The sequence below is a fragment of the Paenibacillus sp. FSL R7-0272 genome (assembly GCF_037969905.1).
GTDB lineage: Bacteria > Bacillota > Bacilli > Paenibacillales > Paenibacillaceae > Paenibacillus > Paenibacillus polysaccharolyticus.
The window spans coordinates 1958591-2189276 of sequence record NZ_CP150221.1; the positions used below are offsets into that span (position 1 = coordinate 1958591).

General features: G+C 45.4%; 176 protein-coding genes and 1 tRNA gene (2 of these 177 cut by a window edge). 131 read left to right on the top strand and 46 right to left on the bottom strand.

Going from position 1 to position 230686, the window contains the following annotated elements; genetic code table 11:
• Both MKY23_RS08830 and MKY23_RS08835 read left to right on the top strand, forming a co-directional pair.
• Positions 1-1037 carry the 3' portion of a HAMP domain-containing sensor histidine kinase gene (locus MKY23_RS08830; protein WP_339837286.1) on the top strand. 424 nt of this gene lie to the left of the window's left edge, so 1037 of the gene's 1461 nt are visible here — the last part of the coding sequence; its start codon lies off the left edge, out of view; it ends in the stop codon at positions 1035-1037.
• Positions 1038-1106: 69 nt separating this feature from the next.
• Positions 1107-2060 (top strand): 4-hydroxy-3-methylbut-2-enyl diphosphate reductase, encoded by a 954-nt coding sequence (locus MKY23_RS08835; RefSeq protein WP_339839334.1) that lies wholly within the window; start codon positions 1107-1109, stop codon positions 2058-2060.
• Positions 2061-2140: 80 nt separating this feature from the next.
• Here MKY23_RS08835 and MKY23_RS08840 read toward each other — a convergent pair whose 3' ends face one another.
• Positions 2141-2542 carry a hypothetical protein gene (locus MKY23_RS08840; RefSeq protein ID WP_339837289.1) on the bottom strand — a complete coding sequence of 134 codons (402 nt, stop codon included), beginning with the start codon at positions 2540-2542 and terminating at the stop codon, positions 2141-2143.
• A gap of 76 nt (positions 2543-2618) precedes the next feature.
• Positions 2619-3914 carry a DUF3238 domain-containing protein gene (locus MKY23_RS08845; RefSeq protein WP_339837292.1) on the bottom strand — a complete coding sequence of 432 codons (1296 nt, stop codon included), beginning with the start codon at positions 3912-3914 and terminating at the stop codon, positions 2619-2621.
• 789 nt (positions 3915-4703) lie between these two features.
• Between MKY23_RS08845 and aroF the strand changes: the two genes are divergently transcribed.
• From aroF to MKY23_RS08870, 5 genes are all read left to right on the top strand, one after another.
• A complete protein-coding gene (gene aroF / locus MKY23_RS08850; protein WP_090919894.1) occupies positions 4704-5768 on the top strand; it encodes a 3-deoxy-7-phosphoheptulonate synthase in 1065 nt (354 codons plus the stop codon).
• Positions 5769-6181: 413 nt separating this feature from the next.
• A complete protein-coding gene (gene glnA, locus MKY23_RS08855) occupies positions 6182-7606 on the top strand; it encodes a type I glutamate--ammonia ligase (protein ID WP_090919896.1) in 1425 nt (474 codons plus the stop codon).
• 377 nt (positions 7607-7983) lie between these two features.
• A complete protein-coding gene (gene serC / locus MKY23_RS08860; RefSeq protein ID WP_186809565.1) occupies positions 7984-9093 on the top strand; it encodes a 3-phosphoserine/phosphohydroxythreonine transaminase in 1110 nt (369 codons plus the stop codon).
• Between the two features lie 163 nt (positions 9094-9256).
• Complete coding sequence (gene trmL / locus MKY23_RS08865; protein ID WP_090919901.1) at positions 9257-9721, top strand: tRNA (uridine(34)/cytosine(34)/5-carboxymethylaminomethyluridine(34)-2'-O)-methyltransferase TrmL; 465 nt, start codon at positions 9257-9259, stop codon at positions 9719-9721.
• Positions 9722-9890: 169 nt separating this feature from the next.
• Positions 9891-10136 (top strand): AbrB/MazE/SpoVT family DNA-binding domain-containing protein, encoded by a 246-nt coding sequence (locus MKY23_RS08870; RefSeq protein WP_090919903.1) that lies wholly within the window; start codon positions 9891-9893, stop codon positions 10134-10136.
• A 138-nt stretch (positions 10137-10274) separates the two neighbouring features.
• On the opposite strand, the gene MKY23_RS08875 is transcribed toward MKY23_RS08870, so the two are convergent.
• On the bottom strand, positions 10275-11195 hold the full coding sequence (locus MKY23_RS08875; protein ID WP_339837300.1) for a serine hydrolase: 921 nt from the start codon (positions 11193-11195) through the stop codon (positions 10275-10277).
• A gap of 481 nt (positions 11196-11676) precedes the next feature.
• Here MKY23_RS08875 and MKY23_RS08880 point away from each other — a divergent pair, with 481 nt between their 5' ends.
• The 6 genes from MKY23_RS08880 to MKY23_RS08905 all read left to right on the top strand — a co-directional run bounded on the left by MKY23_RS08880 (position 11677) and on the right by MKY23_RS08905 (position 19414).
• The gene (locus tag MKY23_RS08880) at positions 11677-12441 is read left to right on the top strand and encodes an alpha/beta hydrolase family protein (RefSeq protein ID WP_339837303.1); all 765 of its coding nucleotides are present in this window, start codon (positions 11677-11679) and stop codon (positions 12439-12441) included.
• Between the two features lie 11 nt (positions 12442-12452).
• The gene (locus tag MKY23_RS08885; protein WP_339837305.1) at positions 12453-13412 is read left to right on the top strand and encodes an ABC transporter permease subunit; all 960 of its coding nucleotides are present in this window, start codon (positions 12453-12455) and stop codon (positions 13410-13412) included.
• 18 nt (positions 13413-13430) lie between these two features.
• The gene (locus MKY23_RS08890; RefSeq protein ID WP_090919912.1) at positions 13431-14330 is read left to right on the top strand and encodes a carbohydrate ABC transporter permease; all 900 of its coding nucleotides are present in this window, start codon (positions 13431-13433) and stop codon (positions 14328-14330) included.
• A 57-nt stretch (positions 14331-14387) separates the two neighbouring features.
• Positions 14388-15992, top strand: a complete 1605-nt coding sequence (locus MKY23_RS08895; protein WP_090919914.1) for an extracellular solute-binding protein — start codon at positions 14388-14390, stop codon at positions 15990-15992.
• A 153-nt stretch (positions 15993-16145) separates the two neighbouring features.
• Positions 16146-18293 (top strand): glycoside hydrolase family 3 N-terminal domain-containing protein, encoded by a 2148-nt coding sequence (locus tag MKY23_RS08900; protein WP_339839336.1) that lies wholly within the window; start codon positions 16146-16148, stop codon positions 18291-18293.
• Positions 18294-18391: 98 nt separating this feature from the next.
• Positions 18392-19414 carry a LacI family DNA-binding transcriptional regulator gene (locus MKY23_RS08905; protein WP_090919940.1) on the top strand — a complete coding sequence of 341 codons (1023 nt, stop codon included), beginning with the start codon at positions 18392-18394 and terminating at the stop codon, positions 19412-19414.
• Positions 19415-19753: 339 nt separating this feature from the next.
• Here the strand turns inward: MKY23_RS08905 and MKY23_RS08910 are convergent, their stop codons facing one another.
• Positions 19754-20818 carry a phosphodiester glycosidase family protein gene (locus tag MKY23_RS08910; protein ID WP_090919943.1) on the bottom strand — a complete coding sequence of 355 codons (1065 nt, stop codon included), beginning with the start codon at positions 20816-20818 and terminating at the stop codon, positions 19754-19756.
• Entirely contained in the window at positions 20815-21225 is a 411-nt protein-coding gene (locus MKY23_RS08915) for a hypothetical protein (protein ID WP_154886832.1), read from the bottom strand. The genes MKY23_RS08910 and MKY23_RS08915 overlap by 4 nt, the downstream gene beginning before the upstream one ends.
• A 431-nt stretch (positions 21226-21656) precedes the next feature.
• On the opposite strand from MKY23_RS08915, the gene MKY23_RS08920 reads away from it, so the two are divergent.
• From MKY23_RS08920 to MKY23_RS08930, 3 genes are all read left to right on the top strand, one after another.
• A complete protein-coding gene (locus MKY23_RS08920) occupies positions 21657-22313 on the top strand; it encodes a response regulator transcription factor (RefSeq protein ID WP_090919949.1) in 657 nt (218 codons plus the stop codon).
• Between the two features lie 180 nt (positions 22314-22493).
• Positions 22494-23717, top strand: coding sequence for a PLP-dependent aminotransferase family protein (locus tag MKY23_RS08925; RefSeq protein WP_090919952.1), 1224 nt, complete (start codon positions 22494-22496; stop codon positions 23715-23717).
• Positions 23718-23906: 189 nt separating this feature from the next.
• A complete protein-coding gene (locus MKY23_RS08930; RefSeq protein ID WP_222592227.1) occupies positions 23907-24533 on the top strand; it encodes an FMN-dependent NADH-azoreductase in 627 nt (208 codons plus the stop codon).
• A 99-nt stretch (positions 24534-24632) separates the two neighbouring features.
• On the opposite strand, the gene MKY23_RS08935 is transcribed toward MKY23_RS08930, so the two are convergent.
• Positions 24633-25508 carry a DUF2161 family putative PD-(D/E)XK-type phosphodiesterase gene (locus MKY23_RS08935; RefSeq protein WP_154958232.1) on the bottom strand — a complete coding sequence of 292 codons (876 nt, stop codon included), beginning with the start codon at positions 25506-25508 and terminating at the stop codon, positions 24633-24635.
• A 361-nt stretch (positions 25509-25869) separates the two neighbouring features.
• Here MKY23_RS08935 and MKY23_RS08940 point away from each other — a divergent pair, with 361 nt between their 5' ends.
• From MKY23_RS08940 to MKY23_RS08960, 5 genes are all read left to right on the top strand, one after another.
• Complete coding sequence (locus MKY23_RS08940) at positions 25870-27765, top strand: PrkA family serine protein kinase (RefSeq protein ID WP_154886827.1); 1896 nt, start codon at positions 25870-25872, stop codon at positions 27763-27765.
• 240 nt (positions 27766-28005) lie between these two features.
• Positions 28006-29001 (top strand): globin-coupled sensor protein, encoded by a 996-nt coding sequence (locus tag MKY23_RS08945; protein ID WP_339837325.1) that lies wholly within the window; start codon positions 28006-28008, stop codon positions 28999-29001.
• A gap of 139 nt (positions 29002-29140) precedes the next feature.
• On the top strand, positions 29141-30172 hold the full coding sequence (locus tag MKY23_RS08950; protein ID WP_339837328.1) for a LacI family DNA-binding transcriptional regulator: 1032 nt from the start codon (positions 29141-29143) through the stop codon (positions 30170-30172).
• Positions 30173-30541: 369 nt separating this feature from the next.
• Positions 30542-33802 carry an endo-1,4-beta-xylanase gene (locus MKY23_RS08955; RefSeq protein ID WP_339837330.1) on the top strand — a complete coding sequence of 1087 codons (3261 nt, stop codon included), beginning with the start codon at positions 30542-30544 and terminating at the stop codon, positions 33800-33802.
• 292 nt (positions 33803-34094) lie between these two features.
• Positions 34095-36581 (top strand): bifunctional diguanylate cyclase/phosphodiesterase, encoded by a 2487-nt coding sequence (locus MKY23_RS08960; RefSeq protein WP_154958228.1) that lies wholly within the window; start codon positions 34095-34097, stop codon positions 36579-36581.
• A gap of 87 nt (positions 36582-36668) precedes the next feature.
• On the opposite strand, the gene MKY23_RS08965 is transcribed toward MKY23_RS08960, so the two are convergent.
• The gene (locus tag MKY23_RS08965) at positions 36669-38105 is read right to left on the bottom strand and encodes a SpoVR family protein (protein ID WP_154886817.1); all 1437 of its coding nucleotides are present in this window, start codon (positions 38103-38105) and stop codon (positions 36669-36671) included.
• Positions 38102-39268 (bottom strand): sporulation protein YhbH, encoded by a 1167-nt coding sequence (yhbH, locus tag MKY23_RS08970; RefSeq protein ID WP_090919982.1) that lies wholly within the window; start codon positions 39266-39268, stop codon positions 38102-38104. Before yhbH ends, MKY23_RS08965 begins: the two co-directional genes overlap by 4 nt.
• Before the next feature lie 257 nt (positions 39269-39525).
• Between yhbH and MKY23_RS08975 the strand changes: the two genes are divergently transcribed.
• The 9 genes from MKY23_RS08975 (at position 39526) to MKY23_RS09015 (ending at position 49468) form a co-directional block, all read left to right on the top strand.
• A complete protein-coding gene (locus MKY23_RS08975) occupies positions 39526-40866 on the top strand; it encodes an MFS transporter (RefSeq protein ID WP_261764434.1) in 1341 nt (446 codons plus the stop codon).
• A 357-nt stretch (positions 40867-41223) separates the two neighbouring features.
• Complete coding sequence (locus tag MKY23_RS08980) at positions 41224-42492, top strand: sulfotransferase (protein ID WP_154983026.1); 1269 nt, start codon at positions 41224-41226, stop codon at positions 42490-42492.
• Complete coding sequence (locus tag MKY23_RS08985; RefSeq protein WP_154983027.1) at positions 42489-44420, top strand: asparagine synthase-related protein; 1932 nt, start codon at positions 42489-42491, stop codon at positions 44418-44420. The genes MKY23_RS08980 and MKY23_RS08985 overlap by 4 nt, the downstream gene beginning before the upstream one ends.
• A gap of 41 nt (positions 44421-44461) precedes the next feature.
• A complete protein-coding gene (locus tag MKY23_RS08990) occupies positions 44462-44599 on the top strand; it encodes a paeninodin family lasso peptide (protein WP_123065008.1) in 138 nt (45 codons plus the stop codon).
• Between the two features lie 135 nt (positions 44600-44734).
• Complete coding sequence (locus MKY23_RS08995; RefSeq protein ID WP_253495839.1) at positions 44735-45682, top strand: aldolase; 948 nt, start codon at positions 44735-44737, stop codon at positions 45680-45682.
• Positions 45679-45978, top strand: a complete 300-nt coding sequence (locus MKY23_RS09000) for a lasso peptide biosynthesis PqqD family chaperone (RefSeq protein WP_090919998.1) — start codon at positions 45679-45681, stop codon at positions 45976-45978. The genes MKY23_RS08995 and MKY23_RS09000 overlap by 4 nt, the downstream gene beginning before the upstream one ends.
• Before the next feature lie 4 nt (positions 45979-45982).
• Entirely contained in the window at positions 45983-46465 is a 483-nt protein-coding gene (locus MKY23_RS09005) for a lasso peptide biosynthesis B2 protein (RefSeq protein ID WP_154958222.1), read from the top strand.
• Positions 46455-47651 (top strand): nucleotidyltransferase family protein, encoded by a 1197-nt coding sequence (locus MKY23_RS09010; RefSeq protein ID WP_339837338.1) that lies wholly within the window; start codon positions 46455-46457, stop codon positions 47649-47651. The genes MKY23_RS09005 and MKY23_RS09010 overlap by 11 nt, the downstream gene beginning before the upstream one ends.
• Positions 47648-49468, top strand: a complete 1821-nt coding sequence (locus MKY23_RS09015) for an ABC transporter ATP-binding protein (RefSeq protein WP_339837341.1) — start codon at positions 47648-47650, stop codon at positions 49466-49468. The genes MKY23_RS09010 and MKY23_RS09015 overlap by 4 nt, the downstream gene beginning before the upstream one ends.
• Positions 49469-49591: 123 nt before the next feature.
• Here MKY23_RS09015 and cysC read toward each other — a convergent pair whose 3' ends face one another.
• Positions 49592-50230: an adenylyl-sulfate kinase gene (cysC, locus tag MKY23_RS09020; RefSeq protein WP_090920009.1), complete on the bottom strand. Its 639-nt coding sequence runs from the start codon at positions 50228-50230 to the stop codon at positions 49592-49594.
• A gap of 148 nt (positions 50231-50378) precedes the next feature.
• Here cysC and MKY23_RS09025 point away from each other — a divergent pair, with 148 nt between their 5' ends.
• Positions 50379-50786, top strand: coding sequence for a hypothetical protein (locus MKY23_RS09025; protein ID WP_090920012.1), 408 nt, complete (start codon positions 50379-50381; stop codon positions 50784-50786).
• Between the two features lie 99 nt (positions 50787-50885).
• On the top strand, positions 50886-51665 hold the full coding sequence (pdaA, locus tag MKY23_RS09030; protein ID WP_090920015.1) for a delta-lactam-biosynthetic de-N-acetylase: 780 nt from the start codon (positions 50886-50888) through the stop codon (positions 51663-51665).
• Between the two features lie 160 nt (positions 51666-51825).
• Here pdaA and MKY23_RS09035 read toward each other — a convergent pair whose 3' ends face one another.
• On the bottom strand, positions 51826-52674 hold the full coding sequence (locus MKY23_RS09035) for a DegV family protein (protein WP_154983031.1): 849 nt from the start codon (positions 52672-52674) through the stop codon (positions 51826-51828).
• A gap of 111 nt (positions 52675-52785) precedes the next feature.
• A complete protein-coding gene (locus MKY23_RS09040; protein WP_339837347.1) occupies positions 52786-53205 on the bottom strand; it encodes a hypothetical protein in 420 nt (139 codons plus the stop codon).
• A 184-nt stretch (positions 53206-53389) separates the two neighbouring features.
• Between MKY23_RS09040 and MKY23_RS09045 the strand changes: the two genes are divergently transcribed.
• Positions 53390-53776 (top strand): DUF423 domain-containing protein, encoded by a 387-nt coding sequence (locus MKY23_RS09045; RefSeq protein ID WP_339837350.1) that lies wholly within the window; start codon positions 53390-53392, stop codon positions 53774-53776.
• A 100-nt stretch (positions 53777-53876) separates the two neighbouring features.
• Here MKY23_RS09045 and MKY23_RS09050 read toward each other — a convergent pair whose 3' ends face one another.
• Positions 53877-54476, bottom strand: a complete 600-nt coding sequence (locus tag MKY23_RS09050) for a hypothetical protein (protein ID WP_339837353.1) — start codon at positions 54474-54476, stop codon at positions 53877-53879.
• A 246-nt stretch (positions 54477-54722) separates the two neighbouring features.
• Here MKY23_RS09050 and MKY23_RS09055 point away from each other — a divergent pair, with 246 nt between their 5' ends.
• The 12 genes from MKY23_RS09055 to MKY23_RS09110 all read left to right on the top strand — a co-directional run bounded on the left by MKY23_RS09055 (position 54723) and on the right by MKY23_RS09110 (position 69956).
• Positions 54723-57452, top strand: a complete 2730-nt coding sequence (locus tag MKY23_RS09055; protein ID WP_339837356.1) for a hypothetical protein — start codon at positions 54723-54725, stop codon at positions 57450-57452.
• A complete protein-coding gene (locus tag MKY23_RS09060) occupies positions 57449-58189 on the top strand; it encodes a hypothetical protein (RefSeq protein WP_339837358.1) in 741 nt (246 codons plus the stop codon). The genes MKY23_RS09055 and MKY23_RS09060 overlap by 4 nt, the downstream gene beginning before the upstream one ends.
• 248 nt (positions 58190-58437) lie before the next feature.
• Positions 58438-59196 carry a hypothetical protein gene (locus MKY23_RS09065; RefSeq protein WP_339837361.1) on the top strand — a complete coding sequence of 253 codons (759 nt, stop codon included), beginning with the start codon at positions 58438-58440 and terminating at the stop codon, positions 59194-59196.
• Positions 59197-59216: 20 nt separating this feature from the next.
• Positions 59217-59759, top strand: coding sequence for a hypothetical protein (locus tag MKY23_RS09070; RefSeq protein ID WP_339837363.1), 543 nt, complete (start codon positions 59217-59219; stop codon positions 59757-59759).
• A gap of 88 nt (positions 59760-59847) precedes the next feature.
• A complete protein-coding gene (locus MKY23_RS09075) occupies positions 59848-60468 on the top strand; it encodes a hypothetical protein (protein ID WP_339837366.1) in 621 nt (206 codons plus the stop codon).
• A 36-nt stretch (positions 60469-60504) separates the two neighbouring features.
• Entirely contained in the window at positions 60505-61107 is a 603-nt protein-coding gene (locus MKY23_RS09080; RefSeq protein ID WP_339837369.1) for a hypothetical protein, read from the top strand.
• 34 nt (positions 61108-61141) lie between these two features.
• The gene (locus tag MKY23_RS09085) at positions 61142-62485 is read left to right on the top strand and encodes a hypothetical protein (RefSeq protein ID WP_339837372.1); all 1344 of its coding nucleotides are present in this window, start codon (positions 61142-61144) and stop codon (positions 62483-62485) included.
• Between the two features lie 56 nt (positions 62486-62541).
• Positions 62542-64086: a hypothetical protein gene (locus MKY23_RS09090; RefSeq protein ID WP_339837375.1), complete on the top strand. Its 1545-nt coding sequence runs from the start codon at positions 62542-62544 to the stop codon at positions 64084-64086.
• Between the two features lie 59 nt (positions 64087-64145).
• Positions 64146-65384 carry an SPRY domain-containing protein gene (locus MKY23_RS09095; RefSeq protein ID WP_339837378.1) on the top strand — a complete coding sequence of 413 codons (1239 nt, stop codon included), beginning with the start codon at positions 64146-64148 and terminating at the stop codon, positions 65382-65384.
• A gap of 481 nt (positions 65385-65865) precedes the next feature.
• Positions 65866-67461, top strand: coding sequence for a hypothetical protein (locus MKY23_RS09100; protein ID WP_339837381.1), 1596 nt, complete (start codon positions 65866-65868; stop codon positions 67459-67461).
• A gap of 314 nt (positions 67462-67775) precedes the next feature.
• The gene (locus tag MKY23_RS09105; RefSeq protein WP_339837384.1) at positions 67776-69431 is read left to right on the top strand and encodes a DNRLRE domain-containing protein; all 1656 of its coding nucleotides are present in this window, start codon (positions 67776-67778) and stop codon (positions 69429-69431) included.
• Between the two features lie 222 nt (positions 69432-69653).
• A complete protein-coding gene (locus tag MKY23_RS09110; protein WP_090920088.1) occupies positions 69654-69956 on the top strand; it encodes a DUF1805 domain-containing protein in 303 nt (100 codons plus the stop codon).
• 135 nt (positions 69957-70091) lie between these two features.
• On the opposite strand, the gene mtnA is transcribed toward MKY23_RS09110, so the two are convergent.
• Both mtnA and mtnK read right to left on the bottom strand, forming a co-directional pair.
• Positions 70092-71156 carry an S-methyl-5-thioribose-1-phosphate isomerase gene (mtnA, locus tag MKY23_RS09115; protein ID WP_339837389.1) on the bottom strand — a complete coding sequence of 355 codons (1065 nt, stop codon included), beginning with the start codon at positions 71154-71156 and terminating at the stop codon, positions 70092-70094.
• A gap of 23 nt (positions 71157-71179) precedes the next feature.
• Positions 71180-72397, bottom strand: coding sequence for an S-methyl-5-thioribose kinase (gene mtnK, locus MKY23_RS09120; protein WP_339837392.1), 1218 nt, complete (start codon positions 72395-72397; stop codon positions 71180-71182).
• A gap of 297 nt (positions 72398-72694) precedes the next feature.
• On the opposite strand from mtnK, the gene MKY23_RS09125 reads away from it, so the two are divergent.
• From MKY23_RS09125 to MKY23_RS09165, 9 genes are all read left to right on the top strand, one after another.
• Positions 72695-73156, top strand: coding sequence for a Dps family protein (locus tag MKY23_RS09125; RefSeq protein ID WP_090920097.1), 462 nt, complete (start codon positions 72695-72697; stop codon positions 73154-73156).
• A 153-nt stretch (positions 73157-73309) separates the two neighbouring features.
• A complete protein-coding gene (locus tag MKY23_RS09130; protein WP_339837397.1) occupies positions 73310-73888 on the top strand; it encodes a DUF1802 family protein in 579 nt (192 codons plus the stop codon).
• 443 nt (positions 73889-74331) lie between these two features.
• Positions 74332-75114 carry a Fe-S cluster assembly ATPase SufC gene (sufC, locus tag MKY23_RS09135; protein ID WP_339837400.1) on the top strand — a complete coding sequence of 261 codons (783 nt, stop codon included), beginning with the start codon at positions 74332-74334 and terminating at the stop codon, positions 75112-75114.
• A gap of 24 nt (positions 75115-75138) precedes the next feature.
• Positions 75139-76443, top strand: coding sequence for a Fe-S cluster assembly protein SufD (gene sufD, locus MKY23_RS09140; RefSeq protein WP_090920106.1), 1305 nt, complete (start codon positions 75139-75141; stop codon positions 76441-76443).
• On the top strand, positions 76440-77660 hold the full coding sequence (locus tag MKY23_RS09145; RefSeq protein ID WP_090920108.1) for a cysteine desulfurase: 1221 nt from the start codon (positions 76440-76442) through the stop codon (positions 77658-77660). The genes sufD and MKY23_RS09145 overlap by 4 nt, the downstream gene beginning before the upstream one ends.
• Positions 77650-78081 (top strand): Fe-S cluster assembly sulfur transfer protein SufU, encoded by a 432-nt coding sequence (gene sufU / locus MKY23_RS09150; protein ID WP_090920111.1) that lies wholly within the window; start codon positions 77650-77652, stop codon positions 78079-78081. Before MKY23_RS09145 ends, sufU begins: the two co-directional genes overlap by 11 nt.
• Before the next feature lie 20 nt (positions 78082-78101).
• The gene (gene sufB, locus MKY23_RS09155; protein ID WP_090920114.1) at positions 78102-79499 is read left to right on the top strand and encodes a Fe-S cluster assembly protein SufB; all 1398 of its coding nucleotides are present in this window, start codon (positions 78102-78104) and stop codon (positions 79497-79499) included.
• Between the two features lie 157 nt (positions 79500-79656).
• Positions 79657-80367 (top strand): M23 family metallopeptidase, encoded by a 711-nt coding sequence (locus MKY23_RS09160; RefSeq protein ID WP_339837407.1) that lies wholly within the window; start codon positions 79657-79659, stop codon positions 80365-80367.
• Between the two features lie 182 nt (positions 80368-80549).
• The gene (locus MKY23_RS09165; protein WP_167375722.1) at positions 80550-80690 is read left to right on the top strand and encodes a hypothetical protein; all 141 of its coding nucleotides are present in this window, start codon (positions 80550-80552) and stop codon (positions 80688-80690) included.
• An 83-nt stretch (positions 80691-80773) separates the two neighbouring features.
• Here the strand turns inward: MKY23_RS09165 and MKY23_RS09170 are convergent, their stop codons facing one another.
• Positions 80774-81820 carry an HD-GYP domain-containing protein gene (locus tag MKY23_RS09170; RefSeq protein WP_090920120.1) on the bottom strand — a complete coding sequence of 349 codons (1047 nt, stop codon included), beginning with the start codon at positions 81818-81820 and terminating at the stop codon, positions 80774-80776.
• Positions 81821-81936: 116 nt separating this feature from the next.
• Positions 81937-82686 carry a molybdenum cofactor biosynthesis protein MoaE gene (locus MKY23_RS09175; protein WP_154958201.1) on the bottom strand — a complete coding sequence of 250 codons (750 nt, stop codon included), beginning with the start codon at positions 82684-82686 and terminating at the stop codon, positions 81937-81939.
• A gap of 119 nt (positions 82687-82805) precedes the next feature.
• On the opposite strand from MKY23_RS09175, the gene MKY23_RS09180 reads away from it, so the two are divergent.
• The 7 genes from MKY23_RS09180 (at position 82806) to MKY23_RS09210 (ending at position 89611) form a co-directional block, all read left to right on the top strand.
• Entirely contained in the window at positions 82806-84236 is a 1431-nt protein-coding gene (locus tag MKY23_RS09180; protein WP_339837413.1) for a bifunctional UDP-sugar hydrolase/5'-nucleotidase, read from the top strand.
• A 114-nt stretch (positions 84237-84350) separates the two neighbouring features.
• Positions 84351-85448: an HD-GYP domain-containing protein gene (locus MKY23_RS09185; RefSeq protein ID WP_339837416.1), complete on the top strand. Its 1098-nt coding sequence runs from the start codon at positions 84351-84353 to the stop codon at positions 85446-85448.
• A gap of 224 nt (positions 85449-85672) precedes the next feature.
• Complete coding sequence (gene yfkAB, locus MKY23_RS09190) at positions 85673-86809, top strand: radical SAM/CxCxxxxC motif protein YfkAB (RefSeq protein ID WP_339837419.1); 1137 nt, start codon at positions 85673-85675, stop codon at positions 86807-86809.
• Positions 86810-86855: 46 nt separating this feature from the next.
• Positions 86856-88202 carry a hemolysin family protein gene (locus MKY23_RS09195; protein ID WP_154983041.1) on the top strand — a complete coding sequence of 449 codons (1347 nt, stop codon included), beginning with the start codon at positions 86856-86858 and terminating at the stop codon, positions 88200-88202.
• Between the two features lie 279 nt (positions 88203-88481).
• Positions 88482-88772, top strand: a complete 291-nt coding sequence (locus tag MKY23_RS09200) for a spore coat associated protein CotJA (RefSeq protein ID WP_090920510.1) — start codon at positions 88482-88484, stop codon at positions 88770-88772.
• A complete protein-coding gene (locus MKY23_RS09205; RefSeq protein ID WP_090920142.1) occupies positions 88744-89019 on the top strand; it encodes a spore coat protein CotJB in 276 nt (91 codons plus the stop codon). Before MKY23_RS09200 ends, MKY23_RS09205 begins: the two co-directional genes overlap by 29 nt.
• A gap of 22 nt (positions 89020-89041) precedes the next feature.
• A complete protein-coding gene (locus MKY23_RS09210) occupies positions 89042-89611 on the top strand; it encodes a manganese catalase family protein (RefSeq protein WP_090920145.1) in 570 nt (189 codons plus the stop codon).
• Positions 89612-89984: 373 nt separating this feature from the next.
• Here MKY23_RS09210 and MKY23_RS09215 read toward each other — a convergent pair whose 3' ends face one another.
• From MKY23_RS09215 to MKY23_RS09230, 4 genes are all read right to left on the bottom strand, one after another.
• Positions 89985-90977 carry a 3-oxoacyl-[acyl-carrier-protein] synthase III C-terminal domain-containing protein gene (locus MKY23_RS09215; protein WP_339837423.1) on the bottom strand — a complete coding sequence of 331 codons (993 nt, stop codon included), beginning with the start codon at positions 90975-90977 and terminating at the stop codon, positions 89985-89987.
• Between the two features lie 62 nt (positions 90978-91039).
• Positions 91040-91381 carry a hypothetical protein gene (locus MKY23_RS09220; RefSeq protein ID WP_154886770.1) on the bottom strand — a complete coding sequence of 114 codons (342 nt, stop codon included), beginning with the start codon at positions 91379-91381 and terminating at the stop codon, positions 91040-91042.
• Positions 91382-91575: 194 nt separating this feature from the next.
• A complete protein-coding gene (locus tag MKY23_RS09225; protein ID WP_339837428.1) occupies positions 91576-91944 on the bottom strand; it encodes a carboxymuconolactone decarboxylase family protein in 369 nt (122 codons plus the stop codon).
• 12 nt (positions 91945-91956) lie between these two features.
• Complete coding sequence (locus tag MKY23_RS09230; protein WP_221786448.1) at positions 91957-93594, bottom strand: thiamine pyrophosphate-binding protein; 1638 nt, start codon at positions 93592-93594, stop codon at positions 91957-91959.
• A 283-nt stretch (positions 93595-93877) separates the two neighbouring features.
• Between MKY23_RS09230 and MKY23_RS09235 the strand changes: the two genes are divergently transcribed.
• The 9 genes from MKY23_RS09235 (at position 93878) to MKY23_RS09275 (ending at position 105005) form a co-directional block, all read left to right on the top strand.
• Entirely contained in the window at positions 93878-94858 is a 981-nt protein-coding gene (locus MKY23_RS09235) for a Gfo/Idh/MocA family oxidoreductase (RefSeq protein WP_154958194.1), read from the top strand.
• A 29-nt stretch (positions 94859-94887) separates the two neighbouring features.
• Positions 94888-95574, top strand: a complete 687-nt coding sequence (locus MKY23_RS09240) for an HAD hydrolase-like protein (RefSeq protein ID WP_154886764.1) — start codon at positions 94888-94890, stop codon at positions 95572-95574.
• A gap of 286 nt (positions 95575-95860) precedes the next feature.
• Positions 95861-96751, top strand: a complete 891-nt coding sequence (locus MKY23_RS09245; protein WP_090920165.1) for a sugar ABC transporter permease — start codon at positions 95861-95863, stop codon at positions 96749-96751.
• Positions 96752-96773: 22 nt separating this feature from the next.
• Positions 96774-97655: a carbohydrate ABC transporter permease gene (locus MKY23_RS09250; RefSeq protein ID WP_090920169.1), complete on the top strand. Its 882-nt coding sequence runs from the start codon at positions 96774-96776 to the stop codon at positions 97653-97655.
• A 116-nt stretch (positions 97656-97771) separates the two neighbouring features.
• The gene (locus MKY23_RS09255) at positions 97772-99517 is read left to right on the top strand and encodes a sensor histidine kinase (RefSeq protein WP_336122237.1); all 1746 of its coding nucleotides are present in this window, start codon (positions 97772-97774) and stop codon (positions 99515-99517) included.
• Positions 99518-99531: 14 nt separating this feature from the next.
• Positions 99532-101139, top strand: a complete 1608-nt coding sequence (locus tag MKY23_RS09260; RefSeq protein WP_336122238.1) for a response regulator — start codon at positions 99532-99534, stop codon at positions 101137-101139.
• Positions 101140-101268: 129 nt separating this feature from the next.
• Positions 101269-102669 carry a sugar ABC transporter substrate-binding protein gene (locus MKY23_RS09265; protein ID WP_336122239.1) on the top strand — a complete coding sequence of 467 codons (1401 nt, stop codon included), beginning with the start codon at positions 101269-101271 and terminating at the stop codon, positions 102667-102669.
• 93 nt (positions 102670-102762) lie between these two features.
• Positions 102763-103098, top strand: a complete 336-nt coding sequence (locus tag MKY23_RS09270) for a cupin domain-containing protein (RefSeq protein ID WP_154958190.1) — start codon at positions 102763-102765, stop codon at positions 103096-103098.
• Complete coding sequence (locus MKY23_RS09275; RefSeq protein WP_339837439.1) at positions 103095-105005, top strand: alginate lyase family protein; 1911 nt, start codon at positions 103095-103097, stop codon at positions 105003-105005. The genes MKY23_RS09270 and MKY23_RS09275 overlap by 4 nt, the downstream gene beginning before the upstream one ends.
• Positions 105006-105178: 173 nt before the next feature.
• Here MKY23_RS09275 and MKY23_RS09280 read toward each other — a convergent pair whose 3' ends face one another.
• The 5 genes from MKY23_RS09280 to MKY23_RS09300 form a co-directional block, all read right to left on the bottom strand.
• Positions 105179-106357 carry a YheC/YheD family protein gene (locus tag MKY23_RS09280; protein ID WP_336122241.1) on the bottom strand — a complete coding sequence of 393 codons (1179 nt, stop codon included), beginning with the start codon at positions 106355-106357 and terminating at the stop codon, positions 105179-105181.
• A gap of 37 nt (positions 106358-106394) precedes the next feature.
• Positions 106395-107501: a YheC/YheD family protein gene (locus MKY23_RS09285; protein WP_221786547.1), complete on the bottom strand. Its 1107-nt coding sequence runs from the start codon at positions 107499-107501 to the stop codon at positions 106395-106397.
• A complete protein-coding gene (locus MKY23_RS09290; RefSeq protein ID WP_090920191.1) occupies positions 107501-108874 on the bottom strand; it encodes a YheC/YheD family protein in 1374 nt (457 codons plus the stop codon). Before MKY23_RS09290 ends, MKY23_RS09285 begins: the two co-directional genes overlap by 1 nt.
• A 61-nt stretch (positions 108875-108935) precedes the next feature.
• Positions 108936-110126, bottom strand: coding sequence for a YheC/YheD family protein (locus MKY23_RS09295; RefSeq protein ID WP_339837443.1), 1191 nt, complete (start codon positions 110124-110126; stop codon positions 108936-108938).
• 30 nt (positions 110127-110156) lie between these two features.
• Positions 110157-111524, bottom strand: coding sequence for a YheC/YheD family protein (locus MKY23_RS09300; RefSeq protein WP_339837446.1), 1368 nt, complete (start codon positions 111522-111524; stop codon positions 110157-110159).
• Between the two features lie 233 nt (positions 111525-111757).
• Between MKY23_RS09300 and MKY23_RS09305 the strand changes: the two genes are divergently transcribed.
• The 3 genes from MKY23_RS09305 (at position 111758) to MKY23_RS09315 (ending at position 114249) form a co-directional block, all read left to right on the top strand.
• Positions 111758-112105, top strand: coding sequence for a YlbF family regulator (locus MKY23_RS09305; protein ID WP_090920200.1), 348 nt, complete (start codon positions 111758-111760; stop codon positions 112103-112105).
• Between the two features lie 316 nt (positions 112106-112421).
• The gene (locus tag MKY23_RS09310; protein ID WP_090920203.1) at positions 112422-112706 is read left to right on the top strand and encodes a hypothetical protein; all 285 of its coding nucleotides are present in this window, start codon (positions 112422-112424) and stop codon (positions 112704-112706) included.
• A gap of 208 nt (positions 112707-112914) precedes the next feature.
• On the top strand, positions 112915-114249 hold the full coding sequence (locus MKY23_RS09315; RefSeq protein WP_090920206.1) for a DRTGG domain-containing protein: 1335 nt from the start codon (positions 112915-112917) through the stop codon (positions 114247-114249).
• 287 nt (positions 114250-114536) lie between these two features.
• Here the strand turns inward: MKY23_RS09315 and MKY23_RS09320 are convergent, their stop codons facing one another.
• The 3 genes from MKY23_RS09320 to MKY23_RS09330 all read right to left on the bottom strand — a co-directional run bounded on the left by MKY23_RS09320 (position 114537) and on the right by MKY23_RS09330 (position 115788).
• Entirely contained in the window at positions 114537-114857 is a 321-nt protein-coding gene (locus MKY23_RS09320) for a YtpI family protein (protein ID WP_090920209.1), read from the bottom strand.
• A gap of 92 nt (positions 114858-114949) precedes the next feature.
• Positions 114950-115438, bottom strand: coding sequence for a hypothetical protein (locus tag MKY23_RS09325; protein ID WP_090920211.1), 489 nt, complete (start codon positions 115436-115438; stop codon positions 114950-114952).
• A gap of 20 nt (positions 115439-115458) precedes the next feature.
• Positions 115459-115788 (bottom strand): YtrH family sporulation protein, encoded by a 330-nt coding sequence (locus MKY23_RS09330; protein ID WP_090920214.1) that lies wholly within the window; start codon positions 115786-115788, stop codon positions 115459-115461.
• 290 nt (positions 115789-116078) lie between these two features.
• Between MKY23_RS09330 and MKY23_RS09335 the strand changes: the two genes are divergently transcribed.
• The 8 genes from MKY23_RS09335 (at position 116079) to MKY23_RS09370 (ending at position 126552) form a co-directional block, all read left to right on the top strand.
• The gene (locus tag MKY23_RS09335) at positions 116079-120167 is read left to right on the top strand and encodes a DNA polymerase III subunit alpha (protein WP_339837450.1); all 4089 of its coding nucleotides are present in this window, start codon (positions 116079-116081) and stop codon (positions 120165-120167) included.
• A gap of 506 nt (positions 120168-120673) precedes the next feature.
• Positions 120674-121165, top strand: coding sequence for a phosphatidylglycerophosphatase A (locus MKY23_RS09340; RefSeq protein WP_090920516.1), 492 nt, complete (start codon positions 120674-120676; stop codon positions 121163-121165).
• A gap of 282 nt (positions 121166-121447) precedes the next feature.
• Entirely contained in the window at positions 121448-121636 is a 189-nt protein-coding gene (locus MKY23_RS09345) for a glutamate decarboxylase (protein WP_090920220.1), read from the top strand.
• Positions 121637-121975: 339 nt separating this feature from the next.
• Positions 121976-122869, top strand: a complete 894-nt coding sequence (gene accD / locus MKY23_RS09350; protein WP_123064194.1) for an acetyl-CoA carboxylase, carboxyltransferase subunit beta — start codon at positions 121976-121978, stop codon at positions 122867-122869.
• Entirely contained in the window at positions 122870-123973 is a 1104-nt protein-coding gene (locus tag MKY23_RS09355; RefSeq protein WP_090920226.1) for an acetyl-CoA carboxylase carboxyltransferase subunit alpha, read from the top strand.
• A gap of 107 nt (positions 123974-124080) precedes the next feature.
• A complete protein-coding gene (pyk, locus tag MKY23_RS09360; RefSeq protein ID WP_090920229.1) occupies positions 124081-125508 on the top strand; it encodes a pyruvate kinase in 1428 nt (475 codons plus the stop codon).
• Positions 125509-125609: 101 nt separating this feature from the next.
• Positions 125610-126146: a thioesterase family protein gene (locus tag MKY23_RS09365; protein WP_090920519.1), complete on the top strand. Its 537-nt coding sequence runs from the start codon at positions 125610-125612 to the stop codon at positions 126144-126146.
• Position 126147: 1 nt separating this feature from the next.
• The gene (locus MKY23_RS09370) at positions 126148-126552 is read left to right on the top strand and encodes an FxsA family protein (protein ID WP_090920522.1); all 405 of its coding nucleotides are present in this window, start codon (positions 126148-126150) and stop codon (positions 126550-126552) included.
• Between the two features lie 123 nt (positions 126553-126675).
• Here MKY23_RS09370 and ytvI read toward each other — a convergent pair whose 3' ends face one another.
• Entirely contained in the window at positions 126676-127794 is a 1119-nt protein-coding gene (gene ytvI, locus MKY23_RS09375) for a sporulation integral membrane protein YtvI (protein WP_090920232.1), read from the bottom strand.
• 495 nt (positions 127795-128289) lie between these two features.
• Between ytvI and citZ the strand changes: the two genes are divergently transcribed.
• The 4 genes from citZ (at position 128290) to MKY23_RS09395 (ending at position 132373) form a co-directional block, all read left to right on the top strand.
• Positions 128290-129402, top strand: a complete 1113-nt coding sequence (citZ, locus tag MKY23_RS09380; RefSeq protein WP_123064199.1) for a citrate synthase — start codon at positions 128290-128292, stop codon at positions 129400-129402.
• Positions 129403-129549: 147 nt separating this feature from the next.
• Positions 129550-130842 carry an NADP-dependent isocitrate dehydrogenase gene (gene icd / locus MKY23_RS09385; RefSeq protein WP_154958182.1) on the top strand — a complete coding sequence of 431 codons (1293 nt, stop codon included), beginning with the start codon at positions 129550-129552 and terminating at the stop codon, positions 130840-130842.
• Between the two features lie 28 nt (positions 130843-130870).
• Positions 130871-131812, top strand: coding sequence for a malate dehydrogenase (gene mdh, locus MKY23_RS09390; RefSeq protein ID WP_090920243.1), 942 nt, complete (start codon positions 130871-130873; stop codon positions 131810-131812).
• Positions 131813-131947: 135 nt separating this feature from the next.
• On the top strand, positions 131948-132373 hold the full coding sequence (locus MKY23_RS09395; protein WP_154983046.1) for a hypothetical protein: 426 nt from the start codon (positions 131948-131950) through the stop codon (positions 132371-132373).
• 279 nt (positions 132374-132652) lie between these two features.
• Here the strand turns inward: MKY23_RS09395 and MKY23_RS09400 are convergent, their stop codons facing one another.
• A complete protein-coding gene (locus MKY23_RS09400; protein WP_339837461.1) occupies positions 132653-134212 on the bottom strand; it encodes a histidine kinase N-terminal 7TM domain-containing protein in 1560 nt (519 codons plus the stop codon).
• A 427-nt stretch (positions 134213-134639) separates the two neighbouring features.
• Between MKY23_RS09400 and MKY23_RS09405 the strand changes: the two genes are divergently transcribed.
• The 12 genes from MKY23_RS09405 to MKY23_RS09460 all read left to right on the top strand — a co-directional run bounded on the left by MKY23_RS09405 (position 134640) and on the right by MKY23_RS09460 (position 148043).
• Complete coding sequence (locus MKY23_RS09405; RefSeq protein WP_186811654.1) at positions 134640-135512, top strand: SDR family oxidoreductase; 873 nt, start codon at positions 134640-134642, stop codon at positions 135510-135512.
• A gap of 352 nt (positions 135513-135864) precedes the next feature.
• Positions 135865-136209, top strand: coding sequence for a cupin domain-containing protein (locus MKY23_RS09410; RefSeq protein WP_339837466.1), 345 nt, complete (start codon positions 135865-135867; stop codon positions 136207-136209).
• 165 nt (positions 136210-136374) lie between these two features.
• Complete coding sequence (locus tag MKY23_RS09415; protein WP_154958178.1) at positions 136375-138204, top strand: ATP-binding protein; 1830 nt, start codon at positions 136375-136377, stop codon at positions 138202-138204.
• A 141-nt stretch (positions 138205-138345) separates the two neighbouring features.
• Positions 138346-139074 carry a response regulator transcription factor gene (locus MKY23_RS09420; RefSeq protein ID WP_090920260.1) on the top strand — a complete coding sequence of 243 codons (729 nt, stop codon included), beginning with the start codon at positions 138346-138348 and terminating at the stop codon, positions 139072-139074.
• A gap of 150 nt (positions 139075-139224) precedes the next feature.
• Positions 139225-140421 carry a methyl-accepting chemotaxis protein gene (locus MKY23_RS09425; protein ID WP_221786463.1) on the top strand — a complete coding sequence of 399 codons (1197 nt, stop codon included), beginning with the start codon at positions 139225-139227 and terminating at the stop codon, positions 140419-140421.
• Between the two features lie 252 nt (positions 140422-140673).
• Positions 140674-141429 carry a phosphate ABC transporter ATP-binding protein PstB gene (gene pstB / locus MKY23_RS09430; protein ID WP_090920265.1) on the top strand — a complete coding sequence of 252 codons (756 nt, stop codon included), beginning with the start codon at positions 140674-140676 and terminating at the stop codon, positions 141427-141429.
• Positions 141430-141492: 63 nt separating this feature from the next.
• Positions 141493-142152: a phosphate signaling complex protein PhoU gene (phoU, locus tag MKY23_RS09435; RefSeq protein ID WP_090920525.1), complete on the top strand. Its 660-nt coding sequence runs from the start codon at positions 141493-141495 to the stop codon at positions 142150-142152.
• A 247-nt stretch (positions 142153-142399) separates the two neighbouring features.
• Positions 142400-145054, top strand: a complete 2655-nt coding sequence (gene polA, locus MKY23_RS09440) for a DNA polymerase I (protein ID WP_154958176.1) — start codon at positions 142400-142402, stop codon at positions 145052-145054.
• Positions 145055-145114: 60 nt separating this feature from the next.
• Positions 145115-145942, top strand: coding sequence for a DNA-formamidopyrimidine glycosylase (gene mutM / locus MKY23_RS09445; protein ID WP_090920271.1), 828 nt, complete (start codon positions 145115-145117; stop codon positions 145940-145942).
• Positions 145943-146091: 149 nt separating this feature from the next.
• Complete coding sequence (locus MKY23_RS09450) at positions 146092-146856, top strand: MntP/YtaF family protein (protein ID WP_186811653.1); 765 nt, start codon at positions 146092-146094, stop codon at positions 146854-146856.
• Between the two features lie 30 nt (positions 146857-146886).
• Entirely contained in the window at positions 146887-147483 is a 597-nt protein-coding gene (gene coaE, locus MKY23_RS09455) for a dephospho-CoA kinase (protein ID WP_339837473.1), read from the top strand.
• Positions 147480-148043 (top strand): lytic transglycosylase domain-containing protein, encoded by a 564-nt coding sequence (locus MKY23_RS09460; RefSeq protein ID WP_154958173.1) that lies wholly within the window; start codon positions 147480-147482, stop codon positions 148041-148043. Before coaE ends, MKY23_RS09460 begins: the two co-directional genes overlap by 4 nt.
• A gap of 98 nt (positions 148044-148141) precedes the next feature.
• Here the strand turns inward: MKY23_RS09460 and MKY23_RS09465 are convergent, their stop codons facing one another.
• The gene (locus tag MKY23_RS09465) at positions 148142-148363 is read right to left on the bottom strand and encodes an alpha/beta-type small acid-soluble spore protein (RefSeq protein ID WP_017689472.1); all 222 of its coding nucleotides are present in this window, start codon (positions 148361-148363) and stop codon (positions 148142-148144) included.
• A gap of 115 nt (positions 148364-148478) precedes the next feature.
• Here MKY23_RS09465 and nrdR point away from each other — a divergent pair, with 115 nt between their 5' ends.
• From nrdR to MKY23_RS09485, 4 genes are all read left to right on the top strand, one after another.
• The gene (gene nrdR / locus MKY23_RS09470) at positions 148479-148946 is read left to right on the top strand and encodes a transcriptional regulator NrdR (RefSeq protein WP_090920285.1); all 468 of its coding nucleotides are present in this window, start codon (positions 148479-148481) and stop codon (positions 148944-148946) included.
• A gap of 204 nt (positions 148947-149150) precedes the next feature.
• Positions 149151-149223, top strand: a tRNA-Ala gene (locus tag MKY23_RS09475).
• Positions 149224-149332: 109 nt separating this feature from the next.
• On the top strand, positions 149333-150295 hold the full coding sequence (locus MKY23_RS09480; RefSeq protein ID WP_339837478.1) for a YafY family protein: 963 nt from the start codon (positions 149333-149335) through the stop codon (positions 150293-150295).
• Between the two features lie 107 nt (positions 150296-150402).
• Positions 150403-151029, top strand: a complete 627-nt coding sequence (locus MKY23_RS09485; protein WP_154886718.1) for a type 1 glutamine amidotransferase family protein — start codon at positions 150403-150405, stop codon at positions 151027-151029.
• A gap of 181 nt (positions 151030-151210) precedes the next feature.
• Here the strand turns inward: MKY23_RS09485 and MKY23_RS09490 are convergent, their stop codons facing one another.
• Positions 151211-154852, bottom strand: a complete 3642-nt coding sequence (locus MKY23_RS09490; RefSeq protein ID WP_154958171.1) for an S-layer homology domain-containing protein — start codon at positions 154850-154852, stop codon at positions 151211-151213.
• Between the two features lie 468 nt (positions 154853-155320).
• On the opposite strand from MKY23_RS09490, the gene MKY23_RS09495 reads away from it, so the two are divergent.
• Positions 155321-163579: an immunoglobulin-like domain-containing protein gene (locus MKY23_RS09495; RefSeq protein ID WP_339837482.1), complete on the top strand. Its 8259-nt coding sequence runs from the start codon at positions 155321-155323 to the stop codon at positions 163577-163579.
• A gap of 158 nt (positions 163580-163737) precedes the next feature.
• Here the strand turns inward: MKY23_RS09495 and MKY23_RS09500 are convergent, their stop codons facing one another.
• Complete coding sequence (locus MKY23_RS09500; protein ID WP_339837485.1) at positions 163738-164268, bottom strand: hypothetical protein; 531 nt, start codon at positions 164266-164268, stop codon at positions 163738-163740.
• Between the two features lie 206 nt (positions 164269-164474).
• Here MKY23_RS09500 and MKY23_RS09505 point away from each other — a divergent pair, with 206 nt between their 5' ends.
• Entirely contained in the window at positions 164475-165143 is a 669-nt protein-coding gene (locus MKY23_RS09505; protein WP_339837488.1) for a Type 1 glutamine amidotransferase-like domain-containing protein, read from the top strand.
• A gap of 27 nt (positions 165144-165170) precedes the next feature.
• Here the strand turns inward: MKY23_RS09505 and MKY23_RS09510 are convergent, their stop codons facing one another.
• Both MKY23_RS09510 and MKY23_RS09515 read right to left on the bottom strand, forming a co-directional pair.
• Entirely contained in the window at positions 165171-166079 is a 909-nt protein-coding gene (locus MKY23_RS09510) for an FAD:protein FMN transferase (RefSeq protein WP_339837491.1), read from the bottom strand.
• 42 nt (positions 166080-166121) lie between these two features.
• Positions 166122-167051, bottom strand: coding sequence for a LysR family transcriptional regulator (locus tag MKY23_RS09515; RefSeq protein ID WP_339837494.1), 930 nt, complete (start codon positions 167049-167051; stop codon positions 166122-166124).
• Positions 167052-167232: 181 nt separating this feature from the next.
• On the opposite strand from MKY23_RS09515, the gene MKY23_RS09520 reads away from it, so the two are divergent.
• The 5 genes from MKY23_RS09520 (at position 167233) to MKY23_RS09540 (ending at position 174288) form a co-directional block, all read left to right on the top strand.
• Positions 167233-167847, top strand: coding sequence for an NADPH-dependent FMN reductase (locus tag MKY23_RS09520; protein ID WP_339837497.1), 615 nt, complete (start codon positions 167233-167235; stop codon positions 167845-167847).
• Between the two features lie 13 nt (positions 167848-167860).
• Positions 167861-170311 carry a flavocytochrome c gene (locus MKY23_RS09525; protein WP_154983058.1) on the top strand — a complete coding sequence of 817 codons (2451 nt, stop codon included), beginning with the start codon at positions 167861-167863 and terminating at the stop codon, positions 170309-170311.
• A gap of 170 nt (positions 170312-170481) precedes the next feature.
• Complete coding sequence (locus tag MKY23_RS09530; RefSeq protein WP_339837502.1) at positions 170482-171999, top strand: spore germination protein; 1518 nt, start codon at positions 170482-170484, stop codon at positions 171997-171999.
• The gene (locus tag MKY23_RS09535) at positions 171996-173174 is read left to right on the top strand and encodes a Ger(x)C family spore germination protein (RefSeq protein WP_339837505.1); all 1179 of its coding nucleotides are present in this window, start codon (positions 171996-171998) and stop codon (positions 173172-173174) included. Before MKY23_RS09530 ends, MKY23_RS09535 begins: the two co-directional genes overlap by 4 nt.
• Before the next feature lie 16 nt (positions 173175-173190).
• Positions 173191-174288, top strand: a complete 1098-nt coding sequence (locus MKY23_RS09540; protein ID WP_186811649.1) for an endospore germination permease — start codon at positions 173191-173193, stop codon at positions 174286-174288.
• A 95-nt stretch (positions 174289-174383) separates the two neighbouring features.
• On the opposite strand, the gene MKY23_RS09545 is transcribed toward MKY23_RS09540, so the two are convergent.
• On the bottom strand, positions 174384-175649 hold the full coding sequence (locus MKY23_RS09545) for an MFS transporter (protein ID WP_154958128.1): 1266 nt from the start codon (positions 175647-175649) through the stop codon (positions 174384-174386).
• A complete protein-coding gene (locus tag MKY23_RS09550; RefSeq protein ID WP_154958127.1) occupies positions 175649-176299 on the bottom strand; it encodes a TetR family transcriptional regulator in 651 nt (216 codons plus the stop codon). The genes MKY23_RS09545 and MKY23_RS09550 overlap by 1 nt, the downstream gene beginning before the upstream one ends.
• Positions 176300-176546: 247 nt before the next feature.
• Here MKY23_RS09550 and fabD point away from each other — a divergent pair, with 247 nt between their 5' ends.
• The 10 genes from fabD to MKY23_RS09600 all read left to right on the top strand — a co-directional run bounded on the left by fabD (position 176547) and on the right by MKY23_RS09600 (position 207251).
• Complete coding sequence (gene fabD, locus MKY23_RS09555; RefSeq protein WP_339837509.1) at positions 176547-177755, top strand: ACP S-malonyltransferase; 1209 nt, start codon at positions 176547-176549, stop codon at positions 177753-177755.
• Positions 177748-180333, top strand: coding sequence for an AMP-binding protein (locus MKY23_RS09560; RefSeq protein ID WP_339837512.1), 2586 nt, complete (start codon positions 177748-177750; stop codon positions 180331-180333). The genes fabD and MKY23_RS09560 overlap by 8 nt, the downstream gene beginning before the upstream one ends.
• Positions 180334-180351: 18 nt before the next feature.
• The gene (locus MKY23_RS09565) at positions 180352-191883 is read left to right on the top strand and encodes an amino acid adenylation domain-containing protein (RefSeq protein WP_339837515.1); all 11532 of its coding nucleotides are present in this window, start codon (positions 180352-180354) and stop codon (positions 191881-191883) included.
• A 22-nt stretch (positions 191884-191905) separates the two neighbouring features.
• On the top strand, positions 191906-198886 hold the full coding sequence (locus MKY23_RS09570; protein ID WP_339837517.1) for an amino acid adenylation domain-containing protein: 6981 nt from the start codon (positions 191906-191908) through the stop codon (positions 198884-198886).
• An 88-nt stretch (positions 198887-198974) separates the two neighbouring features.
• Complete coding sequence (locus MKY23_RS09575; protein WP_339837520.1) at positions 198975-200234, top strand: macrolide family glycosyltransferase; 1260 nt, start codon at positions 198975-198977, stop codon at positions 200232-200234.
• A 33-nt stretch (positions 200235-200267) separates the two neighbouring features.
• Positions 200268-201512, top strand: coding sequence for a macrolide family glycosyltransferase (locus tag MKY23_RS09580; RefSeq protein ID WP_339837522.1), 1245 nt, complete (start codon positions 200268-200270; stop codon positions 201510-201512).
• A gap of 165 nt (positions 201513-201677) precedes the next feature.
• The gene (locus MKY23_RS09585; protein ID WP_339837525.1) at positions 201678-204032 is read left to right on the top strand and encodes an S-layer homology domain-containing protein; all 2355 of its coding nucleotides are present in this window, start codon (positions 201678-201680) and stop codon (positions 204030-204032) included.
• A gap of 326 nt (positions 204033-204358) precedes the next feature.
• The gene (locus MKY23_RS09590) at positions 204359-205168 is read left to right on the top strand and encodes a lysophospholipase (protein WP_339837528.1); all 810 of its coding nucleotides are present in this window, start codon (positions 204359-204361) and stop codon (positions 205166-205168) included.
• 48 nt (positions 205169-205216) lie between these two features.
• The gene (locus tag MKY23_RS09595) at positions 205217-205735 is read left to right on the top strand and encodes a MarR family winged helix-turn-helix transcriptional regulator (RefSeq protein ID WP_339837531.1); all 519 of its coding nucleotides are present in this window, start codon (positions 205217-205219) and stop codon (positions 205733-205735) included.
• A 160-nt stretch (positions 205736-205895) separates the two neighbouring features.
• Entirely contained in the window at positions 205896-207251 is a 1356-nt protein-coding gene (locus MKY23_RS09600; RefSeq protein ID WP_339837534.1) for an FAD-binding oxidoreductase, read from the top strand.
• Between the two features lie 108 nt (positions 207252-207359).
• On the opposite strand, the gene MKY23_RS09605 is transcribed toward MKY23_RS09600, so the two are convergent.
• From MKY23_RS09605 to MKY23_RS09620, 4 genes are all read right to left on the bottom strand, one after another.
• Positions 207360-208760 carry a prolyl oligopeptidase family serine peptidase gene (locus tag MKY23_RS09605; RefSeq protein ID WP_339837536.1) on the bottom strand — a complete coding sequence of 467 codons (1401 nt, stop codon included), beginning with the start codon at positions 208758-208760 and terminating at the stop codon, positions 207360-207362.
• Between the two features lie 159 nt (positions 208761-208919).
• Entirely contained in the window at positions 208920-209216 is a 297-nt protein-coding gene (locus MKY23_RS09610; RefSeq protein WP_090920375.1) for a putative quinol monooxygenase, read from the bottom strand.
• A 122-nt stretch (positions 209217-209338) separates the two neighbouring features.
• Positions 209339-209989: a nitroreductase family protein gene (locus MKY23_RS09615; RefSeq protein ID WP_090920378.1), complete on the bottom strand. Its 651-nt coding sequence runs from the start codon at positions 209987-209989 to the stop codon at positions 209339-209341.
• Between the two features lie 24 nt (positions 209990-210013).
• Positions 210014-210433 carry a MarR family transcriptional regulator gene (locus MKY23_RS09620; RefSeq protein WP_090920382.1) on the bottom strand — a complete coding sequence of 140 codons (420 nt, stop codon included), beginning with the start codon at positions 210431-210433 and terminating at the stop codon, positions 210014-210016.
• A 428-nt stretch (positions 210434-210861) separates the two neighbouring features.
• Between MKY23_RS09620 and MKY23_RS09625 the strand changes: the two genes are divergently transcribed.
• The 5 genes from MKY23_RS09625 (at position 210862) to MKY23_RS09645 (ending at position 216847) form a co-directional block, all read left to right on the top strand.
• The gene (locus MKY23_RS09625; RefSeq protein ID WP_339837540.1) at positions 210862-212463 is read left to right on the top strand and encodes an AraC family transcriptional regulator; all 1602 of its coding nucleotides are present in this window, start codon (positions 210862-210864) and stop codon (positions 212461-212463) included.
• Positions 212464-212572: 109 nt separating this feature from the next.
• Positions 212573-213556 (top strand): ABC transporter substrate-binding protein, encoded by a 984-nt coding sequence (locus tag MKY23_RS09630; protein ID WP_339837543.1) that lies wholly within the window; start codon positions 212573-212575, stop codon positions 213554-213556.
• Entirely contained in the window at positions 213557-214408 is an 852-nt protein-coding gene (locus MKY23_RS09635) for a (2Fe-2S)-binding protein (RefSeq protein WP_339837546.1), read from the top strand. It abuts the gene before it with no gap.
• A 372-nt stretch (positions 214409-214780) separates the two neighbouring features.
• Positions 214781-216208 (top strand): NAD(P)/FAD-dependent oxidoreductase, encoded by a 1428-nt coding sequence (locus MKY23_RS09640; protein WP_339837549.1) that lies wholly within the window; start codon positions 214781-214783, stop codon positions 216206-216208.
• Positions 216209-216340: 132 nt separating this feature from the next.
• On the top strand, positions 216341-216847 hold the full coding sequence (locus MKY23_RS09645) for a hypothetical protein (RefSeq protein WP_154958116.1): 507 nt from the start codon (positions 216341-216343) through the stop codon (positions 216845-216847).
• 86 nt (positions 216848-216933) lie between these two features.
• Here the strand turns inward: MKY23_RS09645 and MKY23_RS09650 are convergent, their stop codons facing one another.
• Positions 216934-217617, bottom strand: a complete 684-nt coding sequence (locus tag MKY23_RS09650; protein WP_339837554.1) for a G1 family glutamic endopeptidase — start codon at positions 217615-217617, stop codon at positions 216934-216936.
• Positions 217618-217806: 189 nt separating this feature from the next.
• On the opposite strand from MKY23_RS09650, the gene MKY23_RS09655 reads away from it, so the two are divergent.
• The 4 genes from MKY23_RS09655 (at position 217807) to MKY23_RS09670 (ending at position 222551) form a co-directional block, all read left to right on the top strand.
• Positions 217807-218553, top strand: a complete 747-nt coding sequence (locus tag MKY23_RS09655; protein WP_339837557.1) for a DeoR/GlpR family DNA-binding transcription regulator — start codon at positions 217807-217809, stop codon at positions 218551-218553.
• 2 nt (positions 218554-218555) lie between these two features.
• A complete protein-coding gene (pfkB, locus tag MKY23_RS09660; RefSeq protein WP_154958114.1) occupies positions 218556-219467 on the top strand; it encodes a 1-phosphofructokinase in 912 nt (303 codons plus the stop codon).
• Positions 219468-219543: 76 nt separating this feature from the next.
• Complete coding sequence (locus MKY23_RS09665; protein ID WP_154958113.1) at positions 219544-221511, top strand: fructose-specific PTS transporter subunit EIIC; 1968 nt, start codon at positions 219544-219546, stop codon at positions 221509-221511.
• A 257-nt stretch (positions 221512-221768) separates the two neighbouring features.
• On the top strand, positions 221769-222551 hold the full coding sequence (locus MKY23_RS09670) for a class I SAM-dependent methyltransferase (protein WP_339837561.1): 783 nt from the start codon (positions 221769-221771) through the stop codon (positions 222549-222551).
• Positions 222552-222736: 185 nt separating this feature from the next.
• Here MKY23_RS09670 and MKY23_RS09675 read toward each other — a convergent pair whose 3' ends face one another.
• The 3 genes from MKY23_RS09675 to MKY23_RS09685 form a co-directional block, all read right to left on the bottom strand.
• Positions 222737-223876: a zinc-dependent alcohol dehydrogenase gene (locus MKY23_RS09675; RefSeq protein WP_339837563.1), complete on the bottom strand. Its 1140-nt coding sequence runs from the start codon at positions 223874-223876 to the stop codon at positions 222737-222739.
• An 80-nt stretch (positions 223877-223956) separates the two neighbouring features.
• Positions 223957-225120 (bottom strand): oxalate decarboxylase family bicupin, encoded by a 1164-nt coding sequence (locus MKY23_RS09680; RefSeq protein WP_154886651.1) that lies wholly within the window; start codon positions 225118-225120, stop codon positions 223957-223959.
• A 178-nt stretch (positions 225121-225298) separates the two neighbouring features.
• Positions 225299-226147, bottom strand: coding sequence for an SDR family NAD(P)-dependent oxidoreductase (locus MKY23_RS09685; protein WP_339837566.1), 849 nt, complete (start codon positions 226145-226147; stop codon positions 225299-225301).
• 133 nt (positions 226148-226280) lie between these two features.
• Between MKY23_RS09685 and MKY23_RS09690 the strand changes: the two genes are divergently transcribed.
• From MKY23_RS09690 to MKY23_RS09705, 4 genes are all read left to right on the top strand, one after another.
• A complete protein-coding gene (locus MKY23_RS09690) occupies positions 226281-226718 on the top strand; it encodes a MerR family transcriptional regulator (RefSeq protein WP_339837568.1) in 438 nt (145 codons plus the stop codon).
• A 44-nt stretch (positions 226719-226762) separates the two neighbouring features.
• Positions 226763-227671 (top strand): LysR family transcriptional regulator, encoded by a 909-nt coding sequence (locus tag MKY23_RS09695; RefSeq protein ID WP_090920428.1) that lies wholly within the window; start codon positions 226763-226765, stop codon positions 227669-227671.
• A 63-nt stretch (positions 227672-227734) separates the two neighbouring features.
• A complete protein-coding gene (locus MKY23_RS09700; protein WP_154886645.1) occupies positions 227735-228469 on the top strand; it encodes a fused MFS/spermidine synthase in 735 nt (244 codons plus the stop codon).
• A gap of 164 nt (positions 228470-228633) precedes the next feature.
• Positions 228634-230256 (top strand): sensor domain-containing diguanylate cyclase, encoded by a 1623-nt coding sequence (locus MKY23_RS09705; protein WP_154886642.1) that lies wholly within the window; start codon positions 228634-228636, stop codon positions 230254-230256.
• A gap of 71 nt (positions 230257-230327) precedes the next feature.
• Here the strand turns inward: MKY23_RS09705 and MKY23_RS09710 are convergent, their stop codons facing one another.
• Positions 230328-230686, bottom strand: partial view of a Gfo/Idh/MocA family oxidoreductase gene (locus tag MKY23_RS09710; RefSeq protein WP_154983084.1) — the final stretch only. Its footprint extends 634 nt past the window's final position; only the last 359 of its 993 coding nucleotides appear in the window; the start codon falls outside the window, past its right edge — the gene reads right to left on this strand; the stop codon is at positions 230328-230330.

Consider the following 230686-nt stretch of genomic DNA (forward strand, 5'->3'; position numbering starts at 1 on the left):
GAGGACTGTTACAAGTAGGGGCTAATGTCAGTTCACAGGAGCGTTTGCTCGAGGCATTGCGTAATATCCTGGTATTTGGATGGCTTGTAGCTATGGCGCTTGCGATTACATCGGGTTTGATTCTTGCCCGCAAGTCTATGCGTCCATTGGTTACTGTTATTGACGCGGCTAATCAGATACAGTCCGGTGACGATCTCAGTGTCCGTATTCAGTATTCGGGGCCGAAGGATGAGATCGGTCGTCTGATTGAAACGGTGAATAACATGCTGGAGCGAACCGAGCTGTCTTTCCGTGGGCTGGAAGAGACGAATACGGCACAGCGCCGATTCGTATCCGATGCTTCCCACGAGTTGCGAACACCGTTGACTACCATTCGAGGAAATGTGGATTTCCTGAAAAAGTTGTGGGATCAGGAGGGTGGAGACCACCCGAATCTGGATGAAGAAACGATCAGGCAGATGTCTCTTGAGGCGATTGAGGATATGGCTGATGAGGGCAAACGTATGAGCCGTCTGATCAGCGATATGTTATCACTTGCCAGAGCGGATACAGGTCAGAAAATCGAGCTCAATCCCATTCCACTGCAGATTCTGGTGCAGGAAGTAGCGCGTAGGGCTCAGTTCCTGGATCGGCAGGCAGACTGGCTTCCTGGGGATTTGTCGATTCTGAACGGTATTTACGTAAACGGAAGCAAAGATTATCTGCAACAGGTTCTGTTTATTTTTATCGAAAATGCCTTTAAATACACCCCGGAGGGTTCGGTTACGCTGGATGCTCTGTTATATAAAGGGCAGGTCGGACTGCGGATCAGTGATACGGGAATCGGTATGGAACGGGATCAGGTACCGTTTATTTTTGACCGGTTCTACCGGGCAGACGAATCTCGCGGGGCTACGCCGGGTATCGGACTTGGATTATCCATTGCCAAATGGATCATTGAGGAGCATAACGGGTCGGTTGAAGTGGTAACGAGACGAGGAGAAGGAACCACTTTTATCATCTGGTTGCCTGTGGTCTTTGCCCCGCCTATCGAATAAAGGTATAATAGGATGAAGACTGCAATTACATCGGCCTATACAGCCGAAAAGAAAGCGGGTGGCAACCAAGTGGAAGTACTGCGAATTTCGCCGCGGGGATACTGTTATGGAGTTGTAGATGCCATGGTGCTTGCTCGTCAGGCGGCACGCAACCTGGATTTACCACGGCCTATTTATATATTAGGTATGATTGTGCATAACAAACATGTGACCGATTCTTTTGAAGATGAGGGCATTATTACGCTGGACGGTCCTAATCGTATGGAGATTCTGAATCAGGTGGAGAGTGGCACGATTATTTTTACGGCTCACGGTGTCTCGCCGGAGGTACGTAAGCTGGCTCGGGAGAAGGGGCTGACCACAGTAGATGCAACCTGTCCAGATGTGACGAAGACTCATGATCTGATCCGGGAGAAGACGGCTGAAGGTTATGATATTATCTACATCGGTAAGAAGAATCATCCGGAACCGGAAGGTGCGATTGGTGTTGCACCAGACCGTGTTCATCTGATTGAGAAGGAAGAAGAGATTGAAGGTCTGAACGTGCCTGCGGGGAAAATTTTGATTACCAATCAGACGACAATGAGTCAATGGGACATCAAACACATTATGAGCCGGTTGCTGGAGAAATTCCCAGGAGCTGAAATTCATAACGAAATATGTCTCGCTACGCAAGTACGCCAAGAAGCGGTAGCAGAGCAAGCTGGGCAGGCCGATCTTGTTATTGTTGTAGGTGATCCACGTAGCAATAACTCCAATCGTTTGGCACAAGTGTCCGAGGAGATTGCGGGCGTGACAGCATATCGTATATCCGACGTATCTGAAATTCAACAAGACTGGTTGAAAGGTGTGCAGAAAGTGGCTGTGACATCAGGAGCTTCAACTCCAACACCAATCACCAAGGAAGTTATTCAATATCTGGAGCAGTATGAGCATGATCAGCCGGAAACGTGGGAAATTGTACGTACCGTTAATATGAGCAAGCTATTGCCGCCGGTTCGAGAGAAGACACGTAATATTTAAGTTTTTATTAGTTTTAAAAAAAGTGAAGAATCACATAAACAAGCTGGTTTCGAGCCTATCTCGATTCCAGCTTCTTTTGATTACTTCAATTTTTTATATGATAACAATATAGAGTCAGTAAGATGTGAAAAAAGAAAAAAAAGTAAATTTGAACAACCAGAAATTAACAATAAATTCAGTATTCCTGTTAAATTGTTGGAGGGATTGAAGATTAAAAATAATGCTCCAAACGCTATTCCAGTGACAAAATACAAAAGGGATTTTGTTAGGAAAGTATAATGTTTAATTTTTTTGTCTAGAAAAAGTGACATTGGTGTTGCAATAAATAAAAATAAGAAAAATAAGACTACAAAACCTGTCATAAATAATGAGATACCGGTATAATACAGGGTGGTTTCAGTGTTCCTATTCATCATATTAAAAAATGTGAAAATAATTGAACCTATTAAAGCAGTTGCAAAAGCACTAATTACTTTACTCAAAATTATTCACCTCCTTCGATAATAAGGTTATACTTAATATAACAGCGCCTGTTAAATAATAACAGGCGCTAAAAAACTAATTTGAAATATTGAAATTCCTAGCCAACGTACTCGGTGCTCCTAGATATTCAAAGCCCTCATGTGGGTGATTGAAAATAGTAAGGGTAGTTCCATTACTCAGTCTGACATATAATTCATGAGCAGGAGCACGGTCATGAGTGCCTGCAAAACTATAAGAGCCCCCTTTTTGGGTTATAACTCTCATTTGATAGTCTATCTCATTTCCAGAGACTGCGTATGGATTTCCAGACTTGTGAAATACAGTTACATCTGTTTTTGAAGAGGTTTTGCTGTTAACGATTCTGTTGATATGTTGTCCGGAGTCGGTTTTTGTACTGACAAGCTTTTTATCTTTGTCTAAAGCGTGAGTAGTAGAGACATCCTTATAAAATGCTTCTGAAGCTGTAGTTGAATCTGTGTAAAATATAGTATCTCCTACAGTTTTTGTTCTATAAGTTTCTGCACTAGAACTAAACCCACGATTGTCACCTTTAAAGAATTTTATATTCTTTCCCCAAGTAGCCGCGTTATACCAAGGATCTTCTGCATAATCCATGGGTATAAAAGTCTTATATGTCCATTTAAAAGAGTTATTAACTGCTGCTAAGGATAGAGTAGGATTTAAGATCGATGAGTCAATAACTTTTATTATACTATAAGGTTTTTTGGAAAGACGCTCTAACTCTTCATTGCCTAAATCCATGTTTTTGTTAGCATAGAATTGTTTGATTTCATCTTTTTCACTGGAAGTAAGAGGGATATCAAACTGTATTTCGTATGTGTTATAAACTTGGTTACTGTCAATTTGATCTACAAAATTATTTTTCTGAGTTTCAGACAACAGGTCTCCATTTTTTAATATAGTGTATTTACTTACTCCAGGAACATTGTCCCACGAAAGAAGTACTTTTTCTTGAGTAACTATTGCATTTGATTTAATTTTAGTTTCAGTTTCGTCACTGTTTGTTAAAGCCTTAAAAGAGTTATTATCTGTCTCTGTTGATACATACATTACATTTTCTTCTTTTTCACTGTCTAAGCTAATTTTGAAGCGATACAATGTATTAGGATCCAAATTATTCAAGATAATTTCTTTATCTACACCTTGATATACTATTTCATTACCCTGGTCTAAATCTTCTACAGTTACCACACCATGGATTTCATTAAAAGTCATAATAATTGAATTTGATGTAGTCTCGATTTTAGGGGGGGCTAATTTGATTTCATTGGATTCTGCAGAAACCATCATTGAGCCTGACATTGAAAATATAAATAAAAAAGATAAAATTATTGTTTGTACCTTATGCATGCTTTGTTCAACTCCCTTAATTTTTTATAAATTGACTACAACCTCCTTTCAGAAATGTAAATGCTTACAATAATAGTTTAATTTAAATTTTAAATGTAGTGAATAGGACAAAAATCCCTTTTTTAATACGTTATTTACAATGATTAATTTTATTTTAGTAATTTAAAGCATTCTATGTTTAAAAGCTTACTACACGCTGAGTATCTTGAGCGCCATTCAGCAGGCTCTATTAACTTGGTGTATCCATAAAACCAATACAAGCTTGTTATTGTTACTATAATAGTCGGTTTTTATGCTTTCTGTGAGAAACAAGTTTGTAGGATGAAGGTGTCCCAAATAAGAGTGAATAATTTACGAATATTACTATTAATATTACTTAAATGGAATATATACTATTTGTATTACTTTGAAAGCTGGGATGAAGAACTCTTTTCCGAATTAAATCAATATAACCCTCAATACAGTAAAGACTGTATTCAAGGTAGTTTGTACGACTGGTTAATGAAGGAAACAGTAAAATTAAATTCATTGGCTTGGGACGCCTCAGTCTGAAAACAAGCTAGATCTCTTCATTTATCTCACGCAGGTATACAATGATGCTAATGATCTATACTCATATAAATGAGGACTTGACAAGAGTATACTAAATCGTTATATTTACTTTAGTGATTAAAAGCTTAAAAGCGAACAAGCGTTTAAGCGTGACAGAGTTTTTGGGATACGGACCACAAGATAATCAGACGCACGATATAAACGAGTGCTCTTATACAAGGAAGGATGGGACAATTTATGATCGTAATCGCAGGCAAAGCTACCTCGGAGGACCAAATTCAAGATATCGTTAGTGTGATTGAAAAGGAAGGGTTGCAGGCACATGTATCCCGTGGAGAGGATCGCACCATCATTGGATTAATTGGTAAAGTTGAACCTAAAATGCAAGAACACTTGCGCCAAATGAAGGGCGTCGAGAACGTGGTGAAGATTTCGAAATCTTACAAATTGGCAAGTCGTGACTTCCATCCAGAAGATACCGTGATTTCGATCAAAGGTGTAGATATCGGCGGGAAAGAACTTGTCGTTATGGGCGGACCTTGTGCGGTTGAATCTGCAGCACAGATTGATGAAATTGCTGGACTTGTGAAAGCTGCAGGTGGTCAAGTTCTTCGTGGTGGTGCCTTTAAACCACGTACAGGACCGTATAGCTTCCAAGGAACAGGTGTAGAAGGTCTGATCATGATGGCGGAAGCGGGCCAGAAGCATAATCTATTGACGATTACCGAAGTCATGACGCCTGAATACGTAGATATTTGTGCGGAGTATGCGGATATTCTGCAGGTGGGTACACGTAACATGCAGAACTTCGACTTGTTGCGCAAGTTAGGTGAGTGCGGCAAACCGGTATTGTTGAAGCGCGGATTCAGTGCGACATACGATGAATTGCTTAATGCGGCGGAGTACATCCTCGCTGGTGGCAATCCGAATGTGATGTTATGTGAACGAGGTATCCGTACGTTTGAACAATACACTCGTAATACACTGGACCTGTCGGCAATCCCTGTCTTGCAGTCTTTGAGCCATCTACCAGTCATCTCTGACCCGAGCCATGGTACGGGACGCCGTGAACTGGTAGAACCGATGACCAAAGCTTCGGTAGCCGCTGGAGCTAACGGCTTGATTATTGAGATGCACACAGATCCCGATAACTCTATGACTGGAGACGGTGTACAGTCTTTGTTCCCTGATCAGTTTGCGAACCTGTTACAAGATCTGGAGAAACTAGCCCCAATTGTTGGGAAAACATTTAACACAGCTAAACAGCCTGCTGCATTTTTCCCGGCACGTGTAGGCGTATAATTAACACGGTTATAGAGATTTGAAGAGTCAAAACCGGACTTCTGTTCAGATTTGTTCCTTGTGAACAATTTGGGTAGATGTCCGGTTTTTCGTCTATTTTGCACAGATGAACATATTTATTAATCAAAGGTGATAAGAAACATTTATGATGTCACGTTTTTCCATGATTTAGGACATTTTTAGGGTCGCTTTACCGCATTAAATCGGTCAAATATGAACTACTTACGTTGTTAAATGAATTTTTAGATATTATAAAATGTAAGTATACCTAACATGCTCGCAAAAAATACCTTACATAAGTATTGACGATGTTATGTTTCAGAATTTATAATGACGACAGAAAAAAATTCGAATATATAGACATTTTCTTCGTGGGGTTGTTTAATGTTCGGAATATTTGGGAGGACGAATACATGTCGGTTGAAAACGTATTGAAATCAATTCAAGAGAACAACATCGAGTGGGTAGATTTTCGTTTTGTAGATTTGGCTGGTCGTGCGCATCATATCTCTTTGCCAGCTTCGGCTGTTGATGCAGACACGTTCGTAAATGGAGTAGCGTTTGATGGTTCTTCTATCCAAGGTTTCCGTGGTATTGAAGAGTCCGATATGGTTATGATGCCTGACCCTGAAGCGACTTATGTCGATCCGTTCACTGCACACCCTACATTGAATGTTATGTGTGACATTTTCACACCGGATGGCGAGCGTTATGAGCGTGACCCACGCAGTATCGCAGTTAAAGCTGAAGCTTTCCTGAAAGAAAGCGGCGTAGGTACTGCAGCGTTCTTCGCACCAGAGTCCGAGTTCTTCATCTTTGACGATGTTCGTTATGAGAGCGGAACGAACAGCTCTTCTTACTTCGTTGATTCCGAAGAAGCATCATGGAACACAAACCGCAAAGAAGAAGGCGGCAACCTGGGCTTTAAAGTTCGCACTAAAGGTGGATATGTTCCAGTAGCTCCAGTGGATACCCAACAAGATATCCGTAGCGAAATGTGTCGTTTGTTGGAAGAAGCTGGTTTGTCCATCGAGCGTCATCACCATGAAGTAGCGACTGCGGGTCAAGCTGAAATCAACTTCCGTTTTGATACGTTGAAGAAAACAGCAGATAACCTGCTTGTATACAAATACATCGTGCACAATACGGCACGTCAATATGGTAAAGTAGCAACATTCATGCCAAAACCATTGTTTGGTGATAACGGAAGCGGAATGCACGTTCACCAATCGATCTTCGATGGCGATTCCCCATTGTTCTATGACAAAGGCGGTTATGCTAACCTGAGCGAAATGGCTCTGCACTACATCGGAGGTATCTTGTACCACGCTCCAGCACTGATCGCTTTGACGAACCCAAGCACGAACTCGTTCAAACGTTTGGTTCCTGGTTATGAAGCACCGGTTAACTTGGTATACTCCAAAGGTAACCGTTCTGCAGCTGTACGTATCCCGGTAGCAGCGGTAACACCTAAAGGTTGCCGTATCGAGTTCCGTACACCTGACTCCACAGCTAACCCTTACTTGGCATTTTCCGCAATGCTGATGGCTGGTCTGGACGGAATCAAACGCAAAATCAACCCAACTGAGCTCGGATATGGTCCACTTGATAAAAATATCTACGACCTTTCTGATGCAGATAAAGAAAACATCCGCAGTGTACCGGCTTCCCTCGAAGAAGCACTGGATGCACTGGCAGCTGATAACGAGTTCTTGACTGAAGGTGGCGTGTTCACCAAAGAATTCATCGATAATTACATCAACCTCAAACGCGATGAAGCTAAAGCTGTTGCGATCCGCATTCATCCGCATGAGTACAGCCTCTACTTCGACTGCTAATCGGTTGGAGTCAGAACCGAAATTGTTCCAATTCAAAGCCTCCGGGATGCATTCTCGGAGGCTTTTCCTTGAAACAAACAGTATAGCGCTTTAACTTTTTAGGGTGATAAAGGAATTTGATGGCTTTTAACGAGTTTTCAGTGCCTATTCCCCTTGAAGCGTTTAGGGAATACTGATATCATAGCGATAATATTTACTTCATATGTTAGGGCGTGTCTGAAAACTCCGAAGGGAGCAGATTTTGCCGGATTTTCGTTCCAAGCCAGGAAGTTCTCCGCAGGCGTGCCGGGGCACGTCAAGGGGAAGTGACGCAGCAGGGGGCGAAAAGACGATAAAAGATGCACTTCAGCGAGTTTTAAGACACGGCCTAGTTAAGGATGGAAAGGGCGGGGGATTTTGTGACAAAGAGAGCGTATAACTTTAATGCAGGACCAGCAGCGTTGCCACTAGAAGTATTGGAGCGTGCTCAGGCGGAATTTGTAGATTTTCGTAATACAGGCATGTCGATTATGGAGATGTCTCACCGTGGGGCCGTGTACGAGTCTGTACATAATGAAGCTCAGGAGCGATTGCTGTCGTTGCTAGGCAATCCGAAAGGGTATAAAGTTCTTTTCTTGCAAGGCGGTGCAAGCACACAATTCGCGATGTTGCCTATGAACCTGCTTGGGGCGGGTCAGACAGCTAGTTACATCATGACAGGCAGCTGGGCCAAAAAGGCTCTGTCTGAAGCGAAGTTAATTGGTGAGACACAGATCGTAGCTTCTTCAGAATCCGATAAATTTATGAAATTACCGGATGTTTCGAATCTGAGTTTGCCTGAACGTACGGCTTATGTGCATGTAACTTCAAATGAGACAATTGAAGGTACACAATTCAAGGCTTTCCCTGATACCGGATCGGTACCGCTCATCGCAGATATGTCCAGTGATATTTTCTGCAAACCGTTTGATCTGAATCAGTTTGGCATGATCTATGCAGGTGCACAGAAGAACCTCGGTCCTTCGGGAATTACCGTTGTTATTGCACGCGAGGAGCTGGTGAGTGAATCTCCGAAAACCATTCCAACCATGTTCCGTTACAGCACGCATGTAGATAACAATTCCCTGTATAATACGCCGCCATCCTTCTCGGTATATATGGTGAACGAAGTGTTAAAATGGATCGAGGAACAAGGCGGTTTGGCTGGTGTGGAACAAAAAAATATCAAGAAAGCGGAGCTGCTCTACAATACAATTGATTCCTCAGGGGATTTCTATCGTGGTTGCGTTGCAGCAGAAGACCGCTCGTTGATGAATGTGACGTTCAGACTCGCATCTGAGGAACTGGAGAAGAAATTCATTAAAGCTTCGGAGCAAGAAGGTTTTGTAGGTCTGAAGGGGCATCGCAGTGTAGGAGGACTTCGTGCTTCGATCTATAACGCGGCTCCATATGAGAGTGTTAAGGCCCTTACCGACTTTATGAACCACTTCCAACAGGCGAACGGATAATCCCTGAGAAACGAACGCATGACCAAATATGGCAGTAGTGAAGCTTCGATTAACTATCCTACTGTTGTGGCAAAGCCTTCCACATTGACGTGTGGAGGGCTTTTCTTTAAAATTAGAGGATTGTTGTGTACATGAAAATGAAATAAAAGGAGATTAAACACATATGGCTTTACACATCGTTCTGGTTGAACCAGAGATTCCGGCTAACACGGGCAATATCTCGCGGACTTGTGCGGCGACTGGCACCCACTTACATCTCGTGCGTCCTTTAGGATTTCGGACAGATGATGCAACTTTAAAACGTGCTGGGCTGGACTACTGGCATGCCGTTCATATTGAATATCATGATTCTTTTGACGAGGTTCAGCAGAAGTATCCGAACGGACGGTTTTTCTACGCAACAACGAAAGCGAAAAACCGGTATTCCGATTTCGAATTTCAGGATGGAGATTTTCTCGTGTTTGGTAAAGAAACGAAAGGGCTTCCACCTGAATTAATTGCTGCTAATCCAGAAACTTGCATGAAGATGCCTATGAGTGGTGATGTTCGCTCATTAAACCTTTCCAATTCAGCAGCAATTATTGTATATGAAGCACTGCGTCAGCTAAATTTTCCAGGACTGGATTAGTGAATGGTATCCGAAAAGACGGTTAGAATTCGATAAAAAAACATTTTTCAAAAAAAAGGACAAAAAATGTTTATTTCCAGCAGGATTCGACAAAATTTTGGCGAATCTATAGATATAGTACTAATGTACCTAGAAATTCAGAGTAAGATAGGAGAGGTGTGCCGTAGCTATGAAGCCAGCTGGAGTAGTTCGCAAAGTTGACCAATTGGGTAGGATCGTATTGCCTAAATCTTTGCGCAAAAGGTATCAAATGAATGAAGGAGATCCTGTAGAAATTTTAGTTCAAGGGGATCACATTATCTTGGAAAGATACCGTCCGAAATGTATTTTCTGCGGATCAATGGAAGATGTCAATGACTTTAAAGAGCGTTACATATGCGCACAATGCTTAGAAGAAATGACTCAGCTTTCATAAAAGCAAGCAAAAAACACTATGGAGCATACAAACTCCATGGTGTTTTTGTTTTTTTAATGTTTAACGTTGTATAAAATGACACAGCGACTTGGAAGCTCGTTCTTGCACCCAGTGTCTATGTAAACTAATAAATCATCCTTAGTTCAACTGATTTAGCACTGGCAAAATCTGATTCCATACAGCGTTCAGGATGCCTCGCATATTCTCCTCTTCACTGTTGATACTGATGACAGCCTCTTTGGAAGGCAGGACAATGCAGAATTGACCATAAGCTCCATCTGCTCGGTAAGCATCATGCGAACACATCCAGAACTGATAGCCATAGCCTTTTCCCCAATCTCCATCGCCATTCGTTTCGATCTGCTTACGTGTAACGGCTCTGATCCAATCTGCTGGAACCAGTTGTTTACCGTTCCAGCGACCTTCCTGAAGTAGAAACTGTCCAAATCGGCTTAGTTCTTCATTATTCAGCCAAAGACCCGCACATCCCAAGGTAACTCCGAGTGGAGAAGTCTCCCATTGGATATCAACCATGCCTAGTGGTTCAAAAAGACGTGGAATGAGGTAATCCTTTACTGTCAGACCAATAGCCTCTTGCAACATGGCCGAGATCATAAACGTATCACCACTACTGTAAGTAAAATGTTCTCCTGGCATTCGATCCAATGATAGAGACATGTAGTGTTTGACCCAGTCCTTTTCCTCTAAAGAAGCTCGTTCGTCAGCCCAGAGGGGTGGGTCATCGTGACCTGATGACATGCGAAGCAGATCCCTCAATGTGAGCTCTCGCGGAGAGGGCAGTTGTGAGGGGGGACGCTGTGCTTGGTCATAAGGGAAGTAATCGCCCAAAGTGTCATCCAACTGAATAAGTCCTTCTTCAACGGCAAGTCCAACCGCCATGCAGGTAAAGGATTTACTTACAGAATGTTGCACACGCCTGCGATCTCCGTCCGAATGCCATTCATCCAGAAGTCGCCCATTTTGTAGTACACGCACAGAGTGCACAACAAGCTTCTCTTCTGTGATTGTGTCAATAAATCCTTTAAGTTGTTCTGCCATGATAACCCTCCAGTTCCAAGCGTTTACCTGAATGAATTCAGTCTGGTGAAACGTTTCCGTAATCTGATTGCAAAATTAGAACTCATGTTAGTATATTCTCGGTTTGATGTCAATTCTTGTGTAATAATGAATGATTAAATCCGAAAATACTCGTTATAAAAGTGCCTTTTGAATCAAAATTGGAACAATCAGGTCACTTTTTTGATAAAAAAACGCGAAAATTGTAAAAAGGTTATTGACAGAGTTTAGTCAACGGGATTATGATTTATTCGAAACGATTCGAAGAAATCGCTTCCAAGTAAAATGTTGATATTTAAACTCCAGGTAAATCAGTGTTGATTGTTTTTGAAACGATTCGAGAGAATCGTTTCGATAACCAAAGCCAGTAAAAATGAGCATGTTGGGGGAAGTAACAGCAAGCAAAGAAAGAGAAAAAGCAAACCGCAGTTAAAAGCAACAAAGATGAAAGGGGTTACGATCAATGGCGCATATTACGATCGAAACCGGATCGCCCACATTATGCATGAATACAAGCATACACGTGGTATCCAGTGACTCCGGAGAGACTTCAGGCGGTACACTATATCTGCTTCACGGGGCAGGAGACAATGCGAGTACCTGGCAACGTCTGACCACCATTGAGATGTATGCAGCCCAGTATGGTTGCACCGTCATCATGCCTGAAGCCAATCGCAGTTATTACACGGATATGGAATACGGCCTGAATTACTTCCACTACATCACGAAGGAACTGCCTGAACTATGTGAAAGGCTACTGAAGCTGAATTCCGACCCAGCCAAAACATATGTTGCTGGTTTGTCCATGGGTGGATATGGAGCGTTGAAATGTGGGTTGACCTATCCTGAGCAGTACAGCAAAGTGGTGTCTTTATCCGGTGTAACGAATATTCAGGCGCGGCTTCGTGATCCCCATATGCCGGAAGGCATGGTCAAGGAAATGAAAGCGGTTTTTGGGGAACGGTTACAGGTAAAGGCTGATCAGGATATTTACGCATTGTCAGCCAGACTGCTGGAGCAGGGAGGAGCCTTGCCGAAGATATTGAGTTGTTGCGGGGACCATGATCCTTTCGTGGACATGAATCGGGACTACGCCGAGTATATGCAGGGAACTGCATTTGATTTTCGGTATGTAGAAACACCTGGCACGCATGAATGGAGATTTTGGGAACAGCATCTGAAAACGATGTTTGATTTTCTTTACAACGACAACACCATAGTAGAGTGAGGAGATGCAAATTGAAACCTGCAGCCGAAGGACCTAACAAAAAGCTGAAGGCAAACCTGAGAGGTAAGTCGCTTTGGACTGAAATCTGGAAACACCGAATGACGTATACCCTGCTTATTCCAGGGATGGTCTGGTTGATCCTGTTTGCCTATATGCCGATGGGCGGCCTGTCACTGGCGTTCAAAGACTACAAGGCTAACCTTGGAATCTGGGGAAGTCCGTGGAGCGGATTTGAAAACTTCAAATATGTCTTCCGCGATCCGACCTTTATTGATGCCGTATGGCGGACGCTTTACATTAACATTTTGAAGCTGATTATTCAGTTCCCGTTCCCCATTATTCTGGCACTGCTGTTGAATGAGTTGCGGATGCGCAGAGGGAAGAAGTGGTTCCAGACCGTCCTGACATTTCCGCACTTCCTGTCCTGGATCATCGTATCCGGTGTAGTCATTAACGTGCTTGCCTATGACGGACTTGTAAACAGTGCACTTGGATTACTTGGTTTCCCGACGATTAATTTCTTGGGTTCGGAATCCAACTTTGTTCCGATGTTGTTGCTGACTGACATCTGGAAATCGAGCGGCTGGGGCGCAATTATCTTCCTGGCAGCGATCTCCGGTATCGATCAGGATCAATATGAATCTGCACAGATCGATGGAGCATCCCGGATGCAGCAGATGTTCCGTATTACGCTGCCAAACATTATGCCAACGATCACGGTTATGTTTATTTTGTCGGTGGGTGGATTGATGTCCTCCGGTTTCGACCAGATCTTCAACTTGGCGAACGCCGCAACGAAAAATGTATCTGAAGTACTCGATGTATATATCTATCGGATTACGTTCCAGTCATCAACCGACTTTTCATTCTCGACAGCGGTCAGCTTGTTCCGTTCCCTGGTGAATATGGCGCTGCTACTTCTGGCCGACAGATTTGCCAAGTGGCTTGGTGGAGACGGTTTATTCCGATAAGAGAGGAGGAGAAGTGAGATGAGCAAAGCTGGAAGAAAACCTAAGATTGGCACCGAACGAATGACCTTTCTGGATTACATGATATTCGCCGTTTTATTGGTACTTGCACTGATGATTCTGATTCCGTTCTGGAATGTCATTATGATCTCGTTTGCAACCCAAAAAGAGTATGCTGAAAATCCGTTCCTGATGTTCCCGAAAGAGTTCACGCTTGATTCATATAAAGCACTGTTCGCTGACGGTAGAATCCTGTCGGGTTACAAAAATACATTGATCTTGCTGGTGATTGGTTTACCGCTGAGCTTGTTCCTGACAACAAGCATGGCTTACGGCCTGAGCCGCGGCAATTTCCCATTTAAAAAGTTTCTCTTTTTCCTGGTACTGTTCACCATGATCTTTAACGGGGGGATCGTTCCTCTGTATCTGATTATGAAATCACTACAACTAACAGGTACATTATGGTCTGTTATTCTGGCAGGAAGCTTCAGTGCCTTTAACATGATTCTGATGATGAACTATTTCTACACACTGCCTGAATCCCTTATGGAATCTGCACGACTCGATGGTGCAGGAGAGTGGAGAATTTTATTCTCCGTCGTTCTTCCGCTGGCAACGCCAATTATGGCAACCATTACACTCTTCTACGGGGTAGCCTACTGGAACAGTTGGTATGACGCGATGATCTTCCTGCGAAAAGCGGACCAGTTACCGCTGCAAAACGTGCTAAGGAACATCATTGTAACTGCCACAACGAATGCCTCCAATGCATCCAGTGTGGACGCAGTAAAACTGAGTAGCTTCTCTATGGGTATGAAGATGGCTGCAGTATTTATCACGATGGTACCAATTATGTGTTTCTTCCCAATGTTGCAAAAGCACTTTGCCAAAGGGGTATTAACAGGGGCTATCAAGACCTGATATACACATAGGATTTCAATGCACAAGAAATTCGACTAAAAACATGGGGGTAAAAGCATGAAAACGGGTAAAAAGTTGTCAGTCAAATCGTTATTTGCGATCACACTCTGTCTCATGATGTTGGTAGTGTCGGCTTGTTCCAACAGCAGCAAAGGCTCAGATGGTGGCAACGAAAAGGATGCGGAAGGGAATTACAAAGATAACCTGACCATTTCCGTAGCGAATCTGACCGAAGTGAAAACCGGAAATATGGACAATGAGTTCCATAAGTTCTGGGAAGACAAGTTTAACATCAAATGGGATTACAACTATATTGACTGGGATTCATGGGGTGAGAAGCTTCGCCTGTGGATTAACTCTGGTGACCTGCCGGATGTAGCCGTATGGAATTATGTACACGGTGATGCCATCAACAACATTGATCAAGGCTTGTTCTACAAGTTCCCGGATGATTGGAAAGAAAGATGGCCTAACGTTGCCGCGGCTTACAAGCTGACAGGACTTGGCGACAAGTTGGAAGAATTGACAGGCGGTACGTATGTACTTCCTAGACCTATTTATTTCGAAAACAAACCCGCTGATCCGCTGACCAACCAAATCGGTGTTATCGCTCTTCGTAAAGACTGGGCAAAAGCCGTTGGGTTTGAACTGAAAGATGCGTACACAACTTCCGAATTGAATCAGTTCGCTGAACTGGTGAAAGAAAAGGACCCAGGTAAGGTGGGTAATAAACTGGTGCCATTGTCTTACAATGCTGCCGATGCAATGACAAACATGATCATGCCGAATAGTGTTCATGCGATGACAGACGTTCCTTTCTACAAAGGTGAAGATGGTAAGTTCCATTGGGGCCCTGCAGATCAGGAAACACTGACAGGTTTGAAATTGATGCAAAAAGCGTACAAGGATGGGTTGCTTAACCCAGAGTTCTACACTTGGAAAAACAATGAAGGACAAAACAACTTCAAAGTAACAGGTACTGCGGCTGTAACCAGTCTTGGTGGACTTGCTTCTTATAGACAAGGTCTGGATTCTGATATGAGAAAGAACCTTGGCGTTAACAGTGATGATCTCGTTCACACAGCGATCGTTCTTGGTGATGACGGTAAATACCGCAATATGGAGCAAGCGAACTTCTGGTCTGCTCTGATTTTCAACCCGAACATCAGTGATGAGAAATTCGAACGCATTATGGACTTGATCGATTACTCTGCAACCAAAGAAGGACAATTGCTGATCAACATGGGCTTCGAAGGCAAGGACTGGAAATACGATGACAACAAAGAGTTGGTGAACTTGCTACCAGAGGGAACGGTACTCGAAGACAAGTACCCTGCACGTTTTGAAGGACTTTATCTTCTTGGTGATGACTTCAGTGTAGTAAACCCTGCAATCAAAAAAGATTATCGTGATAGAGCAGTAGAATTGTTCCAGGAGAAAGCAAAGCTTGGTACTGAAAGTAAATCACTTGCACCATACGATTGGGATGTTAACCTGTATGATTCCAAAGCGAAGAGCCAAGCATCTTTCGATTATCAAAACGAATATGCGAACTTGATCCTCAAAGGCGGAGACTTGGAAGCTAACTGGAAAGAGTGGGTTAACAGCAAAATGTCTCTGGTTCAGCCTTATCTGGACGAATTGAACGAAAAGTTCAAATAAACGTAATGAAATGAAGAACATCAAGGGGATGACAGGAGCGTTCTGTCTCTCCGTCCGATTGAACCCGGTGCGCGGTCTCTCCCCGAACGCAGCCGGGTTCTTTCTTTCAATTAAAAGGTAGTGGAGGATGGTTACGTGAATAATCAGCAGTTGATGGATTTAGTGAATCAGATGACGCTGGAGGAGAAAGTGGCACAGCTGTTACAGCTGACTGCCAACTTCTATGAAGGAACAGATACGCAGGGCCAGATTACAGGGCCGATGGAAGAGATGGGCATTACAGAGCAATCCGTGAGAGCGAGCGGCTCCATTCTTGGCTTATCCGGTGCACAAGCGATTATGGATGTACAAAAGGCTTATATGGAAAAAAGCCGTCTCGGCATCCCGTTATTATTCATGGCAGACGTGGTGCATGGTTATAAAACGATCTTCCCGATCCCGCTGGCCATTGGCTGTTCATGGGATCTGGAACTTGCGGAGAAGAGTGCCGAGATTGCGGCGCGTGAATCCGCAGTATCCGGTTTGCATGTCACTTTTGCACCGATGGTCGATCTGGTTCGTGATCCGCGCTGGGGGCGTGTGATGGAAACAACGGGTGAAGACCCGTATCTAAATAGTTTATTTGCTGCTGCTTTTGTACGTGGTTATCAGGGGGATAACCTGACGGATGAGCTGGATCGTCTTGCAGCCTGTGTAAAACACTTTGCCGCGTATGGTGCAGCGGAGGGTGGACGTGATTACAATACGGTAGATATGTCAGAGCGCCAGCTCCGTGAATATTATCTGCCAGCATATAAGGCGGCACTGGATGCTGGTGTGGAGATGGTCATGACTTCATTCAATACCGTTGATGGTATTCCAGCCAGCGGGAATGAGAAGTTAATGCGTAATATTTTGCGCGAAGAATGGGGCTTTGATGGCGTGCTGATCTCGGACTGGGCTTCCATTCGTGAGATGATTGCCCATGGTGCGGCCGAGGATGACCGGGAGGCGGCATACCGTGCGATTCGTGCGGGTGTAGATATGGAGATGATGACGCCATGTTACGTCAACCATTTGCCTGAACTTGTTCAAAAGGGTGAAGTGCAAGAGCACCTTGTTGATGAAGCGGTTTTGCGTATTTTGCAGCTCAAAGACAAGCTGGGTCTGTTCGATAACCCGTTCCGAGCTGCTGATCCGGAGCGTGAGCGCGAGATCGTTTTCTCCAAGGAACATCGTGAGGTATCACGAGAACTTGCTGCGAAGTCTGCGGTGCTTCTCAAAAATGACGGACAGACCCTTCCGCTACAACCTAATGCGAGAGTTGCATTAATTGGACCTTTCGCTCAAAGCGAAGACATCCTCGGCTGGTGGTCTTGTGAAGGTGTCAAATCGGATGCGGTGAAGCTGGGAACAGCGTTGCAAGAGCGTCTCCCACAAGGTAAGGTTCTCTTGGCTCAGGGCAGTGATGTGCATACTATCACGGATGAGCAGATTGCCGTAGCACTAGAAGCAGCAAGTCAGTCTGATATCATCGTGCTTGCACTGGGTGAAGATTCCGAGATGAGTGGAGAAGGCGGCTCGCGGACAGATATTCGTTTGCCGGCAGCGCAGTTACAATTGGTACAGGCGCTCAAAACGGCAGGCAAACCAATTGCCAGTGTCATTTTCAATGGACGTCCACTTGATCTGAACGGGGTTATTAGCGAATCAGATGCTGTACTCGAAGCTTGGTTCCCAGGGAGTGAAGGAGGAGCAGCGATTGCGGATATTCTCACAGGAGCAGTGAATCCGTCCGCGCGACTTACGATGTCCTTCCCGCAATCGGTCGGCCAAGTCCCGGTATATTACAACCATTTCAATACAGGTCGCCCAATCAACCCGGATAATACCGAGAATCGTTATGTTTCCCAATATATTGACAGTCCGAATGAACCGTTGTTCCCGTTTGGATATGGACTATCCTATACGACATTTGCTTATGGAGAGGTTGAAGTCTCTGGACAGGAGATGACTGCAAATGATTCTCTGACGGTTCAGGTGCGTGTAACCAATACAGGGGATCATGCTGGTGTAGAGACTGTGCAACTATACGTTCGGGATGTAAGCGGAGAAGTGGTTCGGCCGATGCGTGAGTTGAAAGATTATGTGAAGCTTTCCCTTGCACCGGGAGAAACGGGTACGGCTAAGTTTACATTAAATGAAGAACAATTGCGTTATCATCATGCTGATCTCAGCTATCGCAGTGATCGTGGAGAGTTTCGTGTGATGGTTGGACCAAATAGCAGAGATACACAGAGCCACACATTCAGACTTGTCTGAATCGTTTTATGCTGTAATGAGATGTCTGTTACTTCTTATTTTAAGTTCAGGTCTTTCATTAGGAAAGGCCTGATCAACATAACAGAGGAGCGAAGAATATGGTCAGTATCAAGGATATCGCCAAAAAGGCGGGAGTTTCCATCTCGACCGTATCGTACGCGCTGAATGGAAGCAATAAAGTCACCGATGAGACCCGTTCTAAAATTTTGGTCATCGCCAAAGAGCTGAACTATGTTCCCAACGCGGCTGCCAGAACCTTGAAAAAGAGAGAGTCACGGATTCTAGGTGTTTTTCTCACGGATTTCAGCGGTGATGTATACGGAGACTTGTTAACGGGTATGAAGGCGATATGTAATGCCCAAGGGTATGATCTTATTGTATGTAGCGGTAAACAGTCTCATCGGATGTTGCCGGAGCGAATGATTGACGGGGCGATTATTCTCGATCATACGTTTTCAAGTGAGGAACTTATGCAGTATGCGGATCGAGGACATAAAATTGTAGTGCTTGACCGTGAGTTGAAACATCCTAATATTAATCAGGTACTGCTTGATAACAAGGCTGGGGCCACACTGGCGATGGAATATTTGATTGAACACGGGCACAAAAAGATCTATGTGGTTACAGGCCCAGAAGGTTCGTTTGACTCTGTACAAAGGTTGAAGGCTGTAAGACAGGTTACGGAGCGTCAGGCGGATGTGGAATGGATTGAAATCGTGGGAGATTTCGAGAAAAGCGGTGGGGAACGAGCCGCAGATCACATTATACAGACATATAACGGACCGGCTGCTGTCTTTTGTCTTAATGATGAGATGGCTATCGGTTTATGTGATCGTCTTGCAGATAGTGAACTGGAGATTGGCAAACAGATTGATGTCATTGGCTTCGATCATATTGAACTTAGCAACTACGTGCAACCCAAACTGGCAAGTATCGATTATTCCAAACGAAAGTGGGGGGCACTTGCAGCTGAACAATTAATTAAAATTATAGCTGGAGAACCTGTGGATCACGAGCGCATATATGTCACCTTAGTGGAAGGGGAATCCGTAACCGGGCCTAATTCGGTAGAAGTCAGGTTGCCCATGCCCAATGCAAACGAACGTGCAGTCAGCTATTAAACAAGTTTTTTGTGTCACCGCCGAGAGTTTGTTAGGTGAATTCAATTGTTATAGCAAGAGACAAGCTTTGGAGGGAGAGAACATCCTTTTAAAACTTGTCTTTTGCTGTATGCAGAAACATGAAAAAAGCCCCTCCGAAGAGAGGCTTGGCCCTACAGTTACAGGCCTTTTGTTTTGTCTTGGTTGTAGGATGAAGTGAGGATGCCTGTAATAAATAGCGTTAATACAACTGCGATAATCCAGAATGTCAGTGAAAACGACATACACTTCGCACCTCCTGCACAAGCTCATTTACTTCTATTATAACCATATTCGTTAGAAAAGGAATGCCCTGTCCCATCATTTGTAAAATAAAAAGTGGGTAGGAACAGGTCTCAGATTGCCATCCGAAGGGTTATTGATGACTCGATTATTCAGAATTAGCGATGAGGAGCCACCGCCATCAAGATTATAAGCGTCCACCACGCCAAGTTTAAGAAGTCGACCTTGCATCTCTTCGAGGGTAGCACCTGAGCTTCCGCTCTCGTTATAACCATCGACAACCATAATCAGTAATTGATCATCTTTGTAGTTACCAATGACGGTTCGTGGAGCACGCTTCGGTGACACCTTCCATTTGTCTGGAATAATCGTTTTCTGTCCATTTTTCATAAGGATAGGTACAAATGTCGCTCCAAATTGCGGGTGTAGGCGATCCAGGGAGCTTTTATCGAAAAACTTCCCTCCCACCAGCTTACCATCATCGTTTAGCCCGACAAAGAACAGGTCTTTGAAGCTAGCCTGAAAACCGTTGATATACTTCCCATCCATGACGGTAGTGCTGAGGGGGTAACGCTTGCCGCCGCTGTCAGCAAATCCGCCAGCATTAATCCCGGCAATCGCTCCGCTCCGTTTCACGGCCTGCATTGTCGTTTCTGATCGCCCTAGCTCACTATTTAAGGCCATCTTCATCGCATTGTGATCTTTCAGCTTGATCTTCATGGCATATCCCTTGTAGCTGCCTGGGTTTACCCGGTACAGTTCAATGGTGATCCGATCACTGTCTACACGATCAAAAGGAACGCCAAGTTTGGACGTAATGCGCTTATTGTAGATTGTTTCCGGGCGAGCGGCTTGAACTTTAGCCTTTTGTACAATGGTAGACATCGTACTGGTCGTTTTATTGTAAAGCAGGGTCGTTCTTTTAATAGAAGAAGAAGTTTGAACAGCAGCCTCTTTTGCTCCCGCAAGTTCCTTACTGATTGTTTGGGTCTGAGAGGTTACCTGATCTTCTGGCAAGCTTGTAGGCATGATAGATCCTACTTCTAATTCAGGACGAAATAGCAACAAACATATGATCAATCCTATAAAAGGAGCGAGTGCAAGCATAAAAACACGATTAACCTGTTTCACGGGTGTAATCATTTGAGCAAGTCCATCTTTTTCTGGAGAGCTTCCAGTTGTTTCTTCACTTCGCTCAATTGCGTATACAATTTGTTGCTGTTGTCTGTTTTGTTGCTTGCATTGTCCTTGGTGAACGTAAGCAGTTCATTGAAGGACTGAACCTGTCCTTGCAATGCTGCAACTTCTGAAGAGATCGTTGTTAGTTGCTTTTCATAATCGCTTTTCAATGCGTCAATCTGATGCTCAGTATGGACCTGAAGCTGGTTGATCATCTGTTGCTGGAGGTGATTACTATAATAGTAGGTTCCAGTGACTCCTAGTGCAATGAGAACGATCCACATGACCAGAAACCATTTAACGGATGATCTGATCTTACCTTTGGCGCTCCGGGTGTGATGGATGTCAGAAGACGGGTCGGATGGTTTCATAACATCACTCCTGGTTCTATATATTAGATTAAAAAATTCCAATCCTCATTCTATCATGGTGCTATTGATTACGCAAAAATGAAATTCTTTAAATAATAGATCAAAAAGAGATTGCATCGGAAGGAAGTCCTAGGATACAATTTCTTATAGATGCAATAAGTAGGAACTTTGGGCAGGTTTTTCGACTTTTTTAGATAGAAATGCAGGAATTTTATACTAGGTTTTGATCATTTCATGCATGGAATGGGGCCCATCTTGCCTTTTCTACAGTAGAATACAGTCAGAAAACAGAGTTTTTGAGCGCTGAGTCCTGTATTTTCCTTTTATTCGACATAATCCGACCTTAGCTTCATCTATACTCGGACTGTCGCATAAAGGATATAGATGGAAAACAGAAGTCAATTGTCCAATACATAACAGGGGGAACCACAATGAAAAAAGTATGGCAGGTGGTCATCGTAGATATCCACCCCACCAGCATGCTGGGAACAAAATTAATCTTGGAAGAGCAACAGGATCTGACGGTACGTGGTATGACTTCGACCGGAACGGAGGGTCTTGAACTGGTGAGTGCGCACAAGCCTGATTTGATTCTCATGGATTATCGTTTGCCAGAAGGGCAGGCAGATCAGTACATCGCTCAAATCAAAGGGCTATCGAACGAGACACATATTATTATTCTGACAGATGAAGATAACGTAAAGTTGTTTCGTTACCTGATGAGCCTCGGTGCAAGCGGCATGTTATCCAAACAGGCTTCGCCAAGCCAATTGATTCATCTGATCTCCGGACTAAGAGAAGGCTACGTTTCAATACCCATGTCTTGGTTAAACAGTGAGGATTGGGGGCAACCTGCCGATTCACAGTCTGAAGAAGGTATAATTGAACTAACCGAGACAGAAACTTTTATTATGGAAAGAATTGTTCAAGGGGTAACCTATGATAAAATAGCGAGTGAGATCAATGTGAGCAGGCGTTCGATAGACAATTACTTGCGTAAAATCTATGTGAAGCTGGAAGTGAGCAGCAGAGCACAGGCCATCGAACGTTATGCCTTGCATGCAAGACAATCCAAGACGGTGTCTTAATTATTGTCTCCGCTGGTCCTAGCTGGTCATAATAAAATTGCTCCTAGAGGTCAAAGTCAGATTGCCTCACTTCATGAGATAATTCAGGTATTCGTTCAGTTATATTTGGTGCCCATTCGGAATAGGTTGTAGGGCGGCTGCGAGAACAGTTTCGGAATAGGGATGAAGGGGGATCTATCCATGAAATATTTCTTTGCTTCCCGTACCAACAGGCTTTTGTCTTCACCACTGAGGGATATACGTGAGATGTCTGGCAAGGAGTATTTCATTTCTCTCGCTGAAGAATTGCCCGCGGAGGAACTGTTTCCTTTTAAACTTTTGGAGGAAGCGGCGTTGTCCGTATTTAGTTCAGGACCTTCTGCATTGCAGTATGGTGAGCCAGGTGGATATGCTCCATTAAGAGAATGGTTGAATAATGATTGGAATAAGCGCAAGGGTATCCGGACTGTCTCCAATCAGATTTTGCTGACTACAGGCACCCAACAGGCAATCGATCTCGTGATGCGTCTGTTACTGGAGCCGGGAGACTCTGTACTTGTTGAACATCCGACTTCTCCCGGTTGTCTTGAAGTACTCGAAATGCAAGGAGCCACAATTGTACCTGTTATGGGAGATCAGGATGGAATTTTACCAGATTTATTGGAACAGCACATGCAGCAGGTGAGACCGAAGCTGCTTTTTGCTGCACCCAGCTTTTCCAATCCCACGGGGATTTTGTGGAGCCTGGAACGACGAGAAGCTGTTCTTGATCTGTGTGCGCGTTACGGTGTGTTGCTTGTTGAGGATGATTCCTATGGTGAGTTGCATTTTGACGGCTTGGAGCCAGCTACCTTCTATCGCAAGTATCCTTCACTCTTCGCATTGGACACTGCAGATCAAGGTGGACATGTCCTCTACATCGGGTCCTTCAGCAAAACAGTTGCACCTGCACTCCGCACAGGGTGGGCTGCGGGACATCCATCACTGATTCAGGCAATGGCCTCCGTCAAACGAATTGCGGATGGACAATCCAGTCCAATGAATCAGCGACTACTGTACCAATTGCTCGCTCAGTCACCTTTTCGATGGAGCGATCACTTATCCATGCTGAACAGGGAATATAAAACAAGACTTAAATTAATGCTTGAGTTGTTGAAGAGACCCGGCTGGAAGGGATGTAGCTATAACATTCCTCAGGGTGGAATGTATCTATGGGTGCGATTGCCGGAAGGACTGAACAGTGAGGCGCTGCTTAAGGCAGCTTTATTGAAGGGTGTATCTTTTCTACCTGGAACGTTATGCTCCACAGGAACACTTGATCAACAATATATTCGGTTAAACTTCAGCCGTCCCGGCCGGGATGAGTTGTTGCTTGGCATGAATTTGATTAACGAAGCCATCTCAGAATTTACCGCTCGTAGCTAAAGGTAGAGCGATTTCATCCAAAGAATTTCAGATTAGTTTACAAATCATCTAGATTACCTTATTGCATCCACTAACATTTTTATATATAATATGAATTAATGAGTGATCGACTTCTTTAATACGATGCAACAATCGTTGCGAGTTAGGGGGACACACTCATACATTTTAATCATTGGGGGAAATTTTAACATGTCTAACGTTCTTTTTATTAAAGCTAATGACCGTCCTGCGGATCAAGCAGTTAGTGTTCAATTGTACGATGCATTCCTGAGCGCATACAAAGAGTCCCATCCAGGTGATACCATCACTGAGCTGGACCTCTACAATACAGATCTTCCTTACTACGGCAACACTGTAATCACTGGTGGTTACAAAGCAGCTAATGGTATCGAAGCAACTCCAGAAGAGCAAAAAGCAGCAACACTGGCTGAGCAATTGCAAGATCAATTCCTTGCAGCTGATAAAGTGGTATTTGCATTCCCACTGTGGAACTTCACTGTTCCAGCACCACTGGTTAACTACATCTCTTACCTGAGCCAAGCAGGCAAAATGTTCAAATACACTGCTGAAGGCCCAGTAGGTCTTGTAGGCGACAAAAAAGTAGCATTGCTTAACGCACGTGGTAGCGTATATTCCGTAGAGCCTATGGCATCTGCTGAAATGTCCGTTCGTTATGTAACGAACGTACTTGGCTTCTGGGGCATCCAAAACCCTGAGGTTGTTGTTGTAGAAGGTCACAATGCTTCTCCTGATCGTTCCCAAGAGATCGTGGAAGCTGGCTTGAAATTGGCTAAAGAAGTTGCAGCAAGCTTCTAATCCAATTCCATATGGAAAACGCCCGTCGTCTCCGGAAGGAGATAACGGGCGTTTTTTTGTATGTTTTTGGCGAGCTTATCGTTCATCATATCGTTCAGTTCAGTTCTTGGTTGGGTTCAGGAGATATCGTTCGGTGACTTCGGCAACCTGAACAGGATCTTCCTGTGCCCAATCTTCGGATGAAGTCGAGTTTACATTGAATGTGTTCAATTGATCATGCTTAGTCCATGCTTCTATTTCCCCGGCCGTCAGTCCCTGGTCTTGCATCATAAGTGCATGTTCCGTTAATGCCTCCACACCTTTAACGGTGAGCATATACTTTCCACGGGAAATACGTTCAAACCAGCTGTAATAGTTTTTCTGCAAAATGGCTGCCGCTGAGCCTACACCTGTCTGACGGGCAAGTGCCGCAGGTGAAGATTCACCACTGGACCTTAGCGCGGCGGCGACACGTATAGCCTTTTCCCGATAAGCCGTCATCAGCTGGCGGCCTGTACTACCTCCTGTATTATAGTCTCCGCTTCGTTCATCGAATTCCTTCAGCAGGCGCTGGCGACGTATCCCGCTCTTGCGAGCTACCGGGAGGGATCGCACAGTACCTGATATCACCGTGGGTTCGCATAATACATCAATTAGAGGTGCTTTGGTTTTGTAAAAAGTGACGGTTAACAGCCCCAGGCCGAGCTGCCTGCACAGTGCTGTTAGCTCACTCCAACGCTGATTGACCGCTCCGCGTTTACTTCGGTTACGCTCCACAGCCAGATATACGAGTGGGCTGATTTTCAGGCGTTGCAAACCTTGCAATAGCAAAGACAGGTTAAACGTTTTTTTCATCTCGACAATAAGGGGGTCCGTCTGATCTGCCTTCATGCCGACGAGGTCACAGTGCTTAACCTCGGCTTTGATATCAAAGCCGCGCTGTTCAAAAAAAGTTTTGACAGGGGAATACAGCTCCGTTTCATATTGTATAGCCATGCTCTCTACTCCTCTCCCGAAGGTGCTCTGTCTGCCTTCGCCACATTGTCCGGTTTCCATCATTAGAACCTTCATTATAGCATATTCATGCTTTTTTTTCTGAGGTCACAAGATGTCTGATAGAACAGCACATACGTAAAATTCAGGATCAAGGTTTGAAAAAAAGAGGTCAACTTATCCAAGTTGCCGCATAGGTATGTAATACACTTTTCACATCCATACAAGACCATTGTAACAAAGGTAGCGGGACTAAGCCGGACCGCAGAAGGGTATTCAAGCAGGAGCTGCAATTCTATTGATTTCTTCATACCATTCGGAATGGTTGACAATCACACTAAAGGAGCCATGGGAGGTACCAAGCATGAATATTTTTGAACGCGTTGCGGAATATCGGGCAGAGAGTGACCGTTTGTCATGGAACGGAACATTTGAAGATTATATTGCACTGCTGAGAGAGGACCCGACTCCGGCAATGACGGCTCACGCACGAGTGTATCAGATGATTGAATCGTTTGGGGTAGAAGAGGCCTCGGGACACAAGCGTTACAAATTTTTCGAGCAGGAGATTTTCGGCTTGGATCGTTCCATTGAAAAACTGGTGGAGGAGTATTTTCATTCGGCTGCACGCCGCTTGGATGTACGTAAACGGATTTTGCTTCTGATGGGACCGGTCAGTGGGGGTAAATCCACGTTGGTGACCCTGCTAAAAAGGGGATTGGAGCAATTTTCACGTACGGAAAAAGGGGCCGTTTACGCCATTGAGGGATGCCCGATGCATGAGGAGCCGCTACATCTTATTCCGCTGGAGCTTCGGCCCGATGTAGAGAAAGAGATCGGTGTGCGCATCGAGGGCAATCTGTGCCCTTCCTGCCAGATGAGACTTCGCACCGAATTTGGTGGGGACATCAGCAAGGTTCCGGTGGAACGGGTCATCATCTCTGAAGATAACCGGGTGGGCATTGGTACATTCAGTCCATCAGACCCGAAATCTCAGGATATTGCTGACCTTACAGGCAGCATCGACTTCTCCACGATTACCGAATTTGGATCGGAATCCGATCCGCGGGCGTATCGTTTTGACGGGGAACTGAATAAGGCTAACCGTGGTTTGATGGAGTTCCAGGAGATGCTGAAATGTGACGAAAAATTTCTGTGGAACCTGTTATCCCTGACGCAGGAAGGCAATTTTAAAGCAGGCCGGTTCGCCCTAATCAGTGCAGATGAGATGATTGTGGCACATACGAACGAATCGGAGTATAAGTCTTTTATTTCAAACAAGAAAAACGAGGCTTTGCAGTCACGGATGATTGTGATGCCGATCCCGTATAACCTGAAGGTGTCGGAAGAAGAGAAAATTTACGCCAAGCTGATTCAGCAAAGTGATATGAAACATGTGCACATTGCACCGCATGCGCTGCGTACAGCGGCGATCTTTTCCATACTTACACGATTGAAGGAAACGAAGAAACAAGGCATGGATCTGGTGAAAAAAATGCGGATGTACGATGGCGAAGAGGTTGAAGGGTATAAAGAAGCCGATCTGCGAGAAATGCAAAATGAATATTTGGACGAGGGCATGTCCGGTATCGATCCGCGGTACGTGATTAACCGGATATCCAGCGCTTTGATTAAGCAAAACCTTCAGTGCATTAACGCGCTGGATATCCTGCGTGCCATTAAGGATGGACTGGATCAACATGCTTCGATCACAAAGGAAGAACGCGAGCGGTATTTGAACTTTATTGCTCTGGCACGTAAAGAGTATGATGAACTTGCGAAGAAAGAAGTGCAGAAAGCATTTGTGTATTCGTTCGAAGAGTCAGCCAAAACGTTGTTTGAAAATTATCTGGATAACATTGAAGCGTTCTGCAACTGGTCTAAAATACGTGATCCGCTGACAGATGAGGAGATGGACCCGGATGAGCGGCTGATGCGTTCCATTGAGGAGCAGATTGGGATCTCCGAGAATGCGAAGAAAGCGTTCAGGGAAGAGATTCTGATCCGGATCTCGGCATACTCCCGTAAGGAACGCAAATTTGAATACAGTAGTCATGATCGTCTGCGGGAAGCCATTGAGAAAAAGCTGTTCGCTGATCTCAAGGATATCGTCAAGATTACGACTTCTACGAAAACACCGGATGCCACACAATTGAAGCGCATGAATGAGGTCATCAAACGTCTCATCGAAGAGCATGGATACACAGCTGCAAGTGCAAATGAATTGCTAAGATACGTAGGAAGTTTGCTTAACCGTTAACCTGTAGCACCATTCCGAATTAGGTCCTGAAGATTTGTTGTGAGGCTCCTTCACAACAGATTCAGGGCCTTTTTATATTGAATTAAATCATTATTCATCAATAATTTACAATTTAATATAATCAATCCCACATTAAATAGTTCTTAGGGTGTATGTGTGTTTAGGTAGTTTAGTCTATAATCAATTAAAATTGTTTTAATTTTGGTTGAAAAAGTTATGGAGGAGTTGATCCGATCGGATATGAGTAGTATTTCGGCAGAAAGGCAAAAACAACTGGATTATGTGGGGTTAACTGCACAGGATTTGAAACTACTTGCTGATCATCGGCCTGTCTTCAAAAAGGTTGTTGAAGAAGTGGTGGATCACTTCTACAAACATGTCGGGAAGTATCCTGAATTAATAGAATTGATCGCCCGCTTTTCCAATATTGAACGATTGAAGGAAACACAACGGATGTATTGGTTATCCATGACAGACGGCATTGTGGACGATGCTTATATTGAACAGCGGATCACCATTGGATTAGTTCATTCGCGTATCGGACTGACAACGAACTATTATCTCGGTGCTTACATGGCCTATCTGGATATCGCTACCACCATATTTAAACAGCTTATCCCCGATTCGTGGCACTACGTCATACATGCACTAAGCAAAATGTTCAATCTGGATTCACAGCTTGTTCTGGAAGCTTACGAAAAAAAAGAAAAAGAACAGCTTCACCAGCTCGCTGCAGATCAGGATGGTACACTGCAAGCGATCACACAAATTACAAAGGAACTTACTGGTATGATTACGGAATTAAATGAAAATGCGTTATCCATCTCCGCTGTAGCGAATGAAACGGTTGTGTCTCAAGATCAGGCCAATGTTCTGTTGAAGGAATTAACCGGCGAGATGCAACAGATCGAAAAAATGGGTGAACTTATCCGGGAGATTTCCGATCAAAGTCACCTTGTCGGCTTGAACGCTGCAATTGAAGCCGCACACGCCGGAGAGTTCGGACGCGGATTCGAAGTGGTGGCAAGTGAAGTACGTAAGCTGGCAGCAAGCTCCAGAGACGCGCAAAGCAAAATCCAATCCAATCTGGATCAGATTATGGAGATCTTGGAGAGAGTGCAACATGAGTCTGATCGTACGTCGAGTGGGGCGCAAAGTCAGGCCTTACGTTCATCGGAGCTTGCCGTTTTTGCCACAGCGATGGAGAAGCTTGCAACGGATTTGAGGAAACTGTAGCAGTAACGTGAACCCGGGTGCACCAGGAACCTTCCATACCGTTTCCGGTTGTAATAAGCTATAATGGGTAGACAAACCTGCTGTTGTTATAGAAATATAGCCGGAGACAGGCGATTTAAAAAGAGGTCGAGGTGATTAGATGGCTTCTATCCATGATGTGGCCAAAGAAGCGGGAGTATCTGTTGCAACCGTTTCCAAAGTATTGAACGACTATCCGGACGTTAGTGAAAAAACACGTAAAAAAGTGAATATAGCTATCGAACTATTAAAATATCAACCCAATGTAGTCGCTCGTGGACTGGTTAAACGCCGTTCATGGACAGTGGGGGTACTGCTTACCGTTCCGTTTACGAATCCGTTTGTATCCGAGTTACTTGAAGGGATCAAAACAGCCTTGGAAAATAGCGGTTATGATCTTGTTCGATTATCAACTCGATTTGATGACCCTACATATTCTTTCATCAAGCACTGCCGTAGCCGAAATGTGGATGGCGTTGTTGTTTTCGGGGAAGGACGGGAAAACAAAAGCATTCAGGAACTGGTCACGGCAGAGATTCCAACCATGTTCATAGATACCGATCTGTTTGGCAAACGTGCAGGTTACATTACGACAGATAATGTTAATGGTGTTGCTATGGCAGTGAAGCATCTGTATGAACTTGGGCATCGCAAGATTGCCTACATCTCAGGTACACTGGGACCTGCTGTTGCTAACCTTCGTTTAGACGGGTACAAGGAAGGGCTTCGTTTATGCGGTATTCCTTATGCGACGATCTATCTGGAAGTCTGTGACTATTCATTTGATGGCGGTGCCAAGGCAGCTCGGCGTTTGCTGGCTCTTAGGGAGCAACCTACAGGCATCATCTGTGCCTCGGATATGTCTGCTTTTGGCGCGATTCATGAGATTGAAAAACATGGTTTCAGTGTGCCTGAGGATATCTCAGTGGTTGGATTCGACAATACGTATTATGCCGAGGTGTTTAAGCCAGGATTAACAACGGTGAATCAAAATATCTACACCATTGGTATTCGATCCATTGAATATCTGATTGCGATGATTGAAAATCCCTCGTATACACCCCCTGTCGTGACGGAACCATCGAATTTAATTGTTCGCCAGACGACAGCGCCTGTAAATGAAACGTATCCGGAACTACCTGCACAGCCATAGGCTGTGCTTTTTTTGTTACTGAATGATACGTTAATATTGAAGTGCGAATGGCATGGGCGGCGATCATAAGTATAAAAAGAGGGGGATGGACACTAAATTTCCATATTTACAGTAAAAGGTATGATGACATAAATTTGATAATGTAACCGCTTACTTAGAAAGTTAAGCAGGTTCCCAAGGGCGTAATCAGGCTCACTTGAGGAGGTTAAGAACCGTGCATTGAAGTTCCTGATTCCATCCGTGCGACGTAATATGTTGCCAGTTAACAGACCAGCAGAGGAAATCCATGCATGCAGAAGTGTGTTGTGAAATGCCCGATGTTTGACCGCGTTACAGGATGGATGACGAAATTCACAAGGAGGAATTGACGTGCGGGGAAAATGGTTGAGGTTATGCTTGGCAGCAACTCTGATCTTTAGTTTGTTGCCAGGGATCGGAGCAGGAGAACAGAAGGCAAGCGCAGCAAATGCAGGTGACATTTTGTTGTCTCATTCGTTCGAGGATGGCACGACCCAAGGCTGGACAGCCCGGGGTGGAGTAACGGTTGGCGTGACTGGAGATCAAGCTTACCAAGGTACACGTTCTCTGAAAACAACAGGTCGCACAGAGGCCTGGAATGGACCTTCATTGTCATTGCCGGATGTGGTAGACAAGAATGCTGTCGTTGAAATATCTGGTTACGTGAAACTGGTTGCAGGTTCAGCACCGGCTAATCTGAAATTCACCGTGGAACGCCGTGATGGCAACGGGGATGCGCAATATGATCAGGTTAACGCAGCCGAGCAAGTAACCGATCAGAAATGGGTGAAGCTGCAAGGGCAATATAGTTATGAACAAGGCAGTGGCCTGCAACTGTATCTGGAGAGCACGGATGCAACCGCTGCTTATTTGTTAGACGAGTTCCAAATCCGGCTTGTTAAACCTGCTCCAGAGAATCCAGGTGAGCCGGGAGAACCGGGCAAAGCTTTGTTTAACGCTGATTTTGAAGATGGGAATATCGGAAAATGGAAACCTCGCGGTACTGAAAAGCTGGAGGTAGTCAGCGGCATCGGACACAATAGTAACCGCAGTTTGAAAACCTCCTCCCGAACGGAAACTTATCATGGACCGTTGGTAGAGGTGTTGCCTTACTTGCAAAAGGGAAGTACGGTTCATGTCTCCTTCTGGGCGATGTATGATGAAGGGCCTGCAACGCAGGTAATCAACGGCTCATTGGAGAAGGAATTTAATGGTGATGCAGCTAAGCTGGAATATGCAACCTTTGCTTCCACTACACTGAATAAAGGCGAGTGGAAGAAGATCGAAGCAGATGTCATCGTGCCGGCAGAAAGCACGGGTGTAAGCGGATTGCGGATGTATGCCGAGACACCGTGGAAGCAGTCTTCTGAAGTGACGGAGACAGACACGATTCCGTTCTACATTGATGATGTTCAGATTACAGCGACGGAAGCGATCGCAATTGAGAAGGATATCCCGGATTTGGCCAAAACGCTGGGGACATCTTATGCTCTTGGCGCAGCAATTGACCAAACGGCTCTAGATCCACAAGATCCGCACTCGGATCTGCTTAAGAAACATTTTAAAAGTATTACTGCGGGCAACTTCATGAAAATGGATGCCATGCAGCCGACGGAGGGCAACTTTGTCTGGTCTGAAGCAGACCGGCTGGTTAATTTTGCTGCAGCGAACAATATGGAGGTCAGAGGTCATACGCTGCTCTGGCACAGTCAAGTGCCTGACTGGTTCTTCACCGATCCTAATGATCCATCGAAGCCAGCTACGCGTGAGCAACTTCTGAAACGTATGAAAACACATATCCAAACAATTGTGAGCCGTTACAAGGGTAAAGTGCATACATGGGATGTTGTTAATGAAGTCATCTCGGACGGCGGCGGTCTGCGTGATCAGGCGAGCAATTCGAAATGGCGGGATATCATTGGCGATGTAGACGGTGACGGAGATGACAGTGACTACATTGAACTGGCTTTCCGTTATGCACGCGAGGCTGATCCTGACGCGGTACTGGTGATCAATGATTACGGTATCGAAGGCAGTGTCAGCAAAATGAACGACATGGTCAAACTGGTGGAGAAACTGCTGGCTAAAGGTACACCGATTGATGCTATCGGCTTTCAAATGCATGTGTCGATGTACGGACCGGATGTAAAACAAATTCGTGAAGCGTTCAACCGGGCGGTTGCTCTGGGGGTTCACATTCAAGTAACAGAACTGGATATGTCGATCTATTCAGGGAACTCGGAGCAGGAGAAACCTGTGACCGATGAGATGATGCTGGAGCAGGCTTATCGTTACCGTGCGCTCTTTGATCTGTTCAAGGAGTTTGATGATCGTGGTGTTATGGACAGTGTGACGTTATGGGGACTTGCTGATGACGGCACATGGCTGGATGATTTCCCTGTCAAAGGCAGAAAGGATGCGCCGCTGCTGTTTGACCGTAAATTGAAAGCTAAACCTGCTTATTGGGCATTGGTTGACCCCGCATCCTTACCTGTATATCGAAATGAATGGACAGCCGCACAAGCCAAAGTATCCTTGCCAGACCGTAAAGGGCAGGAAGATATTCTCTGGGGAGCTGTTCAGGCCAAACCGGTTTCACATGTCATCGAAGGCACAGCAGGAACTACAGGTCAAGTGAAGTCATTATGGGATGGGAAAAAACTGAACCTGCGTATTGAAGTCAAAGACGCCACACGTCAGAAAGGCGACCAGGTAGAGGTGTTTGTCAGCCCGGAAGATATGGCAACCAGCAAGAAAAACACGACACCGAAAGATGGACAATACGTCTTTCATCGGGATGGCGGCAAAGGCAAAGATCAGAAGCTGTACCAAGTGAAGGAGGATAAATCGGGATATATTGTCTATGCATCCTTGCCGTTCTCCGCAGCTGATCTAGCGGAAAGCAAGGTGTTATCTCTGGATTTCCGCATTACGGATAAACAGCCTAACAATAAAACTTCCGTTATTGTCTGGAACGATACGAATAATCAGCAACCGCAGAAAAAGGAAAGTCGGGGCAAGCTTAAGTTAGGCCCTGCATTAAAACAAGTCAAAGTTTCATATGGAACTCCTGTTGTTGATGGTAAGGAAGATAAGTTGTGGAAAAAAGCAGTGACCATCACAACGGATGTTAAGGTTGCCGGAAATGCCGGTGCTAAGGCCAAGGCGAAGTTGCTGTGGGATGAAAAGTATCTTTACGTACTTGCTGATGTCAAAGACCCTTTGCTCAGTAAAAAAAGTGCTAACGCACATGAACAAGATTCCATTGAGCTATTCATTGATCTGAATAAAAATCAAACGAGCAGTTATGAGGACGATGATGCCCAGTATCGAGTTAATTTCGATAATGAAACTTCGTTCGGTGGTAATGCCCGTAAAGAGCTGTTCAAATCAAGTACACGTCTGACGAAGGATGGATATGTGGTAGAGGCAGCTATTCCGCTGGAGAATGTGAACGCCAAGCAAAGCAAATGGATCGGGTTCGATCTGCAGGTGAATGATGACGGTGCTGGAGACGGGAAACGTAGCAGTGTCTTCATGTGGAGTGATCCTTCAGGCAATTCGTACCGCGATACGTCCGGATTCGGTAGTCTGTTATTGGTAAAGAAGTAGAATTACTGAACACGCTTTGGGTCAGGATGTTTAATGAAGTGTAACAAATGAGTGACTAGGGTGAAATGCGCTGTGCTTCTGGAAATAAGTGTTGATTTTCAGGGCTGGGACGTTTAGACTATAAACATTCATCATTAGCGGGTTTCATTGTATGCCAATCGGTTTATGACTAAGTCGCTAGTCGCAAAGTCAAATGCTACGGAGGGAGTGCCTGTCGCCCAGGCAGCGCACTCGCTTCTTTTTTTACATTTAACATACATATGAGCATTACCCGGCTGAAAGGACAGAGTGAGTGGAGCACATACATGGCACGTACAATCTACAACTTGTTATTTTATCCTATTTCATTGCGTCGTTAGCCTCTTATGCAGCACTTGATCTTACAGGCCGTGTATCTTTGACGAGTGGAAAGGCGCGTCACTGGTGGGTTGCTTGCGGGGCAATCTCTATGGGACTGGGTATCTGGTCGATGCACTTTGTTGGCATGATCGCTTTTGTGCTTCCTACGCACGTTTCCTATTCCATGGATAAGGTGATCTTGTCCGTTTTGTTAGCTATTATCGCGTCGGGGGTAGCATTGGAATTTGCAGGTCGCCCGTCCAACCGGATTAGCAAACTTGTGTTTGCCGGATTGTTGCTGACTGCAGGCATCACCTCTATGCATTATGTGGGCATGGCAGCGATGTCCATTCCGATTACGTACAAGCCGGGCCTTGTGGTGTTATCCGTTCTGATCGCGGCACTGGCTTCCTATGCAGCGCTGTGGCTGATGTTTTTTTTCAATCGTCCGGAATCTAAACATCATTGGGTCTATAAAATAGGCAGTGGACTCATTATGGGTTTGGCCATTACAGGCATGCACTACACCGGAATGGCAGCAGCTCAATTTCATCAAGTGCAAGTCATCCCTGAGAGTCTGAGCAGACAGGTGGAGTCGGAGGTTCTTGCTTACCTTATTGCGGCGGGAACGATTGTGGCCATTGGTCTCACGTTATTCGGTAATTTTATCAATCAACGGATGATTCAGAAAGATCAACGTATTCATGAAAATGAACAGTGGTATCATGCCCTGTACCATAATCATTCGGATGCCATCGTTTCCGTAGATCGCGAAGGTATCATTAAAGGCATTAACGCTGTAGTCACTACAATTACTGGATATCCTGAAAAGAGGGTGATTGACCGCCCGATTAACCAGATTATTGAGCAGATCAGTGTACAGTGTTCGAGTAAGGATAACGCTCACACGTGGGACAACCAGGAATTGCAACAGCGGCATTACATGGCCAAAATGAGAAATACACAAAATGAACTCCTTGATCTGAGTATTGCGGTCATTCCAGTCATCATTGATGACACCCATGTTGGGAGCCATATCTTGATTAAAGATATTACAGAAGAGACCCAGGCACAGCAAAATATTCGGCATCAGGCTCTGCATGATCCACTTACAGGGTTGCCTAACCGACGCAAGTTGGATGAAGTGCTGGCTACTACGATAAATGTCTGTGAACAACAAAAACAGCATAAGTTTGCTGTAATGGTCATGGACATAGACCGGTTTAAGATGATTAATGACTCTCTGGGGCACTCCATCGGGGATGTGTTTCTGAAAGAAGTGAGCAACCGGATTATAACCGTAATTGAAGCTTCTCATCCTCAGGCAACCTCTAATGTTACGCTAGCCCGAATGGGCGGGGATGAGTTTACCATGGTAGTCACAGGAGAACAAGCGGATGAGAAACAGGTGGTTCGACTTGCAGAAGAAATTGTGGAAGCGATTAAGCAACCTTATCGTTTGAAGGAAAATGATTTTTACGTTACAGCCAGTATCGGTATTGCCATGTACCCTGAACATGGGGTTGGAACGGATGCTTTGATTAAACATGCCGACTCCGCCATGTATGAGGTGAAGAAAAATGGCAAGAACGGTTACCAGTTCTATACGGCTCAGCTCGACTCTGAACTATATGAACGGATTGAGCTCGAAGGTTATCTAAGGAAAGCACTGGAGCGTAATGAGATGGTGCTGTACTATCAGCCGCAGATTCGTACGCTGGACAGCCGAATGATCGGGGTAGAGGCTCTGATTCGCTGGCAACACCCGCTTAAAGGGCTGCTTGCACCCGATGTATTTATCCCTCTGGCCGAGGAGACCGGCATGATCTACGATATTGGTAACTGGACGATTCGTGAAGCCTGTAGACAGATGAAGCTGTGGCACGCTAGCGGCGGGCCACTCATCCCGGTGTCTGTGAACTTGTCCAGCCAGCAGTTTCACCAGTCCAACCTGGTGGAGCAGGTGCAGAATGCTTTAACTGAGACAGGTCTGGAAGCCAAATATCTGGAACTGGAAATCACAGAGAGCATGATGATGGATGCAGCGGTATCCACGGCGATTCTAAACGAGCTATCCGCTCTGGGTGTGAAGATCAGTCTGGACGACTTTGGCACGGGATACAGTTCACTGAGTTATCTGAAGCATTTTCCGATCCACAAACTCAAGATCGACCGTTCGTTTGTCACGGATATCACCGAAAGCCATAGCGATCAAGCGATCGTAGCCACAATTATCTCGATGGCCCAGAATCTTAAGATGGAAGTGATTGCAGAAGGGATCGAGACCAAAGGCCAGCTCGATATTTTGATGCAAAATGACTGTCGGGAGATCCAGGGTTACTACTTCAGCAGGCCACTACCCGCCAATGAAGTGGAAAATAATTTCTTTGTACCCCTGCGTTTGCTGGGGGAACGTAACACGGTGTTTCATTCGGTATAAACGGCCAAGAGGCAAGTTCCTGAGTAGTATCTGGAACTTGCCTCTTTTTTGGTTTTTCATGATATATTCGAACTTCGTCACTCCCGCCTATAAAAACTTGCGATGGTGCTTTTTGCCGTCATAAGTGAACCAGATCGGTTTATCTTCCACACGGGTCTCTACATGCACTGTGCGTCCCCAGAGACGGTACAGATACGGAAGCGTGCGCTCCATGTATTTCAGATCCAACTCGATGCCCTCATACTGATGTTTCAATACGAGTTCGCCTGTACGCAGATAGTCTGCATCCTGTACGACTAGATACGGAGAGCCGCCGTTAATGCGGGAAAATACAAGCTGGTCGCGGATGTTTTCCCAAGACTTGTCGGTAATTTTCCAGTCGGGTCCTTTTTTCTCAAACACGTAGAGGTCGAGGTCCTCGGTTAACTTTTTGGTCATGTAGTTACGGATGAACGAGGTATCGGAGTCGAACTCGCGCACTTCGAACATTTTGGCCCGGCCTTGCCCAGGCTGACGTCCCCAACGTTCCTGTTCCTCGCGTGTCGGATGATCCCAGCGCCGCTCGATATCTTCAAAGATTTTCAGTCCCAGGTAATATGGATTCAAACTCTGCTTGGACGGCTGCACAACGGAAGAATTCAGCTTGGCAAATTCGATGGTATCCTCACTGCTCAGATCGAGTTCGCGTATAATACGTTGATGCCAGTACGAAGCCCAGCCTTCGTTCATGATTTTCGTTTCCATCTGAGGCCAGAAATAGAGCATTTCCTCACGCATCATACTCATAATATCCCGTTGCCAATCGGTGAGCACCTCGGAGAACTCTTGAATAAACCACATAATATCCTTCTCCGGTTCGGGTGGAAAATGGTGCACCTGCAAACTGTCCGTGGACTTTTCCTCAGTTTGCAGATTGTCGAGCGACCACAGGTCGTCATATTGACCTTCCGGTTTAGGAGCTTTATCACCACGCTGTTCGCGAATTTTCATCTCCATATAACGCTGTTTGTCTAGGTGCCGCGGTTTAATGAGCTGTGGGTCCACATGTTCTTGAATGGCAATTACCGCATCGATGAAGGCTTCAACCGCCTCTGTGCCATATTCCATCTCATAATTGCTGATCCGATCTGCCGTAGCTGCCATACTCTCGACCATATTGCGGTTGGATTTGGAGAAGCGGGCATTGTTTTTGAAAAAGTCGCAGTGTGCGAGCACGTGGGCGACGATTAATTTATTCTGAATCAAAGAGTTGCCATCCAGCAGAAAGGCGTAGCAAGGGTTGGAGTTAATAACGAGTTCATAAATTTTGCTCAGGCCAAAATCATATTGCATTTTCATCTTGTGAAACGTTTTGCCAAAGCTCCAGTGGCTGAACCTTGTTGGCATGCCGTAAGCACCAAAGGTGTAGATGATATCCGACGGGCAGATCTCGTAGCGCATCGGGTAATAGTCGAGGCCGAATCCATCGGCAATCTCCATAATTTCAGCAATCGCGTATTCCAGTTCGCGGATTTCATCGGTCATCCCAGGCTGCCTCCTTCTCTTTTTTGAAAAAAGCTGCGCAGTGCTTTGTAGACTTCACCTTTTTCCTTGATGACGTAATACATAAACTGATCCATCTTAATATGGCGGTAAGCAGACATGAGTGTACTGCTGCGGTTATATTGGTTCACTTCACCGTAACCAAACATGTTGCTGCGCTTCATCAATTCCCCGATCAGCTTCACACAACGCTCATTATCCGAGGTCAGGTTATCTCCATCCGAGAAATGGAAGGGGTATATGTTGTAACTGTTAGGCGGGTAACGTTTATCGATAATATCCAGTGCCTTCATATATACAGAGGAGCAGATCGTACCGCCGCTCTCGCCACGAGTGAAAAATTCCTCTTCGGTCACTTCTTTGGCTTCCGTGTGGTGAGCCAGAAACACAATTTCGACTTTCTCATACTGACGACGAAGAAAACGCGTCATCCAGAAGAAAAAACTGCGGGCACAATATTTTTCAAATGATCCCATCGACCCGGATGTATCCATCATGGCGATGATGACGGCGTTGGACTGAGGGATGATTTTGTCTTCCCACGTCTTGTAGCGGAGATCATCCGGACTGATGTGATGAATGCCCGGATTGCCCGTGGTTGCATTGCGGCGCAGGTTCTCCAGTATGGTTCGTTTCTTATCGATGTTAGACTGCATGCCTTTTTTGCGAATATCGTTGAAGACCACGGTATGTGTCTCGATCAAATCTTTATCCTTTTGTTTCAGATCCGGCAATTCCAGTTCGGCAAAAAGAATATCTTCCAATTCCTCAATGCTGACCTCAGCTTCCACTATGTCATGACCTGGTTGATCGCCAGCTTTCTCGCCCTTGCCCGGCTTCTGGGACGCAGGATCACGGCCAATGACATCGCCAACCTGACTGTCACCGTCCCCCTGACCGACATGTTTTTGCTTTTGGTAGTTATACACGAAACGGTACTCATCCAGACTGCGAATGGGTACCTTGATGATTTGTTGTCCATCGGACATGATAATATTTTCTTCGGTGATCAGATCGGGCAGATTCTGCTTAATGACATCTTTCACCTTTTGCTGATGGCGCTGCTGGTCCTGGTACCCTTTGCGGTGAAGCGACCAATCTTCCCGGGATACGACGAACGAGTAAGGCTGGTGTGAATTTGACATGTAGGCACCCCCCATTGATTACGCGGCACAGTTTGGCCTGTCGGTAATTAAGTATATTCACGGGCGGGGACGATATGTGATGCGATCTCAACTAAAATGAATGAAATACGCTGCAATTGCCTTAGGATAGGCTGGAGCGAGGTACATGTTTAAATTTTACAAAAATCATGATCATATGTGATATCTTTCCTTTACAATAGAGAAAAAGGTCTGATTCTGAGCATCGAGCCCTGATGCATGTAAAGGAAGGATTAAGTGTGGATAAACGTGCAGTAAAAGCCTGGATTACGTATGACTGGGCCAATTCGGCTTATGCTACAACCGTGCTTGCGGCGGTGCTACCTGTATTCTATGCTTCTGTTGCTGCGGCAACATTGGATAAGGATACGGCAGCTTCTTACCTTGCTTATACACACTCTATTGGAATGTTGTGTGTGGCGCTGTTAACTCCGCTGCTAGGAACACTGGCTGATCTATCGGGACGAAAAGGGGACTTCCTGCGAGTTTTCGCGATAACAGGAATTGTGTCAACGCTGGGATTCAGCGTGATCGGAGAAGGAGACTGGTTGCTTGCGTCTACCCTGCTCGTGTTGTCTACGATTGGTTTTGCCGGGGGGAATACATTCTATGATGCCATGTTACCGGATTTAGTTCCTGTAGAACGAAGAGACATGGTGTCCTCCAAAGGTTATGCCTATGGTTATATCGGCGGGGGGTTACTGCTTGCAATCAATCTGTTAATGATTCAGCAACCGGGCTGGTTCGGCATGCCGAGTACACTTGCAGGTACGCGACTTGCATTCATTTCAGTTTCGATGTGGTGGCTACTGTTCTCCCTTCCCATCTTCCGCTATGCACCTAGAAGGCCAGCCTCGCCTGAGTTGCCTGCATCCGTAAAAGGTTATGCAAAGGTTGGCGTACGCAGATTACGGCAAACCTTCGGTCAGATCCGGCGTTTTCCGCAGTTGCTTCGGATGTTGGTCGCATTCTGGTTTTTCAATGACGGGATTAATACCATTATTCTGATGGCCACAATCTATGGAACAAGCATTGGCATTGGTACATCGGATTTGATGTTGGCGCTACTAATTACGCAATTCATCGGTTTCCCGTGTACACTGCTTCTAGGTGCTTGGGCGCAGCGGTGGGGAGCAAAGCAGGTGTTATTGGTAAGTTTAAGTATTTATATTTGTATCGTTATACTTGGCTACTTTATGACCCAAGCTCTGCACTTTTATGTGCTCGCAGGGTTGGTTGGCGTTGTGCAAGGGATTAGTCAATCGACGGCACGTTCCTTGTTTAGCAATCTGATGCCGGCTGCACGAACGGGTGAGTATTTTGGATTTGTTAACATTACAGGGAAGTTCGCTTCGATCTTTGGACCATTTGTATTTGGTTACGTGGGACAGATTACAGGTTCTACCCGCTGGGGCATTCTGTCACTGATCTTCTTTTTTGTAGCAGGCATTGCGGTATTATTAACCGTGAAGGTACAGAAAGGAATGCAGGATGCTCAGTCAGCCGACCAGGAAGAGTTGGAACGTATGCAAGGCCTAGGTATGGCTGGAAAAGGGAAGGATGTTACCTTTACCGGATAAGTTTAGTCTGGTTTCAATTGGTTAGGTTAGATTAGGTCAGCTTGGTTTAGATAAGATGGATATGGTCATTGTGTCGTATCGGTTATTGATTATCTCGGTCTCCGGATTCTGTTTATCTCATAACAGGAACTGGAGGCTTTTTTGCATTGTTGCGTACTTAGATCATTGGCAAGTGAATAAATTATGAAAAGGTGAAAATAAAAGATTGACATGATACATTTTGTATCATAGAGTAAAGGTATAAATACATATTGTATCTTAGAGTGTCGAAATTCCCTGTCATTTCCAAGGTAATGATCATCCGGTCGATCCGATCCCACGGCATAATTTTATAAATTTACAGAGGAGAGGCTGCCATTGATAGATACGCAAGGAAACGGACTTGTCTTTTTATTATGCATTCCCCGCAGTGGCAGTTCGTTATCTACCGTTATGCTGCAAAATCATAGTCGCATATTTGCCACGCAGGAGATGTGGTTTCTGATGAATCTCGTCGATTTGTCCAAAGCCGACTCTCGCGCTTACGGTGGCAGTTCCATCATCCGTCAATTTTATCAAGCGATGGTGTCCGAAGATATTTTCGAAAAGGCGTGCAGAAGCTTTGCTCTTGAAATATATAATGGATTTCTGGAAGGGAGCGGAGCAGACTTCATCGTTGATAAATCTCCGCGTTATTATTATATGCTTGAATGGCTGGATCGATTGTTTCCGCAGTCCAGACGCATTCATCTTCAGCGTAACCCCCTTTCTGTAGCGGCATCCTTTAAAAAAGTAAATCGCCATACCGGCGAAGGTTTTGATCTGATTCAGAGTCTGAATCATTCAAAACTCAATATGAAAGCCGTAGACCTGACACTTGGTCTAACTCGATTGAATAATTATTTTGCAGAGGCTCATCCTTTGGCCTACGAATTAAAATATGAACAGCTCGTTATGAAACCTCAGGAAGAACTGGAGAAGTTATGTGCTTTTCTAGGCATTACTTATGAACAAGGCATGGAGCGATATGGTCAGTTTGTGGATAGTACGAAATCTGACATGTTCTATAGTATGGGCGTCGGGGACCCCTTCCTCTCTTCACATCAGGAGGCACATCAAGATTCTGTTAACAACTGGAAAAACATACTCGAGCGGCAAGAAGTTGAACTGTATTGCCGTGTACTCGGTGCGAACCTGTTCCACCGGATGGGGTACAGTGAACAGCTACAAGAAGCTGAAGATTGGACGGGAGTCCAGTTTCAGGCAGAGCCGGATACGGAGGTATTGGAGCGGCTCAAGCAACAGCTAGTACTCGCAACGGAGTGTCGTTGGCAGCCAAATTACCGCATGGATGCGCCGATGAATGGAGCCAAGGATCGGTCTCCGATCCACAGCGGCAGTGAGGAGAAGGAAAGCGCCAAGATTGACACGTCACTAGCCGCTATGGCCACGATCAGACAATTGCAGGCAGCTCTTCGCGCAGCGGATCAGCGGCTGGAACGTGGGTATACGGAGCGGGAACGATTGAAGAAACAGCTACATGCTGCCCATAGCAAATTGCAGCGAATCAAATCATGGATACCATTTGGTCATCGAATTAGCGCATGGGCATCCCAGCGCAAGATCGTTCGGGGAGGAAAGTCATGAGCGCCATAGCCGGAATCGTACATACAGAAGGTCAGCAAGCACTATGGGAGGACAGCTGGCGGCTCTACGCAAGTCTTGGACATATCCCGGCAGATACAACGGGGGTATGGAAAGGGGATGAAGCGTTTCTTAGTTGCCATGCTCAGTGGATTACGCTGGAGTCCGTAAACGAGAAATTACCTCTCTATGATGAAGAAAGTCAATTGACCATTACTTCAGATGCCATTTTGGATAACCGTGAGCAACTGGCCGATCAGTTGCAGATTTCACGAGCAGAGCTGGCTGGACTGGCGGACAGCGAACTGATTCTCCGTGCATACCAGCGCTTTGGAGAAGATGTAGCTGGTCATCTACTAGGGGACTTTGTATTTGCGATCTGGGATGAACGCCGCCGCATGTTGTTTGCTGCGAGGGATATTACGGGCATGCGGGCATTTTATTACCGACATGACGGTTCGCGATTTGCCTTCTGTACGTTAATGAAGCCATTGCTTGAGCTTGGAGGGGTGCAGAAGGCACTTGACGAAAACTGGCTATCCGAATTTCTGGCCATCCCTGATATGCACGATTCGGCTGATATTCATTCCACGGTGTATCGCGGAGTGAACCAGTTGCCCTCTGCGCATACGCTGACGTTTCGAAACGGGAGGATCGAACTCAGGCAATATCATCGCTGGGATGATGTCGAACCGCTTCGACTCAAATCGGATGAAGACTATGTAGAAGCTTTTCGTGAGGTGTTTAGCCAAGCCGTAGGTTCGCGCTTACGAACGCATAGACAGGTTGCAGCGGCATTAAGTGGTGGACTGGATTCAGGAGCTGTTGCGGGTTTTGCTTCCGGAACGCTCCGGAGTCAGGGGAAGCAGCTACAAGCTTATAGCTACGTGCCTGTTCCGGATTTTACGGATTACACATCGAAAACGTTACTAGCAGACGAGCGACCATTTATTCGTTCCACCATTAATCACGTAGGCAATATCTCGGAGAACTATCTCGATTTTGAAGGACGCAGTCCGCTCAGTGAAGTGGATACGTGGCTGAACATGATGGAGATGCCTTATAAATACTTTGAAAATTCATTCTGGATCCGTGGATTTTATGAAAAAGCGAGTGAGCAGGATGCCGGTATTTTGCTGACAGGCGCACGTGGCAATTTTACGATCTCATGGGGACCTGCACTTGATTATTACGCTAGTCTACTGAAAAGTGGCCGATATTTCCGCTGGTTCCGTGAGATGCAACAGTACAGCGAACGAACAGGGATGGCATTCTCACGCATCGCCCGTATTACAGGCCGTAAAGCGTTCCCAGACTGGTTCAAAGGAAATAACAAGGGGACAGCTCAGCCTGCAGGAGCACAGCTGATTCATCCAGATTTGGCCCGGAGAACAGGCGTGCTGGAGCGACTTAAATCCATCCTTGTACTCCAGGGCGGAGCCCGAGCCGATGCACTACAGGTGCGAGCCGACAAGTTCAACAATCTAGCGATTGCAAATAAAAATGGGGCCGTCGCCACCAAATGTTCCCTTCGTTACCGCGCATGGGAACGCGATCCCACAAGTGATCCAAGAGTGATCCGATTTTGTCTCTCCGTACCGATTGAGCAATATGTAAGACAGGGAACGGATCGTTCCCTCATTCGCCGAGCTACATCACCGGAATTGCCGGACAAAGTGAGGCTTAATCAGCGTGTACGGGGCGTACAGCCTGCGGACTGGCTACACCGTATTTTGCCTGACTGGCAGACGTTTACCTCGGAACTGCAAACCTTGTGTTCTGACAGTCAGGTTGCCGGCATATTAAACACGGATCGGATTAAATCAGCTCTGGCTAATTTTCCAAGTCCCAGGCCCGAACTGGCATCCCATCCGGATTTGCGTTTGATGATGCACAGTTTAATTGTATACCGCTTTATTCAGAAGTTTTGATCCAAGGCAAACGTATACGCTCTTGAAAGGAGGTGAAAACGATGCAAAACGAAAAAAAGGAATGGCAAGCACCCGTTCTTGAAGTGTTGGATGTGAATGAAACGATGGCAGGGGTAGGATACAGACAAATCGACTGGATCACTGTTCACGATGCCGACATGTACGATCCAACGTCCTAATTTTGTAGTTTCCCCAGCTAGTTCATACTTAAAGGGCGGAAATGCAACCAATCCAGCTTTTTCGCCTCCGCCCTAATATTGAGCTTGTGAATATCAGGGCTTTTTTCATATCTATAAATGAAGGAGGCGCCTTTATTGTTGCCTTTGTACTATGAAGCTTATGGTTTACGCTGGTTGAGTCAGATTCCGATGCCTGAGTTGCAGCGCGCAACTCTGACTGCTGAAACGCAGCAGGATGTCGCTGATGTACAGATCGAGTCTTTTGATCTGGCAGGGTTATGGGAGAAATGGGATGTTGGTAGCGACAACTTTGTGGCGCGAGACGGTTGTCTTTTTTTCAGAATCGAAGATACGGGTCTTTTTTTCATGGAGCATGGCAAACGAATCGTTGTCTCTCAAGTATCTGGTGCCGATCCGAAAAAAGTCAGGCTGTTTATCCTCGGGACATGCATGTCCGTGATTATGATGCAGCGTGGTATTCTTCCTCTGCACGGAAGCGCAGTTGTGATTGATGGTTGGGCCTACGCGTTCGTTGGGCATTCTGGCGCGGGAAAGTCTACCTTGTCAGCGGCACTGGCCTCACGCGGATATCCTCTTCTCACCGATGATGTGGTTGCCTTGACCTGGGATGCTGGAGGCAGAGCGATCGTATCCCCCGGATATCCCCAGCAGAAATTATGGCAGCCTAGTCTGGAAGGCTTCGGAATGAAGCAGCAGGATTATGCAACGGTGCATGCTGAAATTACGAAATACGCCATACCGGTTCAGCACTATTTTCACGAGAGGGCTGTTCCACTTGGGGGAATCTACGAACTTGTACCTGAGCCGGACCAGGAATCTGGTTCTGTGTATTTGCAGGAGGTAAGTGGTCTGGAACGTCTGCACTTGCTCTGCTCTCATACCTTTCGCGGTGGACTGGTGAATCGCCAAGGACTCGCTCAATGGTTGTTTGAAACAGCTTCAAGACTTTCAGCCAGTGTGGAGATTAACAGAATTAGCAGAACGGGGCACCATTTTACAGCATTTGAAATGGTGGATCGGATCATTAATCATATACGCAAAGGAGTGCAGATAGAAATATGACAGCAATTACACCTATCGATGCGAATGACGTCGTAATCCAGAAGGATGGCAACTTGGTCAGTGATATGGGTGGCGAAAAGGTGATGATGAGCATCAGTTCCGGGAAATATTACAATCTGGGAAGTACAGGCGGACGAATCTGGGAACTGATTGCAGAAGAGAGAACGCTGAATGAATTGATTGAGACGCTTGCTACAGAATATGACATTCAGGCAGAACAATGCCGTGATCAGGTTGTGGCTTTTTTGGAACACCTCTCACGTGAAGGTTTAATCAACATTTCGCGCGGAGTGTAGGAACATGTTTCGTAAAGTGAAGTCCTATTTCTCGCTTCCAGGTACGATAAGGCGTTTGGTATGGGAAGCTTATATCCTGCTAGGATGGGCTAGAGTGCAAAAGACAAGGCCGTTTGCCAAAATTGCTCCGAGGCTTGGTACACCTATGATCGAAACACCTGTTACTGGATTGAATCGGACTCAAGTGGCGGAAATAAGAAACATATCGAAAGCCGTTATGATTGCTAGTAAATATACGTTTTGGGAAAGCCAATGTCTTGTTATGGCGATAGCTGCAATGAAAATGCTGGAACGGCGTAATATCGCGAGTACATTATATATGGGTACCGCAAGGAATAAGCAAGGACAACTGATGGCACACGCCTGGCTACGAAGTGGAAAACTGATCGTAACTGGAGCAGATACGATGGATCAATATACGGTCGTCGGCGTGTTTGGCAAACGATGTCCTGAGAAGGGATCTGGAGAGATTGTCTATGACGCATGAAACTGAACTGTATTCCACAGGGTTTCCGAAGGAGCTCAAGCTAATCTTGAGCCTGCTTAGAGATGATCTGGCAGATCTGACTTCCGAGGAGATCAAGGACCGACTGCACGAGATGGATTGGCCACTTTTTTTACAACTTGTGGTCCATCATCGTCTGTATTCTGTTATTTATATGAAATTAAAAATGCTGGATCTGCGGTTTATTCCCGAAGCAGTTTTAGGGAGTTTGAAACAGCAGTATACGATTAATACTTTCCGTATGTTACATTTAACAGCCGAGATGGAGCAAGTGTGTGGCGCATTTCGGGAGCGTGGCATTCGCACGATTACACTGAAAGGGCCTGCTCTGGCTCATGATTTGTACGGAGATGTGTCCATGCGGACTTCGAAAGACCTGGATATTTTAATTCCAGTTCAGAATGTGGAGGAAGCTGGGCGTATTCTTGTCAACCTTGGTTACCAGTGCAAAGAAGGGGAAAGGGCGCTTACTGTTCGTAGCTGGAAGTGGCGGGAGCATCATATCTGTTATGTTCATCCGGTCAAACGTACTCAAGTGGAGATCCATTGGCGGCTTAACCCTGATTCTGGCCGGGAAACGGAGTTTGAACTGTTGTGGAAACGAAGCCGATTCAGTTCGTACACCCAGACACCTGTACGTATGCTTGAAAGAGAGGATTTATGGGTTTATTTAGTGACGCATGGTGCAAGACACGGTTGGTTCAGACTGCGGTGGTTACTGGATATCGATCAGATGATTCGTTCGATGCCGCTCGATATGAAAAAGGTAGAGCGTCGTTTGAAAGCAGAAGGACGTCTAGCCATCGGTTCCCAGACATTACATCTCGTTTCGGATCTGTTGCATACCCCGCTGGGCGATCCGTATTTATCGATTATGGCTACGCGTGAGCGTATGGGAAAGCGACTGGCGAGAGAAGGCGCGCTGTTTATGAACGAAATGTTAGACAGTCCAGAAGAGCTACACAACTATTCAACTTATTTATTCTCTCTTCGTAGTACGAGGCAAAAATGGTTTTTCTTTATTGAGCGGTTATATCCAAGTACTTGGGATGTGCATCAATTCCCGCTACCACGTTCTCTGTTTTTTCTGTATTTTCCGTTACGTCCATTTCTCTGGTTCTGGCGGCGCTTCAAAAAAAGCACGATGGCAGAGAGGGGAAAGGTATGATCGCCGAGTTAAATTATTTCATGCGAAAACTGCATCATATTTCTGGGCCTATTTTATATTGGAATCTGCTAGCTATGATCTTGATTGGTTTAATGGAAGGAATCGGCATCTACATGCTTGTTCCTATGTTAAGTTTAATTGGTGTTTTTGAGATGGGCTCTTCTGGTATACATATCCCCTGGTTAACGGAGCTACTCCACCGATTCTCGGAAAATGGTCAATTGCTACTTGTTTTACTGGCTTTTGTATTTATCCTCTCAGGACAGGCATGGATGCAGCGTCTTCAGACGATTCGCAATACCCGTATTCAGCAGCAATTCATACGAACGCTGCGCCTGGAAACCTACAGTGCACTACTTCGGGCACGGTGGTCTTTTTTTCTCCAAAAACGAAAATCCGATTTCAACCATATATTAACCACAGAACTTGCCAGGGTAAGTCAGGGAACAAGTCTAGTCCTGCAGATGGCAGCCTCGCTGATTTTTACAGCGATTCAGATTGGGCTGGCTTTCTGGTTATCCGCAAAGCTCACAACGCTTGTACTTGTCAGTGGTTTGTTGTTATTTGTATTACTAAGAAAGTTTGTTAGGCGTGCCAAACAGATTGGAGATCAGACTTCCGAATTCTCGCAGAGCTACTACTACGGGATCACGGAGCATTTCAACGGAATTAAGGATATTAAGAGCAATATGCTGGAAAGTTCGCATATCCGCTGGTTTGATCGCATATGCAGCCAAATTGAACGTAATGTGGTGCAGTTTAGTCAGTTAAATACAGGTACACAGCTCATTCATCGGGTGTCAGCGGCGATAATCATTGCGGCGTTTATTTACCTTTCTTTACAGGTGATGTCGGTGCCACCAGCCAACCTGTTATTAATTATTTTGATTTTTTCACGATTATGGCCAAGGTTTACAGCGATTCAGTCTAATCTGGAGTACATCAGTTCAATGTTGCCGGCATTTCGGATCGTGAGAGAGTTGAAGGATCAAACGGAGAAGAACTGTGAGATCCGTGAATCGAGGAAAGAGACAGGTATTTCTGCTTCCCAGCCTATTGCTCCAATCGATCTGGTAAAAAGCATCGTGTGTGAGGATGTGGATTACCGTTATGAGGGAAGTGACACGTATGCATTAAAGAATGTGCAAGCATACATTCCTGCTCAAGGTATGACTGCTATTGTTGGGAAGTCGGGGGCTGGTAAAAGTACATTTGTTGATCTGATCATGGGTCTGGTGAAGCCTGAGAGTGGTCGTATCCTGATTGATGGAAAACCCTTGACTGAGGAACAGTTATTGAACTGGAGAAGTTCGATCGGGTATGTCTCACAAGATCCTTTTTTGTTCCATACCAGCATTCGTGAGAACTTACGTCTGGTTGATCCGGATGCAAGTGAAGAACAGATGTGGCGGGCACTCCAATTTTCTTCTTCCGCTTCATTCGTTCGCAAGCTTCCGCAAGGTCTGGATACCATTATAGGTGATCGTGGCATACGCCTGTCCGGTGGAGAGCGTCAGCGTCTTGTACTGGCTCGGACCATGCTTCGTAACCCTTCTGTACTGGTACTGGATGAAGCCACAAGTGCACTGGACAGTGAAAATGAACAGCATATCCATGAAGCGATCGAACGATTGAAGGGACATGTCACAATTATCGTCATTGCACATCGACTCTCCACGATCCGAACCGCAGACCGTGTCATTGTTTTGGAAGAAGGGCGGGTCATCCAAGAAGGCGGATATCAGCAATTATCTATGGATTCGTCAGGCACTTTCAGCAAACTGCTTCATATGCAAGCTGGTGCTGCTGTACAGTAAACCATAAATTGTATTCTTATTAACGAATTAAAGAGAAGCGGGTGTTACTAGAAAGAAATAGAATGTAAAAAGGCGTGCCGCAGAGGGACGCCTTTCATATCTTTATTATTTTCTTGAATTGAATTAATAAGTCAGGGATGAGTTGGTCTGTACAGGAAGATGTAAGGCACCGATTCGTTGCAGATGTTGTACAATTTCTTGGACAGCTTCCTCAATGTTGCATTGTTCGGTATCAATGACGAATGAAGGAGAGGTTGGGATATCGTAGGGAGCAGATATACCAGTAAAATGAGGGATTTCACCTTTGCGAGCTTTTTTGTAGAGTCCCTTGGGATCACGCCGTTCACATTCTTCAATAGAACAACGAACATAAACCTCGATGAAATCCTCCGGTTCAAACAGCTGCCTGACCATCTCCCGATCCTGTGCGTGGGGGGAAATAAATGCCGAAAGCACAAGCAGTCCCGCATCTACCATCAACTTGCTTACTTCTCCGATGCGACGCAGGTTTTCCTGCCGATCTGCAGCGGTGAAACCGAGATCCCGATTCAATCCATGCCGTACATTATCACCATCAAGCACATAACAGCGAACACCTTGTTCATGCAGGGTTCTCTCCAGTGCAAAGGCAATGGAGGATTTGCCCGCTCCGGATAAACCTGTAAACCATATCGTGCGACTGCGATGACCGTTGTTATTCTCCCGATCCTGTCGATTTAGACTCGATGCTTGCCAAGTAATATGACGATCTTCCTTCGACATGTTATCCCACCTCTTTTCAACTAATCCTATGTATAATATTTTAACATATTTGCTAGATTATAGACCATGAAAATTATCCGTCAAAGAAGCGTGAACCGTCTGTATATCGGGTATAGATGTTATACACAGAGAGCAGGAGGACAAGATCATGAGTGACAACATTCAAAATATTCAGGTAGGGTTCATATGCCCTGATTGCGGGCAGGAAGTGAACACCTATTTTGTGCAGCAACAAGTGAACACAGTTCGCTGCGAAGGCTGCAATCGGGCTTATACACTCATGAAACCGACGATCGGAGATGAAATTTTGCTGGATTGGGAGCAGGAGGCTCTATATCATAAATTACGTGCAGAACGCTCTGAAAAGGACAATCATAACATGTCAGCACTCATCATCAAAGTGATAGAGCTTCTAACCTGGAGGGATCAAGGGGACGGTCAGACTCGTGCAATCCAGACGGTAAAAGATTGGCTGGCTACCAGTGGTAAACCTCAGACTTTACTTGAGCTTTTCCATCAACCAACGCAGTCCTCACGCGAGAATAAACGGATATAACGCTAATGATTACATAATATAGACGCTCTTGCGGCATATTACCTGAAGGTGTTTGTGACCATTAAACAAACTGAAATTTCAGGGACAGGAGCGGATAACATGAAGCGAACGGTGCTATATCTGCTGCTCGGCTTGTTCACCATTAGCATGCTGGCATCGCAGGCAGAAGCATCTCCCATTAATGGAGCGTACCACTTTGGCTTTAAAAAAAGTCAGAATGGCGAACTGCCTTCCATTGATCAGGAAGGTTTCAAGTCTATTTTGGAGCATAATCATGCCATTTTTTTGGGGGATACCAAACAAAAGGAACTGTATCTGACTTTTGATAATGGGTATGAGAATGGGTTCACACCTGCAATACTGGATGTGTTGCGAGCGAAGAAGGTGCCGGCAGCTTTCTTTGTTACAGGACATTATTTGAAGGATCAGCCGGATCTTGTCAAACGAATGGCTGCCGAAGGGCACATTGTCGGGAACCATTCCTGGAGTCATCCGGACATGACTCGAATTTCCAATACACAAATTAAAGAGGAACTGGAAAAAGTGAAATCTGAAGTGCACCGTCTCACGGGGCAACAGGCTACATTTTTGCGGCCACCTCGCGGTATTTTCAACAATCGTACACTTGCTGAGAGTTATGCTCAGGGATATGTCAATGTGTTTTGGTCTGTAGCCTATAAGGATTGGGACACGAATGTACAGCGTGGTGCACAGTATGCTCATCAACAGGTGCTGAAACAGCTTCATCCGGGGGCTGTCATCTTGCTACATTCCGTTTCGAAAGACAATACGGAGGCACTTGGAGCAATCATTGATGAGGCACGCAAGCAAGGTTATGCATTCAAAAGTCTGGACGATCTGAAGACCAGAACCTATTAACGATCAAATCAAGCGGGCAAGACGAGCATGGATTAAGTTAGTTTTAGTTGAGGTCTGGGTATCAAAGAAAATAAGCTTATTTAGTTGTCATCCCCAACCAAATAAAGGACATGCCTAGCAATCTGCTGAGCATGCCCTTTATTTGTTGTTACCATTCGTCCTAATGAATCGTGTTATAGATTATGCCGGTCGTTTTGGGTCCGCAATGACTGCAAACGACGCAACCTGCCGTAGTTAATTCTACGCGTGCTCCGGTTTGCTCCTGCAGCGTCTTTTTCAGGTTTAACGCATCTTCCTCAGCCATAGTATGAACAACAATCACTAAATCCCGATCAATCTGTTCTTTATTGTTGAGTGTGTTTTGAAGCATCTGTTCCAGCGCCTTTTCTCGTTTACCGCGTACTTTGTAGGCGGGAGACATTTTACCATCGGTTACGCGAATAACGGGACGAATTTTAAGTAAGCTGCCAATCAGATTTTGCATACCGGAGCAGCGTCCGCCTTTATACAAGTACTCCAGAGTATCAATAACAAACTCTGTACGCACCGTTGGTTTCATGGCTTCAATCTGTTGCGTAATCTCGGCCAGCGTTTTTCCTTGTTCTGCTGCATGAACAGCTTTCATTACCATCAAGCCGATGCCAGAGGAGAGATTTTTGGAATCCACTACAGAGATGCGCCCCTCTGGAAATTCAGAACTGGCGAGCAGAGCGTTCTGATAGGTTGAAGAAAGCTCAGAAGATAAGGAGATGTAAAAAATATCTTCGCCTTGTTCTATGTAAGGTTGAAATGCGGTCATGAAATCAGCGGGTGAAGGTGCTGCTGTTTTGGGCAGAGAACCATGGCGACTTACGCGTTCGTACAATTGCTCTGGTTTGATCTCTTGTCCGTCCTTCAGGGATTCTTCACCAAACACCACATACAAAGGAATGATGCCGATTTCGTACTGCTGGATCCACTCCGGAGCCAGATCACTGGTGCTGTCCGCAAAAATTTTAATTCGTGGCATGTCAATCTCCTTTTGAATTCAAATATTTGGTCATTCATATGTTAAGTATAACGGGGCAAAGGTTAAGCCACCTAGCTTAATTATAAAGAACCGGGGCTCTCAAGGAAAGCATTACGTCAAGTATATACCGCCAAGTACAAGCACTGTGAAAAACAAAATAAGTAGTCCACTCAGAATCGTGCCAATAACGGCAAAGACTTTCTTGCGATTTTGGAGCGCTAATCCAATAATCCCAAGAATGAGGCCGATGAGATTAAAAACCAGGCAGACAAGAAAAGCCAAAGAACCTAGAACGAATGCCGGATGAATAGCGAGTTCTTCCCGGCTGATTGACGATCCGATGAGTTCAAAGGAGTTATTCAGTACAAGAGACATCAACACAAATGTTACGAGATGCCCTAGAAAACCAACCAGTCCAACAACAAAACTTGCGATCCCCGGCCCTGAATGTTTGAGAGGTATTGCGTTGATTTCTCCTGATTCTGGCGGGAGTGTATAGTCATCTGAGTTTGGTGCATTGTAATTATTCATTAGGGCACGCTACCTCCTTAAAAGATATCATGATTTGTACAGGATACTGAATGTTTATTACCCTGTATAGTGTCCAGCGATTCTAGATTAGATATGCATAAGGCATTTCTTTTACTTTAGAGCTTGAATTCGCTACAATATATGGAGTAATGGCGTTCGAAACGAATCAAGGGAGAGAGTGGATATGCAACGGAGATGGATGATGCTTGGAGCCATATTAACGATGCTGTCGGTGGCTATTGGTGCATTCGGTGCACATATGCTTAAGGACAAAATTGGTGCAAGTGCAATTGCTACCTACGAAACAGGGGTACAATACCACATGATTCATGCGCTTGCTTTGCTAATTGTAGGATTAACTGCTGGACAGCTAGGAGCATCAACGAAGCTGAAATGGGCAGCGCGTTTGCTGTTCGCGGGTATCATCATTTTTTCAGGAAGCCTCTATGTACTTAGCATCTCGGGTATCAAAATTTTAGGAGCGGTCACACCGATCGGTGGCGTAGCTTTTATTGTTGGCTGGCTGCTGTTTGCAATGGATGTCTGGCAACGGGGCAAGACCAGTCTGTAGCAGTCTTTGTTACAAGAATAATCGTATAAAAAAAGCAACCTGTGCCCGAATGTTTACCGCATTCCAGATCAGGTTGCTTTTTTTGTTTGAATCATTAAGGTTACAGCAAGAACTCATCTATTTCGTTTGTTCTGAATGTGTAAACTTGTTTTTCATCCACATGATAAATGCTAACCACATTGTTATCCCGATCAAAATTAAGTATTCGACAAGGAATGCTTTGATGCTTACCATGTTTGTTGTTTACGACAATTCGGGTGAGGCGATTTTCTTTAATTAAGGATTCAATCCAGGCATCGAACGAATTCGAATCAGCGACATGGGAAGTGTCTGCAGTAGACTTTTTCTTGTCAACTTTTGAATTTGATTCCTTGGCAACTGGTTCTTGTGGTTGTGATTTGGACGAAACCGAATCAACGATATGGTCTGACTTGTTGGAGTTTAACTGTGCGTTGGAAAATTTTGGTGAATCAAGGAAATTCTGATTAGAGTCAGTAGAACCTGTTTTAGCCTGAGTCATAGCTTCAATGATTTGACCAAGCACAATTCCGGAGTGAATCCGAAAGTCCGCAATTTGTTCTTCTTTGTTTATGAACTCGATCAGGGACTGCAGTGCCAATGCATTTGAACGGCTCTTAATAAGTATATCGACATTAAATAAATAGCCGACGTCATCTTGATTGGATAAGGTTTGTTTCATTCATCCCAGCCCCGTTAAATAATGTGTAAGCACGTATGTACTCTAATATACTATAGCACTAATATGATGGAAATCATAGTACCAAAGACTTAGAAATCGGTTAATTTTAGAACTCAGAATGATCCTTTGTTTTCCTCATATATTCTTCTTTTTTCATCCCGTGATCAAACCTTTTGCAGGCTTCATGAACCTGACCTACAACTATAATTTAGTAATCAGGACAGGAAGAAGCAGGGGGAATAGGGCATGAACATTTCATATCAGAATCGATTGAGATACGTATATAAGGTCACTTCGTCACGAATCCGCAAAGCGAATTATCATCTGAATTTAACGTACCATAACGCCTCGATAAACGGAGAACTAGCAGCAATTGGAAACCATCAGGTGTTTCGATTCATTGATCAGTTGCGTTCACAGAAAAGAATGGAAGAGCAGTGGATAGAGATTCAACATGAACTCCGACGCGTCAAAGCCTTGAAGACGACAGTTCAGCATAAACGAATGCTCAAAAAACTGCATGAGGCACAGAATAAACTCAAATTTGTTCCTGATTATCTGCTCGTCGTCATTGAAACGAATAAGGACTATGATCGCTTAAACTCTTCCAAAGGATTTAGTCTAAACGGTACAAAGTACAAACGTTTGATGGCTACTACTGGAGGGGCCAAAAGTTCAACCGTCATCTACGTAAGCGAGGACATTCACTTGCCACTGGAACGGAGATTGAATAATGGAAGAAACCCGGATATGGAGTTGGTCCCGGCCAAATTGGAGGCTTACAAAGCTCTGGCTTGTAGCACCAGTACTCCAGTCTCTCATCCAGAGCGAGTGCTGGTTATACCTGACTGTGTCACAGAATTTCGTGCAGACATTATTCAGATTGATGACTCCAGGACGGAATATCCTCAGGTAGAAAAGAAAAACGATCACCCCATACAATTGAATATGAGTGATGGATTCGGTTTGATCTCACCCGCTCTTAGCAAGTTATGGGCCGAAGAACTTGGTCATGCCTATATTTCGAGTGGTTTCTGTATTCGTAACAGTTTCTGCAAAGGTATGGTGTTTACATTTGATTATCATGAATTTGCCGATCGGGTCGCGGGTCATTACATGGTCGTGGATGCCTGGGGCGAGTCTGTAGATATACGTGAAGTGGATCTGATTATAACAACGTCTATGCTGAAGCTTTGGCAAGCATACAGCGGTATAAATGACTATTTGTTATGTTGTGGTTATCACGGATACACCTTCAGCGTAACCAAAGTAACACCGGAACAATTAGAGGATGAACGACATCTGAACTATCAGTTCATACAGTCGCTACAGCTCAGTGACAACGAAATTGATGAGCTGATCTCTCCGACAATAAGTACCATCCAAGACGTACTTGGACAAGATTATCGCAAAGCACTTTTATTTCTGAAAGGTATCCATATTCAAGAGCGAGATTACCTGTATAGTCCAGATGATTATATTAAAGGTCTGATGGTTGAATCCGGATTAATGGACGATCCATTTGTAAAACACAAAATCCATAACCTCATTCGAAAACGAATGAATGAAGCTAAGATTGGAGTTTTACGTGTTAAAGGAAATTTCAGCATTATTTCTGGAGATCCGTATACGTTATGTCAGAGTATGTTTGGTCTGCCTTTGACGGGCTTGTTACAGTCGGATAAGTTTTATTCCCAATACTGGAATGAAAGACAAGTCCCTCAAGTCGCCTGTTTCAGAGCTCCGATGACCTGTCATAACAATATTAAAATACTTCGTTTCAGCGATACCGAAGAGATGCAACATTGGTACCGGTATATGAACACAGTGACGATATTAAATTCTTGGGATACAACAACTTATTCTCTCAATGGTGCAGATATGGATAGCGATCAGGTCTTGACTACCGATAATGCGACGATCCTTGGTGCAATCCAAGAGTTAGAGGCCATTGTGTGCGTACAAAAAACATCAACCAAAAAAATTCCGAAGGAGAGTGACCTCATTCAGGCGAACAAAGACAGTTTTGGCGATCTGATCGGTTTTACGACCAACAAGATTACATCGATGTTTGATGTTTTAGCTAGCTATGAGCAGGATACCCCTGAATATAAGGAGATGATGTACAGGATACAATGCGGCCAGCATTATCAGCAGAATGCCATTGATCAGGCCAAAGGGATTGAATGTAAACCTATGCCTAAACACTGGTATGATATCCGCGTTGCTGTACAGGATGAGAATGCGTTGAAACTGGTGGCGGATAAAAAGCCTTATTTTTTCATCTACAATGATCCAGAGCAAAAGAAGGAATATAACACCTATATCGACAAAACCAATCAGAAATGCTTGCAACGGTTTGGGATGACAGTGGAGGAGTTAACAGCCACCCAAGAGCAAGGCGGCTCTGCTGAAATGGTACAGTTCTTGCAACAATACGAACAGAGAATGCCCGTATCTGTGGCTCCTTCTGTCATGAATCGTTTATGCAGACGCGTAGAGAAGCAGTTGGATGAAATCAAGTTCCGAAACGCCGAAAATGGTTTTGATCATGATATTCTGAAAACTTCCAAAAAATACTCGCAAACACGGTACAAGGAGATACAGAAGTTGTATCAGAGGCACAATGAGGAACTTCGAAACTACATGACCCACTCTCGCAAGAGCAAGGTGAACAAGGAAGAACGATCCGCGAGGTGGCAGGTTTTTGTTTCACGTTTCAAGGAGCAGGCATTCGAGATTTGTAACAACGAAGAAGATCTCTGTAACATGATTGTGGATATGTGTTATCGCCGAGCAGATCAATCCAAACAATTTGTGTGGGACGTATCCGGTGAGCAGATCATTCGCAATCTGTTGCATCGCAACAGGCAGGTCATCCATTATCCAGTTGTGGCGAAGGCGACGGGGGAATTCGAATATGCGGGCAAGACCTTTAGGATGACGTCTGTTGAAGTGAGTGAGGTTACTTCATGAAGATGATTCTGAACGAACGACAGCACGCAGAAGAAGCACTCGAATATGGAAAGATGGATAAAAAGCCGACGAAAACATTGGTGTGTATAGCTAAATTATGTCTTGAAGAAGGAAAAAGCAAGAGTGATACGTATAATGTTTTACACGAATTTATGGCAAAGTCGTACCCCAATTACAATACTGTACATTGGGAATCGTTTTTTTACCGGATAATTCACCAAGCAACTAGATATATCAAAACAAGAGAAGAGAGAGGAAAGAAAAGCTTAATTGAAATTGAACATGTATCGATAACTCACAAGGAACTAAATCAAATTAGAGAGCTTCGCAGTAAGCGACTGGAAAAGTTAGCCTTTGTATTGTTGGTCTACAGTAAAATTAATAATCAAATCCATGAAAATAATTTGTATTGGATTAATCATGCTTGGAGTGAAATCTATAGCGATACAGGAATGGCTGTAAGTAAAAAGGATCAGGGTTTACTGGTTTACAAACTAATTCATTCAGGTCTATTGAAAGAAAGTAGACGTTTCGATTCGACGAGTGTTCAGGTACTGTTTGCTCATCCAGAGGATGCAATTGCTATTGGTTTAACACGTTTTGATGATTTTATTCTGGAATATTTGCGTTGGACAGGAGAAACAGTTAAAGACTGCAGTGTCTGTGGGAAACGTGTATTAGCCAAATCTAATCGTCTGAAATACTGTAAAAATTGTAAAAAGAAGCTTGGTAAATAAAACTCTAGTTGTGAACAGATTACTGAGGGGGATATCGTTTTTTTATAAACTTCTTATTAGAAAACTTCGTTTTAGTCATATGCAGCAAGGATTCCATCCATGGATTAAAAATTTCTTTAATGATAGGTGCTGAGAGCATATGAGTTGGTAGGGGAGGACTCAGATGATAATTTCTGCAATTATCTTTTTAAAGAAAATGAGATCTGCTCATTATTCTGTACCATAGATAACGCTTAGGCAGGTGAATTATGTCAAATGGACTAACTTTAGCACAAGTGGAAGCAATAATTAGAGAAGCTGTTCAAACGGGGGCAGGTCAGCCAATCGATAATGAACAAGTTGAGGAAGCAATTAGACAGGCAGCCGAGGCAACCAGAAAGGCTATGGAGGCTGCTCAACATGCAGAAGAGGCTTATCAAACAACTCAACTTGTTTTTAAGAGTCCTGTTGCTGATATGGGTATTCTTGCTGAGGCTTATCCTTCTCCTGAGATCGGCTGGACGGTGCAGACCTATAAGGATGGTAGAAGATATCGTTTCAACGGAGAGAACTGGGAAGAAATCGATATCTTTGGACAAAATCTTCAAGTTGTTAATGCTTCGACAGATGGGCTTATGAGTAAAGCAGAACACTTGAAATTAAACGAGATTCCTTTGGAAGTACAAGATCGAATTCTAGTTTTTTGTAAAGAATCACGTGTGTATCCGGAGATTATAGGAGTGTTAGCCCCTTTTCCATTTCAAGGAGAAATTTTAAGTATTAAAGGTTATTGTGCTGTACCAGGGGAGTCTCAAACCGTAATTAGAATAGAACGATCCAAAGACCTGGTGCAGTGGCTAGACATCACGGAGACTTCTCTGATATTTGAAGCGCAGCAGCATCGAGATAACGGTGAAGCTACGTTTCATGAAAAAAAAGTGGAGCCGGGAGATATTTTCAGAGTGCATATCGTTGAAGCGGGGGAAAATTTGCAACACCTTACAATTCAATTAACTATTCGAACATGACATGAAGGAGAATGATGAATATGACACAACCGATTATTACATGGATGGATGCAACACACAGCAAGGAGATTGTAGAACCGTTTAATTATGGCGTGATTGATGCCGATAGCAAAAGCGAAATCCGTATCTTCAATGTTTGGAATAATAAAGGTGGCGCCACGGATGTATCCAAAATGGAGGACTGCACATTTACAACAAGAGATCTCGACGGAGGTACTGGAGATACTGAAAAGTTCGATATTGAAGCAGTAAAAAACAACTGGTTTCATGTGCAAGTGGACTCTCTGGGAGAAAATGATCTGGACGAAGAGAGCTCTCGTGTAGGTAGAGACTTCTCAAAACCGATTGGAACGACAGGGAAAACAACGCTGGATCATTCAGGTACACCGTATGCTACACCATGGGTACCGGAAGCAAAAGAAATTTTGGGAGTTAACAATAATGGTAAACCGCAAGATGCTGCAGGTAACTATGTGACCCTTTCTATTCAATGTGAAGTTCCTTTGAACGCTCGTAGCGGTAAACAGGAATTCAAGAAACGTATCTCATATCGTTACGTGTAAGGTTAGAGATGGTAGGTGACTTATAAAAAGAGACAGGCTATTATGCCTGTCTCTTTCCATTTTAAACCGTATTCAAGGAGGTGAATCTGTGATCTTAAGTCAGAAACAGTATACTCGTTCACCAGTACAGCAAGCTTATGTATGGGTTGCTGATTATTACGATGGAACGTATTTGAGCGAATATGATTTGCAGACACAACGTGTATCGAATTTTTATGATATTCAAAAAGAGAAGCTGGTATATTTCGGAGTTATTGGGCAGGGCTCGCAAGTGTATTACAACGTTGCTAATGGTGTCTTTCATATTAACATGGATCGGTATTCGATCGCTTATGAATGTGAAGGACACGAGTATCCGCTCACGGGGAGAACGTTTGTTTACAACGATATTATACAGTACAAGAAGGGATCTTCTGAGGCAAGCATGAGAGGATTGGCAGGCCGGGAATCATCGGGAACTTTCAGAAATGCCATTGAGAGTTTCAATTTCGGCTACAAAAAAACAATGGATCTGCATGATGCGAATATCAACTTTCAATGTGTGTGCTCTTTACCCATGAATCAGAGTGCGTTTTTTCAAATGAAGATTACTTCAAATATGGATCTGCCAGGTCAATTGGTGATTCGTAAGAATGGATTAATCATAGACCGGATCACTGCTCCGTTGAAAGCTAACCATGCGGGAATGATCAACTGGGATCTTCGCTAGTGATCAGATTCTTGACAAGACAGGAGGGGTACACATATGGCTATTGAGGAGATTGGTTTAGACATTGATTTGTCTATGGGGGCGTTTAACAATACGATTTACCAGGATCAGAAGTTAAGACTTACGGAACAGGGAAGAGATGCGAATGGAAATGTAATTTTTGCTTCCTCGGGTTCCTGGGAGTCAAACGCTATTCTAATTCTGGATAAGTTTGCTTCGTTTAAAGGCATATCTGCGAAAATCAACAGTGCTAGTGGTTCGGTATATAAGATCTATTGGAGTACTTCGGATGATGGATTTCAATGGACGGAATATGAGGAAGTGCAGGAGCAAGATGCCGTTCCCAAAGCTCAGGCGAAATATGCCAAGGTGAAAATTGAAATAATTGCTGAGAAACAGGAATCCAGCTTTTACATAGACAGTTTCTTAGAAACGGGCAAGTATAGTAATCCTTATGTAGAAAGTGATTCTGGTGAACTTCGGTTAAAAACCAAGTATGCATTAAAGATGGATCAGACGGCGGTCACTTCATCGGGTGTAGTCTATCAGCAAAAGGTTGAGCGTACGAAATTTAAAAAGATGGATCAGATCAGAGTAGGGAAGGGGGATTCGATGGCAGTTCCTGCAACAACCGGGTAGATGAGAGAGCGTGTGGAGGATAAGGAGGATCAGTATGACAACTTACACTGGAAGATCAACAATATATGATTATCTTGCTAAGGAATCTATTCCGGATGGAGATCACACACTTGTTGTAAACGGAATTAATATTGACATTGAAATTTATAACTTCGAGTCTGATATATCATATAGCAATACCCCAGTTCTAGGTAATACGATAGCAGATGCAAGAATGCTTATATTGAATTATAAAGGTAATTTAACGGTGGAGACAGGAGTTAACCTGACTCCGCAAGTCAGGAAAAAAGGGATGACCATTTTTGTTAGAGGAAAGTTGACTAACAAGGGTACTATCTCTATGACTGACAGAGGATCAAATGCTTCAGGACAAAATATTTATCTATTCAGAAGTGAAAGTGGATTATACGAGATGATTCCCTCAGCAGGAGCGAATGGTAGAGGTTCTTGGGTAGGAGGACAGGGTATAGCAGGGGATTCTACAGGTCTAAATGGTACTGGTAGGCAGACTGGTGGTGGTGGGCAGGGGCTTATTTGGAACAATAGTACTCAGCGGTTGACTTATGGTGTGACCGGTGGTGGAACCTCTTATTCAGGTGGTGGTGGCAGTGGCTCGGTACTACATGCATCAACACAAACAAATTCAGGACAACCAATTAATTCTGCTAATGGAGTGCATGGTGGAAATGGTTGGTTGTATGAAACAGCGGCTACAACAACGACTAGAATTATTGCATTACCTGGAGCTGGTGTAGTAAGAGGGAGTGTCGGTAACTACGGAAATGTGCCCTACAATATTCTAGATGATGGTATAGGTACAGGAGGATTGCTGATTGCTTATGCTAATGTAATAGACAATAAAGGGACAATAGAAAGTCGAGGACACAGAGGAATGAGTGTTAACGCGACATTCAGCGGAAATACATGGAGTGATATTGGCGGCGGTGGAGGATCAGGTGGGGGCAGTATCAATTTATTTTATTGGAATGAATACATCAACACCGGAACAGTTTCTGCATCAGGTGGTGGAAGAACTGCCAATACTGCTACTGGCAGCAATCTATTGAATCAACAAGGCTGGGGTGGCGGAAACGGCACTATAACGACATACAAAATGAATATCACAACAACGCTTATAGAGGTAAGCGGTAACTATAAGAATTGGCGAAGTTCTCAGTGGAATACAATTTCGACAACGTTGCCATCACCAAACACTTTTATTAATGAGGGAATCGATGATTTATCTATTTTAGATAGAAACAGCAAAAATTTTGTTCATAGCATGAGTCTTAATGGATCATTAGGTTCAGGTAAGTTATTCAAATCGAATATCAATCTGGAGAAGTATTTAGAAATAACAAATTTATACACCAAGTAGAGTGTCATGCTCTACTTCTTTTTAATTCTCGGTATGTTAAAGGAGATGATATTTGAATGGCAACTTTGTGGCAAAGACTACCAGAACCAGAAGATGGTTGGAGAAGATATGACAATCTATACTCAGCAATCACTTATACAGGAACTTGGCAAACGGAAACTTTAGCCGCTAATTACAATGGTTCTGCTAGGTATACTCAAGTTAGTAATTCTACTGTTAATTTCAGTTTTCAAGGAACAAAATTAAGGGTTATGGGAGGACAATGGACAGGAAGAACAACAACAGCTCAAGTTAATATTGATGGAGCGAATCGCGGAGTAATAAATGAGAATGCTAACAGTGGCACTACGCAATCTTTAGTGTTTGATATTTCAGGGTTATCAGATGGTGTGCATACAGTACAAATAAAAACAGTGGATACTTCAATATTTCTATTTGACTCAATCGATATTGATGCAGATGGATATTTGCTTTGGGGAGTATCCACATCTCCAGAAGAAGGGTGGTCAAGATATGATATTGTGACGACACTACCTAATGTTGTTTTTACAGGTGTGTGGAATACAAATAACAATTTCACTGTTGGCTGGGGAAATACACTTACTTCCACCAGCACCTTTGGTAGAATGGCATTTTGGTTTTATGGGACCAAACTACGGATTTATGATAGTCCCAATATAAATAGGTCAACAAGAAACATGATTTCAATAGACGGTATAAATAAAGAGTACACTGCTTATCGTACAAGTGTGTTAGATCAAGTTATAGTCTTTGAAATTACGGGTTTAAGTTTAGGGTATCATTATGTAGAAATTTCTATACCTTCAACGGAGACTGGGAAAATTCTTGCAATCGACTCTATTGAAATCGATTCAACAGGCGAATTTAGGAAGCCTTATAGTAAGATGTTACTTTCATCTGGTAATGAACATTATTCTTTAGGTGGAATGGAGTATGTCAACGTGACTCCACAAATGACCAGTAATTTTTCTGCTTCACCTATAGTTCCAATATTCTCAACTGAATGGACTAATGGCATACAATCTGGAGCGGGATCGGCATTTAACGCTTTCGATGGTGACAAAGGGAGAGTTTTTGGTTGGGCCAGTTCTTCATCTGGATATTACATAGGAATTGATTGGTCTACTCCAAAGAAAATTATTGGTTATCGTTTGTCATCACACGCAACAATAGACAATACACCACCAACCGCATGGTTTTTTGAGTCAAGCAATGATAATTTATCTTGGACTATTTTAGATACAAAAAGTGGGGTCAATTGGACCAAAGGAGAAACAAAAGAATTTCTTATTAATAATGTTTCATCATTTAGGTACTACAGAATTCGAGGTACACTTAACTTAACTTGGGCTATAGCTGAATTTGAAATGTTAGAATTGTCAGATCCATATTTAATTAACTTACCTAATTTAGCTGAGAGGACATTTATGAATTATGGGAAAGAGTCAATTGTTCCGGTCAGCGTAATGAAGAAAATTAAAAAAGTTGAAGATAAATATATCAAGTCAGGTACAAGTACAACCTTTGAACATTCAATTAATATGTCAAAGCGAAGGGTAGATAAAATTATGTTGGGTTAACTGGGAACACATCTACACGGAGTGTTCTATTTGTATTTTGAAAGGAGCAGTGATTTACAATGGAATCTATTCCAGTAACATTGAATCCCGATGATATGGGTTCTGGATTTACATTGAGCAATGGCAATTTGACGTTCGTCTCTACAACAGACTATCGAGCGATTCGTGCTACTCATGGAAAGTCATATGGCAAATGGTATTGGGAAGTTAGATATGATTCTGGAGTCCGAAATGTACACATTGGAATATCTAATAAACAGTTTTTATTAAGTGGAAACTTTGTTCCAGATAGTACTAGCTGGAGAACTTATTACGGGAACACTGGTAATAAATATCCAGATAACACGACCTACAGTACGGTTTGGGATGTTGGTAATATTGTTGGAGTTGCACTTGATCTTGATAACGGGATCTTAGAGTTTTTTAAAAATGGTGTCAGCATGGGAGTCAGTCATACTAACATTAAATTGCTAGGTGAAGTTTTTCCAACTCTAGGATCATTCAGTGGCAATAGCAAAACAGTGACTGTAAACTTTGGTGCAACTCCATTTGTATATGGGGCTCCTGCTGGGTTTAAAGCTTATAATCTGACTTACTCCTATAAATTCTTGATTTCATCAGAAGATAATTATTACAGCGTTATAAGTAAATACAAAGATAATTCTGTTCCAGCAATGACAAGTAATATCTTACCATCTGGGATAGTTGAAGCTAGTTCGACATACTCAACATTCTATCCTTGGAAAGCATTTGACCGAATGGTAGATCAGAATGGTTGGGTTACAGCAAGCGGCGTTTTGGTGGGTTGGCTTAGTTATGAATTCGCTTCTCCTAAAACTTTAACAGGATACTCCTTAAAAACAGGAACAACTCCAGTTAACAGACCTCCCAAAACGTGGACATTTGAAGGCTGGAACGATGGACAATGGATAATTCTTGATACGAGAGTTAATGAACCCAACTTCGCCTCAGAAGAGTTTCGCTTTTATAAATTTAAAAATAATCTAGCATACAAGAAATACAGAATTAATGTTACTGCAAACCAAGGTGCGGGTGATTTCTTGGCCATTGGTGATTTTGGTATGTATGAGTCTGAAAGGTATATCTCTTGTGTACAGAACACAGAAAATGATTTTGTGAGAAGGGGGATTAATAAAGGCATGACTATCAATCTAGACGACGAATTTACTGAAAGAAGATTATGGAATAGAGATCATTCGCAACTTGGGGTCGGTAAAGTATTCAAACAGAAGATCGATACCTCCAAGACTCCAATTAAACAAGTTTCTTTTACATAAGTAAATAGGTTTGATTTTATAAATCTACTAGAAGGGAGATAGAAAGATGGCTAAACTTTTAAACATAGTACCACCTATGACATCAAATACTTCACCCTCCGGCGTCGTTAGCTATAGTTCTCAAAATGGCACCAATTTCGGTTACAAGGCTTTTGATCAGAATTTAGACACCTTTTATGGAACCTATCGTAATACAAATACTTGGGTGGCTTACAAATTTCCGACTTCAATAAAATTGGCGGGATACTCTATATATTGTTTGGAAAACAACTCACCTCCTCGTTCATGGGTATTAGAAGCGAGCAATGATGAAGTAGTTTGGGACTTAATAGATACAAGGAACGATTATACCATCGCATCGTGGACAAACAATCGAAGAGTTGTAATTAGAATTAATCCTAATAAATCTTATCGTAGTTATAGAGTGAGAGTGACGAGAAATAATGTTTCCGAAGTAATTAATATTCGAGAAATTGAGTTTATGACCCTGGTATATGACAACAAATTCCTCATTAAGAACCATTGGAATTATATGTATTACTCCAAAGGGAACTGGGAGAGAATAGAGGGTGTAGCCACTGAGCAAGACTATCTAAATTTAGGAATGGATGATATTTCACGCATTCCCGAATCCGCATGGTCACAACTTGAGGGTGAGGTTGAACTTTGTTATTACACAGATGACCCAGCCAAAACAGAGGTATCCTTCAACATCGAAACAGAGCCCTTTACCCTCGCGGAAGAGTGGGAAGACAAAGAGATCAAAATCATTGAATACACCGATGATCCAAACCAAGCGGAATCCATGATCACAATCGAAACCGAACCGTTTACACTCTACGACGAGTTAGGTGATACTGTGGATGTGCTGTATTACACAGACGATCCCTCCAAAACGTCAGCGGAACTAAATATCACGGCAAACTACTCCCCATTGGATGAACTTGAGGGAGATTTTGACGTGGTAACATGGACCAATGATGAAGAAGTTATTGCTGGCAATCGAGATATGTCATTAACTTATAATGCGCTGCCGTTTGAGCAGATTATTGTACAGCCAACTGATATTGAATTATATGGCGATTTAAAAAAGCTGGTTGCTTCTAAAATCGTTGCTAGTCGCACCGAGGGAACTATAAGACTCGTTGCTTCGTTCGACTCCGGGCTGACGTGGAAAACGTATCGCTTCGATAAGTGGGTAACTCTGGACTTCCAGAACACGACATTGTTCAAAAGAAAAGGCATGAGTGTTGAAACGCTAAGTATGATTCCTGAACAAGATCTGACAGGGCTAACCCGGGTTGCGTATTATTTAGATAACAGTGAGCATTATGAAAACAGCTATGTTTTGGATCAGTTGAAGATGGTTGTGGATGCTCCACGTCAGACAGTGGAAGTTCAGCATATGGCGCTGCAAATTTTGAATACAACAGCAACCATAAAACTTACCTTTACCGGGAATAAACTTCAAGGAATACTGGATGATGCAGACAAGGGTAAAGTCAAATATCGTGTGCTTTTGAATGGCCAGTCGTATTATCCAGCAGATGGGGAGTTTACACGTTTACTGCCTTCGCCGTTTAAGATTGAGATCAACATCGATGAACGGAAGTTCCTCTTTGGCAAGGAAAATAAGTTGAAAGTAGAGTTCCAGGATTATTGGGGTTCCGTAGATTCCCGGGAATTTAGTTTTGTTGGAACTTACTCTGGACTTATGTTTATGGATGAATCTGGCGATTTCCTTTCGGATACGTTTGGCGGCATCCTGAAGCAACTTGATTACGAAGTTATTATTGCGGGACAAACAACATTGACGAAAAAAGTAAAGTTGATAAATCAACTCGGTTATGCTGTCGATCATGTTTATCTCGAGATGGATAAGAAATTCCAGACGAGTGGAGTTGAAGTTCAATTATCCAGACAGGCCGATCCATTTCTGCCGATTGATTACCTGACATACGGATTAATGGAACCGGAAGAGAGTGTTGATTTTTATGTTCGGATTGCAACGGACATTCATGCCAAGCCAGACCCGAATGGAATTTTCGAGATGAAGGTCAAGGCAGACCGAGTATAGCTCTCAATACAATGAGACAGGAAGTGAGTGAAATTAACTACGGGGAGACGTCATTAAACAGCTATATACATATTAAAAGTCCGGAGAATCGCTTTAGAGCAAAGTACGTTTTATACAATCAGATAGACATAGATTTGCCCTCAACATTGACATCCGCTATTAGGGGAAATAGTGAGAGGGTTTCCCGTGTTTCTGCTCGTGTAGAGCAATCCAAGGATATAAGTAGTTCACTATCCGTGGTGTATGCAACGCAATCAGACCTAAATTCTTATATTCAAGCATCACCGATAAATGATCTGACAAGTACAGTTTATGTGAGGGAGCATAATCGTGCACAGGGTAAATATGAGCTTCTGGAGGCCCCGCGCATCACGGTGAACCTGCAACCTGTTGCAGATGCAACCACTCGTAGTCAGCTCCGCTTACAGACAATCAATTTTGGGGATACACAGCGTATGATGATCGGCCGGGATGAATTGGAGCAATTCGAATCCTTTATTCATTTCGGAGATATAGACACGCGGATACCTGACCTGATGTACCTGGAAGAAGCCAAGCTAAAATTATATTACACAGGAACGATCACGCCAGGCGCATCCATTGAGCTGCATCAGCCTAATACCTTATGGCGAGAATATGGAATCACACATGCCAACAGGCCTCATTCCATTCAACGATTAACGTCAAGCTACAGCATAAATACAAGTGAGCGTTATGTTGAATTCGATATGATGGATATTCTAAAGATGCTGAGAAACGGCGAACTCCAAAATATTGGGATGATGATTCAATCTAGTGATTTGTCTCCAATCTATTTCAACACCCGTGAGTCTGCCAAGCCACCTGTGTTACAAATCAAGTATATTACTTCGCAGATTTACTCTATCGGACGTACAGAAAAAGAAAGCGAACTTTTTGTCTATGGAGTCGGACGTAAGGAACTCAAAACGACGTTATTTGTGCATAGTGATATCGGTTTTGCATGGCTGCAATCTAATTTATATGTACATCGTTATGAAGATCATATGCATCATGAAGCACCTGTCATTGTATCTGCGAGTCGTCCAGATCTGAATGCATCTATGGCTGTAGCTCATCGAACAGAAGCCAAGTTGTATTCAATCCTTTCGGTCATTGAAAGCACGGTGAGTGAGAGAGAAACGTCCGTTTGTGTCTCCAAGCCAGAAATCCCAGCCAAGCTCGTAGTCTCAATAAGTACGGAGACAGAGAGAGAGTTTGAATTATCAGTTAGGCAAATCAACGATGATGAAAGAGCGGCAAATCTTGCTGTATCTCATCCTGATTTGCCTGCTGCCCTAACGATTGATCCGAAGATGTCCTTGATAAGTGAGTTGACTGTATCCAGGGCTTATAATGCATATCTATGGAACGTTTTACACATTTCTAAACCTGAATTACATTCCGTCATAGAAGTTTCTAATTATATCAAAGCAAGCAAAACATTAGACTCGGAGTTAACCGTTATACGCAGTGCTGAAGCTGCAATAGCGTCGGAATTAGCGGTGAGCAGGCCGGATCTTGGCGGCGTGTTGTGGACCAGAGTACCGGATGAGGATGAAAAGCGCGGTATCATAGAAATTCCTTTTGTTGAAGAGATGATGTCGCACTTATTTGTATCCAGACCGGATATTCTTTCAAGCTTGGAAGTTAAATATTCGAATGATCTGAAAGCCCATATTGGTGTCAAGGAAAGAGAATACTTGGAGGGTTTCATTGAGGTTCGAGAATGGAAAGATCTGCAGTCCGTGGTTGATGTTAGACAAATTGCTGATCTGCCTGCTGAGATGATCGTTTCTAAACCTGATGTGTATGCGTGGATTCAACCGAGAGTTGTTGCTGATGAGGAATTAAACGCCGTTGCAAGCATTCGTAAACGGGATGCGAGTGACCGAGTAACGACCTTGATCGTTAAAGGGCCACGCAATCAGGCGTATTTCTATATTTTGTGACCTTTTATTTAGATGTCGTACCACAGCGTAGAGTGTTAATGAAAGAGGGCTTTTAGCCCTTTTTTTTTGCGTTAAACTAGGATGTCCACATATTCCGGCTGAGAGTGTTACCTACATCATGATTACCCACTTTTTGTTCATCACGGCAGGTGTCCACACGGCGATACGCCAAGAGGCATACAATTATCGTGATCTGTTGAAGAGGAGGTGGATCGTGAGATTATGGTGACGATGGAGCCGATTGTGGTGGGAGAGCATGTGCTCGTTGGGGTAGAAGTGAAACTTCCCAAAACGACACTGTTAACGATTAATACATCCAAAGGGTATATCATGTGCGGCGCCCTTGATGTGGGGTTATTAAATGAGAAGCTGGGCGATCGCAAGATTGTGGCCGCACGGGCTGTAGGTGTGCGAACACTGGAGCAACTGCTTCATGCACCAATGGAATCGGTGACGACTGAGGCAGAGGCTATGGGGATTACAGTAGGTATGACAGGTGTAGAAGCATTGTTAAAAATGATCTGAAGCACGTGCCGTTTTTCATTCGGCATCATAGAAATAGAACAGAGAAAAGGGGACGAAGTCGGAGGCATCCGTCTTGTCCCTTCTCCTTACAGACCCGCAGCAATGGCTGCTATGTGGGTTGTCTTATATATGTTTTTATTCCGCAAATAAAGCCGTGAGGTTCTCCTGGAAAGGCGCACGAACAATACCTTTTTCCGTAATAATTGCGGTAACATATTCATTTGGGGTTACGTCAAAGGCTGGATTAAACACCTTAACGCCCTGCGGTGCAGTACGCTTGCCAAATCCTTCAGTCACTTCTTCAGCAGCACGCTCTTCGATTGGAATCAGATCCCCGGACGTTGTGGACAAGTCGATGGTTGATAGTGGACTTGCTACATAAAAAGGAATATTATGCGCTTTGGCCAGTACAGCCAGGCTGTATGTACCAATTTTGTTGGCGACATCCCCGTTTGCTGCGACCCGATCCGTACCCACAATGACAGCTTGTACCCAACCTTTGGACATGACCATACCCGCCATGTTGTCACAGAGTAACGTTACGTCAATTCCGGCCTGTTGTAGCTCAAATGCAGTTAAACGAGCGCCCTGCAAGACGGGACGTGTCTCGTCAGCAAATACCTTCAGATGAATGCCACGCTCTTGAGCTAGATACATCGGAGCGGTTGCTGTACCGTATTTCGCTGTCGCCAGACCTCCTGCGTTACAGTGTGTAAGTACACCCATTCCATCCTCAAATAAAGGCAGGGCATGTTCACCGATCATGCGGCATACTTCTTCGTCTTCCTTCTGAATTAACAACGCTTCTGCTTCAAGCGCATCTGTGCTTTCATCCAGACTTAGACCAGCTTCTACGACTTGGTTAGCCTTTTGCATCATGCGATCTAATGCCCAAAACAGATTAACCGCTGTTGGACGTGATGTTGCCAAATGTGCACAGACGGATTTGACATGATCCAGCCAGCCTTGGATAGCGATGCCATCATAGGCTTTGGCTCCGAGCACTACGCCGAAGGCTGCTGCAATACCAATGGCAGGTGCGCCGCGTACTTTCATGGAATGGATGGACTCCCATACTTCTTCAGGAGTGTAAAGTTTCAGCATCAGAATCGTTTCGGGCAACAGACGCTGATCGAGCATTTCAAGCTTGTCCTTTTTCCAATTGAGCGAAGACAGAGGCTGATGTTCAGGGGTTGTCATGGATGTTCCTCCGTTCAATAATGTTAGACTTTAACCGTTGCGAGGGCAGAAGATACCAGATCTAGAACCTCACCGATTGTATTTACGTGCCGATTGTTCTTAATCAAGGCTTTACCAACGGCCAGTGCCTTGCGCTGTGCATGTTCACGTTCAGTAGCATCCGTAATGGTGTCGATATCAGCAACATGGGCAAGTCCTACGATGCGACGTACCATTTTAGCCCCGGCAAAACCAATCGTATCTCGAAATAGCTGCTGTACATACAGGTCTTGATAACCTGGCGTTTTAGCCATTGGGTCAACGAGAGCAGTAGTCCACAGTGCGCGGAAACGAGTATCGAATTCAGTCCAGACATCACGTACCATGTCCAGTAACTCTGTTTCACGTTTATTCCGCGTAGACTGATCCTGAAAACGGCCAGACAACGAAACATAATGAAGAAGCAGGTTCGCCAGCACGGCGCCTACGTCAAAACCCATCGGCCCATAGAAAGCAAACTCCGGATCAATGACTTTGGTCGACTCGGAAGTTACAAAAATACTGCCTGTATGCAAGTCCCCGTGAAGAAGGGCTTGTCCATGGGTCAGGAATTTTTCCCTGAGCAGGGCGATCTCCAAATGAAGTGCTTCGTCGGTACGAAGAGCTTTTGCTTCATCTTCAATCGCTGCTTCATAGTTGTTATTTTGTGCAATCCGATACGGTTCATCAAAGATCAGGTCTTCTGTTATTTTACATTGGTCAGGGTTGACGAATCGTCCCTGCTGTTCTTTCTTCTGTTGTTGGTTCATGCCGAGGTCTGAAGTGAAGAAGAGGGTTCTCGCCATAAACTCTCCGATATGCTGAGCGAAAAGAGGGTAGGAAGCTCCGTCAATCAGACCCTTGCGCATAATAACATGGTCACTTAAGTCCTCCATGACCGTTAATGCAAGATCATCGTCATAATGATACACTTCGGGCACCATTCCAGGGCACAGACGATATTCTTCCTGCAAAATTTCACGTTCAATGCGAGCACGTACGAGGGAAAGCGGCCAGGATTCGCCAACCACTTTCGCATAAGGAAGCGCCTGTTTGATAATGATACTTTTATCGGAGTTCTGATCCGTGATATGGAAAACGAGATTCAGGTTGCCGTCACCGATCTCACGACAATCCAGATTCGCATCTGCCGTAAATGGACCCGGTAAAGTTTTGGCTAATTCGATCGCTTCTTGTGGGGTTAAAGGATGATATTGAGTCAAAGGTGCCACCTCCATATATATGAAGAAACAGGAAAACCCACTTCTTTGCTTGGTTTATGACAGTATATCGGATAAAGCACGTTTTTTGAACTTTTTTTTGAGACAAGTCTGGGTTGTGGTGATTCGAAGATCAGGCTCACGGGTAAAAATGAATAGGCTGGACGGTTGAATAAAACCGCGCCCCATAACACTTCCGCGAAATTAGCGGGTTCTGAACTTGAACTCTCTGTCTTGCGTACAGGGGAACCTGAGATAACGTGGACAGACTACATTTTAAATTAAAGGATGGGATTGAATATGGCTACAAAAAACAAAACAGATCAAGCAAAATCCGTTGAACAAGTACTTAATCGTCAGGTGGCTAACCTGAACGTACTGTATGTCAAAATCCATAACTATCACTGGTATGTAAAAGGCCCGAACTTTTTCACACTGCATGTGAAATTTGAAGAGTTCTATAACGAAATTACAGTGCAAATGGATGAAATTGCTGAGCGTTTGCTTACACTGAAAGGCAGCCCTGCAGCAACGATGAAAGAATATCTCGAGATGGCTTCGATCCAGGAAGCTTCCGGTAAAGAAGATGCGAACGCTATGGTACAGAACCTGATTGAAGACTTCGCTACACTTTCCAATGAGTATCAGGAAGGTATTGATCTGGCCGATGCGGCTGAGGATCAGCCAACTGCTGATATGCTGACAGGCTTCAAAGCGGATTTGGAGAAACATATGTGGATGCTTCGTGCATACCTGGGCTAAACCGTTTCAGGACGGACTCAGATCCGTCTGTCTGTAACCCATTCGTGGTTGATGAGTTCATCCGTAAAGTGTTCAGTATTGCCTGCTAAAAGTTGTCAGATAAGTGTGAAGCGTCTATACTGCTGTCAAGAGTGACAGGGGAGGACGAACACAATGTTAAACACAGGAGCGATACCGGCATTAAAAGAATGGGCTTCTGCAATTCAAGCTCTGGAAAACGGTCGCCAGATTATGGTGATGCGTAAAGGCGGGATTGTAGAGGAAACGAAACATTTTGAGTTGAAAAGTCCAGCGTTTTACCTGTATCCGACTTATGAACATCAGCGTAAAGAACTGATCAAGTCCTCGGATCAATCCTATGTTGAAGAGTCGCTGGCCGAATGGGTGCCTGAAGCTTCAACCGTCCGTATTACATCGTATGCTGAAGTAACACAGGATTTGGAGATTCGAGATCAGGAGATGCTGGATCGACTTCTGGAATATCATATGTGGACAGCGGATTTTGCCGAATCCCGTTTGAAGTGGAAAAAGAAAGATCCGCTCCACGTGTTGATTTTACGTGTGTACCGTTTGCAGGAACCGATGGAAATTCCCGTATTGCCAGAATATAACGGTTGCCGTTCATGGATTTCCATTCCGAATGGTTTGGTGCCGCGCGAAATGACGCCGGTGCTGAACGTTGCGGATTTTGCCGACCAGGTACAGAAGATTAACGAGACACTCAGAATGTAATCTTTTTTATGTGCAAAAACTTGTGTAAATAAAGTGTAAAGGACTTGTCCGGAAATGGATAAGTCCTTTTTAATTTTGGTGTGCAAGCTGAACAAACTGTGAAATTTGTGATTTATATCACTGTCCGGCAGATGAAAAGTTGTTTTCTAATTTGATTCAAACAGTCATTTATTATAGAATCATAAGGAATGAAGTTTCCTGAGAAGGACAAGAATTAATAGGAAATGACTTGATAATCATTGAGAATCAGTTTAGAATTATTCTAAAGTGATTGTTGCTCTACAGCATGTGAAGAAAGTATGCCTGAGAGTGGCAAGAAGAAATTGCTTTACAGATGTATGATGAAACAGAGAAAGTCAGGGGAAGCCCTGTTCAGATATAATAGGCGCTTTTTCGTTTTCGACAGTAAACATCAATTTAATCAATGGAGGGAAACAATACACATGACTACGAATTTCGTCATTGAAGGTCTGAAAGCGACCATTGAAGGTAAAGAAATCCTGAAAGGCATCAACTTGGAAATGAAAGGTGGAGAAATCCACGCGATCATGGGACCGAACGGAACAGGTAAATCCACGTTGGCTTCTGCCTTGATGGGACACCCTAAATATGAAGTAACAGACGGTACAGTCACTCTCGATGGTGAAAATGTACTGGATATGGCTGTAGATGAGCGCGCACGTGCTGGTCTGTTCCTGGCTATGCAATACCCGAGCGAAATCGCGGGTGTAACTAACTCCGACTTCTTGCGTAGTGCAATCAACGCTCGTCGCGGTGAAGGTAACGAAATTTCCCTTATCAAGTTCATCCGTCAAATGGAAGGTAAAATGAAAGAACTCGATATGAACCCTGAGTTTGCACATCGTTACCTGAATGAAGGTTTCTCCGGTGGTGAGAAAAAACGGAATGAAATTCTGCAAATGATGCTGCTTGATCCTAAAATCGTCGTACTTGACGAGATCGACTCCGGTCTGGACATCGATGCTTTGAAGATTGTTGCAGAAGGTGTAAATGCAATGAAGAGCGAAGATCGCGGCTTCTTGATTATCACGCACTATCAACGCCTGCTTAACTACATCACTCCAGACTACGTACACGTAATGATGCAAGGTCGCATCGTGAAATCCGGTGGACCTGAGCTGGCTCAACGTCTCGAGGCTGAAGGTTATGATTGGGTAAAAGCGGAACTGGGAATTACAGACGAAACTGTAGGTCAAGAAGCGTAAGGACAAAACGGAGGAGGATAATAAATGACTACACAAACAATTCTTCCGGTTGAATCTGAAGCGCTTCGCGCCTTGTCGGAAAGTAACAATGAACCCGGCTGGTTGACTGAGCAGCGGCTCGAAGCTTTGAAGCTTGCGAGTGAGCTGGCGCTTCCCAAACTGGAAAAACAAAAAATTGAACGCTGGAGTATCAGCGAGTACGGCACATATAAAGCAGACGCAGCAATTTCTTCCCTGGAAGAAGTACCTTCATCCATCAAAGAGCTGGTTCAGGATCAAGCTGAAGGAAGCCTGGTAATCCAACGTAACTCTGGTGCAGTATATTCCAAATTGTCTGCTGATCTGGCAGCACAAGGTGTCATCTTCACGGATTTGGCTACTGCTGTTCGTGAACATGCTGATCTAGTCAAGCCTTATCTGAACACAGCGGTCAAAGCCGATGAACATTCCATTGCCGCATTGCATGCAGCGTTGTGGAATGGCGGGGTGTTCCTGTATGTTCCGAAAAACGTGAACATTGAAGTTCCACTGCAAGCAGTATTGCTTACAGACGATGCTTCCGCAACATTTGCGCCTCACGTACTCGTTGTTGCCGAAGCAAACAGCTCGGTTACTTACGTAGATAACTACGTGTCTGGTGAGCTCTCTGCACCGGTATTCCATAACGGAGTTGTGGAAGTATTCGTAAAATCGGGTGCAAAAGTGCGCTTTGCAACGGTTCACCAACTGAACGTTAACGTAACGGATGTATCCTTCCGCCGTGCTGTTCTGGAAAATGACAGCTCCATTGAATGGATCGTTGGCGAAATGAACAATGGTGATACGGCAAGCAACACGATGAGTGTTTTGAAGGGGAATGGGTCCACTTCGGATTCCAAAGTGATTGCTGTTGGTTCCGGTTCACAGAAGATTAACTACACAACTGAAGCACGTCACTTCGGTAAAAATACGCCAAGCCAAATGATCACACGTGCGGTTATGCGTGAAGAGGCTTCGGCAATCATCAACGGTATCACGAAAATCGAGAAAGGCGCTACAAGAGCCGACGGACAGCAAACCGAGAAAGTATTGATGCTGAGTCCTAAAGCACGCGGAGACGCCAACCCGATCCTACTGATTGATGAGGATGATGTAACAGCAGGTCACGCGGCTTCTGTAGGTCAAGTGAATGCGGAGCAAATCCATTACTTGATGTCTCGCGGGATTAACCGTACGGATGCGGAGCGCCTGATCATTTATGGCTTCCTTGCTCCGGTGGTGGCGGATATTCCTTTGGAAGCACTGCGTACCCAATTGCAGTCCCTGATTGAGAAGAAGCTGGGACAATGAACCCATCCATTCGCGAGCAGTTCCCGATCCTCCACCAGGAAATCAATGGACACCCGCTCGTATATCTAGACAGTGCTGCGACTTCGCAAAAGCCTCGTGCTGTGATTGACGCGGTTAAACATTATTATGAATATGAAAACTCCAATGTGCATCGCGGTGTGCATACACTTGGAAGCCGGGCAACGGACGCTTATGAAGGCGCTCGTGAGAAGGTTGCCAAGTTTATCAATGCTCGTCGCACGCAGGAGATCATCTTCACACGCGGCACAACGACAGCCCTGAATTTGGTGGCTTCATCTTATGCTCGTGCCAACTGTAAAGAAGGCGATGAAATTGTTCTTACACAGATGGAGCATCATAGTAACCTGATCCCTTGGCAACAAGTCGCCAAGGAGACAGGGGCCACATTGAAATACATTCCGCTACAGCCAGACGGCCATATTGAGTTGTCTGATGTGGAGCAAACAATCACGAACAAAACTAAAGTTGTCGCGATTGCCTATGTATCTAATGTGATGGGACTCGTGCATCCCGTTAAACAGATCGCTGAAATCGCCCATCGCAATGGTGCAGTTATTGTTGTGGATGGCGCACAAAGCACACCGCATATGAAGGTGGATGTGCAAGATCTGGATTGTGATTTCTATGCTCTGTCCGGTCACAAAATGTGCGGACCAACCGGTATCGGTGCACTCTACGGCAAAAAGGCGCTGCTGGAGTCCATGGAACCAATTGAGTTCGGCGGTGAGATGATTAATGATGTGGGATTGTACGACTCCAACTGGAAAGAACTTCCTTGGAAATTTGAAGGCGGAACCCCGATTATTGCGGGAGCAGTAGGATTGGGCGCTGCCATTGATTTCTTGGAGCAGATCGGCATGGATGAAATTGCTCATCATGAAGGTGTACTGGCCGCTTACGCAACGGAACGCCTGTCAGAGATTGATGGACTCAGCATCTATGGACCAGCTAAACGTCACGTTGGTGTAGTTACCTTTAACTTGGGAGATGTACATCCACATGATGTCGCTACCGTGCTGGATGCGAGCGGTATAGCGATTCGTGCAGGACACCACTGCTGCCAACCGCTGATGCGCTGGCTTGAAGTAAGCTCTACGGCTCGTGCGAGCTTTTATCTATACAATAACGAACAAGATGTAGATCGGCTTGTCAGCGCCTTAATCCAGACAAAGGAGTATTTTGGCGATGCAACTTGATGATCTGTACCGACGTGTTATAATGGACCATTACAAAAACCCGCGTAACCGCGGAACGTTTGACAATGACGTCGTCACGGTGAATTTGAACAATCCAACGTGCGGCGACCGGATTTCACTGCAGCTGATGCTGAATGACGGAATCGTTCAGGAAGCCAAGTATACGGGAGAAGGCTGTTCAATCAGCATGTCTTCGGCATCGATGATGACTGAGGCTGTCAAAGGCAAGACGATTGAACAGGCGCTCGATCTGGCTAACCGTTTCTCCTCATTGATGCAAGGGGAAGAAGTCGATTTCGATGATTATGAAGATCTCGAAGCCCTATCCGGTGTGAACAAGTTCCCTGCACGCATCAAATGTGCCACTCTGGCCTGGAATGCATTACGCAAAGGAATTGACGAAGAGGACAATGTACAATAACGATAGGGAGGTCGAGCAAGATGGCTAAAAAAGCACCAGAAATGGAAGAGTATAAATATGGTTTTCGCGATGAGCATAAATCCATCTTTCAAACCGGCAAAGGTCTGACAGCGGAAGTTGTAACGGAAATTTCTAAAATCAAAAACGAACCGGAGTGGATGCTGGAATTCCGTTTGAAATCCTTGAAACAGTTTGAGAAGATGGCAATGCCTAAATGGGGCGGCGATCTGGATGGACTGGATTTCAATGATATTCAATACTATGTTCGTCCTTCGGAAAAGCAAGGAAAAACATGGGAAGAAGTTCCTTCCGAAATCAAAGAAACATTTGATAAACTGGGTATTCCAGAAGCGGAGCAAAAGTTCCTTGCTGGAGTATCGGCTCAGTATGAGTCCGAGGTTGTATACCACAATATGCAGAAGGAACTGGAAGACCAAGGCGTAATCTTCATGGATACCGATACGGCTCTGAGAGAGCACCCGGAAATTCTGCGTGAATATTTTGCTACTGTTATTCCGCCAGCAGATAACAAATTTGCTGCGCTGAACAGTGCGGTATGGTCCGGAGGGAGCTTCATCTACGTACCAAAAGGCGTAAAATGTGAAGTGCCTCTGCAAGCATATTTCCGGATTAACTCCGAAAATATGGGCCAATTCGAGCGTACATTGATCATTGCAGACGAAGACAGCTTCGTTCACTATGTAGAGGGCTGTACTGCTCCAATTTACAGCACAAATTCCCTGCACAGTGCGGTAGTTGAGATCATCTGTAAGAAAAATGCCCGCGTTCGTTACACAACGATCCAAAACTGGGCACCAAACATCTACAACCTCGTTACCAAACGTGCGGTTGCTGAAGAGAACGCAACGATGGAATGGGTCGATGGTAACATCGGTTCCAAACTGACGATGAAATATCCTGCAGTTGTACTGAAAGGCCGTGGAGCTAAAGGTTCCGTTCTGTCCATCGCTGTTGCAGGCAAAAACCAGCACCAGGATGCAGGCGCGAAAATGATTCACTTGGCTCCGGATACAACTTCAACGATTGTATCCAAATCGATTAGTAAACATGGTGGTAAAGTAACGTACCGTGGTCTGGCTTCCTTTGGACGCCAAGCTGAGGGCGCGAAATCCAACATCAAATGTGATACCCTCATTCTCGATAATGAGTCCACATCGGATACAATTCCTTACAACGAAATCATGAATGATAACATCATGCTGGAGCATGAAGCAACGGTTTCCAAAGTGTCCGAAGATCAACTCTTCTACCTGATGAGCCGTGGTCTGACTGAAGCTGAAGCTACACAGATGATCATCATGGGCTTCATTGAGCCGTTCACGAAAGAATTGCCAATGGAGTATGCGGTTGAGATGAATCGTCTCATCAAGTTCGAGATGGAAGGTTCCATCGGTTAAGACATATGTACTGAAAAAAGACGAACCGTCATGGTTCGTCTTTTTTCTTATGCCATAAAGAGAGTAATCTTTTTGATTGAACATGTAAAAATAAGACTAATAGCACAGGCCAATTCATAGAGTTAAGCATTTAATGGTAGAAAAAGGATGTGAGTCTATGAATGCAAACCCTTTCGAAGGGTATCGGATTACTAGTTCATTCGGCTATCGAATTCATCCTACACATGGAGGCCAGACCTTTCATCGAGGGGTAGACCTGGTCACCGAGCCTTGGAATGGGCCTGTATCTGCTTTTCTTGAAGGAACGGTACGTTTTGCAACGGAAGGACGCACAGGCTCCGGTTTTGGCGGTTACGGGCTTACTGTGGCGCTGGAGGATCATCGTGGATACTTGCATTGTTACGGCCATCTCTCTCGAATTGCCGTTAAGGTTGGTCAGCGAGTGAGGAAAGGACAACTAATCGGTTACCAAGGCAGTACTGGACAGAGCACGGGGCCCCATGTGCATTATGAGATTCGAAAAACAAGCTCGCCCTCGTACGGGTATACTGCAAGTGAAGATGGTGTTGTGGAACCAACGGCGTATTTGTTAAACGAATACGGAACGATCTCTCAGGAGGAGGGTCCGCCAATGACAAGTCAGGAAAAGCAGTTGTTCACGCTTATGCAGAAGCAATTAGAGCTTCAAGGAAGCTGGATTCAAGAACAAAAGCGATTATCCAACATGAGTTGCCCTGACTGGGCGCAGGAGGCACTGGCTTATTATCGTCCCTATATTCAGGATGACACAGGAAGTTATGACTTTTGGAGAATACTTGTGATCATGTATCGGAAGGAAACGGGAATACTGGTGCCAAAAGAGGATTGAAACTTGAAGAGCAAGGTTGGTATTAGAGCGAAGGCCATTATAGGAGCGATGGCCAGTATAAGGGCATACCACTCATATCTTATGGGCTATGAACCAAATTGCGAAGAATGCCGTTTAGCCCAGTTCCTCTGGCAGGGAAGCGTCATATGTTAGGGTATACCTGATAAAGAGGAGGCAATCACATGAGCGAAGTAGGTTACGGCTGTAAAGGCAACGTTGGTGGTGTAGGCGGTGTAGGTGGATACAATCCATGTACTTCGGTTGGCGCGATCTTGGTACTGTTCATCCTGTTGGTTATCATCACAAAAGCATTCTGTGTGTAACTCCATCGACCGAATATAAGCAAGAGGGATCAAAGGAAGCTCATTCGAGCTTCCTTTGATCCCTCTTTTCTCTTCACGCGTATTTATTGGACGTAAATCTCAACAATGGCAATATCTCTTTCTTTCGCTAAATCGATAAAGGCCGTAGAGGTCTGAACGAGTGGGCGGAAGTAGTCAGCTGGATTGTTCATTACAATGACACCAGTTTGTCCTGTTGTGAGAAGTACTTTTTTACCAATAAAATTCGGAAGCATATGTTTGATCAGCTCTTGGGTGGCTTCACCATTTAACTGACCAAAACTGAGGCTGTATAGCTCGCATAGAACAGAAATTAGCTCCTGTTTGGTCTGATACACCCGATTTGTTGTCATAGCGCTGTAAACGTCGGCTACAGCAGTTATACGAGCATAAGGATGAATCTCATCTCCTCGCAAACCATGCGGATAACCACTGCCATCCTCACGCTCATGATGTTGAAGAGCAACCATGGCGATGATTTCGTCCTCTGTTGAAGCTTTGATAATATCGTAACCATAAAAGGTATGTTTTTTCATTTCTGCGAATTCTTCTGTCGTTAGTTTGCCTGGTTTATGTAAGATTTCAGAAGGAATCTTGGACTTGCCAATATCATGAAGATATCCTGCCTTGGCTACCGTAATACATTCATCCGGGCTATAACCCATCCACCCAGCAATATAAAAGGCGAGCATGCCAACCTGTAAGGAATGATTGTAGGTGTAGTCAATGTCTCCATCCAGCATAAGTAACAGGGAGACAACATCCTTTTGTTTTTCAAGCTGTCCCGTTAAGGTGCCTAATATTTCGTCAACCTGTGATTCATCAATAAAGCCTTTTTCTATGGCTTGTTCGAACAGAGATTCTGTGCCTTTGATCGTGTCGTTAAACAGATTGGTTAACAGACGGGTCTGATCGGAAGGCAAGTTTTGTTCATTAGAGTGAAGGTCGGATGATTGTTCTACATCTGCGAAATCAATTCCATGCTGCAGCAGCTTAGATATATCATCTTCGCTGAGAACGGAACCTTTCATCAGCATGTGGAGACCTGAAGTATTGTAGATATCATTTTTTAGCAGGTCGCCGGGTTTAAGATCTGTAACATGCACTCTCACGTATAAACCACCTTTTCCTCGACTAATATCGACACATATCATTATAATAACAAGAAAAAAATGGGTTGACAACGACTTATTTACTGTTTATGCGCCTCTGTAAACAGCGAATAGACTCATTTTTTCTCGTCCATGGGGTTCCAGGGTCCTAGTTGATGGCCTTTCCATTCTGATCCGTCTTCCCAAATTTCTTTTTTCCAGATTGGTACGGTTTGCTTCAGTCTTTCAATAGCGTAACGGCTTGCATCATAACAATCGCTGCGATGAGGCGAGGATACCGCGATAACGACACTGATTTCGGCAACGTCAACTTTGCCGATTCGATGACTTATCGCACAAAGTACACCTGGCCAGCGTTCTGCTATCTCCTTGCCGATCGCAGCCATGTGGGACAGCGCCATGGGGACGTATGCCTCGTATTCCAGATGAACCGTACGCTGTTCACCAGTCATTTCCCGTGTCGTGCCTACAAAAGTTAACGCAGCGCCATGATTAGCCGTAATGACCATGTCGGTCGTTGCCTCCACGGACAAGGGCGCATTGGTAATCAGAAACAGGCCGTCTTCAGTGCGATGCTCTTGTGTATAAGGGTGATCCTCATCTTGGTTCGTCGAACCGTCACCTCCAGATACAGGAGGGATCAAAGCCAATTCATCATCCGTCTTAAGTAATGTATCGGCAGGAGCGTATCTCTGGTTAACTGCTAAAAATGATGAACGAATCTGTGTGGCAGCCTCAGGATAAGCCTGGCTCAATTGTTCTTTAAGCATAGCAGCTGTAGGCGTATCACCATCATACTCAAATTCAAGTTGGGATGTATTTAAACGTTCTGCAATACCTGCAAATAGTTGAATTGTCAATTTCATGGAATGAATCTCTCCTTTTTGATCTCTAAACCCTATAAATATATCATAACGACGTAGAAAATGTTATGCTTATCCATTAGAAGAATGTACGTTTAATGAACGGCAGGGGAGGCAGTGTAATGCGCAGCAGCGAGAAGCAAACATTAACCATTCTGCACACCAATGATATACACAGTCATTTCGGCTCTATGAGTGCGATCGCTGCTATGATCAATGAAGAACGTGCCCAAGGTGGACATCTGCTTGTCCTCGATATTGGAGACCATATGGATCGAATGGCTGTTGAAACGGAAGGCACACTCGGAATGGCCAACGTAGATGTGCTCAATCTGACAGGTTATGATGCCATTACGATTGGAAATAATGAGGGGCTAACCTTTACGCCAGACCAACTCGCTCAGTCCTATACGGGACTCCTATGTCCGATTGTGTGCGGCAATGTGGTAGAACAGGATACAGGGCGTCCTCCAGCCTGGATGAAACCTTGGATTATTGTCGAAAAAGGACCATTTCGCATTGGTCTGCTAGGAGCAACAGCCCCGTTTAACACCTTCTATGAACTGTTAGGCTGGCAAGTGACGGACCCTGTAGAAACTTTAAGAGATCAGGTTGAGGTACTGCGTGAGCAAGTGGACGTGATCGTTGTTTTATCTCATCTGGGTCTTTCAACGGACAAAAGACTGGCGGAACAGGTTGAGGGCATTGATGTTGTCCTGGGCGGACACACCCATCATGTGCTGGAGGAACCCTTGCTGATTGGCAATACCGTGCTGGGAGCGGCAGGTAAATTCGGACAATGGCTCGGTAGAGTTGTGCTGGAAAGAGCAGGCCAAGCAGAGCCTGTGCAACTGGTGAGCAGCGGTTGTGTGCCAGTACACAGTAACATGCTGGAAGAGCAGGTGTCTCTGGCAATTGCTACGAATAGTAAGGAAGCTGAACGATTGCTGGATCAGACGGCCGTGATCACGGATCGAACCTTGCCCGTTTATTACGAGCGGGAATCTCCTTTTGCTATCTTGCTTGCACAAGCTGTACGGCACTTTACAAAAGCGGAAATATCACTTGTGAATGCGGGCCAGTTACTCGGAAACCTGCCACAAGGCGACATTACGAAAGGAATGTTACATTCCCTATGTCCATCTCCAATAAATGCTTGTACAATATGTTTGAATGGTGATCAGATTCGTGAAGCGCTTGAACAGTCACTGTTGGAGGAATTCTTCTCTAAACCCATCGTGGGATTTGGCTTTCGGGGACGTATTCTCGGGACGTTATGTGTAGATGGAATAGAGGTTCTTTACGACCCTAGTGCGCAAGCATATGATAAGATCCAATCCATTTATGTGAACGGTATACCTATGGATGGGAAGCGTGAATATGTGGTTGGAACGCTTGATATGTTTACGTTTAATGTGGGATATCCTTCTTTGGCTCAAGGAAGCAATATACAATATCACCTTCCGGAATTTATACGGGATTTGCTGGAAGAAGAATTAAAACGACCAGGGGCGCTGGAGGAGAGCCTGCGTAACCGCTGGTTATCAAGCTAAAAGCCAGAAGCTAGAAGCTAGAACGGGACTGCCTTCTGCTGATGCGGCGGCTAGTGTTCATTACATCTATGGAGCGGGAGAGGATAGGCTGTGCGTTTAGTACATATAAACTTATTGCAGCCTGGCATGAAGCTGGGGAAACGAATTTTTAGTGAGGAAGGTCTGGTTTTACTCAGTGAGGATGTAGAACTGACGAGTCGTTTAATCGGACGGTTGAAAGATCTTGGGATTGGATATGTATATATTCAGGATGCTGCGACAGAAGACATTATCGTGCCCGATATGTTACAGGAAGAGACCAAGCGAAGAGCACTTGTGGAGATCAAACAGCAATTTCAACATATGTCCGGTTTCAAAAGTAAAAACCAGATCACACATTTTGGTAAAGCGCTTAGTGGGGTAATGAACAGCATTCTTGAGGACATTGGTGGTCAAAAGGAAGCGATGATCATGTTAATGGACATGAACTCCAGCGATTTTGACCTGTATACTCATTCACTGAATGTTTGTGTGTATACTCTTGTTCTCGGTGTGGCATCAGGTTATACACGTCAGCAACTTATGGAGATTGGTCTAGGTGCTCTGCTCCATGATATTGGGAAAACGCAGATTCCCTCCGATATTTTACATAAACCTTCACGTCTGAGTGATGAGGAATACAAGATTATTCAACAGCATACCACGTATGGACACCGCATTCTCAAGGATGAACCCGGCATCCCTCTGCTCGCAGCACACTGTGCACTGCAGCATCATGAGCGAATTGATGGCAGTGGCTACCCTTTTGGTTTGAAAGGCAATGAAATCCATGAATATGCGAAGTGGATTGCTCTTGCCGATTCGTATGATGCCATGACGACCAATCGGGTCTATCGTCAAGCTTTATTGCCGCATCAAGCCGTAGAGGTACTGTATACAGGTTCTGGAACGCTTTATGAACAGTGGATGCTTGAAAAGTTTAGGGATTGTGTAGCGATCTATCCCGTAGGTATATCTGTAAAACTGAGCACTGGAGAAGTTGGCGTTGTCGCTGCAATTCAACCCCGCGTGCCACAACGGCCATTGATTCGTGTAATCAAGGATGCAGAAGGACAGGTCCTTACTGCACCCTACGAAATAAATCTTGCTACGAAGTTATCAGTCATGATTACAGGGGTCGAGGGTGCGGAAGATTCTGCTACACTTATGAAGCATGAACAGCTGAATAGTTAAGCTAACGAAGTATAGAGCAGGCGCTCAGGTGGTCATATCGGGAAAGTGAAGCTAGACTAATTTCCGATGATTCATGAGCGTTTTTTGTCATGTAATGGTCAGGGTTTGGCTGTGCAGGAAGATTCATAATTGTGCTATGATAAAAGATAACTCCCAAAAAAGTAATCTCGGATATGATGTAAATAAAACTTTTTAGGTTAATAAAAGGAATAAGGTGAAGAACAATGACCATGCTAAACTCAGGATCGGTACAACCGATGCCATTATCGCCAACGAATGATCCGTGGGATCCGATTGGCTCTCTGCGTGCATATGGCCGGCATGTGCTGACCAGTGTAGAAATGACAGTGACACATCTGTGCAATATGCGATGTGAGCATTGTGCCGTAGGGGATATGCTTACGATGCAAGAGGCACCAGCACTGCCACTCTCACTAATGTTGAAACGACTTGATGAGGTGGAGCATCTGCAGACTATCAGTTTGACAGGTGGTGAACCCAGCTTTAGCCAAAAGACGGTGGATGAGATGATCATTCCTCTGCTTAAATATGCGAAGGAACGCGGAATTCGCTCCCAGATCAATTCTAATCTGACACTGGATATCAGCCGTTATGAAAAACTTCTCCCGTATCTGGATGTGATGCACATCTCCTTCAATTATTTGAATGCAGATGATTTCCATCAGGTGGGATTTGCCAACAGCGGTAGGTCGGTAAAACGTGAAGTCGCCGTGAAAATGTATGAAAAGATGATGGAAAACTCCCGCAAGCTAAGTGAGGCCGGAATGTTTATTTCCGCTGAGTCGATGATTAATTATCGGACGCATGATAAGCTGGACGGCATTCACCAATTGATTCGGGAAATGGGTTGTGTACGGCACGAAGTACATCCGATGTACAACTCTAACTTTGCGTCCTCTCTTCCAGTATTATCACTGGATCACATGAGGAATGCCATTCATCGCTTGCTTGATGTCCGTGACAAAGACATGTGGATGCTTTTCGGAACACTACCGTTCTTTGCATGCAGTGCAGCTGAGCAGGATCGTGAACTTATTAATCGCTTGTACAGCGAACCGAATGTAACGGTTCGTAATGATCCGGACGGACGCAACCGTGTTAACGTCAACATGTTTACTGGCAACGTGTACGTGACTGATTTTGCCGATATCCCTGCATTCGGCAATATCCATGATCGGAAGCTGGATGATGTATTCCATGAATGGTCTGCTGAGCATCCGCTCAATCAGACCGTAAATTGCCATTGTGATGCTGCATCGTGTTGCGGGCCAAATCTTCTTGTGGCCGATATGTATTATAAAGGCGTGGACTTCAAATCTAGAAAAGCTATTTTACGTTAATATTCCAGGTGCATTCCTGAAATAGACAGAGAAGGGGAGTTACATCTTGGGCATTCATACCGAATTTCACTTTGGACAGCTGGTATTTAATCTGGTCTGTGTTTTTTTGCTCGTATTTTTGAATGGTGTATTTGTCGCAGCAGAGTTCTCTCTCGTCAAAGTAAGACAGACACGCCTGACACAATTGCAGAGTGAGGGAAACCGTCTGGCTGGTTACGCCCTGAAGGTGAACGGTAAACTGGATGCCTATCTGTCGGCTACGCAGTTCGGGATTACACTGACATCTCTCGGACTGGGATGGTTGGGGGAACCTGCGATCTCCAAACTGCTTGTGGAACCGCTGATGTTTAAGCTTGGCGTTTCCGATACAGGTCTGATTACAACGGTATCTGTTATTATCGGATTCTGTATCATTACGTTTCTGCACATTGTACTTGGTGAGCTGGCCCCAAAATCGCTGGCGATTCAAAAAACAGATGGAGTGGCGTTGCTTTTATCGGCACCGTTACTATTATTTTATAAAATTTTCTTTCCGTTCATCTGGGTTCTTAACGCATCAGCGAATGCATTATTACGTTTGGCTGGTATTGAACCCGCGAGTGAAAGTGAGGCCCATTCCGAAGATGAGCTTCGCATCCTGATGAAACAGAGTGCCAAAAGCGGGGTCATCGACAAGGATGAGATCAAGCTGATGGATAATATCTTTGATTTCTCCGATATGTTGGCGAGGGAGGTCATGCTGCCTCGCACAGATATGGATTGTTTGTATACCCACCTGCCACTAGAGGAAAATCTAAAGATCATCAATGCAACGAAGCACTCCCGCTATCCGGTTGCCGTAGAAGATAAGGACGAGATTATCGGATTTATTCATATTACGGACTTGCTTCTGGCAGAACCGGAGCAACAACAGGATCTGGCTTCAATGGTGCGTCCGATTCTGAACGTTCCCGAGTCGATGGAGATTAGCCATGTGTTACGTTTAATGCAGAAAAAGCACTCCCAGATGACGCTCGTTGTCGATGAATATGGGGGGACTGCAGGCTTGCTGACAGCTGAAGAGATTTTGGAAGAAATCGTTGGGGATCTGTATGATGAATTCGAGGATGAGCGGCCACATATGGAACGAATCGGTGAGGCTTTCTCGATTGACGGACGTTCGTTGATTGAGGAAGTTCATGAATGGACCGGAGCAATCATTGAGGATGAAGAGGTAGATACCATTGGCGGTTGGCTCTTCAAAGAATTGGAAGGCAGTCCGGCTAAGGGGAGAACACGTGAACGGAACGGCTATGTTTTTGAAGTCGAAGAGTCTACACGTCTACGAATTAACCGGGTCAAAGTGTACAAGCAAGTAAAAGAACAAGATGAAATCTCGGAAGATGAGCAGTGATCTTCTATTGTCTCCGGATGATAATCGATGTGAACAATAGCGGATAAACAAGATTTTTAAGTAAGACCTTTGAGCTGGTGTTATGACACCTTTCAAAGGTCTTTTTTTGCATGTCGGGAATAAGTGAGCTTGCTCTGCAATGGCAAAATCCTTCTTATAGTTTCTGTAAAAAGGGATTATCTTGATCATCTCGACATATGGTTATAAGGACAGGAAATGATGGGGATGTACTGTATGCCTTGTGAAGTAATGCCCAGAATGCAGAATGCATGTGATTGCATGATAAAGGAGGCGTTTCGATTGAAAGATCCTCTGAAAGATCCTCAGGTTCGGGCTTATGTTCCTTTTGTGGGTCCATTTGATCCGTGTAAACCTCTAGGTATTCGTACGTATCTGGTTCCACCGCAATTATTTATTCCTTTTCAGCCTATGGGGTGGCCGCAATACAGTCCGGCTGAGGCTTTAAGGCTCGGCACATTGTGGCCGGCGCTGTACAGCCCGTATACCTCGAAGAAAACGAAGGAAAGGGCGGTGGTGAACGATGGAGAAGGAACAGCCGAAAGCCTGTGACGCCAAATATTACGAACTGCTGGAGGAACTACAGGCACTGGATTTTGTTCTGGTTGAGCTGAATTTGTATTTGGATACACATCCGGGAGATTTTCAAAGCATCGAACAGTATAACAAGTTCAGCCAGGAACGGATGCGCGTTGCACATGAATTTCAGCAGTTATACGGTCCGCTGACGAATTTTGGTCATGCCTTTTCCAAATATCCGTGGGAGTGGTCCCAGACACCTTGGCCTTGGCAAGTATAAAATCGAAGGAGGCGTCCTGTGCATGTGGGTATATGAAAAAAAATTGCAATATCCAGTTCGGGTGAGTAAATGTGATCCTCATATGGCAAAGCTGTTGATGGAACAATATGGCGGTGCAGACGGAGAACTGGCGGCAGCCCTGCGATACCTGAATCAACGTTATACGATTCCTGACAAAATTATCGGTCTACTGAACGACATTGCGACGGAGGAATTTTCTCACTTGGAGATGATTGCAACGATGATTTACAAACTCACCAAGGATGCCACGATTGAGCAATTGGAGCTGGCCGGGTTGGATGCCCATTATGCGGCACATGACAGAGCACTCTTTTACAATAACGCTGCTGGAGTACCCTTTACCGCCACCTATATTCAAGCGAAGGGTGATCCGATCGCGGATTTGTACGAAGATATCGCAGCCGAAGAGAAAGCTCGGGCTACATATCAATGGTTAATTGATTTAACGGATGACGTGGATTTGCAGGACAGTCTGAAATTTTTGCGAGAACGCGAGATTGTGCACTCACTGCGGTTCCGGGAGGCCGTTGAAATTCTGAAGGATGACCGGGAAACGAAGAAAATATTTTGACGATGAGCCAAGCGGCAAATATGTAACGAAAGAGATAAAAGGCAGTCCAAGTGGGCTGCTTTTTATGTTTAGGTACAATGATATAAGTTGAACTGTTCTTTTACACGTTAACGGAGAGGACAGAAAAAACCTGGAAAAGCGAAGCGTTCGCCTTTATCACCGGATTTTTCCCTTTGGAAAAGGGAATTCAAAAAAATCTGGGGATAACAGCGAATGGAAGGTTCTTCTGTTATCGGAGTGGACTGTGTAAAATTTTTAGTTGAACTTATATAGATTGAAAAAATAAGATCAAAAAAAGGACGATGAATGAAGAGTTGTTCCTCAAGGTCGTCCTGCAGATTGAACATATAAGTTTGTAGAAGTGCTTTTGCCCTTAGTATTCCACGACCATGGCAACATTTTGCCACCCGGCTCCAACGGTCCAGAACAACACTTTGTCACCGCGCTGCAGCTCTCCGGAGCTAATGGCTCGATGCATGGCTATAAACGGGCTGCTTGTCGAGGTGTAACCAAATTCGTCGCCAATATATACAGCAATGTCATCAGCAATGCCGATGTTTTCGGACACTGCACGAATGTTAGCAATGGACAGCTGAGAGAAACAGGCGGCTTTAATCTCATCCGGCTTGATTTCATTCCGTGTCAGCAACGTACGAATGGACTCTGAAGCTGCATCGACACAGATTGAATCGTCAAACGGTGTGAATTTCACATGAAAAGCTCCTGCATCAACACCCGTGCTTCCGAGCTTCGCGAGTCCTTCGGCTGGAAAGAGAGAATTTTGATATACACAGGTATCCGTCTGGTAGATTGAATCGATAAACCCAACGGCATGTTCATCCCGTTCTACAATTACGGCTGCGGCCGCATCTCCGAAATTCGCAAAATAAACCGGATCATCCGGACTGGCATGAGGAGCAACATAGTCTGAGCCGATGATCAGCGCACGCTTGATTCTTGGATTACCAAGCATCTGCCGACTGACCTGTTCAAAAGCTGCGGTCATGCCTGCACAGTTGGCATTGCTATCAATACAGATGGTGTGGGCTGCTCCGCTAATCAGATGATGAATCATTAAGGAATTCGTAGGAAAAATATATTCCGGTGTTTGGCTTGCATACGCAATCAAGTCGATATCTTGTCCGGTTAATCCGGTTTTAGCGAGTAGCTTTCGGGTGGCCTCGAAGGCCATGGTCAGTGAGTTTTCGTCCTCCTGATCAATTTTGTAACGTGACTCACGCCCGAGTGCTTTTAACAAACCACGAATATCGACCCCTCTGGCATCAAAATGTTCAATGTAAAAATCATTGTGCACCTTGGTTTCAGGGTGATATATATCGATATCTACAATACGAATTCCAGCCATCGTCATCCTCCTCTTAAGTGGAAAGGCAGAGCTGTCATTAAAGCATCATACAAATCAGGGAGCTACGCCGAAATAATTTCGAGATTGTCCAGCCCTACCGTCCGACCAAGTCTGGCAAGCTGCATTTTCAGAATGGCATTGTTCTCCAAGGTTAACACCACCTTTTTGTATTCGTCCTTTTTAAACATGGCCAGGCATCCCTCCAGAAGAGGTACAATCTCGGGGGCAGTAACATTCAACTTTTTGCAGTCAATATCCAGGTTAAACTCCTTGGTGTTGATGGCGGATATCGTATCCTGATAAGCCGAGATCGAACGAAGACCATCCTCTTGAGAAAAAGAACCTTCCAATTCAATGTGCAACACCTTGTTTGAAGCATCCGTTTGTAGATTAAACTTTCCCATTGCGCGTTCTCTCTCCTTTGTAAAAAATGAGTGAAAGCTATCCTCTATGGAATGACTGGAGCAGTCCAATAGCCCCTAAAGTGAGCGGGACCAGGTTGTAAGGCTGGAAGGATAATTTACCCATATTATAAAGGTAATAATGTAAAAAGATCAATAAAAAGGTCGAATAATGTATAAAAATGTAGAACGTTGAATTACTGGATTTCCTCAAGCGTGGCAAGCAATACATTAAATGCACTGATAATACGTGGAGCACCGACACACGGTGCCAGATGAAGCAATACTCCCTTAAGTTCATCAACGGCAATACCCACACTTAAGGCCATGGCATAATGCACACCAAGCTGTTCGAATTGTCCCTGTGTAATTAATGACGAAATAATGGCGACTTCTTTCCACTGATCTGTAATGGTTGTCCGCTGAAAAATATCACCATATGCCGTTCCCATTATAAATTCGGACAGTTCGGGAAAATGCTCCTTAATCGGAGCAAGTGCCTTCGCACCATATTCCCCGGAAAGCTTGGCAAAACGATCTAACCCTTGGGTCACTTGGTCACTCATGACTCGTACCTCCTAATCTAGATTGACAACCCGATGAGCCGTTGGTGGGATCTCGTCCCGGTCGGTCAACAGCTCGATGACAGCAACTTGATTTAATTCCAAAGCGGCTTCCAGTGCGCTTGAGAACTGCGGTAACGTTTCTGCACGGAAAGCCTTAGCTCCAAGAGACTCGGCAAACTTGACTGCATCCATGGGAACCTCGAAAAGTGTGCCATCGATGCGTCCCGTCGTTTTTTCCATGCCTTTCAAGGCCATATCCAGCTGTTTGTTGTTGACAACGATAAAAATAACAGGAAGATCCTTGCATACGGCTGTATTGATTTCTGTGCCCAGCATCATAAAACATCCATCTCCGGTGATACATACAACCGTTTCTTCAGGTGAAGCCGCTTTGGCACCAATAGCCATGCCGATGGCATTCCCCATGCAGGCAAAGTAGGCATCAAATATGAAACTGCCGGGTTTCTTCACTTTGTAACGCTGGACGGCATGAAAGCCGTGGCTTCCATCATCAACAAACAGTTTGTGGTCATAGGGAAGCAGTTCGCTCATCTGATCGAGTACGGCAGCAAGTGACAGATGCGGCAGATCTGGTAATGGAGTTTGATATTCAAAGGACTCGAAGGTACCTGTAGAAGCAGACGTAAGAGAAGATGGCAAGGTGCTGAGCAGATATTGCAGATTGTCTTTGATATCCCCTGTTATATGTAAGGTCTGAGATTGAAGGATTTTGCCTACGAAAGTTGGATCGGTATCGATTTGAATCAGCTGTGCCGGATGATTATGCGGCTTGAGATTACAGAGCGTCATATCACTCAGTCTGGAGCCGAGGACAATATACAGATCACTTTGATTCAACATCTCGTCCCCGTTTGGGAATCCGCCAACACCACAGGGGCCATGATATAAGGGGTGATCCCATGTTATCGCTCCTTTTCCCCCAGGAGTTGTCACGACTGGAATATTAAATGTTTCGGCTAATTGCTTTAGTTCCTCATGCGCCCCGGCACGAGTTACACCTTTACCTGCAATGATTAATGGGCGTTCTGCTTGATGCAGTAAAGGCAGGATTCGATTCAAACTTGAGATGCTGAGCAATGGCTCAGGTTCTGGAATAACAATACGACATATTGGAAGTTGCTCCGTTTGTACGTCAAAAGGCAGGCAGAGATGGACAGGACCTTTGTTTGGGCCAAGTGCAATAGAAAGGGCATGATTCAAGATGGTTCCGAAGTGATCTCCACGTTCGACCAGTTTGCTGAATAGTGTGGCAGGTCTGAACATTTCGGCCAGATCAGCCAAATACGAAGAGGAGTCCTGACACTGGGGGATGCCCAGTTCCTGAATAGATTGATGGCCGGTAAGAAATAAAACGGGAAGATTATTCGCTTTGGCATGGGCCGCTGCGGTGAGCAGATTAGTTCCTCCAGGGCCAGAGGTGGCGAAGGCTACGCCCAAACGGCCTGTCTGCAATGCATAACCCGATGCGGCAAAGCCTGAACTGGCTTCGTGACGACCTGGGATAAATTCCAAACCGTAATCTACCATTTTCAGAAGAGCGGGACAGATGGATTTTCCGATAATACCAAATACATGAGTGACACCCAGATTGCGTAGCGTTTCTGCTAAGTAGTCCGCAACAGTTCTCACGCGTGGACACCTCGTTTCAAAGTAGTAGGTTTTAAGAACCAGGCGGCTTATCCAATTGTGCATGTTGGTATTTGTCTAAGGTTGTAAGAAGAAGAATTACTTGGTACTAGAAATGGTATCTTTTTTTGTGGTTTTTTGTCAATCCTTTTCCTGATTCCAATGACCCGAGGCTATTTACCTATACATATTGACGCGATGAAGCGATATCGGGATAACGCAATGCATGATCAACGGTTCTAATCCACGATTTCTGCTATACTGAAATTGAATTGGAGGGAATGCAATGACATCATTGAAAATGGCTGTAATCGGCCTGGGTAAGATGGGTTTACATATGATTCATCAAGCGGAAAATACTCAAATGGATATCTCCGTTGAGATTACTGCGGTCTGTGATGCGAATGAGCAAAGCTTGCAGGAATTTGCAGCAACCCGTCCATCGGTGAAAACATATCGTGATTATAAACAGCTACTGGATGAACAGCAGATTGACCTCGTCTACATTGCTGTACCGCCGAAATATCATTATCCGGTGGTTATGGACGCTCTGGACCGTCGAATTCATGTGTTCTGTGAAAAGCCGCTCGCTAACAGTTTAGAAGAAGCGCGCAAAATGGTCGAAGCTGCTGAGCAAGCTGGTGTGGTTCACGCCGTTCATTTTTCGATGCCGCATGAGTCAGCTGTGTTGAAGTTGCAAGAGATGGTTAAACAACAGGCAGTGGGTGACATTCGCAAAATTGACCTGATTCTGCAGTTCCCGCAGTGGCCGCGCTCATGGCAGCAGAATGAATGGATCACAAGCCGGGATCAGGGAGGTTTTATCCTCGAAGTTGGCATTCACTGGATTCATATGATCCAGAATGTATTCGGGCGTCTACGTGTACTGAATGCTCAAGTAACTTATCCTGCCGATCAACCTGATGCTTGTGAACAGGAAGTGCAGGCTGTACTTGAAGTACAGGGTGGAACCAGGGTTCATCTGCAGGGGATTTCTCATTTTGCTGGCGAGGAGCGTGTGTCCATGGTTGTATATGGCACCGAGGGCACCATTGCGCTGGAAAATTGGGAGGAATTGATGAGTGGCAAGATCGGACAGCCGTTGTCCCCCGTGGAAGTGCTGGAATCTTCCAGCGAACTGCCTGTGTTGAAACATGTCATTGCCCGTATTCAGGAGAAACCGGGCAGGATTTATACGTTCCACGATGGGTACGAGGCGCAACAGGTGCTTGAAGCACTTCGGAACAGTAATTCATCTACAAATTAACCAATTTCACTCCGAAAGGAATTTTGCATATGACCAATATATCGGGTTTACGTAAACCGGAAGCGATGATTTTTGATATGGATGGCACGTTGTTTCAGACAGAGACCTTGCTTTTGCCAGCGTATCATCAGTTATTTGATACGTTGCGTGCAGAGGGGCATTTTGAAGGAGAAACCCCGCCGGAAGAGCGGATGCTCGGAAGTCTGGGCATGTTGCTTGAAGATATCTGGAAAGTTGTTATGCCTGAAGCATCCGAAGCAGCTCATCGTCGTGCCGATGAATTATTGTTGCAACTTGAGATCGAAGGACTCGATGGAGGCGACTCCAAACTGTATCCCGGTGTCAAAGAAACATTGACAGCACTGAAAGCCCAAGGCATTCGTCTGTTTGTTGCCAGCAATGGGCTTGAGGATTATGTCAAGGGGGTTGCGTTCGCACACGAGATCATGCCGCTATTTGAAGGGGTATATAGTGCAGGTCAGTACAAGACACCTTCCAAAATTAACTTGGTACAGATTTTGCTGCAGAAACATCGGATTCAGGATGCCTGGATGGTAGGTGATCGTTCTTCGGACGTCGAAGCGGGCAAAATGAATAACCAGACCGTTATCGGCTGTGCTTATGCCGGATTCGGCAGGGATGAAGAACTTGCCGGTTCCGATGCACTGATCTCAGATTTCACTGATTTGCTCCGTCTATATGAAGAAGCAGAATAAGTGTTTTAACACTGCATGATCATGGTAACACCCCCTGACAAACTCAAAGCTACCTGGCTTCCGCAGGGTATGTCTGGTTATCAATAAACAGCACATGAGCAACAGCTTTATCAACGATTTACAGCTTTTTATCACACACCTGTATGGGGCTTTTTGCGCCTATGCAGGTTTTTTGCGTTTTCGCACGCAGTCACATTCTCCCCTGTAGAAAGTTGATTTCCCTATCCCGCATATGATGTAAATCCCTCTATACTTTCATTCAAAAGCTATAGGGGGTCTGATTCTGATGAAACCATCCAAACTGAACGCCTACATCTTCATCATCCCAAGTCTCTTTCTCACACTGGTATTCGGAATCTATCCGTTGTTATGGGCTCTGCGCTACATGTTCTATGATTATCAGGGCATCGGGAAGCCGATCTTCATCGGACTTGAGAACTTTGCACGGATTATTCGTGATGGACAGTTCTGGGATTCGGTAAAAAATACGGGGATATATGCACTTGGTAAACTCGTCATCACCATTCCGCTATCTCTGATTCTGGCGATTATCCTGAATCGCAAGTGGCGTGGCCGCTCTTTGTTCAGAGCGGTTTTCTATCTTCCAACCATTTTTAGTGCATCTGTCATGGCGATTGTTTTTTTCATCATTTTCAATTCATATAACGGCATTCTGAATCAGCTGCTGATGAAGTATCACATCATATCCTCGCCAATTGGTTGGCTGGATGCGAATCATGCGATGCTGACAACGATCATTATTGCGATCTGGGGTGCTGTCGGAAACTATATGTTGTTGTTCATTGCGGGTCTGCAAAGCATTCCGGAGGAGTTGTATGAGGCAGCATCACTGGATGGAGCAAGCGAATTCCAAAAATTACGCAATGTAACGATTCCGCTACTCGGACCAGTAATGCAGATGATCATTATGCTAGCGATCACGACAGCACTTAAGGGGTACGAAAGCATTATGGTCTTAACCGAGGGTGGGCCTTATGGCAAAACAGAGGTTATGTATCTGTACCTGTTCAAACTGTTGTTCCCTGTTTCGGCGGACACACAATCTTTGCAACAGCTTGGTTACGGAAGTGCAGTTGGATTCACAACAGCTCTTATTGTAGGGGCAGTGACGCTCATTTACTTCCAGATTTCCAAAAAGCTTAATGATGTCTACTAATCATGATTAGGAGGGAACGATGATGACTCAAACCGTGCTTGCACCTGCATCTTCGAATTCAAGTTCATTCCGCTGGACTCGCTGGACGAAGCGAACCATCCTCTTTATATTTTTGCTGATCATTGCGATCTTGTCCCTGTTCCCGATCATCCTCGTGTTACTAGGATCGTTCAAAACCAACCAGGAACTTACCGGAGGAGCAACAATCTGGCCGAAGATATGGCAGTTCACGAATTACAGCCAGGCTTGGAAGACGGCTAATTTTTCCGGATTTACGATTAACAGCATTTTTGTAAGTATTGCCACAACGGTAGGAACACTGCTGGTATCGTCCATGGCTGCTTATGCGGTGGATCGGGTGAATTTTAAAGGTAAAAAAGCGTATACGCTGCTCATGGCATCCACACTGTTTATTTCGATCGGTGCTGTGGTACTTAGACCACAGTTTGATCTCATGGTCAAGCTGGGTCTGAATAATTCGCTGTGGGGTGTCATCATCATATTAATCAGTGCCCATGCAGCAACCTATTTTATTCTCGTTGGGTTCTTCAAGAGTATCCCCCGTGAATTGGATGAGGCTGCGATGATTGATGGCTGTAACTTCTTTACCACCTACTGGCGGATTATTTTGCCACTCTTGCGTCCGGGTCTGGCTGTTGCGGGACTAGGTGTTTTCCAGAATTCATGGAATGAATATATTCTTCCGTTCGTATTCACGATGAGCAATCCCAAGTTGCAAACCTTGCCGGTTGGTCTGGCGAACCTTCGCTACGGCATCGGGGCTGCAGCTGAGGTGCAATTAATGATGGCTGGAGCTTGTCTGTCGATTTTGCCACTGCTCGTTGTATACATTTTTGCGAATAAATCATTCATGCAAGTTACGCTGGGGGCTGTCAAAGGTTAGGGCGGTAAAGCTGAGGAAGAGATTTCGGGGAACGGTATTCCGTGCAGATTCCGCTGTGCTATACTCTTTTTAATTACAGCGGACAGGGCCAGCCCTTGTTCAAGGAGCGACCGCCTATGAAGTCAACTTTCTACAAAATGTCTCTGAAAAAACGGATACAGCTTATCTACATTTTCCTCGTTGTTTTGTGTATCAGTGTGACGGGCATTTTCTCTTATCTCTTCGCTGCCAAAAGTATAGAGCGGAACGCGCTTGAATTAAAGAAGAGCATTCTAAACAAGTCCGTACAGGTCATGGACGAGCATCTGCGTCATATCGTCGTTTCATCTTATTCGTTCATGCTGAGTGACACGTTCACACAGGTGATGAAGGATGTGCGCAATCACAATGATGGGCGTTATTATCAGAATCTCTCTCTGCTTCAGACCACATTTGCCCAGTTGAAGCTGGTAGAGCCGCTGATTGATACCGCATATTTGAAGACACCGATCGGCAATTTTTTCTCGACAAAAGACTTCCCGAATCAAAGCAATGCGTTTGACAAGGAATATGGAGAAGTTGTCAAACGGCCCGGCTGGAATACGATGTGGTTTGGTTCACATCCCAGCGAATTATTCCAATCCCGGGGTAATGTGCTGTCACTGTTGCTTAAACCGATTGTGATCGATAACCATACCTTTTCGGAGGTATACATGGTCGTTAACATGAGGGAAGCAGCCATGCGAGATATTTTAAATCAGGATCTGATGAACAGTCAGGTACAATTGTTTTTACTTCATAAAAATGGAAGTGAGGTCATTCGTCCGGGAGCAGGCACTTTTGATCTGGTAACAGAGCCTGGATTTGCACAACGATTAGATCGCGGGTCAGGTGATTTCACGTATACCAACGGACAGGGACAAGATATGTTGGTGAATTACTCGGCTCTATCGATGAATGAGGACTGGGTTATGGTCAGTGTTCAGTCCAAGGCCGATTTATTATCTCCACTGAAGAAGATTCGCTGGCTGGTCATCCTGATTATGCTGTTCTGCATCCTACTGGCGCTCGCGTTGTCCGACCTGTTATCCTCTGCGCTGCTGAAACCGCTGAACAAATTGCGGCGGCTCATGGTCGAGGTGGAGTACAACGACTTGGACGTACGCTTTCGCAGCAAATATGACGATGAGGTCAGTGCCGTAGGACATCGATTTAATCGGATGCTCGATCAGATTCAGGTTTTGTTTGAAGAGGTGCGAGCAACGGAACAGGACAAGCGGCGGCTGGAAGTGAAGGCGCTTCAAGCTCAGGTTGATCCTCATTTTCTATACAATACGTTAAATACGATGTTCTGGAAAAGCGAGAGTGGGGAGAAGAAGGATGTCAGCGCCATGATTGTCTCTCTTTCTCTGCTGTTCAGACTCGGGTTAAATGATGGAAAAGACATGACCACCGTAGAGCAAGAGATCAAACACGTCGAGCAGTATATGCAGTTACAGCAGCAATGTTACGAAGACTTGTTTGAATACCGGATTGAGGCAGAGGAATCTTGCAAAGGAATCGAAATTCTAAAAATTTTGCTTCAGCCTCTGGTGGAAAATTCGATCCTGCATGGTTTTAATGATAAGGAAGATTTAGGACGCATTCTGATCCGGATTCATCGTCTTGAAGATACACTCCGTTTGGAGGTCAAGGACAATGGATGCGGCATGGATGTAGCGAAAATGAATGCGGAAGAAGCAGTAGAGGGGAACCGGAAAGGATATGCTATATCCAATCTGGTTGATCGATTAAACCTACAGTATGGTGAGCAAGCTTCGCTTGTGTTCCGTAGTGAAATAAACGTGGGGACTACGGTAGTCATCACCATTCCGATTAGCTAGGAGGGAGCGTACGTATGGAGCAACTGACGATGTGTGTTATGGATGATATTCAGGCTGTGGTCAAGGGCATCGTTTCCACCATTCCGTGGGAGGATCATGAGGTGCGGATTGTTGGCACAGCGAACAATGGAGAGCAAGGCTGGTCGCTTCTGACTGAACAGCAGCCGGACATTGTCATTACGGATATCAAAATGCCTCGGCTCAGCGGACTCGAACTCATGAAGCGGGCAATGGATGCTGGACTGCGCTCCAAGTTTATTTTTATTAGCGGATACTCCGATTTTCAATACGCCCAGGAAGCGATTAAGCTCGGAGCCTTCGATTATCTGCTCAAACCGTTTACGCCTGAGGAGATTTTGGGTGCGGTGCTAAAAGTGAGACAGGTTATTGAGAGTGAACAAGCGAAGTCGCAGCAACTTCAAAAGCTGAAACAGAAAGCGGTTAGCAGCAGTGAGTACGAACGTCACAGTTATCTTCTAGGTCTGCTTCGGCATGAGATTGGCGGATTTCTGAATGAAAGCCGATGGGACGAGCTTGATATTGAGCTGGATTCCTCCAACCTCAACGTTATGGTCATTGAAGTTGATGGCTATACACGCTATGGATCGACGATGCACCTGGATGCAGAGATCGTTCCATTTGCGGTTCAGAATATCGTCAGCGAGACATTGAATCGGTATACGAGAAGTGTTGTACTGCGTGAAAATCGTTACCGCCTGGCCGCTATATTTAATACATCCGAACAGATTAATTTATCCGATCTTATGGAGCAATGCCGCCACAATGTGGAGCAATATAGCAAAAAGACTATATCCATTGGAGTCGGAACGATCGCTCGCAGACCACAAGAAATCTGGATATCTTATGCCAATGCGGACAAGGCGATATCTTATCGTTTTTACAGTGAAGGAAACTGCATCTTCCAGTATGCAGAACTGGAGAATCAGGATGTGGTTGCTCCCGTCTATCCTTTGGAAAAGGAAAAGGAGCTATTTTACGCATTGAAATGTGGCAATGAAAGTTCTTGTCACCGAATTATCGATGATATTTTGGAAGTCTGGCAGAACGCCAAAGGTTTTCCCGAACCACTGACGATGATCCGTCTGTTGTCAGGACTCGCATTTGCGATCTACCGTGCGTTCTGTGATGAGATCACAGAAGAAGAACGGCTTCGTCTGGAAGCGGACTTGACCGTGCTTGAAGCGATGCGCTCGTTGACGTTTGACGGCTGGGGAGCCTACATCAAGCATTTCAGCAGTATGGGATGCGAGATCATGGATAAGAAAAGGCTTACGGATGTCAAACAGGCGATTAGCAAATCCCAAGAGTTTATCAGCATGAATCTGTCCGAAAATCTCACATTGCAGACGTGTGCACAGTCGGTCCACTTAAGTCCAAGTTATTTTGCGAATGCGTTCAAGAAGGAAACGGGCATGACGCTTATTCAATATATTACGAAGTTAAGAATGGAAAAGGCGAAGGAACTGCTGGTTGCGGGTGTACAGGTACAGGAAATATGCCAGATGCTGGGGTATGAGGACAGACCGTATTTCAGTGGCCTTTTCAAAAAGTATTGTGGCATGACCCCTACACATTTTCGGCAGATGTATGAGAACGGCTAAGACAGAGATCGTCATTTTTCCCACCTTGCATAGTCAGAATGTCCCTCACTTCGACATAAGTGGAACGTTTATCATTACGTTAACGGGGAACCAAACAGGTTGTCCAGACAAGCATAAGGGGGCATTTCAATGGTTAAAAAGTGGATGATGACTACACTAAGTGCTGTGCTTGCATTAACGGTAGCTGGTTGTTCGACAGACAGTGGAACGACAACAGGCAGCGGAGCCGCAGCTGGCGGCGGAGAACAGAGTAGTGGCAAAACGAAAGTGGTCTATTGGACTCCGGATCGACACGATGCTGATTTTATGAAATCCAAGATTGAGCAGTTCAACCAGACCAACAAAGACAACATTGAAGTAGAAATGACCGTCATGGGTGATAATTATCCGCAGGCCGTTGATATCGCTTTTGCGAGTAAACAAGCTCCTGATGTGTTTCAAATTGACGATTTCCAAACGTACTATCAAAAGGGGTACCTTGCTCCAATCGACGGATATATGAGCGATGCCATGAAGGCAACGTTCAAGGACAGCCTGATCGAAAATAAAAATACGATTGATGGAAAAGTATATACCCTTCCGAATACAGGCCAGATCTGGAGACTGGTGTACAATAAAGATATTTTCCAAAAAGCAGGCATTGCTTCTCCGCCTAAAACCATTGCTGAAATGGTAGCAGACGCAAAGAAAATTACTGAAACAGGTAAAAGTGAAGGCATCTATGGCTTCGCCAGCCCATTCAAAAGTGGTAGCGGTTTCTGGAGAGCGGCGAACACCATTGCCGGTGCAAGTACGAACGAAGGTATCGACGGCTTTAACTACAAGACAGGTCAGTTTGACTTCAACATGTACAAGTCGATTGCCGAGGCTCTTCGTCAGATGAATCAAGATGGCAGCATGCTTCCGGGTGTGGAAAGCTTGGATATTGACCCACTGAGAGCACAATTTGCACAAGGCAAAATCGGGATGTACATCAATCACTCCGGTGAGCCAGGTGTCTACAAAGATCAATTCCCGACCAAAGAAAATTGGGGTGCTGCTCCTGTGCCAACAGATGATGGTACGATTAAAGGGGCTTCGCAAGTTATTGGTGGTTCCTATATCGGTATCAATGCGGACTCAAAGAACAAAGAAGCAGCATGGAAGTTCATGGAGTACGTATACAGCACGGATCTGCAAAGCGAGTATTATGAAAAAGGTTACGGTATCTCTCTGATTCCTGCCGTACTCAGCTCCGATAAAAAACCTAGCATTCCAGGTATCGAAGGTTTCTTACCTAAGAAGTATGACGCGATCTTCCCTGCCAATCCAAGTGTGATTACAGAGAGCTCGCTGGAAGGCATGAAATGGGCTGAAGCTTTCTCCGCTTACGTATTCACTGGTGGTGATCTGGATGGCGTGATCAAGGATCTGAATACACGGTATAATGCAGCACTTGAGAAAAGCAAAGCGGCTGGCCTGACTAAAATTGCGGCAGATCCATCGTTTGATTCATCCAAGCTTCAAGGTAAACTGTCCAAAGAAGAGTAAAATCTAAACATGGCGGCCGTCGTATTCATACTTCGGTCGCTTCACTTTACTGAAATTTTCAAAATTATCTTGCCTTGGAGAGGGGAATATTCAATGATTATTGACCAGAATTCCGTAAAACCACATATCATTAACGAAACAAGTTCGCGCAAAATTTTGGGGATGGGTGGAACACTCATGATGGTGGAAGTGACCTTTGCCAAAGGTGGGATCGGCGAAGTCCACTCCCATGATGCGCACGAGCAAGTCAGTTATATTGTAAAGGGTAGCTTTGAGGTTCAAGTAGGCGAAGAGACCAAAGTTCTCCAAGCGGGAGACAGCTTCTATGCAGGCTTGAATGTGCCACACGGGGTAAAAGCGCTGGAAGATGCGATTATACTGGATGTGTTTACGCCATTCCGTCAGGATTTTCTTGAGGCAGACCAATGAGTGATTTTTATCTTTCAGCAGACGAACTGCAGCAAGCAGCGCTATATTATCAGGAGCATTTTCCAGAGGAAGCCCGAAATTCAGTGACGATTGCCAACCGTGCTATTCTGAACGAATTTATTGTGCCATATACGAATGATCTAACCAACTGGATTCCACTGGGGACGCCGGTGGACTGGCTTCACAATCCGACCAATGATCTGGAGTTCACGTGGGGCATTAACAGGCACTGGCATATGCTTGATTTAGGTAAAGCTTATCTGATGAAAGGCAACCCGTTATATGTGACTACCTTTATCGATCACTATCGTACATGGAGAGCACAGAATCCGGTGCCAGTTCATCTGGCATATGATGAAGCAGTTTTTTTTCAGAAACCAGGTCCTTGGCGTTTGCTTGAAACAGGTCTGCGTGTGCAATCCTGGATTGCAGCGTACAAATATATGGAATCCAGTCCGCAACTGGACGATGTCTTTCGGGCCGAATTTCTGCAAGGGCTGGAGGAGCATGCGGAATTCCTGACGCATTATCTCGGCAGTACGGAAATTAATCATGCCATTATGCATATGCAGGGTTTGTTTATGATTGCGGCTTTTTATAAGGAGCATCCACGAAGTCCATTCTGGCGCCAAGTGGCTACTGAACGGCTGGAGCTATGCCTGTTGCATCAGTTGAATGAAGAGGGCATCCAGGTTGAATTGAACACCCACTATCATAACGCGAGTATTGAGATGTTTGGTACACCGTATCTGCTGGCAGGTATTTCGGGACATCCGTTTTCGGCGTGGTATGGGGAATGTTTACGGAATATGGCCGCGTTCACCGAAGCGATGATCAGACCGGATCATCAATCGACGGGCATTGGAGATTCGGACTGGCTTAGTGATGGACGACAACGGTTGACACTGTTAGGTGCAATTCTGGGAGACGAGGATCTCATGGCTCGCGGAACCGACAGTTCAGAATGCCTATGGCTGGTGGGTGTGGCAAAATACGAGCAGTGTGTTAGGCTGCAGGCTGGAGCATCCCGATCATTGACAAGCCGTACATTTCCCCAAACCGGATATTATGTGATGAGGGATGAGCAACAATATTTGTTCTTTGATGCAGCTCCGATGGGTGGTGCTCACGGTCATGCGGATGCTTTGAACATCGAATGGATGTGGAATAACCGGCTGTTCTTTACGGATACAGGACGTTATACGTATGAAGAAGGGCAGTGGCGGCATTATTTCAAAAGCACGCGGGCACATAATACGATTACCATAGACGGGACAGATCAGACACCTTATGTATCCACTCAGCAATGGGGTGAGCCTGAGGCAGAAGCGACAACACATCGCTATGAGAGTCAAGGCAGCTATCACTTTATGGATGCTTCACAAGATGGATATACACATCTTCCCGATCCGGTTAGCCATCGTCGGTGGGTGCTTGCAGGCAAAAGCGTACCTCTGCTTCTGGTGGTGGATTGGCTGGATGCTGAAAAGACACACACGTTGGAGCAACGGTTCCATTTGCATCCGGATGCACTGCTTGTATTACGCAAGGAAGATCAAGCGAAACAGCGAGCAGGCATTCGATTTGACGATTCCTCCACTAAGCTGTGCATTAAATTTTTGATGGCGGGGGATGGCAGTGAAACGTTTGAGTTGACAGAACAGGTTGGCTGGGTATCTGAAATCTACGGCTCGAAATCGGAAACGGCTGTTATTCAAGGCAAAGCTGAATTTTCTGGCAAAGTGGGCGTTGTGGCCATAGGACTACCGGCTGACGAATCAGAAGAAGCTGTGAAAGTGACAGGATGTGCACTGGAGCCGGAACAAATGAGGTTCACGCTAGATTACGAGTACCGCGGTCAGGAAGCCCGGATTGTGATCGACGAACATCAGGTGGACTGGAAGTAGTTAGAACCTGTTTGCATATGCTGAAATTTATAAAACGATAAGCTCCATGCTTACAGCTAGATAGGATGGATGGTGTGGAACCGTAAAAGGATTGCAGGCTCAGCTTATTACTGAACCTGCAATCCTTTTTACTTTGCCCAGCCTAGGGTTACGATGTATGATCAGCTCGCGGGTTACTTCACTCTCCGGCCCCGCTTCACTCTCGTTGCTTTAGAAGTAACGGGCCTGGGAGAGGGAGTTTTTTTAACCGTTTGAGTAGGGCGGTTGCGGTATACCCACAAAGCATATTCCAGCGGCTGTATGATCGCTTTATAATAAATGCTTCGTTCACCAATTCGGGCAAAGACTTCACGGGCAGGTTTGGGGTTGACCTCAAGCAGGTAGATTTGCCCACTTTTGTCTATCGCCAAATCCAGTGCAAGCTCACATAGATCGCCATACGTATCCTCAAGGAACGAAGCTACATCAATGCCAAATTTTGCTGCCGTTGCTGTCACTTCTTCTCGCAGTTCTTCTTCGGGAATCCATTGTTTCATCAAACGCTGCATGGCTATGGCCTGCCCGCCTCCATGAAGGTTTGAGGTTACACTTTTCTCAGCGCCCATGCGCCCTGCGCATCCTGTGAGTTCCCATTCGCCTTCTCCGTTTTTCTGAACCAGCATACGGTAGTCATGTACTCTGCCGTTAGGAAGCTGGAGCTGAATCCCTTTTTGCACCAAATATTTATCTTTCATGTTCCAGTGCTGAAGCAGGGGGCCGAGCCTTGATAGATGAACCTTGCGCGGTGTAATAATGCGGCGTTTCTGATCGCGGCCTTGAACGAGTACTGTACTGGGTTCCTTGCTGCTACGTTCTACGCGCAAAATGCCCCGTCCGCCTGTGCCGTTGATCGGTTTCAGATAGATCAGCGGGGACACCTTGAGCATTCGGTTTACATCGGACATGTCCTGAAATAAAATCGTTTCCGGCAAATGTTGCCGGAAGGCGGATTGCTCGGACAGGGTTTGATGAATGGTCCATTTATTGCGTAAAGGTCGATTCAGAAAGAGCAGATGTCCGTATTTTTCACGAAAGGCAAGGAGCTGCTGGAAACGATGGTTTCGCTGAATGCGACACCGATCAAAAATCAGATCCGGGAATGCGCGCCATTCCCTGGACCAGCCATTCTTTTCGTCATACACCATCGCTTCGATCTGCCTGCCGCCGGAATGGACATCAGCAGGTGTGAATACATAAATATCAAGTCCCCGTTTGCGCCCCTCCAGAATCATTCGGCGGTAGATGCTTCGTTCTTCCAGAGCGCGGTGTTCATTCAGATACAATGTCATAATGCCCAGAACAGGTGAGGACACAAACAATCACCTTCTTTGTATGCAGTATTCCTGCCATTCATCGTACAGACTGACGGGCAAGATAGGCGCTGTACTGGAAAATACGTTCCAGTGAACGCCGCCTGATCTGTGGTTCATCAAATTTCATCGGTTTTGCATTGGCTTCAAAAAACCAGATCTCCCCCAGATCATCCACGCCAAGATCCATCGACATTTCACCAAGTGTATGTCCCGAACCGCGCTCAACCTGCCTGGCAATCATTAAGGAGGTAGACTTTACCCGTTTCATTAGAGCTGTAGTCATTTCTTCCCCAAATAGCTCGGTGAGTAGCTTCTCCGGGTCTTCTACACTTCCGCCGCGAGGCACGTGAGTTGTAATGCTGCGTGAGCCTGCCAGTCGTGCACCGATCCCAGTCACACTCCATTGCCCTTTGCCATTTTTCTGCACAAGCACACGAAGGTCGAAAGGTCGTTTGTGAGAAGAAGCGAGCTCGATGCCTTGTTGCATGATATAGGGCGTATGTCCGGTTTCTTTGCGAATTCGGGCCCATAACTTGGATAACGTGGCAGCCTTGTATGTCATACTTTTTCGAGTGTTTTGTATTTTAAGTCGGTAAGGCAGCTTTTCTTTTTCTTGAAATTTGAGCATCATGATGCCTTTGCCAGCTTTCCCGCTCTCCGGTTTCAGGTACAAATAAGGATAGGTGCGAAGTACCGTACCAAGTGAAGATGCGCTGCGCATCCGCCGGGTATGAGGAATCAATTGCTGCGTGGACTTGGATTTTTTGAGCCATTCGAACAGATTCCATTTATTGAAAAAATACGGGTTATACAATTCAATACCGGATTGCAGACATTCTTCAATTTTACGTTGAACCGAGGGTTTGCGTTCATCTTCCCGGTTAGGAATACGGTTATAGAGCACATGAGGGAGGGGGAACGGCTTTGAAGTCCATTTGCCGCTCCCTTTGTTGTACGTATATCCTTTCACGGTAGGTCCAGTCATATTAAGATCGCGGACTGTCACGATATAAACGACGTAGCCCATGCTTTCACCTGTTTGCAAAATATCCTGAAAATTTTGATGATTCCCTCTGAACATCCGCTGTTGATCATGCATGGTGAGTACGGCGATCACAGGTTTGAAATCATCATGAAGGCTCATCAAATGCTGTCCTTCTTCCGGAATTTGCTCAAATACAGGCAATGCTCCAAAATGTGTTCCACCGACGATTTGCCCTCCACCCGGAGTGAAGGGTGACGGAAGATGGAGCGCCCGGGTTTGGCGTTCGCTTCGAACATCCATACATGTTCCTCCTGATCAATGCCCAGATCAAAGCCAATCTCACCAATCAGATGCTGGTGCTGGGATTCAATCGCCTGGGCCAGTGTAATAGCGACGGATTTCGCCTGTTGCAGAACCTCGCCCGCACGTTCCCCGAAATTGCGACTGAGCGCCTGTTCAGGGGTCATTAGAGAGCCGCCATTTTTGATGTGAGTTGTTACACTTCCACGTCCGGCTTTTTTGGCACCGATGCCAACAACAACCCACTGATTGTTCCCGTTCTTATGCATGTGGAAACGAAAGTCAATAGGGCATTCGTCAATCTCAATCAGCCGTATTCCCTGTTGAACGACGTAGCCGCGTAACTGCTTGCCATGTCTGCCTTGAAGCATGCGCATCAGGCTATTAAATGAACCAAAGCGCAACAGGGCGTTACCCCCTTTTTTGCGATAACGTGCAAAGTATCCACGTTTAGGTGAGTAGGTTAAGCGGTAGATCCCGTTGCCAAGGCTGCCAGCGGTGGGTTTGTAATAAACGAACTGATGCCGCTCAAGCATCTCCCTCATCTGGTCAATTGTAGGATTGGTGATGGATTCCGGGATATAACGTCCTGCGGTGGGTTCGTTCTCCAGCAACTTGTAAATATCCGACTTATTGAAGAAGCTCCAGTTGAAAAAAGGAATTTTACGGCGGATAAATCGTTCCCGCAGCTGATTGATCGCTGGTGAGAAGTCGGAGCGGCGGCTCGGCAAACGATTGTAAACCACATCGGGCAGAGGCACCGTCCTGCGGAAGAAGCTTCCGCTCTCATTGAGGAAGTACCCGGAAACGGTCTCGTTCTGCCAGTTGATATCTCGCGGAGTGAAGGCATAGATATACGATTTACGGCTTCCTTCACGGAGCAACTGCTTGATGAAACCAGTACGTGAGCCGAACGGATTCGAGCTTGAAGAAGAACCGTCGGACAGCACCCCGATGAGCGGTCCCAGCTGCACTTCGTCATTCTGGAGGTTGCGAAGATAAATGCTGCCACGTTTGGGAACGTTCATTAAGTTGCGGATGCCTGATGCCAGATACAGATGTTTCCCCGCTTTGCGAATCGGTTTGATGGTGGCTGGCACGCGATCACGCCCGAACCGCAGATGTATCGTTTTTTTGCCGGACAGATTAAGGCTTTTCATTAAAGCATTAGATACGTACACCACTTTTTCGGGTTTTTGGGTGAAATGCAGATTGCAAAAGGTCAAACTCATGATTTATCCTCCTATCCTGAAAAAGATCCTTGTGCTCCATGGCAAGCAGGCATTACAGGCCTCAGCTACCTGGAATCGGGATGCGTTTCAGGCCAGCTTTGCTGGATGAATTCGGCATTTTCATTGGACGTGAGACGTCCGCGAGAACATGTTGTTGCAGCAGATAACGGGCATAAGCAAGTGGTTGTGTATACGTCAGGGCATGCATGTGTTTGTCATCTGATTCCGCAAATGAGGCGCGGCCTGGTTTTGAATTTACTTCAATCAACCACAGCCTGCCGTCTACATCAGCTCCAAAATCAAGACCAAGTTCCGCAAGTCGGCCGAAACGGCTCTCCAGCATCGAAGGAATGAGAGCGGCAGCATGTTTGATCTGTAGCAACAACGATGAAGCTTTGTCTTTGCCATATCGCTCTGTAAGGTATGCATCAGCAGGATAAGCGTTACCCCCGCCGTGAAGATTCGAGGTCAGAGAGCCTTCAGCTCCTTCCCGAATCATACAACCCGTCAGCGTCCAGCGCCCTTGCCCGTTTTTTTGTACCAGTGCCCTTATATCAAATGCTCTTCCGTGATGGCTAAGCTCCAGATAAGGCTGCACAATCATGTTTTGTACAGCCTGATGTGATTCCAGCCAGGAAGATACATCCGTTGCTTGATAAAATGACTTGACATAGTGTTCGTTGCCTCTATCACGACCCTCCACGATCCAGGGGAATGGCAATTCTCCTGTGGATAATCGGAAGGTGTTTTTGCCATGAGTTCCTGAGGCGGGTTTGAAAAATAAACCTTTGGGCCAGCGGGCAAGCCATATTTCCCAGGGAATAGTCGACCTAACCCGAGTGGTTGGAGCAAGTAGTCCTCGAAGGGTGGTTGACTTCAATAGAGCACGATGAACTTCCCATTTGCCAGGAAGTGCACATGACCAAGAACGCTGACGAAGACTGGAGGTATGAGGTAGATATTGTTCCAACTGCTGCCTGGTATTTCTGGAAAGTGGATTCAGGCATCGGTTCATCACCAGATCGATCATAGGCATACGAATAGCTTTCCATTTCTTTTGATGATAAGTGTATGCTCTCTGAAGAATGCCTTCGGTATATTGGGCAGGAATCGGGATGACGATAATTCGTAACCCGTACCTGAAACTTTCCACGCAAAGCCTGCGGCAGAAGCGTTCATCTGCAAAAGGAGGTGAGCCTTCTGCTTCACGGACGAGTATAGCCATGGTATTGTTTTGCGGCGATGTAAACATGTTGCTGCACCTCCTTCATGAGATCAAACTTCAGAATCCGGCCAGATATGTGGAGTATTCAAGCATGGCTTTGACCGAAGGGCGGATTTTGCTCTCGCTCAGCGGGGTATTATCGTTTTTGGAAGGTTTCGAATTCACCTCAAGTAGCCATACGCGTCCACTTGTATCTAGCGCGAGATCGATACCTAGCTCACCAAAATGGGCAGGGATCGCACTCTCAATCCCTTTGGCGATATCGAGTGCTGCTGTATGCAGTCCGGCATAGGCCGAGGCTTTGGCAGAACTGGACAGCTGCGTTTTGGCTACGGCTTCTTTGACGGTACTGAGGCTTCCGCCTCTCGCCAGATTGGAGACGTAATGACTGCCCCCTGCAATACGGGCAACGATGGAAGTTACACTCCACTTTCCTGTCTTGTTTTTCTGTACGAGTGCGCGGAAATCAACAGGCCTGCCGCTGTTGTCAATCAAGGTCAGTCCCTGCTGAATCTGATAACGCGTTGTTTTCATTTTTCCGGACATACTGGCATAGAGTTTATCCAGAGAAGCATAAGATTGTTTGCGGGTACCTCCGACACTTGTCGCCAGAGTTAGATATCCTCCTTCTGGCTGACGGGAGACCCGGATAATGCCTTTGCCCAGTGAACCACGAACCGGCTTCAGAAAGATGATCGGATAACGTTGGCACATTGCTTTGAGAGTCGCTGATGTTTTGAGTAAATGGGACTCGGGCAGCACCCGTTTGAGTGTCGGAATCGACTTAAGTGCGTCAAACACCTCATTTTTGTCCAAGAACTTTTCGTTAAAGGTGTGTGTACCGTATAGCGATTTTACTTCTTTCATAAAATGCTGTACGCTAGGTTTGTTCTCGAGTTTGCGGGACGTCAGCCGGTTATTGACCACATCTGCCACAGGCAGAACGGTCTTTTTCCAGCCTTCATCATATACCCAGCCTTGCATGTAACCAGTTACTGCTCCGATGTCCTCCGGTGTGAAAAAGGATACATAGGCGCCCTGCTTTCGGCAGGCATGCACTAATTCCTGGCAGAACATCGTAATCGAGCCAAAGGGCCGATCAGGTTGATCGGGGTAATCCTGGCTGACCATAACGCTGATGTAGGGTCCCAGGCGAAGCGTATGGCTGGAAGCACGGTAAGATACCCTCAGGACTGAACGGGGCACAAGGCCGGTTTTGCTGGCTACCGTCTGATTGAGTCTTAATCCGTCATACCGGGGAACCGGAATAACTGTAACTTCACGGCGGTACGAACCGAATTGCAGTTGAAGAGGTCTTCCCGAAGGAATTTTGAGTGCTTTGAGAACCCCTTCGCCCAGCATGATGACGTCGTCCTGCAGGATGCCCGAGCCGGTAACCTGTATCGTTACTTTTTTAGTGGACATCACGGATCTCCTTCCGGGCGGCAGCTTGATGTCTGATCTTGAAGTTGAACGGCATCTGAACATGGCATGTGCTTCATCATATGAGGACATATACCCCTTGGTGATTGACCCAGCCGGATTTAAATGTGTTTGATTTGGGGCGTTTTTGGGCGGCCTGATCCAGAACCTTTATTTGAGAGCATAGAATGCGTGTTCTTACACGGATGAACAACCAATTTAGAGGAGGAATTATAATGAATATTTATGACAAAGCCAATGATTTGGCAAAAGCACTAAGAGAAAGTAGCGAGGTTGAGGAGATTACCTCTGCGATGAAATTGATTGAAGCTGATCCAGAGGCCAAAGCAATGCTGGACAACTTCCGTAACCAACAGATGGAATTGCAACAACGCATGATGAGTGGAGATATGCCAGCACCGGATGAGATGGAAAAGATGGAAAAACTCTTTGAAGTATTGAGTCTGAACCTGAACATCCGCCGCCTGTTCGATGCAGAGCGTCGCCTTAGTGTAATTATCGAGGATGTAAACAAAATTATTGCAGACAGCCTCGCTCATCTGTACGGCGGAGCAGAAGCTTAAGCTATAAGCTCAATAAGATACACTTGTCTGTTTTTTTCTCTGATCCTCTCATATTCCCTCTGAACCGTTCATAGACTAGCTATATAGAGTTGACCTATATAAGTTGAACTTATCATTTATACTAGAACGGAGAGGACAGAAAAAACCTGAAAGAGCGAAGCGTTCGCCTTTATCACCGGATTTTCCCCTTTATTAAAGGGAATCAAAAAAATCTGGGGATAACAGCGACTGGAAGGTTATTCTGTCATTGGAGTGAAACGTATAAATAACTTTGGTTCGGCTTATCACAGATCAACGAACGAAGGAGCTGTGAATAGTGAAGAGGTTGAAAAAAACAAAACATGTCATCTATCTGCTGATTGCATTGTCAATGCTGGTTATCGCGCTTCCGCGCATTTCCTTTGCTGGCGGAATGGACTGGGTTAATATTTTCGGTATCGTGTGGGTGCTGTTCTCGCTGTTAATTGTAGGCGCACACCTGCATTTCATTCTTGGCGTAGATGAGGAGAAGAAACGTGCGCTGGAGGCTGTACGCCGGGCAAAGTTACGGCAGTGGGAGATGAAACTGCTGGACAAGCAGGAGCGTAGCGAATCCGTATAAATAAGTTGTAGATAGACCGGAATCCTGAAGTATGTGGGGTTTCGGTCTTATTTATGTGTTCAAGCAAAGCACATAGGAGCAGATCATGCAGGATAACATTGAGAAGTTTTTTTGCAGATCAGGACTCTATGTCAGATGGGGTTATTTTCCTGAGGTCGTGTTATAATAGATACAGTATAGTACAGATGCAACCTCGGGGGTGGTACAGTTGGACGGACAAGAAGAAAACGTCACGAAGCATGAACAGCTTCTACAGCATATTGAACAATTGAAGGTGGGTAGCAAAATCTCGGTGCGCGGGCTTGCACGTGAACTGGGGGTAAGTGAGGGAACCGCTTATCGTGCCGTTAAAGAGGCGGAGAACTTCGGACTGGTCGTGACGAAAGAGAGAATCGGAACGGTGCGGATCGAAAAAAGACCTCGGGGCATGTCGGAGCAACTGACCTTTGCCGACGTGGTCACGATTGTGGAGGGACATGTGCTTGGCGGTAATGAAGGACTAGCCAAGCCATTGCACAAGTATGTGATTGGTGCGATGAAGGAGCAGGCGATGGCGCGGTACATCGATGCTGGCAGTCTGCTTATTGTCGGTAACAGGGAAGATGCTCATTCTTTGGCATTGGAACAAGGAGCTGGCGTATTGATTACGGGTGGCTTTGGTACAAGCAGGGATGTAAGAATTATGGCAGATGAACTGGGACTGCCGATTATCTCCTCCAGACATGATACCTTTACCGTGGCCTCTATGATTAACCGTGCGATCTTTGACAGGCTGATCAAGAAAAAAATCATGCTGGTGGAGGATATTATCGGCCAGAAACCCCGTCTGCAAGTGCTCAAAGTGACGAGTTCGGCCGCGGATTTCCATTCGCTGGTGTCGGAGACAGGGGAGCACCGCTTTCCGGTTGTAGACGAATGGAACCGGGTCATCGGTATTGTGAGTCTGAAGGATGTCAGTGAACTGCAACCGGATCAAAGCATTGAAAAGTGTGTCGTTCGCCGTCCGATTACAGCATCGTTACAGACCTCCCTTGCTTCTGCTGCGCAGATAATGACCTGGGAAGGCATTGATTTCCTACCCATCGTTGATCGTAACCGTAAGCTTATTGCTTCCGTTACACGTAAGGAAGTACTGCAAGCCATGCGTGATGCGCAGAAGCAACCCCAGCTTGGCGAGACCTTTGATCATCTGATCTGGAACGGATTCGCAGAAGAACGTGGGGAGCAGAACGAACTCTTGTTCCACGGCTTCATTATTCCCCAGATGGCCACGGATTTGGGGACGATCTCGGAAGGTGTGTTACTGAATGTGATGACACAAGCTGCCCGAAGAGCAGCGTGGGACGTCACAGGTAATGACCATGTGGTCGATAACGTAACGACTTATTTTGTCCGCCCGGTGCAGATCGAGGATCAGATTATGGTGCGCCCCATGATTCTGGAAACGAGCCGCAGGACATGCAAAATGGATATTGTCATTACCCGTGAGGGCAGTGTGGTGTGCAAGGCAGTCATGACGTTGCAGTCCATAGACCATGCTTAGAATAAATGCATAATACGTAATCGAAAGCGATTGTCTGGAAACATATCCAGGCACATAAAAAGAGAGCGATTGCCCGTCAGGGGAAGACGTGAGCCATGGATTCTGCTATGCGGCATGTGCACTTTGATATGTACGGATCAGCATGTACAGATCACAGCAATGCAGCAAAGTGCATACGGCTTACTCGATTCACCTCAAGATTGTTCGGGAGTGCTCTCTTTTTTTTGCTGATATGTTGTCCAAACCTGACTTGTAGCGAAACGCTTCGGAATGTGCAATGTTTAACCCTAAGCGGTTGTATTGCTGGAATGCTGTTTAAGTCTGGCGTAGTAACTGCGATTACGGAGACCGGCAAACACATTGTAAGCTCCCATGATCAGGAAAAGCGCTTCCACAATGACAGATAACGTAGAACCGGTAAAAACAAACATCAAGATCAGTGCGAGAATGATAAGCATGCAGCCCATCCAGATATTCGTCCAGGAGCGATACAAACCGGCAACATGTTGGTCAGTCGTCCGTCGTGAACGAATGCTGTTCATGGCAGAACAGATCATAGCGATGGCGAAGAGGGCGATCAGGATATACTTGAATACTTCGATCAACACGCAGAAGCAACTCCTTTTTTGAAAAACATAGACTGCCCTTATTGTAGCATGTGACCATGCAGACCAGGGCAGTTTTTTGCATTTTTCGGAGATTATGCTGGAACGTGAATGCGGATCTGTACCCAGACTTGTAAAACGCCCTCCATGACAAGCATCGTTTTGACCTGAACGGAATATTCTTTTTCCCTGACTTTATATATTTTCTGGTTAAGCATGATGCGTGTCATTTTGCTATATTCGTCGATGTTATACACATCTCTTCCACGCAAAACTTCAAGCTCATCCCCGAGTTTCTGTAACATTAGTTTTAGTGAGGCCTCGTCAGGGCCTTTATCGGATTCTTCGGCGCGAACTTTGATCTCTTTGATCACCGTTTGGCGCTTGCTGTATTTTTTCAGCGTTTTTATATCCTCCTCGTTCTGGTGTAGTTGAAGTTGCAGCTCCTGATTGTTTAGCCACAGTTTGTTGTAACTGAGATGAAACACGCCGTTATACACAACACATCCAGCGATCATTCCGAGTACAAATACGGCAGTCATACGCATCAACGGGCGGTAGCGGGAGAAGGGGGGAAGTCTCATACAGGGTCATCACGGGTCATCTAACCCCGACCTCCGCCGCACACCCATTTCACCAGTTCCGTTCCCATATGTGCCCCCATAAAGGCTGAGATCAGGTATAGGATTTGTTTCACTGCTGGTGACAGGTTGCCATCCAGAAAATTACTCTCAATGACTCGCATCGGATCGATCGTACCACCCACAGCGGCAGCGAGTGCCCAGATTTTTATTTTGCCAGAAATATCGAGCATGGTTTGTGTGGGAGGCTGAAGGGAAATGACAGCACCTATACCTCCAATCATCGCGCCGCCCAGCACGATCCCGAATGCAATAAAGAAATCAAGAATGGCTTTGGATAAAAAAGTGCTCACCCACAACACCCCTTTCAGACCAGCAGCATCCCGCCTGTTTTAGGTTTGTACAACAGGGGAGCAGCTTGTACTTCTATTGTATGGGCGAGCCCCCTGACGTTATGATAAAATAGAATAATAAACTCTTTTATTTAGATAGAGAATTCAATTTTAACGGTAACATTCATATAAGTGCATATTTACGCGGATTTCGACGATTCGGATTTTGCGCATTATATAGTACACTACGGCGGCACACAGCATCAATGATGAGAGCTGCCACTGTAAGCGGGGAAAGGAAGTAAAAAGACATGAGTTCTTTTGTGCATTTGCATGTTCACAGTGAATATAGTTTGCTGGACGGCGCTGCGCGTATTCCGGATCTCGTGGATAAAGCCGCAGATCTGGGGATGACGACACTTGCGCTGACCGATCATGGCGTCATGTATGGGGCTATCCCATTTTATAAAGCCTGCGCCCAGCGGGGAATCAAACCGATTATCGGCTGTGAAGCATATATGACGGCAGGTTCTCGCAAAGAACGGGGAAGCCGGAAGGATCAACCGATCTATCATTTGATTTTGCTGGCGAAAAATATGACCGGTTATCGGAACCTGATGAAGCTGTGTTCCATTGGACATCTGGAGGGTTTCCACTATAAACCGCGTATCGACATGGAGAGTTTGGCGGCACATCATGAAGGAATTATTTGTCTCAGCGCTTGTCTCGGCGGCGAAGTTCCTCAGCATCTGTTGCATGGGCGTGAAGAAGAGGCGCGCCGTGCCGCGCTACGTTACAAAAACATCTTTGGCTCCGACTTTTATCTGGAACTACAGGATCACGGACTGGCTGAGCAAAAAAGAGTTAATCCCCAACTGATCAAACTCGCTACTGAATTGGAAATCCAGCTTGTGGCAACGAATGATGCTCATTATCTGTCCGAAGAGGATGCAGAACTGCAAGATGTCCTGATCTGTATCGGGACAGGTAAAACGGTAGAGGATGAGACTCGTTTGCGGATCGGAACGAACCAATTGTATTTGAAGAGCGGCGAGCAGATGGCTCGTCTGTTCCCTCATGTGCCGGAGGCCATCGCTAATACAGTCCGCATCGCCGATTCTTGCGAACTGGAGCTGGAATTTGGCAAATCCATTTTACCGGAATACCGTCCGCTCCCTGAAGGTTTGAGTCCGTCTGCCTATCTTCGTCAGTTGTGTGAAGAGGGTATGAATGCCCGGTATGCAGACTCCGATCGGTGGAACGATACGGCGCTTCGTACAGAGCTGGAGCAACGGCTGGACTATGAGTTGCGGGTTATTGACAGCATGGGATTCTCGGATTATTTCCTGATCGTGTGGGATTTCATCGCTTATGCGCATAAGCAGGGAATTGTCACCGGACCGGGTAGGGGTTCATCGGCAGGAAGCCTGGTGGCTTATACACTTCGTATTACGGATGTCGATCCGATGAAATATAACCTGCTCTTCGAGCGTTTTCTTAATCCAGAGCGGATATCCATGCCCGATATCGATATCGATTTCAGTGATGAACGTCGTGACGAGGTCATTGATTATGTGGCACAGAAATACGGCAAAGCCCATGTTGCCCAGATTATTACTTTTGGAACCATGGCAGCCCGGGCGGCAGTCCGTGATGTTGGGCGGGCGCTGAATGTGCCATATGGCGAAGTGGACAAGGCTGCGAAACTGATTCCTGCACAGCTCGGCATTAATATTGAACGAGCAATGGAAGCTACGCCGGAGCTGAAGGCGTTGTATGAGACGAAACCCAAGACACGTGAGCTGCTCGATATGGCAATGAAGGTGGAAGGCATGCCTCGTCATGCTTCCACGCATGCTGCGGGTGTCGTCATCTCACGAGATCCGCTGACGGATGCCGTTCCATTGCAGGAAGGAAGCGAAGGAACAGCCCTGACACAGTATTCCATGGAAAATCTGGAATCGATAGGGCTGCTTAAGATGGATTTTCTCGGTTTACGAACCCTCTCCATTATAGAACGTTGTCTGCGCTGGATTGGGGAGCATGCGGAAGTTCCAGATTTTACACGGATTGCTGACGACGACCCACTTACGTATGAGATGCTGGGACGCGGCGATACGATGGGTATATTTCAGCTGGAATCTGCCGGAGTACGTCGTGTGTTGAAGGAAATGAAGCCGAGTGTGTTCGAAGATATTATCTCCGTACTGGCGTTGTACCGTCCAGGTCCGATGGAGTTTATCTCCAAATACATTCAGGGTAAGCATGGTCAGATTGAAGTGGAATATCCACATGATGATCTGGAGTCGATTCTGAAAGATACGTACGGCATCATTGTCTATCAGGAGCAGATCATGCAGATTGCATCCCGTATGGCGGGCTTTTCATTGGGAGAAGCGGATTTGCTTCGCCGAGCTGTTTCCAAGAAAAAACGGGAAGTGCTCGATCTGGAACGAGGCCACTTTGTTCAGGGCAGTCTGAAACAGGGATATAGCGAAGCAGAAGCAGACCTCGTTTACGATATGATTGTCAAATTCGCCAACTATGGTTTTCCACGTGCTCACGCGGCAGCGTATGGTGTGCTTGCATTCCAAACGGCATACTTGAAGGCGCACTATCCTGTGCATTTCATGGCTTCGATGCTAACCGCTGTTATGGGGAGCCATCGTAAGGTTGCAGAGTATGTAGTGGAATGCCGTCACATGCAGATTAATGTGCTCCCGCCAGATGTCAATGAAAGTGGCATTTTGTTCACACCTGTGTTTGCTTCGTCTGCTGTGAAGGAGATGGATGAATCAAGGGAAACAGGTGGACAACCACCAAGACGTGAAGCTCCTGAAGCCCGCGAAGATGCTTCTTATGATAACTATGAGGAACATGGGGATTACGGAGAGGTGCCGTTACCGGATGATCCTGGGCCTATGCCGGAGGATAACGAACACTTAACGGAAATGGAGAGAAGTGGATACGACGAAGGTTGGCAGGCTGTATCTGCTAAGTCAGATTCGAAAGAGTCGGGCCGTAAGTTAGACCCGGGTCTGGTGAGAATATCTGTATCGGACACTGTGCTTGGATCGGAACAGGTTCATGATCAGCAAGAAATGCGGGCTCATGATAGGATGCAGGCTGCCGAGCATGCTCAGTCTGAGGATGAGACGCACAACCAGCATCGCGATCAGACGGATGGACAGATTCAGGAGAAAGCATCAGAATTAAACAATGAGGATAGTGGAGCAGTAACGATATGGTCTTCTGGAGCCATTCGTTTCGGGCTGGCTGCAGTGAAAAATGTAGGCACACAAGCGATGGAAAGTATTATGGCAGTCAGACAGGAAAAACCGTTCGACAGTCTGCTCGATTTTTGTCGCCGTGTTGATCTGAGAGTGTGCAACAAACGTGTTATTGAATCACTGATTCAGGCTGGAGCATTTGACAGCCTGCCAGGACATCGTGCTCAATTGCTTGCAATGTTAGACGAGACTGTTGAAGCGGCTCTGAAATGGCGTAAAGAGCGTGAGGATCTGCAGATTCAGCTGTTTGACTTTGTGGAGACACCAAACTGGGAGATTGAATATCCGGAAATTCCTCCGTTCTCGGCAAGTCAGCAGCTGGAACTGGAACGTGAATTGCTTGGTCTGTATCTGTCCGGTCATCCACTGGATGATTACGAAGATGTACTCGCATCGAGCGGGGCTGACCGGATCATGGAATTGACGGAAGCGGCTGACGATACGATGGCCGTCGCCGCAGGTATGGTGGTGTCTGTGAAGTCGATTACGACGAAACAGGGCAAGGCCATGGCGTTCATGGAGCTGGAAGACCAGGTCGAACGCTGCGAAGTGGTTCTCTTTCCCGAGGTATGGCGGCGAAGCCAGCAACATGTCGGGAAAGGTGAACTGCTCGTCGTGCGTGCCAAGGTGCAGCAGCAGGACGAGGGCTTTAAGCTGCTGGCCGAGGAAGTGTCGCCGCTGACACCGGCGGCACTGGAACAGCAGCTGCGCAGCCGCGACCGCCGCGGCAAGCCCGGCAGCGGCAGCGCTTCGCGCCCGGCGGGCGCTGGAGCCGCAGCGCAGCGCAGCGAGGCAGGCACAGGCGCCGCAGCCAGCGCACGCGCGGGCATTGCGACGCCTGCGGCTGGCGCGGCGGAGCAGGGCCGCGCGCCGCGTGGGGCCGAGCAGCGGGTGTTCGTGAAGCTCACCCCGCAGGCCGAGAAGCCCGAGCTGCTGGCGCGCCTCAAAGAGCTGCTCCAGCAGCATCCTGGCCCGGTAGCGACCGTACTTTTCTACGAGCAGCAGCAGAAGCTGCTCGCCTTGAGCGACGCCTACCGGATCAAACCTTCACCGGCACTGTTCTCCGAAATGGAGAAAATGCTTGGTGAAGGGACAGTCAAAATCAAATAAAGCTGAAGCAGGTTTTCACCACCTTCAGCGGGGGATGCCCACCGTTTGCAAGATCAAGAACGGTGGGCATCCTTTTTTTATAAAAGTTCCGTCAATGATGTATCCCTTCGGCTCAGTGTTATCGTTCACCAGAAGTCTTTGCGCGAATGTACACATTGCCAGTGGTAATGATCACAAGAACGGTTATTCCGGTGAAAAACAGCAAAATACGCCGGGAAATTCTATTTTATGAGGAATTGTGTCTGCTCCGTTTACCATGATCTCCGTTCAGAATTACAAGGCTCTCTCTATGAATGAATGATGAGGGAAATACCCTCTTTGAAATTTTAGTCAATAAACGCCAGCTGTACTTGCACATGCTAGCCAACAGAAGATCGGTATGGCGTAATGTCAGCTTGAGCGTGTACATTCGCACAATTTATGAACATTTTGGAAGTTCACTGCATACACTTGAGAACACCGAAGAACCTGGAGGTTCTCGGGGGATTGATGCGGGAGGTCGAGATATGTCATATGAGATCGCGGAAGCTATGCTGGCCCGGCGAGGTGTACACATTGATGCTATCGCAGAGATTGTATATCGTTTGCAGAAAGGGTACCACCCGGAATTGACCATGGACGACTGTGTAACCAGCGTAAAATCCGTTTTGCAAAAAAGAGAGGTACAGTACACACTGTACACCGGCATTGCGCTTGACGAACTGGCTGAAAAAAAGCTTCTACCCCAACCGCTGCAAGCGATAATGGAAGCGGATGAGTCACTCTATGGAGTGGACGAGACTCTGGCTTTAGGGATAACACATGTGTATGGCATGATTGGTTTAACCAGTTTTGGCTATCTGGACAAGGAAAAAATAGGTGTGATTCATGATTTGAATGAACAAAAATCGGCCGTTCACGTGTTCCTGGATGATCTGGTTGCAGGTCTTGCTGCAGCCGCCTCCGCGCGGATTGCACACAAGAATATTAAAGCCAAGAAATACCTTTCAGACCTGTAAGATCTATTAATACCAACAGAAACCTGTGGTTACCATCTCAATCTGTCCAATAGGATTAAGGGCGGCTATGGCTGCCCTGTAAGGTTTTTGCCTCTTAGGAAAAGTCAGCGAATTATATCACATGACTATGACCATTTGGCTTGCCAAGCAGGGGGCAATGTCCCGAATCATCCGATTTTCTCTTGAAAGGTCTTCAACCCTTCCTTGCAGAAAAAAACGGAGGTATGGTATCATTAGTCCAATATACGGGCTCTGAACATTAGCTTAGGGGGCGGACATGGCATGTGGACGGTGATTTACATTGCGCCGACAGCAAAGGTTGCGGACAAGATCAAGACCAAGCTTTCGGAAGAAGGTTTTCTGGTACAGACCCGTCCCATCAGTTTATCCAAGCAACAATATGAGATTCGCGTCCCTTCTGGGGAATTGGAAGAGGTTCAGGAAGTGTTGAATTCCATTCTGCATTCTTGATTCTCGATATTGAAGTGCCTTGGCAGATAACAAAAAGTACCACTGGTACATAAGGGACTGACCGCGGAAGCGGAAAGAGGAATCGACTTGCATGAGTATAATGCTACTGTCCTTCCTTCTTTTTTTGTTAATCGGTTATAGCAGGTAACCTCAATTGTGCGGAGAGTAGCCGTTGAGGTTTGCCTTGTATCGGAGGAATTTTGTTCTGAATGCTAGTAAGGTATAAGTCTTAGCATGAGTTATAAGCGTAAGCGGTTCACCGCAGCATGCAGATCAAGCTGATTGTTACAGCGGACTGTGGCCTGCGGCCATCAAATTATTGGCTGGAGAGGTGTAGTTGTGTTCAAAGATATATTCCAAAAGAAACGGAAGTACGCTACCATACCTTCCGAGCGTGCAATTCCAGGTGAACGTCAAGAAGCCGTCGAGCGCCCGAAACGTGAAATACCTGAAGGGCTTATGAACAAGTGCAGCAAATGCGGCACCATTCAATATAGCAAGGAACTGGAGAAAAACCTGAAAGTATGTCCTGCCTGCGGCTACCATATGCGTCTTAACGCTATGGAACGTATTGCAATGGTACTGGATGAAGAAGGTTTTGTTGAGCATGATGCCGATATGGTTTCGGTTGATCCACTCGGATTCCCGGGGTACAGCAGTAAGCTGGAGCAGCAACGTCTGAAATCGGGTTTGAAGGAAGCTGTTATAACAGGAGAAGGGACCATTGAAGGTCTTCCTGTTGTTGTTGCTGTAATGAGCTTTGATTTCTTCACTGGCAGTATGGGCTCTGTAGTCGGAGAGAAAATTACCCGTGCTGTTGAACATGCCATTGAGAAGAAGCTTCCTTTAATTATTTTCTCTACTTCAGGCGGTGCACGGATGCAGGAGAGTATTCTGAGTCTGATGCAGATGGCTAAAACAAGTGCGGCTTTAGCTCGTTTGGACGAGCAAGGCGGGCTCTATATTTCGGTGATCACCGATCCGACAACCGGTGGGGTATCGGCTAGTTTCGCGAGCCTTGGCGATATTATTATCGCTGAACCTGGCGCTGTATTTGGTTTTGCAGGCAGAATAGTAATTGAGCAAACGATCCGTCAGAAGCTGCCGGATGATTTCCAGACCGCAGAATTCAACCTCCAGCATGGTCAACTGGACATGGTTGTTCACCGGAAAGAACTTCGGGCAACCCTTGGCAAGCTTCTCGATATGCACAGTGAAAAGGGAGGGGTCTAAATGGCGGGTAGTTTGCCATATGAAGCGCCTCTGATTGAGATGCGCAAAAAAATTGAAGAACTCGTTCAGTTTGGGCAGGAAAAAGGGATTGATTTTACCGAAGAAATAGCCCGTCTCGAAGAACGTTATCATAGACTTGAAGAAGAGATTTACACCAGCATAACACCGGCTCAGAAGATGCATTTGGCTCGTCACCAGCAGCGTCCAACAGCACTGGATCTGATTCAGCTCATTTTTACTGATTTTACCGAACTGCATGGTGACCGTATGTTTGGTGACGACCTTGCGGTTGTTGGTGGACTCGCCAAGCTGAATGGACAAACCGTAACGGTACTTGGCCAACAGCGTGGAAAGGATACGAAGGACAACATCGCCCGCTTTTTTGGAAGTGCTCACCCGGAAGGTTTCCGTAAAGGACTTCGCTTGATGAAGCAGGCTGACAAATTTGGTCGCCCGATTATTACGTTTGTTGATACTAAAGGAGCGTATCCGGGTAATACTGCAGAAGAGAGAGGTCAATCGGAAGCGATTGCCCGTAATTTGCTGGAGATGGCTAAACTCTCGGTTCCTGTTATTGTTGTTGTCATCGGCGAAGGTGGAAGCGGCGGTGCTCTAGCTATGGCTGTAGGTAACCGTGTGCTCATGCTCGAGCATGCCATCTATTCTGCAATTTCTCCTAATGGTGCGGCATCGATTCTATGGAAGGATGCATCCAAAGCAGATCAGGCCGCTGAAGCGATGAAAATTACGGCGAAAGACCTGCTCGAGATGGAAGTGATCGAAGAGATTATCCCTGAACCGCGCGGCGGGGCTCACCAGGACTATGATACAGCTGCAACAGCGATCTCCGAAGCTCTAGTTCGTCATCTGGATGAGATGAAAGGATGGAGTGCGGAGCAATTAAAGCAGGATCGCTATGAAAAATTCCGCAAAATCGGCTCAGTAACCTTTGAAGCACCAGCAACAAAGGAAGAAATTGTTGAAAAAAACGAGTCTACAGGTGAAGTAGACCCACAAACCGGAGCAGAATCTGTCCAAGTGGAAGCATCGGAACAGCCGTTAGAAGCAGAACCTGTGAAAAATTTGTCGGGAAATGCAGAATGATGTGACGAATTTCCTATACAAATGATCGAAAGTATAGTAAATTTAATAGTTGGAAAAAGAAAAATAGAGATATAAAGTTAGACCTTTAAAATCGGAGGAAACCCAAAATGCGCAAAACGAAAATTGTATGTACGATTGGCCCATCCAGTGAATCCCTGGAGAATACCAAGAAACTGATTATGGCTGGCATGAACGTTGCCCGTCTGAACTTCTCCCACGGTGATTTCGATGAGCACGGCGGACGGATCGTAGCGATTCGCCAAGCATGTGAAGAGCTGAACAAAACTGTAGCAATCCTGCTTGACACCAAAGGACCGGAAATTCGTACAGGTAAACTTGAAGTTGAGCCAATTGAATTGGTTCAGGACGAGTACATCACTTTGACGACAGAAGAAATTCTGGGAACCAAAGATCGTCTTTCCATTACGTATGCAGATCTTCCTAAGGATGTTGAAGCTGGATCTACAATTCTGATCGACGACGGTCTGATCGGACTGACTGTGGTGGAAGTACAAGGCACCGAGATCAAATGCCGTATCGTTAACGGCGGTACAATCAAAAGCAAAAAAGGTGTTAACGTTCCAGGCGTTGCGATTTCCCTGCCGGGTATCACTGAAAAAGATGCTAACGATATCGTGTTTGGTATCGAACAAGGTATCGATTTCATCGCAGCTTCTTTCGTTCGTAAAGCAAGCGACGTGCTTGAAATTCGTGAATTGCTTGAGAAACATAATGCAGGTCACATTCAAATTATCTCCAAAATCGAAAACCAACAAGGTGTCGACAACCTGGACGAAATCCTTGAAGTGTCTGACGGCCTGATGGTTGCTCGTGGAGACCTAGGTGTGGAAATCCCTGCTGAAGAAGTACCATTGGTACAAAAACGCATGATCGAAAAATGTAATGTTGCAGGTAAACCGGTTATTACAGCTACACAAATGCTGGATTCGATGCAACGTAACCCGCGTCCGACTCGTGCGGAAGCAAGTGACGTAGCCAACGCAATCTTTGACGGTACAGATGCAATCATGTTGTCTGGTGAGACAGCTGCCGGTAAATATCCGGTAGAGTCCGTGCTGACAATGTCCCGTATTGCAGAAAAAGCAGAATCTGCTCTGCCTTACCAAGAGTTATATCTGAAACAACGTGTTGCACAACAAACAACGGTTACTGAAGCGATCAGTCAATCCGTTGCTCTGTCCGCTCAAGATTTGAACGCAAAAGCGATCATCACTTCGACAGAATCCGGACATACTGCACGTATGATCTCTAAATATCGTCCAGAAGCTCCAATCATCGCTGTAACGACAGAAGACAGAACTTCCCGTCGTTTGGCACTGGCATGGGGTGTAACTCCTGTTAAAGGTAGATTGGTTGATTCTACGGATGCTTTGTTCGAAAATGCAATTGAAGGTGGCGTAAAATCAGGACTGGTTAAAGAAGGAGACCTGGTTGTCATTACAGCAGGTGTACCTCTGGGCCGCTCCGGTTCTACTAACCTGATCAAAGTTAGCCAAATTCCAAACAACGCTTAATTGTAGCGTATGATTCGGTAAGTAACATGAAAGAAGCAATGGGGCCTTATGTCCCGTTGCTTTTTTCCATCTTCATGACACGATTCTGTGATTTGAAGCGTATGAATGGTAGAGCCAAGGAGGCTGAGAACGTGCGAAAAGAAAGTAATGGTAACTGGTATACAGCTCGTCTTCGTGTACGTTATCAGGAGAGCGACCAGATGGGGGTTGTCTATCATGCGAACTACCTGAACTGGTTCGAGATCGGCCGTACCGAGATGATTCGCCAAATGGGGTATACATATCGTAAAATGGAGGAACAGGCACTGTTGCTTCCTGTAACCGGTCTGGATGTGAAGTATCATAAACCGGCGCGGTACGATGACGAGATCATCATTTTCACTCGAATCACTGCTTTTAGCGGCTTGCGCCTGAATTACGAGTACGACATAAGACGTATGTCTGAGGAAGATGATGCTTCACTCGCTGTCGGTGAACGGGTGTGGGCACATGATGAATCACTCCCAGGTGAACGATTGGTGACGGGATCTACCCAGCATGTGTGGGTGAATACAGACTGGAAGCCGGTTAGACTGGATAAGGTCGCTTCAGAGCTATACAGCGCGCTTGAAAAGGTGTGGTTCTCAGGAAAGGAGTAACATATCAATGCGAAAATGGATGTGGGCTTTACTTTTATTAATTCCGGTAATTGAGCTGTTTGGTTTCATTCTGATGAGTGATTGGATCGGAGCCGGAAAAACATTGCTTCTTATGATTCTCACGTCCTTGATTGGTATAGCCATGTTGCAGTTTGAAGGGCGTAAGGTATTGATGGACGCCAAACAGGAGATGGAACGCGGCAAGGTGCCTGGGCGGAAAATGGTCGATGGTCTTTTCGTTTTTGTCGGCGGATTCTTGCTGTTGATCCCTGGTTTTGTGACCGATCTCATCGGTTTTACGTTAGTATTTCCATTAACACGTCCAGTATATCGGTTATTCTTCCTGGGCTGGTTGGAGAAAAAGATGAGAAACGGCAGCATTACATTTTATCGCCGTCCGAAATAGGAGAGCATCTATCTCGTTTAAACCAAAAGTCTCCGTTCTGCAGACACCTTCTGCTTGGAACGGAGACTTTTTTTGCATTAGTTTAACTGGAAAAGGATTGTGATTAATGCTCTTCAATCAGACTCATCGGACTCTGCCATTAATGATATAGGTCCTGAGGTCACGAAGTACATTGGCACGGTTAAAGGCATCGAGAATCACAAGACTCACCGGACCGATAATGAGGCCTAGCACACCAAATAGCTTTAAACCAACAAACATGCCTACTAACGTTGCAAGTGGGTCTAGTCCCACACTACTAGCAAGAACTTTCGGTTCAATGATCTGCCGGGCAATAAGCAGGATAAGATAGATCACACTAATACCGATGCCAAGATAGATATCCCCGTTCATGAACAAATACGCCGCCCAAGGTACCATTACCAGACCGACACCAAGATAGGGGAGCAGGTCGACCAGACCAATCAGCAGAGCGATCGTGAACGCTGACTTGACTTGAAGGATAAGTAACCCAATCATGACGAACAGCGCTGTAATCGAGATCATGATCAGCTGTGCGCGTACATAACCAAAGAGGGCTTTTTTGAGATCATTCCAGATATCAGAGATCGGTTTGCGAACCGCTGAAGGAACCCAGCCAGAGACTGTGATGCTATGACGCGTCCAGCCTTTACTAATGAAGAAAGTAGATAGCAGCACCACGATGAGAACCGCACCCATATTAGGCAGCGAGGTAAGCAGATTTAGAATCAGGTTGAAAAAACCAGTAACAAGGTCGCTTACTGCTGTTCCTACGGTCTCTGTTGTTTTGCTGATGTTACTATTAATGGTTTCTTGATAATTCGGGTTTTCTTTGTAAAAATCGTTAATCTGCGCGATCAAACTTTGGATCGTATCGTTCTGCGTCCAGCGTACAAACGTTTCTTTGATTTCGTCCACATGCAGATCGAAACTGGTGGTTAGTGAAATGACTTCTTTAACCATACGAGTAACAGCCGCAGATAAAATTACAGCGATTGCCCCAAAATACAATAGAAGTGATAAGGTAACCGCGAGCCAGCGTGGAAAACGGAGCCTGTTCTGGAGCAACTTTACGAGCGGATTCATCGCGTAGGCAATAATCCAGGCAATAACAAAAGGATATAACAGCGGGAACAACAGATATACGGCTACGGCGATCAGAAAGGTAGCTACAATAACCCACAGACCGCGAAGCAGACGTTTGAGAATGATTCGATCCAAGGTTCAACTCCCCTTTATTCAGTCAAGAGCTTATCTTATTAATATAGAGCAATCGTAAGCTTTTGAAACGCCAAAAAGAACAGTCTGCAACCGTGTGCCGGAATCCTGCTTAGCACATCGTCTGCCTAAAGTATGCCTGAGGTTTACAAATTATAGCAATGGATTTTGTGACTATATTTTGGTTTGATTTCTCTAATGACATAAATTGTTTAGTACACATTAAATCCCAACCCTGCTTGTGTAAAGGTTTTCAAAAATGCTTTATCGGTCCGATAAATATGTTTGATGTGCGAATGAACTCTCATCATGTTCACATAAACGACAAAATCCAGTATGATGATATAAGTAAATACCGATTGACAGATAAGAAAACCGAATTTTGACAACTTAGGTCATTTTTAAAATGAAACGGTTTACAAAAGAGGTTAGGTGCATTTCGGCACTGATATGACTTAGAATGATTTCTGATTTCGCTTATTAAAGGAGAGATGTAATATGACAGCTACCAAAGGTCTGGAAGGCATCGTTGCAACAACCTCTTCGATCAGCTCTATTGTAGACGGTGTGCTTACATACCGTGGATACGATATCGATGATTTGGCTGAACATGCAAGTTTTGAAGAAGTTGCTTATTTGCTCTGGTTTGGCAAATTGCCAACAGCAGATGAATTGAAGTCACTTCGTAAAAGTCTGAGCGATTACGCGCCGATTCCAAGCGAATTGATCGCCCAAATCAAGTTGTATCCAAAACACATCAGCACGATGGCAGCTCTACGCTCTGCAGTCTCCGCGCTTGCGCTCTATGATGAGCAAGCCGACGAGATGACAGAAGCTGCGAACGAAAACAAAGCAGTGAAGTTGCAAGCGCAATTGCCAACCATTGTAGCGGCAATCTCACGTATTCGTAAGGGGCAAGAGCCTGTGGCTCCAAAAGAAGGCGCTTCCATCGCTGAGAACTTTTTATACATGATGACAGGAGAAGAGCCGTCCGAAACCGCGGTAAAAGCACTTGATCAGGCTCTTGTTCTGCATGCAGATCACGAGCTGAATGCTTCAACATTTGCTGCCCGCGTTACGGTAGCGACCCTGTCTGATATTTACTCAGGCGTAACTTCTGCGATCGGTGCACTCAAAGGGCCTTTGCATGGTGGTGCAAACGAAGCTGTTATGAAAATGCTGGACGAGATCGGTACACCGGATCGTCTGGAAGCGGCTATTCAGGAAAAACTGAATAACCGTGAGAAAATCATGGGCTTTGGACACCGCGTATACAAAAATGGTGACCCACGTGCAAAGCATTTGCAGAAGATGTCCAAAGAACTGGGTGAGATGAACAACGATACCCGTTTGTATGAGATGTCCGTGAAGATTGAAGAAATCGTGACAGGCCAAAAAGGTTTGAAGCCAAATGTCGATTTCTATTCCGCTTCCGTATACACTCAACTGAAGATTGATCAGGAATTGTTCACACCGATCTTTGCGATTAGCCGCGTGTCCGGTTGGACAGCGCATATTCTGGAGCAACTTGCAGATAACCGTATTATCCGTCCGCGTGCCGAGTACACGGGCCCAACAGATCAGAAATACGTTTCCATCGATCTTCGCTAAACTTTAGCAAAAACAGTATAATCATATAGATGAGGCGAGGGGCTTGTGAATGCGAGGCTGTACTGCCGAGTAGAGACAGCCCTTCCTTCCTGCAAAAATGTGGTATGCTTCATACTGTGAAACCAAAACTTAGGAGGAATTGTAATTATGAAATTGGAAAAATTTGCACTCCCAACTGAAGGCGAAAAAATTCAAATTGACAACGGTACGCTTCAAGTACCTAATAATCCAATCATTCCATTCATCGAAGGTGACGGTACAGGCCGTGACATCTGGAAAGCTTCTGTACGTGTTCTGGATGCAGCAGTAGAAAAAGCATATAACGGTACTAAAAAAATTGCTTGGTATGAAGTGTTTGCTGGTGAGAAAGCATTCAATACATACGGAGAGTGGTTGCCGAACGATACGCTCGAAGCGATTCGTGAGTACATCGTAGCCATCAAAGGACCTCTGACTACGCCAATCGGCGGCGGTATCCGTTCCCTGAACGTGGCACTTCGTCAAGAGCTTGACCTGTACACTTGCCTGCGTCCTGTACGTTATTTCAATGGTGTACCTTCCCCGGTTAAACGTCCTGAGCTGGTTGACATGGTTATTTTCCGTGAAAACACAGAGGACATCTATGCAGGTATCGAGTACGCTGAAGGTTCTGAAGAAGTGAAAAAAATGATCCAGTTCTTGCAACAGGAAATGGGTGTTAACAAAATTCGCTTCCCTGAAACTTCCGGTATCGGTATCAAACCTGTATCTGAGGAAGGTTCGAAACGTTTGGTTCGTGCAGCGGTACAATATGCTGTTGACCATAACCGCAAAACCGTTACTTTGGTACACAAAGGTAATATCATGAAATTCACTGAAGGTGCCTTCAAAAACTGGGGTTACGAAGTGGCTGAAGCAGAATTTGGCGACAAAGTATTCACTTGGGCACAATACGATGTAATCAAAGAAAAAGACGGTACAGATGCAGCTAATGCAGCGCAAAAAGCAGCTGAAGATGCTGGAAAAATCATCGTAAAAGATGCCATTGCTGATATCGCTCTGCAACAAGTATTGACTCGTCCGGGTGAATTCGATGTGATCGCTACATTGAACCTGAACGGTGACTATCTGTCCGATGCTCTTGCAGCGCAAGTTGGCGGAATTGGTATCGCACCTGGTGCGAACATCAACTATGTAACTGGACATGCTATCTTCGAAGCAACACACGGTACTGCACCTAAATACGCAGATAAAGATGTCGTGAACCCTGGTTCCGTAATCCTCTCCGGCGTAATGTTGCTTGAGCACCTGGGCTGGCAAGAAGCGGCTAACCTGATCTACAAAGGCATGGAAACATCCATCAACAATAAAACGGTAACGTATGACTTTGCACGTCTGATGGACGGCGCAACAGAAGTGAAATGTTCCGAATTCGCTGATCAAATCATTAGCAACCTGTAACAAAAACCTGTAAGGGGAGATGTGAATCGTGACTATTCAGCGCAAAAAAATCACAGTCGTTGGTGCCGGTTTTACCGGTGCTACAACTGCACTGATGCTTGCCCAGAAGGAACTCGGGGATGTTGTTCTGGTTGATATTCCTCAACTGGAGAATCCGACCAAGGGTAAAGCACTCGATCTGCTGGAGGCTAGCCCTGTGCAAGGGTTCGACAGTCATATCGTGGGAACTTCCAACTACGAGGATACAGCTGGTTCAGACATTGTGATCATTACAGCGGGAATTGCCCGCAAACCGGGCATGAGCCGTGACGATCTGGTGAATACGAATGCAGGTATCGTGAAGTCCGTGTGTGAAAATGTGAAAACATATTGCCCTGAGTCCATTGTCATTATTCTGAGCAACCCGGTAGATGCAATGACGTATGCAGCGTATCAGACACTCGGTTTTCCGAAAAACCGCGTGATCGGACAGTCGGGTGTTCTCGACACCGCCAGATACTGTACGTTCATTGCGCAGGAGTTAAATGTATCCGTAGAGGATGTGCGTGGCTTTGTGCTTGGCGGTCATGGCGACGATATGGTACCACTCGTTCGTTATTCGAGTGTAGGCGGTATTCCAATTGATACCCTGATTCCAGCAGATCGCATTGATGCGATTGTGCAACGTACCCGTGTAGGCGGCGGTGAGATTGTTAACCTGCTGGGTAATGGCAGTGCATACTATGCTCCGGCAGCTTCACTGGTCCAGATGACGGAGGCCATTTTGAAGGACAAAAAACGCATTATTCCGGTTATTGCTTATCTTGAAGGTGAGTATGGATATCAGGATCTGTTCCTCGGTGTGCCAACTGTTCTGGGAGGCAACGGAATTGAGAAGATTTTCGAACTGGAGTTGACAGCCGAAGAAAAAGCAGCGCTTGATACGTCTGCAGATTCGGTGCGTAATGTCATTTCAATCGTTAATATTTAAGTTTTGAAGAATTTTTGAACATGAAAAGTGAGAAAACCTCCGTAAATACGGAGGTTTTCTTTTCTTTGGATAAGTTCCCCAGTATAATAAAATGTGATATACAGCACAGCGAATATGTTGAGGAGGATGAAAATTTTGACAATGATTATGTATTTGCTCCATATCGTCGGAGCACTGGCCATGGGATTTTATCTTATTTTGCCATTCGTGGTCGGTAAAATTCGCACATTGAGCTTGCCAGCACAGGAGGGAGCATTCGCGTCACTTCGTTCCTTAAACAAAGTTGCACAGTATGCGCTTGTTATTCAGCTTCTTACAGGTGGTTATCTGATGACAAAGGGAGATTACTCCCACATCTGGATGGCTGTTGTCGTAGTAATTCTTCTCGCGATTGCAGCCATTGGCGGAATTATGGGTAAACCGTTACGTCTTGCCGCAGAAGGCGTGAAAAGTAATAAGGATGTAACACCATACCAAAGTAAAATTCGTACGTTCAGCACGTTGCTTGCCGTGTTCTTGCTCATCATGGTGTACCTGATGGTGGACAGATCCATTTTCTAATAGGAGAATAAGAGGCTTCAGGGTCTAATGTTGATTCTCAACCGATAACTATGAGTATAAGGTGAAGCGTTTGCACATGTTCAGGGCAAGTGGTAGCGCTAAAAGCTATTGCTAATGAAACATGTACACTTTTAACCATGTGGCGTGAGTAACGCCGGGTTCTATTGAATCAAACCGCACAGTTATACAAACAAACAGACAGCCTGCAAAGGCTGTCTGTTTGTTTTGTGATCTTTTATTCAATGACTGCCGGGAACCTGAATACCTTGCTACTCATCATTAGCTAACACCGGCACCATAAACTCGTACTGCATTTCGGCCATTCCGTTTGGACTCATACAGGGCGTGATCGGCGTCACGTAGCAAAGATTCCAGAGTATCCGACTCGCCAACCGTTTGGGAGACACCAAAGCTGGCGGTGACCGGAATGGACTTGCCCTCTAGGTTGAGCGGTTGATTTAACAAAGCCATTCGCAACTGCTCTGCAAGAGTATATGCTTCCTGGAGTACCATGTTCGGCAAAGCGATAACGAATTCCTCTCCGCCGTAACGGGCGAATAACATTTCACTGTTTAAATAACGATTGCACACGGATACAACATGAACGATGGCTTGGTCACCCGCATCATGACCATACGTGTCGTTGATACGCTTGAAATGGTCAATGTCAAACAAGATAAAAGAGACGGGGTGAAAATTAAGCCGGGCTTCTTGAAGCCATTCTCTTCCTTTGTTCAAAAATTGAGTCCGATTGTATATTTTGGTTAAACCATCGAAATAAGCTAGTTGTTTCAATTGTTCTTGTAAAAAACGTTGTTCGGTAATGTCGATTAGCATAATGAGAATACCGACAACTTGAGGAGTTTTGTTAAATACATAAGACGTCCTGACTTGGTAACAGACGGTTTCTCCGTTTAATTGCCAGTACAAGTCGGTTTGCAGCCCTTCTCTTTCATATTCAACGGGAAAGGTCTCTCCTGCAAGACGAAGCCAGATGTCATTCAAGGGTTGCCCAACCATCGATGTTTCAATCTCAGGTAACATCAGTCTTAGGGATCTGTTGAAATCGACAAGACGATAGGAACTATCCAGCACAAGAACCCCTTCGCGCATACTTTCAAAAATACTTTCTTTGGCGATCGGTACAATGGTTAACAGTCTGGAGGACAGAATAGCCCAGATATACATAGCCGATGTAACACACATCAGAACGGGAACTGGGTCGAGGCCAAACGGAGTCACGCCAAGTAAGTACACAAATGCAGCAACCATCGGAATAATCTGCGACACAATTAACGTAAGCAGTTGACGACGGTACATCTTTTTGGTGTGACGCCATTGCCCAATTAAGATAAGGCCAGCACATAAAAGGCAGGAAAACGTAAATGCACCATGGACAACATACCATTGACCAATATCCATCGCCATGACGGGGACTGTGCTATCCTCACGTAACCATACTCTTTTGTAATAGAGATGATGCCAATCATTCGTAGCAACCAGAAAGACGGTAATGGAAGGAATGATGAATAAGGCTGACGTCAGCCATTTAGACAACTTTTTTCCAGTGTAATGAATCATGAGAAGCAGGCCAAGCGGTGCAGAGATCGGCATACCGATATATTGGACGATATTCCAGAACTTCATCTGTTCCAGTGTATTACTGGCGAGGCCGATGGCATATCCGAAGGTATATACGGACAGGGAAGCCGTGTACAGGATAAAGATGTTGGCGTTTGGAAAATGGGCTCTTCTAAAGTACGTATACATACACAGAAACAGATTCAGCACGGCTGACGTGGTCACAAGTGTAATGTATGAAGTAATATGCGATTCCATGTTCAGATCTCCATGTCAAATTAGATTGTTGTCGTATTGAAGCAAATGAGATGATGCTGCTAATCACGCTAGGTGACTTAAAAAAGATGAATATAATCTCCACACTGTACATTGTACATCAGCCATATCTGCTTAGGAACACCATTTGCATGATGAAACAGATCAATTTTGAAAAAATTTCGAATATTCACAAATGCAGATGATGACGAAATACAAAGTTTGGATTTCCATATATGTGGTAAATAAGGAATGACAGTAATTATGAGGGTTCGCATTGCTGTCCAGGAGAAGAATAATCTGGTCGGTTCATGCCATCCTACAGAATGAGACTAATGAGACTTATGACGAATGAGAGACAAGGAAGCATGTTATTTGTGTCCAAGTCTTCTTAAAATCAAACATGTTCATTTTGAAAGGAGAAGGTACAATGTCAAGCACTACCCAGCAAAAACAACAAACGATGCCTGCACAACATCAGGATCAGCGTCCGGGGATTGAATCCAAAATGAATCCCAAGCCTGAATTCGAGAGGGCGCAGTATAAGGCAGCAGGCAAACTATTGGACAAAGTGGCTTTGATTACGGGAGGAGACAGCGGAATTGGACGGGCTGTTGCTGTTACGTATGCCAAGGAAGGCGCCGATGTGGCGATTGTATATCTGAGTGAGCATGAGGACGCCAAGGAAACGAAACGTCAGGTGGAGCAGGAAGGGCGCAAGTGTGTGCTTATCGCAGGTGACATCGGTGATGTGAATTTTGCGAAGAAAAGTGTTCAACAAACGGTCGATGAACTTGGCAAACTCGACATTGTCGTTAACAATGCGGCTGAGCAACATCCGCAACAAAACCTGGAGGATATTACGCCAGAGCAACTGGAAAAAACGTTCCGTACCAACATCTTTGGTATGTTTTATGTTACACAGGCGGCTATGCCACATCTTAAACAAGGTAGCACCGTCATTAACACAACATCGATAACCGCTTATCGGGGAAGCCCGACGTTACTGGATTATTCGTCAACCAAAGGGGCAATTACATCCTTCACCCGTTCATTGTCGATGAATCTGATTGAAAAGGGGATTCGTGTGAACGCCGTAGCTCCTGGTCCGATCTGGACACCCTTGATACCTTCGACATTTGATGAGAAGAAAGTAAGTGAATTCGGAGCAACGCAACCGATGAAACGTCCAGGACAGCCGGATGAATTGGCACCAGCTTATGTGTACCTCGCGTCTGATGACTCTTCTTATGTCAGCGGACAGGTGATGCATGTGAACGGCGGCGAAGTCGTTAACGGCTAGGTGATGCACCGGGCAAATGGCATTGCGGAACGGGGGAGGATAGTCGCTGTATTGAGAAGAGAAAGACGGGACGCTAAAGCATAGTGGCGTCCCGTCTTTCTTTATATATTTTTTTCAAATAAGAAGAGGGTTCCGAACAGGGGAGGCAGGTTGAAGTCCTATCTATTGTAAGATGTGATTTACAAAAGTCTGTATCTGCGTTGATATATTTATGATACCTTATACAGGTCTGACTTTAAAGCAATGGAGTGACTCAGAGGGGAAGCAGGCAGACGTATTGCTATTTTACATGGAAAGATATCTCATTAGATGTGATATGATAAACCGGATAACCTATTCGGGAGGCACTCATATGAAGATTAGCAAACAAGAGGCATCACATTATATATGGGGAGCTCAGTGCGATGGCTGGCATCTGGTTCAAGGCGAGACACTGAGTGTGATTCATGAGCGAATGCCCGCAGGCACGACAGAAACAAGGCATGTACATGTGAAGAGTCGCCAATTCTTTTTTGTTCTTAGCGGTGAGGCTTGTATGGAGCTGAATGGAGAGACCTATGTGCTGGAAACACATGAAGGCATCGAAATCCCGCCGGGAGCACCCCATCAGATGCAAAATCGAAGTGCACAAGATGTGGAATTTCTAGTTATATCACATCCAACGACACGCGGTGACCGCAACGAACTAAATGGATAAATAATGGTTTGTTTTCATCATTTGAATTTACTCATTTACATATGGACGAAGAGTGCAGAAAAAACCTGAAGATAACAGGGATTGGAAGGTTATTCTGTCATCAGAGTGGTTATGTAAATTGTCTTGTTGTTCAACGGACTAAAATATAACAGAAGGAAGAGATTAATGAGACCGTTTCGCATTCGCCTCGCTCTAATCATGATGGTACTCATTGGCGTATCCGTCATTGTAGCCGGATATACGATGGGCAGAGTTTTCAAGACTACTCATATCGCCGCACTGGAACAAACGATGGTGCGTGAGATTAATTTGTTAAAAGCGACATTCCCTTTTCATGATGCTTCCAATCCGACATCAGCGGAAACTCGGAAATATTACTCGGACCGAGCGCTGGAACTGGATCGTCTAACAGACTCGCGAGTAACTTTTATTAATAAAGACGGCATAGTCATTGGCGATTCCGAGAGCGATCCTGCAACAATGGATAATCACTTGAACCGGGAAGAGATCCGGACGGCTACGGAAGGGACTTTTGGACAGTCCATCCGATATAGTGCAACGTTAGGGCAGGACATGCTGTATGTCGCGCTGCCTGTTAATTCGGATCAAAGTGACATGATTGAAATGCCAAGTGGCAAATTCGACGGTTTTATTCGTCTGTCTATGAGTTTGCAAGCGGTGGATCAAGGACTCCAACGCGGATGGATGATTATGTTTGCTGCCCTGGGCCTGCTTTTTCTCATTGTGGCATTTGTCAGTTACCGGGTAGCTAGAGGTCTAACGTCGCCCATTGAGCATATTACCAAAGTGGCACACCGGATTACAAAGCTGGAGTATGATGCGCGAGTAAAAGTTACACGCAGGGACGAGATCGGCCAGCTGGGACTGGCGATTAACGGCATGGCAGATAGTTTGCAGTCCCAGCTCAAAACGATCCGAGACAATGAAGCATTGCTTCAAAGTGTGTTGGCGAATATGACGGGCGGGATCGTCATGATTGATGCAACGCAATCGATTGCACTGGTTAATCGGGAAGCGGAGCGTATGCTCGGCATTCAGGCCGTGAAGGTTACAGGAAGACCTTACACGGAACTCAAGCGGCATTACGAGCTGACACGCACGATTGAAGAGAGCGTTGCTAATCAGGAACGGATGCACGAAGAAGTAAGTGTATTTAACCCGGAAGAACGGTTGATAAGGCTGGATGGTGTACCGATGTCAGAAGACAATGGCGGATATCGGGGAATGTTATTCCTGCTACAGGATGTAACTGCGATTCGCAGATTGGAATCCATGCGTAGCGAATTTGTGGCCAATGTCTCGCATGAACTCAAGACACCTGTGGCAGCAGTGAAGGGATTTGCAGAAACCTTACTAAGCGGCGGTGTACAGGATAAGGAGACGGAACGTTCTTTCCTGCAGATTATTTATGATGAAGGTGATCGACTAAACCGCTTGATTGGAGATATTCTGGAGTTGTCCAAGATTGAATCGAAACGTGCACCGCTGGAATGTTCACCAGTTCATGTGCATTCCTTCTTCGAAATGGTGCTTGGAACTTTATCCAAGGTAGCGGAGAAAAAGCAGATTCGTCTGGAAATGAATGTACCGGAGGAACTGTATATTGAAGCGGATGAGGACAAAATGAAGCAGATTTTCATTAATCTGTTATCCAACGGCATTAACTATACACCTGAGGGTGGAAGGGTGAAACTCCAGGTGAAGATGGATCAGACGAGTGAGGAAGAGCAGGTGGTTTTCTCGGTGTCCGACACAGGAATTGGTATTCCCAAGAAGGATTTGCCGCGAATCTTTGAACGTTTCTACCGTGTAGACAAAGGCCGATCACGGAATTCGGGAGGAACAGGACTTGGACTCTCTATCGTTAAACACCTGGTGGAGCTTCATCATGGTAAATTGTCGGTCGAAAGTGAACTAGGGATGGGAAGCACCTTCCGGGTAATCCTGCCTTTAATTCAAGAAGAAGAAGTCTAGTTTTACTTTGGAAAGAAAAAGGTAGGCTTAGAGAAGCAAAATGTAAAATGAGCCATTTGCTTTACACAGCGTTAACAAATTAGTGCTATGATAGAAAAAGTGTTGTGGCAACAGACAACCTATGAAGAGAGAAGGGGTATCATGGCACAGCGTTTGCTGGTTATTGAAGATGAACCGACATTATCGAGATTACTTACGTATAACCTGACACAGGAAGGTTATGACGTAACGGCAGAGGATCATGGGTCAGCAGGATATGACCGGGCCTTGTCTCAGGATTTCGATTTGATTCTACTGGATCTGATGCTGCCAGGCATGAATGGTCTGGATATTTTGAACAAACTGCGTATTCAGGGAGTAAGCACTCCTGTCATTATTCTTACCGCCAAGAACGGTGAAGCCGAGGTTGTGCAAGGGCTGAAATCGGGTGCAGATGATTACATTACGAAACCGTTTGGTGTATCCGAGCTTTTGGCACGTGTAGATGCGGTACTCAGACGTTATTCGAATGGCGACGATTTACCGCAGCCTGAGGATAAAGACGGCTCACGTATTATTCTTGGTGAACTTGAAATTTATCCGTTGAAGTATGAAGTGACTCTGGGAGGGCAATCGATCAGCCTGCGTCCGAAGGAGTTCGAAGTCCTATTATATCTCGCTAAAAAACCTGGCGTGGTGCTCACCCGGGATGACCTGATGAATGCGGTCTGGGGTTTTGATTATATCGGAGGTCAGCGGACCGTGGATGTACACGTCAGTTCATTACGTAAAAAGCTGGAGCTTGACCCTGAATCCGTTCATATCGATTCCATCCGTGGCGTAGGTTATAAATTGGTTGTCAAAAGAAAAACTCCCCATCATTCTAGTTAAATGATCGGGGAGTTTTATTTTTACCTCCTTTTTACACAAAGGAAGATTTTTCTTCATTTATGGGGAGTAGGATGAGGTTATCCAAGTGATACTTTGTACCTAAAAACCCACCTTAGGGCGGAGCTAACACGTAAAGGAGAATGTGTAATTATGCCCATGTTGTTAGAAGCTAGACCTGAGAATCTGGATGTTAGTTTACAAAAAGGGGAAGAAACATCGTTCGTGCCTGAGTTGGAATCGGACGAATCAACAAGTGAAGTTCAGGAGGAACATGCCGTTTCTTTGACTGATTATTTCCGTCAGGTGCCTATAGCTAGGGGAGATACTACTTGCGGAGATGCTGCGGCGATGTTAAGTGATGGACTGGAGCATCCATGTATTGTGCTCTGTGATGAACACATGAAACCGATAGGATTATTGATGCGTGAGAGCTTGTATCGTTTACTGAACGGAAGGTTCGCAGCGGACTTATTTTATCGTAAACCGATTATGAATGTAGCTAACGCATCACCGGTTATTGTAGATATACATATGGAACCCGCCGCTATTATTGACGCCGCGCTTCGGCGGGACGAGGATCATTTTTATGACTGCCTGCTCGTAACGGAACAGGATCGCTTGCTTGGTGTACTCACGATCCGTGATGTGATGTCGCTTTCTCGTAAACTTCAGCAGAAGGCATCCGCAGATCGCATATGCACCGTGACGGAGAGTGGACAGGAAATTTCACGCATTCATGACGCTGTAACCAAACTGGTTCAAGCGGCGAATCAGACCGTACAGGAAGCAGGGCAAGTTATCCTCTTGTCCAATGAGGGAGAAGGGCGTCTGCGTCAAGTTGAGTCTTCCTACCTTCAGGTTCATGAGCATATGGGGGATCAGGGCAAACACGCAAGTCAGATGCTCGAATCCATCAAAACGGGTGCAGGCATGGCGCGTTCCATTCGAACGCTGGCGGATCAGAGCGGGCTTTTGGCACTGAATGCATCGATAGAGGCTGCGCATGCCGGAGAATACGGCCGGGGGTTCCAGATTGTTGCCGGAGAGATCCGGGCACTTGCCAAACAGACACGAGAAGTGGCTGGAAACATGACCGTATTGCTTCAGGATATTGAAAGTTTAACCCAGCAGACCGTATCCCTCATTCAGGCGAGTGGTACTGAAATCGATGAGAGTGCGCAGTATGTGCAGGAAGGTGCGGCAGCGTTTGGGAAGTTAAATCATGCGGTAAAAGCTTTGTCCTGCATCGTGGAGACCATTGCTGCTGAAGGCGGGGAAGCTGGCAGGGTCGCAGAGAATATCCAGTTGAAGCTGAAAGCCATGATTACGGATCATTCCGAGCTGTGAACTAAAGCACAACCGAGGCACAGCGTATAACGGAAATCGCGCAGATCAAAAAAGAGAGACCTGGGACGTTGAACTAACGGACTAGGTCTTCTTCAGGTGTTTTTACATTCCGTTAACATGAAGGTGGTACTGTTTTTACAATGTTACGTTAGGATATTAAAGATGACTGTGCTGATTGGTAGAGAATATGAACGCCGGTCTCAACGTAAAGGGAATCCGATGATCCCTGCAACGAAGGAGAAGTGAGCATCCATGAAAGACCTCATTCACATTGATGGACTTAATTTATACTATGATACGCATCACGCGCTTAAAAATATATCGATGGATCTGCCGGAGAAAACCGTCACAGCGTTTATCGGGCCGTCAGGCTGCGGTAAATCGACATTGCTCCGTACGTTGAACCGGATGAATGACATGATTCCGGGTGTTCGTGTGGAAGGACAAGTTATGCTGAACGGTTCGGATATTTACAGTAATGAAATTGAAGTGGAGACGCTGCGCAAACGGGTAGGAATGGTATTCCAACAGCCGAACCCTTTTCCAAAATCGATCTATGACAACGTGGCGTACGGACCACGTCTGCACGGCGTAACCCAAAAAGCAGAACTGGATAAACTCGTCGAACAGAGTCTGGTTCATGCGGCATTGTGGGATGAAGTGAAGGATGTGCTGAAAAAATCGGCGTTAAGCCTGTCTGGTGGACAGCAACAACGTCTGTGCATCGCACGTGCACTGGCTGTACAGCCGGATGTGTTGTTGATGGACGAAGCAACTTCGGCGCTGGACCCGATCTCCACGCTGAAAATCGAGGAATTGGTCAAAGAGTTGCATCATAAATATACCATCGTCATGGTTACGCACAACATGCATCAGGCCGCGCGAGTATCTGGACGAACGGTGTTTTTCCTGAATGGTGAAGTGGTGGAGGCAGCTGATACGGAGACGTTATTCTCCACACCGCAAGATTCCCGGACCGAGGACTATATATCCGGTCGGTTTGGTTAAGGCGAGCTGAACAGGATGATCCCGGCTTACCCGGAGATGATGGAGAAGGAGGACATGAAATCTATGATTCGCAGAAAAGAATTTGATCAAGAGCTGGAAGAACTGCGCTCCCTGCTGAAACAAATGGGGGAACATGTAGGAAATGCCTTGGACGGTGCGATTGAGAGTTTGCAGACATTGAATGTAGAGAAAGCTCAGATCATCATTAAGAATGATGCGAATCTCAATGCCCTTGAGGACAAAATCATGGAGCTGGGCTCCAAGCTTATTATTACACAGCAGCCCGTTGCGAAGGATTTAAGACGTATTATCGTGGCCTTCAAAATCTCCAGTGACTTGGAGCGTATGGGCGATCTGGCCCTCGACGTGGCAAAGGTAACGATCCGTATGGAAGGTCAAGAGCTGATCAAGCCGCTGGTGGATATTCCACGTATGGCGGAAGTGGTGAAATCCATGATTGATGAGTCCATTGAGTCCTATTTGAAAGAAAATACCGATCTGGCCTATAAAATGGCACAAACCGATGATCAAGTAGATCAGTTGTACAGCAATATGATTCGTGACCTCTACACGTTAATGACTGAACATCCAACGAATGCATCTCAGGCTATGTTGCTCTTGATGGTTGGGCGTTACATTGAACGTATTGGTGACCATGCGACCAACATTGGTGAGAGCACCGTGTACCTGGTGACGGGTCAGCGTCCGGACCTGAACCAGTAAGTTGTTCTGGGCAGGCTATGCTGCACAAGCGAGGAATATTAGACATACAAGATAAAATAATATGATCGAAATGGAGAACTTTCTTCCGGCTGGCCTGTGCACAGGCTGACTGGGAAGGAGGTTCTTTTTTTGCGGAAGAAATGTGGTGAGAAGGGGTGTGAAGTTTTTTTGATGTAGGTGGCAGGTATGGTATCATGAGAGTAGGTATGTAAGTACAGTCTGACCATATGATACGCGAGGTGCTGGAATGGACAAGTTTATTCTTATAGATGGAAATAGCATTATTTATCGGGCATTTTTTGCAATGCCTCCTCTGACCAATTCGAAAGGTCTGCACACCAATGCGGTGTACGGATTTACGACGATGCTGCTTCGCTTGCTGGAAGAACACAAGCCTACACATGTGATGGTGGCGTTTGATGCGGGCAAAGTGACGTTCCGTCATGAAGGGTATCAGGAATACAAGGGTGGACGGGAAAAAACACCGCCGGAGTTGTCCGAGCAGTTCCCATTGCTTAAAGAGTTATTGCAAGGCCTCGGGATCGCGCAGTTTGAACTGGCTGGTTTCGAGGCGGATGATATTATCGGAACACTGACCAAACGCGCGGATGATGCAGGCAGACAGGTTCTCGTTGTATCGGGTGACAAGGATATGTTGCAACTTGCTTCCGAGCATGTACATATCGGGCTGACGCGTAAAGGGGTTACGGAGATTGAACTGTACGACCCGGCTCAGATTAAGGAACGTTACGGTCTGACACCACTACAGATCATTGATCTGAAAGGTCTGATGGGCGATGCTTCCGATAATATTCCGGGTATTCCGGGTGTTGGGGAGAAAACGGCGCTGAAACTGCTACACCAGTTTGGATCGGTGGAAGAGGTGCTGAACGGTACGGGTGAACTGAAAGGCAAGATGAAGGAAAAGATTGAAACCCACGCCGATGATGCACGCATGAGTAAACAGCTGGCGACGATTCACCGTGAGGTTCCGCTCGAGCAGACGTGGGATGATATGAAGTTTGATGGATTGAAAGAAGCAAGTGCAGGGCCTGCACTTGCTAAGCTGGAGTTTAAGTCATTGCTGGAGCGCTTGTCCTTTAGCGGTAGCGTGGCTTCCGAGCAAGAGGCTGTTCCAGCGGCTGAGGTTGAATCTACGATTGCAACAGAAGATAACATAGCTGATCTGATGGATATGTTGGATTCGATCGATGTGCTGCATGTGGAAACGCATGGTGACAATCCGCATCAGGCGAAGCTTGTTGGTCTTGCCGTAGGTGCCGGGGAGAAATATACGTTCATATCTCCGGAATTACTAAAGTCTGATGCGGCAACTCCTGTACGGGAATGGCTTGCAAGTGCCGACCAGCCAAAGCGTGGATATGATCTGCATCGTGTGGATTTGGCTTTGCATGCACATGGCATTGAATTCTCAGGTGCATCATTTGATGTGCAGCTTGCTGCTTATTTGCTTGACCCGACCGAGTCGAATCAGACAATCAGCGGGCTGACGTCCAAGTATGGGCTGCCTTCGCTGGTTGAAGACGATACCGTTCTGGGGAAAGGGGCTAAATACAAATTGCCTGATGCGGATGTTTTGGGCGATTTCCTATGCCGGAAAGCCGCTGCGCTGGCCGCGATTATCCCTCTTCAGGAACAAGCGCTGGAGAGCGATGAGATGAATTCACTATTCCATGAGCTCGAAATGCCGTTATCTCGTATTCTCGCCGACATGGAGAAGCAGGGAATCAAGGCGAACACAGAAGACTTACAAGCCCTTGGTCGTGAATTTGAAGGACAGATCGGCAAGCTGATGGCCGAAATCTACAAGTTGTCCGGTACGGAGTTTAATCTGAACTCACCTAGACAACTCGGCGAGATTTTGTTTGACAAGCTGGGCCTGCCTGTCGTGAAGAAAACAAAAACAGGCTACTCCACCGACGCTGAAGTGCTGGAAAAGCTGGCTCCTTATAACGACGTGGTGCAGCACATTTTGCAATATCGCCAGCTTGCCAAGCTGCAATCCACTTATGTGGAAGGTTTGCTGAAAGAGATATCCGACCGGGATGGCAAGGTGCATACGTTCTATCGTCAAACCATTGCAGCAACAGGACGACTGAGTAGCCAGTTCCCGAACTTGCAGAACATTCCGATTCGTATGGAAGAAGGACGCAAAATTCGTAAGGTCTTTGTACCGTCCGAGCCGGGTTGGTCTATTCTCGCAGCCGACTACTCTCAGATTGAACTGCGTGTACTGGCACATATTTCAGATGATGAGCGTCTGAAGGAAGCTTTTGTACATGATATGGATATCCATACGAAGACCGCCTCCGATGTATTCGGCGTGAAGCCGGAGGATGTGGACAGTGACATGCGTCGTTCTGCGAAGGCGGTTAACTTCGGAATCGTATACGGAATCAGTGATTATGGTCTATCGCAAAACTTGAACATTACGCGGAAAGAAGCGGCACAGTTCATCGATCAGTATTTTGAAATATTCCAGGGTGTGCGCCGGTATATGGATGATATTGTGAAGGATGCACGCCGGGACGGTTATGTGAAAACGATGCTGGAACGCCGCCGTTATCTGCCCGAAATCAACGCGAGTAATTTTAATCTACGTTCCTTCGCGGAACGTACCGCGATGAACACACCGATCCAAGGTACTGCGGCTGATATCATTAAGCTGGCGATGGTACAGATGGACGAGGCGCTGCGCGAGCGTAAGCTACAGAGCCGTATGTTACTTCAGGTACACGATGAGCTCGTTTTTGAAGTGCCGGCGGATGAACTGGAGCTGATGAAGGAGCTTGTGCCTTCGGTGATGGAAAAGGCGCTTCCGCTGTCGGTGCCGCTCAAAGCTGAGGTTAGCTTTGGTGAGAACTGGTATGAAGCAAAATAGATAAGAAGGGGTCCCGCTGAGCGTCATCTTCCGTTATAATATAAGGGAGGTGAGAACATCATGCCGGAACTACCGGAAGTCGAAACAGTCAGAAGAACGTTGAATCAACTTATTGTAGGTAAAACGATAGATTATGTTACCGTTAATTTGCCGCGGATTATTCAGCGGCCTGACGATATAGAAGCATTTGCATTGGAACTGGCAGGACATACCGTGATTGGTGTAGAGCGCCGGGGCAAGTTTTTACGGATTTTGCTGGACGGGCTTGTGCTGGTCTCCCATCTGCGGATGGAGGGACGTTATGGTGTGTACCATCAGCACGAAGAGGTGGAGAAACACACTCATGTCATCTTCCACTTCAATGATGGGACGGAATTGCGATACAAGGATGTTCGTCAGTTTGGAACGATGCATCTGTTCAGCGCAGGTGAAGAGCTGGTTTCGAAACCGCTCATGAAGCTTGGACTGGAACCACTGGATGAGGCTTTTACCGTGGACGCGTTCCGCGCTGCAGTGGGGAAACGTACGACCAAAATTAAAGCTGTATTGCTGAATCAGGCATATGTGGTTGGCATCGGGAATATTTATGTGGACGAGGCTCTCTTCCGTGCAGGTATACATCCCGAGACGATTGCGAAGACGCTGACCGAAGCACAGCTGAAGGTTTTACATGAAGCCATTGTGGCTACGCTGCAGGATGCCGTTAATGCAGGAGGTTCCTCGATTAAGTCATATGTTAATGGGCAAGGCGAGATGGGCATGTTCCAGCATCAGCTGAAAATTTATGGCCGTAAAGCCGAGCCTTGCCATACCTGCGGCACATTGATTGAAAAAAGTGTCGTTGGCGGACGTGGGACGCACTTTTGCCCGAATTGTCAACGACTTTGATCTCCCGAACCAGAACTGAATCAATGAAATGATGAAATCATAGCACCCTTGGATTCCTCCCTCCATATACTGATATGGCAGAAATAAGCGGGCATATACCCATACTGACATCATCAGTTGGCACGTACCGCACAGGGGAGGAATCCGGGGTGCTGCATCATTTTATTTCATTACTGGCGCTTGCTTTTGCAGTGAGTTTAGATGGTTTTGGAGTTGGAATTACATATGGACTTCGGAGGACCAAGATTCCGCTCTTATCCATTGCTATCATTTCGCTTTGTTCGGGATTGGTAATCGCGTTATCTATGCAGGTTGGTGTGCTCTTATCTCATGTTGTGTCCCCAGAAGTAGCTTCAATTGTGGGGGCTGTCATTCTCATTGTGATTGGTGCGTGGTCGCTTTTGCAACTGATCAGGCGGCGGGGCAAAGAACGTGAGGAAGCAGAGAGTGAATTGGTGCAGGAGAGATTGCTTCAAGAAAAGGGAACAACGGAGTCGGGGCTTTCATCCAGAAGCAAGAATCAATTAATGGTTCTGGAAGTGCAACCTTCACCAACGGATGGTTCGGTGGAGCGCATGGTATTTACACTGGAATTGCGCAAGCTGGGTGTAGTTATTCAAATTTTGCGCAGCCCGTCCAAGGCGGACATGGATAACTCAGGCAGTATCTCCGCACAGGAAGCGATGTGGCTCGGAATTGCGCTGTCACTGGATGCCTTTGGTGCAGGTCTGGGTGCGGCATTGCTTGGATTTCCTACGCTGTGGACAGCACTGGTGATTGCTTTGTTTAGTGGGGCGTTTCTGTCACTTGGCATGAAGGTAGGATTACGGTTTGCAGCACAGCGCTGGATGCAGAAACTCTCAGTTCTGCCGGCCCTGCTGTTAATGATTATGGGAATATTCAAGTTGTTTTGAGGAGTAATAAAGCTGTTATGAGGTGAGACGATGAATATAGGCTTAACGGGCGGAATCGCAACAGGCAAAAGCAGTGTTTCCGCCTATCTGGCCAGTAAGGGAGCGCTGCTCATCGATGCAGATGTTATTGCCCGGGAAGTTATGTTGCCTGGGCATCCCGTTTTGGCTGCCGCTGTTCAGCGGTTTGGACAAGCTATCTTGAATGAGGACGGAACACTGAATCGGAAAAAGTTAGGGAGTATTGTTTTTCAGCACCCTGAGGAACGTAAAGCGCTTGAGGCCATCACTCATCCGGCGATCCGGAAGGAAATGCGTGAGAGAGCGGCTGCATACGAATTGAAACATCCGGACAAGCTGGTGGTGTCGGATATTCCTTTGCTGTACGAGTCGGGCCTTGAGGAAGGTTTTTCGGAAGTTATGGTCGTATATGTACCTAGAGCAGTACAACTGGAGCGACTGATGAACCGGGATCAGATGACCCAGGCTGACGCCGAAGCACGCATTACGGCTCAGATGGATATTGAACGCAAAAAAGAGCGGGCAGATATCGTTATTGATAACAGCGGATCATGGGCTCAGACGGAGAAGCAGCTTGAATTATTTTTAACGCATAAGGGTTTATTATGAAAATATTGCGTAAAAAACGTGTACTGCTGATCATGTTTGTTTCCTTTGTACTTGTGTTATTTCTAAATACGAACTGGATGGCCTGGTTTTATCCGATTGAATATAAGGAAGAGATTCGGGCGCAATCCCAAAGTTATGAGGTTGATCCGTTTCTGATCGCTTCGATTATCAGGGTGGAGACCAATTTCAAGACCAGTAAAGAATCCAAACGTGGTGCGATCGGACTGATGCAGCTCATGCCGGATACGGCGAACTGGATTTTGGAACAAGCCAAAATTCCGGATACTTCGCTTGATGAATTGAAACATGAACCCGGGCGAAATATTCAACTGGGGACATGGTATCTGCGTAATTTGTCAGACCAGTTCGGTGGCAATGAAATTGTGATGATTGCAGCCTATAATGCAGGACCGGGGAAGGTCAGCAGCTGGTTGAAAAATGGTGTATGGGATGGCACACTTGAAACGGTGAAGGATATTCCTTTTGGCGAGACACGCCACTATGTACAACGGGTTATTTACTATTATAATCAGTATGTGAAGATCTACGATACGTTCTAAAGCGATTGCTCGGAAAAAGATAAGGAGAAGCACGGAGCAGACCGGTAGTGTACCGGCCGCCCCATGCTCCTCTGTGTAACGTATTACGATGCAGATAATTATTGGTATTGACCTGCCAATTGCTGTTCTGCAATTGTTACCAGACGCTTCGTGATGTATCCACCGATCGAACCGTTCTCGTAAGAAGTCATGTTACCTTGGTACCCATCTTGTGGGATGCTGATTCCGAGTTCTTGAGCTACTTCATATTTCATTTGCTCCAGGGCTGCGGAAGCTTTAGTTACAACCAAGTTGTTGGAGTTACCGTTGCTTTGTGCCATTGCTGTTCACCTCCTCGCGGGTTGGTAAAAGTATTATGTGTCGCGAATGCGATTTTCATTACAAAATATGCTCAGGGAATATGTGGTAAAAAGTAAAAGTGGGAAGTGATCTAAGTTGAAATGTCCTTATTGTGGTTATTTAGGTACCAAAGTGTTGGACTCCAGACCAGCGAATGAATCGAAATCCATCCGCCGCCGTCGTGAATGCGAGCAGTGCGCGAGAAGGTTCACAACCTTTGAAATGATTGAAGAAACACCGTTGATCGTCATTAAGAAGGACGGCAGCCGGGAAGAGTTCAGCCGTGACAAAATTCTCCGTGGTTTGATCCGTGCGTGTGAGAAGCGTCCGGTCTCTGTAGAAACGCTGGAGATGATGGTATCTGAAGTGGAGAAGTCACTGCGTAACACAGCTGAAGCTGAAGTGGAGAGCCGCCAGATCGGCGAGCTGTTAATGGAGCAGCTGTTTCCGGTTGATGAAGTGGCGTATGTGCGATTTGCTTCGGTATACCGCCAGTTCAAAGACATTAACATGTTCATGAAAGAACTGAAATCACTGCTGTCCAAAGAAGATCTGGAGGACTAATGTAGTGGGGGAAAAGGAGAAGAGCAATCCGGAGCTGCATCTGGTATATGCCATGCCGTGTGTGCCCGTAACATGAATGTTCTTCTCCATAGATTTCGGTGTTTCAGAAGGGTATTGACAGTCCAGAAGGGATTTTATATGATATAGAAGTCGCCTGTAAAATGAGTTTTTAGCAGTGCTGGACAAGATGTAACTTCATATCCTGGGGCCTTAGCTCAGCTGGGAGAGCGCATCGCTGGCAGCGATGAGGTCAGGGGTTCGATCCCCCTAGGCTCCATAAGAGTGTGTGACGAGAAACGGCAGAAATGCCGTTTTTTTGTTTTTGTGAAAATCAATTGACGCATGTGGAATTTCTAATATGATGATATGGGGGGGAGGGTTATGTTATGCCAAAAAAAGATAATATGTTAGCCATCCTATGGATGTTGAACTCGGGAGAGAAGTTAACTGCAAAGCAAATATCTGAAAAGTTAGAAGTCAATATAAGAACCGTTTATCGGTACATTGATGCACTATGTTCTAGTGGAGTGCCCATCATATCCGACGCAGGTCATCATGGTGGATATAGTCTGCTGAATCATTTTATCAGATCACCGCTGCTGTTTGATATGGAAGAAAAGAAGACACTCCTGCATGCTGCTGTTTTTGCAAAAGAAGCCGGATATCCATTGACTGAGACATTAGAGAATGCGACAGCCAAGTTGAAAATGTATTCGAATGAGCAACAGGAGAGCGCACTAAACCAACAATTATCTGGATTTGAAGTGATAAACCGCATGGTCAGCCCTTCGAGTCAGCTCGTATTAGCGGATTTAGAGCATGCTGTAGAACAGGGAATATCTGTAGAGATAGATTACCGTACAAACCATGAAGAGAAGCCAAAGAACAGGATGATAGATCCTTATGGGATCGTTTACTGGAACAATAAATGGTATACAATTGCATTTTGCCACCGAAGAAATGAAATACGAAGTTTCCGGGTAGATCGGATTTTAATAATCAAGCGTACTCAACTAATCTTTACGCGTCCTGAAGCTTTTTCTAGCCGTGACTTTTTTATGAAAAACCTGTTACCTGATCTTGTGGGGAAGGAAGGGTTAATTTCTTTAAGGATCGAAGGCAGGCCGGATGCGTTAGACGAACTAAGCATGCATTGGTTTTTAGGCCATCATCTGCAAGAGCGAACATCTAATCAAGCCATCTTTTTATTTGAGGAAAAATCCATTCATAATTCTGTCCCTTATTTTCTTCTATCCTATGGTGTATCCATTCGAATCATCGAACCCCAGAGTGTGAAAGACAGGCTTGTTGCTATTGCAGCAGAGTTAATGGAATATTATCAACAATAATAGCTTCACTGACAGCGGATGTCAGTGAAGCTATTTTATAATGAAATAGTCAGTGATTATCGATGGATTGTAGTCCTTGATAGATAAGAAAAGGGGAGAAATTCAAAATGAAAAACACAGTATATCTTTATGTTTTTGACAGCATGTCCGATTGGGAGATAGGTTATTTGACTGCTGAGCTAAACTCAGGAAGATACTTTAGAAAGGGACTGGCTCCAGTACAAATCGTTACTGTTGGGCTCGAAAAGACTCCGGTAATTACAATGGGGGGGTTGAAAATAACACCTGATATTACAGTGGATGAGTGCAACATTACAAGCGTAGATGCATTGATTTTACCTGGGGGAAACACATGGACAGAGGATATTCACAGGCCCATATTAAAATTTGCCGAGATGTGTTTACAGGAAGGGATCGTAGTTGGAGCGATTTGCGGAGCTTCCATAGGACTTGCTCAAGCAGGCATGTTAGATTCCCGCTCGCATACAAGCAATGATCTGGCGTATCTTAAAATGATTTGTCCGTCTTACACAGGCGAAGAATATTACAAATTGGACGTTGCTGTTACGGATGGAAAACTGATCACCGCTTCCGGAGTAGCTCCACTTGAATTTTCTGTTCATGTTTTAGGAGCGCTAGATGTATTTTCTCCAGAAACATTAGACGCATGGTATCGTCTTAATAAAACTCATGAACCTCAATATTTCTACGCGTTAATGAATTCAATCCAATGACCGCTCCCGTTCAAGAGAAACGCCATCACTTCAATGTGATGGCGTTTTTTGATGGATTGCTCCGTAAGTCTGTCTTCTTATCGGAAGTGAAAGAAAAGACGTTTTCTAAAATGGTCCTCTACAATGGAGGACTTTAGGTATGTTGCTTAGCCAGAAGGAGCGTATCATCCTGTACGCGCTTTCAATTATGCAAGTGTTCGATGAACCTTACAAAGAGAGTAGCTGCTTCAGAGCGGGTAGCAGTGGCTTTAGGAGCAAAGAGATTGTCCGAATTGCCTAATACAACACCGTTGCTCCGCATCACCTTAACGGCCTCCAATGCCCATGAGCTCATCTCATTCTCGTCGGTGAAGGACTTAGACTGGCTTTCAGGTATTTGATAGCCCTTGTACTGCATGTAGTTGTAAAGGATCACTAACATCTGCTCGCGAGTCATCGGAGAATTAGGATCAAACAGATTGGCGTTTAAACCGTTGACTATGCCTTTTTCTGCCGCCCACTCGACTGCCGCCGTGTACCATTGTCCGTCCGTCACGTCGCTATAGCGGGAACTCGCAGAGTCGGTTTGTTTTACGTTCTCCAGATTGGCTAGTACCTGCACGAACATTGCACGTGTCATTCCGGTGCTGGGTGAGAACGATGAAGAAGTCGTGCCGTTGAAAAGGTTGTATGTGTAAGCGGAATTTACGTTACTGTAGAACCAGTCATCCATGGTGGTATCCCTAAAAGGATTGCCCGATCGCACGAGGAAGCCCAATGAGGTGGCATCATTAAATGTAAGCACCGTAGCCTCACGAATGTTTAGTGACAAGCCGTTGTTTAAGTCGACTTTTGCTCCGTCCGGTCCAATCAATATCGTACCGTCGCCCCGTATCTTTGATCCTTCATGGATATGCAATTGATTGTCATTTGGCAGGTTCACGTTGGCTACTTTGCCACCCACAGTGACCGTACCGTCGTTCTCGATTGTCGATCCACCAGAAATGGTCACTGTGCCTTTGCTGCTAGGTAGCGTCACTTGGGCAATCTTGTCCGCCGGAATAGTCACCTTACCGTTAGAGTCTATCGTTGTACCCTCTGGTACCGTGATCTCGATCTCGCCTTTGGTTGAAATCTTGCCGCCACCGGGCAGGGTGGTAATTCCATTTTTGTCCGTGACAGCGGGTTTATCCTTCGGTGTAGTCAGGGTGTAGTTCGAATTTGATATTCCGTTATCTGTCCCGGTGCCCGTACTGTCGGAGTTGCTTGTGTTACCAATGTTGCTTGTATTACCGGTGTTGCCCGTGTTGCCAGTATTACCGGAAGTTCCACCAGAACCAGGCACGGTAGGAGTTGTCGCCGCTGTTGGCATGGCCGTCACACTGATCTCTGCTCCATCGCCCTTCGCGTTCAACGCGATGATCTTGAAGCTGTAGCTTTGGCCGTTTGTCAGGTTATTGAAGGTATATTTGGTCTCCGCCGCATCCAATGTGACTGGCGGTACGTTGCCATACCATACCTTATAGCCTAATATCGCGCTACCACCGTTGTCAGCAGGAGCAGACCAGCTCAAGGTGACCCGTCCGTCACCTACTGTCGCCTTGAGTCCACTCGGCGCACCGGGCGCAGCCGGTTTTCTTTGTGCGAACATCCAATCAAAGACATCTGTGTAGTCATTGTTCCAGGCCGGCAAGTTAGAGGATTGTGCCGTGGGAGCTATACTCCAAGTTCCCATCGTTATCTCGTTGTAGAGAACAGCCGCTTCAACTTCATGCGCTATATAATCCGCCAGAACAGGTGTGTTGGCAGGATTAGGTCTCAGATTCGGCTGATCAAATTGATTGTAAGGCCACGTAAGTACCTCATTACTCTCAAAGCGTGAAGCCCTTGCGTTAATCATTTTTGGCATATTGTTATTGATGAAGTTATTGAGGTTAGTCTGGTAGCCACCAACGTTATGAGCATTCAAAAACATCCAATAGGCCAAGTTATTGTGTGCCTCATTGGAGTTAGCGTTCGGTGAACCGCTTACCGGGGCCATCGGTGCGGCAGCAGCGAAGAAGCCGGGATAGCTGTTCACTAAGTTGTTCGTATACTGTCCGCCCCAGGAGAAGCCTGCTGCATAAACACGGTTAGGATCTACTTCGCCGCTAGCGATCAAGGCGTCAATGACCTTTTTAACATTCTGTGTGGAGGGAACAGAAACGCCATTATAGGAAATATTCAGGATGTGGCTGGCGTATTTTTCGGGATTCTGTGCCATTTTTTTCATTAGAGCGACGGAGCCGTTGGCAGATTTCATGGCCGCTTTTTGGTCTGCCGCAGCGTTTGTGCCGCCGCGTGACATGCCGTGGGTGTACACATATAGCGGCAATCCTTTCATCACGTTACCGTCTTCATCCTTATGAAGGTAGAGCGAGCGATTGACCGAATTATCCGTGAAGGTTGTGAACTTATCAAGGATGGCATTCACAACTTTTTCTTGCTCAAAAACCACGTTGTGAAGTGCATTCCCCTCTGTCAGCACGATCTCACCCTTTGGGCTGAGGGTGTAAACCTGCTTTGTTGAGTTACTGCTGCCGTCCAGTGTTGTATTACCGCCGCTTTCTGAATAAAACTCAGACTCAACGACGATGTAACGCCCGCTCGCCAGTCCGTCCTGATAATCTGGTGAATTGCTAACCGGCCCCACATAGCCCCGTACCTTCGGTTCATCATTAGCATATACCCTTGTGATCTTGCGTGGTCCTTCTAAGGTAACCGCTTCACCATTCAGGGTGGTGTTCCTAACCGATAAGGCGAACAAGTCCGGATTAAGCGCGGAGCCTAACGCCGCCTTTCCCTCGCCTAAATCAATGATAACAGCCGTTGTGTACTCGCCACTGGCAAAGTTGTCATTCCATACGATAAAGGGAAGTACCCCTGCGTCCGGATCGTTCTTGAATGTCACATGAATGGTATGGTTAGCCTCAATATTCGAAAAGGTATAAGAGCCAGAAGATAGAGTCACAATCTCGCCATCTACCGTTACCGTATCCACAACTTTACCGGAATCGGGGGTAAACGTTATTTCTTTGTTAGAGCCCCGATCTACTCTCAGCACATCGCCGGGTGGGTTCGACATAATTGAGCCGCCCGGTCCGGCAGTGGCGGTAATGGATAATCTGGTGTCTAATTCATTAGCTGGGATGAGCTGCAGGCTGTCTATAAACGAATCAGAGCTGGTATAAGCCGCGTCGGGCACTCCAAAAGAGGAAACGACTTCATAGCGGTCACCGCCGTTTTCCGTTGAGTTATTGATGTAGACCTCAAAGGTAAGCTTTCCCTCCTGTAAGGTCAAGTTTCTTTTGGGTATTCTCATCTCCACGATATATCCAGTTTCCGTAATCTGGGTCCATGCAGCTCTGCCAGGAGCGGCCTGCCCCGAAAACACACCCGTCGCGCTGACACGCCATTGATTAGAGCCACTGGTTCCAGTACCAACATAAAACTCCAGGCTGTCGTACCGGTGATCTCCGCCAGCTCCCTGATATAGATTACTGTCATTCACAACTACGCGGGCATACAGGTAGTCGTGATCCCAGAGGATTCTGGCTGTGCCCGTGGCATGGGGTCTTGGGTCGGTGGGCACCGTGCTTTTGTTGATGTGATGTTCCATGGTTTGGCTCCAGAGTGGGTCGTTTGACCCGAGTTCGGGAGTGCCAAAAATGGCGGCCTTTGTTTCATTTGTTACTGCTGAGCTTTCAATGTTGTCACTGTCGGCAGCGTAGCTCGTAGGCATTAGCGAGGCCACCATTACCAAGCAACAAAGGAACGCGAGCATTTTTCTAAATCGTTTTGGCATAGATGCAATCCTCCTTATTTTTTGATCCGGTGCGCTCATGGTTTACTCGCATCCGTATTTGGAAGCGTTATCAAGTTTACAAGCGCCCAACTATATATATTATGTTTATCTAGAGTTAAATCCTTTATTTTCAATGTAGAGTATATATTGGAATAAAAACGATTGATTCGAGGAATAGGGACAATGCTTCAATCCACATCAAATTTCAAATTGAAATAAAAAAGTCCACGTTATTAACATGATAGTACATTGAATTGAAATATCGGAACACGTAATATGAAAAAATGTAAGCGTATTCATTTTGGGGTGGTTCTCTAGTTTCTTGAGTGAAGGGGTCTTGGTTTGAAAGCGAGCTATGGTTTTGTGTGCTTCTGAATATTCAATGAGGGGAAGAATGCTATGCGAAAGCGAATGACAAACATCACTTTGGTTTTACTGTTGACCTTCAGTAGCTGTTTTAGTTTTGGTATGTCATTTAACAATCAGGCTTCAGCTGACCCAATTACACCAACGATGTTGGCGCATTATCCATTGCTCGAGGATGTATTGGATACATCAGGTAATGGCAAGAATGGAGCGGCTGTAGGCAATATCACGTATGCCGATGGTCTTACTCTGCCTGGAGGGACCGATAGTACTACGAACTACGTGCAACTTCCTACGGGTTTGTTTGATCATCAAGAAAATTTAACGATTTCTGTATGGATCAAGAGTAACACTGGACGTGGTAACTATGCAGCATTATTTTACGGTACGCCAGCGGCTGAAAATAAGTTGCCAACGAATTACTGGCTGTTTAATCCATCCAATCCAAGTGGTGATTTTAAGTCGGTAGTTACAGATTCCAACAATGTTGACCAGCCTTGGACGACGGAGGTAGGCGTATCAGGCCCTTCTACTTCACAGTATGAAGGTCAATGGGTTCACTATACAACGGTCATCACAGAAGACTCTATTACAGGTTACATTAACGGAGTAAGTATAGGCACCGTCTCCAAAGAGAAAACAACAGCAAGCTTTGGTACGGATTTGCAAGCTTACATCGGTCGCTCCAATTATTTAGGGGATGCTACTTTTGCGGGTAGCTTTCAAGATTTGAGAATTTACGGAGAGGCATTAAGTAGTGATGATATCGCTGGAGTATATCAACAATCACTCGATGAAAAGCAAGTTCAACAAAGCAAAAAAGAGCTGACGTTAGGTGACCTATCTGCCGTTACCGAATCTCTTGAACTTCCTTCTGTCAATAAATATGGCGCATCGATAGTATGGACTTCCAGTGATGAAAGTGCAATTAGCCCAACGGGGAAAGTGTTTTTACTAGAAATGGAGCAACAAGTGACGTTAACGGCAACCATTTCTTTAGGTGGGAGCCAAGCAACGAAGGAGTTTATCGTCACCTTGTTACCTAAGGACGCCTCTATTGAACAAGTTACTGTTAAAGGTGTATCGCTCAATGAATCTGCACTTCGTTTATCAGTAGGGGACAGCGAGACACTCGTGGCTACAATTTCACCTGCAAATGCAACCAATAAAAAAGTTACCTGGACATCGAGTGATTCCAGTGTAGCGAATGTCGATTCGGCGGGTAACGTTACAGCGGTTAGTGAAGGGACAGCCACCATTACGGTACAAACGAAAGATGGAGATTTTACAGCTGTATCCGCTATTAACGTTCAAGCCAAGTCGCAAAATGATGATCTGATTCTTCATTACAACATGAAAACCACTGCAGAAGTAGATGGTCAACTCGTACTGAAGGATGTCGCCAACAAACAAGTTACATTTGATGGAATATTTAAAAATGTAAATAATGGACAATTCATTTCTAACCGTGAGGTTGGTTTTATTTCCTTCAATGGCGGAAGCTCTACATCGAATAGTGGATATGTTGAGGTTCCTAAGGGCTCAAATGGAAGGGATCTATTGCAAGGTCTGAATGAGATTACCGTATCTTCCATCGTGAACTGGACGAATGATGGTACGAATCGCTGGATCTTCGGTTTGGGTACGGTGTTAACTCCAGAAACGAACAAATATTTTTTCGTAACCCCACGTCACGGTAGCGGATCAGGCAATATGATGGCTACAGGTATATCCAAAAATGGCTGGCCGAACGAAGCATTAGTCACAGGCAACGCAAACTCCAATCTGATCGCTGGACAGTGGAAGCATGTAACGGTGTCCTTCTCCGAAGCCAGCAACACGATCACATTATTTGTGGATGGAGTCAAGGTTGCTTCAGGTAATGCGAAGGGACTCAAGCTGTCAGACATCATTAATCCAGATTCTACGTTCTCTGGATTTATCGGCAAGTCCATCTTCGCGAACGATCCATATCTTCAAGGAAGCATAGCTGATCTCCGAGTATATGACCGTGCGTTGACGGAGCAAGAAATGGGCGAGTTATATCAACAAGAAGCCGTAACTCACATCTCGAAAATACGTCAGCTTACTGTTGATGATGCAGCGAATCAACTTAGCATGGATCGTTACTTGGACGAGGCAGATCAGAGTGTGGATAAAATAACGAAAAATGTTACCTTACCGACAAGCGGTAAAAACGGCGTAAGTATCACCTGGAGTTCCAGTCAGCCTGCAGTTATTTCTAACAGTGGCACTGTACAACGTCCAAATGCTCAAGCAAGTGATGTTCAAGCGGAGCTTACGGCTACTTTAATGTATCAAGGCGTATCTACATCGGCTGTATTCCCTGTTACGATCTTAAAGCAATTCGATGACCAGCAGAAGGTCGATCTGGATGCTGAACAATTAGAGATCTACAATGCAGACAATGTCAAAGGAAATTTGCGTCTTGTGACTAAGGGTGAACAAGGCTCCACCATTACGTGGACGTCTAGCAGACCTACCGTTGTTAAAGGCACGGCTGAATCGGCTAGTAATGCTACACAGCTAGGGTGGGTAAGCCGCCAAGCTACGGAGGTACCCGTTAAGTTAACAGCCACAATTACAAATGGCTCAGCTTCTAAAGAGCGTACGTTTGATCTTACCGTTAAAAAAGCAGCTGCGCCAGTACAGCTTGATGCGTACTTCTTTGCGTACTTTACAGGTGAATATGAGGGTGGTGAAGAGATTTCCTTCGCTACGGCTGAAGATCCACTGTACTGGAAAGCGTTGAACAATGGGAAGTCGATCCTTCAATCGAATATGGGTGAAAAGGGACTTCGTGATCCATTCGTTATTCGTTCAGCAGAAGGTGATAAATTCTATATGCTGGCAACCGATTTGAAAGTGGGTGAAAGTACGAATTTCGACCAGGCTCAAATTACGGGCAGCCATTACATGATGATCTGGGAGTCGGAGGATCTCGTGAACTGGAGCGAGCAACGAATGGTCAAGGTTGCTCCCAAAACAGGAGGAAATACGTGGGCGCCAGAAGCGATCTATGATCCTGCAACTGGAGAGTATATCGTATTTTGGGCATCATCGATGAAAAATACAGAGACATACGGTGATTATAACGGGAGACCGGCAGGTCAGTATAATGTGATGTATTATGCAACAACACGAGATTTCTATAACTTTTCAGAGCCAAAGGTCATGATTGATGAGTCACTTCCAACCATTGATACGACGTTTATTGAGCATAATGATATGTTGTATCGATTTACCAAATCAGAAGTCAATACCAAAGTGTATGTGGAGAAAGCACCAAATTTCTACTATGACAAGGACGGTATTGCAGCTAATGGCCTTCAATACGACGCTGTTCCGGGTACACGTGATAACAAACTTGGCTTGATCGGAAAAAATGGAAACAACGAAGGACAAACCATATTTAAGGATATTCATCAAGACAAGTGGTATCTGTTCCTGGATTCATGGCCTTATCATGTACGATATACAACAGATCTGGATAGTAGCACGCAATATATTAACAATGTATTAAGCAGTGATCAATATGCACTTCCGCCAGGACCAAGGCACGGAACAGTGATCCCAATCTCACGTGCGGAGTATAATGCTTTGCAAGAGAAATATGCTTTGAAGGGACCCGCACCATCAACAGACCCGGTTGTACATTACTCATTCGATGCAAATACAGTGAATGGTACAACGTTGAACGACATTTCGGGGAACGGCCATCACGCAACACTGGTAGGTGGAGCAACGATTAATGAAGAGGATCACATCGGTAAAAAGGGCGCTTCGCTAGAGCTTAATGGGTCTACAGGATATGTGAAACTGCCAGATAACCTGATTCAATCTTTGAATCTGGAGAAGGCTACGTTCTCTACATGGGTTCAAATGGACAAAAATCAAGCCAATCAGAGAATATTTGATTTTGCTTCCGAAACAGGTAGACAGGTTAACCGCAACACCATGTACTTGAGTACTCAAGGGGATACAGGTAGTCTAGAGTTCGCTGTCGTAACCCCTTTTACAGAAAAATTTAGCAATGACAGCACGAAACTCGGATCAGATTATAAATATGCAGTGCGAAATACTGGACTATTACCAACGAAGACTTGGCAACATGTTGCCGTTACTATGGATGAATTTGAAGCAGTACTGTATGTGAATGGGAAAGAGGTTAAACGTAGCTCGACATTTAATGTTGAACCGAGAATGTTACTGCAAACAACGATGAATTACATTGGTAGATCCAGAAATAATTCTGATCGTTTGTTTGATGGTAAATTGGATGACTTCCGTATTTATAATCGTGCATTATCTGGTCAAGAGATTGCAGCATTAGCAGATGAAGACGTTACTCCCCCAGTAGAGCAGCCATCCGGGGCTGAGCTCATTCTGCACTACGATATGAGTGATATCGATCGTGGGACTGCGACGGTTATTGATCAAACAGGTAACTTCAACGGAAAATGGATGAATCCGTCTAACGCAGAATGGATTCGTACAGAAGATGCTGGTGTGCTGAGCTTTAACGGGGGCAGGGCGGACTCCTATGTAGAGCTGCCACAAGGAGTTCTCGATGGATTAACGGATATCACCGTTTCATCGATTGTGAATTGGAGCGGTAAAAACGCTGCGGAGTGGTTGTACGCACTAGGAAGGCCAAATAATAATACGCACTATACGTATTTCACACCGCGCTATAATGCTAACGGGCTAGCCCGTTTAGGCATCGCGACGAATGCCTGGAATAATGAGTCTTCAACTTCTACCACGGGTTTAAAGAATAATGAATGGAAAGTAGTTACGACGGTTGTTTCAGGCAAGGAGGGTACACTAACCATTTATATTGATGGTATTGCTGTTGCATCAGGATCAACGAATGGAATGACGCTAGAACAAATAAAAAATACTTCTGGCAGCAGTGGAACCATCGGTAAGTCATTCTATACAGCTGATCCATACTTCGGCGGGTTGATTGCAGACTTCCAAATCTATGATGGTGCTATGACTGCGGCCGATATTACAATCCTTAAGGCTCGTGCGGATCAGAAGATTGCTTCAATGAAGGGCATGCTTGTATCGGCTGCGACAGAGAAATTAACAATTGATGAACTGCTTGCTTCGAATACATCCAAAGATGCGATTACAAGCAATGTAACCTTGCCAACATCAGGTGCTTATGGCACAACAATAAGCTGGACAACGGATAAGAGCAATGTGATCTCAACTACAGGTGTCGTGACTAGACCAGATAACGCAACTGGTGATCAAGTTGTAACGTTAACAGCGGTATTTACTGATGGTACAGAGACAACGAACAAAACCTTTACGATAATGGTTAAAGCATTGCCGAGCGATGCCAGTGCTGTAGATGAAGCAAAAGCGGCACTAATTGTTCATAACATTCAGGATGTAAGAGGTCATCTCTCCTTACCGGCATCTGGATTATATGGGACAACGATTACTTGGGCTTCCGCTCAACCAAATGTCGTGTCGATGACTGGGGAAGTGCAACGTCCTGCACATAGTCGTGGAGATGTAGACGTGAAGCTTACAGCTACGATTACATTAAACTCAGCATCCGCTACGAAGGAGTTTATCGCGAAGGTCAAGGAACTGCCTGCTGATGAAAAATATGCAGGATACTTCTTCACCTATTTCACTGGGGAAGGTACTTCAACAGGTGAGCAAGTTTATTTTGCACTAAGTAACGGTAATGATCCGTTAAACTGGCGAGAATTGAATGAGGGTAAACCTGTACTGACCTCTAACTTAGGAGAGAAGGGAGTACGTGACCCATTCATTATTCGTTCGCCTGAAGGCGACAAATTCTACATGATCGCCACCGATCTCAAAATCAACGGTAATGGTAACTGGGGCAGAGCACAGACATGGGGCAGTCGTTCCATTATGGTGTGGGAATCGAATGATCTCGTCAACTGGACAGATCAACGCATGGTAGAGGTTGCACCCGAAGAAGCGGGTAATACCTGGGCACCGGAAATCATGTACGACAAGACAACAGGTGAATATATCGTATTTTGGGCATCAAGAATGTTTGATGATGCATCCCATACCGGTAACGCTTATCAACAAATGATGTATAGCAAGACAAGAGATTTCTATACGTTTACTGAACCGAAAGTATACTTGGATTATGGATACTCCATCATTGATACAACAATGATTGAACATGATGGAAAAGTGTATCGTTTTACGAAGGATGAACGAGACAACGGTGCTACTGCTCCATTTGGCAAGATGATTTTCCAAGAGATGGGTGACTCGATCTTGGATCCAACCTTCAAGATGATTAATCAAGGTGTGGGTAACATGAAATGGGTTGAGGGGCCAACCATCTTCAAATCGAATACAGATGAAAAATGGTATTTATTCGTAGATGAGTTTGGTGGAAGAGGTTATATTCCATTCGAGACAACCAATCTTGCATCAGGCGATTGGACATTATCTTCGAACTACAACTTACCCTCTAGTCCGCGTCACGGAACGGTCATTCCGATTACACAAAGTGAGTATGATGCACTCAGTGGGAAGAGGGTACCCGTTAACGGAGTGAGCTTGGACAAAACGACATTGTCCATCGTAGAAGGTCAATCAGGGCAATTGACAGCTACGATCACACCGGCAAATGCAACGAAAAAGGAAGTAAGATGGCGCTCAAGTAATCCAGCAGTAGCCACTGTAAGTGCGACAGGTCGAGTAACAGCTGCGGCACCAGGAACAGCAAGCATTACAGTAACTACAGTAGATGGTGGTATATCATCCAGCGCTACAGTAACGGTGACACCACTGGTTGAACCGACTGCGCCAGGAGAAGTGACCGGAACAAGCGTAATAGCTGGTAATCAGAAGCTTACTTTGAAATGGAGTAATCCTGCAGAAAGCGATCTGGTCGCTATTAAGATTACAGGTCATGGAAATACAGAGTTTAAGACGGTAACGCTGAATCATGCGGCTAGCAGTTATGAAGTCACAGGACTTGCAAATGGCACGCGTTATGAATTCCGTATTACTACGATAAACGTAGCGGGGCAAGAATCCGCAGGGGTTGTGGTATCGGGAACACCACATGCACCAAGCAGTGGTAATGGAGATGGTGGCGGTAGTGGTAGTGTCGGTAACATCCCTGCACCTACAGTACCACCAGCTTCTACAGGTGGAAGTGAACAGGTGGTGATGGGCAACGGTCAGATAAACATTAAGCCAGTTGTTAATGAGAACGGTGCTTCTATAGTGAAGCTAAGTCCTGATACAGTGAAGCGTGCACTTGATCAAACGACCGGTGGTAAGCTACAGGTACAACTTGAAGGTGATCAAAGCTTGAACGAGCTAATCGTTGAATTAGCGGTAGATCCCCGCTTAACAAGTGCAACTTCTAAGGTAGGTCACATCGAAATTAACACAGGATCAGCAGTCGTAACGTTGGCTACCGAACGGCTTGGAACAGGAATAAGCGCAGGGAAAACGTTAGGATTGTCGATCAAGAAAATAGCTGCCAATCAACTGCCAGCTGGCACACAAGTTAGGATGAACGGTGAGATCGTATACGATCTCAAGTTAACGCTTGATGGTAAGAATCTTATGGCGTTTGATGGCCGAGATGATCTCGTGATTAGATTACCATATACACTTAAGGCTGCCGAAAATCCAAACAGCGTCATTGTATACGATGTGAAGGACAACGGAGATCTAAGAGTTGTTATGAATGGTAGATACAACGCAGGGACAGGTCAGGTAGAGTTCAAACCAACGGATCTAAGTAAGTATACGGTAGCGTATATTACAACGAGCTTTCAGGATGTGACCCAAAGCTGGGCGAAAGATGCGATCTCGGCATTGGCCGCAAGAGGAGCCGTAAAGGGTGTAAGCGATGGCGAGTTTAATCCGAAGGGTCAGGTGACAAGAGCAGAGTTCATCACCATGCTGATGAATGTGTTGGAGTTATCGGATGAGAGCGAGACGGCAAGTTTCAGTGATGTGAAACAAGGAGAATGGTACCATGGAAATATCGCATCCGCGCAGAAGCTGGGGATTGTGAACGGGAAACCAGATGGAAGTTTCGGAGTTCATGAGAAGATTACGCGTGAAGATATGGCCGTTATGGTATACAAGGCGATTCAATTAAAGCAACTAAAATTACCAGATCGTGAAGCTAGAGCTTTTAAGGATAAAGCAAACATCGCAAACTATGCGAAGCAAGCTGTAGAGACAATACAGGGAGCAGGCATCATAAACGGTGTAGGTAACGATGAGTTTGCGCCGAAGAAAACGGCTAACCGTGACGAAGCGGCAGTGATGATCTATAATTTATGGAGTTTGATGTAAGCTTGTTAAATATAGGGTATCTACGTGGAGTCAAGACGAAGCGGTTAGCCTACTAGGCTCCCAAATAAAAGGAACGCCATCACATTATGTGATGGCGTTTTTGATATAAAAATCGGGGAACTTAGAGTAGAGTACAAGTAACGGCGAGTTTTCATCCCTTATTCGGAGGTACGCGCTTTTTGCCTTGTTTCAATTAATGTGAATACTTCATCCATGTCGAGAGAAAACATATTGCTTTCATTTGTTACTGGCTGGAAGTAGAATTCAAGTTTTTCTTTGCCGAATTGGTTCTCCAGTTCTGTCCACTGTTCCTTAGATAATAAGAGATATGCTAAAGTGTCGTTGCCTAAAGACTCCATAAACCATCGAATCTGATATCGGTGAGCAATCATTTCCTGCATAGCCCGAATGGCACTGTCTCGATCAGTCCGATCATCAGCGAACGGAATTGTATGCTTTCGATCGTTTGAACTTAACACAATATCAACGCCTCTCGGCTTGTCGATGTCGATGATCTCACACTTGATTTGATCTGATTCCGGCAGTTGACCGTTGAAGTATTGGATAATGTCCCCCTCGTCTTCTCTCCAATCAATCCAGATTAATAGCTCGTGCTCAAAAAATTGTTCAACGACGTCTTCATCAGACGAATGTTGCAAGACATGGATAATTGGTTGCAGCGTACTCATGATCATCCCATCCCTTATTCGAAGTTTAGATATACTCTATATTATCTTATAGGATGGGCAGGTCAGAATAGGGCAACGGACACACTTCATTTCGGAGAGGGGACTATTTCTCATCATTTAATTCGATGCTATGCTAGTATGGAGTTATGTTTTTAGTTTTCTTAAGTATAGAAATAGGTCAATTATACATATGGAGGTAGTACAGTTTGAGTACTCACTATTATTTCAGTTGGTTTAGTGATTTTTTTCCAGAGAAACTGGTCGAACTATTGCAAGAGGATATCACAGATAGAAAATCACTTGTGATGATTAGCGCTGAGCCGTCTGATTATGAAGGAGAGCAAGTGAACTTTGAGGATATTACGGAATGGACCTGGTTAACTCAGGCTAACCTGATTTTTGATGAATATCACTTCATTGATTATCGTATGCAGAAAGAAGAGGCTCATCAGTTGATTCGGAACGCGTCTGTCATTTTTATGTGCGGAGGATATCCTGTTCAGCAGCATGAGTTTTTGGCGGAATATGAACTATCCGATATGATTAAGAACAGTAATGCCATTATCATCGGTGCAAGTGCAGGTGCATTAAATATGGCTGCAAAATGGATATCTTCGAGTGACGATACCCCTAAGGCTGAAACAACGACGATTTATGAGGGTTTGAGCTTTGATCATTTTGCCTATGAATCTCATTCTAGGCGCGACTATGGCGCTTTTGTTAAAAGATACCTGTTTCCACTATCTGAACAGATGAATGTTTATGCGGCAGAGCAGGAGAGTGCTATTCGTGTAAAAGACGGCAAAATGGATATCTTAGGCTCTGTATATTTAATTTCCGAATCTAAGATTCAGAAATTGATTGAAACACTCTGAGAATCGCCTGAACAATCTCCTCATTCATTAACTGGATAGTGGCTGGATTCTTCCCCGTAGACTTTCGCTGTAGGCCAGATTCCCATCTGTCGTGATGACGGCGGCTTCGATATGTTTCATTTGATTCACTTTATGAATAATGGAGGCCGCATCTAACCCGAATAATTCTGTCGTATAGATGTCACAGTCGAGTGATCTATCCGCAATAATGGTTAACGAAGCGACATTACTTTCAATGGGATAGCCTGTTTTGCTACTAAAGATATGATGGTACTGCTGTCCTTTCTTTTCTAAAACACGCTCGTATATGCCTGAGGTAACGACGGATTGCTCCCTGATACTGACGATTGCTGCTGCATTGCCTCTGGGTAAAAAGGGATTCTGTATTCCCACATTCCAGTGACTCGAACCCGAAGGGGAGTCCCCATGAACAAGCACATTTCCGCCCATATCGACCATAGCTGAGATTACTCCGTTTTTCTTGAAAAAGGCCATCACCTGATCGGCAAAATAACCTTTAGCGATGGCTCCCAGGTCGATCTCCATCCCCTTTTTTAATAAATGTACGGTCTGGTGCTCATCATTGAGCTGTATATGTTCAGGCTTTAAGAGCGCCAGTACCTTCTTAATCTCTGCATCCTCTGGCACCTGTGCCTCGCGGAAACCGATTCTCCACAATTTGATCAACGGGCCAATCGCAATATTTAAAAAAGAATCTTCCTCCAGGCTATGTTCTTTGCCTATCTTGATGAGATCATACAGCTCCCTGTCGACTTGAAGCGGTTGGGAGGCGGCTTCTTGCTTCAACATCGCGAGCTGTGAGTGATCACTGTTGGCGCTAAACACTTTCTCGTAACGGAACAGCATATTCTCTGCTTCCTGCGCGAACTCTTCTGCATCTTCCCCCTCGATAAATAGAGAAATCTTAGTTCCCATGAGAGGGATCATTTTCGTAAAAGTATTTATGCGGATCTCCTCCTACACTGCACATTGTTGTCCATGATTCAGAAATGTATGGATAAGGTCATGATCCACACTAGACAGCTTTCTTTCGCTATGATGTGCTATAAAATAGTCCAGACTCATCTTATCAATCGGGATCGGATAGATGTTGTATTCCGAAGCAGACTCGTCAATTTGGACACTTTCGGGAATGATCGTCAGGCCCATATTTTGTTTGGCAAGCTTCAACACTGTGTGAATTTCGTTGCTTTCCATCACGATGCTTGGTTGTATTTTGTGCACACTAAGTAATTGATCGATCTGTTTACGGACGGCAGAGCCTTTGGACGTTAAAACGAGCTGCTGACTCAGAATGGTAGCAATATCAAACCTACCCCCCGGGATGACGGCAACATTTCTTTGATACAGTTCACAGCCGCGCGGGATAACAGCCCGGTAGCTATGCTTGCCCCAACTAAATGCGTTTAGATTTGGAGAAATACTACTCGAATTTTGTCCAATCCAGAAGTCCAATTCAACATTTTGCAGCCGTTTTTCATTTTTTTCAGGCAGATCCTCTACCAGATTAATCTTATAAGCAGGATGAAGCTTTAAAAATGCAGGTAAAAAAAGGGGTATCAAATAAGAACCCAGGCTCGGCAGAATTCCGATTCGTAACACTTTGTTGCCGATATCCGATGCATAGGAAATTTCTTTCATGAGCTTGGCGTAGCTATGTTCGAGCGATGTTAAATACTGATAATAGATTTTTCCCTGTTCGGTTAATCGATATGGAAGCTTGTTGCGAGTGATCAGCTCACAATCCAACTGACTTTCGACTTTTTTGATGACCTTGGTCAGATAGGGCTGAGAAATATAAAGGGATTGGGCAGCTTTGCTAAAATTGCTGTGTTTCAAAAGGCTGTCGATGTAACACAAAATATCCTGTGATTCTAATTTAGACATGTCGCCCACCCTTTGTGAAAAAAATAACAAACTTTGAATTTGAGCTGATTATAACAAATTGGTTATCAAACTGCAATGAATAACTATTAGATCAATCTTCCATTCCTATGTTAGAGTTATGCCGAAAGATCGAGTCTGACTTTGACGAACATTATTTTCGAATGACAGAAAGGGGATTACCATGAATTATTTAGCTATCGTGGGTACCAATTCGGATGAATCAACGAACCGTACTCTGCTTCAATTTATGCAAAAGCATTTTGCAGATGAGGCTCAGATTGACTTGTTTGAAATTAAGGATCTACCTGCTTTTATTGAAAAAGATGAAATAGAAGATGCTGAAGTTGACATTCCAGAGAAGGTGCAGGACTTATTGGAGCAGATTTTTAACGCGAAGGGCGTCATTATTGCTACTCCGGAGTACGACCATGCGATCCCTGCTGTGTTGAAAAGTGCGCTGGAATGGGTCAGTTATACCACTCAAACCTTAAAAGACAAGCCGGTTCTGATCGTAGGTGCTTCCCACGGCTCGCTGGGTTCTTCCAGAGCGCAAGCACATCTCAGACAAATTCTGGATTCACCTGAGCTTGGCGCGAGATTAATGCCTAGCAGCGAGTTTCTTTTGGGAAAATCGCAGAGTGCATTTGATCACAGTGGCAGCCTGATTAGCGCAGAAAAAGTAGCGGAGCTTGAAGAAATTTTCAGGGAGTTTGTTTTGTTTACGGAGATCACGACGGAACTGTTGTCCAAAAGAACGTTGAAGCAAAAAACGAAAAAATTTTCCTGGCAAGAGTAGGAGGCTGACTACAATGAAAATCATAGCAATCGTGGGCACCAATGCAAAGAAATCGTATAATCGCAAGCTGCTTCAGTTCATGCAAAAACAATTTGAGTCCAGAGCAGCCATTGAGATTCTCGATATTACAGATGTGCCGATGTTTAATCAATCCGATAACCAGACGAACAGCGCCATTATACAATCGTTTAATGAGAAAATTATCGCAAGTGATGGCGTCATCATTGCAACTCCAGAATATAATCATTCCATCCCTTCATCCCTTAAGAGCCTGCTCGAATGGCTTAGCTTTGAAATCCATCCGCTGGCTGGGAAGCCCGTTATGATCATTGGAGCGTCACAGGGAACACAAGGTTCATCTCGTGCCCAGTTGCATCTTCGTCAAATTCTGGATGCACCGGGTGTTGAAGCTAATGTGATGCCAGGGTATGAGTTTTTGCTGGGGAGTGCACATAAAGCGTTTGACGAAGCAGGCAACCTGAATCATGAAGGAACGATTGATTTCTTGGAAGTATGTTTCCTGCGTTTCCTTCGTTTTGCCAAAATTTCTAATCAGTTGAATGAGGAAGAAGAGTTTACTTATAAACCGGGTGTGTATGAGGTCAATGCCATTGGTCACAGTGGGAATTTGCCGATGAAAGTGTCTTTTAGTGCAAACCGAATCGAGAGTATCGATATTGATGCAAAGGGGGAAACCGAGGGTATCGCCGATGTTGTTTTTGTGAGAATTCCGAATAAAATTATTGAAGGACAGACACTCAATGTGGATGCACTCTCCGGTGCTTCTGAAACGAGTAACGCGGTCATCAACGGTGTTGCCAAAGCAGTTAAGCTTGCCGGCGTGAATCCGGATATTCTCAAAAGACGTGCAAAACCTGCCAGCAGCCAGATGAAAGATGATGAGGAATATACTTGTGACGTGGTCGTTGTAGGGGGAGGTGGCGCGGGTTTAAGTGCTGCTGCAACAGCTTTACAACATGGCGCAAGTGCGATTGTTCTGGAGAAATATCCAGCCGTAGGGGGCAACACGATCCGTTCGGGTGGTCCTGTTAATGCAGCTGATCCTCTATGGCAACAACAGTTTAATGAAAATCCAGGTGAAAGACAGACTATTGAAAATTTATTAAGTACGGATGAGAGCTTAATTCATCCCGAATATATAGATGATTTCCAAGCTCTTAAAGAAGAGTTTACAGCATATCAGGAAAAGTTCGGAACACAAAAGGCTTATTTATTCGATTCCCCGCTACTTCACAGAATGCAAACGTATTTTGGGGGCAAACGAACGGATTTGAATGGCAATACGATCTATGGACAGTATGATTTGGTCAAAGTACTTACAGATCGTGCCCTGGAAAGTGTGCAATGGCTTGAAGATATCGGGGTCGAATATGATAAGAGCATCGTATTTGCTCCAGTGGGTGCCCTGTGGCGACGTGGTCATAAACCTGTAAAAAGTTATGGTTCTGCCTTTATCATCGCACTTAGCAAGTATGTAGAAGAAAATGGCGGTCAAATTATTACAGATAGTCCGGTTAAACAGCTCATCATCGAAGATGGAAAAATAGCAGGTGTTATTGCAACTGGAGTCAACGGACAGAAAATCACCGTTCATGCGAAAGCCGTTGTGCTTGCTAGTGGTGGTTTTGGTGCAAATACACAGATGCTCAAGGAATATAACACGTACTGGAGCCACATCGATGATGATATCAAAACGACGAATTCCTACGCGATGACAGGGGATGGAATATCGCTTGGCAAGAGTGCAGGCGCGGCATTAACAGGCATGGGTTTCACACAAATGATGCCTGTAGCCGATCCAGAGACTGGCGAACTGTTCAGTGGACTACAAGTACCACCTGAGAACTTTGTCATTGTTAACAAAAAAGGCGAGCGTTTCGTTAATGAATTTTCTGGACGGGATGTCTTGACTAAAGCGGCCATCGAACAGGGAAGTTTATTTTATCTAATCGCTGACGATGAGATTAAGAAAACCGCAGCGAATACCAGCCAGGAGAAGATAGATCGGCAAGTTGAAGCGGGGACTCTGTTTAAAGCGGATACGATTGAAGAACTGGCAGTGAAAGTGGGCATGGACCCTCAGGTACTCAGAACGACAATTGATAAGTATAACTCTTATGTGGATGCGGGCTTTGATCCCGAATTCCATAAGGATACGTTTAGTTTAAAAGTAGAGAAAGCGCCATTTTACGCTACGCCTAGAAAACCTGCCGTTCACCATACGATGGGTGGCATCAAGATTGATACGGAAACCCGTGTATTGAATGAAAACGGCCAGCCGATTGCCCATCTATATGCCGCTGGAGAAGTGGCAGGGGGGATTCACGCAGGCAACCGTTTGGGCGGTAATGCCCTGACAGACATCTTTACGTTTGGACGAATTGCGGGTAAAACGGCTGTTGAAGAAATGAATCTTGTGGGCAATGTGAAAATAGAACGCTAGAGGTATAAATCCATCCGTAAACCACTTCATTTTGAAGTGGTTTATTTGCTGTTTTTTCACGCTAAAAGAATAAAAAATCCGATTGGGGAAAATATATCCTTACATTGAATTTTGCTACTAGGCTGTACATTGAACGAATAAACTATTTTTCCTATTTAAGGAGCGTTCAGATGGTCGACGTTTTGGATTACCGAACGATGCCCTTCAGCACCGTGCTTTCGGAGAATGTGGACATTGTTCAAACGATATACAACCATTCCACAGATATCAAAACCAGAACATTTCCGCTTGCGGGCAGCAGAGAAGCGTTTATGTTGTTTATTGACGGAATGGTCAATGAATCGTTGCTGGATTTGCATGTTTTGGCCCCGCTCTTACAAGCCCGCACGGACAAATCTCAGATTGACTTCGCATACATAGGTTCTATTGTGACCACAAGTCAGCTCACCATCGTGACAAGCTTTGAGGATTTGTTAAACCATATCGCTAACGGTTGTGTCGCACTGCTTGTAGACCAACTGCCGTTTGGTATTGCCATTGGGGTAGCTGGTTGGCAGCAAAGGGGCATTGAGGAGCCAGCAGCAGAATCGATTATTCGCGGGCCAAGGGAAGGTTTTACAGAAACACTCAGTGTAAACACTTCGATGCTACGCCGCAAAATTAAAGACCCTTCTCTAAAATTAGATCCGTTTCAGGTTGGGCGATATACAAAAACGTCGGTGCTTGTTGCTCATATTGACGGCATTGCTAGCCATGCATTAGTTGAAGAGGTTCACACCCGCATCAAGAGGATTGATATTGACGGTGTGCTGGAAAGTGGTTATATCGAGGGATTGATCGAGGATCACCCCTATTCTCCGTTCCCGCAGATTCAGGTTACAGAGCGACCGGATGTAGTCAGCGCTTCTCTCCTTGAAGGAAAAATCGGAATTATGGTGGATGGTACACCATTCTGTCTCATTGCCCCAACGACTTTCTTTGCGATGTTACAATCACCGGAAGACTATTACCAACGTTATGTCATAAGCAGTTTCATTCGCTGGCTGCGATTTTTGTTCCTGATTATTTCGCTGGTGCTGCCTTCTCTTTACGTAGCCATTTTGACATTTCACCAGGAAATGGTGCCCACCTCATTGTTGCTTAGTATCGCGAAGTCACGGGAAGAGATTCCGTTTCCTGCGTTGATTGAAGCGTTGCTCATGGAGGTTTCCTTCGAGGCACTGCGAGAAGCTGGCGTACGTTTGCCCAAACAGGTCGGTTCCGCCGTCAGTATCGTTGGCGCGCTTGTTATTGGACAGGCAGCGACCTCTGCTGGTCTTGTTTCTTCCCCAATGGTTATGGTGGTTGCCATTACCGGTATCGCATCCTTTTTGCTGCCACAATATAGCGCGGGTATCGCTATTCGTCTGTTACGTTTTCCAATCATGTTTCTGTCAGGAATGTTTGGTCTGCTCGGTCTGATGCTTGGCGTCATCGCCATCATTATTCATCTATGTTCCTTACGCTCGCTCGGTGTTCCCTATCTGCAGCCCCTTGCGCCAATGAAGTGGAGTGAAATGCTCGACAGCTTCATGGTGTCGCCAATATGGGCTAATCTCAAGAGACCAAGTTTGACAGGGCGAAAAAATGCAATTCGGCAACCCTCCAATAACCGTCCGGATCAAGAGGATGAAGGAGCCTCGCCATGAAGCCGTGGCTGCGTTATTTTTGTCTAATGTTGGTTGTTCTGTTATTCTTTCCACTGCTGGCTGGATGTTGGGATCGTAAGGAGATCAATGATCTTGCGCTTGTAACGGGTGTAGCCATTGATAAGGCAAGTGACAACTTGATTGAAGTGAGTATTCAGATTTTTATCCCTCAAGGTTCAACTCAAAGCAGTCAGTCTGGGGGAGAAGCAACGGGTGGAAGTGGCACAACGTTTGTGCAATCCGCTCAAGGTGTCAATATAGCAGATGCCCTGGCCCAATTGCAGATGAAGTTTTCGCGCAAAATTTTCTGGGGGCATTCCGAAGTCTATTTATTTGGTGCAGAAAAGGTAGAGCAGGGCTTAAAGGATGATTTAGACTTCCTCATGCGGGATTCCGAGCCGCGCGAACGCGCGTTTACTTTTGTCACCAAGGGAAAGGCCAGAGAAGTATTAGAAAAACATTCGATTCTGGAACGAAATACGTCTGAAGTTTTGCGTGAGATGGCAGTAAACAAAACGAGCATCAACTCGTCGATGGCACATTTGATGGAGATGCTAGAGGATGAAAGTAAAGCGGCACTGCTGCCTTGGGTCGAGTTATTAAAAACTCCTGGCGAGGTTGATCCATCCAAAGGCATTGGTTACATTAACGGAACCGCCATTTTGCATAACGATAAGTTGGTTGGGGTAGCGGATAACCGGATTACTCGCGGCATTTTGTGGGCGGTGGATGAGATGAATAATGCGATTATTACAATTCGCCCCGAGCATTCGAAGGGAACCATATCGGTGCAACTGTTGAGAAATCGATCCAAGATTATACCGATGTACAAAAATGGAGAGTGGTCTATCAGAATTGATGTGAATTGCAAAAATCAGTTAATTCAGAACACAACAGAGACTAACATTGATCAGAGCATTGATAGCTTGGAGAATATTGAAAAACAGTTGGAGGAAAATATTGAAGAACGTATTCACCTGGCGATCCATGAAGCTAAAACCAAATATAAAGCGGATATCTTTAATTTTGCTGGTGCATTTCACCGTAAATATCCCGTTTTGTGGAAAAAAAACGAGAAGGATTGGGAAGCTATTTTTCCGGAAATCAACGTTACAGTAAACGCACAAGCGGATATTTTGCGTCCAGGCATGTTCAATACTCAACAGAAACAATAGGGAGAGGAGGGTCTTCATGTACAAGGAAAAAATCAGTGGTAATCAGGTTTTTTGGCTGATTTCCACGATGCAGATTGGTATGACCATCCTGCTTACGATTAATCCGTCCATTGCTGTTGCCAAGCAGGATGCCTGGATTTCCATATTACTCTCCAGTATGTTTTCCGTAGGACTTGCCTATGTGCTGACACGTATAAGCATTATGTATCCCAATGAGTCTCTTATCAGCTATGCACCTAAAATTATGGGCAAGTTTCTAGGGCATGTGATTATTTTGATCTATGTATTATATTGGTTTACGGTGCTAGGGATTATCTTGCGACAGTACGGCGATTTTATGATTGGCACCATACTTCAATTGACGCCAGTCATCATCCCTATTATCGGCATGCTTATTGTTGCGGCTTATGTAACGTATGCGGGTATCGAGGTCTTGGCCAGATGCAGCGAGGTACTAGGCCCTCTCATCTTGCTGGGTATTATGGTGCCCTTGCTCCTCAATATTTCCCAAATCCAACTTGATAACCTGCAGCCGATTATTATGGACAATACCTTTTCCGTGTTGCTGAAGGGAGCTTTGCCAACAGCCTCATTCCTAGGCGACAATATATTGCTCATGATGATTCTTCCTTTTGTGGCTGATCCACGAAAAGGGGTGAAGGGCGCTCTCCTAGGTTCTGTTATAGCAGGTCTCTTCACCTTACTTTCAGCGATGCAATGTATTGCTATCTTTGGTTATTCTACGGCATCCAGACAGACCTATCCGTTTCTTAATCTGGTACGTTTTATTTCCTTTGGTTTCCTGCAAAATCTCGATGCGATCGTCGTTGCGATCTGGATCATGGGGATTTTTATCAAGGTGTCTTTATATCTGTTTGCAGCATCTTACGGGACTGCCCAGTGGCTAGGGGTTAAACGTTGGCGGAGCTTCATCTTTATCGCATCTCCAATTGCCATCATACTATCTATGCTGCCACGGAACTTTGTGGATAGCTCTATTCTTTTTCCGAAGCTTGTAGCCGTACCGTTTAACCTGCCCGTTGTTTTTATTCTACTTCCGCTGTTGTTGTGGATTGTGGCAATGATTCGTAACAGGCAGAACAAGGGGGTGTGAGATAGTGTAAATGGAGTCCCCCCTGAAATAATCATCGTGATGATGCTGTAGCGTATCCGATGGATCGCAGGAGGGATTTGGTTTGGAAAATATGATTATGGTGTAGCCTGTTCAGCAGTTGCAGGTGCCGTGGTTTTGCGAACAAGTCCCGGAAGTGATCTCAAATAGAAGAAACTGACGGCGACTGTGCATATAGCGAGTGTCAGATGAAGCCATGTCACATTGATCCACACAGGGAAAGCCAAGCTGATCGTTCCGAGTGCCAGAGAATGGCCCAGCATCATAACGGGTTCAATGAGTGAATTCACACGTCCCATATTCTGAGGCGGAACAAGTTCCGGAAGCCAGCTACCAAGTGCAATGTTGATAGGAGCAATGGCGATCCCTGCCAGCAGAATAATAACGAAATAAAGCTCCACACGAGGTACGAGGCCCAATCCTGCCAGGAACAGGCTTGCTAGAAATAGACAAGTGATCAGAATGGGTGTTCTTGTGTAACGCCGAATCAGAATGGGACCCAAAATACTGCCGATCAAGAAACCAATCCCCATAAAGACAGTGACAAGGGATGAATGGACAACATACTGATCCGGGCTAAGTTTGTACTTCATTGAAAAGATTGGAAGGACGGAAAAAACTCCGTTAACTATACCAAAAAACATGAATCCACTAATTAAAATCAGCAGAAGCCGGTTATGTATAATATATTGAAGCCCCTGCCAGAAGTCTTGGATGACAAGAGAAAATCGCAGATCACGTACACGGTTTTTTCCGTTCGGCATGCGTGCCTGTTCGGGAAATTTGGCCCAGGCGAGAAGGAAACCAGATAACAGGAAGCTGCACAAATCCACGATAATAGCTCCCTCGATACCAATGAAATGGTATGCCGTTGCTCCCAGACTCAGTCCAAAAAGCATAAATACACCTGAGATGATCTGAATAAGTCCAGATGCGTGAACGTACTGATCTTGACCGATGCTACCTTGGAGAAGTCCCATTTCGGCCGGTCCGAAAAATTTGGAAATGGAACTACGCAGAAAAAGAATCAGAAAGCACATAAACAACACGTCATAGTGAACAAAAAGTAGCAATAACAAGGTTAACAAAGCTCTGATCCAGTCACTGTATGTAGCAATATGTTTACGATCAAAACGGTCTGCGACGACTCCAACAATCCAGAAAACGGCTAAGGTTGGAAGGGAATACATAAGCTCTGCCATACTGGCCAAAGACGGCTGGTTACTGAAACGATCCACCATATAATAAGCGAACGCCATATTTCCAACGACATTTCCCAGCTGCGAAGTGAAGGTTGCCAGAAAGAGTTTCAAGAAAGTTGGATTACGGAAAAGTTCCTGCATTAGTTTTCCTCCGAATGGTCAGGTTCGTGAATCATTACGGGGTGTAACAGTGTTTTCAGATACGCGAGCAACGCCTCAAACTGCATGCTTGTTTTAGCCTTTTCGGTACCTACCGTGATGGAGTGTGTCATGATTCCTTCTTGATACGATGCAGCGAGTCTAGAAATGTCCATCACGTCCATGTCAGTCGAGAATTCTCCTCGCTCTACGCCAATCCGAATTAAGGTTGCGAACTGTGCAACACCCGAATTGTAGCGCTCAATCAGTAAGTTCCGGCGTTCTTCATCGCGTGAGCCAATCAGAGAGTATTCATAGAAAGCAGATTGTAGTCCCGCATTCGGGAAACGAAGCAGATCCTCTAATTGCTGCGTATAGAGATCCTGGATAATTTTCCAGATGGATGACGAAGAGTGAATCAAGGTTTCGATGTGTTCTTTGTACCGCATATCTTGCCAATGAAGCAGTGCCTCGAAGATTTCTTCTTTGCTTTGATAATATAGATAGATCCAGCCTCTGCTCATACCGGCCTCTTCGACGATATCTTTTAGCGTTGTTGCCCCATAACCCTTGTATTCAAATGCACGTTTCGCTGCTTCAAGAATTTGCAAAGTCCTTAGTTCCTTCTGATCGTCGGATAACTTTGGAGACATCGGATCAATTCCTCCTTTTCTTAAAAATGAATCACGATTTATTATAATATAAATGACATGCAGTTCATTTTGCAATGGGTAAAAAAAATAAATTGATCTGTTTAAGGCAGTGTTGATATAATGTGTTCAAATGTAAAGAAATTGTATTATAACCCTTAAATTTCAATTATGATTAGACGATTAAATCATGTAACAACGTAAATTGAATATCGAATATTGTCGAATATCTGGTTCTGAGGGGGATGTTATGCACACGGCACTGCTGTTTCCAGGTCAGGGATCGCAATATATAGGTATGGGACAGGAGCTGTTTTCCAGTTCCATAGTAGCCAAAAGAACGTTTGAAGAGGCCTCGGAGATCTTGGGATACAGCGTATCGAACCTTTGTTTTCAAGGGAGTCTGGCAGAGTTAACCCGGACCGATTACGCACAGCCGTGTATTTTGACGGTTGGCATCGCTGCCTTTCGTGTGTTAATGGAGAGAATGGAACGTGAGCCAGTCTATTTGGCAGGGCACAGTCTTGGAGAAATTACAGCGCTTACTGCTTCGGGAGCATTACATTTTGCAGATGCCATTCGCCTTGTCCGTTTTAGAGGCATGTTGATGCGAGATGCCCAGAAGAATAAAGCAGGCTCCATGATGGCTATCCATGGGCTTACCCCTCAAGTCATTGAGAAGGAATGCCTTGAGCCTGAATATCGAGGCTTGGTGGTCATTTCCAATCTGAATTCCAGTCGCCAAACTGTCGTTTCCGGTCAAGTGAATGCGCTTACAAAGATAAAGGAACGCTTTATTGACTTAGGAGGTCATGTTACATCGCTCCAAGTGGGTGGTGCCTTCCACAGCCCATTCATGAAAAATGCGGCCATGCAATTGTATGATGAACTTGGTCGCATCCCTTTTCATTCCATGCGCTATTCCGTGCTTTCCAATGTTACAGCACTTCCTTATCCTTCTGTGACTTGCATCCCCTCTTTTTTGTCGGAACAAATGGTAGAAAGAGTCCGCTGGCAGGGATGTGTGCAATTCCTAATGGAGAGGCAGGTTAACAACCTGATCGAGGTTGGGCCAGGCAGCGTGTTAAGTAATATGTTGCGAAGAGAGAAGCTTGATGCATGTATGATCCAGTCTATAGACACAAAGGAGAATCTGCAGAAGCTGATAAAGGAGAGGATGCCTAAGGGGACGGGAGCAGTCTCCTATGCCCGTTATTTAAAGGCGGCACTTTGCGCCAAAAACTACAATATTCACGGGGAAACTTCGGATTATCTGGAAGAGGTCGCGGGGCCGTTTCGGGAACTGGAGCAACTTGCTAGGGCAGGCGATATTGCAGGCGGTAATGCTAAAGCACTCGAAGCGTTACATCACATTTTGGATTGTAAGATGACTCCTGCTTTACAACGGGGAGATATTCTCAGTCATATAGCTGAAGAAGGAGTGGTTCGGCATGTTTAGCACACTCAATGAGGCCCTGAATCATCACACTGTTATGGAAGAGCGAGGGATCACCTTTATTGAAGGAGAATCCCAGAGCGAATTTTGCAACTTTGCGGAGCTTTATCGGTCCTCAATGTCTGCCCTGCATCTTCTAAGGAAGAACGGAGCAAGTGAAGGATCTGAAGTGATTTTGCAGTTGGATAACACCCGTGAATTCCTCGTTATTTTCTGGGCATGCCTGCTGGGTGGGTTCATCCCTGTTCCATTGACGGTGAGTAAAAATGAAGAATCGCTGGCCAAAACGTTACGTGTAACCAGTGTTCTGAACCGTCCCTTTATTGTAGCGGAATCGCGGCATGTGGAAGAACTTCGTGAGCATCTGTCCCGCATTCCAGATCGAAATTGTGCTCTACTGAATATCCAGGATCTGATAAACCAGAACCTGGAACATCAAGAGCAACCTATTTCTGCCCACCCTGACGATGTTGCCTTTATTCAGTTTTCTTCGGGTACAACGGGAGAACCCAAAGGTGTGAAACTGACACATCGCAAACTTCTCGCGAACATTTATGATCTGGAAGAACGTTTGGGAGCCACCTCAGAAGATGCTTTTCTAAATTGGATGCCACTGACTCACGACCTCGGCATGATTATGTTCCATTTGCTCCCGCTCGTGGCCGGGTTGAATCAGTATCAGATGCCAACATGGCTTTTTATAAGACGGCCTGTTCTCTGGTTGCAAACTGCCAGCCACTTCAAGGCAACAATGCTCGCTTCGCCTAATTTCGGAATCAAGTATTTCTTAAACGCGTATCACAAAGCTGCGAACCAGCGCTCTTTTGATTGGAATTTAACTCCAATTAAAGCGATCGTGAACGGTGCAGAACCTATCGATGTGGACGCATGTCGACAATTTTTAGATGAGATGGCCGTTTTCGGACTTGACGGGAAATCGATGAAAATGGGATATGGCATGGCTGAAGCTTGTGTGGCGGTATGTATTCAGGAGCAGAACGAAGCTTTCACAACGTATTATGTCCGTAGAGATAATCTCAGTGTCGGGGACCAGGCCGTTTTTCTATCAAGTGAGGATGAAGCAGGGCTGGCACTCTCTGGAACGGGAACCCCGTTACGAAATAGCCAGGTGAGAATTTGTGATGATTCTGGTCGTACGCTCCCCAAGGGTTATATCGGATATATCCAGATCAAGGGTGCGAATATTACAGACGGATACTATAACAATGAAGAAGCGACCAACAAACTTTTTACGCCGGACGAATGGGCTCATACAGGTGATCTGGGCTTTCTAATCCATAATCACCTGGTGTTTACGGGGAGAACCAAGGACATCATCATCATTAACGGCTCCAACTATTATCCCTATGATATTGAACGCATTGCAGAGGAATGTACGGATCTGAAAATCAAACGAATGATTGCTTGTGGAGTATATAACGAAGCTACAGGCACGGAAGAGGTTGTATTGTTTGTCTTGTACAGAGACAAGCTGGAAGAGTTCGGACGTCACGCGGATCAGATTCGCAGACATGTAAACCATGTGATGGGTATGCATCTAAGTGTTATTCTACCGATTTCCAAGATACATCAAACGACCAGCGGCAAGTTACAGCGTTATAAATATATTGAAAAATATAAAGAAGGAGCATTTCAGAAAGTCGAAGACGAACTAAGCAAGTGGCAGGAAATGCGGGAACAGGAAGCGTTGGTGCATAGACCTAAAGATGCGACGCAACAAGCGCTGTTTGAAATATGGAGCAAGCTGCTTGGCAAGAAATATTTCGGAGTCCATGACAGCTTTTTCGAGATAGGTGGGACTTCGATTCTCGTTATTCAGATGCTTGAGGAAGTAGACCTTTTATATCCAGATGTCATCACACTAACTGATATTTTTGCCTATCCTTCTGTGGAACAGCTCGCACAGCTGATTTCCAGTTCAGATGGATTGTCAAAAAAGGAGATACCGCTCCAAGCAGTCCAGTTGGAAGCGCCGTACTTCGAAGCGGAGTGGAGCGGAGCAGAGAATCAGTACCGTATGGTGATGTCCTCGTCGCAACGAGATCGATTCCAGACATTTTGTCACGAGTTGCAAGTTGCAGACGAAGCGGTATGGCTTGCCCTTTTTTCGAACGCTATTTATGAAATATCGACCGGACCTAAAGTGACCGTGCATACCATGATGGACGGAAAAGGCTGGATTGTGCCTTTTCACGTGGATTTTGCGCAAGTTGAAAGTATAGAAGATTTGCTCGTCCTGGCTGGTGCGAAGAAAAAAGTGGGTGAAGCAGAAGTGTACCATACGAGAGATATTGAAAGACATGTGACTCGCATTGAACCTGGATATGTCCGCTGCCTGTTCGCACAAAAAGGGTGGTTGCATACAGAAGATGCCCTTCATAACGTATTTGACATGATCATGGAGTGGGAGGACTTAAAAGATACATCAGAGCTTTTTTTCCGCTACAACCCTTCCAGAATGAACGGGGTTCTTATGAAAGAGTTGTTCCAGACAGTTGCGGACTCCATTGAGTCTCTACTGAGTGTTGATAGGTTTACCAACATTTCGGTATCACAGTAAGTGAGAAGGGGAGAGTCGATGAAAAAAAGTTTGTTGCCTCGCCGTACGAAAGAAGATCATATTCCAGCTGCGGTTATTGAGGAGCAGTCAGGTAAGGATATCGCGGTGATCGGCATGTCGCTCAAAGTCCCTGGTGCGGATTCACTGGATCAATTCTGGAGCAATCTGTGTCGCGGTGAAGATTGGATTCGTGAAGCTCCAAAGGTCAGAATGTCAGAGGGGGGAATAAAGGCACCACGACGTGGTTATTTGACCGAGATTGACACGTTCGATGATTTTTTCTTTCGTATCCCGCCTAAAGAGGCAACGTTAATGGACCCGTATCAAAGGTTGTTTCTTGAAATTGCATGGAGTGCGATTGAGGATGCAGGCTATGGCGGTGAGCGCATAAAAGGAAGTCGGACTGGTGTTTATGTCGGATCAGGACATGAAAACGAGTATAAACAAATGATCTCTTCTTACAATACAGATCTGTTGTCGGCAGCGGCAGTAGGTAACATGTCCTCCGCTATAGCGAGCAGAATCAGTTATTTGCTTGATCTTAAAGGTCCAAGTTTGGTCATTGATACGGCCTGTTCTTCATCGTTAATGGCTGTTCATCTAGCTTGTCAGGCACTGCTGTCCAGGGAATGTGACATGGCTATCGCTGGAGGCATTCAATTAATTCTAGATCCACAAGCCGAACAGCCTCAGATCGGCATTGAATCCCCTTCGTCTAAAGTCAGGGCGTTCGATGAAGAAGCTGACGGGACGGTAAGAGGAGAGGGCATGGGTGCTATTCTGCTTAAACCTTTGTCCAGGGCCATTGCGGACAATGATCTTATATACGCCGTAATTAAAGCAAGTGTCTCCAATCAAGATGGTAAATCCATAGGCATTACGTCACCTAACCGGTCGGCTCAAGAACAGCTTCTTATTCGTGCTTGGGAGCGTGCAGGTATTCATCCGTCTTCCTTGTCCTATATCGAAACGCACGGTACAGGAACACCCATAGGCGACCCGATTGAGGTTCGTGCTATCCATAATGCGTTCCGTCTGTATACCGATAAAGTCCAGTTCTGTGCGATCGGCTCACTTAAGCCCAATATCGGACATTTGTATCATGCCGCTGGCATTGTTAGTTTTATTAAATCAGCGTTGGCGCTTCATCATGAACAGCTTCCGCCTTCGCTCTATTTTGAAAAGCCCAACCCGCAAATCGAATTTGCGAATTCTCCTGTATATGTCAATGCTCACTTATCGGATTGGAGGAGAGGTTCGGATGTACGCCGATGCGGAGTAAGCTCTTTCGGTATGAGTGGCACCAATTGTCACGTTGTACTGGAAGAGGCAAGCGAAAGAAAGTTTGTTCTTTCGCCGAATACAGAGAACGGACCTTCCTTGTTCACTTTATCTGCCAGAACGCTAACCTCTTTGCGGTCTCTGATCGATAAATATCGTCTTTTTCTTCTTACATCTGACCCACAATCTTTTACAAACATTTGTTATACCTCGAATATTGGTAGAGGCGTGTATGAGTACAAACTTGCAGTAATAGTACATCACCATCAAGAGTTACGGGACAAGCTGGCATTGTTGCAGTACGAGACTTTCGCCGGGCAATACGTTGAATTGGCGGAGGGAATCTGGTTCGGTGGACCTGAACAGGACGGCTCTTCAACTTCCTCCGACCTGAACTTGAACGTTGCGAACCCAAGTCTGGTAGATGTTCATGTCTTGAATCAGATCGCTACCCAGTATGTTTGTGGTCAACCCATCGATTGGAAAGGTCTCCATGCTGGAAGCAACAAGCGTGTAGTTTCAGTTCCGACATACGCATTTGATCGACATCGGCACTGGATTGTTCCTGTGATGGTGGAAGAGAGCAGTGGGGGAGTACCCCACAAACCGGAGGATAAAAAGGAGAATTCAACGATGGAACATCGGGTTGTCCAGAGCGCAAATATTCATTTTTTCACAAGCGCGGTACAGGAAATGATATCGAATATTTCAGGGTACTCCCCAGAAGACATCGGGATAAATCGAAACTTCATGGAGCTTGGCATGGATTCTATTTTGCTGGTCAATGTCAAACATGCAATCAAAAATGAATTTGGCGTAGATATTCCGATGCATCTGTTTTTTGAAGAGATGTCTACCGTCGCTGAAGTAGGGAAATATATTGCCAGTCAATCTCAGCAATTGCCAGAGTCTCCGATTCTAAACGGGCAAACAGAGGATAATGGAGTGCCTCAGGATGCCGTACTTTTGCAAAATGTATATGTACATCCATATGCATCGTCATCAGAGGAAGAGCGCGAATTGAGTAATCTATCCGTAGCAGGTTCAGGTCTGGAGGGCATTGTACAGAAGCAACTGGACTTGATGACTCTCCAACTTTCCATGCTACAGGCAGGTTCGGCGGGATCGGAAACTTCTGCAATTCGTTTGTCGGCGGCGACGGCGGTACAGGCGAATAAATCGGTGGAAAAAGACTATTTCGACAATTCGACGGATAGCCAGAGCGTGCCCTCTAATCTTACAAAAGAACGTGTGCAGACCAATCGGCCCTACGTCCCGTTCCAGAAGCTTGAAACGCATTCGAAGACAGGATTGAGCCCTGTGCAAGAGCATTTTATAGACGAATTTATTTCCAGATATACTGCCAAAACAGTTCGATCACAGCTTCATACACAAGCATTCCGTAAATTGGTGGCCAATAATCGCAATGTGGCAGGTTATCGCCCCTACTGGAAGGATATCGTCTATCAGATCGTTGTTGATCAGGCCGAAGGATCTGGCATTACGGATATCGATGGGAATCGCTATATTGACTTGACGATGGGCTTCGGTGTGAACCTGTTCGGCCATCAGGTGTCTTTTGTTAACGAAGCAATGCAAGAGGCTATGCAAAAAGGAATGTGTGTTGGCCCGATCAATGCAGCGGCTGGTCAGGTTGCGTCTGCCTTGCATCAATTGACTGGCGTAGAACGTGCTGCGTTTTTTAATTCCGGGACAGAAGCGATCATGGTTGCCATGCGTTTGGCTCGAGCGGCTACAAACCGAAGAAAAATAGTGATCTTTTCAGGTTCTTATCACGGTACTTTCGATGGTGTTTTGGCTATGAGTGCAGGACTTGGAGGCAGTAGCACACCAATCGCTCCAGGGATTTTGCAAGGTATGGTGGATGATCTGATTGTCCTGAATTACGATCATCCCGAATCACTGCGGATCATCGAACAGCGTGCTGGAGAGCTGGCAGCAATACTTGTAGAACCGGTACAAAGCCGTAGGCCAGACATTCAGCCAACCGCTTTTCTCAAAAAGCTGCGTTCGTTGACCGCCACAGAGGGCATCGCTTTGATTTTTGATGAAGTCATCACTGGATTTCGGATTCATCCTGGAGGTGCACAGGCATGGTTCGGCATTGAAGCCGATATGGTGGTCTATGGCAAGGTGGTCGGTGGAGGTTTGCCGATTGGCATCGTCGCTGGAAAAGAACGATATTTGGACGGCATAGACGGAGGGATGTGGTCTTTTGGGGATTCCTCGTTCCCTCCGCATGAAGAACGGAGAACATTTGTAGCCGGAACGTTCTGCCAGCATCCGTTGGCTATGAATGCTGCTCTGGCAGTCCTGCAGCGGTTGCAGGAGGAAGGTCCGGCCCTTCAGGAGCAATTGAACAGGAAAACGGCGGCTTTGGCAGACAGATTGAATCATTATTTTGCAGAAGAACTGGTGCCGCTTGAGATTGTGCATTTTGGTTCCTTGTTCCGTTTTGTGCAAAAGTCTGATCTGGAGCTTCTGTACTACTTGTTAATCGAGAAAGGAATTTATATTTGGGAAGGCCGAAACTGCTTTTTATCCACAGCTCATTCGGAAGCGGATATCGATCGTATTGTAGATGCCGTGCAATCAAGCGTAGAGGAATTGCGAAGTGCCGGATTCCTGCCTCCGAGTTCACCGACCTCGCCGGGAGGCGGGAGAAAGCAAGCCGGTAAAGCATTGACCGTAGAAGTGGGGAGACAAGCCGAGCCCCATCCGCTTACATCGGAACAGACGCAACTCTGGTTTGCATCTCTGGCCAATGACCATATGAGCGATGCTTACGTGGAATCTGTTGTACTTCGTTTGGAAGGAGCAGTGGATAGCGAAAGGTTACGGGAAGCCGTTCGTTATGTGGTCCAAAGACACGGGATGTTGCGAACCCATTTTTCTAACGATGAAGGGTTGTATTACACGGAGCTGTTTGAGAATGTAGCTTCGAAAATTATGTTTGAAGAAGCGGAAGATATAGAAGAGTCAAAGGGTTTGCCCAGATCCATTCAACAAAAATGGACCCATGGATTTGATCTGTCCAACAGTCCTTTGATCCGCTTTTGTCTGTTACATCATGGACAGCATCAGTATAGACTCATCATGCAAGTGCATCATTTAGTAGCAGATGGCTGGTCCATTGTTCACATTTTGAAAGAGATTGCCGGATATTACACGATGCAAAATCGGTTGCAGTCTCCTGACCCTGTATTGTTTTCTGCATTTGCACAGTGGCAACATAATCTGCCGCTGGAGGAGAAGCAACATGCTAGGGCGTTTTGGACTAAACGACTCTCCGCTCCGAAGCCGGAGTTGGTTGTATCTGCTAGACTCGCTTCGGAGTCTGTCTCACTCTATCCGGGAATGCGTCTGTACAGGAACTTAAATACTGAATTCACGGCAGAGTTGAGGGCATTTGGCAAAAAAAAGGGTGTCTCCTTATTTATGCTTATGCTTGCGGCATACAACATGCTGTTATCTCGAATTTCAGGTCTCCAGCAGATCACGGTTGGTATTCCCGTGGCTGGTCAGCTCCAGATGGGGCTGCCACAATTGGTGGGTCAATGTGTCAACTTACTGCCCTTTTCAAGCCAGTTGCCAGCTAAGGTAGAACTATCCGAATACGCGACACAAGTAAGGAGCGAAATGCTTGAGCTACTGGAGCACCAACGTTGCTCTTACGTAGATATCGTTACAGCGCTAGTCACGGAAGGAGAGTCTGTTTATCCTCCAGTCATCAACACCATTTTCAATTTTGACAAAACGCCTGAATTTCACTTCGAAGACCTGAGAGTACAGCTTGAGTCGTTTCCGCCATCGTCCTTCAAATACCCGATCAGCATGAATGTTCTTGAGGTGGATCAAGAATTGGTGCTGGAATTAGATGTGGGGGATGGAGTATGTGGACGGGAAGAGGCCGAAGGCTGGCTTGAAACATACACCTTATTACTGGATACGCGTGAGTCCAAAGTATGGAAGGAAGGAGAGGCAGAATCAAAGTCTCGGTGTAGTAAAATACATACTTTGTTATCGACACCATCGTTTGTTTCATCCGAGAAGCTTGCTGCTTCCCTTAATCCGTACAGAAATGATCTCACTGCCGAGCAAGCTCGGAAAAACGTAAACGATAGAGCTGCAGGGTATACCCCTCCGGTTACGGAAATGCAGATCAGGATTCATCGGATATGGCTTGAAATGATGAAGCTGGAAAACGCCGGCATTCATGATCATTTCCTGGCGGTGGGTGGTAATTCACTTGCAGCGACAGTCATTACGGCCCGACTTCAGGAAGAGTTAGGGATCAACGTTCCGCTAAGTCTGTTGTTCCGCCATCCAACGATCGCCGAGTTAGCACAGGTGTTGGACGATGTTCCCACGGCTGAATCCCTTCGGATTCCGAAGGCGCGTTCAGCCGATTGCTACCCACAGTCCGCTTCTCAGCGTTCGATCTTTGCTGTAGAGAAACTGGGTAGAGCAGGTACGGCCTACAACGTCACCGGACTGATCACTGTGGAGGGCTGGCTTGACCTACAGCGCTTGAAAGTGGCGGTCAACTTGCTGGTGAAAAGGCATGAATGTTTGCGAACCATTTTTGATCTGGATGAAGACGAGCCGGTACAGCGTGTGGTCAGTGAGTCATTCATGGAAATTCCCATGCATTTGCTGGACAGTGATACGACGGAGGAGATGATCCTGCGTACGATTCGGCCGTTTGACCTCGAACAAGCACCGCTGATGCGGATGGAGTACTGGACTGAGCAAAAGGAATCTGGACGGCAGTATTTGCTGATGGATATGCACCATCTGATCGCAGATGGACTTTCAGCGAATCTGCTACTGGAAGAGTTAATCCAGTTGTATGACGGTCAAAGTTTGCCGACAGTCACGTTGCACATGAAGGACTTCACCCAATGGCAGTTGGGCCGCTTCGGCGCAGGAGATATGAGGGAAAGCAAGAAATACTGGGCTCAGCAGTTCAAGGACGGAATACCGCGGCTGGATTGGGGAATTCATCATCAGCGACCTTCTATACGCAGTTATGAAGGAGAAAGACACGGGTTCAAGCTACCTGACGAAATCCTGGCACGTATCAAGGCATTTGCCGCGGCTGAGAAAGTCACGTTATATAGCTATTTTCTAGCTGCATATAAGGTGATGTTGTCTAAATATTCCGTTCAGGAGCACATCATGGTCGGCACAACGGCATCGGGACGGTTGTATTCGGATATCGAACGGACTCCCGGTATGTTCGTCAACACCATTCCGTTGCGAAGCGATCTCTCGGGCAACCAGTGGTTCTCCAAGCTGGTCCATGAAGTGCAGGTAAATGCGTTGCATGCATTGGAGCATCAGGAATATCCGCTGGAACAATGGATTGCTCTCGGGAACGAGGAGCGGGATTCGGGTCGGAATCCTTTGTTTGATGCGGTCTATGTTTACCAACATCAGGCTCTTTCTATCGAGCCGCAAATAAGTGGTGGCGTCAAGTTCACGGCTTCCGAGTACAAAAACAGAATGGCCAAGTTTGACCTGACACTGGAAGTTGTAGAGAAACAAAATGAACTGTATCTCGATCTTGAATATTGCACGGCAGTATTTCACCCTGAAGCTATAGAAGCAATGGCTGGACACTTCATTGCCATTTTGGAAGCTGTGTCCCGTCAACCTGACGTTTCTATCTCGGAAATCAGCATGCTCCATGCTTCGGAAACCAAGCAGTTGCTCCATGAATTTAATGCAACGGATAACCAACGGCTCCTTGATCAGCCGATATTCGTTTTATTTGAAGAACAAGTTCAACGTACACCTGATGCAATAGCAGTATCTTGTGCAGGCGTGCAACTCACCTACCTTGAGCTTAATATGAGAGCCAATCAATATGCTCAGGTGTTGAAGGAGCAGGGAGTGCTGCGAGAGATGGCCGTTGGCCTGGTTGTGAGACGATCTCCCGACCTGCTGGCAGCCATCTTCGGTATATGGAAAGCAGGTGCCTGTTATGTGCCGATCGATCCATCGTACCCGAAAGAACGTATCCGTTATATATTAGACGACTGTAAGGCACAGTGGGTCATTGCGGATGCAGCCTATGAGGAATTGTGCAATTTTTCGGGTTCAGTAATATTGACGAAGGAAGTGCACGGAAACGTACCTTTAACACCAGTGAACCTCGAACAGATTGCCGGGCCTGACGACCTGGCCTACATCATCTATACATCAGGTTCTACAGGCAAGCCCAAGGGCGTTATGGTAGAACATCGAGGTTTGACCAACTACATTCGTTGGGCAGATCAGACCTATGTACGAGGGGAAAAGATTTGTTTTTCGTTGTATTCATCCATTTCATTTGACTTGACGGTAACATCGATGTTTACACCCCTATTGTCAGGGAACCAAATTATTATTTATTCGGAAGATGTGGACTTTGCGCTTGAACGGATTTGTGAAGATGGTGAAGCGGATCTCATTAAATTAACGCCTTCCCATCTAAAACTCCTGTCTCTCTATAACACAAAAGGATCAAGCTTGAAGCGTTTTATCGTAGGTGGTGAAGCATTTGAGAGCTCTGCGGCAGCGGATATTATCTCTATGTTCGGTCCGCATGTTGAAATTTACAACGAGTATGGCCCTACTGAGACGGTCGTTGGCTGTATGATCCATCAATACGACCCAGCTGAACCATATAGCGAGGTGCCTATTGGCTGGCCGATTGACAATATGCGGTTATATGTTTCCGATGAACAAGGGAATTTGCAGGCGAAACATCTTCCCGGAGAACTGTGCATTGCCGGTATTGCCGTAGCCAGAGGATATGTGAACCAGCCTGAGCTGACCGAGGAGAAGTTTGTATCGGACAGGTTCCATGAACCGGGCAAGGTTTACCGTACCGGAGATCTGGTGCGTTGGTTGCCAGCAGGTGGAATGGAGTATCTAGGCAGAATCGATGAACAAGTTAAAATTCGGGGTCACCGCATTGAAATGGGAGAGATTCGCAATTTGCTTCTCGCATATTCATCTATTCGAGAAGCGGCAGTGATTGTCAAAGAGACTGAAAGTAGCGGAAAGCGTTTGTGCGCGTTCTATGTCTCGACAGAAAGTTTGGAGATTGCGGAGCTGGAAAGGTACCTCTCGACGTATCTGCCTCCATATATGTTGCCGTCCGAATATATTCGTTTGGATCGACTTCCGCTTTCTGCCAATGGAAAGGTAGATATCAAGAAGCTGCCTGTTATGTTGGCAGAGCCGATTCCGTTCGAGCATCCATCTCTGGTTGAAATCCCTGGTGAGGCGGAGTTGTTGCAGGCATGGCGTGAAATACTCAGAGCGCCTGATGCCAGCAGAGATGATCACTTTATGCGACTTGGCGGGGATTCGATCAAGGCGATACAGATTGCGGCTCGTATGAAAAAGTGTGGATATCGGGTTGAATCGGCTGAAATTTTACGTTTGAAAACGGTGAGCAACATTGCCCCAATGCTTATAGCGTTGGAAGAGACATCCCCCCGTAAAACTTCAGGGTCTGTAGAGGGTGATGTACCTCTGTCGCCTATTCAACACTGGTTTTTCAAGCAAAATTTTACCGAAATGAATTATTGGAATAACAGCGTGACGCTGATTAGTGTTACGAGGTTTAGCGAACTGTTTGTCAGAGAATCACTCCGATTACTCACGGTTCATCATGATGCACTGCGAATGACATTTAAGCGAAATGGCAACCACATTCAGCAATCTTGTCAACATTCAGACCGGCAGGCTTTTGCATTCCAAGTAGCCGAGTCAATAGAGGAGACGAATAGCGAGCAATTCAAGGCTGTCAAGGAACGAATGATGGAAGAAATGCACCGGGCAATGGAACTGGAGCATGGACCATTAGTACAGGCGGGCCTCATCCAGGGGTCAGATCGGGACGAACTAATCTTTACGATTCACCATTTAGTCATCGACGCCATATCCTGGCGCATTTTACTGGATGATTTTTATGATATCTACATTGCTCTCGAACAGAATATCCAGCCAGTTCTGCCTTCTATATCCGATTCTTATAAGGATTACGCACAGAGAATGCATACGTATGCTGCTACTGGTGAATGGAAACATGAAGCGCAATATTGGAAGAATGAAATGGCGCGACCAGTTTCGTCGCTTATTGGGAACGGGATACACACGAAGGGTCAGGTTCGAGATAGTGAAGTGGCAAGTCTTTATTTTACACAAATAGTCACTACGACCCTCGTACAATCGGCGACCGAGCGATACGAGGCGGATACCGCGTCTTTGTTGCTTGCTGCCTTAGGTACTGCAATGGAGGCAATGGGTGTTCGAGATGGTCTATGGGTCAACATGGAGGGACACGGCCGGGAAAGTTTCGGTGAAGCTGTAGATTATTCACGAACAGTCGGCTGGTTTACATCGCATTACCCGATTTATCTGGATACTTCAGTAGCCCAAATGCCACACCTTTATGTTGCACAGCTTCATCGTGAGTTGCAGCGTATCCCTCACAGGGGTGCTGGATATAACGTAATGAAGTACATGCTGCCTGAAGCAGTGACCAGATCATTCCATGGATTTGAGATTGAGCCACAGATTTGCTTCAACTACCTTGGTGAAATGGATGACCGTGGTTATCAAAATCTGTTTCGGCTTTCGCAGCTTCCGATGCACGGAACAGAGAGTCCAGATGCGGTCCGCCCGTTTGCAATCACTTGCAATGTGCTCTTATCGGACGGGCGGATGCTGGTGGAGTTTGATTACAATAAACATCAGTTCCAAGCAGAAACCATCCAGAGAATGTTGCAAGGTTTCCTTAATGGTTTGCAAGACATGATGTATGCCGGTGAGGGAGAGATAGTTACAGAAAAGGAACACGATGGATTTCAGCTGGTACCTTCTGCAGAAAGGGAGGTCCTTGAGCAGGTAGCGCCTTTTCCAATGCTCAAAGCTTATCCGCTGTCACCTATGCAGGAAAGTATGTTGTTCCATTACCTTCGGTTTCCGGATTCCACGGCTTACGAAGAGCAATGTGTCATTCATTTGCAAGGTGACCTTGACCCAGAACGGCTTAGAGACTGCTTTCAGCAGGTGGTTAATCAACATGACATTCTTCGTACATTTTTTGCCTTGCGTGGGCTCGAACGCCCACTTCAGGCAGTGGCGAAGTCATGGAATCTTCCCTTTGAGTTTATGGATTGGACGGCGGAATATGGCGGATGTGAGCCCGAGAAGCTTCAACAATATCTTCAACAAAATCGTGAACGGCGCTTTAATCTATTTGGTGAGGTCCCTCTGAGAGTAACACTTATTCGATCAGACGATAACGCATATAGTCTGGTTTGGAGCTTTCATCATATTTTGCTTGATGGGTGGAGTGTAGGCCTTCTTCTTAGTAGCATCTTCGATCTATATGCCGATCTGCCTGATGTACAATCACTTGTTTCAGCGCCGCACTATGGGGAATACATCGGGTGGCTTGAAGGGCGAGATCCTTCTGTGGCTGAATCGTACTGGGCAACGTATTTAACGGAATACCGAAGTAAAAATGTGCTACCACGGTTACATGGATCAAGTGGTGAGTATGTACGGGAGGAACTTACCCGTAACTTGCCAGAAACGCTCCAGGAAGCACTTAAGCAATTATCCGCCGAATACGGTTTGACGCTAAATATTTTGTTTCAGGCTGCTTGGGCGACGGTATTGCAGAATCTCAACGAAACTGAAGATATGATCTTTGGCGCAGTTGTATCGGGCAGAAGTGTCGAGGTACAAGATATCGAGAACATGATGGGGCTATTCATTAATACGATTCCTGTTCGGGTAAAGTCAGCATCGGGTACCTTTTTGGAACTCGCATCACAACTTCAGTGGGAACAGATGGAGAAAGAACCCTATTCCCATATTCCACTATCTTCGATCCAAAAGTCTGGCGGCGGGGCAGTTCTGGATCATATCCTTGTTTTTGAAAATTATCCGCTGGAACTGCAGCTTCCTTCCGGACTGGAAATGGTAGATTACGATTTACATGAGTATACAAGCTATGATTTTAACCTGATCATTGAGCCGCATGAGAACTTCCTCATTCGATTTGTTTACAATAATGCCGCACATAGAGTAGAAGAGCTGGAAGATTGGATGAACTGTCTGTTCATTGTTCTCAGTCAAATCAGTGAAAATCCGAATGTGTTGTTGAAAGATCTTTTCCCGGATGAAATTGTAACGAGTTCAGATGAAGGAGAAAGTCTAATTAAATTCCATTTCTAGACAACCAGGGGGATGAAGTGACATGGATCGAACGTCGCAAAAAGAGGCTGTTTCCGCACAGGAACTAAGATTGCAAAAGAAGCACTGGGTAAAAAAAATGCTGACACTCAAAACGGAGGAAACGTTGTTCACGTCATCCTTTACACCTCAGCATGAGAAGTCCGCTGTTCAATCCTACCCGTTTGAGTTGGCACAGAATGTAAGCGAACGGTTGCGCACCATGAGCGGGGAATCCAAAGAAGCTCTGTTTTTGATTTTACTGACAGCTTTAAAGACTCTTCTGCACAAGCATACCAGCAGTGATTCGCTTACCGTTGCTTACCCGGTGAACAGAATACAAGACACAAGCGAACGTTCGCCGGAGCCAAACTGGATTCCACTCATCGACCATTCCCCGAAAGGCTGTACTTTCCGGGAATGGCTAAATGAACTTAAATCGACATATATCGAGACAGTCAAACACAGTGATTATTCGATGGACCGCCTTGTAGACGATATGAAGGTTGTCCATGACCGGGATTACGCTTTTCTTCAACATATTCGTTTTTCTATTCAGGGGATGTACAACGTAACAGATGTAGAGAGTGAGACGCTGGGCATGCGGCTTCATATGTATTGGAGTCAGGACAAGCTGTGCGGTGTGTTAGCCGGCAATACCCGCTTCTTTAACACCGCTGATTTGGAGCGTTTTGCGAAACAGTACGGGGTTATCATTGAACAATTAATAGAGAACCCGGATCGTCCGGTGGAGGCCAGTGGTTTGCTTGCTGGACTAGAACGCGACCGATTGTTGAACGAATATGCAACAGGGCCGCGCCGGACCTATGGTTCCAGTGTAATGGGTTTGTTTGCGGAGCAAGTCCAGCAGACACCAGAGGCTACAGCCATCGTGACATCGGATGCTTCGATACGTTATGCAGAGCTGGAGGAAAAAGTAAACCACTGGGCTACTGCATTGATTAAAGACGGAACAAAGCAAGGGGATATCGTAGGACTTTACCTTGACCGAAGCCTGGAGACGGCCATTGCAATCTTAGCCGTGTGGAGGGCGGGGGCGTGTATTTTGCCAATAGATGTGCAGACGCCCGCAGAGCGAGTTCGATTCATACTGAAAGATGCCGGGGTAAATCGTCTGCTCACACAGGCCCGTTATATTAGTCTTTCTTTGTTCCAAGACGTGGAACGATTACTTTCGTGTGAAGACCTGGATACAGCAAGTGATGATGATGAGGCATTGAACCCCATCACGGCCGAACTGCCAGCTTATATCATATATACTTCAGGAACTACCGGGAATCCCAAAGGGGTAGTCGTATCTCATGGAGGACTGGTCAATTCAATCGCATGGAGAAAAGAAGAGTACGCATTGGGAGTAGAGGACAACACGATCCAGCTCTTTTCCTATTCCTTTGATGGCTTCATGACAGGATTCTTGACCCCGCTTGTGTCGGGAGCAAGTCTCTTTATGGCTACTGAAATTCAGGTTAAAGATCCACTACGCCTGAAGCAATTGCTTATCGTATATCAGATCACTCATTTTATATGTGTGCCTTCGTTGTACCGCCTGCTTTTGCAACAGATTAAACCGGAAGACAAACTGTGTGTGCACCTTATTACGCTTGCAGGGGAGAGTGTCTCTCCTGCACTGGTTCAGGAAAGCAGAGAACGGCTTCCGGATGTGAAGATATACAACGAGTATGGTCCTACTGAATCCAGTATCGTCGCTCTCTGTAAAAGAGATGTGGAACAGGGAGAGAAGGTGACGATTGGTCGTCCGATATCGAACATGCGTGCATATATTCTCGATCATTGGAACGAGCCTGTTTCGCCGGGAATCGTTGGGGAACTTTGTTTGTCGGGTCCGGGTCTGGCTCGCGGTTATCTTAACCAGCCTGAGCTTACTGATCAAGCTTTTGTACCCAATCCGTTTATTGCGGGTGAGCGACTATATCGGACTGGAGATCTGGCCAAATGGACGGAAGAGGGGGAGATCTGTTGTCTCGGGCGCAAGGATGCTCAGGTGAAGTTAAGAGGATATCGGATTGAGCTTCCCGAGATTGAACAGTGTCTTCAGAGCTACCCAGGTGTTCAAGCGGCAGCGGTTGTATGTGAGGAAGAAGAAGGCATCCCTATCCGATTGATTGCTTATCTTCAAACCGACGACATCAAGGCTGTTGAATTGCGTGATTACATGGCAAGAGAGTTGCCCTTCTATATGCTTCCGGCGCGCTATTATCGACTTCATCAGCTTCCGCTGTCCGAAAACGGAAAGTTGGACAAGAAGGTGATCTCTTCCATGGATTTTATCAACCTGGATGTTGAATTCCGAGAGCCGGAAAATGAAACGGAACAGAAGTTATGTGAGATATTTGCTGATGTTCTTGGATTGAAGAGGGTATCCGCAGATGAGAATTTTTTTACTGCAGGAGGACATTCCCTTAAAGCGACGATGCTGATGTCCAGAATTCAGAAAGAATTCCGTGTGGAGATCAGTGTAGATCATATTTTCGAAAAGCAGACCGTCAAGGCGTTAGCGGAAGTAATTACTTTAAAAGAAATCAATGCTTGTCTGGCGATTTCACCTGCAAATCCGGCGTTGCATTATCCTTTATCTTTTACGCAAGAGCAGATGTACACGCTGTTCTGTAATGATCCGCATTCAACCGCTTATAACATGCCAGAGGCTCTTGTTATCGAAGGGGATTTCGACGATCAGCAACTTCGGTATGCGCTTGAGGAACTGACGAAGAGACACGAAATTCTTCGAACGACTTTTTATGCAATCAATGGTGATCCTGTTCAGGAAGTACACGATGAGAACGTCGTCTCACTTGAGTATTCTGAGCAGGCTTCAACGGATCTTGAAGAAACGATAAGACAATTTATCCGTCCATTTGATCTGGCAAGACTACCGTTATTTCGAGCAGGAATAACGAAGATGGGGCCGAGAAAACATCTGCTTCTGATTGATCTTCATCATATCGTAGCTGACGGAGCCTCCATTGGCATATTCATCTCAGAATTGGCGAGCATCTACAATGGAGATTCATTACCGGAGATCAAACTTCACTACAAGGATTTCTCGGTATGGCAACATAAACAGAAAGAGGATCGTGCATTTCAGGCTCAGGGGCAGTATTGGACAGATCAGTTCAAAAACGGAGTTCCCGTGTTGAGTCTGCCGTATGATCACCCTAGACCGAAGCTTAAAGGTTTGGAGGGTAGTAGAATTAACTTCACCGTTGATGCGGCTCGCACGTCGTCTCTGAAGAGGCTCGCTGCCGCAAATGGCGTTACGTTATTCATGTTGCTCCTGACAATGTACCAGACCATGCTCTCCAAGCTGTCCGGACAGAAGGAACTGGTCGTTGGTTCGCCAGTCTCTGGCAGAACACAGGCTGATCTGGAACACACGATGGGCATGTTTGTAAATGTGGTTCCCATCCGTGCCGAGGTGTCACCGCAATTACGTTTCACGGAGCTCCTGACTCAGGTAAAACATACGGCGCTGGGTGCGTTTGAGCATCAGGCGATACAATATCAGGATTTGGCACGGAACTTGGGATACACGCCAGATCCCAGCCGTAATCCGATGTTCGACACGATGTTTGTCCTTCAAAATATGGCTGAGAATCGTTTTGATTTTAGAGGACTGCATTTCTCACATGTTGGCTTCGAGCAAACGGTGTCCAAATTTGATCTTACTTTAGCCGGGTTTGAGGGCGGGGATGGTGTGTTGTATTTCGATTTGGAGTACTGCACCCGTCTTTTCCAGAGGGACAGCGTACTGCGTTATGTGGACTATTTTATGCATATTATGCAGACCGTTATAGAACATCCGCAGATACTGGTATCGCAGATGACGCTGCTACCCCAAGCTCTTTTGCATGAACAATGGAAGGGACTTAACAGTAAGAATCGATATGATGCACCTGACCTGAATCTACTGGAGCAGTTCGCCCAGCACGCCAAACGATCTCCCCACAAGGAAGCTTTGTTGTTTGGGGATTCACATATGACGTACGAACAGCTGGACACACAGTCAGAACTATGGGCAAAATGGCTTCGCTCAAGGGGCGTGGGCCTGGAAGATGTCGTAGCGGTCAGAATGGAGCGTTCCTTTGAACTTGTCATTGCGTTTCTGGCGGTACTTAAGGCAGGAGCGGTATATCTGCCAATCGATCCGGAATTTCCGGCGAATCGCACATCATACATGCTTCAGGACAGCGGAGCAGTGCTAATGATTACGGATCAGGCAGATACACAGCATACCGCATATCATATGCCTGTTTATCTGCCTCAGGATATGCAATTTACCGATGTGAACACAAACAACGCATTGCACAGACCACAAAGAAACAATCTGGCTTATATTATCTATACTTCAGGGACTACAGGCAGACCTAAAGGTGTGGCGCTAGAACATGCAGGACTAGCTAATCTTTCGACACTCTTTATCTCTACGCTCGGAATACAGTCCGAAGATCGCATTCTTCAATTTGCTTCTTGCTCTTTTGATGCTTCAATATGGGAGTTTGCCATGGCATTTACTACCGGAGGAACACTGTGTTTAGTATCAGCAGAGACCATTGCTGATCCGGTTCACTTCGAGCGGTACGTGGAAAAGGCGAATGTTACAGTTATGACGCTTCCGCCTCCTTACATGGCACGTTTGCAACCTGAGCATTTACCTGGTCTTCGCCTCATGATCACAGCTGGTTCAGAGCCGTCATCGGCCATGCTGTCGACATGGAGCCAGCATATGCGCTGTGTGAATGCTTATGGACCAACCGAAGCATCTGTATGTGCAGCGATATGGGAATATCAACAAGAGGCCGATATGTTATCTGTGCCTATTGGATACTCCATCCCTCATAGCAGACTGTGCGTTGTAGATGCAGAACTGAACCCACTGCCTGTCGGGGTGTCTGGAGAACTATGCATCGCAGGTACTGGACTTGCCCGGAGTTATTTGAATCTGCCGGAAATAACTGCGAGACAGTTCATCTCCTCAGACCTGCCAGGGTTTGAACGGATGTATCGCACGGGAGATTTAGCCAAACTGCTACCAGATGGCAGGATGATATACCAAGGCAGAATGGACAATCAGCTTAAGATCAGAGGATACCGTGTTGAACCAAGTGAGATTGAGGCACGACTGCTACAAATAACGGGTATTCGTGAAGCCGTTGTATTGCCTAGACTGTGGGAAAATGAAAATTCACTAGTAGCCTATTACACGGGTGACCATGCACCAGCATCGCGCGAACTGAAGATCGAGCTTACGACTGTTCTTCCTCATTATATGCTTCCCTCATTCTTGGTGAAGCTGGACGGGCTCCCTGTGACGTCAAATGGCAAAGTAGATCATGGTGCACTTCAACGTTTGGAACTGTTGCAAGAGGCAGGGGAGCTATCCCGTATGCCTGAGAATGAACTGGAGGCAACGATCGTTCGTGTGTTTGAACAAGTCTTGAATGTTCATGGAATCGGAACCGATGACTTGTTTCACGAATTGGGTGGCGATTCTATCTCGGCAATGAAAGCCAGCTTTTTGTTGAAAGAGCAGGGGTTGGCTCTGGATGTGAGAGACTTGTTAGTTCATCAATCTCCTGTTGCTCTAGGGAAACGGTTACTTCAAACTACATCTGAAGATGATCAGCAGCTTCAATCGGAAGGTTTACCAGAACGAATATCAGGTGGAGCGAAGACATTCGGTTCACATCAGAAGCAATTGCAACAGGTTTTGGGTGATAAGGAACGGAAACAACTGATGGCTGCCCGTGCAAGCATTGCAGACCAACAAGAGGTATACAGAAGACAATTGGCCGCAGAGGCGGAATTGGCCATATTGCCTCTTACCGCTTCCCAGTCCACACATCTCGGACGTGTAGAAAACGTTGGTGTTGTTCTGCATTTCCCTGCCGACAAGACATATGAGGATATCCATCAAGCCATTCATGGATTGGTGCAGGAGCAGGAAATGATGAGGTGTTTGTACAATGGCACTATGGCCAACAGTTGGAGCTTGCGGGAGCATCCTGCCGGATATAAAGTACCACACGTCAAACTTGAGTCAACCTGCTCCGAAGCAGTAATGGAACAATTGGTTTCGGAATTGTACTATGACAGATTTGAAGAGGATGGACCAGACCGTTTGTTGTACCGAATGGTAGTCATTGAGAACAGCAGAACCGGAGCGAAAGTTTTGGTGTACTCTTCTCATCATGCTTTATCCGACGGGTTAAGTTGCAGTTTAATTGCTGAGGTATTAACAGGGGCGGCATCCACGTTGCACGGGGGAAAACATCCTACCCGATATCGTGATTACCTGCGACGGATCGAGGAGGGGCCGATCGGAATCAGCTTTATGGAACTGGAGCGTCGCTTCGAACTGGGAACGTATCGTCAGCTTCTTCTAGGCATGAGTAACAAGCTCGCGGAGTTCCCGGCCCAGAAGAGCACATCGATCACGTTAGAATGGGAGCTTGCAGGAGGAAACCCGGAGGAAGGCTGGCTGAAGGTGCTCGGTTTGCTAGCGGTTTTTGGGCGGGAATATCTTGAACTACAGCAATTGCCTGTACAATTGGTCAGCAGTGGAAGACGATATGGGGAGCATACCTATTATCATCTTGTCGGTAATTTTACGGACTATATTCCATTGGTGCTGGATACCCATTCCCCAGCGGAGCAACTCTTGCAGCAAATTCAAGCATTGAATCAAACGACTTCCGCTCACCAGATCCGGTTCACTGATATGGAAGATCAAGGCACAGGCAAGGGGATTCTGCTCAATTATTTTGGAGCTATACAAGCGGAACCAGAAGATAACGTCATACCTGATGGGGGACCTTCTTTTGCAGAAGCGGCTGATCATTATGGAATCTATTTCTACGTCAGACATGTCGGTTGCAACATGCAAGTGCATATCGCTCTTCCATTCGAGACGAGTGCCGAAGAACTGGAGAAGAAACTGACAGCAGGAATGATTACGGTGCAGTAGCTCAAATCACTAAAACTTTCTTGAAATCTCCGGGCATGTTGCGATGTTCGGAGATTTCAGACTTGATGTACGAAAGGGCGGTGCAGCAATGGGCACAACCGTTGTGTTCAGTTTTCCGTATTTTGGTCATGTTAATCCTACCGTGAGGTTGGTTCAAGAACTGGCTAACCGAGGGGAACAGGTCTATTACTATACAACAGATGCGTATATGAAATATGTACAAATGGAAGGCGTGATATGTCGAAGTTACGGGGATGTGCTTTCACTGTTGGACGAAGAGATCCCTATTCTTACGACAGAGCCATTGAAAGTGTTAGACCAGCTTGTTCCACATAAACTGAATAAGCATCAGAAGATGGTCCGTTTACTCCTTGAACAGGTGATGGAGGATGATCCAGACTACATTATCCGGGACTGCGAATCTTATTGGGGGAAAATGATTGGCACTATGCTTGATATTCCGGTGATTTGTTATATCACTACCATTGCTTTGAATGAAACGATGATGGATCTTCATCATGACTATTTTGTTGCCAATGTATTCGGAAATACGACAGGACGTATGGCGTGGCTTCCCGAGTCCGGCAGTTTCAGCGAATATTTGAATGAATATACAAGGCAACTCTCTCTTCCATATTCTGTAGAATATAGGGCGATCGATGCCTTCTCCGGGGCGGACGACCTTAATCTTGTTTTTACTTCACGGGTTTTCCAGCCATTTATAGAGTCGTTTGGTTCGGATTATCTGTTTCTGGGTCCGATGATTCGTGAGGAGGAACAAGAGGGCGGAGACCTGCCGCATGTTGAACCGGATCTGCCTGTAATCTACATATCGATGGGAACCGTATATAACGACTGTCTGCTTTTTTATCGAAAATGTATCGAAGCATTCCAGGAACATCGGTGGAACGTAATCATGTCTGTCGGACAGCGAATCTCTCTTGAAGAATTGGGAGAGTTTCCCGAGCATTTTACTGTTCGATCCCATGTTCCTCAGCGAAGACTGCTCAAATATGTGGATGTGTTCATTACACATGGAGGTCATAACAGTACCAATGAAGCACTCTACCACGGAGTGCCTATGCTGGTGTTCCCGCAAGCAGCGGATCAGTTTGCTGTGTCCAGCCGGATTGAGGCATTGGGGGCAGGAAGCATCGGCGATAGCCAACACTGCACACCTTCAGATATTTCGTTTATGACGGAACGTATCCTCCATGATAAGGCTTATGCTGAGTCCTGCAAGAGGGTCGGGGAAGAGATTCGTAATGAAGGCGGAGTGAAGCTGGGCGTTGACGGTATTTTTGCGTATCTTAACGAAGGAGTTCTGGTAGGTAATACAAATGAGTAATACGTGTGAATCGTATGACGAAGGGAGTCTGCTATGGCAACGGTAATGATATTTAGCCTTCCATTTTTCAGCCATGTTAAACCAACACTACCCCTTGTTGCAGAGTTGCTGGCACGTGGAGAGACCGTGATTTATTATTCGGATGAACAATATAGAGGGTTGCTTGCCGATTATGATGTGGATTTTCGAAGCTATGGGAATATGAGAGAGTTGTTTGTGGACGACAATGATCCGGGCCTATTTTTGAGTAATCCGCAGACGATGCTGGAGCATCTAGTTCCTGGAGTGATCCAGAAAAGCAGGGCCGTTCTTCATGCGATTTTGGCAGAAGTTATGGCTGAGCAACCGGACTACATTGTCAGGGACAGTGACGCTCATTGGGGCAAACTGATTGCAGAACTGCTTGAGGTGCCAGTGGCCTGTTATGTCCTAACGTTTGCGATCAATCAGGCGCTTTTGGAGAAAGACCATCATTTTCTCATACACAAGGTATTCAGAATTCAAGAAGGCTACGCATTTGCAGACACGACGGCCAGCGAACTAAACCGTTTGGCGGGAGAACTGGCTGAAAGCCATCATATTCAAGATTTTGGCCTGGTAGATGCGTTTAGTGGGAATGAAGAATTAAATCTAGTATATACGTCAAAAGTATTCCAGCCACATTCGGATGTGTTTGATGACCGTTTTGTGTTTATAGGTCCACAGTTCCCTAATGTTAGCTCTGAAATGCTTCAATCCATGAGGATAAGAACGAAACAGGAGCATGAGCTTCCCCTGATTTACATTTCGTTTGGCTCCATCTATACAGATCGCCCGGATTTCTACCTTAAATGTATTGAAGCTTTCAGATACAGCGAAGCTCAAATCATTATGTCAGTAGGGAAAAGGATTGATATTTCATCCTTGGGAGACATTCCCGAAAATATGACGGTATCTGCATTTGTTCCTCAGTTGGAGATTTTAAGCAAGGCAGATATTTTTATCTCTCATGCCGGTTATAACAGTGTTTCCGAAGCCCTTGCATTTGGCGTGCCAATGATTCTGTTCCCTCAAGGGGCTGATCAATTTGCAATTGCATCGAGATTGGAAGAATTGGGAGTCGGTGTGTATGGCCGTGATATGAACATGCCTGCTTCAGATCTAAAGGACATGACGTTTGAAACGATGAGAAGTGAGAAGATGAGAGCTGAAGCGGTGAGATTGGGGAGCAGTTTTTTTGAAACGGGAGGTATGGTGGAGGGCGTGAGTAGAATTTTGGAATTCGTCGAACAAACATAAGATGCAGGCTTATCATCCAACAAACGTTGTTAAGCTAGAATTTATCTAGAGTTAAGTTGATTAAGAGACTTGCATCACATACACTCGTTTTGTGCGCATGTTTTCGACATTTAATGGTAATTAAGTGGAGGATGCTCATCAATTCAGGGCGAGGGGAATTTATACATGAGATCGTTTTCCAGAAGAGTACAGAAGCTGTTCATCTGCCTGTTAGTTTTGGCCTTGAGCATGGGAGGAGGTTGGTTTACGTCAGGAATTCAGAAAGTCAGTGCAGAAACAGCAGGTGACTGGGTGTATTCCGTAAATGGGAATGGAACCGTGACGATCACAGGGTATATGGGGAGTGATGTGAACGTTGATATTCCTGGCACACTTGATTCGCAAGTAGTGACTCATATTGGTAATCAGGTTTTTATGGGAAAGAATTTAACCAGTGTGACCATTCCAGACAGCGTAATCAGCATAGGGAAAGAAGCCTTTAGACAAAACAGTCTAAGGAGTGTGATCATCCCATATCGTGTGACTTCAATTGGCGATTATGCATTTTTCAAAAACCAATTAACGAGTGTGACAATTCCAGAAGGCATAACTAGTATTGGGCCAAGTACTTTTAGGGATAACTTTTTAACCAGCGTGATTATTCCCGAGAGTGTAACAAGTTTGGGTTCTTTGGCATTTGGTTACAATCGTCTTGAGAGTGTTACCATTCCAAGTAACGTAACCAGCATTGGACAATATGCCTTTATGACAAATGAATTAGAGAATGTAGTTTTTGCGGGAAGGTCCATTGGAATTGAATCAGACTGGTTTCTCAATAATGACCCGGTCATTCTAATTTCCGGTTACGAGAATGCAGAAAACTTTGTAGCTACTTATAACAACAATAATGCTAACAATAACGACCCGACCAAGCTTAAACTGACTTATGGCAAGATGATCTCCGTTGGATATAATCCAGACGGGGCTACCTGGTCTAATGCTCAAACCATAGAATTAAGTGAAAAGTCACTCATTGAGGCAGAAAAAAGTTACAAATGGACACTGACACCAGATCAACCGGATGCCACGGGTTGGGAAACCTTTGAGGGGACCTTGCAAGTCGCAGTGCCTGCTGAGGAAGGTACCTGGTATTTACATGTTAAGGCCATTGAAAGCAATCAAAATACATTATTTTTTCATTCAAACGCATTTCACATTGAACGGACATCACCTACTATTCAACTTCAAGTTAGTTCCACCGCTCCAACGAATCAGCCGGTTACCGTTACAGCAACAGTCTATGATGGCGAAAGCGGTGTTGCGCTGCTGAAATGGGCAGATGGTGCTCGCGAGGCAACCTATTTCAATTCAGGAGGCACTGTGTTCAGTGGTACTAACTTTGATGTTACTGAAAACGGAACATATACCGTATATGCACAAGACGTTGCTGGAAATAAGAGCGTTGAGACAGTGACAGTGAATAATATCTCCACAGTGGGGCCGACAATTCAAACGTCCATTGATCCGGCTGGTCCTACAAAAGGGAACGTTACAGTTGTAGCCAGCGTACAGCCACAGAATGGGATTATAGTGTTGAAGTATGCTACTGGCAAACAGGACAAAGGGTACTTTGCAAGCGCAGGTACAGCGTTGTTCCTTGTAGGTGGAAAAGCTGATTTTGTTGTTACTGAGAATGGATGGGTAAGCATCTATGCGAAGGATCAAGCCGGCAATGAGACGGTGAAGCATTTAGAAATCACTTCGATTGATCGCACGGAACCGACCCAACCAACAGTGCCAACACAACCATCAAGTGGTCAGTCACCAACAACGTCAACACCTTCTTCGCAACCAACGTCATCAACATCTACACCAGCACCACCAGCACCACCAACGACAGTTCCACCAACGTCTACACCAACACCAAAAGCTTTTTATAATGAAAAAGTGAACATAAACGTCGTGAAAGAGTTGGTAGAAAAAGCAAATAACGCATCTGCCATAGCATTTAAGGATATCGTGGCTGGTGCCTCTGAGGCGAAAGTTGTTGAACTCGGAACAAAGCTGGGAATGATCAGGGGTTATGCAGACGGATCATTCCGTGCGAATGGTGTGGTAACGAGAGCAGAATTTGCGACCATGTTAGTACAGGCATTAGGTTTAAAATCCGAAACGAATTCCAGCTTTAAGGATACTCAAAATCATTGGGGCGAAGAGGCCATTGCGATATTAAAAGCAAGTGGTATCGTACAAGGATATCAGGATGGAACGTTCAAACCCAATCAGTCGATTTCCCGAGCGGAGATTGTGGCGATGTTATCGAAAGTAATCAACACTGATTGGGTGAAAAGTTCCAAGTTCGAGGATGTATCCGGGAATTGGGCCGAGGCCGAGATTAACACTTTATCTGAAATGGGTATTGTTAAGGGCACTACGGAAGGTTCATTCAAACCCAATGCCAATGCTACAAGATCTGAATCACTGCTTATGATTTTGCGTATGTTAAATGCGAGTCTTGGATTTACACTGGATATAGAGTAGTAATAGAACCAGAACAAATACAGAGCAGTAATACAAGCAGTAATACAGATAGAGAAGACAGGTACTGTTAAACAGTGCCTGTCCTTTTTTTATTGTTGTTACGTTCATCAGAAATTATAAGCGGAATAGAAGAAGAACGAAGCTTTTTTGGCCGTTTAGGAGCACAAAGTATGACATGCCTTAAGAAGATGCACTTCCGTAAAAATTTAATTGTAAACGCTTTAAAAATTCGTGGACAAACGCTTCATAAGGGTGATATATTGTTTCTGTAAGAAACAATATTATTTATAACGAATATAAAAATGAATAAAAGGATGGGATACACGATGAACAGCATCGAAACAACACTTAAATCCTTTGACGGAACACAGCTTTATTTCAGCAAAAATTTAGTTGAAAATGCAAAGGCCGCCATAGTCATTGTACACGGATTGGCAGAGCATGCCAGCCGCTATGATTATTTGACAGAGAAATTGAACGGCCGTGGATTCAACGTATATCGTTTTGACCATCGGGGTCATGCAAGATCGGAAGGACAACGAACATTTTATAGTGATTTTCATCATCTGATTGATGATGTCAACGCTGTAGTGGAGGTTGCACTGGAGGAGAGCGGCGATACGCCACTGTATATTATTGGACATAGTATGGGCGGTTTTGCTTCTTCATCATTTGGAACGAAATATCCGGGAAAAGTGAAAGGTATCGTATTATCAGGAGCGCTTACTCGATTTAATACGAAAGTGGCTGGAGAACTGCCGATGGCTCTGCCAGCAGGCACGTATTTCCCTAATGAACTTGGAAGCGGAGTATGCAGTGTTCCTGAGGTTGTATCCGCTTACGCTAATGACCCGCTGGTAGAAAAGCAGATTTCTGTAGATTTGTTTAACAGTCTGGGGTATGGAGTAGAATGGCTGAAAGAACATGCGAAGCAATTTGTTGATCCGGTGCTTGTGTTACATGGAGCGAATGATGGACTTGTTAGCGAAAAGGATTCCCGTGACTTTTACGGAGATATCGCTTCGGCAGATAAAACACTGAAAATCTATGCACATCTCATGCATGAAATATTTAATGAGACAGCACGGGATGAAGTGATTGAAGAAGTGATCTCATGGATTGAAAAACGAATCTGATTTCAGTAGAGTAATAGAGAGAGAATCTGAAGACGAAAGGGATTACGCATGAAATTAGATTGGATGGGTGACCATCGGGAGCTTGTCGAGAAGATCATCAAATACGGCAATGCCTACTCGAACACCTACAAGCTGCAACGAAGCTACGGAACAGATATGACATTCTCTGCAGCCCAGATTCAGACACTTGAATACATTCTGGAAGCAGAGGATCAGGAAGAGAAGATGTCCGAGATGGCTACTCGTTTGGGCGTTAGCCGCAGTACCTTTTCTAAAAATGTGAAGAATTTGACTGAAAAAGGACTACTTGAAAAATATCATCTGAGTGGTAACCGCAAAGATATTTACGTCAAACCGTCAGCCAAAGGGCGAGAGGTATACACGAAGTACACCGCATTTGTTCGTGAGCTTTGTTTTGATGACATATTTAAGCTTGCAGATCAGATTACGGAAGCCGACAAAAAAAGCTTTATTCGTGTCATGGATCTGTTCGCTGATGTGCTTGTCTGGTATGGTGAAAAAGAACAAGAACCGCGGAAACTCATCAAAATAGAGCCGGATAGTTGATGAAAATTAATTCCCTTACAGCGGTCTATACGCTTTAAGGGAATTTTTTTGCGTATAGGACATTCTACAGCCCATTCCTTCCGCGAATGTCGTTCATACAGTATAAAATGCCTAATGCAGAAATGCTGTATAACGATGCTAAACGCAGGGAGTGGGATGTGTGAAAACTAACAGTAAAACAAAACTAACCGGACGTGTCATATTCAAGGGCGACCCAGGGTATGAGGCAGCACGTAAAAACTGGGACCCGCATACCGACAGGTATCCTAAAGTCTTCGTTTTTGCTCAAAAAACGAAAGATGTCTCCAATGCCATCAAATGGGCTCGTGAGAACAACGTACCGATTCGTCCGCGAAGTGGAAGACATGCGCTTGAGGTTAATCTGTCACAGGTGAACGGCGGGATTGTCATTGATGTCAGTGATCTGAACACCATCAAGCTGAACAAAACAACAGGAACAGCCGTTGTGGGAGCGGGAAACCGAGTTGGCAGAATTGCACATACACTCGCACGTCAGGGATTTATTGCTCCATTCGGGGATAGCCCAACCGTTGGTATAGGTGGTATTACGCTTGGGGGAGGGATCGGGCCTCTTCAACGAACGATCGGTCTGATCAGTGATAATCTGCTGGAATTCGAGATGGTGGATGCAAACGGGAAAATCATACGTGCGAACAAAAAATGTAACGCAGATCTGTTCTGGGCATCGCAAGGTGGTGGCGGAGGAAACTTTGGAGTGTACACCCGTTACAAATTCAAAGTACGCCGGGCACCAGCCAGAGCGACAGTATATCGGATCACCTGGCCTTGGGCTCAGTTCGAGAAGGTACTCAAAGTGTGGCAAAAGTGGGCGCCTTCCGTTGATACCCGGCTCGGGAGTGAGCTGTCTATCGGCCCCAAAAAAGGCGGCAATGTCAGTATGGAAGGTTTGTTTCTGGGCTCTAAATCCGAGGCACTGCGTTTGTTAAAGCCGATGACCAGCACGGGCACACCATCCCAGACGATCATACGTTCAGTACCTTATACAGAGGCGGTTACTTTTCTTCTACCTCCAGATCCTGTGCTTACTCAGAGATACAGCAATCAATTTTCTTCCGGATTTGGACGAAAGCCGTTCCCGGATCGGGCAATCAAATCGATGCGAGCGTTTCTGGAAAATGTGGAAGGCGAATTCGCCGGTTTCTTTTTCCTCAACTGGGGCGGAGCTGTCAGTCGTAAATCACCTACATCTACAGCATTCTACTGGCGTAAAGCCAAGTTCTATGTGGAATGGAACAGCTCCTGGACGAAACCGTCCCAGGCGGCCAAAAATATTGCCATTGTGCGTAACACACGCCAAAAATTACAGCCCTACATCGTCGGTTCCTACATTAATGTACCGGATCAAGGCATCAAACGCTCAGGTCCGGTGTACTACGGGGGGAACTACGCGAGATTACGCAGAGTCAAAGCCAAATACGATCCCCAAAATGTGTTCAACAACCCGCAAAGCATTCCTCCGGCACGTGGCCTGTAGTTATATCAAAGGAAGCGGGATCAATCGAAATGGTCTAATTGAAAAAAAGAATGTAATAGAAAAGGAGCCGCTTGGTGCGGCTCCTGCGAAATAGACATGCCTGGCCTGTTACTTTTTCTGGTTAGCCAGCCACTCCATAAGCGTTACGCTTTTACCTTTGATTTTCACAGGTTTACCATCGAAGTCTTTGGAAATGTCATTGTTTAAAACAGGAATCCAGGACCAGTGTCCATTATACTCGTATGGCGTGTTATCGCCATTTCCTTTGGTGTATACTCCACCCAAATCAAGCACCTTATCAAAATAGGAGTAATGAGCATTTTTGGCTCCCGCAGCAATCAGGCGTTTGTAAGTAGCTGTTGACGTTTTGGACGTATCCACCGTCTGATCCGCTCCTGCCGCCGTGAACCAGATCGGAATATTTTTAAGTTTGGCGATATCCTGTTTGCTCAACGAACGATCCTCGTACGCTTCTGCAGAAGGATAAGCAGCTGCAAAGTAATCCGGGTTCGCAAGCAACATGTTCAAAGTCATAAATCCGCCATTGGAGCAACCGCCAATGTAGATTCGGTCTGTATCAATATCCGTAGCATGCTGTTTCACATATTGTTTGATCAACGCAGTTAACGATTTCGTATACATACTCTTTCCGTCTTTGGTATATTGCCCGGTTCCGTCATTCATCCAGAAGGTTGGAGTCTGGGGCACCAACACAGCGGCATCTCCAAAATACTTTTGGATCGATTCATCGGCTAAAGAGGTCACCTTATTACCCAGCAGGGCAATTCGCGGATCCGTACCTCCTTCACCGGCACCATGAAGCCAGATGATCAGTGGTTTTTTCTTGTTGGTTTCCGGCATATAGGAAGCGTACGTTAGATTAATCTGACCGAACTTGGAGTCCTTGTAACTGAATTTGCCGGATGTATCAAACACGTCAACACCTTGTTCAATCATGGTATGCGGGGTGTCTGGTCTTGTGGTCAAATGCTCAACGGCATTGCCCATGGTATCTTGAAGGGATTTTTGCTGAACAATGGTATATTGAAGCTCAACATACTTATTGGTAAACGATTGCAGATCAAACATAAACGGACTTGCGGTCATTAGATCGGGATGGACTTTCATCTCAATCGTAATATATTGTCCTGCGGAGAGGGAGGTTTTATTGCCATCTTTGTCCGAAAGATAAGCTCTCTCGATCGTTCTGCTACTGCTGTCTGAGCCATCATACTTTTGCTGCGTTTGAAAATTAATCATTGGATAATTACGTTCCGCAAGAACCTTGAACGTGTCTTTAGTCAGTGTATTTCCTTGAATGGCTACGCCTGTATCCAGAATAATCTTGTAAACACCGGGACCCCAGTCATAACCTTTGGTTACGAGGGAGTAGGAGAAAGGAGAGCGTGACTCGGTAGGATTGTTTGCGCTTACATTTGTAGATACGAGGAGAGTGGAAGTTAAAGCCAGAGCCAGGAAACCTGAAAGCAGTCCTTTTTTCATCTTCATCAGCATATACCTCCGAATATATTATGTATGTCGACTTTATCATTGTACCATTTTAAGAGTAACATGGGAAATATTGCAACATTTCCTGCTGTTTAACATGCAAAAGAACCGCTTGAAAATCACCTCGAGATGAGATCCAAACGGTTCCTTTTAGTTGTATTATTGTTTAACAGCTTCGCCGGCAAACACTTCAACGTTCATTGGTGCAGCCATGAATGCCGCAGCTTGTTGAACAAAGGCCAGGAAGTGAGCACTAGAGTTGTGAGCAGCGGTTGCTGGCTCATCTTTCCACAGCTCGATCATCGTGTAGCTTTGCTCACGTTCTGTGCTTTTCACCAGATCATAGCTGATGTTGCCTTCCTCTTGACGTGTCGCAGCGATCAGTTCTTTGGCAGCAGCCAAGAAAGCTTGCTCTTGAGCGGCTTGTACTTGCAAATGTGCATGAATGATAATCATAGTTGTGACCTCCAGATAGTTGTATGTTTACAAATAGATTTAATCAATACAAGACAATAACGTTATGTGTTTCATCTTAAGAAGCAGATTGAGCAATTTATAATAAAAGCGGTTGTACTCGCTTAAGCCCAAGTTGTGATCGTATCTACAGGCAGACGGTAAGATGGGTGACCTTCTTTGGCAGATTTACCAATCGAGATCAGCATAACCGGTTGATAACGGTCTTTATCCATGCCGAATGTCTCAGCGATTTGAGCTTTTTCGTATCCGCCAATTGGGTTTGTATCGTAACCGTGGGCACGTGCAGCCAGCATCAATTGCATGGAAGCCAGACCAGCATCGATCAGGTTAACGTCACGCAGATCAGAAGCAGGCATATTGTCGTAATAAGGTTTAACCACTTTAACTTGTTGTTCAGCGATTTCTTTTGGCATAAATCCATGCTCCACAGCTTTACCAAAAATCTCTTCCAAGTACTCACCGTTTTTCATATCAATAAACACACCGATAACAGCAGCAGAAGTCAGCACTTGATTTTGGTTGAATTTTGCAAGTGGTGCGAGCTTTTCTTTGCCTTCAGGTGTATCAACAACAAGGAAACGCCAAGGTTGCATGTTTACGGAAGATGGAGCGCGAGAAGCTTCTGCCAAAATTTCAGTCATTTCTTCACGGCTGATTTTCACTTCTGGATCATACAATTTGACGGAACGACGACCGTACGTAATTTCGTTAAAATCATTTGTTTTTTGGAATTTGCTTTGTGTTGTAGACATGGAAATCTCTCCTCTATATATGGTTTAAAAATTGTTTTGCATACGTTCCAAGAAATCGGCCAGTGCCTGAATCTCATCTTCACTGAAACCATCCAGAATCTGATGAATATAGTTGGTTTTCTCTGCTTTATATCCTTCAATCTGTTTGCGCCCATGATCCGTGAGACGAACAAAAGTCACCCGATTATCCTCAGGATTTTTGCGTCTTGTAACCATGAGGTCAGCTTCAAGTTGTTTCAAGTGGCGAGTAATGGCAGCACTGTCGATGTTAATGATTTTCTGGAGCATAGATTGGTTGATCTCATCTACCTGATCCAGCTCGTGCAGAATTTCAAAGCGAGAGGAACTGATCCCGGTACAGCGTTCGAACTTGGGACTGATTTTGTTCCCCAGTACATTCAGCAGATTAATGATCTGCTCTTCTTTGGAAACCATACGTGTCATGACTAGACCTCCCGGGTGAATCCAATCAACAACGGCGTATGTTAACAAATAATTAAAGTTGCCAGTATACAATGCCATTGCTTCATGATTCTGTAGCTCTCTCAATCGTTGATGGATCAATAGTTGATACGTCAATCATTGATGGCTCAATTAATATAACATGTCATAGATGAGAATGCAACAGGTTGAAAAAAAGAAAAAATAGATTTTTTCAGAACCTATCTTAACGTAGATATTCATAAAAAGGAGAGGTTAATAATATAGGTTGTCCCTAAAAGAATAATTTAACTCGGTATGAGTTATATTGAGAATTATTATCATTCAAACTATAATGAAAATAAAAAAGTGTCGGATTTTGCTGATGAAGAGTAAATTAGATAATTAATTTGGTGAGAAGTAGCGGCTTACCATATGGAAAGGGAGTTATCATGGAGAGGAATGACTGGATTAAACGACTGGAACAATTATATCTTTCATCTGTTCATATCTGCCAATATGTCGGTATTTCAGGAGAAGCCCAGCACAGGGTATGGAAAAGATTCGCCGTATGCAGAGTAATGGATGGCAAAGGGACTTTGACAATTGATAACGTAATGCATACGTTGTCCCGTGACGATTGGTTTGTGCTTAGTCCAGGCATGCACGTGGAGTTACAGACAGATATTGAAGCCCCTGTCCGAGTGCAACTAATCTTATTTTCCGGTGTTGAACTTGTCCGAACAAACAATGTTTGGCACACGAAGCCGCTTGATTTTCCTATTACGGGTAAGCTTCAACTTCCAACCAATAGACGAGATATTCAAGAAATGATGGATCAATTCATCTATACAAACTTCGCTGCTGCCGAATCGGATAACATAGGCAAGAAATATCTTTTGCACCAGCTACTAATTCAGTTGATGACTAATGTTAAATCGTTTGTTCAACCTCATGTTGCAATGGACTTGGCCATAGATTATATGACACATCACTATACGAAGGACATTCGAATGCATGACATGGCCCGTCTTGCAGGGCTTAGTGTGAATCATTTTATAAGAACATTCAAACGTCAGTTTGGGATAACACCGATGGATTATATTCAGAAACAACGGATGACTCGGGCCAAACAGCTATTGTTTTCTACAGATAAAATCAAGATGATCGCGGAGCAGGTCGGATACAAGGACGAGCACTATTTCAGCCGGGTGTTTAAAAAAAATGAAGGTGTTGCTCCAACATTTTATATGAAAAATAAAGTTAAGCGTATTGCAACATTATACTATGGACTGGATGATGTTGTTCTAACACTCGGGTTGAAACCTGTGTCTGCTTTATCTTATGTTCAGAGAGTGACTCATCCTACCCTTATGCCTGCACATCAAGCCGATTCTCCTCAAGGACTTATTCTGGACAGTTCCGGTCAGAATTATGATAAGTTGAAAGGATTGCGGCCAGATTTAATCATTACGAGTGACCGTATGGAACCGAATGAATCTCTGCATCATATTGCTCCTACGGCTATCCTTAAACACACGAATCAAGTAGGCAAAAGTTTGCTTTATATGGCAAATATCATGGGACGGAATGAATATGCTATTCGCTGGATTGAACAGCATGCGGATTTAAGCCATGTTCTTCAAAATCGTATTCACTCCGAATGGGGAAAGCAGTCGGCAATGTTTATTCGCGTTTCCTCCGAATTCTATCGGATGTATGGATTGCATAATCAGACCGGTTCCTTGCTGTATGATGATATGGGATTACATATGCCAGAGAATTACCCAAGCGAACAGTGGGCTGTGGAGATGAACATCAATGATGTACAGCTATACAACGCGGATCATCTATTTGTTATGGTGGATCCTACAGCAGAAGCGAGAACTCAATTTCAACGTTTGATGAAATCTGATGGATGGATAACATCCAAGGCTGTACAGGAAGGTCATGTTTATGATGCAGGGGATATGTTCTTCCAAACGCTGGGTCCAACCGGGCGTGTAAGAGCTATGAAGTATGTGGCCAAGCAGCTTGGTGTTACCGTAGGGTGATATTTTACACGTAAAGAGAGTGGAATAATCCATGGAAAGCTTGTTTGCTTTTTTCTACCATAATGATAATGATTATTATTATTAAGTGGAGAAGGGGAATTAAAACGAAATGCTAAGACAGAGAACAGCCTATATGATCTTGTTGTCCCTGCTCATGCTCGTTCTAGTAGCATGTGGTAAGTCGACAACGGAAGCAACAGATGCAACATCTTCAAAACAGGCAACCACGGTGGAAGAGAAGAGCACACAAACAATTAAACACCTAAAGGGTACTTCGGTTGTACCCAAAAAAATAGAGCGTATGGTTGTGTTATCTGCTGCTTATATTGATCACATGCTTACCATTGGTGAGAAACCTGCTGGTGTTAATGTAGAAATACGCTACGGTGGAGATTACTTGCCTTATCTGGCAGATCATCTTCAAGGGGTTCCAACGGTAGGTTCGGCAGATAGTCCCAACCTTGAGGCCATTGTTCAGATTGATCCGGATGTGATTGTAATTGAGAGTCGAACAGCTGAAAATTCATATGATCAGTTGGAGAAAATTGCTCCTACGATTGTATTAGGTGACGATTGGATGGATTACAACGGCGATACAGAGTATTGGACTCAAGATTTACTGACTATTGCTGGAATGTACAACAAGGTTGATCTGGCTAAAGAAAAAATCGCGGAAGTAGAGCAACAAGCCGATCAACTTAAAGCTAAAATAGAGCAATTGGATCAGAAAAAACTGGCTTACCTAAGAGTAAGGGAGAAGAACCTGCAGATTTATGCGGCAACAGGTCACCCAACCAACACGCTCTTGTATCATGATCTTGGGTTTGAACCTTCTGCAGTGACACCGGCAGAACAACGTGAGGATCTGTCTATGGAGAAGATAGCAGATATCGATGCCAATTATGTTGTGCTTGAAGCAGATCCCAATGCCCAGGATTATTTAAGTAAGATGAAAGAAAGCTCACTTTGGAAAAACGTCCCGGCTGTTGGAACTGGTCAGGTCTATCAAACCGACTCCTTCTGGTTGTTTAAAGGATGGGGAGCTATAGGACGAATCGAAATATTAAATGAAATTAAAGATATGATTCAATAGATGGTACTTTATTCAGGGAATGACCGTGAAGAGATGGTGGCTGTTTTGGAATCGTCTTTTGTGACGAGTATCCGTGGGGCCGATGATTCTTCCACCTATGTTTTTGCTGCCAGTGACTTGCTGCATGATGAGAAGAGAGACTTGATATTACACCAACAAGCCATACAACAAGGACTCGATCAAGGCGGCACAGGAAGTGTGGCGGTGGGTACCCTTTTTGCCAAGCGATATTCGGTATGGGTTATGGCTGTAATCTCAGCTTGCAGTTTATACGATACTCTTCTAAATATCGAGGATGATGTTGTACGATTCGTATTGAATGGCACGGGCGGCATGCGCTATGAGACTCGGTTGGAAAGAAGTCTAGATAATGGTTCAGGACTGGGGATTGGGGCAAATGTAGCTCCAACTAGTGAGGTTTTGGCTCAACGCAGGACAGAAATTAGTATGCTACGGGATCGTTTACAGCTACACTTGGGACGTATTTTCCAATCAGTTGCTGCGGCAACAGGAGCAAGCATAAGGGTTATGAATGAACTGGTGGCACATAATGTACAACAATTGCTTACACGAGCGATCGAAGATCACGCGATATGGAAGACGGATAAGAGGCTTGAGCTCATTAAGAATGATGCACATGTATGGTTAAAGGAGTCAACCGATAATACATTTTTCACTCGGTTACAACGCTTTGAACATCCGGAATGGCAGGGCCCTCAGCTTCTGATCCGCAGGTATTGCTGTCTGGCGTATCAAGTGGGTAGCGGCAGTTCTGCCCATGGCTATTGTAACACTTGTCCAAAACTAGATTCAGAATCGCGATGGCGCATGCTTTTGAAATCGGATGATTAAAGAACTTGTTTTGTTTTATAAAAATACAGTTACAGTCGGTGTATTTTACTCTCCGAAGGTAGCTGTTTTTTTGCGTTAGAGAGAGTTGTTTTTGTGAGTGGTATACCCTGACAAGAACGCAAGTGATCTTCATTAAATAAAGAGTATCTCAGCGCAAATTTTAAACATAGTAATTTTCTTTAGTATGAGGAAACAAGTATACCTAACTTTTTTAGGTTGAATGACAATTACGTTTCTGTTAGCTTCCCCTACTGGATTTCAACTCATATAATAACGCTAATTCTATTCGGATATTGCAATGTAACCTAGAGATAAGTATGTATGAATGCAACGGAGCCTGTTCCAGATAGATCATGAAAGGGTTGGTGAAGTATGGGCCTCGAAGCTTTGAATGAACGTGTGAAGCATGATTTAGCGTATTTATGTTTTGGAGGTACCAGCTGGGTTCGTACAAGAGAGCATGCAGAGGGGCATGTCTATGATGTTGTTATTGTAGGCGGTGGACAGAGTGGCCTTGGGGCTGCATTTGGACTTTTGCGCGAACGGATCTCGAATATTCTGATTATCGACGAAAATGTGGCAGGGCAAGAAGGGCCATGGGAAACTTATGCACGGATGGTAACGTTGCGGACGCCGAAACATCTAACTTCTATTGATTTGGGTATTCCCTCTTTGACGTTTCGTGCATGGTGGGAGGCTCATGAGGGTGTTGAGGGATGGCAGAAGATCGATAAAATTCCTCGCAGAGACTGGATGAATTATTTGCGTTGGTATCGGGAAATCCTGGACCTTCCAGTACAGAACGAAGTTAAGTTGAACCTCATTGAACCTGGGCAGGATGGAATTCATCGTTTACATGTAACCGAACAAGGAATTCGTGAAAAGCACATTTTGGCTCGTAAAGTTGTGCTTGCAACGGGTATTCAAGGAGGCGGCGAGTGGCATGTACCCTCACTGATCTCAGATCATCTGCCGCGAGAGTTGTATGCCCATACTTCAGAAATGATTGATTTTGAACGGTTAAAAGGAAAAAAGGTTGCAGTGCTCGGCGGTGGAGCCTCAGCTTTTGATAATGCAAACCACGCGCTAGCCTCAGGTGTGGCTGAAGCTCATGTTTTTGTCAGACGTGAACAATTACCACGAGTCAATCCGATTCGCCAAATGGAACAATCCGGCATGATCGAGCGGTTTCACGCTTTACCTATAGCTGATAAGTATCAGGTGATATCTCACTTTTTCAAATATAATCAGCCACCTACCAATGATACGTTCAACCGGGCCGCATCTTGGCCTGGATTCGAGTTGCATCTGGACTCACCATGGTTAAGCGTGCAAGCTACGGATCAAGGAGCAAAGGTTGAAACGGCACATGGAATTTATACGTTTGATTTTCTTATTGTAAGCACAGGTCTGCTCAGCGATCCCGCTCTTCGTCCCGAACTGCAACTCGTGGAACAGCACATTGCTCGCTGGCAAGATTGTTACGAAGCCCCGCTGGAAGTTCGAAATGTGCTACTTGATGCACACCCCTTTTTAAGCCCTGGATTTGCAATGACCAGTAAAAGTGAACAGGGAAAAACGCTACTGCATGGCTTGTTTATATTCAATTATTCTGCACTGGCCAGTTGTGGGTTGTCTGCTTCAGCGATATCGGGCACCAGAAGTGCCATCCCCAAACTGGTTGCAGGTATAGCTGATCAATTGTTCCTGGACGACCGGGAGGAGACACTTCGTGGGTTCTATGATTATAATGAAGTGGAATTTACAGAGACATGGGCGAAACGCCCGGTTCTTGGCTGAAACAATCATATAAAGTATTTCGTGCAGCAGGGGATGCTGTACGTTTTTTTTGTTTTTTTACATTGTGACTTACACTCGGTGTCGATTTATTGTAAAATGTCGTTTGGATCATGTTAAAGGCAGGGATAAAAAATGGAACAAAAGAAACAAATAAAACAAATGAATTATGAGCAATTCAGGGCTCATGTGAAAAAGGCATCACGTATACGCAATGTACCTCTAATTAAAATTGTGGCATTTCAAGAGAAATTTATGAAAATTGAGGAAGTACAGTTCTATGATGTGGAGCAAAATTATATGAGTGTACAAGCCTGTAATACGTTGTGGATGAACCTTGAGAACAAATCATTCCGTAATATGGTGTCCCAACCATTACAGGTCTATCGGCAGATGCCCAATCTTGGGCGGCTTTCTTTCGAAAATCTGATCCGTGAATTATATGATACTGCTGTCCCCATCTTGATGGATTATGACCCTGATGAATATTACACCCTGGAACAGTTAATTGAGATCCTGGCAACGGATGAGGAGAAGCTAATCGAGCAACTGGAGATGGGAAGATTCAAGGGTGCTTTTATTAATGAAGAAGGAAAATGGCTCAAACCCAAACCGGAAGTGGAAAGCGCGGAGTTATTGTAGAAATAAGCCGTATTATACAAAAACGTAAAAATCCTGCAGCACTGCCACCAGAAGGGCGATTGTTGCAGGATTTTTAATGACAAGTCTTAATGAGCACGACGAACTACAAATCCATCTCTGCAACAATTGGGAGATCCAGGTATCGATAAGATACGCTGGCCCTGAATCAGGATTCCTTTATCTCTAGTATAGAAGGCAGGAGGGCGGCCGTTCAGACGACAGTTTCTGAAAGCAACTGGACTAAGACGAGACATGGAGGCAATGGAACCACCTACGGAGGGAGCCTCAACGATCCATTCGGCAGAGCTTTGAGGGCCTGTATATCGTTGAATGGTTCGGAAAGTCCAGCCTTTAGTGAGGTTGATCAAGCTAATGCACCAGGAATGGTGAGTTAACTTCGTAATGATACCGCGCATGCAGTCACCTGGGCTTACTGGGTTGGGAATCATGGTTTCGGTTGCCGGAAGAATCTCCCACCAGGCATAATAGACGGGTTTGCCTTGTATCCAATCGTGGGCTGTTCCCGTCTGAATCAGATCTGTGTTTGCGAAGCCGTCAATGCCAATCCATGCAGAGGAATACGAATTGCGGGAGGAAGGCAGAACATATGGTACAGTCCAATCAGCAGAAATCCGCCTATAGGGATGAGTTGTTTTTCTTTTTGCGTAACCGCTCCAATTGAAGGAAATCCAGCCCGAACGCGGGCGTGAAGCTTCTTTGATTGGATGTAACACACAGGGTTTCCGTCGTTTGATCGTACGGTCTGACATTGAAGTCATCACCTCTCCGTTGTAGGGACTAGGTTATCAGATGCGTACTATGGACTATTGGATAGGTACACTTGGACAAGAAAATAAGTCGAACGGTGAAAGTTTTTGAAGGTTTTCGAATTATTTTGAATGAAAATGATTGTTTTTTACGGGATTTATGATACTATAGAAGCAGTTGGAGGAATGCATATGCTGACTGAAGAACGATATGCTGCAATTGTAGAGCGCTTACATTTACAGGGAATTGTGAAGTTGCAAGAGCTTGTTAATGTGTTGGGTGTTTCTGAATCCACGATTAGAAGAGATTTGATTGATCTGGAAAGTCGTCAGATGCTCAAACGTATTCATGGTGGTGCTTCACTGGTGAATGAAAAGTCATTAGAACCAGGCATGGAGGAGAAAACGTTCAAAAACATTCAACAGAAGACAGTGATTGCCCGCCTGGCAGCGCAGGAAATCCAGAACGGGGAGTGCATTTATCTAGATGCCGGCACAACAACACTCGCTATGATCCCTTTTATAGAAGCCAGGGATGTAACCGTGGTCACCAATGGACTATCCCATGTGGAGGCGCTGGTAAGCAAACGAATTCGCAGTTACTTGCTGGGTGGCATGATGAAAATTCATACCAAAGCGGTGATCGGCAGTATCGCGCTACAGAACATGGACAATTTCCGATTTGACAAGTGTTTTCTTGGAAGTAACGGAGTAGATCCGGAAATGGGGTATACAACTCCTGATCCAGAGGAAGCCTTGATTAAGAGGCGTGCACATCAATTGTCAGGGAAATCTTATGTGCTGGCTGATTCCAGCAAAATCGGGGATATTACTTTTGCCAAATTGTTTGATTTGGAGGAGGCAGATTTGATTACGGAGCGAATGCCTGAACATTGGCGTGCAGTAATCACCCAGAAAACTAAAATAATTGAGGGATAGCGATGATATATACGATAACACTCAACCCGTCCATTGATTACATCGTCGAAGTGCACGATTTGAAGCTCGGCGGACTTAACCGCATGAATCGGGATTTGAAATTACCTGGCGGGAAAGGCATTAACGTTTCCAGAATTCTGAATCAACTCGGTGCTGCGAACACAGCTATCGGATTTTTGGGTGGGTTCACGGGACGTTTCATCAATGACAAGTTGCAGGAGGATGCGATTCAAACGGATTTTGTCACCATTGCAGATGATACTCGCATCAACATTAAGCTGAAGCACGGGGATGAGACAGAAATTAACGGTCTTGGACCAGCGATTCGTACAGAAGAGGCAGAGCAATTATTGAATAAACTATCTTCCTTGCAAAAAGGAGATATCGTCATTCTCTCTGGCAGCGTTCCGCCATCACTTGGTTCAGATTTCTATGATCGGCTCATTCATGTATGCAAGCAGACAGAAGCCGAGTTTGTTATTGATACAACAGGGCCTGCTCTGATGGAAGCACTCGTTCATCAGCCGCTGCTGGTGAAGCCGAACCATCATGAACTAGCTGAATTGTTTGGCGTAACCATCGAAACACGTGAGGAATTGGTTTCTTACGGACGTAAATTGCTCGAAGCAGGTGCCAAACATGTGTTGATCTCCATGGCTGGAGAAGGAGCATTGTTCATCACCAAGACGAATGTTTATCACGCAACTGTACCTAAAGGGACTGTGAAAAATTCGGTTGGTGCTGGTGATTCGATGATTGGCGGATTTGTTGGTACCTATGTGTTGCAAGGAGACTTGCTTGAAGCATTCCGTACAGGAGTAGCTTCCGGCAGTGCGACAGCCTTCTCAGATGACCTCGCTACACGTGAGTTTATTGACGAATTGCGTAATCAGGTGACGATTACAACGCTTTAATTACCTTAATTACCTTGAATAACTGATATAAGGCCTGCCATGTGCAGGCCGACCGAACTTAAGGGAGTGTTCCAAGATGAAAATCACTGACTTAATGATCCAGGAAACGATGATTATGGATCTGCAAGCAACAACCAAAGATGAGGCGATCGACGAACTGATTGCAAGTCTTAACCAGAGTGGACGTATTAATGATCCAGCATTGTTTAAAGAAATGATCTACAAAAGAGAAGCCGAGTCCAGCACTGGCATCGGCGGCGGTATTGCTATGCCACATGCAAAAACCAAAGCGGTCAATGAACCAACGGTCGTTTTTGCAAAAAGTAAACAGGGTTTGGACTTTGAAGCATTGGATGACGAGCCTGCTCATATCTTCTTCATGATTGCAGCACCAGAAGGCGCAGGCAATACACATCTCCGCACACTAGCGGCTCTTTCAAGGCTGTTGGTTGATAGCGATTTCATCGCTGAGCTGATGAACACGAATACGCCGCAAGAAGTTAGCGCTTTGTTTGATGCGAAACAAGCTGAAGCTGCGGAGAAGGAAGCTGCGAAAGAGAAGGCTAAAGCAGAGAGAGTAGCACAAGCATCTTCGACTGAAAGTGGTGCTAACAACGTGAAAAACAACTCCGGTGTCATTGTTGGAAACGCCAATACAGAAGAATTTGTTGTTGCTGTTACAGCATGTCCAACGGGGATTGCCCATACATTTATGGCTGAGGATGCTTTGAAGAAAAAAGCTCAAGAGATGGGCATCAACATTCGTGTTGAGACCAATGGTTCCGAAGGCGCACAAAACGTATTGACAGCTGATGAGATCGCTCGTGCCAAAGGGGTTATCATTGCAGCTGACAAAAACGTAGAGATGGCTCGTTTTGACGGTAAACCTGTGTTGCAAAGACCGGTAAGTGACGGTATTCGTAAATCCGAAGAACTGATCCGCAAGGCGGTTAACGGCGATGCACCAATCTATCGTAGCCAAGGTGGAAAAGCGAGCGATGAAGGTGCAGGCGATAGCAAGACAAGCGTGGGAAGCAAAATTTACAAAGATTTGATGAACGGGATTTCACACATGCTGCCATTCGTTGTCGGCGGTGGTATCCTGCTTGCTATTTCTTTCTTGGTTGAACAGCTTGGAGGTTCTGACAATCCGATTTTTAAATTGCTGCAAACAATTGGTGGCGAAGGAGCATTCCACTTCCTGATTCCTGTGCTTGCGGGATTCATTGCGATGAGTATTGGTGACCGCCCAGCCCTGATGCCTGGTATGGTTGGTGGATTGATGGCTGTAAACTCCAATGCCGGTTTCCTTGGTGGTTTAGCTGCCGGTTTCCTTGCGGGTTATGTTGTTATTGGATTGCGTAAAGCGCTAAAAGGTCTTCCAAAAGCGATTGACGGCTTGAAACCGATCCTGCTCTATCCGGTTCTTGGTTTGCTGATCGTTGGTACGATTGCTTATTACATTTTTGATCCGGTTTTCGGAGCTTTGAACACATGGCTTGTAGATGCACTCGGTAATCTGGGAACAGGTAACAAGGTATTGCTTGGTTTGCTGCTCGGCGGCATGATGGCGATTGATATGGGTGGTCCGTTTAACAAAGCGGCTTATACCTTTGCGATTGGCGTATTTACATCCAGCGGAAATACAGACGGGGCATGGATGGCAGCGGTTATGGCAGGCGGTATGGCTCCTCCACTGGCGATTGCCCTTGCAACAACGTTCTTCAAATCCAAATTCACGGAGCAAGAGCGTAAATCCGGTCTAACAAACTATGTACTCGGTCTTTCCTTTATTACAGAAGGTGCAATTCCATTTGCAGCGGCTGACCCGCTTCGTGTACTGACCTCCTGTATTATTGGTTCTGCGGTAGCAGGTGGACTTACTCAGCTGTGGAGCATTAACGTTCCAGCTCCACACGGTGGTATTTTCGCAGCGGCACTGGCTAACCATGCATTGCTCTTCCTGATGGCTGTTGCGATTGGTTCTGTCATCTCGGGTCTCATTCTGGGATTGTGGAAAAAATCACCTACACTTGTTAAATAATAAATAGGTTAATGTAAGTTCAGGTGAACTTGCTGTACCAATGGTAAAACGATTATCAACTCTAGGCATCCCTCCAGTGAAATTTTCATTGAAGGGATGCTTTTTTGTGTTTCTTGTTTCGTTTGGATAGGGGGTATGATATGATGATTCTAGATTAAATGAAACTTTGTTTCACTAGATGCAACTTCGGGAATGGCGGAAAGTAAAATCAAGGATATATTCGTAAGATATGTCCGAGAGAAAGAGGAGGAACGATCATGGAGAAAGATCAGATCAAAAATCAGATGCGGAAGCAATTTTCTCAGAATGCCGAGCATTATGTCACAAGTTCAATTCATGCACAAGGTGAGGACCTCGCGTTGCTCGTTGCATCATCTCAGGCGGCAGAACATATGAGTGTGCTGGATATAGCAACGGGTGGAGGACATGTCGCGAATGCGCTTGCTCCGCTGGTAAGTCGCGTGACAGCCCTCGATCTGACTGAAGGAATGTTAGAGGCGGCTGCACGTTTTATCCAGGGCAATGGTCATGAAAATGTGGATTTTGTAACGGGAGATGCTGAGCATATTCCTTTTCCGGACAATAGCTTTGATCTGGTGACCTGCCGGATTGCAGCACATCATTTTCCGGATGTATCCTCGTTTGTTTCCGAGGCTTATCGGGTGACCAAACCTGGTGGCCGATTATTGTTTATTGACAATGTGGCTCCCGAGCAGGATGAACTAGATCGTTTCTACAACGACATAGAGAAAAGGCGTGACCCAAGTCATGTTCGGGCATGGCGGAAAACAGAATGGATCGGACTTTTGGAACGCGTAGGGTACCGGGTCGAAACGATGGTTTCTTTTGCAAAAAAATTTCATTTTGATGATTGGTGCACGCGAGCCTCCCTCTTTGGAGAAGAACGCCTGGAGCTTGAAGCGAGATTGCTGCATGCGACAGAGGAGATCCGACATTATTTTAATGTTATGGAGAAAGAGCAGGGTGAAATTCTCAGCTTTGAAGGAGAAAGTGTGTATATCCAGGGAATCAAGCGTTGAGTGTGAGAGGGGAAGAGGCACGGTTCATATCCTAAAGAATAAAGAAACTTCAAAAGCAAAAAGCAGACCTCTCTTGTAAGAGAAGCCTGCTTTTATTTTTATTCCTGGTCTTGTCGCCTTCATTGTATTGCCAAAAGAATGAGCCTGTAATGTAGTATCCATTACCAAAGCTTTCCTTCGTTCATTCAGGGTTTTAAAATGACCTTGGTGCATTCATCTTCGTGGTCATTAAATATCCGGTAAGCCTCGCTCGCGTTATCCAGTGATACACGGTGTGAGATAATCTTAGTTGGATCAAATTCACCGGCTGTAATTTTACGGAATAGTTCGGGCATATAATGAATAACAGGAGCTTGTCCCATTTTAATGTTGATGTTACGCTCAAACAGGTTTCCCAAAGGAAACATATTATAGGAGGAGCCATATACGCCTGTAAGCTGTAGTGTTCCAAACTTGCGCACGGCTTTCATGCCGATTTCGATGGCACTCAGCGCCCCGCCATGGAGTTTTAGCTTCTGACCGATCTCTTCCAGCATGGACTTTTTGCCATCCATGCCAACACAGTCAATAACAACATCTGTTCCACCCTGAGTGATCTCGCGGATATGCTCACCCATATCATCATGCTCTTCAAAATTAAAAACCTCTACGTCATTCATACGTTTAGCCTTATCTAGTCGATAAGGCAGACGATCCACGGCAATAACCCGCTTGGCTCCTTTCATCCAGGCAAACTTTTGCGTCATTAGCCCAATAGGGCCACTGCCGAGTACAGTGACGGTATCCCCAGGCTTGACGCCAGCATTTTCAACACTCCAGTATGCCGTCGGCAACACGTCGGAAAGGAACAATAATGCCTCGTCTTCCAGCTCACAGGATTCGGGAATGACAAATGGAGTGAAGTTGCCGTAAGGCACTCGTAGCAGTTCAGCCTGACCGCCCGGATGACCACCATATCGCTCGGTGAACCCGAAGTACCCCCCGGTATGAATATCAGGATTTCCATTGGATTTGTCACATTGACTCTCCATATCGTGGTTACAGTAGAAGCATTGACCGCAAGCGATGTTAAAAGGCAGGACGACTCGATCCCCTTTTTTGACTCGCGTAACCTCAGGTCCGACCTCTTCCACAATGCCCATCGGTTCATGACCGATCACATAGTCTTTTGCAGCAGGTAGCGCGCCTTGATAGATATGCAAATCCGATCCACAGATCGCCGTTGAAGTAATACGAACGATAATGTCATCATGCTGTTGCAGTGCCGGATCTTCGACCTGTTTCACCTGAATGTCCTTGATGCCCTGAAACGTAACGGCTTTCATCTTCATATTCCTCCTTGGTCTATGTGGGGTTCTCTTCCTTTTACCCCATTTTCGTGCATATGATATAGGTTTATACTATTTTATACGACAGGCCACTTCACTTTCCGTAATGCATCCAGCAGTTCTGGAGGAGCATTCAGATTGTCTCGAACCAGATCACGCGGTGTTAGAGCCATCCATTGATTGAGAGAGACATCCTCAAAACGGTCACTTCGGAATATTTCCAAAAACCATAATGTGTCTTTTCCGGTATTTTGTATATAGTGCCCCATGGCAACGGGAACATACCCTACATCTCCGGCCCGGTAATCAAAGGTGCGTGCGATCCCATTGCCACCAAAGACGGTCATTCTGCCTTCACCCGTCAAATAGTACTGCCATTCATCGGCATTGGGGTGCCAGTGTAGCTCACGCATCGCCCCAGGTTTGATCTCGACTAGCGCTGCGGCGACTGTAGTGGAGATCGGAAAGTTGGTGGAATCAACGATGCGCACACTTCCTCCAGGTGTGATCAAAGGTTCCTGTGCAAGCAAACGATAGGTAAACGGAAGAGGAACGGTTCCGTAGGGGGATTGAACGCGCTGGCTTTCGAGTGAACCAGGTACATCATCTTGAAAAATATAAACCTGTTCCTTGGGCATCGATTGGAAGGCTGATTCAGGAACGCCAAAATTCAAGGATAGTACCTCTGGTGGCGTATGGGCAAACCAGTCTGAGATGGATAATGTATTCAGATCAGAGAAGCTCCCATCATCAAATACCAATAAAAACTCACACCCGTTCTCCAACCCTTGAATCGAATGAGGAAGTCCTTTTGGGAAAAACCAAAGATCACCCGGACCGACATCAGCAATAAAGTTTCGCCCGTTCTGATCCACAGAAGTGATCCGGGCTGTACCCCAGATCATATAAGCCCATTCCGATTGCTGATGCCAGTGCAGTTCGCGGACGCCGCCTGGAGTCAGGCTCATATTCACGCCGGCGAGCGTGGTGGCAACAGGCAGGTCACGTACCGTAATTTCACGTGACCAGCCGCCGTGATTGAGCTGCATATGGGTGTCGGAGAAGGACATCCTGAGGTTAGGTAACAAGCCATTATCTGTCTTAGGGGGGACAAGCATATCGGGATTTTGCTTGTCTCTTAACACATCTCTTGGTCCATAATCCGGGCCGCCTGCACCGTCGCTTCGAATAGGTTGGGGGATAATATACGGCTGAGCACTGGGTTGTTTTTCTTTACTCATTCTGATGTCTCCTTCCGATATCCGCTGCAATCCGCGTCATGTGGTTTACTCACCATGCTTACACCTATGAACGAAGGCTTGGAAAATATGAAGGACAAAGATAAAAAGACCTGACCTTATTCGGTCAAGTCTGGAATCAGACTTCTTCAGGGCGAGAGCGGTAAATTTCAAGCATGAATTAGGTATTCAGATAATTTTGCTCATAGATTTCATGCACACGTTGAAGTATGGTAGATCCTTGCTCATGAAAACGAAGGCGTGCTGCCTTATTATTAACCAGAAACGCACCAGAATCATGCTTCACGCTCCCGAGCACTGCGTTATGAAGAAGTGATGCACCTCGACTTGGATGAGAAAAGAATAATTTCATAACAGGTTTGATATAGAAGGGCAAACCGGATGTTTTGTTGCTTCTTAGCGTGTTGTTTCCACCCGGATCAACACTAAGAAGTCGAATGCCATCCGCCATAGCTTTGGATGCAGCCTCAGCTGTCCACAATGAGAGGGCGAGCTTGGACGCAGCGTAAGGACCAAAAAGCTTTTTGAAGGAAGCTGGCCGCTCCAACGTATCAAGGTCGAACGCTTTTAGCATGCGAAAAGCAGTCGAGGAGGTGTTCACTACGGTTTTCATCCTCCCTTGGCGGAGCGACTCATACAGCTCCCGATAAATGATATAAGGAACCACCGTCTGAAGCTCAAAATGCAACTCACGCCCCTGGTCGGAGTATTGGAGGGTAGAGGTGCTTCCGCCTGCATTGTTGAACAGGACGTCAATGGAATCCGTCTGTGATCGAATCTGGTCCAGCGCTGAGCGAAGGCTGGCATAATTCGTGAAATTGGCTTGAATGGATCGTAATTGACCTGAGCTTAATGCGGACTGAATTACACGATCATCTGCCGGGAACGCGGAGCGGTTAAGAGCGATAATCTCCCACTGATCCTTTAGAAGCTGTCTTGTTAGTTCCAGCCCAATTCCTGAAGATGAGCCGGTTATTACGGCTGTGCGAAGCGGATTTACTGGGTTCATTAAAATGACCTCCTCATGTATTCGAGTCATTCTACAATTTGGAGCTGACTCCAAGTCAAGAGTAGATTTGAGGCTTGACTTGGAGCCAGCTCCAAGTTATATGATAGAGAGAAGTATGGGTATGGGAGGGCTAATGATGAGTGAGCAAAGTACGTTCTCCATTCATGAAACATCGGAGCGGTCGGGGTTATCCAAAGATACCATTCGTTATTATGAGAAGATTGGTCTGCTCCCCCGTGCGGAGCGTAAAGCAAGTAGCCACAGAGTCTATTCGGAACAGGACATCCAGACGATGAGTCTGATTACTTGTCTGAAGAAAACAGGCATGTCGCTTGAGGATATGAAGCCATTTCTGCAGATGTCGCTGGAGTCGGATTTGAACGATTTCCCGGAGGAACGGAAGATGCTCGTCAATTATCAGAAAAAGGTAGAAGAGCAGATCACCTCGCTGCAGCAGGTCGTTGATTTTATTCAGAATAAGCTGGAGCAACGTAGTATGTTTCCTGAACGTTGTTCGCTGGAAGCAGAGAATCTAGTGACAGGGATCGCCCAAAAGAAAACTTTATCTTGATGGAATATAAGATGTACGAGGGATATCGGAAAAGGAGTCAAGTCATGACATTACAACAACTTAAATATGTAATCGAGGTTGCCACACACGGATCGATGAACGAAGCAGCCAAACGGTTGTTTATCTCCCAGCCGAGCTTATCAAACGCGATTCGCGATCTGGAACAGGAGCTTCGTATTACCATTTTTGAACGGACCAATAAAGGCATTACTCTTTCCAAAGAAGGAGTGGAGTTTCTAAGTTATGCTCGTCAGGTCGTCGAACAGGCCGAACTGCTGGAGAATCGTTATCTGAATGCGAAGCCGTCTCCCCAACACTTTTCGGTATCCACCCAGCACTACGCTTTTGCGGTGAATGCATTTGTAAAGCTTGTTCAGCAGCATGGTCATGATGAGTATGAACTTGCACTACGCGAGACTAAAACGTATGAGATCATTCAGGATGTAAAAAGTCTTCGGAGTGAGATTGGCATCCTTTATCTGAACGAATTCAACGCCAAAGTTATCAATAAATTGTTGAAAGATGCCGGACTTGTGTTTACAAGCCTGTTTACAGCGAAACCGCATATTTTCATCAGTGTGAACAATCCACTTGCGAAGCAGGAGTCTGTGGCCATTGAACAGCTTCAGGATTATCCTTACCTGTCCTTTGACCAGGGGGAGTATAATTCTTTTCATTTTTCCGAAGAAATTCTGAGTACGTTATCTCATCCCAAAAGCATTCAGGTCAACGACCGGGCGACTTTATTTAATCTGCTTATCGGTCTGAACGGGTATACCATCTCGACTGGAGTGCTTAGCGCCGATCTGAACGGCAATGAAATCATTCCGGTTCCGCTTGAATGTGAAGAGTCTATCAATGTCGGGTGGATTTCTCATAAAAGCACGTCACTTTCCAATCTTGGCGTGGCTTATGTGCAGGCATTACACGAAGCAATTGGTTTGCAAGATTGAGTCACAGGGTCTTTGTAATATGGATTTTATAGGTTCAAAGGTTCATCTGAAGGGAGCAGGAAGTTGAGAGTACTATACCGGAATAAAAGTGAGCAACATGAACTGACGGTGTACGAGACGAAAAGGCTTTACGGGGAAAAAGGACATTTTCGTGTATTGCAGTTCTCTAATGATGCCGTACAGGGGGCGATCGATGTAGAGCAACCTTCCAGAATTGTTCTAGAGTACCCGAGGGCTATGCTACATCTGATGGAGCGAAATAACCCGCATTATAATCGCGTATTCGTCGTGGGGCAGGGTATTGGCACAATCCCTTCTTATTTGTCTGATCGACAAGTTAAGGTAGCGGAGTTGGATGCGGAGGTTGTGGAAATCAGTCAGCACTTTTTTGGATACAAAGGGTCCCCTGTCCTGGTGGGGGATGGTCGGGAACTGCTGGAACGGGAACAGGCTGGGACGTACGATTATATCGTTATAGATGCATTTACGGCAACGGGCACACCAGAGCAGTTTACGAACCGTTCTTTTTTTAACATGGCAAAAGACAAACTGTATGCAGGTGGTGCTGTGCTGCTTAATGTGTTTGGACGTTGTGGTAACGATCAGCTTGTCAACGCAATCTACACAACGCTTGGAATAGAATTCCCTTATGTACGTGCCTTTGCACTTCCGGCCGAGCCTAATGACGTTCAGAATCGCATATTGATGGGAAGTCTTCGCCCAATTGATGTTCAGGTGCGGTATATGGCGGGCTTTGTGGAGCAAAACCTGGAAGAGGGTTATGTCATTGAAGGGTAAATAGATGAAGAGGATTCGCTTATTCCCCGGATGCGTTATTTTGTCATAAATTCGTCAATCCTATAAATTCAAAGTTAATATACGTCATTTCTTCATTGTTTCTTAACAACTTTATTATATGATGATGTAGGTATGCTTTTTTATGAAAATCCGGGGGAAGCAAAATGATTGCAAATAAAAAAAAATCCAGATTACGCAGAAAAGTAAAGAAGTTCAAAAAAGTCAGTCTGACCGCATTACTTGGTGGATTCGTTACAATCTCCGTATTGATGACGCTAACCATTATGGTGATTACCTCGTATACCACGCAGAAACAGTCTCTTATTAACAATACTCTTTCTGTTAACTATGCGAGTGCTGTACAGATGAGTCAAACGTTAAACTCCTTATTTGAATCCATGAAAAAAAGCTTAAAGTATGGAGCCGCACATTTTAAAAATGTCGATTTCAATGATAAGGAGAAACTGAACACTACGCTGGATCTCATCCATAATAGCAGTGATTATTTTAACGCTGTAGTCTTGGCAGACCAGATGGGGCTTGTGCTGTCGAGGTCACCGTATTCTCAGGCCAGTATTGGTACACATGTGAGCTCCGAGGCGGCCAAAGCGGCGATCAAATCCAAAGCCTCATACATATCAGATGCTTACGTGACACCGCGAACCAATCGTAGAATTGTTTTTCTCAGTGAACCAATTGTTGATCCAATGGGAAAATACAAAGGCATGATTAGTGGGAGTATCTATTTGCAGGAAAATAATATACTCGATTTGTCGTTTGGGAGTCAACTTAAAACCGACAACGGAACATACTTTTTTATAGTTGACCATAAGGGAACGTTGCTTTTTCATCCCAACGTCAGCCGAATTGGCAGAGATATTAGAGCCAATACAGTGGTGCAGAAACTGATCAAAAATCAGACGGGACAAGAGCAATATACGAATTTGGATGGGGTTAATACGCTTGCCGGATATTACAAAGTTCCAGCAACCAACTGGGGAGTGGTTGTCGTATCTCCAACTCAAATCGTATATGATCAGTTAAACCGTCAGATCGGACTGTTGTTGCTATACATAGCGGTACCCTTTATATTGTTGACTCTAATTGTGTTAAGAGTAGCCCGGAAGCTGGTGCATCCGTTTGTATTCTTGGCTGATCTTGTGCAACAAGTGGACAAAGGGCAGGTGGAGTTACCTGTCGTGAAGCCGCATTGGAACAGGGAAGCTGATCTGCTTACTCGAGCGGTGCTTGGGGCTATGACAAGTTTCAGAAACAAGACGGATCAGTTGGTGTATGATGCTAGAACGGACGTATTAACTGGTTTGAATAATCGCCGAACCTTTGAGGAAGTGATTCAGGCATGGACTCATGATGAGAATCCATTTGCGATCATTGTTCTCGATATAGACCGCTTCAAGTTAATTAATGATACCTATGGTCATTCGACCGGAGATGAGGTTCTAAAACAGATCGCGAAGTTGATTCAGATGTCTGTAAGGCCTGAGGATGTTTGTTTTCGGTTTGGTGGTGAAGAGTTTGTTGTACTGTTAAGGGATTACGACTCCAAGAAGGCGTATGAGATAGCCGAACGCATTCGGATATCAGTTGAAGAAAGTATATTAGCTGTTGATCGTACGGTTACGATATCTGCAGGCATTGCTGAGTTTCCAATGCATTCCCGCTCGGAAACAGAATTGTTTCATCTGGCAGATAATGCGCTCTATCTGGCCAAAGAAGAGGGACGCAATCGAACCGTCATCATTCAGACAGTGGAAAAAGCAAAATAGTAGCACAGAAGAACAGAGAAACGGAAGAATACGAACAGACCCTTATGAACAGGGTCTGTTTCTGTTTGTTTCTATATGAAAGATGACAGGATTCGGTCACATAAAGCCATTGTGCTAACATTATCGCGAGCGCTTGAGAGTGGAACGGCTCCCGTCTGGCAACAGGACATAAAGTGTCTCATTTCACCTACAAAGCCACGCAGATAGAGATCCCTATAAGCTCCAGACATTGGGGTGCCGGAAGGAGTATATAACGAATCGTGTTCTTCAAGAGACTTCCATGGAAGAAGATCCCCTTTATGAGATTCATGTATTGTAAGTTTGGTGATCTCATCGGCTAGAGCGAATCCATGCTCAAAAGTAACCAGCACACTTTCGCTTTCACGTGACCATGCACTCATCCCTGTAAAATAGGCACTGCCCGTGACAC

Bases quoted from the DNA above. Each gene is read 5' to 3' on its own strand.
- MKY23_RS09465 (WP_017689472.1), bottom strand. From the start codon at position 148,363: ATGGCACAAAGCAACGGTAACTCCAACAACTTGGTTGTAACTAAAGCT.
- MKY23_RS09060 (WP_339837358.1), top strand. From the start codon at position 57,449: ATGAAGATGATTCTGAACGAACGACAGCACGCAGAAGAAGCACTCGAA.
- MKY23_RS08985 (WP_154983027.1), top strand. From the start codon at position 42,489: ATGAGCGCCATAGCCGGAATCGTACATACAGAAGGTCAGCAAGCACTA.
- MKY23_RS08945 (WP_339837325.1), top strand. From the start codon at position 28,006: ATGAGTAGTATTTCGGCAGAAAGGCAAAAACAACTGGATTATGTGGGG.
- MKY23_RS09070 (WP_339837363.1), top strand. From the start codon at position 59,217: ATGACACAACCGATTATTACATGGATGGATGCAACACACAGCAAGGAG.
- MKY23_RS09275 (WP_339837439.1), top strand. From the start codon at position 103,095: ATGAGTGATTTTTATCTTTCAGCAGACGAACTGCAGCAAGCAGCGCTA.
- pyk (WP_090920229.1), top strand. From the start codon at position 124,081: ATGCGCAAAACGAAAATTGTATGTACGATTGGCCCATCCAGTGAATCC.
- MKY23_RS09110 (WP_090920088.1), top strand. From the start codon at position 69,654: ATGGTGACGATGGAGCCGATTGTGGTGGGAGAGCATGTGCTCGTTGGG.
- MKY23_RS09260 (WP_336122238.1), top strand. From the start codon at position 99,532: ATGGAGCAACTGACGATGTGTGTTATGGATGATATTCAGGCTGTGGTC.
- MKY23_RS09290 (WP_090920191.1), bottom strand. From the start codon at position 108,874: ATGAGTTTGACCTTTTGCAATCTGCATTTCACCCAAAAACCCGAAAAA.
- MKY23_RS09015 (WP_339837341.1), top strand. From the start codon at position 47,648: ATGATCGCCGAGTTAAATTATTTCATGCGAAAACTGCATCATATTTCT.
- MKY23_RS09340 (WP_090920516.1), top strand. From the start codon at position 120,674: ATGTCATATGAGATCGCGGAAGCTATGCTGGCCCGGCGAGGTGTACAC.
- MKY23_RS09690 (WP_339837568.1), top strand. From the start codon at position 226,281: ATGATGAGTGAGCAAAGTACGTTCTCCATTCATGAAACATCGGAGCGG.
- MKY23_RS09335 (WP_339837450.1), top strand. From the start codon at position 116,079: ATGAGTTCTTTTGTGCATTTGCATGTTCACAGTGAATATAGTTTGCTG.
- fabD (WP_339837509.1), top strand. From the start codon at position 176,547: ATGCACACGGCACTGCTGTTTCCAGGTCAGGGATCGCAATATATAGGT.
- MKY23_RS08965 (WP_154886817.1), bottom strand. From the start codon at position 38,105: ATGACCGATGAAATCCGCGAACTGGAATACGCGATTGCTGAAATTATG.
- MKY23_RS09010 (WP_339837338.1), top strand. From the start codon at position 46,455: ATGACGCATGAAACTGAACTGTATTCCACAGGGTTTCCGAAGGAGCTC.
- MKY23_RS09615 (WP_090920378.1), bottom strand. From the start codon at position 209,989: ATGTCTACAACACAAAGCAAATTCCAAAAAACAAATGATTTTAACGAA.
- MKY23_RS09200 (WP_090920510.1), top strand. From the start codon at position 88,482: ATGATAAAGGAGGCGTTTCGATTGAAAGATCCTCTGAAAGATCCTCAG.
- MKY23_RS09565 (WP_339837515.1), top strand. From the start codon at position 180,352: ATGAAAAAAAGTTTGTTGCCTCGCCGTACGAAAGAAGATCATATTCCA.
- MKY23_RS09695 (WP_090920428.1), top strand. From the start codon at position 226,763: ATGACATTACAACAACTTAAATATGTAATCGAGGTTGCCACACACGGA.
- MKY23_RS08880 (WP_339837303.1), top strand. From the start codon at position 11,677: ATGGCGCATATTACGATCGAAACCGGATCGCCCACATTATGCATGAAT.
- MKY23_RS09175 (WP_154958201.1), bottom strand. From the start codon at position 82,686: ATGAAATTGACAATTCAACTATTTGCAGGTATTGCAGAACGTTTAAAT.
- MKY23_RS09025 (WP_090920012.1), top strand. From the start codon at position 50,379: ATGAGTGACAACATTCAAAATATTCAGGTAGGGTTCATATGCCCTGAT.
- MKY23_RS09365 (WP_090920519.1), top strand. From the start codon at position 125,610: ATGAATGGTAGAGCCAAGGAGGCTGAGAACGTGCGAAAAGAAAGTAAT.
- MKY23_RS09705 (WP_154886642.1), top strand. From the start codon at position 228,634: ATGATTGCAAATAAAAAAAAATCCAGATTACGCAGAAAAGTAAAGAAG.
- MKY23_RS09345 (WP_090920220.1), top strand. From the start codon at position 121,448: ATGTGGACGGTGATTTACATTGCGCCGACAGCAAAGGTTGCGGACAAG.
- MKY23_RS09265 (WP_336122239.1), top strand. From the start codon at position 101,269: ATGGTTAAAAAGTGGATGATGACTACACTAAGTGCTGTGCTTGCATTA.
- MKY23_RS09250 (WP_090920169.1), top strand. From the start codon at position 96,774: ATGACTCAAACCGTGCTTGCACCTGCATCTTCGAATTCAAGTTCATTC.
- MKY23_RS09065 (WP_339837361.1), top strand. From the start codon at position 58,438: ATGTCAAATGGACTAACTTTAGCACAAGTGGAAGCAATAATTAGAGAA.
- sufB (WP_090920114.1), top strand. From the start codon at position 78,102: ATGGCTAAAAAAGCACCAGAAATGGAAGAGTATAAATATGGTTTTCGC.
- MKY23_RS09545 (WP_154958128.1), bottom strand. From the start codon at position 175,649: ATGCAGGAACTTTTCCGTAATCCAACTTTCTTGAAACTCTTTCTGGCA.
- MKY23_RS09655 (WP_339837557.1), top strand. From the start codon at position 217,807: ATGCTGACTGAAGAACGATATGCTGCAATTGTAGAGCGCTTACATTTA.
- MKY23_RS09180 (WP_339837413.1), top strand. From the start codon at position 82,806: ATGCGCAGCAGCGAGAAGCAAACATTAACCATTCTGCACACCAATGAT.
- MKY23_RS09205 (WP_090920142.1), top strand. From the start codon at position 88,744: ATGGAGAAGGAACAGCCGAAAGCCTGTGACGCCAAATATTACGAACTG.
- pfkB (WP_154958114.1), top strand. From the start codon at position 218,556: ATGATATATACGATAACACTCAACCCGTCCATTGATTACATCGTCGAA.
- MKY23_RS09035 (WP_154983031.1), bottom strand. From the start codon at position 52,674: ATGCCACGAATTAAAATTTTTGCGGACAGCACCAGTGATCTGGCTCCG.
- MKY23_RS09485 (WP_154886718.1), top strand. From the start codon at position 150,403: ATGAAAAACACAGTATATCTTTATGTTTTTGACAGCATGTCCGATTGG.
- MKY23_RS09625 (WP_339837540.1), top strand. From the start codon at position 210,862: ATGGAGAGGAATGACTGGATTAAACGACTGGAACAATTATATCTTTCA.
- MKY23_RS09245 (WP_090920165.1), top strand. From the start codon at position 95,861: ATGAAACCATCCAAACTGAACGCCTACATCTTCATCATCCCAAGTCTC.
- sufU (WP_090920111.1), top strand. From the start codon at position 77,650: ATGCAACTTGATGATCTGTACCGACGTGTTATAATGGACCATTACAAA.
- MKY23_RS09515 (WP_339837494.1), bottom strand. From the start codon at position 167,051: ATGTCTAAATTAGAATCACAGGATATTTTGTGTTACATCGACAGCCTT.
- MKY23_RS09525 (WP_154983058.1), top strand. From the start codon at position 167,861: ATGAAAATCATAGCAATCGTGGGCACCAATGCAAAGAAATCGTATAAT.
- MKY23_RS08890 (WP_090919912.1), top strand. From the start codon at position 13,431: ATGAGCAAAGCTGGAAGAAAACCTAAGATTGGCACCGAACGAATGACC.
- yfkAB (WP_339837419.1), top strand. From the start codon at position 85,673: ATGACCATGCTAAACTCAGGATCGGTACAACCGATGCCATTATCGCCA.
- MKY23_RS09165 (WP_167375722.1), top strand. From the start codon at position 80,550: ATGAGCGAAGTAGGTTACGGCTGTAAAGGCAACGTTGGTGGTGTAGGC.
- MKY23_RS09610 (WP_090920375.1), bottom strand. From the start codon at position 209,216: ATGATTATCATTCATGCACATTTGCAAGTACAAGCCGCTCAAGAGCAA.
- MKY23_RS09575 (WP_339837520.1), top strand. From the start codon at position 198,975: ATGGGCACAACCGTTGTGTTCAGTTTTCCGTATTTTGGTCATGTTAAT.
- MKY23_RS09145 (WP_090920108.1), top strand. From the start codon at position 76,440: ATGAACCCATCCATTCGCGAGCAGTTCCCGATCCTCCACCAGGAAATC.
- MKY23_RS08950 (WP_339837328.1), top strand. From the start codon at position 29,141: ATGGCTTCTATCCATGATGTGGCCAAAGAAGCGGGAGTATCTGTTGCA.
- trmL (WP_090919901.1), top strand. From the start codon at position 9,257: ATGGCTTTACACATCGTTCTGGTTGAACCAGAGATTCCGGCTAACACG.
- MKY23_RS09215 (WP_339837423.1), bottom strand. From the start codon at position 90,977: ATGGCTGGAATTCGTATTGTAGATATCGATATATATCACCCTGAAACC.
- mtnA (WP_339837389.1), bottom strand. From the start codon at position 71,156: ATGACAACCCCTGAACATCAGCCTCTGTCTTCGCTCAATTGGAAAAAG.
- sufC (WP_339837400.1), top strand. From the start codon at position 74,332: ATGACTACGAATTTCGTCATTGAAGGTCTGAAAGCGACCATTGAAGGT.
- MKY23_RS09675 (WP_339837563.1), bottom strand. From the start codon at position 223,876: ATGAAAGCCGTTACGTTTCAGGGCATCAAGGACATTCAGGTGAAACAG.
- MKY23_RS09220 (WP_154886770.1), bottom strand. From the start codon at position 91,381: ATGGGAAAGTTTAATCTACAAACGGATGCTTCAAACAAGGTGTTGCAC.
- citZ (WP_123064199.1), top strand. From the start codon at position 128,290: ATGACAGCTACCAAAGGTCTGGAAGGCATCGTTGCAACAACCTCTTCG.
- MKY23_RS09560 (WP_339837512.1), top strand. From the start codon at position 177,748: ATGTTTAGCACACTCAATGAGGCCCTGAATCATCACACTGTTATGGAA.
- MKY23_RS09100 (WP_339837381.1), top strand. From the start codon at position 65,866: ATGACCCTGGTATATGACAACAAATTCCTCATTAAGAACCATTGGAAT.
- MKY23_RS09040 (WP_339837347.1), bottom strand. From the start codon at position 53,205: ATGAATAATTACAATGCACCAAACTCAGATGACTATACACTCCCGCCA.
- MKY23_RS09305 (WP_090920200.1), top strand. From the start codon at position 111,758: ATGAATATTTATGACAAAGCCAATGATTTGGCAAAAGCACTAAGAGAA.
- MKY23_RS08870 (WP_090919903.1), top strand. From the start codon at position 9,891: ATGAAGCCAGCTGGAGTAGTTCGCAAAGTTGACCAATTGGGTAGGATC.
- sufD (WP_090920106.1), top strand. From the start codon at position 75,139: ATGACTACACAAACAATTCTTCCGGTTGAATCTGAAGCGCTTCGCGCC.
- pdaA (WP_090920015.1), top strand. From the start codon at position 50,886: ATGAAGCGAACGGTGCTATATCTGCTGCTCGGCTTGTTCACCATTAGC.
- MKY23_RS08845 (WP_339837292.1), bottom strand. From the start codon at position 3,914: ATGCATAAGGTACAAACAATAATTTTATCTTTTTTATTTATATTTTCA.
- MKY23_RS09130 (WP_339837397.1), top strand. From the start codon at position 73,310: ATGTTAAACACAGGAGCGATACCGGCATTAAAAGAATGGGCTTCTGCA.
- MKY23_RS09405 (WP_186811654.1), top strand. From the start codon at position 134,640: ATGTCAAGCACTACCCAGCAAAAACAACAAACGATGCCTGCACAACAT.
- MKY23_RS09490 (WP_154958171.1), bottom strand. From the start codon at position 154,852: ATGCCAAAACGATTTAGAAAAATGCTCGCGTTCCTTTGTTGCTTGGTA.
- MKY23_RS09255 (WP_336122237.1), top strand. From the start codon at position 97,772: ATGAAGTCAACTTTCTACAAAATGTCTCTGAAAAAACGGATACAGCTT.
- MKY23_RS09590 (WP_339837528.1), top strand. From the start codon at position 204,359: ATGAACAGCATCGAAACAACACTTAAATCCTTTGACGGAACACAGCTT.
- MKY23_RS09680 (WP_154886651.1), bottom strand. From the start codon at position 225,120: ATGAGTAAAGAAAAACAACCCAGTGCTCAGCCGTATATTATCCCCCAA.
- MKY23_RS09285 (WP_221786547.1), bottom strand. From the start codon at position 107,501: ATGAGCCTTCATGATGATTTCAAACCTGTGATCGCCGTACTCACCATG.
- MKY23_RS09595 (WP_339837531.1), top strand. From the start codon at position 205,217: ATGAAATTAGATTGGATGGGTGACCATCGGGAGCTTGTCGAGAAGATC.
- MKY23_RS09005 (WP_154958222.1), top strand. From the start codon at position 45,983: ATGTTTCGTAAAGTGAAGTCCTATTTCTCGCTTCCAGGTACGATAAGG.
- MKY23_RS09460 (WP_154958173.1), top strand. From the start codon at position 147,480: ATGAAAATATTGCGTAAAAAACGTGTACTGCTGATCATGTTTGTTTCC.
- MKY23_RS09160 (WP_339837407.1), top strand. From the start codon at position 79,657: ATGAATGCAAACCCTTTCGAAGGGTATCGGATTACTAGTTCATTCGGC.
- cysC (WP_090920009.1), bottom strand. From the start codon at position 50,230: ATGTCGAAGGAAGATCGTCATATTACTTGGCAAGCATCGAGTCTAAAT.
- MKY23_RS09000 (WP_090919998.1), top strand. From the start codon at position 45,679: ATGACAGCAATTACACCTATCGATGCGAATGACGTCGTAATCCAGAAG.
- MKY23_RS09645 (WP_154958116.1), top strand. From the start codon at position 216,341: ATGGAACAAAAGAAACAAATAAAACAAATGAATTATGAGCAATTCAGG.
- icd (WP_154958182.1), top strand. From the start codon at position 129,550: ATGAAATTGGAAAAATTTGCACTCCCAACTGAAGGCGAAAAAATTCAA.
- MKY23_RS08895 (WP_090919914.1), top strand. From the start codon at position 14,388: ATGAAAACGGGTAAAAAGTTGTCAGTCAAATCGTTATTTGCGATCACA.
- MKY23_RS09055 (WP_339837356.1), top strand. From the start codon at position 54,723: ATGAACATTTCATATCAGAATCGATTGAGATACGTATATAAGGTCACT.
- MKY23_RS09670 (WP_339837561.1), top strand. From the start codon at position 221,769: ATGGAGAAAGATCAGATCAAAAATCAGATGCGGAAGCAATTTTCTCAG.
- MKY23_RS09630 (WP_339837543.1), top strand. From the start codon at position 212,573: ATGCTAAGACAGAGAACAGCCTATATGATCTTGTTGTCCCTGCTCATG.
- MKY23_RS09295 (WP_339837443.1), bottom strand. From the start codon at position 110,126: ATGTTTACATCGCCGCAAAACAATACCATGGCTATACTCGTCCGTGAA.
- MKY23_RS09400 (WP_339837461.1), bottom strand. From the start codon at position 134,212: ATGGAATCGCATATTACTTCATACATTACACTTGTGACCACGTCAGCC.
- MKY23_RS09425 (WP_221786463.1), top strand. From the start codon at position 139,225: ATGCCCATGTTGTTAGAAGCTAGACCTGAGAATCTGGATGTTAGTTTA.
- MKY23_RS09530 (WP_339837502.1), top strand. From the start codon at position 170,482: ATGGTCGACGTTTTGGATTACCGAACGATGCCCTTCAGCACCGTGCTT.
- MKY23_RS08940 (WP_154886827.1), top strand. From the start codon at position 25,870: ATGAATATTTTTGAACGCGTTGCGGAATATCGGGCAGAGAGTGACCGT.
- MKY23_RS09640 (WP_339837549.1), top strand. From the start codon at position 214,781: ATGGGCCTCGAAGCTTTGAATGAACGTGTGAAGCATGATTTAGCGTAT.
- MKY23_RS09125 (WP_090920097.1), top strand. From the start codon at position 72,695: ATGGCTACAAAAAACAAAACAGATCAAGCAAAATCCGTTGAACAAGTA.
- MKY23_RS09410 (WP_339837466.1), top strand. From the start codon at position 135,865: ATGAAGATTAGCAAACAAGAGGCATCACATTATATATGGGGAGCTCAG.
- MKY23_RS09090 (WP_339837375.1), top strand. From the start codon at position 62,542: ATGGCAACTTTGTGGCAAAGACTACCAGAACCAGAAGATGGTTGGAGA.
- MKY23_RS09095 (WP_339837378.1), top strand. From the start codon at position 64,146: ATGGAATCTATTCCAGTAACATTGAATCCCGATGATATGGGTTCTGGA.
- MKY23_RS09080 (WP_339837369.1), top strand. From the start codon at position 60,505: ATGGCTATTGAGGAGATTGGTTTAGACATTGATTTGTCTATGGGGGCG.
- MKY23_RS09620 (WP_090920382.1), bottom strand. From the start codon at position 210,433: ATGACACGTATGGTTTCCAAAGAAGAGCAGATCATTAATCTGCTGAAT.
- MKY23_RS09415 (WP_154958178.1), top strand. From the start codon at position 136,375: ATGAGACCGTTTCGCATTCGCCTCGCTCTAATCATGATGGTACTCATT.
- MKY23_RS09585 (WP_339837525.1), top strand. From the start codon at position 201,678: ATGAGATCGTTTTCCAGAAGAGTACAGAAGCTGTTCATCTGCCTGTTA.
- MKY23_RS09550 (WP_154958127.1), bottom strand. From the start codon at position 176,299: ATGTCTCCAAAGTTATCCGACGATCAGAAGGAACTAAGGACTTTGCAA.
- yhbH (WP_090919982.1), bottom strand. From the start codon at position 39,268: ATGTCAAATTCACACCAGCCTTACTCGTTCGTCGTATCCCGGGAAGAT.
- aroF (WP_090919894.1), top strand. From the start codon at position 4,704: ATGATCGTAATCGCAGGCAAAGCTACCTCGGAGGACCAAATTCAAGAT.
- MKY23_RS08920 (WP_090919949.1), top strand. From the start codon at position 21,657: ATGAAAAAAGTATGGCAGGTGGTCATCGTAGATATCCACCCCACCAGC.
- MKY23_RS09480 (WP_339837478.1), top strand. From the start codon at position 149,333: ATGCCAAAAAAAGATAATATGTTAGCCATCCTATGGATGTTGAACTCG.
- polA (WP_154958176.1), top strand. From the start codon at position 142,400: ATGGACAAGTTTATTCTTATAGATGGAAATAGCATTATTTATCGGGCA.
- MKY23_RS09540 (WP_186811649.1), top strand. From the start codon at position 173,191: ATGTACAAGGAAAAAATCAGTGGTAATCAGGTTTTTTGGCTGATTTCC.
- MKY23_RS09635 (WP_339837546.1), top strand. From the start codon at position 213,557: ATGGTACTTTATTCAGGGAATGACCGTGAAGAGATGGTGGCTGTTTTG.
- MKY23_RS08915 (WP_154886832.1), bottom strand. From the start codon at position 21,225: ATGAAACCATCCGACCCGTCTTCTGACATCCATCACACCCGGAGCGCC.
- MKY23_RS09225 (WP_339837428.1), bottom strand. From the start codon at position 91,944: ATGAGTGACCAAGTGACCCAAGGGTTAGATCGTTTTGCCAAGCTTTCC.
- MKY23_RS09605 (WP_339837536.1), bottom strand. From the start codon at position 208,760: ATGAAGATGAAAAAAGGACTGCTTTCAGGTTTCCTGGCTCTGGCTTTA.
- MKY23_RS09240 (WP_154886764.1), top strand. From the start codon at position 94,888: ATGACCAATATATCGGGTTTACGTAAACCGGAAGCGATGATTTTTGAT.
- MKY23_RS09520 (WP_339837497.1), top strand. From the start codon at position 167,233: ATGAATTATTTAGCTATCGTGGGTACCAATTCGGATGAATCAACGAAC.
- MKY23_RS09420 (WP_090920260.1), top strand. From the start codon at position 138,346: ATGGCACAGCGTTTGCTGGTTATTGAAGATGAACCGACATTATCGAGA.
- MKY23_RS08935 (WP_154958232.1), bottom strand. From the start codon at position 25,508: ATGGCTATACAATATGAAACGGAGCTGTATTCCCCTGTCAAAACTTTT.
- MKY23_RS09580 (WP_339837522.1), top strand. From the start codon at position 200,268: ATGGCAACGGTAATGATATTTAGCCTTCCATTTTTCAGCCATGTTAAA.
- MKY23_RS09210 (WP_090920145.1), top strand. From the start codon at position 89,042: ATGTGGGTATATGAAAAAAAATTGCAATATCCAGTTCGGGTGAGTAAA.
- MKY23_RS09045 (WP_339837350.1), top strand. From the start codon at position 53,390: ATGCAACGGAGATGGATGATGCTTGGAGCCATATTAACGATGCTGTCG.
- MKY23_RS09050 (WP_339837353.1), bottom strand. From the start codon at position 54,476: ATGAAACAAACCTTATCCAATCAAGATGACGTCGGCTATTTATTTAAT.
- MKY23_RS09085 (WP_339837372.1), top strand. From the start codon at position 61,142: ATGACAACTTACACTGGAAGATCAACAATATATGATTATCTTGCTAAG.
- MKY23_RS09355 (WP_090920226.1), top strand. From the start codon at position 122,870: ATGGCGGGTAGTTTGCCATATGAAGCGCCTCTGATTGAGATGCGCAAA.
- MKY23_RS09685 (WP_339837566.1), bottom strand. From the start codon at position 226,147: ATGAACCCAGTAAATCCGCTTCGCACAGCCGTAATAACCGGCTCATCT.
- MKY23_RS09235 (WP_154958194.1), top strand. From the start codon at position 93,878: ATGACATCATTGAAAATGGCTGTAATCGGCCTGGGTAAGATGGGTTTA.
- coaE (WP_339837473.1), top strand. From the start codon at position 146,887: ATGAATATAGGCTTAACGGGCGGAATCGCAACAGGCAAAAGCAGTGTT.
- MKY23_RS09510 (WP_339837491.1), bottom strand. From the start codon at position 166,079: ATGGGAACTAAGATTTCTCTATTTATCGAGGGGGAAGATGCAGAAGAG.
- MKY23_RS09570 (WP_339837517.1), top strand. From the start codon at position 191,906: ATGGATCGAACGTCGCAAAAAGAGGCTGTTTCCGCACAGGAACTAAGA.
- MKY23_RS09665 (WP_154958113.1), top strand. From the start codon at position 219,544: ATGAAAATCACTGACTTAATGATCCAGGAAACGATGATTATGGATCTG.
- MKY23_RS09325 (WP_090920211.1), bottom strand. From the start codon at position 115,438: ATGAGACTTCCCCCCTTCTCCCGCTACCGCCCGTTGATGCGTATGACT.
- MKY23_RS09500 (WP_339837485.1), bottom strand. From the start codon at position 164,268: ATGAGTACGCTGCAACCAATTATCCATGTCTTGCAACATTCGTCTGAT.
- MKY23_RS09270 (WP_154958190.1), top strand. From the start codon at position 102,763: ATGATTATTGACCAGAATTCCGTAAAACCACATATCATTAACGAAACA.
- MKY23_RS09300 (WP_339837446.1), bottom strand. From the start codon at position 111,524: ATGTCCACTAAAAAAGTAACGATACAGGTTACCGGCTCGGGCATCCTG.
- phoU (WP_090920525.1), top strand. From the start codon at position 141,493: ATGATTCGCAGAAAAGAATTTGATCAAGAGCTGGAAGAACTGCGCTCC.
- MKY23_RS08910 (WP_090919943.1), bottom strand. From the start codon at position 20,818: ATGATTACACCCGTGAAACAGGTTAATCGTGTTTTTATGCTTGCACTC.
- MKY23_RS08990 (WP_123065008.1), top strand. From the start codon at position 44,462: ATGCAAAACGAAAAAAAGGAATGGCAAGCACCCGTTCTTGAAGTGTTG.
- MKY23_RS09535 (WP_339837505.1), top strand. From the start codon at position 171,996: ATGAAGCCGTGGCTGCGTTATTTTTGTCTAATGTTGGTTGTTCTGTTA.
- serC (WP_186809565.1), top strand. From the start codon at position 7,984: ATGGAAAGGGCGGGGGATTTTGTGACAAAGAGAGCGTATAACTTTAAT.
- pstB (WP_090920265.1), top strand. From the start codon at position 140,674: ATGAAAGACCTCATTCACATTGATGGACTTAATTTATACTATGATACG.
- MKY23_RS08925 (WP_090919952.1), top strand. From the start codon at position 22,494: ATGAAATATTTCTTTGCTTCCCGTACCAACAGGCTTTTGTCTTCACCA.
- MKY23_RS09650 (WP_339837554.1), bottom strand. From the start codon at position 217,617: ATGTCAGACCGTACGATCAAACGACGGAAACCCTGTGTGTTACATCCA.
- mutM (WP_090920271.1), top strand. From the start codon at position 145,115: ATGCCGGAACTACCGGAAGTCGAAACAGTCAGAAGAACGTTGAATCAA.
- MKY23_RS08930 (WP_222592227.1), top strand. From the start codon at position 23,907: ATGTCTAACGTTCTTTTTATTAAAGCTAATGACCGTCCTGCGGATCAA.
- MKY23_RS08905 (WP_090919940.1), top strand. From the start codon at position 18,392: ATGGTCAGTATCAAGGATATCGCCAAAAAGGCGGGAGTTTCCATCTCG.
- MKY23_RS08900 (WP_339839336.1), top strand. From the start codon at position 16,146: ATGGATTTAGTGAATCAGATGACGCTGGAGGAGAAAGTGGCACAGCTG.
- MKY23_RS09495 (WP_339837482.1), top strand. From the start codon at position 155,321: ATGTCATTTAACAATCAGGCTTCAGCTGACCCAATTACACCAACGATG.
- MKY23_RS08875 (WP_339837300.1), bottom strand. From the start codon at position 11,195: ATGGCAGAACAACTTAAAGGATTTATTGACACAATCACAGAAGAGAAG.
- glnA (WP_090919896.1), top strand. From the start codon at position 6,182: ATGTCGGTTGAAAACGTATTGAAATCAATTCAAGAGAACAACATCGAG.